161 protein-coding genes and 1 pseudogene (1 of these 162 running past the window's edge) are annotated in these 187,878 nt (G+C 58.3%); 97 read left to right on the top strand and 65 right to left on the bottom strand.

The window, feature by feature from the left end; genetic code table 11:
- Positions 1-74: 74 nt before the first annotated feature.
- The 9 genes from GBC55_RS02900 to GBC55_RS02860 form a co-directional block, all read right to left on the bottom strand.
- Positions 75-716 (bottom strand): ABC-type transport auxiliary lipoprotein family protein, encoded by a 642-nt coding sequence (locus GBC55_RS02900; protein WP_162437570.1) that lies wholly within the window; start codon positions 714-716, stop codon positions 75-77.
- Positions 713-1,651 carry an MlaD family protein gene (locus tag GBC55_RS02895; protein WP_162437571.1) on the bottom strand — a complete coding sequence of 313 codons (939 nt, stop codon included), beginning with the start codon at positions 1,649-1,651 and terminating at the stop codon, positions 713-715. The genes GBC55_RS02900 and GBC55_RS02895 overlap by 4 nt, the downstream gene beginning before the upstream one ends.
- A gap of 1 nt (position 1,652) precedes the next feature.
- Entirely contained in the window at positions 1,653-2,456 is an 804-nt protein-coding gene (locus GBC55_RS02890; protein ID WP_162437572.1) for an ABC transporter ATP-binding protein, read from the bottom strand.
- Positions 2,453-3,601 carry an ABC transporter permease gene (locus tag GBC55_RS02885; RefSeq protein WP_162437573.1) on the bottom strand — a complete coding sequence of 383 codons (1,149 nt, stop codon included), beginning with the start codon at positions 3,599-3,601 and terminating at the stop codon, positions 2,453-2,455. Before GBC55_RS02885 ends, GBC55_RS02890 begins: the two co-directional genes overlap by 4 nt.
- Before the next feature lie 54 nt (positions 3,602-3,655).
- On the bottom strand, positions 3,656-4,684 hold the full coding sequence (locus GBC55_RS02880; protein ID WP_162437574.1) for a DUF5924 family protein: 1,029 nt from the start codon (positions 4,682-4,684) through the stop codon (positions 3,656-3,658).
- A 217-nt stretch (positions 4,685-4,901) separates the two neighbouring features.
- The gene (locus GBC55_RS02875; protein WP_162437575.1) at positions 4,902-6,290 is read right to left on the bottom strand and encodes an insulinase family protein; all 1,389 of its coding nucleotides are present in this window, start codon (positions 6,288-6,290) and stop codon (positions 4,902-4,904) included.
- Between the two features lie 193 nt (positions 6,291-6,483).
- Positions 6,484-8,142: a Na/Pi cotransporter family protein gene (locus GBC55_RS02870; protein ID WP_162437576.1), complete on the bottom strand. Its 1,659-nt coding sequence runs from the start codon at positions 8,140-8,142 to the stop codon at positions 6,484-6,486.
- A gap of 251 nt (positions 8,143-8,393) precedes the next feature.
- The gene (locus GBC55_RS02865) at positions 8,394-9,161 is read right to left on the bottom strand and encodes a TerC family protein (protein WP_162437577.1); all 768 of its coding nucleotides are present in this window, start codon (positions 9,159-9,161) and stop codon (positions 8,394-8,396) included.
- Between the two features lie 85 nt (positions 9,162-9,246).
- On the bottom strand, positions 9,247-10,554 hold the full coding sequence (locus GBC55_RS02860; protein ID WP_162437578.1) for a CitMHS family transporter: 1,308 nt from the start codon (positions 10,552-10,554) through the stop codon (positions 9,247-9,249).
- A 405-nt stretch (positions 10,555-10,959) separates the two neighbouring features.
- On the opposite strand from GBC55_RS02860, the gene GBC55_RS02855 reads away from it, so the two are divergent.
- The gene (locus GBC55_RS02855) at positions 10,960-11,361 is read left to right on the top strand and encodes a GFA family protein (protein WP_162437579.1); all 402 of its coding nucleotides are present in this window, start codon (positions 10,960-10,962) and stop codon (positions 11,359-11,361) included.
- On the opposite strand, the gene GBC55_RS02850 is transcribed toward GBC55_RS02855, so the two are convergent.
- Positions 11,362-11,688 carry a DOPA 4,5-dioxygenase family protein gene (locus tag GBC55_RS02850; protein ID WP_162437580.1) on the bottom strand — a complete coding sequence of 109 codons (327 nt, stop codon included), beginning with the start codon at positions 11,686-11,688 and terminating at the stop codon, positions 11,362-11,364. It abuts the gene before it with no gap.
- Between the two features lie 84 nt (positions 11,689-11,772).
- Between GBC55_RS02850 and GBC55_RS02845 the strand changes: the two genes are divergently transcribed.
- On the top strand, positions 11,773-12,438 hold the full coding sequence (locus GBC55_RS02845) for an NAD(P)H-binding protein (protein WP_162437581.1): 666 nt from the start codon (positions 11,773-11,775) through the stop codon (positions 12,436-12,438).
- Positions 12,439-12,442: 4 nt separating this feature from the next.
- Here the strand turns inward: GBC55_RS02845 and GBC55_RS02840 are convergent, their stop codons facing one another.
- Positions 12,443-13,393: a LysR family transcriptional regulator gene (locus tag GBC55_RS02840; protein ID WP_162437582.1), complete on the bottom strand. Its 951-nt coding sequence runs from the start codon at positions 13,391-13,393 to the stop codon at positions 12,443-12,445.
- 114 nt (positions 13,394-13,507) lie between these two features.
- Here GBC55_RS02840 and betC point away from each other — a divergent pair, with 114 nt between their 5' ends.
- The 3 genes from betC (at position 13,508) to GBC55_RS02825 (ending at position 17,676) form a co-directional block, all read left to right on the top strand.
- A complete protein-coding gene (betC, locus tag GBC55_RS02835) occupies positions 13,508-15,022 on the top strand; it encodes a choline-sulfatase (RefSeq protein ID WP_162437583.1) in 1,515 nt (504 codons plus the stop codon).
- 16 nt (positions 15,023-15,038) lie between these two features.
- Positions 15,039-15,959, top strand: a complete 921-nt coding sequence (gene choX / locus GBC55_RS02830) for a choline ABC transporter substrate-binding protein (RefSeq protein WP_162437584.1) — start codon at positions 15,039-15,041, stop codon at positions 15,957-15,959.
- Between the two features lie 148 nt (positions 15,960-16,107).
- Complete coding sequence (locus GBC55_RS02825) at positions 16,108-17,676, top strand: SulP family inorganic anion transporter (protein WP_162437585.1); 1,569 nt, start codon at positions 16,108-16,110, stop codon at positions 17,674-17,676.
- A 105-nt stretch (positions 17,677-17,781) separates the two neighbouring features.
- Here GBC55_RS02825 and aroE read toward each other — a convergent pair whose 3' ends face one another.
- A complete protein-coding gene (gene aroE, locus GBC55_RS02820) occupies positions 17,782-18,603 on the bottom strand; it encodes a shikimate dehydrogenase (RefSeq protein WP_162437586.1) in 822 nt (273 codons plus the stop codon).
- A gap of 13 nt (positions 18,604-18,616) precedes the next feature.
- Positions 18,617-19,531: an oxygen-dependent coproporphyrinogen oxidase gene (gene hemF, locus GBC55_RS02815; RefSeq protein WP_162437587.1), complete on the bottom strand. Its 915-nt coding sequence runs from the start codon at positions 19,529-19,531 to the stop codon at positions 18,617-18,619.
- A gap of 172 nt (positions 19,532-19,703) precedes the next feature.
- On the opposite strand from hemF, the gene GBC55_RS02810 reads away from it, so the two are divergent.
- The gene (locus tag GBC55_RS02810; protein WP_162437588.1) at positions 19,704-20,681 is read left to right on the top strand and encodes an NADPH:quinone reductase; all 978 of its coding nucleotides are present in this window, start codon (positions 19,704-19,706) and stop codon (positions 20,679-20,681) included.
- 112 nt (positions 20,682-20,793) lie between these two features.
- On the opposite strand, the gene GBC55_RS02805 is transcribed toward GBC55_RS02810, so the two are convergent.
- From GBC55_RS02805 to GBC55_RS02795, 3 genes are all read right to left on the bottom strand, one after another.
- Positions 20,794-21,351 carry an L-threonylcarbamoyladenylate synthase gene (locus tag GBC55_RS02805; protein ID WP_162437589.1) on the bottom strand — a complete coding sequence of 186 codons (558 nt, stop codon included), beginning with the start codon at positions 21,349-21,351 and terminating at the stop codon, positions 20,794-20,796.
- 54 nt (positions 21,352-21,405) lie between these two features.
- Positions 21,406-22,506: a DNA-processing protein DprA gene (gene dprA / locus GBC55_RS02800; protein ID WP_162437590.1), complete on the bottom strand. Its 1,101-nt coding sequence runs from the start codon at positions 22,504-22,506 to the stop codon at positions 21,406-21,408.
- Between the two features lie 79 nt (positions 22,507-22,585).
- A complete protein-coding gene (locus GBC55_RS02795) occupies positions 22,586-23,611 on the bottom strand; it encodes a LysM domain-containing protein (RefSeq protein WP_162437591.1) in 1,026 nt (341 codons plus the stop codon).
- Positions 23,612-23,778: 167 nt separating this feature from the next.
- Between GBC55_RS02795 and def the strand changes: the two genes are divergently transcribed.
- From def to GBC55_RS02770, 5 genes are read left to right on the top strand one after another with little or no spacing between them, the layout of a single operon-like run.
- A complete protein-coding gene (def, locus tag GBC55_RS02790) occupies positions 23,779-24,285 on the top strand; it encodes a peptide deformylase (RefSeq protein WP_162437592.1) in 507 nt (168 codons plus the stop codon).
- Positions 24,286-24,342: 57 nt separating this feature from the next.
- Entirely contained in the window at positions 24,343-25,302 is a 960-nt protein-coding gene (gene fmt, locus GBC55_RS02785; RefSeq protein ID WP_162437593.1) for a methionyl-tRNA formyltransferase, read from the top strand.
- Positions 25,299-26,609 (top strand): 16S rRNA (cytosine(967)-C(5))-methyltransferase RsmB, encoded by a 1,311-nt coding sequence (rsmB, locus tag GBC55_RS02780; RefSeq protein ID WP_162437594.1) that lies wholly within the window; start codon positions 25,299-25,301, stop codon positions 26,607-26,609. Before fmt ends, rsmB begins: the two co-directional genes overlap by 4 nt.
- A 20-nt stretch (positions 26,610-26,629) precedes the next feature.
- Positions 26,630-28,003 (top strand): Trk system potassium transporter TrkA, encoded by a 1,374-nt coding sequence (gene trkA, locus GBC55_RS02775; RefSeq protein ID WP_162437595.1) that lies wholly within the window; start codon positions 26,630-26,632, stop codon positions 28,001-28,003.
- 53 nt (positions 28,004-28,056) lie between these two features.
- Positions 28,057-28,371 (top strand): hypothetical protein, encoded by a 315-nt coding sequence (locus tag GBC55_RS02770; RefSeq protein ID WP_162437596.1) that lies wholly within the window; start codon positions 28,057-28,059, stop codon positions 28,369-28,371.
- On the opposite strand, the gene GBC55_RS02765 is transcribed toward GBC55_RS02770, so the two are convergent.
- From GBC55_RS02765 to tag, 3 genes are all read right to left on the bottom strand, one after another.
- Positions 28,372-28,611, bottom strand: a complete 240-nt coding sequence (locus GBC55_RS02765; protein WP_162437597.1) for a PilZ domain-containing protein — start codon at positions 28,609-28,611, stop codon at positions 28,372-28,374.
- 160 nt (positions 28,612-28,771) lie between these two features.
- Complete coding sequence (locus tag GBC55_RS02760; RefSeq protein ID WP_162437598.1) at positions 28,772-29,659, bottom strand: lysophospholipid acyltransferase; 888 nt, start codon at positions 29,657-29,659, stop codon at positions 28,772-28,774.
- A 40-nt stretch (positions 29,660-29,699) separates the two neighbouring features.
- Entirely contained in the window at positions 29,700-30,257 is a 558-nt protein-coding gene (tag, locus tag GBC55_RS02755) for a DNA-3-methyladenine glycosylase I (RefSeq protein ID WP_162437599.1), read from the bottom strand.
- A gap of 81 nt (positions 30,258-30,338) precedes the next feature.
- Here tag and glyQ point away from each other — a divergent pair, with 81 nt between their 5' ends.
- The 4 genes from glyQ (at position 30,339) to GBC55_RS02735 (ending at position 34,748) form a co-directional block, all read left to right on the top strand.
- Entirely contained in the window at positions 30,339-31,292 is a 954-nt protein-coding gene (gene glyQ / locus GBC55_RS02750) for a glycine--tRNA ligase subunit alpha (protein WP_008155694.1), read from the top strand.
- The gene (glyS, locus tag GBC55_RS02745) at positions 31,289-33,343 is read left to right on the top strand and encodes a glycine--tRNA ligase subunit beta (protein WP_162437600.1); all 2,055 of its coding nucleotides are present in this window, start codon (positions 31,289-31,291) and stop codon (positions 33,341-33,343) included. The genes glyQ and glyS overlap by 4 nt, the downstream gene beginning before the upstream one ends.
- A gap of 4 nt (positions 33,344-33,347) precedes the next feature.
- The gene (gene gmhB, locus GBC55_RS02740) at positions 33,348-33,887 is read left to right on the top strand and encodes a D-glycero-beta-D-manno-heptose 1,7-bisphosphate 7-phosphatase (protein ID WP_178114297.1); all 540 of its coding nucleotides are present in this window, start codon (positions 33,348-33,350) and stop codon (positions 33,885-33,887) included.
- Positions 33,888-33,968: 81 nt separating this feature from the next.
- A complete protein-coding gene (locus GBC55_RS02735; RefSeq protein ID WP_162437602.1) occupies positions 33,969-34,748 on the top strand; it encodes a lysophospholipid acyltransferase family protein in 780 nt (259 codons plus the stop codon).
- A 236-nt stretch (positions 34,749-34,984) separates the two neighbouring features.
- On the opposite strand, the gene gyrB is transcribed toward GBC55_RS02735, so the two are convergent.
- From gyrB to dnaA, 4 genes are read right to left on the bottom strand one after another with little or no spacing between them, the layout of a single operon-like run.
- Entirely contained in the window at positions 34,985-37,402 is a 2,418-nt protein-coding gene (gene gyrB, locus GBC55_RS02730; RefSeq protein WP_162437603.1) for a DNA topoisomerase (ATP-hydrolyzing) subunit B, read from the bottom strand.
- 5 nt (positions 37,403-37,407) lie between these two features.
- Positions 37,408-38,511 (bottom strand): DNA replication/repair protein RecF, encoded by a 1,104-nt coding sequence (recF, locus tag GBC55_RS02725; protein WP_162437604.1) that lies wholly within the window; start codon positions 38,509-38,511, stop codon positions 37,408-37,410.
- Between the two features lie 20 nt (positions 38,512-38,531).
- Positions 38,532-39,635, bottom strand: a complete 1,104-nt coding sequence (dnaN, locus tag GBC55_RS02720) for a DNA polymerase III subunit beta (protein ID WP_017341709.1) — start codon at positions 39,633-39,635, stop codon at positions 38,532-38,534.
- A gap of 39 nt (positions 39,636-39,674) precedes the next feature.
- Positions 39,675-41,195, bottom strand: coding sequence for a chromosomal replication initiator protein DnaA (dnaA, locus tag GBC55_RS02715; protein ID WP_162437605.1), 1,521 nt, complete (start codon positions 41,193-41,195; stop codon positions 39,675-39,677).
- Between the two features lie 566 nt (positions 41,196-41,761).
- On the opposite strand from dnaA, the gene rpmH reads away from it, so the two are divergent.
- From rpmH to mnmE, 5 genes are all read left to right on the top strand, one after another.
- Positions 41,762-41,896 (top strand): 50S ribosomal protein L34, encoded by a 135-nt coding sequence (rpmH, locus tag GBC55_RS02710; protein WP_003213577.1) that lies wholly within the window; start codon positions 41,762-41,764, stop codon positions 41,894-41,896.
- A gap of 16 nt (positions 41,897-41,912) precedes the next feature.
- Positions 41,913-42,314, top strand: a complete 402-nt coding sequence (rnpA, locus tag GBC55_RS02705) for a ribonuclease P protein component (RefSeq protein WP_202027651.1) — start codon at positions 41,913-41,915, stop codon at positions 42,312-42,314.
- Positions 42,307-42,552, top strand: a complete 246-nt coding sequence (yidD, locus tag GBC55_RS02700) for a membrane protein insertion efficiency factor YidD (RefSeq protein WP_052966011.1) — start codon at positions 42,307-42,309, stop codon at positions 42,550-42,552. The genes rnpA and yidD overlap by 8 nt, the downstream gene beginning before the upstream one ends.
- A 2-nt stretch (positions 42,553-42,554) precedes the next feature.
- The gene (gene yidC, locus GBC55_RS02695) at positions 42,555-44,240 is read left to right on the top strand and encodes a membrane protein insertase YidC (protein ID WP_162437607.1); all 1,686 of its coding nucleotides are present in this window, start codon (positions 42,555-42,557) and stop codon (positions 44,238-44,240) included.
- Positions 44,241-44,319: 79 nt separating this feature from the next.
- Positions 44,320-45,690 (top strand): tRNA uridine-5-carboxymethylaminomethyl(34) synthesis GTPase MnmE, encoded by a 1,371-nt coding sequence (gene mnmE / locus GBC55_RS02690; protein WP_162437608.1) that lies wholly within the window; start codon positions 44,320-44,322, stop codon positions 45,688-45,690.
- A 101-nt stretch (positions 45,691-45,791) separates the two neighbouring features.
- Here the strand turns inward: mnmE and GBC55_RS02685 are convergent, their stop codons facing one another.
- From GBC55_RS02685 to GBC55_RS02675, 3 genes are all read right to left on the bottom strand, one after another.
- Entirely contained in the window at positions 45,792-48,227 is a 2,436-nt protein-coding gene (locus tag GBC55_RS02685) for a TonB-dependent siderophore receptor (RefSeq protein WP_162437609.1), read from the bottom strand.
- A gap of 119 nt (positions 48,228-48,346) precedes the next feature.
- Positions 48,347-49,294 (bottom strand): FecR domain-containing protein, encoded by a 948-nt coding sequence (locus GBC55_RS02680; protein WP_162437652.1) that lies wholly within the window; start codon positions 49,292-49,294, stop codon positions 48,347-48,349.
- Positions 49,294-49,800 (bottom strand): sigma-70 family RNA polymerase sigma factor, encoded by a 507-nt coding sequence (locus GBC55_RS02675; RefSeq protein WP_162437610.1) that lies wholly within the window; start codon positions 49,798-49,800, stop codon positions 49,294-49,296. The genes GBC55_RS02680 and GBC55_RS02675 overlap by 1 nt, the downstream gene beginning before the upstream one ends.
- 591 nt (positions 49,801-50,391) lie before the next feature.
- Between GBC55_RS02675 and mnmG the strand changes: the two genes are divergently transcribed.
- The 19 genes from mnmG to GBC55_RS02580 all read left to right on the top strand — a co-directional run bounded on the left by mnmG (position 50,392) and on the right by GBC55_RS02580 (position 70,021).
- Complete coding sequence (gene mnmG / locus GBC55_RS02670) at positions 50,392-52,290, top strand: tRNA uridine-5-carboxymethylaminomethyl(34) synthesis enzyme MnmG (protein ID WP_162437611.1); 1,899 nt, start codon at positions 50,392-50,394, stop codon at positions 52,288-52,290.
- A complete protein-coding gene (gene rsmG, locus GBC55_RS02665) occupies positions 52,287-52,931 on the top strand; it encodes a 16S rRNA (guanine(527)-N(7))-methyltransferase RsmG (RefSeq protein ID WP_162437612.1) in 645 nt (214 codons plus the stop codon). The genes mnmG and rsmG overlap by 4 nt, the downstream gene beginning before the upstream one ends.
- 18 nt (positions 52,932-52,949) lie before the next feature.
- Positions 52,950-53,747: a ParA family protein gene (locus GBC55_RS02660; protein ID WP_007934331.1), complete on the top strand. Its 798-nt coding sequence runs from the start codon at positions 52,950-52,952 to the stop codon at positions 53,745-53,747.
- A gap of 9 nt (positions 53,748-53,756) precedes the next feature.
- Positions 53,757-54,629: a ParB/RepB/Spo0J family partition protein gene (locus tag GBC55_RS02655; protein ID WP_007948093.1), complete on the top strand. Its 873-nt coding sequence runs from the start codon at positions 53,757-53,759 to the stop codon at positions 54,627-54,629.
- 148 nt (positions 54,630-54,777) lie between these two features.
- Positions 54,778-55,185, top strand: a complete 408-nt coding sequence (locus tag GBC55_RS02650; RefSeq protein ID WP_162437613.1) for a F0F1 ATP synthase subunit I — start codon at positions 54,778-54,780, stop codon at positions 55,183-55,185.
- Positions 55,186-55,201: 16 nt separating this feature from the next.
- Positions 55,202-56,071 carry a F0F1 ATP synthase subunit A gene (gene atpB, locus GBC55_RS02645; protein ID WP_162437614.1) on the top strand — a complete coding sequence of 290 codons (870 nt, stop codon included), beginning with the start codon at positions 55,202-55,204 and terminating at the stop codon, positions 56,069-56,071.
- 133 nt (positions 56,072-56,204) lie between these two features.
- Entirely contained in the window at positions 56,205-56,462 is a 258-nt protein-coding gene (gene atpE / locus GBC55_RS02640) for a F0F1 ATP synthase subunit C (protein WP_002555987.1), read from the top strand.
- Between the two features lie 56 nt (positions 56,463-56,518).
- Entirely contained in the window at positions 56,519-56,989 is a 471-nt protein-coding gene (locus GBC55_RS02635; RefSeq protein WP_008027535.1) for a F0F1 ATP synthase subunit B, read from the top strand.
- 12 nt (positions 56,990-57,001) lie between these two features.
- Positions 57,002-57,538 (top strand): F0F1 ATP synthase subunit delta, encoded by a 537-nt coding sequence (locus GBC55_RS02630; protein WP_059403768.1) that lies wholly within the window; start codon positions 57,002-57,004, stop codon positions 57,536-57,538.
- A gap of 21 nt (positions 57,539-57,559) precedes the next feature.
- On the top strand, positions 57,560-59,104 hold the full coding sequence (gene atpA, locus GBC55_RS02625) for a F0F1 ATP synthase subunit alpha (protein ID WP_008155713.1): 1,545 nt from the start codon (positions 57,560-57,562) through the stop codon (positions 59,102-59,104).
- A 50-nt stretch (positions 59,105-59,154) separates the two neighbouring features.
- Positions 59,155-60,015 carry a F0F1 ATP synthase subunit gamma gene (atpG, locus tag GBC55_RS02620; RefSeq protein WP_150582364.1) on the top strand — a complete coding sequence of 287 codons (861 nt, stop codon included), beginning with the start codon at positions 59,155-59,157 and terminating at the stop codon, positions 60,013-60,015.
- A gap of 27 nt (positions 60,016-60,042) precedes the next feature.
- Positions 60,043-61,422 carry a F0F1 ATP synthase subunit beta gene (gene atpD / locus GBC55_RS02615; RefSeq protein ID WP_150630634.1) on the top strand — a complete coding sequence of 460 codons (1,380 nt, stop codon included), beginning with the start codon at positions 60,043-60,045 and terminating at the stop codon, positions 61,420-61,422.
- 45 nt (positions 61,423-61,467) lie between these two features.
- Complete coding sequence (locus GBC55_RS02610) at positions 61,468-61,893, top strand: F0F1 ATP synthase subunit epsilon (protein WP_007969909.1); 426 nt, start codon at positions 61,468-61,470, stop codon at positions 61,891-61,893.
- 117 nt (positions 61,894-62,010) lie between these two features.
- Positions 62,011-63,378 carry a bifunctional UDP-N-acetylglucosamine diphosphorylase/glucosamine-1-phosphate N-acetyltransferase GlmU gene (gene glmU / locus GBC55_RS02605; protein WP_162437615.1) on the top strand — a complete coding sequence of 456 codons (1,368 nt, stop codon included), beginning with the start codon at positions 62,011-62,013 and terminating at the stop codon, positions 63,376-63,378.
- 224 nt (positions 63,379-63,602) lie between these two features.
- Complete coding sequence (locus tag GBC55_RS02600) at positions 63,603-64,379, top strand: DeoR family transcriptional regulator (RefSeq protein ID WP_162437616.1); 777 nt, start codon at positions 63,603-63,605, stop codon at positions 64,377-64,379.
- A 1-nt stretch (position 64,380) separates the two neighbouring features.
- The gene (gene glmS / locus GBC55_RS02595) at positions 64,381-66,213 is read left to right on the top strand and encodes a glutamine--fructose-6-phosphate transaminase (isomerizing) (RefSeq protein ID WP_162437617.1); all 1,833 of its coding nucleotides are present in this window, start codon (positions 64,381-64,383) and stop codon (positions 66,211-66,213) included.
- A 103-nt stretch (positions 66,214-66,316) separates the two neighbouring features.
- On the top strand, positions 66,317-67,219 hold the full coding sequence (locus GBC55_RS02590) for a LysR family transcriptional regulator (RefSeq protein WP_162437618.1): 903 nt from the start codon (positions 66,317-66,319) through the stop codon (positions 67,217-67,219).
- Between the two features lie 126 nt (positions 67,220-67,345).
- On the top strand, positions 67,346-67,972 hold the full coding sequence (locus tag GBC55_RS02585) for a glutathione S-transferase (protein WP_162437619.1): 627 nt from the start codon (positions 67,346-67,348) through the stop codon (positions 67,970-67,972).
- A gap of 18 nt (positions 67,973-67,990) precedes the next feature.
- Entirely contained in the window at positions 67,991-70,021 is a 2,031-nt protein-coding gene (locus GBC55_RS02580; RefSeq protein WP_162437620.1) for a pyridoxamine 5'-phosphate oxidase family protein, read from the top strand.
- 24 nt (positions 70,022-70,045) lie between these two features.
- On the opposite strand, the gene GBC55_RS02575 is transcribed toward GBC55_RS02580, so the two are convergent.
- The 8 genes from GBC55_RS02575 to GBC55_RS02540 are packed head-to-tail and all read right to left on the bottom strand — an operon-like array spanning position 70,046 to position 79,053.
- On the bottom strand, positions 70,046-71,176 hold the full coding sequence (locus GBC55_RS02575; RefSeq protein WP_162437621.1) for a glycosyltransferase family 4 protein: 1,131 nt from the start codon (positions 71,174-71,176) through the stop codon (positions 70,046-70,048).
- A 1-nt stretch (position 71,177) separates the two neighbouring features.
- Positions 71,178-72,308, bottom strand: coding sequence for a glycosyltransferase family 1 protein (locus tag GBC55_RS02570; RefSeq protein WP_162437622.1), 1,131 nt, complete (start codon positions 72,306-72,308; stop codon positions 71,178-71,180).
- Positions 72,292-73,668, bottom strand: a complete 1,377-nt coding sequence (locus GBC55_RS02565; RefSeq protein WP_162437623.1) for a glycosyltransferase family 1 protein — start codon at positions 73,666-73,668, stop codon at positions 72,292-72,294. Before GBC55_RS02565 ends, GBC55_RS02570 begins: the two co-directional genes overlap by 17 nt.
- Complete coding sequence (locus tag GBC55_RS02560) at positions 73,665-74,927, bottom strand: ABC transporter ATP-binding protein (RefSeq protein WP_162437624.1); 1,263 nt, start codon at positions 74,925-74,927, stop codon at positions 73,665-73,667. Before GBC55_RS02560 ends, GBC55_RS02565 begins: the two co-directional genes overlap by 4 nt.
- Positions 74,927-75,724 carry an ABC transporter permease gene (locus GBC55_RS02555; protein WP_162437625.1) on the bottom strand — a complete coding sequence of 266 codons (798 nt, stop codon included), beginning with the start codon at positions 75,722-75,724 and terminating at the stop codon, positions 74,927-74,929. The genes GBC55_RS02560 and GBC55_RS02555 overlap by 1 nt, the downstream gene beginning before the upstream one ends.
- On the bottom strand, positions 75,725-77,167 hold the full coding sequence (locus tag GBC55_RS02550) for a mannose-1-phosphate guanylyltransferase/mannose-6-phosphate isomerase (RefSeq protein ID WP_162437626.1): 1,443 nt from the start codon (positions 77,165-77,167) through the stop codon (positions 75,725-75,727). It abuts the gene before it with no gap.
- A 3-nt stretch (positions 77,168-77,170) separates the two neighbouring features.
- Positions 77,171-78,142 (bottom strand): GDP-mannose 4,6-dehydratase, encoded by a 972-nt coding sequence (gmd, locus tag GBC55_RS02545; RefSeq protein WP_162437627.1) that lies wholly within the window; start codon positions 78,140-78,142, stop codon positions 77,171-77,173.
- The gene (locus GBC55_RS02540; RefSeq protein ID WP_162437628.1) at positions 78,139-79,053 is read right to left on the bottom strand and encodes a GDP-mannose 4,6-dehydratase; all 915 of its coding nucleotides are present in this window, start codon (positions 79,051-79,053) and stop codon (positions 78,139-78,141) included. The genes gmd and GBC55_RS02540 overlap by 4 nt, the downstream gene beginning before the upstream one ends.
- Before the next feature lie 427 nt (positions 79,054-79,480).
- Here GBC55_RS02540 and GBC55_RS02535 point away from each other — a divergent pair, with 427 nt between their 5' ends.
- The 7 genes from GBC55_RS02535 to GBC55_RS02505 all read left to right on the top strand — a co-directional run bounded on the left by GBC55_RS02535 (position 79,481) and on the right by GBC55_RS02505 (position 88,726).
- Positions 79,481-81,106 (top strand): glycosyltransferase, encoded by a 1,626-nt coding sequence (locus GBC55_RS02535; RefSeq protein WP_162437653.1) that lies wholly within the window; start codon positions 79,481-79,483, stop codon positions 81,104-81,106.
- A complete protein-coding gene (locus GBC55_RS02530) occupies positions 81,100-82,404 on the top strand; it encodes a glycosyltransferase (protein ID WP_162437629.1) in 1,305 nt (434 codons plus the stop codon). Before GBC55_RS02535 ends, GBC55_RS02530 begins: the two co-directional genes overlap by 7 nt.
- On the top strand, positions 82,401-83,291 hold the full coding sequence (locus GBC55_RS02525) for a class I SAM-dependent methyltransferase (RefSeq protein WP_162437630.1): 891 nt from the start codon (positions 82,401-82,403) through the stop codon (positions 83,289-83,291). The genes GBC55_RS02530 and GBC55_RS02525 overlap by 4 nt, the downstream gene beginning before the upstream one ends.
- A complete protein-coding gene (locus GBC55_RS02520; RefSeq protein ID WP_162437631.1) occupies positions 83,288-84,445 on the top strand; it encodes an acyltransferase in 1,158 nt (385 codons plus the stop codon). Before GBC55_RS02525 ends, GBC55_RS02520 begins: the two co-directional genes overlap by 4 nt.
- Positions 84,439-85,287: a class I SAM-dependent methyltransferase gene (locus tag GBC55_RS02515; protein WP_162437632.1), complete on the top strand. Its 849-nt coding sequence runs from the start codon at positions 84,439-84,441 to the stop codon at positions 85,285-85,287. Before GBC55_RS02520 ends, GBC55_RS02515 begins: the two co-directional genes overlap by 7 nt.
- 84 nt (positions 85,288-85,371) lie before the next feature.
- Positions 85,372-86,568, top strand: coding sequence for a DUF3142 domain-containing protein (locus GBC55_RS02510; RefSeq protein ID WP_162437633.1), 1,197 nt, complete (start codon positions 85,372-85,374; stop codon positions 86,566-86,568).
- Entirely contained in the window at positions 86,555-88,726 is a 2,172-nt protein-coding gene (locus GBC55_RS02505) for a hypothetical protein (protein WP_162437634.1), read from the top strand. Before GBC55_RS02510 ends, GBC55_RS02505 begins: the two co-directional genes overlap by 14 nt.
- Here the strand turns inward: GBC55_RS02505 and GBC55_RS02500 are convergent, their stop codons facing one another.
- The gene (locus GBC55_RS02500) at positions 88,727-89,356 is read right to left on the bottom strand and encodes a LysE family translocator (RefSeq protein ID WP_162437635.1); all 630 of its coding nucleotides are present in this window, start codon (positions 89,354-89,356) and stop codon (positions 88,727-88,729) included.
- A gap of 143 nt (positions 89,357-89,499) precedes the next feature.
- Between GBC55_RS02500 and GBC55_RS02495 the strand changes: the two genes are divergently transcribed.
- Positions 89,500-89,973: an Lrp/AsnC family transcriptional regulator gene (locus GBC55_RS02495; RefSeq protein ID WP_162437636.1), complete on the top strand. Its 474-nt coding sequence runs from the start codon at positions 89,500-89,502 to the stop codon at positions 89,971-89,973.
- A 114-nt stretch (positions 89,974-90,087) separates the two neighbouring features.
- Here GBC55_RS02495 and lpdA read toward each other — a convergent pair whose 3' ends face one another.
- Positions 90,088-91,488 carry a dihydrolipoyl dehydrogenase gene (gene lpdA / locus GBC55_RS02490; RefSeq protein WP_162437637.1) on the bottom strand — a complete coding sequence of 467 codons (1,401 nt, stop codon included), beginning with the start codon at positions 91,486-91,488 and terminating at the stop codon, positions 90,088-90,090.
- Positions 91,489-91,701: 213 nt separating this feature from the next.
- Here lpdA and GBC55_RS02485 point away from each other — a divergent pair, with 213 nt between their 5' ends.
- The 5 genes from GBC55_RS02485 to cfaB all read left to right on the top strand — a co-directional run bounded on the left by GBC55_RS02485 (position 91,702) and on the right by cfaB (position 99,043).
- Positions 91,702-93,666, top strand: a complete 1,965-nt coding sequence (locus tag GBC55_RS02485; RefSeq protein ID WP_162437638.1) for a protease modulator HflK — start codon at positions 91,702-91,704, stop codon at positions 93,664-93,666.
- The gene (locus GBC55_RS02480; protein ID WP_162437639.1) at positions 93,663-94,700 is read left to right on the top strand and encodes a protease modulator HflC; all 1,038 of its coding nucleotides are present in this window, start codon (positions 93,663-93,665) and stop codon (positions 94,698-94,700) included. Before GBC55_RS02485 ends, GBC55_RS02480 begins: the two co-directional genes overlap by 4 nt.
- Complete coding sequence (locus GBC55_RS02475; RefSeq protein ID WP_162437640.1) at positions 94,697-95,755, top strand: protease modulator HflK; 1,059 nt, start codon at positions 94,697-94,699, stop codon at positions 95,753-95,755. Before GBC55_RS02480 ends, GBC55_RS02475 begins: the two co-directional genes overlap by 4 nt.
- Positions 95,752-97,671 carry a cation-translocating P-type ATPase gene (locus tag GBC55_RS02470; RefSeq protein ID WP_162437641.1) on the top strand — a complete coding sequence of 640 codons (1,920 nt, stop codon included), beginning with the start codon at positions 95,752-95,754 and terminating at the stop codon, positions 97,669-97,671. Before GBC55_RS02475 ends, GBC55_RS02470 begins: the two co-directional genes overlap by 4 nt.
- A gap of 184 nt (positions 97,672-97,855) precedes the next feature.
- The gene (cfaB, locus tag GBC55_RS02465; protein WP_162437642.1) at positions 97,856-99,043 is read left to right on the top strand and encodes a C17 cyclopropane fatty acid synthase CfaB; all 1,188 of its coding nucleotides are present in this window, start codon (positions 97,856-97,858) and stop codon (positions 99,041-99,043) included.
- Here the strand turns inward: cfaB and cls are convergent.
- Positions 99,040-100,479 carry a cardiolipin synthase gene (cls, locus tag GBC55_RS02460; RefSeq protein WP_162437643.1) on the bottom strand — a complete coding sequence of 480 codons (1,440 nt, stop codon included), beginning with the start codon at positions 100,477-100,479 and terminating at the stop codon, positions 99,040-99,042. The genes cfaB and cls overlap by 4 nt on opposite strands.
- A gap of 131 nt (positions 100,480-100,610) precedes the next feature.
- Between cls and GBC55_RS02455 the strand changes: the two genes are divergently transcribed.
- On the top strand, positions 100,611-101,132 hold the full coding sequence (locus GBC55_RS02455; RefSeq protein WP_162437644.1) for a DUF3617 domain-containing protein: 522 nt from the start codon (positions 100,611-100,613) through the stop codon (positions 101,130-101,132).
- Between the two features lie 44 nt (positions 101,133-101,176).
- On the opposite strand, the gene folE2 is transcribed toward GBC55_RS02455, so the two are convergent.
- Positions 101,177-102,073, bottom strand: coding sequence for a GTP cyclohydrolase FolE2 (gene folE2 / locus GBC55_RS02450; RefSeq protein WP_162437645.1), 897 nt, complete (start codon positions 102,071-102,073; stop codon positions 101,177-101,179).
- Between the two features lie 115 nt (positions 102,074-102,188).
- On the opposite strand from folE2, the gene zigA reads away from it, so the two are divergent.
- Complete coding sequence (zigA, locus tag GBC55_RS02445) at positions 102,189-103,394, top strand: zinc metallochaperone GTPase ZigA (protein ID WP_162437646.1); 1,206 nt, start codon at positions 102,189-102,191, stop codon at positions 103,392-103,394.
- A 4-nt stretch (positions 103,395-103,398) separates the two neighbouring features.
- Here the strand turns inward: zigA and GBC55_RS02440 are convergent, their stop codons facing one another.
- Positions 103,399-103,755 (bottom strand): NADH:ubiquinone oxidoreductase, encoded by a 357-nt coding sequence (locus GBC55_RS02440; protein ID WP_162437647.1) that lies wholly within the window; start codon positions 103,753-103,755, stop codon positions 103,399-103,401.
- Between the two features lie 27 nt (positions 103,756-103,782).
- Between GBC55_RS02440 and GBC55_RS02435 the strand changes: the two genes are divergently transcribed.
- Positions 103,783-104,748 (top strand): CobW-like GTP-binding protein, encoded by a 966-nt coding sequence (locus GBC55_RS02435; RefSeq protein WP_162437648.1) that lies wholly within the window; start codon positions 103,783-103,785, stop codon positions 104,746-104,748.
- A 55-nt stretch (positions 104,749-104,803) separates the two neighbouring features.
- Here GBC55_RS02435 and GBC55_RS02430 read toward each other — a convergent pair whose 3' ends face one another.
- A complete protein-coding gene (locus GBC55_RS02430; protein ID WP_162437654.1) occupies positions 104,804-105,217 on the bottom strand; it encodes a DUF3301 domain-containing protein in 414 nt (137 codons plus the stop codon).
- Between the two features lie 120 nt (positions 105,218-105,337).
- On the opposite strand from GBC55_RS02430, the gene pdxY reads away from it, so the two are divergent.
- Positions 105,338-106,210 carry a pyridoxal kinase PdxY gene (gene pdxY, locus GBC55_RS02425; RefSeq protein WP_162437649.1) on the top strand — a complete coding sequence of 291 codons (873 nt, stop codon included), beginning with the start codon at positions 105,338-105,340 and terminating at the stop codon, positions 106,208-106,210.
- 46 nt (positions 106,211-106,256) lie between these two features.
- On the opposite strand, the gene GBC55_RS02420 is transcribed toward pdxY, so the two are convergent.
- The gene (locus GBC55_RS02420; RefSeq protein WP_016772447.1) at positions 106,257-106,739 is read right to left on the bottom strand and encodes an acyl-CoA thioesterase; all 483 of its coding nucleotides are present in this window, start codon (positions 106,737-106,739) and stop codon (positions 106,257-106,259) included.
- A gap of 200 nt (positions 106,740-106,939) precedes the next feature.
- Here GBC55_RS02420 and GBC55_RS02415 point away from each other — a divergent pair, with 200 nt between their 5' ends.
- Positions 106,940-108,703 carry a cation:proton antiporter gene (locus GBC55_RS02415; RefSeq protein WP_162437650.1) on the top strand — a complete coding sequence of 588 codons (1,764 nt, stop codon included), beginning with the start codon at positions 106,940-106,942 and terminating at the stop codon, positions 108,701-108,703.
- 57 nt (positions 108,704-108,760) lie between these two features.
- On the opposite strand, the gene GBC55_RS02410 is transcribed toward GBC55_RS02415, so the two are convergent.
- The 3 genes from GBC55_RS02410 to uvrD form a co-directional block, all read right to left on the bottom strand.
- Positions 108,761-109,168 (bottom strand): SMI1/KNR4 family protein, encoded by a 408-nt coding sequence (locus GBC55_RS02410; RefSeq protein ID WP_110657681.1) that lies wholly within the window; start codon positions 109,166-109,168, stop codon positions 108,761-108,763.
- A 136-nt stretch (positions 109,169-109,304) separates the two neighbouring features.
- Complete coding sequence (locus tag GBC55_RS02405; protein ID WP_247266850.1) at positions 109,305-110,177, bottom strand: Tim44 domain-containing protein; 873 nt, start codon at positions 110,175-110,177, stop codon at positions 109,305-109,307.
- Between the two features lie 286 nt (positions 110,178-110,463).
- Positions 110,464-112,647, bottom strand: coding sequence for a DNA helicase II (gene uvrD, locus GBC55_RS02400; RefSeq protein WP_162436587.1), 2,184 nt, complete (start codon positions 112,645-112,647; stop codon positions 110,464-110,466).
- A 257-nt stretch (positions 112,648-112,904) separates the two neighbouring features.
- Here uvrD and GBC55_RS02395 point away from each other — a divergent pair, with 257 nt between their 5' ends.
- The gene (locus GBC55_RS02395; protein WP_162436588.1) at positions 112,905-115,781 is read left to right on the top strand and encodes an EAL domain-containing protein; all 2,877 of its coding nucleotides are present in this window, start codon (positions 112,905-112,907) and stop codon (positions 115,779-115,781) included.
- A gap of 55 nt (positions 115,782-115,836) precedes the next feature.
- On the opposite strand, the gene GBC55_RS02390 is transcribed toward GBC55_RS02395, so the two are convergent.
- Positions 115,837-116,151, bottom strand: coding sequence for a hypothetical protein (locus tag GBC55_RS02390; RefSeq protein ID WP_162436589.1), 315 nt, complete (start codon positions 116,149-116,151; stop codon positions 115,837-115,839).
- A 362-nt stretch (positions 116,152-116,513) separates the two neighbouring features.
- Here GBC55_RS02390 and hexR point away from each other — a divergent pair, with 362 nt between their 5' ends.
- Both hexR and GBC55_RS02380 read left to right on the top strand, forming a co-directional pair.
- Positions 116,514-117,380, top strand: a complete 867-nt coding sequence (gene hexR / locus GBC55_RS02385) for a transcriptional regulator HexR (protein ID WP_028620399.1) — start codon at positions 116,514-116,516, stop codon at positions 117,378-117,380.
- Positions 117,381-117,633: 253 nt separating this feature from the next.
- Positions 117,634-117,846 (top strand): hypothetical protein, encoded by a 213-nt coding sequence (locus GBC55_RS02380; protein ID WP_162436590.1) that lies wholly within the window; start codon positions 117,634-117,636, stop codon positions 117,844-117,846.
- Here the strand turns inward: GBC55_RS02380 and GBC55_RS02375 are convergent.
- Positions 117,788-118,735 (bottom strand): LysR family transcriptional regulator, encoded by a 948-nt coding sequence (locus GBC55_RS02375; RefSeq protein ID WP_178114279.1) that lies wholly within the window; start codon positions 118,733-118,735, stop codon positions 117,788-117,790. The two genes, GBC55_RS02380 and GBC55_RS02375, sit on opposite strands and share 59 nt — an antisense overlap.
- Before the next feature lie 205 nt (positions 118,736-118,940).
- On the opposite strand from GBC55_RS02375, the gene GBC55_RS02370 reads away from it, so the two are divergent.
- Positions 118,941-120,356, top strand: a complete 1,416-nt coding sequence (locus GBC55_RS02370; protein ID WP_008156643.1) for an acetyl-CoA carboxylase biotin carboxylase subunit — start codon at positions 118,941-118,943, stop codon at positions 120,354-120,356.
- Between the two features lie 11 nt (positions 120,357-120,367).
- The gene (gene oadA, locus GBC55_RS02365) at positions 120,368-122,176 is read left to right on the top strand and encodes a sodium-extruding oxaloacetate decarboxylase subunit alpha (protein WP_162436592.1); all 1,809 of its coding nucleotides are present in this window, start codon (positions 120,368-120,370) and stop codon (positions 122,174-122,176) included.
- 73 nt (positions 122,177-122,249) lie between these two features.
- On the opposite strand, the gene GBC55_RS02360 is transcribed toward oadA, so the two are convergent.
- The 4 genes from GBC55_RS02360 to GBC55_RS02345 form a co-directional block, all read right to left on the bottom strand.
- On the bottom strand, positions 122,250-125,207 hold the full coding sequence (locus tag GBC55_RS02360) for an autotransporter outer membrane beta-barrel domain-containing protein (protein WP_162436593.1): 2,958 nt from the start codon (positions 125,205-125,207) through the stop codon (positions 122,250-122,252).
- Positions 125,208-125,429: 222 nt separating this feature from the next.
- On the bottom strand, positions 125,430-126,101 hold the full coding sequence (locus tag GBC55_RS02355; protein ID WP_162436594.1) for a GNAT family protein: 672 nt from the start codon (positions 126,099-126,101) through the stop codon (positions 125,430-125,432).
- A gap of 17 nt (positions 126,102-126,118) precedes the next feature.
- The gene (locus GBC55_RS02350) at positions 126,119-126,565 is read right to left on the bottom strand and encodes a GNAT family N-acetyltransferase (protein ID WP_162436595.1); all 447 of its coding nucleotides are present in this window, start codon (positions 126,563-126,565) and stop codon (positions 126,119-126,121) included.
- Between the two features lie 9 nt (positions 126,566-126,574).
- Positions 126,575-127,198, bottom strand: coding sequence for an FMN-binding negative transcriptional regulator (locus GBC55_RS02345; RefSeq protein ID WP_162436596.1), 624 nt, complete (start codon positions 127,196-127,198; stop codon positions 126,575-126,577).
- 90 nt (positions 127,199-127,288) lie between these two features.
- On the opposite strand from GBC55_RS02345, the gene GBC55_RS02340 reads away from it, so the two are divergent.
- Positions 127,289-128,839, top strand: a complete 1,551-nt coding sequence (locus tag GBC55_RS02340; RefSeq protein ID WP_162436597.1) for a PLP-dependent aminotransferase family protein — start codon at positions 127,289-127,291, stop codon at positions 128,837-128,839.
- Positions 128,840-128,959: 120 nt separating this feature from the next.
- Here the strand turns inward: GBC55_RS02340 and GBC55_RS02335 are convergent, their stop codons facing one another.
- From GBC55_RS02335 to GBC55_RS02320, 4 genes are all read right to left on the bottom strand, one after another.
- Positions 128,960-133,501, bottom strand: coding sequence for a DUF6543 domain-containing protein (locus tag GBC55_RS02335; RefSeq protein ID WP_162436598.1), 4,542 nt, complete (start codon positions 133,499-133,501; stop codon positions 128,960-128,962).
- Positions 133,502-133,683: 182 nt separating this feature from the next.
- Positions 133,684-134,784: a polyamine ABC transporter substrate-binding protein gene (locus GBC55_RS02330; RefSeq protein ID WP_162436599.1), complete on the bottom strand. Its 1,101-nt coding sequence runs from the start codon at positions 134,782-134,784 to the stop codon at positions 133,684-133,686.
- A gap of 12 nt (positions 134,785-134,796) precedes the next feature.
- On the bottom strand, positions 134,797-135,828 hold the full coding sequence (locus tag GBC55_RS02325; protein WP_162436600.1) for a histone deacetylase family protein: 1,032 nt from the start codon (positions 135,826-135,828) through the stop codon (positions 134,797-134,799).
- Between the two features lie 224 nt (positions 135,829-136,052).
- The gene (locus GBC55_RS02320; protein ID WP_162436601.1) at positions 136,053-137,045 is read right to left on the bottom strand and encodes an AraC family transcriptional regulator; all 993 of its coding nucleotides are present in this window, start codon (positions 137,043-137,045) and stop codon (positions 136,053-136,055) included.
- Positions 137,046-137,384: 339 nt separating this feature from the next.
- Here GBC55_RS02320 and GBC55_RS02315 point away from each other — a divergent pair, with 339 nt between their 5' ends.
- Positions 137,385-137,783, top strand: coding sequence for a hypothetical protein (locus tag GBC55_RS02315; RefSeq protein WP_162436602.1), 399 nt, complete (start codon positions 137,385-137,387; stop codon positions 137,781-137,783).
- A gap of 90 nt (positions 137,784-137,873) precedes the next feature.
- On the opposite strand, the gene GBC55_RS02310 is transcribed toward GBC55_RS02315, so the two are convergent.
- The 3 genes from GBC55_RS02310 to aspA all read right to left on the bottom strand — a co-directional run bounded on the left by GBC55_RS02310 (position 137,874) and on the right by aspA (position 142,193).
- Complete coding sequence (locus GBC55_RS02310; RefSeq protein ID WP_162436603.1) at positions 137,874-138,863, bottom strand: asparaginase; 990 nt, start codon at positions 138,861-138,863, stop codon at positions 137,874-137,876.
- 83 nt (positions 138,864-138,946) lie between these two features.
- A complete protein-coding gene (locus tag GBC55_RS02305) occupies positions 138,947-140,398 on the bottom strand; it encodes an alanine/glycine:cation symporter family protein (RefSeq protein WP_162436604.1) in 1,452 nt (483 codons plus the stop codon).
- A gap of 370 nt (positions 140,399-140,768) precedes the next feature.
- Complete coding sequence (gene aspA / locus GBC55_RS02300) at positions 140,769-142,193, bottom strand: aspartate ammonia-lyase (protein WP_162436605.1); 1,425 nt, start codon at positions 142,191-142,193, stop codon at positions 140,769-140,771.
- Positions 142,194-142,373: 180 nt separating this feature from the next.
- On the opposite strand from aspA, the gene GBC55_RS02295 reads away from it, so the two are divergent.
- The 5 genes from GBC55_RS02295 (at position 142,374) to GBC55_RS02275 (ending at position 146,145) form a co-directional block, all read left to right on the top strand.
- A complete protein-coding gene (locus GBC55_RS02295; protein WP_162436606.1) occupies positions 142,374-143,282 on the top strand; it encodes a LysR substrate-binding domain-containing protein in 909 nt (302 codons plus the stop codon).
- A gap of 304 nt (positions 143,283-143,586) precedes the next feature.
- Complete coding sequence (purE, locus tag GBC55_RS02290; protein WP_017341565.1) at positions 143,587-144,078, top strand: 5-(carboxyamino)imidazole ribonucleotide mutase; 492 nt, start codon at positions 143,587-143,589, stop codon at positions 144,076-144,078.
- 11 nt (positions 144,079-144,089) lie between these two features.
- Positions 144,090-145,172, top strand: a complete 1,083-nt coding sequence (locus GBC55_RS02285; RefSeq protein ID WP_162436607.1) for a 5-(carboxyamino)imidazole ribonucleotide synthase — start codon at positions 144,090-144,092, stop codon at positions 145,170-145,172.
- Positions 145,173-145,273: 101 nt separating this feature from the next.
- Entirely contained in the window at positions 145,274-145,519 is a 246-nt protein-coding gene (locus tag GBC55_RS02280) for a GlsB/YeaQ/YmgE family stress response membrane protein (protein WP_027926291.1), read from the top strand.
- Between the two features lie 89 nt (positions 145,520-145,608).
- On the top strand, positions 145,609-146,145 hold the full coding sequence (locus GBC55_RS02275; protein ID WP_162436608.1) for a DUF3299 domain-containing protein: 537 nt from the start codon (positions 145,609-145,611) through the stop codon (positions 146,143-146,145).
- 101 nt (positions 146,146-146,246) lie between these two features.
- Here the strand turns inward: GBC55_RS02275 and GBC55_RS02270 are convergent, their stop codons facing one another.
- On the bottom strand, positions 146,247-147,146 hold the full coding sequence (locus tag GBC55_RS02270; RefSeq protein WP_162436609.1) for a D-hexose-6-phosphate mutarotase: 900 nt from the start codon (positions 147,144-147,146) through the stop codon (positions 146,247-146,249).
- 73 nt (positions 147,147-147,219) lie between these two features.
- On the bottom strand, positions 147,220-147,624 hold the full coding sequence (locus GBC55_RS02265) for an acyl-CoA thioesterase (RefSeq protein WP_007896491.1): 405 nt from the start codon (positions 147,622-147,624) through the stop codon (positions 147,220-147,222).
- A 364-nt stretch (positions 147,625-147,988) separates the two neighbouring features.
- Between GBC55_RS02265 and GBC55_RS02260 the strand changes: the two genes are divergently transcribed.
- The 8 genes from GBC55_RS02260 to GBC55_RS02225 all read left to right on the top strand — a co-directional run bounded on the left by GBC55_RS02260 (position 147,989) and on the right by GBC55_RS02225 (position 158,713).
- Positions 147,989-149,287: an MFS transporter gene (locus tag GBC55_RS02260; RefSeq protein WP_162436610.1), complete on the top strand. Its 1,299-nt coding sequence runs from the start codon at positions 147,989-147,991 to the stop codon at positions 149,285-149,287.
- A gap of 231 nt (positions 149,288-149,518) precedes the next feature.
- The gene (locus GBC55_RS02255; RefSeq protein WP_162436611.1) at positions 149,519-150,520 is read left to right on the top strand and encodes a phosphate ABC transporter substrate-binding protein PstS; all 1,002 of its coding nucleotides are present in this window, start codon (positions 149,519-149,521) and stop codon (positions 150,518-150,520) included.
- Positions 150,521-150,770: 250 nt separating this feature from the next.
- Positions 150,771-153,053, top strand: a complete 2,283-nt coding sequence (locus tag GBC55_RS02250) for an ABC transporter permease subunit (RefSeq protein ID WP_162436612.1) — start codon at positions 150,771-150,773, stop codon at positions 153,051-153,053.
- 15 nt (positions 153,054-153,068) lie between these two features.
- Positions 153,069-154,739 (top strand): phosphate ABC transporter permease PstA, encoded by a 1,671-nt coding sequence (pstA, locus tag GBC55_RS02245; RefSeq protein WP_162436613.1) that lies wholly within the window; start codon positions 153,069-153,071, stop codon positions 154,737-154,739.
- Positions 154,740-154,922: 183 nt separating this feature from the next.
- The gene (gene pstB / locus GBC55_RS02240; RefSeq protein WP_060540210.1) at positions 154,923-155,756 is read left to right on the top strand and encodes a phosphate ABC transporter ATP-binding protein PstB; all 834 of its coding nucleotides are present in this window, start codon (positions 154,923-154,925) and stop codon (positions 155,754-155,756) included.
- Positions 155,757-155,828: 72 nt separating this feature from the next.
- Positions 155,829-156,590 (top strand): phosphate signaling complex protein PhoU, encoded by a 762-nt coding sequence (gene phoU, locus GBC55_RS02235; RefSeq protein ID WP_162436614.1) that lies wholly within the window; start codon positions 155,829-155,831, stop codon positions 156,588-156,590.
- A gap of 164 nt (positions 156,591-156,754) precedes the next feature.
- On the top strand, positions 156,755-157,654 hold the full coding sequence (locus GBC55_RS02230) for a response regulator (protein WP_162436615.1): 900 nt from the start codon (positions 156,755-156,757) through the stop codon (positions 157,652-157,654).
- Between the two features lie 162 nt (positions 157,655-157,816).
- The gene (locus GBC55_RS02225; protein ID WP_162436616.1) at positions 157,817-158,713 is read left to right on the top strand and encodes a peptidoglycan DD-metalloendopeptidase family protein; all 897 of its coding nucleotides are present in this window, start codon (positions 157,817-157,819) and stop codon (positions 158,711-158,713) included.
- Positions 158,714-158,946: 233 nt separating this feature from the next.
- Here the strand turns inward: GBC55_RS02225 and GBC55_RS02220 are convergent, their stop codons facing one another.
- The 3 genes from GBC55_RS02220 to phoB all read right to left on the bottom strand — a co-directional run bounded on the left by GBC55_RS02220 (position 158,947) and on the right by phoB (position 162,467).
- Complete coding sequence (locus tag GBC55_RS02220) at positions 158,947-160,287, bottom strand: hemolysin family protein (protein ID WP_162436617.1); 1,341 nt, start codon at positions 160,285-160,287, stop codon at positions 158,947-158,949.
- Positions 160,288-160,410: 123 nt separating this feature from the next.
- The gene (gene phoR / locus GBC55_RS02215; protein ID WP_208525637.1) at positions 160,411-161,697 is read right to left on the bottom strand and encodes a phosphate regulon sensor histidine kinase PhoR; all 1,287 of its coding nucleotides are present in this window, start codon (positions 161,695-161,697) and stop codon (positions 160,411-160,413) included.
- 80 nt (positions 161,698-161,777) lie between these two features.
- Positions 161,778-162,467 (bottom strand): phosphate regulon transcriptional regulator PhoB, encoded by a 690-nt coding sequence (gene phoB / locus GBC55_RS02210; protein ID WP_008007735.1) that lies wholly within the window; start codon positions 162,465-162,467, stop codon positions 161,778-161,780.
- Between the two features lie 152 nt (positions 162,468-162,619).
- On the opposite strand from phoB, the gene GBC55_RS02205 reads away from it, so the two are divergent.
- Positions 162,620-163,012 (top strand): hypothetical protein, encoded by a 393-nt coding sequence (locus GBC55_RS02205; RefSeq protein WP_162436619.1) that lies wholly within the window; start codon positions 162,620-162,622, stop codon positions 163,010-163,012.
- A gap of 187 nt (positions 163,013-163,199) precedes the next feature.
- Here GBC55_RS02205 and ubiA read toward each other — a convergent pair whose 3' ends face one another.
- Both ubiA and GBC55_RS02195 read right to left on the bottom strand, forming a co-directional pair.
- Positions 163,200-164,090: a 4-hydroxybenzoate octaprenyltransferase gene (gene ubiA / locus GBC55_RS02200; RefSeq protein WP_162436620.1), complete on the bottom strand. Its 891-nt coding sequence runs from the start codon at positions 164,088-164,090 to the stop codon at positions 163,200-163,202.
- Positions 164,090-164,653: a chorismate lyase gene (locus GBC55_RS02195; RefSeq protein ID WP_162436621.1), complete on the bottom strand. Its 564-nt coding sequence runs from the start codon at positions 164,651-164,653 to the stop codon at positions 164,090-164,092. The genes ubiA and GBC55_RS02195 overlap by 1 nt, the downstream gene beginning before the upstream one ends.
- 200 nt (positions 164,654-164,853) lie before the next feature.
- Here GBC55_RS02195 and GBC55_RS02190 point away from each other — a divergent pair, with 200 nt between their 5' ends.
- The 19 genes and pseudogenes from GBC55_RS02190 to GBC55_RS02100 form a co-directional block, all read left to right on the top strand.
- Entirely contained in the window at positions 164,854-165,021 is a 168-nt protein-coding gene (locus GBC55_RS02190; RefSeq protein WP_007954349.1) for a rubredoxin, read from the top strand.
- A 19-nt stretch (positions 165,022-165,040) separates the two neighbouring features.
- Entirely contained in the window at positions 165,041-166,189 is a 1,149-nt protein-coding gene (locus GBC55_RS02185) for an FAD-dependent oxidoreductase (RefSeq protein WP_162436622.1), read from the top strand.
- A gap of 192 nt (positions 166,190-166,381) precedes the next feature.
- On the top strand, positions 166,382-166,657 hold the full coding sequence (locus GBC55_RS02180; protein WP_003213368.1) for an HU family DNA-binding protein: 276 nt from the start codon (positions 166,382-166,384) through the stop codon (positions 166,655-166,657).
- 440 nt (positions 166,658-167,097) lie between these two features.
- Positions 167,098-168,654 (top strand): type VI secretion system protein TssA, encoded by a 1,557-nt coding sequence (gene tssA / locus GBC55_RS02175; protein ID WP_162436623.1) that lies wholly within the window; start codon positions 167,098-167,100, stop codon positions 168,652-168,654.
- 32 nt (positions 168,655-168,686) lie between these two features.
- Positions 168,687-169,190, top strand: coding sequence for a type VI secretion system contractile sheath small subunit (tssB, locus tag GBC55_RS02170; RefSeq protein WP_162436624.1), 504 nt, complete (start codon positions 168,687-168,689; stop codon positions 169,188-169,190).
- Between the two features lie 28 nt (positions 169,191-169,218).
- Positions 169,219-170,694, top strand: a complete 1,476-nt coding sequence (gene tssC, locus GBC55_RS02165) for a type VI secretion system contractile sheath large subunit (RefSeq protein ID WP_162436625.1) — start codon at positions 169,219-169,221, stop codon at positions 170,692-170,694.
- A 13-nt stretch (positions 170,695-170,707) separates the two neighbouring features.
- Complete coding sequence (tssE, locus tag GBC55_RS02160) at positions 170,708-171,115, top strand: type VI secretion system baseplate subunit TssE (protein ID WP_162436626.1); 408 nt, start codon at positions 170,708-170,710, stop codon at positions 171,113-171,115.
- Between the two features lie 19 nt (positions 171,116-171,134).
- The gene (tssF, locus tag GBC55_RS02155; protein ID WP_162436627.1) at positions 171,135-172,922 is read left to right on the top strand and encodes a type VI secretion system baseplate subunit TssF; all 1,788 of its coding nucleotides are present in this window, start codon (positions 171,135-171,137) and stop codon (positions 172,920-172,922) included.
- Positions 172,886-173,893: a type VI secretion system baseplate subunit TssG gene (gene tssG, locus GBC55_RS02150; protein ID WP_162436628.1), complete on the top strand. Its 1,008-nt coding sequence runs from the start codon at positions 172,886-172,888 to the stop codon at positions 173,891-173,893. Before tssF ends, tssG begins: the two co-directional genes overlap by 37 nt.
- A 13-nt stretch (positions 173,894-173,906) precedes the next feature.
- On the top strand, positions 173,907-176,504 hold the full coding sequence (gene tssH / locus GBC55_RS02145) for a type VI secretion system ATPase TssH (RefSeq protein ID WP_162436629.1): 2,598 nt from the start codon (positions 173,907-173,909) through the stop codon (positions 176,502-176,504).
- An 8-nt stretch (positions 176,505-176,512) separates the two neighbouring features.
- Positions 176,513-178,030, top strand: coding sequence for a sigma 54-interacting transcriptional regulator (locus tag GBC55_RS02140; protein ID WP_162436705.1), 1,518 nt, complete (start codon positions 176,513-176,515; stop codon positions 178,028-178,030).
- Between the two features lie 73 nt (positions 178,031-178,103).
- Complete coding sequence (locus tag GBC55_RS02135; protein WP_162436630.1) at positions 178,104-178,244, top strand: type VI secretion protein; 141 nt, start codon at positions 178,104-178,106, stop codon at positions 178,242-178,244.
- A 17-nt stretch (positions 178,245-178,261) separates the two neighbouring features.
- On the top strand, positions 178,262-179,452 hold the full coding sequence (gene tagH, locus GBC55_RS02130) for a type VI secretion system-associated FHA domain protein TagH (RefSeq protein WP_162436631.1): 1,191 nt from the start codon (positions 178,262-178,264) through the stop codon (positions 179,450-179,452).
- Between the two features lie 5 nt (positions 179,453-179,457).
- Positions 179,458-179,958: a type VI secretion system lipoprotein TssJ gene (gene tssJ / locus GBC55_RS02125; RefSeq protein WP_162436632.1), complete on the top strand. Its 501-nt coding sequence runs from the start codon at positions 179,458-179,460 to the stop codon at positions 179,956-179,958.
- 2 nt (positions 179,959-179,960) lie between these two features.
- The gene (gene tssK / locus GBC55_RS02120) at positions 179,961-181,292 is read left to right on the top strand and encodes a type VI secretion system baseplate subunit TssK (RefSeq protein WP_162436633.1); all 1,332 of its coding nucleotides are present in this window, start codon (positions 179,961-179,963) and stop codon (positions 181,290-181,292) included.
- Positions 181,293-181,297: 5 nt separating this feature from the next.
- Positions 181,298-182,188, top strand: coding sequence for a type IVB secretion system protein IcmH/DotU (gene icmH / locus GBC55_RS02115; protein ID WP_162436634.1), 891 nt, complete (start codon positions 181,298-181,300; stop codon positions 182,186-182,188).
- Positions 182,188-185,691 (top strand): type VI secretion system membrane subunit TssM, encoded by a 3,504-nt coding sequence (gene tssM, locus GBC55_RS02110; RefSeq protein WP_162436635.1) that lies wholly within the window; start codon positions 182,188-182,190, stop codon positions 185,689-185,691. The genes icmH and tssM overlap by 1 nt, the downstream gene beginning before the upstream one ends.
- Complete coding sequence (locus GBC55_RS02105) at positions 185,691-186,419, top strand: PP2C family serine/threonine-protein phosphatase (protein ID WP_162436636.1); 729 nt, start codon at positions 185,691-185,693, stop codon at positions 186,417-186,419. Before tssM ends, GBC55_RS02105 begins: the two co-directional genes overlap by 1 nt.
- A 26-nt stretch (positions 186,420-186,445) precedes the next feature.
- Positions 186,446-187,342: pseudogene (locus GBC55_RS02100) on the top strand (serine/threonine-protein kinase); the annotation flags it as partial.
- Here GBC55_RS02100 and GBC55_RS02095 read toward each other — a convergent pair.
- Positions 187,339-187,878 carry the 3' portion of a GAD-like domain-containing protein gene (locus GBC55_RS02095; RefSeq protein ID WP_162436638.1) on the bottom strand. 78 nt of this gene lie beyond the right edge of the window, so the window shows 540 of its 618 coding nt (coding positions 79-618); its start codon lies off the right edge, out of view; the stop codon is at positions 187,339-187,341. The pseudogene GBC55_RS02100 and the gene GBC55_RS02095 overlap by 4 nt on opposite strands.

Below are 187,878 nucleotides of genomic sequence, written 5' to 3'. Positions count from 1 at the left end.
CTGCGTCGGGCTGCGCAGCGGCTCCCGAGGGCGGTCCTGCGGACACGCAACGCAGCCTCGTGCCTCGGCAGCGGCTACAAAGGACTTGCGACGTTTCGAGCAGGCGGCGCAACTTTCTGCCCTTGCTCCACCGCCCAACTCACCACCTGTGTCGTCAACTGGTCACTGGCCTGGCCAAAACCGGCAACAACCGACGGCACCTGCACATCACTCAACGGCTGGCGCACTTCGAAGCGTCGGCTGGCGAGAATCCGCTGGTCATAGCCCCGCACCAGCAACGCATCCAGCCGAACGACCACGCTCGCGACCGTGCCTTGATATTCGGTCTGGAACGCCTGCAAGTTGCCGCCCAGCTCCAGGTCCGCCTGGAAATTGCTGTCGTCGGTGCTCAACAACTGAATTCGACCGTCTCGCTGAAAACCGTCCAGCAGACGATTGCGCAGCAGCACCGGCGCCGGATCGGCCCAGCGTGAACCTTTGTAGCTGCTGAGCAGATCACCCTGGGGGATCACCGCGATGTTCGGGCTGTTCAACGCCTGGCTCGCCTGCGGTTTGGCCAGGCGCAGCGACCAGCGTTGCGGCGTAACGTCGCTGGCCGAGGCGCCGCTCTGGGCCGACGGCAATCGATAGACATCGAACGGTTCGGGCTTGGGCAGGATCGAACAGGCATTGAGCAGCACGAAGCTGGCGAGGAGGGCGACGTGGCTCAGCTTCATGGCGTGAACTCCTTGTTCTTGTCGTTGCCCAGCAGATAACCGCTGGGGTTGGCCTCAAGGCGCTGGGAAATCGCGCGCAACGACGTCAGCGTGTCACGCAGTTCACGCACAGCCGGCGCCAGCCCGTTGAGGCCTTGCATGCCGTTGTTCAGGGAATCCTGATTGCTGGAGATCAGCTTGTTGATGGTCGCGCTGCTCTGTTCCAGCGACTTCATTGCCTGCTCGGCACTGCCGAACATCTGCTTGCCCTGATCATTGAGCAGACCATTGGCGTTACGCATCAGCGCCGAGGTCTGTTCCAGCATGGCACCCGCTTGCTTACCAACCGATGCCAGTTGCTGCATGGCCTGACGGATATCGCCACGTTGATCGGCAATGGTGCCGGTGGTTTGCTCCAGATGCTCCAGGGTCTTGCTGATGCGTTCAACGTTCTCCGTGGAGAACATCAGATTGGCGTTATGCATCAGCGTATTCACACCGGCCATCAGGTCGTTGCTGTCGTTGAGCAGGCGGGCGATGGGTGAGGGCGATGCCACAATCGTCGGCAGGTCACCGCCTTTGCCCTTGAGCGCCGGGCTCTGCGGCGTGCCACCGCTGAGCTGGATGATCGAGGTGCCCGTGATACCGGTCAGCGCCAGTATGGCCCGGGTGTCTTCCTTGATCGGCGTTTCGCCACCCAAGCGGATGCGCGCCAGCACCCGACGCGGGTCTTTCGGGTCCAGGCGCAACGTCACGACATCGCCGACCTTGATCCCGCTGTACTGCACGGCGCTGCCTTTGGACAGGCCGCTGACCGCCTCGTTGAAGACGATTTCGTAATCCTTGAACTCCGTGTCGACACTGGACTTGGCCAGCCACAGGCCGAATAGCAGGGCGCCTGCCACCACAATTACCGTGAACAGGCCGATCAACACATGATGGGCTCGGGTTTCCATGTCAGACCTCGTTGAGCTGTTGAGCGGCAGTCAGCGCCGCGCGGCCACGAGGGCCATGGAAGTATTCGTGAATCCACGCGTCGTCGGTTTCCGAAACCTTGTCGATGGCATCGGCCACCAGTACCTTTTTCTGCGCCAGCACCGCCACACGGTCAGTGATGGTGTAGAGCGTGTCCAGGTCGTGGGTGACCAGAAATACGCTCAGGCCCAACGCGTCGCGCAGGGTCAGGATCAATTGATCGAAGGCCGCAGCGCCAATCGGGTCGAGGCCGGCCGTAGGTTCGTCGAGAAACAGAATGTCCGGGTCCAGCGCCAGCGCCCGGGCCAGCGCAGCGCGCTTGATCATGCCGCCGGAGAGCGAGGCGGGGTACTTGTCCGCCGCAGACAATGGCAAGCCCGCCAATGCCAGTTTCACTGCAGCCAGGTGCTCGGCATCTTCGCGACTCAAGCCAGCGTGTTCGATGAGGGGCAGGGCGACGTTTTCGGTCACGGTCAGCGAAGAAAACAGGGCACCTTTCTGAAACAGCACACCGAAACGCCGCTCGACCATCGAGCGCTCTTGCTCAGATAACGTCGGGAGGTTTTTACCAAACACCTTGACTACGCCCTCAGTGGGCTGGCGCAGGCCGACAATACTGCGCAGCAGCACCGATTTGCCGCTCCCGGAACCGCCCACCACGGCGAGGATTTCACCCTTGTACAAGTCCAGGTCCAGATGTTCGTGCACGCTCTGATTGCCAAAGCGATTGCACAGGTCACGGACTTCGATCACGGCCTCGGAGGGCGCTCGGGGTAGACGACTCACCAGCCCATCTCCATGAAAAACAGCGCGGCGACTGCGTCGAGAACGATCACCACAAAAATCGACTGGACCACGCTGGACGTGGTGTGCGCGCCAACAGACTCAGCGCTGCCACTGACCTTGAAGCCCTCAAGGCAGCCAATGGCCGCAATCAGGAAGGCGAAGATAGGCGCTTTGACCATCCCCACCAGAAAGTGCTGAACACCGATGTCCGATTGCAGCAGCGACAGGAACATCGCAGGCGAGATATCCAGCGACAAGGCACACACCACGCCGCCGCCGATAATCCCCGAAAGCATCGCCAGAAAGGTCAGCATCGGCAGCGCGACCAGCAGGGCGAGGACACGTGGCACTACCAGCAACTCCATCGGGTCCAGGCCCAACGTGCGGATGGCGTCGATTTCTTCGTTGGCCTTCATCGAACCGATCTGAGCGGTGAACGCACTGGCGGTGCGGCCGGCCATCAGGATCGCGGTCAGCAGGACGCCAAACTCGCGCAGGAAAGAAAACGCCACCAGGTCCACGGTGAAGACCGTCGCGCCAAAGCTCGCCAGCACCGTTGCCCCGAGAAACGCCACAACGGCGCCCACCAGAAAGGTCAGCAGGGCAACGATGGGGGCAGCGTCGAGGCCGGTCTGTTCGATGTGCGCAATCATTGGCGTGATGCGCCAGCGTTTGGGCCGAAACAGGCTGCGGGCGACGGTTTCGAGGATCAGGCCGACAAAACCCAACAGCTGCAAGGTGTCCTGCCAGACCGTGTCGACTGCGCGACCAATGCGGGTCAGCAATTGAATGCCGACGCTGATTTCCGGTTCCTTGATCGGTACGCAGAAGTCCGTCATCGAGCAGTACACGGTTTGCAGCAACGCGCGATCGGCGCCGGACAATGTGCAATCCGGATGTTCGGCGGAGCGGCCGAGACGCTCGGACCCCAGCAACTCCACCAGCAGCGAAGCGCCAGCGGTATCGAGCGCGCCAAGACCATTAAGGTCGATGTGGGCGCTATCGTCGTATTGGCCGCGAATCTTTTCGCTCAGGTCCTTGAGGTCGGCGTAATGGGCAAGCGTCCAGTCACCCGTAACCCGCAACTGTGCAGGAGAGTGAAAGGTGTCCAGTTGGGCATTGCCGGCCGTTGTGCTGCTGGTCATAAGCTCCATGCTTGTTCGACTGAGAGGCTGGGCTATGTAATATCACGAAGCGTATTACTTTTCTTTGATCGGTGTGCTGTCCGTGATCTTGAAACGCAACACGCCGATGACCTGGCCGTCTTCGGTCAGAACACGCACTTGCCAGTTACCCGCCGGGTTGCCGGGGAAGTTCTGTTTGTGGGTCCAGGCCCGATAGCCTTCCTTGCGTCCACCGTGGATATCCAGCGGGATGCGGTCAACTTCTTTGCCGTTGAACTGCCACACGTGATAAATCCGCTCGTCCAGGCCACGCGGCGCATTGATCGCGGTGTAGGCGTATAGCCCGCCACCACGTATCTGCTCTGCGCTGACCTCATCAAGACTGTCGCCGGGGGTGCGGTCCTGCAGTTGCGTGCTGATGGCGACATCGGTCATCCAAAGCGTTGCCGGCGGCACCCACGAGCGCAGTACCCAGCCCACGCCACCAATGCCCACGGTGATACACAGAATCGCCAGTGCATTGCGCACCGTACGGATCGGAAAGATCGACGCCAGGCTCGGGAAAGACAGCACGACCGCGATACCCAGTGCCAGTTTGAAGCTCTGGGCGGTGGTCAGGTGCAGGATGACGGGGAGGGCGGTGAGCAGTGCCGCGAACAACGTCAGCGTATGCAGCGCCAGAAACGCCCAGCGACGGGGTGCCAGCCATTTGTAGTAGAGCGGGTCGATAATGGAAATCAGTGCCGCAATGCACAGCAACCCGGTGAAGAAAAACTGTCCACTGTTCCAGGTGGTGGTGATGAAGAAAAACGGCAAGACGAAGAACAGGCTTTCCTGGTGAATCATCTGCGTGGCGTAACGCAGCAAAGGCTGGGGAATTTCGCGCTTGAACAGTTTCGCGAACAGCTTGGTGAGGCTGTTTTCCAGCATCAACCAGATCCAGCTGAGCACCATGATGATGGTGATCCAGGTGGCCAGGCCTTGCTGGCGATCAACCAGGATGAAACTGCCGACCCCGGAGATAAACCCACCGAGCGCAATGACCCCAGGGTAGCGCTTCATCAATTCCAGGATGCGCTGGACGTACAGGTTCAGGGTAGGCATTCGGCGGTTCGCACTAGTCGTAGGAAAAATCCTCGACAGGTTACCGCCCGGAGGGGCGGTGTGGCGAGGGGCTGCATTTCACACAAATCCCCTGTAGCAGCTGCCGAAGGCTGCGTTCGGCTGCGCAGCAGTCGTCAACCAGTCACCTCGGTACTCCAGATGAATGACCGACGGGATTTGCGACTGCTATGCAGCCGAACGCAGCCTTCGGCAGCTGCTACAGGGTCCGTCGTGCCTTTCGGTGTAAACGCCACGCCACTAATACGAGCACGATCAACCCCAACAACCCGGCAATCGCCCATACCAGCTCATCATCACTCATCAACGGCGTTTCAATCCGTAGATACCCCGGCTGCAGCATAAGTTCACGCATGGCCTTGTTCGCCTCTTCCAGCGTCACGCCTTGCAGCTCCTTGGCCGGGTTGGCGAAACGACCGTCTTGAAAGTCGCCCAATGCGCTCCAGTAGTAATCCGCCAACGCGCTATTGCCTTGTACCGCCCAGGTCTGTCGCGCGATGGCGGCTTGTTTGAGGCGATTGAAGGTCTCGGCATTGAGCCCGTCCTTGAGCAACCCGGCCTTCAATTCCTCGAGTACCTGCTTGGCTTGCGACAGGTCATCTCGCTCAAGATCGGCGTTCAAGCTCATGAAGCCAACCCCGCCAAACACCTCGCGCTCGGCAGAGGGCCCGTAAGACAAACTGTGAGCCAGACGCATCTGACGATAGAGCGCCCAGTCCAGATAGTCCTTGAGCAAGTCGAAGGTCTCATCGTGCTGATCCTCCAGCACAGGCTCCGGTACCAGCCAGTGAAGTTTTGCGCCATTGCCAACCAGGCCGTTGCTCAACGTACGCTCGTGCGCTGCCGTCGCCTTGATTTCCGGCAGAGGTGGATGATCGGTCGGATCAACCGCTTCCAGTTCGCCGTATGAGCGTTCCAGATACGCCGGCAACAACCGGTCAAGGTCACCAACGACGATCAACGTCATGTTGTTGGGCGCGTACCAGGCTTTGCGCACCTGCTCGAGCTGCTCGCGGGTCAGGTGATCGACTTCCGCACGCTCGGGGCATTTGAGGCCCAGTTCCACGGCGAGCTGATTACTCGCCGTGTGCCCCAGGTCCTGCCGGTCCAGCCAGCGTTGCAGGTGCGAATAATGTCCGCCGTCTTCACGCTCGACCACTTGCTTGGCGGCATTGACGGCGTTGTCGTCGAAATGGGTCTGGGTCAGCAGCGCCAGCAGCAGGTCGAGTACCTTGCGCTGGTTTTTCGCCGGGGCTTCGATCACGAACGTGGTATCGGCATTGCTGGTGTAAGCGTTCCACTCACCGCCCAGGGCCTGCATGCGTTCTTCGAGACCGCCTTCGCCGGTGGCGTCGATGCCGCTGAACAGCAAATGCTCAAGCAAATGCGGCAGCTCCTTGTCGGCGCAATCGAAGTCATCCAGACCGACGCCAACAACCAGCCGGATTGCCACATGCCCACGGTCAATGCCGGGTTTGAGCAGCAATTGCAGACCATTGGGCAGCGTATAGCCCTCAACCTGGAAGCGGTCCAGGGCAAATGAAGGGAATGATCCAAGCAATAGGCAGACGAATAACAGGCAACGCATAACGAGCTTCCATACGGCTGATTGGAGATCCGTGTCGTCCTTCAGACCACAATCGCGGGCAAGCCCGCGCCCACAGGTACCGGGTCGACCAAAGATGTAGGGGCAGCCCCCAATACCTTGTGGGAGTGGGCTTGCCCGCGATGGCAGTCTTGAAGTTGAACCAATGTTACTGACTAGCCACTCTGCCAGACGTTCAAGGCGAATGCGTGATGTCAGCCAAATCGTCCACCACCAACGCGCCCGTGTCGGACGTTTCCAATACAGCGTAGGCACTGCTGCAGAACAATGAGTTCAAGCGTTTCATGTCGGCAATCAATTCCAGATGCAGTGAACTGGTCTCGATACTCTGCACGATCTTACGTTGCAACCGGCTGACATGGGCGTGGGCCAAACGCCGTTCCTGTGCGCGAAAACGACGTTTCTCACGCAGTAACTGACGGGCGCTTTCCTTGTCGGAACTGAGGAACACGGACAGCCCCAGGCGCAAGTTGGCAATCAACTGGCTGTGCAATCCCGCCAACTCTTCCAGGCCGACCTCGGAAAACGACCGACGCTGCGAGGTTTTCTGCTGCTGAACCTTGCGCAACATGCGTTCGATCAAGTCGCTGGCGAGTTTGAGGTTGATTGCCAGCTCAATGATTTCTGCCCAGCGCCGACTATCCTGATCGCTCAAATCTTCCCGGGGCATTTGCGCCAGATACAGTTTTATGGCGCTATAGAGCGCTTCGACATCGTCCGTCAGACGGCGCATTTCCTGGGTCACGGCGGTCTGTTTGCCGTGCAGGACGTCGAGCATGGCTTCGAGCATGTTGTCGATCAAATCGCCAATGCGCAGGGTTTCACGCGCGGCATTGGCCAGCGCCAGGCCGGGCGTGACCAGCGCCGTCGGGTCAAGGTGCCGCGGCTTGGCCATCCCGTTTATTTCCGGCCGCTCTGGCAACAACCAGGCACACAGCCTGGCCATGGGTCCAACGCTGGGCAGCAGGATCAGGCAACGCGCGGTGTTGTAGAGCAGGTGGAAGCCAATGACCATTTCCTGTGGGCTGTAATCGAGGCTGTCGATCCAGTGCACCAGCGGGTCCAGCACTGGAATGATCAGCAACAGCCCGATCAGTTTGTACAACAGACTGCCCAGCGCGACCTGGCGACCCGCGGCGTTTTGCATGCTGGTGCTGAGAAAGGCCAGCACCCCACTGCCGATGTTGGCGCCAATCACCAAGCCGATGGCCACCGGCAAACTGATCACGCCAGCCCCGGCGAGGGTGGCGGTGAGCAGGACCGCGGCGAGGCTGGAGTAGGACACCATCGCGAACAGCGCCCCGACCAGAGCATCCAGCAGGATGTCGCCGGTCAGGGACGCGAAAATCACCTTCACGCCCTGGGCCTGCGTGATGGGCGCGGCGGACTCGACGATCAGTTGCAGCGCCAGAATGATCAGCCCCAACCCGATGCTGACGCGGCCCATCTGTCCAAGCCGTGTTTGCTTGCGCGACAGAAAGAAGATGACCCCGAGGAAAATCAGCAGCGGCGACAGCCAGGACAGATCAAGCGTCAACACCCGCGCCATCAACGCGGTACCGACGTCGGCCCCAAGCATGGTGGCCAGAGCCGGAGTCAGCGCCATCAGGCCTTGCCCGACAAACGAGGTGACCAGCATTGCCGTTGCGTTGCTGCTCTGAACCATGGCGGTCACGACGATCCCTGCAATGAACGCCAGCCATCGCTTGGACATGTTCTGGCCAATGACGTGGCGCAGGTTGGAACCGTAGACCCGCAAAATGCCGGTTCGGACGATGTGCGTGCCCCAGATCAACAAGGCCACGGCAGATAACAAATTGAGCAGGGTGAGCATAAGGGGCCCCCTGTGGTGGTAGCGCCCCAAAGGGGCAAGTTGACGGTGCCGCGCGACTTTCTACGTTCTGTACTTAAGCTGTAGTTGGCTAACGGTCTGTGCGCCAGCATCGCATAGCTAAAGAGGTGTTTGAAACAAAACTGTCATAAAAACAGCTTGATGCAGAAACGAAAAAGGAGCCCGAAGGCCCCTCTTATCATCACCTGTAGCAGCTGCCGGACGCAGGCTTCGCCAGCTGCTACACCTGCGGGTTACTGGCCAGGAATGTCCTTGCGCAGTTTCACCGGGTCTTGCTGCTTCTTCTTTTTCGCAATCGCGGTGCGCATCTTGATGTTGATCGCTTCCACGGCCAGCGAGAACGCCATGGCGAAGTAGACGTAGCCTTTTGGCACATGTACGTCGAACGATTCAGCGATCAGCACGGTACCGACGATCAGCAGGAACGACAGCGCCAGCATCTTGAGCGACGGGTGCTTGTCGATGAACGAGCTGATGGTGCCGGCAGCCAGCATCATCACCAGTACGGCGACGACGATTGCCGCAACCATGACCGGCACATGGGAAACCATGCCGACCGCAGTAATCACCGAGTCCAGAGAGAACACGATGTCGATGATCGCGATCTGGATGATCGTATACAGGAAGTTGCCGCCTTTGCCTGTTGGCTCTTCGTTGGTTTCGTCTTCACCTTCCAGCGCGTGGTACATCTCTTGCGAGCTCTTCCACAGCAGGAACAGACCACCGAAGAACAGAATCAGGTCGCGTCCGGAAATACCCTGGCCGAGGACCTCGAACAGATCGGCGGTAAGTTGCATGACCCAGGTGATCGACAGCAGCAACGCGATTCGCGTGACCATCGCCAGCGCCAGACCGAAGATCCGGGTGCGCTGCTGCATGTGCTTGGGCATGCGGCTGACCAGGATCGAGATCATGATGATGTTATCGATACCCAGGACAATTTCCAGGGCGGTCAGGGTAAAGAAGGCAACCCAGATTTCAGGGTTGGTCAGCCATTCCATGTGTATTCCTTTGAGCGAGTGTTAAACCACGAAGGGCCCCGGCTTCAACAAACAAAGCCTGGACCCGTCTTGGTGAATCTTGAGCTTATAGAGTGCTGAACAGCGGAAAAATCCCCATCAGCACTGCTGCAACCAGTATGCACATGCACACCAGCACTGCCCACTTCAGGGTAAAGCGCTGATGGTCACCGAAGTCGATCCCGGCCAGAGCCACCAACAAGTACGTCGATGGTACCAACGGGCTCAGCAAGTGGACGGGCTGACCGACGATCGAGGCACGTGCCATTTCGACTGCGGTTATACCGTAATGACTCGCGGCTTCCGCAAGTACTGGTAACACGCCGTAATAAAAAGCATCGTTCGACATGAAAAACGTGAACGGCATGCTCACCAGCGCGGTAATCACAGCCAGGTACGGGCCGAGGAAATCCGGGATGACCGCCAACAGGCTTTTCGACATCGCATCGACCATGCCGGTGCCCGTCAGGATACCGGTGAAAATACCAGCGGCGAAGATTAAACCGACCACTGCCAACACGCTACCGGCATGAGCGGCGACGCGGTCTTTCTGCATTTGCAGGCACGGGTAGTTGACGATCATCGCGATACTGAACGCCACCATGAACAGCACCGGCAGCGGCAACAGACCGGCGATCAGGGTGCACATCAAGGCCAGCGTCAAAGCGCCGTTGAACCAGATCAGTTTCGGACGACGGGCATCCGGGAACTGCGAAACGCTGATCTCGCTGTGGTCGATTTCATCGCCAGCCAGGTGCAATTCACCCAGACGAGCGCGTTCGCGTTTACCGTAGAAGTAGGCAATCGCCAGGATTGCCACGACGCCCGCCAGCATCGCCGGAATCATCGGTACGAAAATATCGGACGGGTCGACATGCAGCGCACTGGCTGCACGCGCGGTCGGACCGCCCCAAGGCGTCATGTTCATCACGCCACCGGCGAGGATGATCAGGCCGGCCATGATTCGCGGGCTCATGCCGATGCGGCTGTAGAGCGGCAGCATGGCGGCGACGCAGATCATGTAAGTGGTCGCGCCGTCACCATCGAGGGAAACGACGAGCGCCAGTACGGCGGTGCCGACCGAAACTTTCAGCGGGTCGCCCTTGACCAGTTTGAGGATCTTGCGCACGGCCGGATCGAACAGGCCGGAGTCGATCATCAGGGCGAAGTACAGAATGGCGAACATCAGCATCACGCCGGTCGGCGCAAGCTTGGTGATGCCTTCGAGCATCATCGGACCGATCTTCGGTGCAAAACCACCGAACAGGGCAAAAACAATCGGGATGATGATCAATGCGATCAGCGCGGACAGGCGCTTGGTCATGATCAGGAACATGAACGTGATGACCATGGCAAAGCCAAGGAAAGTCAGCATGGGAATACTCCAGGCGTAGCGCGGCTAAGGGAAATGGGCGAACCGCAAGGGCTCAGCGCAGAACGGGAAGCAGGAGGCGTACGGGCGGAGTGACAGCGAAGCGGCGGGAAGTAGAGGACATCAGAATCACCATTGTTGTTGTTAAATGGACCGTGCGAGCGATAAAACGCTGGCAGTGGCCAACCGGTCTGTTGCCGGGAGTAGGGCGATCCTAATCGTGAAAGCTTTCACCCAGCTTTCGCTGGTAAACGCATTGACCGGATGTGCAACCGGTCGTCGGGCAGAGGAATGTAGTCGGATCGCGTCGCGACCATCGAGAGCGCACAGATTTATGGTCGCTGGAGATCCCTGTAGGAGTGAGCCTGCTCGCGATGGCGTCGCCAACTACTCAGAGGAAGGAATGTCATGAACGAAATTTACACCGGCGGTTGCTACTGCGGCCAATTGCGCTATCAGTTCAGCGGGCCGTTGCACGACATCGCCCACTGCCACTGTTCAATCTGTCGAAAGGTCAGCGGCGGCATCGTCACCACCTGGATCACGACGCCCGCATCAGCCTTCGAATGGCTGAAAGGGACGCCCGCGCAGTACGAATCATCATCCAGCTGTGTGCGATATTTCTGCCGCAACTGCGGGGCGCAACTGGCATTGGTGACACGCCTGAGCCCCGAGAGCATTGACGTTACGATCGCCACGCTCGATCACCCGGACCAGGCGCCGGCAGAGCGGCACATCTGGACCGACAGCCGTTTGCCGTGGCTGCACCTGGACGAACACCTGCCCTCTGAGCCCGAAGAAACGCTCTGATCAGAACACCGACAGGTTCAGCGGCCGGACCTCGCCCATCCAGATCGCGTGCTCCGTGTGATCCAGCAGATCGTCACCGGAGTCCGGGTGCAGGAACACCACCAACCCTTTGCGATTAAGCGCCAGCCACGGCAACACATCGCCGATGTAGTGCGGTTCGAACGCCAATTGGCAGCTCCAGTCAGGGTGCGGCCCGACCGGACGCTCGTGCACGCGCCCCATCTTCACCGGAAACAACTGCGCTGCCTGCTCACACAAGGCCCGCGCCTGATCGATGCTGTTGGCGTCGAAATACACATGGGCGTGATAACCCTTGATCCCTTGCATCTGAATACCTCTAAAACCCAGTCGAACCCTCACCGATCCCCACAGGTCACACGCCATATACGTAGGAATCAAGGAAGCTCAGCCATGAAAAATGCCGAAACCCCCGTTGTGAAAGTGGTGCTCTATGGTGCCATGAGTAGCCTGGGCAGTGCGCTGATGGCTGAAATGCTGCGGCGCCAGCACGAAGTGATCGCCATACTCGACGACCTGACGGCGCTCGCGCCACGACCAGGCTTGCGCACCAAGAGCGGTGACTTGTTTGATGCCGAACGGGTCAAGCAGAGCGTTGCAGGCAGCTCGGCGGTGGTCTGTCTTTTAGACGCACCAGGGCTGCCGTTCAACAGTGAGCACGTGGAAAAAACCATCGTACCGGGACCGGTCGAGCAAGTGCTGGCGGTCGATGCGTTGATCGAGGGCATGCAGGCATCAAACATTCCCCGGCTGTTCCTGGTGGGCGATTTCGAATTGCTGGACGATCCGGAAATAGAAGATCGCCTGCAACGCCACGCTGCTGAAGAAATTCGCGAAGCCCTGCAAAGCAGCTCATTGCAATGGACGATGGTCAACGCGCCTCGCGGCGTGCATGGGTTGACCATTGAACATTTCACCCAGGTCAGCAGCAGTCTGGAGCCCGGTTTGGCCGAGCCACTGGAACGGTTGAACAGGGTCGCGGTGGGGATTGCCGATGAGCTGCATCTGAACCTGCACGTGGGTGAGCATGTGAATTTCGTTGCGGCTTCGACACATTAGAGGATCACACCGCAATCGAAGGCAGCGGTAACCCATTCAGCGACTGCGCGCTATTTGCCTGCTCTGCCATCAACCAATCCACGAACTGACGAATCAACACCCCACGCCGCTTGCGCTGGGGCAGGACAACGTAATAGCCCAGCCGCGAAATAACCGTTTCGGCGATGGGTCGGCACAACAACCCCTGGGCGAGCAAGTTATCCACAAGGTGGCGCCAGCCAATGGCGACGCCCTGACCGCCGATCGCCGCTTGAATGAGCAAGGTGTAGTTGTCGAAACGCAGCTGCCCGGGCGCGGGTGCCGAGCTGATCCCCAGCTCGCGAAAGACGCCGCTCCAGTCAAACCAGTTGCTGCCGTTTTCACCCCGCAAGTGCAGTAACGGAAATTCAAGCAATGAGGGGACGGGCAAGGGCAGAGGTCGGTCCTTCAATAAGAGTGGGCTACACACCGGGAACACTTCTTCGCTGAACAGCCAATGACTCTCACCCTGCTTGAACCGACCTTCCCCGAACAATACGGCGACATCGATATCCGTACGCAGCATGTTCTGACTGCGCTCACTGGTGACGAGACTGACGTCGACGCTGGGATGCGCAGCGTGGAAGCGGTGCAGTCGCGGCATCAACCAATAGGCGGCGAAAGCAAAGTCCGTGGCGACCTGCAGTACCTCGTGTTGATTCTGTGTGCTGATCGCACTCAATCCTGCATCGATATTCTGCAAACCGAGCTGAACTTGCTCAAACAGAATAGCGCCAGCCTCGGTCAATTCGATGCCGCGATAGATACGATCAAACAAGCGAATGGCGAGTTGATCCTCCAGTCGTTTGATCTGCTGGCTAATGGCCGGCTGCGTAGTGCCAATCTCCGCCGCGGCAGCCGTGAAGCTGCGCTGACGCGCGGCGGCTTCAAATGCACGCAACAGGTCGAGGGACAAATCACCAAGGGCGTCATACATAAGCTGGGCTTATCCTAGTCATTGCTTGGCATGGGCTTTACCTCACACTCTATGGATCCCATGCTCGGTCGCAGCACTCTCGCATAAATATTCACTATGGAATGCCGCGATCACATGAAGCGCAAGAATATTCTTTTCATCATGGCCGATCAGATGGCCGCGCCAATGTTGCCGTTCTACGGTCCTTCGCCAATCAAATTACCCAATCTCAGTCGCCTCGCCGCCGAAGGCGTGGTGTTCGACGCCGCCTATTGCAATAGCCCATTGTGCGCGCCGTCGCGCTTTACCCTGGTCAGCGGCCAGTTACCAAGCAAGATCGGCGCCTACGATAACGCGGCAGACTTCCCCGCCGATGTGCCCACTTATGCTCACTATTTGCGTCGCCTCGGTTACCGCACGGCACTGTCAGGAAAAATGCACTTCTGCGGTCCCGACCAACTGCATGGCTACGAAGAGCGACTGACGAGCGACATTTACCCCGCGGATTATGGCTGGTCGGTCAACTGGGACGAGCCGGACGTTCGACCTACCTGGTTTCACAACATGGCATCGGTGCTCCAGGCCGGGCCGTGCGTGCGTACCAATCAGCTGGATTTCGATGAAGAGGTGGTGTTCAAGGCCCAGCAATATCTGTTTGACCACATCCGTGAGGATGGCGATCAGCCTTTCTGCCTGACCGTTTCCATGACGCATCCACACGATCCGTACACCATTCCAAAAGCCTTTTGGGACCTGTACGACGACGCCGACATCCCGCTTCCTGAAACGCCGCCTCAGTCCGACCTGGACCCACACTCACAGCGACTGCTCAAGGTTTACGACCTGTGGGACAAGCCGCTGCCTGTGGATAAGATTCGTGACGCACGTCGCGCTTATTTCGGAGCTTGCAGCTATATCGACAGCAATGTCGGCAAACTCCTGCAAACCCTCGAAGATACGGGCTTGATTGACGACACCATCATTGTGTTTTCCGGCGACCATGGCGACATGCTCGGTGAGCGTGGGCTCTGGTACAAAATGCATTGGTTCGAAATGGCGGCCCGTGTGCCGCTGCTGATCAGTTCGCCTGGGCAGTTCGGTGCGGGCAGGATCAGCGCAGCCGTTTCCACTGCCGATTTGTTGCCAACCTTTGTCGAATTGGCTGGCGGTTCGCTGGAGCCTGGATTGCCGCTGGATGGCCGCTCGCTGGTTTCGCACTTGAAGGGGCAGGGTGGTCATGACGAAGTGTTCGGCGAGTACATGGCCGAGGGCACCATCAGCCCGTTGATGATGATTCGCCGGGGAGCTTACAAATTCATCTACAGCGAAGACGACCCTTGCCTACTCTTCGATGTACACAACGACCCACGAGAACAGGAAGAGCTCAGTCAGTCGCCGCAGCATCAGCCACTGTTCGCCGAATTTCTCGCCGAGGCACGCGCCAAATGGAATATCCCGGCGATTCACCAACAGGTGCTCGCGAGTCAGCGGCGTCGGCGGTTTGTTGCCGATGCGCTGACTATCGGCAAGCTGAAGAGCTGGGATCACCAGCCGCTGGTGGACGCCAGTCAGCAGTACATGCGCAACCACATCGACCTCGATGATCTGGAGCGCAAAGCACGTTATCCACAACCCTGCCAAAACCAATAATGTTAAGGGGAAGTCCATGCAAAGGTTATCCACAGTACTGACGGTCGGGCTATTGGCGCTGGGCAGCGCTTCGGCTTTTGCCGAGCAAAGCTGCGATACGGTGAAAATGGCCGATCCTGGCTGGAGCGACATCGCCGCGACTAACGCCATTACCGGATTTTTGCTGGACGGCATGGGCTACAAGGCCAAAGTCGACACGCTTGCGGTGCCAATCACGTTTGGGGGACTCAAGGACGGCCAGGTCGATGTATTTTTGGGCAACTGGATGCCCGCGCAGCAGGGGTTTTACGACAAGTTCGTCGCCACTGGCGATGTCACTCAATTAGCGAAGAACCTGGACGGAACCGAGTTCACGCTCGCGGTACCGGATTACGTCTGGGATGCGGGTGTGCATAATTTCGCCGACCTGAACAAATTTGCCGACAAGTTCGAGAAAAAAATCTACGGCATCGGCTCTGGCGCGCCGGCCAACATCTCCTTGCAAGACATCATCAAGAAAAACGATTTCGACCTGGGCCAATGGAAACTGGTTGAGTCCAGCGAACAGGCGATGCTGGCGGAAGTGTCGCGTGCCGTGAAGAAACAGAAGTTCGTGACCTTCCTCGGCTGGACCCCGCACCCTATGAACGTGCAGCTGAAGATGCATTACCTCAAGGGTGGCGAGAAATACTTTGGCGATACCGGCGCGGTTTATACATTGACCCGAAAAGGTTATGCACAGGCCTGCCCGAATGTTGGCAAGTTGCTCACCAACCTGAGCTTCACCCAGGAAATGGAGAACAGCATCATGGCTGAGGTGGTGAACAAGAAAGTCAGCAACGCGGACGCCGCTAAAGCCTGGATCAAGGCTAATCCTGCAGTGCTGGATAAATGGCTTGATGGCGTGAAGACGGTCGATGGTAAAGACGCGTTGCCGGCAGTGAAAGCCAAACTCTGAACCGCCGCCGATCGTTGATCGTTCCCACGCTCCGTGTGGGAACGATCAGCGAACCCAGCGGGACGGTGCGACGATTCGACGAGCGCCCTCGCCACAATGATTGCGTTGAGCCTGCTACCCTTGCGCAAAACCTTGACCGAGAGGACCCATGGCCTTCCCCAGTCGCCATTCGCTCTTCCCCTTCTTAAGCTGGTTGCCCAGACAAACCCGCGCCAGCGTCGGGCGCGACCTTGTCGTCGGCCTGAGCGGTGCGATTCTCGCGTTGCCGCAGTCCATTGCCTACGCCCTGATCGCCGGTCTGCCACCGGAGTATGGCTTGTACGCGGCGATCATCCCGGTCCTGATCGCCTGTCTCTGGGGTTCGTCGTGGCATTTGATCTGCGGTCCCACCGCAGCGATTTCCATTGTTCTGTACGCGAGTGTCAGCCCTCTGGCCGTTCCTGCTTCACAGGACTACATCACCCTTATCCTGCTGCTTACGCTGTTGGCCGGCATTTTTCAGTGGCTGCTGGGCTTGCTGCGTTTCGGCGCCCTGGTGAATTTTGTCTCCCACTCCGTGGTACTGGGCTTCACGCTCGGGGCAGCGGTGGTGATTGCGATCGGTCAGTTGCCGAATTTACTGGGGCTGGACCTGCCCAGTCAGGCCACGGCGCTGGACAGTTTCATGACGCTGCTCCAGCACCTCGGCCAATTTGACAGGGCCTCACTGATCCTGGGCCTGGCGACCGTTGTCGTGGGCGTCTTCTTGAAATGGCTGCTGCCACGCTGGCCGACGCTGCTGATCACGCTGGTACTGGCCGGGCTGCTGGTGTGGCTTTGGCCGTCGATGTTCGGTCATGTGAAATTGGTCAGTGCCTTTGTCGGACGGCTGCCTCCGTTCAGTCCGGTGCCACTGGATCTGGACCTGATCCTGCGCTTGCTGCCCAGCGCAGTGGCGGTTGGAATGCTTGGGCTGGTGACGAGTTTGTCGATCGCACGCTCCCTGTCGGCGCGATCGCAGCAACTGCTTGATGCCAATCAAGAGGTCCGCGCCCAGGGTTTATCAAACATCGTCGGCGCTTTTTTTTCCGGATCACTGTCAGCCGGCTCGTTTACTCGCTCGGGCCTGAGCTACGAAGCCGGCGCCTGCTCGCCATTGGCTGGCGTGTTTTCAGCGTTGTGGGTGGCGTTGTTCGCGATTTTCGGTGCGGCGCTGATCGCGCACATTCCCATTCCAGCGATGGCCGGCAGCATTTTGTTGATCGCCTGGGGGCTGGTGGACCATCGCGGCATTCGCGCGCTATTGCGGGTCAGTCGCGCCGAATTTGTCGTGATGGCGCTGACCTGTGTCGCCACGCTGCTGCTGGAATTGCAGACGGCGATCTACGCCGGGGTGCTGGCTTCGCTGTTTTTCTACCTCAAGCGCACCTCACAACCGCGGGTGCAGCATTGGCGTGAGGGCGACGAAGATATTTTGCGCGTGGGCGGTTCGATCTTCTTTGGCGCCAGCCATTACCTGCAGGTGCGCTTGCAACGCATGCACGGTGAGCGCGTGGTGATCGAGGCGCAGCAGATCAATTTCATCGACTACTCAGGCGTCGAAATGCTCCACCAGGAAGCGCGACGCCTGTTGAAACAGAATCGCAGCCTGACCCTGCGGCGGGCTCGGCCTCAGGTGGTGGAAGAATTGAGAAAGCTCGAGGGCGCGGAGAAATGCCCGATCCGGTTTGAAGATTGAAACAACGTTTCTGTAGTCGCAAGGCTTGCCCGCGATGAACGTTAAGGTGGGGTACCAGGTACACCCCGGCGCCTGAATCGCGGGTAAGCCTTGCTCCTACAGGAATTACGCGGCCAATTGCCGGCGCAGTTCAGCCAGCACCGGCGCCGTGTCCGGGCGCACGCCGCGCCACAGGTAGAACGCTTCCGCCGCCTGTTCTGCCAGCATCCCCAACCCGTCCATTGCCACGGCCGCGCCATGCGCCTGGGCCCAGCGACAGAACGAAGTCGGTTCCTTGCCGTACATCATGTCGTAGCACACCGTTTTGCCCGGCGCGATCAAGCTGCTGGCAATCGGTGGGACATCGCCTGACAGGCTCGCGGAGGTCGCGTTGATGATGAGGTCTACCGATTCCTTCAACCAATCAAAACCACTGGCCGACACCGGTCCGAGATCGTCAAACAGCTCCGCTAGCAACTCGGCTTTTTCCACCGTGCGGTTGGCGATGATCACAGAGGCAGGCTGTTCAGCGAGCAACGGCTCCAGCGCGCCACGCACCGCGCCACCGGCGCCCAGCAACAGAATGCGCTTGCCCTTGAGGCTGAACCCGGCATTCACCGTCAGGTCCCGCACCAGCCCGGCGCCGTCGGTGTTGTCACCCAGCAACGTGCCATCGGCCAGTTTGCTCAGGGTGTTCACCGCACCGGCCCGTTGTGCCCGCTCGGTCAGGCTGTCAGCAAGGCGATACGCCTCTTCCTTGAAGGGCACCGTGACATTTGCACCCCGACCTTCACGGAAAAACGCCCGGGCAAAGTCGGAAAAATCGTCGAGCGGCGCCAGCGAGGTGCTGTAGTCCAATTGCTGCGCGGTTTGTTCAGCGAACAGACGATGGATCAATGGCGACTTGCTGTGGCCAATCGGGTTGCCGAATACGACGTAACGGTCCATCGGTAGTGCTCCTTCAGGCCTTGGCCAACCAATCGCGGTCTTGCAGGAAGTACTCGGTCAGGCGTGCTTCTTCGCTACCCGGTTCGGCCTTCCAGTCATAGCTCCAGCGCACTTGCGGAGGCAGGGACATGAGGATCGATTCGGTACGCCCCCCAGATTGCAGGCCAAACAACGTGCCGCGGTCGTAGACCAGGTTGAACTCGACATAACGGCCACGACGGAATTCCTGGAACTCGCGCTGCCTGGCAGTAAATGCATCGTTCTTGCGGCGCTGAACGATCGGCAGGTACGCGTCGATGAACGCGTCACCGATAGCGCGCATGAAGGCGAAGCTGGTGTCGAAATCCCATTCGTTCAAATCATCGAAAAACAGGCCGCCGATACCGCGCGGTTCATGGCGATGCTTGATGTGGAAGTAGCTGTCGCACCACGCCTTGTAGCGCGAATAAACATCCGGGCCGAACGGCGCACACGCCTGCTCGGCAACGCGGTGCCAGTGCACGCAGTCTTCTTCATTGCCGTAGTAAGGAGTCAGGTCGAAGCCACCACCAAACCACCAGACCGGCTCCTCTCCTTCTTTTTCAGCAATGAAAAAGCGCACGTTGGCGTGGGAAGTCGGTACATGCGGGTTGTGCGGGTGGATCACCAGGGACACGCCGAGCGCTTCGAAGCCACGACCGGCCAGTTCTGGTCGATGAGCGCTGGCAGACGGTGGGAGACCGCTACCAAACACGTGGGAAAAGTTAACGCCGCCTTTTTCGATGACCGTCCCGTTTTCAATCACTCGGGTACGGCCGCCACCGCCGGCCGTCCGGGTCCAGGCGTCTTCGACGAAGTGCGTACCGCCGTCTTCGGCTTCCAAAGCAGCGCAAATGCGGTCTTGCAGGTCGAGCAGATAGGCTTTTACGGCCTCGGTGCGGGTCGTCATGTCATCACCTTGAATCGGGCAAAGCTACGCGGCGCACTAATGGCCGGCGGCAAATTGCTGCGTAGGATAACACCGCACCCTGTTCAACCGCAGTTGACGAAGATCAAGGTTGGGAGTTCGATAGGCTGCTTTGCGCTACAACACTCGTAGCCAAGACCTGAGGAGAGTTCTGATGGCAAAACGTATCCAGTTCCGCGCCCACGGCGGACCAGAAGTGCTCGAGTACGTCGACTACCAACCCGCCGAACCCGGCCCGCAGCAAGTGCGCGTGGCCAACAAGGCCATCGGCTTGAACTTCATTGACACCTATTTCCGCAGCGGGCTGTATGCACCGCCGGCCCTGCCATCGGGCCTGGGCGCAGAAGGCGCGGGGGTGGTCGAGGCAGTCGGCAGTGAAGTCACCCGTTTCAAGGTCGGTGATCGAGTGGCCTACGGCAGCGGCCCATTGGGCGCTTACAGCGATCTGCACGTACTGCCGGAAGCCAATCTGGTGCACCTGCCTGATGCGATCAGTTTCGAACAGGCAGCCGGAGTGATGCTTAAAGGACTGACCGTCCAGTACCTGCTGCGCCAAACCTATGACCTCAAGAGTGGCGAGACCATTCTTTTCCACGCTGCCGCGGGTGGTGTGGGTTCATTGGCCTGCCAGTGGGCCAAAGCCTTGGGAGTGAAGTTGATCGGCACCGTCAGCTCCCCGGAAAAAGCCGCCTTGGCGAAGGCGAATGGCGCTTGGGCGACCATTGATTACAGCCACGAAAACGTAGCGCAGCGCGTGCTGGAATTGACCGACGGCAAAAAAGTCCCGGTGGTGTATGACGGTGTTGGCAAGGACACCTGGCTGACATCGCTCGACAGCGCTGCGCCTCGCGGCCTGGTGGTGAGTTTCGGCAATGCGTCGGGCGCGGTAGACGGCGTGAATCTGGGGATTTTGTCGGCGAAGGGTTCGCTGTACGTGACCCGTCCCACGCTCGCCACTTATGCCAACAACGCCGAAAACCTGCAGCGCATGGCGGACGAGCTGTTCGAGATGATCATCAGCGGGAAGTTGAAAGTGGATATCAGCCAGAAATATTCCTTGGCCGATGCGGCGAAGGCGCAGACGGAGTTGTCAGCGCGGCGTACCACGGGTTCGACTGTTCTGTTGCCTTGAAGACGCCATCGCTGGCAAGCCAGCTCCCACGGATTCAGTGTCGTAAACATGCTATGTGGACGACCAAAATCCTGTGGGAGCTGGCTTGCCAGCGATGAACGATGACTCGGTCTCAATCCGGGCGCACAACATGCCCGGTGGCCAGGTCCCGAATGACGCTCGGGTTCTTGCGCCCGCCGAGGTTTCCGCCCAGGACCAGATCAACCTGCCCACGGAAATACTGCTCGACGCGAATCCGCGTACGCGCCGCCGGCCTGCCTTGCGGGTTTGCCGAGGTCGACACCAACGGCCCGACCAGCGAACACAAATCCCTGACCTGCGGGTGATCACTGACGCGCAGCGCCACGGTTTCATGCACGCCGGTAATCCACTGGGGCAACAGGTTCTGATGCGGCACCAGCCAGGTATTAGGGCCCGGCCAAGTGCTGGCCATGCGGTCCATCCACAGCTCTGGGAAGTCTTCGAAAAGAAAGTCGAACTGCCGAATGTTGTCGGCCACCAGAATCAGTCCCTTTTCCATGGACCGGCCCTTGATCATCAGGAGCCGCTGTACCGCTTGTTGGTCCCACGGATCGCATCCCAGACCCCACACCGCTTCGGTTGGATAGGCAATGACCGCTCCTGCGCGAACGGCTTGCGCGGCTTGTTGCACACGCCAACTGTTGACCATGAAAAACTCTCCGGAATAAGGCTCTGCGCAGTTTACCGTTCTTCCCTGTAAAACCTAGCTCACCCGCGCAAACCAGCGCCCGCTTTCACAAACGGCCCTGCCATCCATTTCCAGCTCCGTCAAAGCAGCCAGCACTTTCGGCAAAGCCCAGCCGCTGCTGATGGATAGCGCCTCACTGGTGTGCGGCGCCGCATGGAGCAGGATAAGCAATGGATGACTCACGGGCGGTGTCTCTGAAGATAACGGCAATTGTTGCCAGCCGCGTAACGCTTCAAGAATGTGCTCAATGGTTTCAACCAGCACCGCACCGTCGCGGATCAGTTGGTGACATCCCTTGGCACCGGGATGATGAATCGATCCTGGAATCGCATACACCTCGCGACCTTGCTCCGCCGCCAGTCTCGCGGTGATCAACGAACCGCTGGCAACACTCGCCTCGACCACCAGCACGCCGAGGGATAAACCGCTGATGATTCGGTTGCGCCGGGGGAAGTTGCTGGCGGTGGGTCCGGCGTCCAGCGGGAACTCCGAAACGACCGCGCTGCCCGACGCAATCATGGCATCCGCCAGGCGTTGATTGCGCTGTGGATAAAACTTTTCAAGACCCGTGCCAAGTACCCCGACCGTTCGACCACCGACATCGACCGCCGCTTGGTGCGCCGCGGCATCAATCCCCAACGCCAGGCCACTGGTAATCACAAAACCGGCCCCGGCCAGGCTTCGAGAAAACGCTGCGGCCGTGTCCATCCCCGGACGTGATGCACGACGGCTGCCCACCATCGCCAACTGAGGCTTTTCCAGAATGCCCGGATCACCTGCCACGAACAGCAGAGGAGGCGCATCGCTGATTTCGGCCAGCAACGCCGGGTAGTCAGGCTGGTCCCACATCAGTAAATGCTGGCCCGGACGCTCTAACCAGGCCAATGCATGACTGGCGCCGTCACGAACTTCAACGGCTCGACGAGCCTCTGCACAAGCAAAAGGCAAACCCAGGGACTTCCAGGCACTCGCCGGCGCGCCAAGCGCTTTGGACGCCGAACCGAAGGCTTCGAGCAGTTTCTTGAATCGCACAGGACCGAGTTCAGGCAAACGGTGCAGGCGTAAACGGGCTTCCAGTTCCGCCGGGGATACTGGTGTCACGGCTGGCAGTTTCATGGATCATCCTTGATCGTTATGAGCCCCGTTAAAACGGGAATAAGCTGTGGATAACTCTGTTGGTAACTTGTGGAGCAGGCTAAGGATTTCGCACCTTGTCCATCACCGCCAAAGAGCGCGATGCATTCAGGACCAATCCATAGCTAAGCTTGTCGTAGGTGCGAAATACCATAAGCAAACCGGCACGCTCATCAGGGATTTTCAAGGGTTGTCCCGTGATCCGGTCCCGTACGGTTTCACCGGTTTTCATCACCACCAGGACGTTGCCTTCCGCCAGACCATCGCGCTGACCCTTGTTGAGCGTGACCACATCCATCGCGCCAATCTGCGTGACGCCGCGTGGCACATCGATGATCAAGCCGTTGATTTCACTTTTTGGCGAGCTGGGCATGAACGTCGAGTTGATCGATCGTTCTTCGCCGCTGAACAATCGATCACCGAGGCGTATTTCCTGCGTGGTGCGTTGCACGGCGAGGGTAGCGACATCGCCCTCGGTGGCCACAATCTCGCCGCCGCCGATGTCGTCCGCGTTAATGCCCAGAAATTCCTTGCTGTCCGGATCGGTGTAGACCTTGCCCTGACGGAAGATGCCGTACACCGGCTGGTTCGGATCGAAATGGCCGCGAGCGAAAATCCGGTCGCCGTTGCCACTGAGCACGCGCTCCGCATCGCCAGCGACGATGTAGGGCGCCTTGTCGAAGTCTTCAGCCTTGTCGACGATGCGATTGCTGAGCAGGAAGCTGTTGATCGACTGCAGTGGAATGCTCGGAATGGCCTCCGCCACCGGCGAACTGCGGATGCGCGGCGACAACTTGATGGTGCCCCTGGAGGCCCCGCGATTGAGGGTCAGGCGCGGCTGGCCGTTGACGTAGACCAGCGAAAGCGAATCGCCGGGATAAATAAGATTGGGGTTTTCGATCTGGGGATTGGCCTGCCACAGCTCTGGCCATTTCCACGGTTCACGGAGGAATTTTCCCGATATGTCCCAGAGTGTGTCTCCAGCCACCACTGTGTATTGCTGTGGAAAACCTTCCCTGAGTTGCACTTGCCCATGTGCCAAACCGGCCGAGGCCAGAAGGAGCAGGGCGAGTAGTGATTTCCTCATGCGGTGAATCCCTTTATTATGTGCGTTCGCGTGAAACGCCAGAGCCCTCGTGGCTCGCTCCCGACTCTTGAGAGAAAAGGGAGCTACGCTTCACAACGGTAGCCTGCATCTTCGGACCCGCCAGGCCATCGACCCGACTTTACCTCACACGTGCAGCAAATAAGCTTATGGCCATTTTAGACATCCTCGAATTTCCCGACTCGCGCCTGCGCACTATCGCCAAACCTGTGGCCGTAGTGGACGACGAAGTGCGTCAGTTGGTCGACGACATGTTTGAAACAATGTATGAAGCGCCAGGCATCGGCCTCGCCGCGACCCAGGTCAACGTGCACAAACGTATCGTCGTGATGGACCTCTCCGAAGACCGCACGGAACCCCGGGTGTTCATCAACCCCGAGTTCGAATCCCTGACCGACGAGATGGAGCAGTATCAGGAGGGTTGCCTCTCGGTACCAGGCTTCTACGAAAACGTCGATCGCCCACAGAAGGTCAAGGTCAAGGCCCTGGATCGCGACGGCCAGCCATACGAACTGATTGCCGAAGGCCTGCTCGCCGTGTGCATCCAGCACGAATGCGACCACCTCAATGGCAAATTGTTCGTTGATTACCTGTCCAACCTCAAACGCGACCGAATCAAGAAGAAACTGGAAAAGCTCCATCGCCAGAACGCTTGATGCCCTCCTTTCAAAGGCTTGCTGCGGCAAGCCTTTTTCTTTTCAGAGATTGCTCCCATGACTGAGCCACTGCGCATCGTCTTTGCCGGCACCCCGGAATTCGCCGCCGAACACCTCAAGGCCCTGCTCGACAGCCCCTACGAGATCGTTGCGGTCTACACCCAGCCGGATCGTCCGGCGGGCCGTGGGCAAAAACTGATGCCAAGCCCGGTCAAGCAGCTCGCGCTGGAAAACCAGATTCCGGTGTTGCAGCCACCGACCCTGCGCAACGAAGACGCTCAGGCAGAACTGGCCGCGCTCAAGCCGGATTTGCTGGTGGTGGTGGCCTACGGTTTGATCCTGCCGCAAGTGGTGCTGGATATTCCGCGTCTGGGTTGTATCAACAGTCACGCGTCCTTGCTGCCGCGCTGGCGCGGAGCGGCACCGATCCAGCGTGCCGTTGAAGCCGGCGACAGCGAAAGTGGCGTGACCGTGATGCGCATGGAACTGGGCCTCGATACCGGGCCAATGCTGCTCAAAGCCATTACACCGATCACGGCGCAGGACACGGGCGGCAGTCTCCACGACCGTCTGGCTGAACTTGGCCCACCGGCAGTCCTGCAGGCGATTGCCGGTCTCGCTGCCGGTACGCTGGTCGGCGAAGTGCAGGACGACAGCCTCGCCACCTACGCGCACAAACTGAACAAGGACGAAGCACGCATCGATTGGAGCCGCCCAGCCGTTGAGCTGGAGCGCCTGGTTCGCGCCTTCAATCCGTGGCCGATTACCCACAGCACGCTCAATGGCGAAGCACTGAAAGTGCTGGCCGCAAGCCTCGTCGAAGGGAAGGGCGCACCCGGAGAAATTCTCGGTGCCAGCAAAGATGGCTTGATCGTCGCGTGCGGTGAACAGGCGCTGTGCCTGACCCGTCTGCAATTGCCCGGCGGCAAGGCGCTGAACTTCAGCGACTTCTTCAACAGCCGTCGTGAGAAATTCGCCGTCGGCACGGTGCTTGGTCAAGTGGCGGACGCTCAATGAACCCGCGTCTGGCCGCCGCCAAGGCACTGGCTGCTGTTCTGAACGGAAAAGCCTCGCTCAACAGTTCGCTGCCGACGCAGATGGACAAGGTTGAAGACCGCGACCGTGGTTTCACCCAGGACCTGGCGTTCGGAACCGCTCGCTGGCAGCCGCGTTTGTCCGCACTGGCAGCCAAGCTATTGCAGAAACCCTTCAAGGCAGCAGACGCCGATGTCGAAGCGCTGTTGTTGGTCGGTCTCTACCAACTGCTTTACACCCGCGTCCCGGCCCACGCGGCCATCGGCGAAACTGTCGGTTGCGCCGACAAATTGAAAAAGCCGTGGGCGAAGGCTTTGCTCAACGCCGTTCTGCGCCGCGCCCAACGCGAAAGTGAAGCGTTGCTAGCTGAACTGGAACACGACCCGGTAGTGCGAACCGCCCATCCGCGCTGGCTGCAAAAATCCCTCAAGGCGTTCTGGCCTGAACAATGGGAAGCGATTTGTGCCGCGAACAACGCTCATCCACCGATGATTCTGCGGGTCAACCGCCGCCACCACTCCCGTGACGCGTATCTCGGTTTGCTGAGTGACGCCGGCATTGCTGCCAGCGCGTGCGTATACAGCCAGGACGGCATCATCCTCGACGCAGCGGCCGACGTGCGCAGTCTTCCGGGTTTCGCCGAAGGCTGGATCAGCGTGCAGGACGAAGCGGCACAGCTGGCTGCCGATCTGCTGGATCTGGCCCCGGGCCAACGAGTACTCGACGCCTGCTGCGCACCGGGGGGCAAGACCTGCCACATTCTTGAAGCCGAGCCTGCACTTGCAGGAGTTGTGGCGGTAGACCTGGAAGCCAAGCGCCTGGTGCGCGTGCGGGAAAACCTTGCACGCCTGGGACTGAGCGCGGAACTGATCGCTGCCGACGGCCGTGACACGGCTACCTGGTGGGACGGCAAGCCGTTCCAGCGCATCCTGCTCGACGCACCGTGCTCGGCGACTGGCGTAATCCGTCGCCACCCGGACATCAAGCTGACTCGCCAACCCGACGACATCGCAGCATTGGCGGTCCTTCAGGGCGAGTTGCTGGACGCCATGTGGATCACCCTGGAAGTGGGCGGAATTCTTCTGTACGCCACCTGCTCCACGCTACCCACTGAGAACACCGAAGTGATCGAGGCTTTCCTGGCTCGCACACCAGGTGCCCGCGAGCTGGATCTCGCCACAGCGGCCGGCATCAAGCAGCCCCATGGTCGCCAATTGCTGGCGCAGCAAGGTGGGCACGACGGTTTCTACTACGCCAAGCTGATCAAGATCGCCGCCGCGCGCGGTTAACCGGTTTAAGGAGTGACTGGATGAAAATCATCATCCTCGGCGCAGGGCAGGTCGGCGGTTCGCTGGCGGAACACTTGGCCAGCGAAGCCAACGACATCACCGTGGTCGATACCGATAGCGAACGCCTGCGTGACCTCGGTGACCGGCTGGACATTCGAACCGTGCAAGGCCGCGGCTCGCTGCCAACGGTGCTGCGTCAGGCCGGCGCGGACGACGCCGACATGCTGGTGGCCGTGACCAACAGCGACGAAACCAACATGGTGGCCTGCCAGGTTGCCCACACCCTGTTCCATACGCCGACCAAGATTGCCCGTGTCCGTGAAGCCGCGTACCTCACACGCGCCGAACTGTTCGACAACGAAGCGATTCCGGTGGACGTGCTGATCAGCCCGGAACAAGTGGTCACCAATTACATCAAGCGTCTGATCCAGCATCCGGGCGCGTTGCAGGTAATCGACTTCGCTGAAGGCAAGGCGCAGTTGGTGGCCGTGAAGGCTTACTACGGCGGACCTTTGGTGGGTCAACAACTGCGGCAACTGCGTGAGCACATGCCGAATGTGGAAACCCGCGTCGCTGCGATTTTCCGTCGTGACCGACCGATTTTGCCCCAAGGCGACACCGTGATCGAAGCGGATGACGAAGTTTTTTTCATTGCCGCCAAAGCGAACATTCGCGCGGTGATGAGCGAAATGCGCCGCCTTGATGAAACCTACAAGCGCATCGTTATCGCCGGTGGCGGGCAAATCGGTGAGCGTCTGGCCGAGGCCATCGAGAGCCGCTATCAGGTCAAGATCATCGAGATGAACCCGACCCGCTGCCGCCATCTGTCCGACACCCTGGACAGCACGGTCGTGTTGCAGGGCAGCGCCTCGGACCGCGATTTGCTGCTCGAAGAAAATATTGCAGACGCAGATCTCTTCCTGGCCCTGACCAACGACGACGAAGCCAACATCATGTCTTCGCTACTGGCTAAACGTCTGGGTGCGAAGAAGGTGATGACCATCATCAACAACCCGGCCTACGTGGATCTGATCCAGGGCGGCGATATCGACATCGCCATCAGCCCGCAGCTGGCCACCATCGGCACCTTGCTCGCCCACGTGCGTCGCGGCGATATCGTCAGCGTGCATTCATTGCGTCGGGGGGCGGCGGAAGCCATCGAGGCGATTGCCCATGGCGATGCAAAGTCGAGCAAAGTGATTGGCAAGGCCATCGAGAACATCGGCCTGCCACCGGGCACGACTATCGGGGCAATCATTCGTGATGAAGAAGTGATCATTGCCCATGACGACACGGTGATCGAAACGGGCGACCATGTGATTCTGTTCCTTGTGGATAAAAAGCATATTCGCGACGTGGAGAAGCTGTTTCACGTGGGGCTGAGCTTTTTCTAACAGATCATTCCCACGCTCTGCGTGGGAACGATCTGCATAAAGAGGTGCTAACCATGATCGAATCCCTGGAAAAGATGCTCGCCAAGGGTGTGGATAACGCTTTGCTGCGCTTCGGCCTGGGCAAGGGTTATCTGGATCTGGGCGAAAACGCCAAGGCGGCCGAGCATTTCCAGCGTTGTGTGGAATTCGACTCAAAGTATTCGGCGGCATGGAAGCTGTTGGGCAAAGCCTGGCTGGCGTTGGCGGACTTTCCGGCTGCGCGTCAGGCATGGGAACAGGGCATCGAAGCCGCCCGCGCCCATGGCGACAAGCAGGCGGAAAAGGAGATGACGGTGTTTCTGAAGAAGCTTGAGCGTCAGGCTCAGTAATCAGAGATAGCGCAGGCCAATGCCATCGGCATCTACCAGCACCACTTCCATGCGCACTCGCGGCGCACCTGTGGGTAAACCCTGCACCTGGCCATAAACCACCGCGCCTTTGGGCAACGACGACAGGCGCGGATGCTTGACGTAGACACCCGTGGTCGACAGATTGCGGGTCTGGCCGAGGCATTCGCCGAAGCTGTCGTGAATGATCTTGATGCGAAACGATTTGCGGTGTTCGGACATCTTCTGCGCCCTTATTAACCGGGTTGTGGATAACTGAGTTTTTTTGTAGGAGCAGCTTGCCCGCGAGGCGATATGCCATCCAACACCCGTGTTGAATTTAATGAAGTCTTCGCGTGCAAGCATTGCTGCTACAGGTTATCCACAGAGCGTGCCAATTATGTCAGTACCACCGTTCTTCACCTGGCGGCCGCTTCTTGAAGCGTTTCATGCTCCACATGTATTGGCTTGGATAAGCCGCTACATAGCGCTCGACCACTTTGCTCATGGCGGCACAAGACGTTTCGGTGTCTGTGCTGTACATGGCCTCCGGCGCGGCTTCGAGAATCACTTTATAGCCTGAGCCGTCCGGCAGCCGCAGGGCATGCAGAAACACGCCGACCGCTTTGCCCCCGGCCAACATGTTGGGCACGAATTTGCTGGTCAGGGCCTTGGTGGCGAAGAAGGGCACGAAGATTCCGGCAGATTCGGACGGTTCCGGGTCAGCCGGAATACCCACTGCACCACCTTTGCGCACTTCCTTGATGACACTGAGAATGCCTTCCTTGGTGGAGGCCGCTACGCGGTTACCCAGTTGCACCCGCTGCTTGCGCAGCAAATCATCCACCGCCTTCAATTTTGGCGGGCGATAAAAAATAATCGGCTTGCACTGGCTGCAATAGAAGTGATTCAGCACTTCCCAGTTGCCCAGATGACTGGTGATGCCGACCACGCCTTTACCCGACGCCAGGGCGTCCTTCAAAACATCGAGACCTTCGACTTCACGCACCAGATCGATGGAGCGCTGAGCCGGCCAGATCCAAGCGCAGGCGCTTTCCGTCAGGGACTTACCAATGTCTTTCAGGCTCTGGCCAACCAGGCGCTCGCGTTCGGCCGGGTCCATGTCCGGAAAACACTTGGCCAGGTTGATCCGCACCACGTCACGGGAACGATTAGGGGTTTTCCACATCATCCAGCCAATCGCCGAACCCACTGCCTGCACTGCCCGCCATGGAAGCAGGGCAAACAACCGCAGAGCGCCTACCAGCAAGGCGCCTTTAAACTTATCCACAGGTCACTCCTGATCTTGTGCTGTGCGCGAGGCGGTCATTCTAACCGCCGTTCGCCAACGTCGCGTAGCGATCGCAATCCTGGGTATGGTCCATGACCATGCCCGAGGCCTGCATCAGCGCATAACAAATGGTCGGTCCGACGAACGTGAATCCGGCCTTTTTCAAGCCTTTGCTCATTTCCACGGCGACCGGGGTCACCGCTGGCACTTCGCTGCGATCCTTAAAATGATTGATCACTGGCGTACCGCCAACGAAAGACCAGAGAAACACCACCGGGTCCTCCAACGCCAGCCAGGCTTGGGCATTGCGCCGGGCAGCATTGAGTTTGAGACGATTGCGAATGATCCCCGGATCGAGCATCAGCTCATCGATTTCCGCATCGCTCATTTGCGCCACGCGCTGGACGTCGAAGCCGAACAGCACCTCGCGATAACGCTCGCGTTTGCGCAGCACGGTGATCCATGAGAGGCCGGCCTGGAACCCTTCGAGCAAAAGCAACTCGAACAATCCCTGCGCATCGCGAAGCGGCGCGCCCCACTCCTGATCGTGATAAGCCATGTACAGCGGATCTTCGGAACACCAAAAGCAGCGTGGCATAAGGCTCCAGGGGGCGTGCGCAGGACCGAATCGGGTATACTCCCGCTCTTTAAATCGCAGCCCAAGAAACAGGTGAATTTCGTGAGCCAGCCTACGCCAGCCGTGCGTACCTTCCAAGACTTGATCCTCGCCCTCCAGCAATACTGGGCCGAGCAAGGTTGCGTGGTACTTCAGCCCTACGATATGGAAGTAGGCGCCGGCACTTTCCACACAGCCACGTTTCTGCGTGCCATCGGCCCGGAAACCTGGAACGCCGCTTATGTGCAGCCCAGTCGTCGCCCGACTGACGGCCGCTACGGCGAAAACCCGAACCGCCTGCAGCACTACTACCAGTTCCAGGTAGTCCTGAAGCCGAACCCGGACAACTTCCAGGAACTCTACCTGGGCTCCCTCAAGCACGTCGGTCTGGACCCGCTGGTCCACGACATTCGTTTCGTCGAAGACAACTGGGAATCGCCGACTCTCGGAGCCTGGGGTCTGGGCTGGGAAGTGTGGCTCAACGGCATGGAAGTGACGCAGTTCACCTACTTCCAGCAAGCGGGCGGCATCGAGTGCTACCCGGTGACCGGCGAGATCACCTACGGTCTCGAGCGTCTGGCCATGTACCTGCAAGGCGTGGACTCGGTCTACGACCTGGTCTGGGCTGACGGCCCGATGGGCAAAGTGACCTACGGCGACGTGTTCCACCAGAACGAAGTCGAGCAGTCGACCTACAACTTCGAACACGCCAACGTCGAGAAGCTGTTCGAGTTGTTCGACTTCTACGAGAGCGAAGCCAAGCGCCTGATCGAACTCGACCAGCCGTTGCCGTTGCCGAGCTACGAAATGGTGTTGAAGGCCTCCCATACCTTCAACCTGCTGGATGCGCGCCGGGCAATCTCGGTGACCGCGCGTCAGCAATACATTCTGCGCGTGCGCACCCTGGCGCGTTCCGTTGCGCAAGCCTACCTGCTGGCTCGCGCCAAGCTGGGCTTCCCGATGGCGACCCCGGATCTGCGTGATGAAGTGTTGGCTAAGCTGGAGGCTGCACAATGAGTGCTCTGGATTTTCTGGTTGAACTGGGCACTGAAGAACTGCCACCCAAAGCCCTGAACACGCTGGCTGATGCGTTCCTGGCCGGTATCGACAAGGGCCTGCAAGCGGCTGGCCTGAACTACGAGACCAAAACCGTCTACGCCGCACCGCGCCGACTGGCTGTGCTGATCACCTCGCTGGCCACCCAGCAGCCGGATCGCAGCATCAACCTCGACGGTCCGCCACGTCAGGCGGCCTTCGATGCCGAAGGCAACCCGACTCAAGCAGCCTTGGGCTTCGCCAAGAAGTGCGGCGTCGATCTGAGCGAAATCGATCAGAGCGGCCCGAAACTGCGTTACAGCCAAAGCATCGCCGGCAAACCGACCGCAAGCTTGCTGGCAACCATCGTTGAAGATTCGCTGAACGACCTGCCGATTCCAAAGCGCATGCGCTGGGGCGCTCGCAAGGAAGAATTCGTACGTCCGACCCAGTGGCTGGTGATGCTGCTCGGTGACCAGGTTATCGATTGCACGATCCTCGCCCAGAAGTCTGGCCGCGATTCTCGCGGTCACCGTTTCCATCACCCGGAAAACGTGCGCATCACTTCGCCGGCCAATTACCTGAACGATCTGCGTGCTGCTTACGTGCTGGCCGATGCCAATGAGCGTCGCGCGCTGATCAGCAAACGTACCGAAGAACTGGCTACGCTGCAGGAAGGTACGGCGATCGTTCCACCTGCGCTGCTCGACGAAGTCACCGCGCTGGTTGAATGGCCTGTGCCGCTGGTGTGCTCGTTCGAAGAGCGCTTCCTCGACGTGCCGCAAGAAGCGCTGATCACGACCATGCAGGACAACCAGAAGTACTTCTGCCTGCTGGACGCCGACGGCAAGTTGCTGCCGCGTTTCATTACCGTGGCCAACATCGAAAGCAAAGACCCGCAGCAGATCATCGCCGGTAACGAGAAAGTGGTTCGTCCACGTCTGACCGACGCCGAGTTCTTCTTCAAGCAAGACAAGAAGCAGAAACTCGAAGACTTCAACCTGCGCCTGCAAAACGTGGTGTTCCAGGAAAAACTGGGCAGTGTCTACGAGAAGGCCGAGCGCGTTTCCAAACTCGCCGCCTTCATCGCTCAGCGCATCGGCGGCAACGCTGCATGGGCTTCCCGTGCTGGCCTGCTGTCCAAGTGCGACCTGGCGACCGAGATGGTCGGTGAGTTCCCGGAGATGCAAGGCGTCGCCGGTTACTACTACGCCCTCAACGATGGCGAGCCGGAAGAAGTCGCTCTGGCACTGAACGAGCAGTACATGCCACGCGGTGCTGGCGCCGAGTTGCCAACCACCCTGACCGGTGCGGCCGTGGCCATCGCTGACAAGCTCGACACCCTGGTCGGCATCTTCGGCATCGGCATGCTGCCTACCGGTAGCAAAGACCCGTACGCCCTGCGCCGTGCTGCCCTTGGCGTGTTGCGCATCCTGATCGACAAAAAGCTCGACCTCGACCTGAACGACGCGGTGGCATTCGCTGTGAATGCCTTCGGCACCAAGGTCAAGGTTGCCGGCTTGAACGACTCGGTACTGGAGTTCATCTTCGACCGTCTGCGTGCCCGTTACGAAGACGAAGGTGTCGATGTGGCGACGTACCTGTCGGTGCGTGCTTTGAAGCCGGGTTCTGCGCTGGACTTCGATCAGCGTGTTCAAGCCGTACAAGCCTTCCGTCAATTGCCGGAAGCGGCTGCTCTGGCAGCGGTGAACAAGCGCGTGTCGAACTTGTTGAGCAAGGTCGAAGGCTCGGTGCCGACGGTTGTTGAAGCCAAATATTTCGACAACGCCAACGAGTTCTCCCTGTACTCGGCGATTCAACAGGCTGACCAGGCTGTCCAGCCGATGGCTGCTGCGCGTCAGTACAGCGAATCCCTGGCGCGCCTGGCTGCCTTGCGCGAGCCGGTGGACGCGTTCTTCGAAGCCGTGATGGTCAACGCGGAAGACGCCAACGTGCGCGCCAACCGTTATGCGTTGCTGGCGCGTCTGCGTGGTCTGTTCCTCGGCGTCGCCGACATTTCGCTGCTGGGCTGAGGGGCTGCTGTTGAAACTGCTGATTCTCGATCGGGACGGGGTGATCAATTACGACTCCGACGCTTACATCAAGTCGGTGGAGGAGTGGATTCCACTGCCCGGCTCAATCGAAGCCATTGCGCAGTTGAGCAAGGCCGGCTGGACGGTAGCGGTTGCTACCAACCAGTCGGGCATCGCTCGCGGTTACTACGACATCGCCACCCTGGACGCCATGCATGAGCGCCTGCGCTCGCTCGTGGCGGAGCAGGGTGGGGAAGTCGGGCTGATTGTCTATTGCCCGCATGGGCCGGACGATGGCTGCGATTGCCGTAAGCCAAAACCCGGGATGTTGAAAAACATCGCCACTCATTACAACGTATCGCTGACCAATCTGTGGTTCGTCGGCGATAGTCTTGGTGACCTGGAAGCCGCCAAAGCCGTCGATTCTCAGCCTGTGTTGGTTAAGACCGGGAAGGGCGAAAAAACGCTGGGCAAGACCTTGCCGGTGGGCACCTTGATTTTTGACGATCTGGCGGCGATTGCCGCAGAACTTATCCACAATTAGAGCGTTTTCGATATTCTGACCAAGGATTGATCGGGAGTGCGCTTTATAAAGACGGGCAAAGCCCGCACGGTAAATGTCGCCATGTCGATACTGCAGGCCATCAGAACTTTCCTCTTTTACCTGTTGCTGGGCACCAGCTCTCTGCTTTGGTGCAGCCTGAGCTTTTTTATCGCTCCTTTCCTGCCGTTCAAGGCGCGCTATCGCTTCATCAATGTCTACTGGTGCCGCTGCGCCTTATGGCTGAGCAAGGTTTTCCTGGGGATCAGTTATGAAGTGAAGGGCGCAGAAAATGTGCCTGACCAACCCTGCGTCATTCAGTCGAATCACCAGAGCACCTGGGAGACGTTTTTTCTCTCGGCCTATTTCCAGCCATTAAGTCAGGTCCTCAAGCGCTCGTTGCTGTTTGTGCCGTTTTTCGGCTGGGCCATGGCCATGTTGCGTCCGATCGCGATTGATCGCGACAACCCGAAAGCAGCGCTCAAGCACGTAGCCAAGAAGGGCGACGAGTTGCTCAAGGATGGTGTTTGGGTACTGATCTTCCCGGAAGGAACGCGGGTACCTTACGGCACCGTTGGCAAATTCTCCCGCGGGGGCACCGCGCTAGCTGTTAATGCTGCGCTTCCAGTGCTGCCGATTGCACACAATGCCGGCAAGTTCTGGCCAAAAACCGGTTGGGCCAAGAAGCAGGGCGTGATTACCGTAATCATCGGTGAACCGATGTATGCCGAAGGCAGCGGACCGCGAGCCATCGCCGCACTGAACGATCGGGTTCAAGCCTGGAACGAGCAAATGCAGCGCGAGATGGGCTCGATTCCACCTGCGCCGCAGGCACCGGTCGAGAGCGATCAAATGGCTGTCTGAGATTCTGTGGATAACCTGTGTACCGTTTGATTGAAAATCGACGTAATTCGTTTGTAGGTTAATGATTTATATACATATTTCTTAAACTCATAAAATTACCAAAATGGTGCATAAGTTTTTTTAGGACGTAAAAAAACCGGCTGATATAGCCGGTTTTTTTATAGGTAAAAATCAAGCCGCAAACAAAAAGGCCAACGCTTGTGCGTTGGCCTTTTTATTTAGCGGGGGAAGCTGAATCAGAAATCCAGGTTCGAAACCGCCAAGGCGTTGCTTTCGATGAAGTCACGACGAGGCTCGACCGCATCACCCATCAGGGTGTTGAAGATCTGGTCCGCGCCAATGGCGTCTTCGATGGTCACTTTGAGCATCCGGCGCTGCGCTGGGTCCATGGTGGTTTCCCACAGCTGATCCGGGTTCATCTCACCCAGACCTTTATAGCGCTGGATGGTGTGACGCTTGGTGCTTTCAGCCATCAGCCATTCAAGAGCTTCCTTGAACTCGGTGACGGGCTTCTTGCGTTCGCCACGCTGGATATACGCGCCTTCGTCCAGCAAGGTGCTCAATTGAGCGCCCAGGGAAACAACGGTCTTGTAATCGTTGCTGCCGAAGAAGTCACGGTTGAAAGTGACGTAGTTCGACAAGCCGTGGGAGATCAGTTCGACCTCTGGCAGCCAGACGTTACGTTCACGATCTTCACGCAGGCTGGCTTTGTAAACCAGGCCGGATTTCTCGACAGTGCGCAGACGAACTTCGTACTTGGTCAGCCAGTCTTGCATCGCTGCGTGATCGGACAGCTGCTCCATGCTCACCGCAGGCAGGTAGATGAAGTGCTCGGTCAGCTCCTGCGGGTACAGGCGCGACAAACGCTTGAGGGTCTTCATCACCAGACGGAAGTCATTCACCAAGCGCTCCAGCGCTGGTCCGGAGATACCCGGGGCTTCTTCGTTCAGGTGCAGACTCGCGTCTTCCAGGGCCGACTGCGTCATGTACTCTTCCATGGCGTCGTCGTCTTTGATGTATTGCTCTTGCTTGCCTTTCTTGACCTTGTACAGCGGTGGCTGAGCGATGTAGATATAGCCGCGCTCAATCAGCTCCGGCAACTGACGGAAGAAGAAAGTCAGGAGCAGGGTACGGATGTGCGAACCGTCGACGTCAGCATCGGTCATGATGATGATGTTGTGATAACGCAGCTTCGCAATGTTGTATTCGTCGCGGCCGATCCCGCAGCCCAGAGCGGTGATCAAGGTGCCCACTTCTTGCGAAGAGATCATCTTGTCAAAGCGCGCCTTCTCGACGTTCAGGATCTTGCCCTTCAACGGCAGGATGGCCTGGGTCCTACGGTTACGTCCCTGCTTGGCGGAGCCGCCAGCAGAGTCACCTTCCACGAGGTACAGTTCGGAGAGGGCAGGGTCTTTTTCCTGGCAGTCAGCCAGTTTGCCCGGCAGGCCGGCGATGTCCAGCGCACCTTTACGACGGGTCATCTCACGGGCTTTACGCGCTGCCTCACGAGCCCGTGCCGCATCGATCATCTTGCCGACGACCAGTTTGGCTTCGTTCGGGTTTTCCAGCAGGAAGTCGGAGAAGTATTTGCCCATTTCCTGTTCGACTGCGGTCTTCACTTCGGAAGAAACCAGCTTGTCTTTGGTCTGGGAGCTGAACTTCGGATCCGGAACCTTTACCGAAATGATCGCAGTCAGGCCTTCACGAGCGTCGTCACCGGTGGTGGCAACCTTGTGCTTCTTCGCCAGGCCTTCCGCTTCGATGTAAGTGTTCAGGTTACGCGTCAGTGCGGAACGGAAACCCACCAGGTGAGTACCGCCATCGCGCTGTGGAATGTTGTTGGTGAAGCACAACAGGTTCTCGTTGAAGCTGTCGTTCCACTGCAGGGCGATTTCTACGCCGATGCCGTCTTCACGCTGGATGTTGAAGTGAAACACCTGGTTGACCGGAGTCTTGTTGGTGTTCAGGTATTCAACGAATGCACGCAGGCCACCTTCATACTTGAACAGCTCTTCCTTCCCGCTGCGTTCGTCTTTGAGGACGATGCCGACACCGGAGTTGAGGAAGGACAGTTCACGAATCCGCTTGGCCAGGATGTCCCAGCTGAAGTGGATGTTTTTGAACGTCTGGTCCGACGGTTTGAAGTGGATCTGTGTACCGGTTGTTTCGCTCTCGCCAACGATTCTCATCGGCTCTTGAGGAACACCGTGGACATACGTCTGTTCCCAGATCTTGCCGCTGCGTCGCACCGTGAGAATAAGCTCTTCGGACAGGGCGTTAACCACCGACACACCTACACCGTGAAGACCACCGGATACTTTGTAGGAGTTGTCGTCAAACTTACCGCCAGCGTGCAGCACGGTCATGATGACCTCGGCTGCAGAAACGCCTTCTTCTTTGTGCACGTCTACCGGGATGCCACGGCCGTTGTCGCGAACGGTGATGGACTCATCCGGGTGGATGATGATGCTGATGTCGTCGCAGTGGCCGGCGAGAGCTTCGTCGATCGAGTTGTCGACCACCTCGAACACCATGTGGTGCAGGCCGCTACCGTCGTCGGTGTCACCAATGTACATACCGGGACGTTTGCGTACGGCATCCAGGCCTTTCAGCACTTTAATGCTCGTTGAGTCGTACGTATTTTCTTCGCTCAATGCCTTCACTCCCGATGGTCGTGGGTCTGGGTGATACGGCCCTGTTCCACGTGGAACAAAGCGACTGGCGTTTCCGTCTGCCAGCCTTCCCTCAATAATTCGTGATCTACACAGGTGATAAATACCTGGCAGCGTAAGTCTTCCAGCAAGCGGCAAAGCGCGCGGCGATGTTGCTCGTCCAGTTCGGACGGCAAGTCATCCACCAGATAAATACACTGGCCGCGTCGGGCTTGGCTGACCAGATGCCCTTGAGCGATCCGCAAAGCACAAACCACCAGCTTCTGCTGACCCCGGGACAAGATATCCGTGGCGTTATGCGCACCTAATCTAAGACGCAAATCAGCACGTTGTGGTCCAGCCTGGGTGTGACCCATCTGCTGATCCCGCTGAAGGGAGCCGGCGAGCACTGCACTCAACTCGCGATCTTTATCCCAACCGCGGTAATAGCTGAGCGTTAATCCCTCAAGCTCTACCAATTCGCTCAAGGTCTTCTCAAAGACTGGTTTCAAGGCTTTGATATAGGCGCGGCGGTATTCATCAATTTCAGCGCTGGCTTGACACAGTTCCCTGTCCCAAACCGCTTGTGAAACGGCGTCAAGTGTACCATGCCGCAGCCAAGAGTTTCTCTGGCGCAGGGCCTTCTGCAACCGTTGCCAGGTCGACATGAAGCGGGGTTCCACGTGGAACACTCCCCAGTCGAGAAACTGTCGGCGAATCTTCGGTGCGCCTTCAAGCAGACGGAAGCTGTCGGGGTTAATCAACTGAAGTGGCAGGATCTCCGCCAACTGCGCCGCACTGCGGGCATTCTGTCCGTCGATGCGAATCTGAAACTCGCCGGAGCGGTCCCGAGATATCCCCAGGGCACTGTTGCCGCCCTCGGCCAGCTCAACTTGGCCAAACACCGTACAGGCGAGCTGTTCATACTGAATGACGGGTAAAAGCCGGCTGCTGCGAAACGACCGGGCGAGCCCCAGCAGATGAATGGCTTCCAGAACACTGGTTTTGCCGCTGCCGTTAGCGCCGTAAAGAATGTTGATTCGGGGGGAGGGGGAGAAGGTCACCGGGTGCAGATTGCGCACCGCGGTGACCGAGACGCGACTTAGAGACATCTAGCTTATGCTGAGCATGATTACAGACGCATCGGCATGACAACGTAAGCCGAATCGTCGTTGTCGGACTCTTGCACCAGTGCACTGCTGTTAGAGTCGGACAGAATCAAACGAACTTGCTCGGTCGTCATTACGCCCAGCACGTCCAGCAAGTAACTAACGTTGAAGCCGATTTCCAGATTTCCGCCGTTGTATTCAACGCCGACTTCTTCTTCCGCCTCTTCCTGTTCCGGGTTGTTCGCCTGGATTTTCAGCTGACCATTGGCCAGTTGCAGACGGATACCACGGTACTTCTCGTTGGACAGAATCGCGGTACGGCTGAAAGCTTCGCGCAGCGCCTGACGATCGCCTAGTACCAGCTTGTCGCCGCCTTTAGGCAGCACGCGCTCGTAGTCAGGGAACTTGCCATCGACCAGCTTCGAGGTGAAGGTGAATTCACCCGTGGTAGCACGGATGTGGTGTTGACCCAGGACGATACTGACAATGCCGTCCGGCTCGGTCAGCAAACGCGCCAACTCAAGGATACCCTTGCGTGGCACGATGACCTGGTGGCGATCCGGCTGACCGATATCGGCCTGCATCGAGCACATCGCCAGGCGGTGACCGTCCGTAGCGACAGCGCGGATGATACCGGCCGAGACTTCCAGCAGCATGCCGTTCAAGTAGTAACGTACGTCTTGCTGGGCCATGGCAAAACTGGTGCGCTCGATCAGACGACGCAGTTTGCTTTGCTCGAGGCTGCAGGTCAGCGAGCCAGGACCTTCTTCCACCGTCGGGAAGTCATTGGCCGGCAACGTCGACAGCGTGAATCGGCTACGTCCGGCTTTGACCACAAGCTTCTGCTCGTCGACCTTGATGTCGATCAGCGCGTCGTTGGGCAGGCTCTTGCAGATGTCCATGAGCTTGCGTGCCGGCACAGTGATGGAACCCGGGTCAGCAGGCTCCTCGAGTTGTACACGACCGACCAGCTCGACTTCCAGGTCGGTACCGGTCAGCGACAGTTGCTGGCCTTCGACAACCAGCAGCACGTTGGAGAGCACCGGCAAGGTCTGTCGACGTTCGACGACGCCTGCGACCAGTTGCAGGGGTTTCAACAGGGCTTCGCGTTGAATGGTGAAATGCATGGTCTAGTCCCTTGCCTTAATAAGCTGCGCTGGTGTTCATCAAGTGGTCAGTGTACGCAGCAGGTTCTTGTAGTCCTCGCGGATGTCCGCGTCGGATTCCTTAAGTTCGTTGATCTTGCGGCAAGCGTGCAAAACAGTCGTGTGGTCGCGGCCTCCAAACACGTCACCGATTTCCGGCAGACTGTGGTTGGTCAGTTCCTTGGACAATGCCATGGCAACCTGACGCGGACGGGCAACCGAACGTGAACGACGTTTGGACAGCAAGTCGGAGATCTTGATCTTGTAGTACTCGGCGACAGTGCGCTGAATGTTATCCACAGAGACCAATTTATCCTGGAGAGCCAAGAGGTCCTTCAGGGATTCGCGAATCAGCTCAATGGTGATATCGCGGCCCATAAAGTGCGAGTGGGCAATCACGCGCTTGAGCGCGCCTTCCAGTTCGCGGACGTTGGAACGAATGCGTTGGGCGATGAAGAACGCCGCATCGTGTGGCAGATCGACTTTGGCCTGGTCGGCCTTTTTCATCAGGATCGCGACACGGGTTTCCAGCTCCGGCGGCTCGACGGCAACCGTCAGGCCCCAGCCGAAGCGGGATTTCAGGCGCTCTTCGAGGCCTTCGATTTCTTTCGGATAGCGGTCACTGGTGAGAATGACCTGCTGACCACCTTCAAGCAACGCGTTAAAGGTGTGAAAAAACTCTTCCTGTGAGCGTTCCTTGCGGGCGAAGAACTGAATGTCATCGATCAGCAACGCATCTACCGAACGGTAAAAGCGCTTGAACTCGTTGATCGCGTTCAGCTGCAAGGCCTTGACCATGTCCGCTACAAAACGCTCGGAATGCAGGTAAACGACCTTCGCATTCGGATTCTTCTTTAATAGGTGGTTACCCACAGCGTGCATCAAGTGGGTTTTACCCAAGCCGACGCCGCCATAAAGAAAGAGCGGGTTGTATCCGTGCTTTGGGTTATCAGCCACTTGCCAGGCCGCAGCCCGGGCCAGTTGGTTGGACTTGCCTTCGACGAAGTTTTCGAACGTGAACGTACGGTTCAGGTAACTGGTGTGCTTGAGCGCACCTTCGACTTGCACGGTGCGCTGCTCGGCGCGAACCGGTGCCTGTTGCGAGCTCGCACCCGCCATCGGGTCAAAGCTGTCACGAGACGGCTCTTCACTGACATCAGCCATTCTTTGAGTCGAACGCTTGGTCGGCAAGGGGGCAGGAGCCTGCGTTGGTGCACTGACAGGCGCTTGCGTGGCCTGGGCCTGAGAGGCCGCTGCGGCGAGCGGAGCATTTGGCGCTGCACGAGGTGCCGAACTGCGTTTGCTGCCTATTAATAAGGACAGCGCCGGCGCCATGCCATTGCCATGCTCATCAAGCAGCTCAAGGACGCGGCTCAAATACTTTTCGTTGACCCAGTCGAGAACAAAACGATTCGGTGCGTACACGCGCAACTCGTCGCCTTCGGCTTCGACCTGTAGTGGACGGATCCAAGTGTTGAATTGTTGGGCAGGCAGCTCATCGCGCAAAAGCTCCACGCACTGCTGCCAAAGTTCCACTGACACGGATATCCCCTAAGTTGAAAGCCGGTGAGGCAAAAACAAGCGGCCATTGTAGCGGCCAGACGCTGACTTATCCACACGTAGGTTGCTCAGCTTCCAAGGGGAATCAACGCTTTATGCGGAAAAAAGGCGACCAACGGTCTGTGCATAAGCTCTGTGGATAACCGACCCTAAGGTCTTTGTACAAGTAGGGGGGAAACTCGGTGGATAACCTGCCTGTGGATAACACCGCCTTTCACACACAGCTTATCCGACAGTGCAGCACAGGGTTACCACCGTTTACCACGGTAGTTGTCATTCTCTGTACATCAGGAGTTTAAAGGGCTGGTGGCAGTTATCCACAGCGAACAGCTCCCCTAGCTTTTATAAGCTTTACAAAAAAGCTTTAAATACTTTCCTTCTTTATTTCTATATCTACCGAGGCCTGGTGATCAGCAAAACGCCCAGAGATCTATTTATAAGGAAACGCTGGTTGGAAATTGACCTAGAGGCTTGCTTTCTCTAGAATCCCCGGTCTCTTAAAACGGGGGCCATTCCGGCCCGTTGTGGACGAACCAGGTAACACGACAATGAAACGTACTTTCCAACCAAGCACTATCAAACGCGCTCGTACCCACGGTTTCCGTGCTCGTATGGCTACCAAAAACGGTCGCGCCGTTCTGTCGCGTCGTCGCGCCAAAGGTCGTGCGCGTCTGGCAGTTTGATAAGCCGGCACTGGAGGTGAGTCAGGACTTCAGTCGGGAAAAGCGTCTGCTTACCCCCCGGCATTTCAAGGCAGTCTTTGACTCCCCTACCGGCAAGGTTCCGGGGAAAAATCTCCTGCTCCTTGCGCGCAACAACGATCTTGATCACCCCCGTCTCGGGCTGGTTATCGGGAAAAAGAGCGTAAAGCTCTCCGTCGAGCGCAATCGCCTCAAACGTCTGATGCGCGAATCGTTCCGTCTGCACCAGGATTCTCTGGTCGGCTGGGACATAGTTATCGTCGCGCGCAAAGGTTTGGGTGACGTAGAAAACCCCGAATTGATTCAGCATTTCGGCAAACTCTGGAAGCGTCTGGCACGCAGCACGCCGGTACCAGCGGTCAAAACCGAAACTGTAGGGGTAGACAGTACCGATGCGTAAACTGGCACTCGTTCCGATCCAGTTTTATCGCTATGCCATTAGTCCTCTGATGGCCAGTCACTGTCGTTTCTACCCCAGTTGTTCCTGCTACGCGTATGAAGCCATAGAAAATCATGGCCTTCTGCGCGGTGGCTGGCTGACCTTTCGTCGTTTAGGTCGCTGTCATCCGTGGAATCCCGGTGGTTATGACCCGGTTCCATCTATCCCTACCTCCCGTTCTTCTTCGATGGCCGAGTAATCATGGATATCAAACGCACGATCCTGATCGTCGCCCTGGCAATCGTGGCCTACGTTATGGTCCTTAAATGGAACCAGGACTACGGTCAAACTGCCCTGCCGACTCAGAATGTTGCTTCCAGTACTACCGCACCGGGCCTACCGGATACGGCGACTGGCAATAATGCTTCTGTCAGTGACGACATTCCACGCGCCACAAGCGATGCCAGTGCAACGGCACCTGCTGAAACGCCAGTAGCTGTTAGCAAAGATCTCATCCGTATCAAAACGGACGTACTTGATCTGGCAATCGATCCACAAGGTGGTGATGTTGCCCAGCTGACTCTGCCGCTGTATCCACGTCGCCAGGATCATCCGGAAATTCCGTTCCAGTTGTTCGATAACGGCAACGAACGTACTTATCTGGCTCAAAGCGGTTTGATCGGCACCAACGGCCCGGACGCAAGTCCTGCCGGTCGTCCGGTTTACTCCTCGGAGAAGAAGGTTTACCAACTGGCTGACGGACAGGACCAATTGGTCGTGGACCTGAAGTTCAGCAAGGACGGCGTCAACTACATCAAGCGTTTCACTGTGAAACGTGGCCTGTACGACGTAACCGTTTCCTACCTGATCGATAACGAAAGCGCTCAGCCTTGGTCTGGCGCGATGTTCGCTCAGCTGAAACGTGACGCGAGCGCGGATCCGTCTTCCACAACGGCCACCGGTACTGCGACTTACCTGGGGGCAGCCCTGTGGACAAGTAACGAGCCGTACAAGAAAGTGTCCATGAAGGACATGGACAAGGCTCAGCTGAAAGAAACCGTCAGCGGTGGTTGGGTTGCCTGGTTGCAGCACTACTTCGTGACTGCATGGATTCCGGCGAAGGGCGAAAACAATATCGTCCAGACCCGTAAAGACAGCAAAGGCAACTACATCATTGGCTATACCGGTCCGTCGATTACCGTCGCGCCAGGTGCCAAGGCTGAAACCAGTGCCGTTCTGTATGCCGGCCCGAAAAGCCAGGCTGTGCTGAAAGAGTTGTCCCCAGGTCTGGAACTGACTGTCGACTACGGCATCCTGTGGTTCATTGCCCAACCTATTTTCTGGTTGCTGCAACACATCCACGCGCTGGTAGGCAACTGGGGCTGGTCGATCATTTTCCTGACCATGCTGATCAAAGGGATTTTCTTCCCGTTGTCGGCTGCCAGCTACAAATCCATGGCCCGTATGCGCGCAGTGGCACCTAAACTGGCCGCGCTGAAAGAGCAACATGGCGACGACCGGCAGAAAATGTCGCAAGCCATGATGGAGCTGTACAAGAAAGAGAAGATCAATCCGCTGGGTGGTTGCTTGCCAATCCTCGTGCAGATGCCGGTTTTCCTCTCGCTGTACTGGGTTCTGCTGGAAAGCGTTGAAATGCGCCAAGCGCCGTTCATGCTGTGGATTACTGACCTGTCGATCAAGGATCCGTTCTTCATTCTGCCGATCATCATGGGCGCAACCATGTTCATCCAGCAGCAGTTGAACCCGACACCTCCGGATCCGATGCAGGCCAAGGTGATGAAGCTGATGCCAATCATCTTCACCTTCTTCTTCCTGTGGTTCCCGGCTGGTCTGGTGCTGTACTGGGTAGTGAACAACTGCCTGTCCATCGCCCAACAGTGGTACATCACGCGTAAAGTCGAAGCGGCTACTAAAGCAGCTGCCTGATTTACACTGTGGATAACCACTCAGAACGCCCCCTAGTGGGGCGTTTTGCTATCTGTCACTTTTGTCTGGATATCGGTTTATGAGCGTTCCTCGTGAAACCATCGCTGCTGTCGCCACTGCACAAGGTCGCGGTGGTGTGGGCATCGTCCGAATTTCGGGACCGCTGGCCAGTGTCGCGGCCAAAGCTTTCAGCGGCCGTGAACTTAAACCTCGATTCGCCCATTACGGTGCCTTTCTGGGTAATGACGAAGAAGTACTGGACCAAGGGATTGCGCTGTATTTCCCGGGTCCAAACTCATTTACCGGTGAAGATGTGCTTGAGCTTCAGGGACACGGCGGTCCCGTAGTTCTGGACATGCTGCTCAAGCGTTGCCTGGAACTGGGCTGCCGTTTGGCTCGACCGGGTGAATTCAGCGAACGTGCATTTCTGAACGACAAGCTCGACCTGGCACAAGCCGAAGCGATCGCCGACTTGATCGAAGCCAGTTCTGCACAGGCTGCCCGGAATGCACTGCGTTCCTTGCAAGGCGCATTTTCAGAACGTGTGCATCACTTGACCGAGCAATTGATCGGCTTGAGGATCTACGTGGAGGCGGCAATCGACTTTCCAGAAGAGGAAATCGATTTCCTGGCCGATGGTCATGTCCTCAGCATGCTCGATAAAGTAAGGGAAGAGTTATCCACAGTGCTGCGTGAAGCCGGCCAAGGCGCGTTGCTTCGGGACGGGATGACGGTTGTGATTGCCGGCCGACCGAACGCAGGGAAATCCAGCCTCCTTAACGCCCTGGCCGGTCGCGAAGCTGCCATCGTCACAGAGATTGCCGGGACCACCCGGGATATCCTTCGTGAACATATCCACATCGATGGCATGCCCCTGCATGTGGTGGATACTGCAGGTTTGCGCGACACCGACGATCATGTGGAAAAAATCGGTGTGGAACGGGCATTGAAAGCCATTGGTGAAGCAGATCGAGTGTTGCTGGTCGTAGATGCCACCGCACCGGAAGCGCTCGATCCTTTCGCGCTATGGCCGGAATTTCTGGAAGTTCGCCCGGATCCCGCCAAGGTCACCTTGATTCGCAACAAGGCGGACCTTACCGGTGAGCCTATTGCCCTGGAAGTTAGCGAAGATGGCCACGTCACCATTAGCTTGAGTGCCAAGTCCGCAGGTGCGGGACTGGAACTGCTGCGTGATCATCTCAAGGCTTGCATGGGCTATGAGCAGACCTCGGAAAGCAGCTTCAGCGCTCGCCGGCGTCACCTCGAGGCGTTGCGCCATGCGAGTGCATCGCTTGAGCACGGTCGCGCACAGTTGACGCTGGCGGGGGCGGGTGAGCTGTTGGCGGAAGATCTGCGCCAGGCGCAACATTCCCTGGGAGAAATCACCGGTGCGTTCAGCTCCGATGATTTGCTGGGCCGGATTTTTTCCAGCTTCTGTATCGGCAAGTAACCAATACGGGAACCGGCCCTGCCAGCGAAGGCGAATTCAAATGCGCTTCGCTGGCAGATCCCGGAGGTACTGTTGGTAACTTATCCACAGCCCTCGGTTCGTTACCAGTTATAGGACACTGAGCCCAATAGCGTCCGGCTTTCACCCCAGTAGCAACGGCCTGCATCGTTACAGCCGGAAACGTACTCTTTGTCGAACAGGTTTTTCGCATTCACGTCGACCGTCCAGTTGCGATCGATCTGATAGCCGATCGCAGCATCCACCAACGTCACGTCACCCGCATCAAGCTTTCCGTAGAGTGAGGGCGAGGTGTACGCGAACGCACTGTCGAAATACCGCACACCCCCTCCGACGTAGAGCCCTTTGAGGCGGCTTTCGAGGAAGCGGTACTTCGCCCAGACAGAAGCCTGGTTACGCGGTACACCCGTCATCTGATGATCTTTGACCAATGAAGTGGCCGCGTCTTTGGTGATCCGCGCATCGGTATAGGTGTAAGCCGCCGTCACGTTGAGGTTAGGCGTCAAATTGCTGTTGAGCTCCAGTTCCACACCTTTGGAACGGCTTTCGCCCACCTGGCGATAAGTCGAGGTAGTGGCATCGAAGTAGGTGTCGTCCTTTTTACGCAGGTCATACACCGAAGCAGTGATGGCGGTGTCCCAACCGATAGGTTCGTACTTCAGGCCTACTTCATATTGGCTGCTGGTGATCGGGTCAAGCGGCGCTCCCGAGTTGGAAATTTGCTGCACCGGTACGAACGCCGTTGAATAGCTCACATAGGGCGTCATGCCATTGTCGAACTGGTACATCACACCGCCCTGATAGGTGAACTTCTTGTCTTCAGAGCTGATGTTGCTGGCCGAGGCGACTTTGTCGCGAAAATCACTGTCGACCCAATCCTGGCGACCGCCCAGGAGGAACAGCCAATGGTCGTACTTACTCTGGATCTGTGCGTAAACCCCTTTCATCTGCTGTTCCAGCAACGTGTTTTGCACCGCGATCGGCGTCAGCGGGTCGCGCAGGTAAACGGGATTGTAGATATCAACAGGACCCACGAAACCGGCGTTCCAGTCCTGATTGAAGGAGGTACGATCAAAGCTGCCTCCGAACAACACCGTATTTTCCATCTCACCCACCTGGAATTTCCCTTCCAGCTGGTTATCCAGCGAGTACACCATCGACTTGTTGAAACGGTCATAGGCCGTCACGTTCAGTCGCGTGCCAAATCCTGCGTTGTTCAGGTTACCCGGCCAGGTTTCGTGGCGGGTGATTCGCGACTGCATATAGCGCGAGTTCTGCCGGAACTGCCAATCGTCGTTGAAGCTGTGGGTAAATTCATATCCAGTGCTCCAGGTTTCCCGCTCGAACGTGTTCCAGTCCGGGTCACCGAGCATGGTGTCCTTGGATAACCTGCCGTTCGGGTTGGTAAGCAACGTCCCGGCCGCTGGCAGGCCAAGCTCCATATTAGTGTGATCCTTCTGGTAATTGGCCAGCAGGGTCAGCGTATTGAAGTCGCTGAAGTTGAGTGTCAGCGAAGGAGCGATATACATCCGATCATCCGGTACATGATCGGTTTGCGTATCGGCGTTGCGTCCCAGCATCACGACTCGCCCGAGGATGTTTCCACTGTCGTTCAATGGTCCGGAGACATCGACGCCTAATTGACGGCGATTATTCGAGCCGTAACTGAGCTGCACTTCGCCCTGAGGCGTCGCAGTCGGGCGTTTGCTCACGAGATTGACCAGTCCGCCAGGCGCGTTTTCGCCATACAGCAAAGAGGAGGGGCCGCGAAATATCTCGACCCGTTCCAGTCCATAAGGCTCTGTACTGGTGTCATACCGATTGCCCTGCACCCGCAAACCATCGCGCAACAGGCCATAGCCATAGTCGGTCGCATTAAAGCCGCGGATGAAGAATAGGTCTCCGGCAAGGCTATCGCCAGCAGCAAACGGTGGCGCAAAAATCCCCGGTACGTAACCGAGTACATCCGTGAGTGTCTGGGATTTTTGATCCTTGATGCGTTGGCTTGTTACGACCGAGACAGAACGCGGAGTTTCAGACAAAGGGGTGCTGGTTTTGGTGCCAACTCGGCTGTTCTTCGCGTTGTAACCAACATCCGCCGCGTAATCCAGGTTCATCTCATTTGGTTGCGTGGCATTGATGTTTGTGGCGCCGAGTACCAGCGAATCAGCGTCGGGAACCGGCTGCAAAATGTAACTGCCCACAGCTTGGGGATCTGCCTGTAACCCGGAGCCCTGCAGCAGAATCGAGAAACCCTGTTCAATGGAATAGCTTCCCGCCAGCCCTTGCGTACGCAATTGAGCTGTTTGTTGCGGCGAGAACGACAGGATCACATTGGCTGCCGAGGCAAACTGGCTCAATGCGTTGTCCAGTGGACCGGAGGCGATCGCGTAGCGCTGAGTGGCACTGGCTGCAACTGCACTGGTGGTATTCAGCACGCAACTCGCCGCGCTGGTCATCAACAAGCTGTAGGCAATGCAGTGGTAGGAAAAGCGCTTTCGAAAGGTAGGAAGTCGCATGGGAAATCAAGCCCTGAAGGTGGCAAAGAGCCGCGTTGATCGCGATTACCTGTAGGGCCGTGTCAGGTTAAAAAAAGATAACCCCGGCATGCATTTATTTTCTTGAGGCTTCAAGCACATCAAACGGCATGGCTGATCGAGACCCAATAGCGAGTGAAATAACGCACGCTGATAGGGAGTGAGGCCTGTAGGTTCGCCAACACTGCGTCCGTGGAATCCAGTCGAAAAGTACCGGAGACACGTAACCTCGAGGAGCGCTGATCACATTGCAGGATCCCGGGGCGATAGCGTCCCAACTCTCGAATGACGTCGCCCAAAAAAGCATCCAGGACAATCAGTTGACCATTGATCCAGGCCGCTTCCGATAAGCGATAAGGGCGAGTCACGCCGATACTGGCGCTGTCGAAATCGACCCCTTCACCAGCTCGCAGGATGCGTGGACTCGCGATTTGATCGCCTGGTTGAATGCTGACGCGGTCCTCCATTACACCGACACGTGTCGACCCCGACAATTGATGAACCGAAAACTGCGTTCCCAGTGCCTGTATGCGGCCGTTCTGGGTTTCGACGAAAAACGGGCGAGCATCTCCGTATTTTCCCGTGCGTACGAGAATCTCTCCCGCGCGCAATCGGATCAGTCGTTGCTGGTCATCGAACAGGACATCCACTGCCGTATGGGTGTTGAGGTACAGACTGGTCCCGTCGGCGAGCTCTATCTTTTTTCGTTGACCGACTTTAGTGGCGTAGTCGGCCCATACATTTCCCAGCGAGGTGTATTGCTGGACGTTCCAGCCAACGTATCCGGTACCGGCGAGTAGAAGTAACAGCTTGAGCACCTGGCGGCGATGATGGGTAGAGGAAAGCGCGCGCCGGGTAAGGTCTTTAGGCAAGGCGCCCAGATGTCGTTGCATTTGCTCCATCTGGTTCCAGGCCGCCAAGTGCGCCGGATTGCTCTCGACCCAATGCTGCCAAGCCTGCTGTTGGGCCTGCGAAGGCGGTTCTATTTGAAACTGCACGTACCAACTGGCCGCGGCTTCAAAGATTTTTCGATCGGGGACGACTGGCATCATGCGCTCGCCAAAATCAGAGAACATTCCGTGAGTGCGCGAATCATGTGTTTCTTTACCGTCGTCAGCGACACCTGCAACTCCAGAGCGATCTGTTGATAAGTCAGGCCATCGATCTGTGAAAGCATGAAGATACGTTTCGCTCTTGCACCTAAGCCTGTCAGGGCTTTATCCACAGCTATCAGGGTTTCGATGATAAGGACTTTATCCTCTTCACTGATCGCGGTGGCATCGGGGCGGGAAGCCACTGACTCCAGATACGCCACTTCGATGGCTCGCCGGCGGTAACGGTCGATCACAAGCCCACGCGCCACTGTCGCCAAATAGTCTCTCGGCTCGCGAATCTGTGCGGCATTTCTGGCTCCCAGGATGCGCACGAAGGTGTCGTGAGCAACATCTGCAGCATCGCAAGCGTCGTGCAACTTTCCCTTGAGCCAACCGTACAACCAGGAATGGTGCTGCTCGTAGATCTGCTGAACTGCCGCCGTATCTGAGGGTAAGGGCATAGTGGAATAGGTGAGTTAATGATAATGGCTATTATTAGCTTTTGTTTCGCCTTCTCACAATAGCGTTCCGCTACCAGGCATCGACTGCTCGGCGGCTACTTTTTCCCCTCTTATGCACTGCCATGACACCGTCGGGCGAATTTTTCGTGCCCGAGGTTCGGCCAAATGGACGATTTCTGTGGATTAAGCCCTGTGAATAACCATCACTAAGGGCAGTTGATAACAGGGCCTGAAAACTGGATATAACCGCCCCTGTGGATAACCACCTCTTTAATCCACAGGATTAAACCGGTTATCCAACGCGCTCATTGGCACATGAACACAGGGTTTTGAATCTCTGTACACATTGATAATAAAGGCCTGTAGAGATCTATCCACAGAAACTAGCCTCAGTAGAAATAAACATAAAAATAAAGATTTAATAAATTTCTCTCTTTTTAATTTCTATTATCCCGACTTCTCCACAGCTGGTTAAATTTTGTGCAAAGGGTTCTTTAGGAAGGGCGAAGTCCCTATACTTGTCGACCAGGTCCAAAAACCTGAGCTCAAACTATTCCTGATTACCTAACTGAAGCAGGCACGAGGTGCGTGGTGGATTTCCCTTCCCGTTTTGAAGTGATCGTCATCGGCGGCGGTCATGCCGGTACCGAGGCAGCACTGGCCTCAGCACGTATGGGGGCAAAAACCCTGTTGCTGACGCATAACGTGGAAACCCTCGGCGCCATGAGTTGCAACCCCGCTATCGGTGGGATTGGCAAAAGCCATCTGGTCAAGGAAATCGATGCCCTGGGCGGCGCGATGGCCATGGCTACCGATAAAGGCGGCATCCAGTTTCGCGTTTTGAACAGCCGTAAAGGCCCAGCCGTACGAGCCACTCGCGCTCAGGCAGATCGGGTTCTCTACAAGGCAGCAGTCCGCGAAGCACTGGAAAACCAGCCCAACCTGTGGATATTTCAGCAAGCTGCCGACGACCTGATCGTTGAGCAGGAACAAGTGCGCGGCGTAGTGACCCAAATGGGTCTTCGTTTCTTCGCCGATTCAGTGGTATTGACCACCGGCACGTTCCTCGGTGGACTTATCCACATAGGGATGCAGAATTTTTCCGGCGGCCGTGCCGGTGATCCGCCCTCAATCGCTCTGGCGCACCGTTTGCGTGAATTGCCGTTGCGCGTCGGTCGTTTGAAAACCGGCACACCACCGCGTATCGACGGTCGTTCCGTGAATTTCTCGGTGATGACCGAGCAAGCGGGCGATACGCCAATCCCGGTGATGTCGTTCATGGGCTCCAAAGAGCAACACCCCAAACAGGTGAGCTGCTGGATTACCCACACCAACGCCCGTACACACGAGATCATCGCCGCCAACCTCGACCGTTCGCCGATGTATTCCGATGCAGGGCTGATCGAAGGCATTGGCCCTCGGTACTGCCCGTCGATCGAAGACAAGATTCATCGCTTTGCCGACAAGGAAAGCCACCAGGTCTTCATCGAGCCGGAAGGACTTACCACCAACGAGCTGTACCCGAACGGGATCTCCACCTCCTTGCCGTTCGACGTGCAATTGCAGATCGTGCAGTCGATCCGCGGTATGGAAAACGCGCACATCGTGCGGCCGGGCTATGCCATCGAATACGACTATTTCGATCCGCGTGACCTGAAATACAGCCTGGAAACCAAGGTGATTGGCGGTTTGTTCTTCGCTGGCCAAATCAACGGGACGACCGGTTACGAAGAAGCCGGTGCCCAGGGATTACTGGCCGGGGCTAATGCCGCGCTGCGTGCGCAGGGCAAAGACGCCTGGTGTCCGCGTCGCGACGAGGCGTACATCGGCGTGTTGGTTGACGACCTGATTACCCTCGGCACTCAAGAGCCGTACCGGATGTTCACTTCCCGTGCCGAGTACCGCCTGATCCTGCGTGAAGACAATGCGGACCTGCGGTTGACCGAAAAAGGTCGCGAGCTGGGTCTGGTCGATGACGCGCGTTGGGCTGCTTTCTGCACCAAACGTGAAAGCATCACGCTGGAAGAACAGCGTCTGAAAAGTACCTGGGTTCGTCCAGGCACCGAGCAGGGCGATGCGATTTCCGAGAAGTTCGGAACGCCGCTGACCCACGAATACAATCTGCTCAATCTGCTGAGTCGTCCGGAAATTGACTACGCTGGTCTGATCGCAGTGACAGGTGGCGGTGCGGAAGATCCACAAGTCGCAGAACAGGTCGAAATCAAGACCAAGTACGCCGGCTACATCGATCGTCAACAGGATGAAATCGCTCGCCTGCGTGCCAGTGAAGACACGAAATTGCCTGTGGATATCGATTACACGAACATTTCCGGCCTCTCGAAAGAGATCCAGAGCAAGCTCGGCGCTACGCGTCCGGAGACTCTCGGCCAGGCTTCGCGTATTCCGGGTGTTACTCCAGCAGCCATTTCGCTGTTGATGATTCATTTGAAAAAACGCGGCGCGGGCCGTCAGTTGGAGCAAAGCGCTTGAGTTCGTTGGTCACCTCGCAACACGCCGAAGAGTTATCCACAGGTGCTCGCCAGCTCGGTGTCACCCTGACAGAGGCCCAGCACGCCCAGTTGTTGGGCTATCTGGCCCTGTTGATTAAATGGAACAAGGCATACAACCTGACCGCAGTCCGGGATCCGGACGAAATGGTTTCCCGTCACTTGCTCGATAGTCTCAGCGTGATGTCGTTTGTCGAAAACGGTCGATGGCTGGACGTGGGTAGCGGCGGCGGCATGCCGGGTATTCCGTTGGCCATCCTGTTTCCGGAGTCGCAGGTGACCTGTCTGGACAGCAATGGCAAGAAAACCCGGTTCCTCACCCAGGTAAAACTCGAACTCAAACTGGATAATTTGCAAGTTATCCACAGTCGCGTGGAAGCTTTCCAGCCTGCACAGCCCTTCAACGGGATCATCTCCCGGGCATTCAGCAGCATGGAGAATTTCACCAACTGGACTCGCCACCTCGGCGATACCGATACGCGTTGGCTGGCAATGAAGGGCGTTCATCCAGCCGATGAGCTGGTAGCATTGCCGGCAGACTTCCACCTCGATAGCGAACACGCCCTGGCCGTACCTGGTTGCCAAGGCCAACGTCATCTGCTGATACTGCGCCGCACGGCATGATTGGGAACAAAAGCAAGAATGGCTAAGGTATTCGCGATTGCGAACCAAAAGGGTGGTGTGGGTAAAACCACCACCTGCATCAACCTCGCAGCATCCCTGGTTGCAACCAAGCGCCGGGTGCTGTTGATCGATCTCGATCCACAGGGCAACGCCACCATGGGTAGCGGTGTGGATAAACACGGCCTGGAAAACTCGGTCTACGACCTGTTGATCGGTGAATGCGATCTGGCTCAGGCCATGCATTACTCCGAGCACGGTGGTTACCAACTGTTGCCGGCCAACCGCGACCTGACCGCGGCAGAAGTGGTTCTGCTGGAAATGCAGATGAAGGAAAGCCGTCTGCGTAGTGCGCTGGCGCCGATCCGTGAAAACTACGATTACATTCTGATCGATTGCCCACCGTCGCTTTCGATGCTGACACTCAACGCTCTTGTGGCTGCTGACGGGGTAATTATCCCCATGCAGTGCGAGTACTTTGCACTCGAAGGCTTGAGCGACCTTGTGGATAACATCAAGCGTATTGCTGAGCTGCTGAACCCGAATTTGAAAGTCGAAGGCCTCTTGCGGACGATGTACGATCCGCGACTGAGCCTGATGAACGATGTTTCTGCGCAGCTCAAGGAACACTTCGGCGATCAGCTTTACGACACCGTGATTCCGCGCAACATCCGCCTGGCCGAAGCGCCAAGCTACGGCATGCCTGCGCTGGCTTACGACAAGTCTTCGCGAGGCGCCATTGCCTATCTTGCATTGGCGGGCGAGATGGTTCGCCGCCAACGCAAAAACTCACGCACCGCCGCCGCTCAGGCAACTTAAGGAATCCCCATGGCCGTCAAGAAACGAGGTCTCGGACGTGGACTGGATGCACTGCTGAGTGGTCCTACTGTCAGTTCGCTGGAAGAGCAGGCGGTGCAAGCAGACCAACGTGAGCTGCAGCACCTGCCGCTGGACCTGATCCAGCGCGGGAAGTACCAGCCGCGTCGAGACATGGATCCTCAAGCGCTGGAAGAACTGGCGCAGTCGATCAAGGCCCAAGGCGTCATGCAGCCGATCGTGGTTCGCCCCATCGGCAGTGGCCGCTTCGAAATTATTGCCGGTGAACGCCGTTGGCGCGCAAGCCAGCAGGCTGGCCAGGAAACCATTCCGGCCATGGTCCGCGATGTACCGGATGAAACCGCGATCGCGATGGCGCTGATCGAGAACATCCAGCGTGAGGACCTCAATCCGATCGAGGAGGCGGTCGCGCTGCAGCGATTGCAGCACGAATTCCAGCTGACACAGCAACAGGTCGCGGAAGCGGTAGGCAAGTCCCGCGTAACCGTGGCCAACCTGCTACGCTTGATCGCGTTGCCAGAAGTTATAAAAACCATGCTGTCGCACGGTGACCTGGAAATGGGTCACGCACGTGCTTTGCTCGGTTTGCCTGAAAATCAACAGGTTGAAGGGGCGCGACATGTTGTCGCACGGGGGCTGACTGTGCGCCAGACTGAGGCACTGGTTCGCCAGTGGTTGAGTGGCAAACAAGAGCCTGCCGAACCGGTTAAACCGGACCCGGATATCGCCCGACTCGAGCAGCGCCTGGCCGAGCGCCTAGGCTCTGCGGTGCAGATTCGACACGGAAAGAAGGGGAAGGGGCAGTTGGTGATTGGTTACAACTCCCTCGATGAGCTTCAGGGTGTGCTCGCACACATTCGCTGAAACATTTCCTCATGTAGCGTGCAGTCGGAAATCACTACCTGACAGTTGAATAGGGGCAGAACCGCCCCTATACTCTGCGCGCATTTTGTCGGCACAAATTATGCCAAGTTATTGAATTCTGGCAGCCGACCATTGGAGAGCAATAGTGATGGAAAGACGCACGCCAAACCGCTTGCCGTTCCATCGCCTGGCAGTTTTTCCGGTCTTACTGGCTCAATTTGTCGTTTTGGTACTGGCCGCTTTGGCGCTTTGGTACTGGCATGGAGTCGTAGCCGGGTACTCGGGACTTTGCGGAGGCCTGATAGCCTTGCTGCCCAATGTTTATTTCGCTCACAGGGCATTTCGGTTTTCCGGCGCCCGAGCAGCCCAAGCCATCGTCCGGTCTTTTTATGCCGGTGAGGCGGGCAAACTGATTTTGACGGCAGTGCTCTTTGCATTGACGTTCGCAGGTGTGAAGCCATTGGCGCCGCTAGCTGTATTCGGCGTCTTCGTGTTGACCCAACTGGTCAGCTGGTTCGCGCCCCTGCTGATGAGAACAAGACTTTCGAGACCTTAGGGCGTTTGAGGCAACCATGGCAGAGACAACCGCTTCGGGCTATATCCAGCACCACTTGCAGAACCTGACCTTCGGTCAGCACCCAACAGGCGGGTGGGGTTTTGCCCACACCGCAGCAGAAGCCAAAGAAATGGGCTTCTGGGCTTTCCACGTCGATACACTCGGCTGGTCGGTCGCGTTGGGTCTGATTTTCGTTCTTCTTTTCCGCATGGCGGCAAAGAAAGCGACATCGGGTCAGCCTGGTGCTTTGCAAAACTTCGTTGAAGTATTGGTCGAATTCGTCGATGGCAGCGTGAAAGACAGCTTCCATGGCCGTAGCCCGGTGATTGCACCGCTGGCACTGACCATCTTCGTCTGGGTCTTCCTGATGAACGCCGTCGACCTGATCCCGGTTGACTGGATTCCTCAGCTGGCCATCCTCATCACTGGTGATGCGCACATTCCGTTCCGTGCCGTATCGACCACTGACCCGAACGCTACCCTGGGCATGGCCCTGTCGGTGTTCGCGTTGATCATTTTCTACAGCATCAAGGTCAAGGGCATCGGCGGCTTCATCGGCGAACTGACCCTGCACCCGTTCGGCAGCAAGAATATTTTCCTTCAAGCCCTGCTGATCCCGGTGAACTTCCTGCTGGAGTTCGTGACGCTGATCGCCAAGCCTATCTCCCTGGCACTGCGTCTGTTCGGCAACATGTACGCCGGCGAGCTGGTCTTCATTCTGATTGCTGTGATGTTCGGCAGCGGTCTGCTCTGGCTTAGCGGCCTGGGCGTAGTACTGCAGTGGGCGTGGGCTGTGTTCCACATCCTGATCATCACCCTGCAGGCGTTTATCTTCATGATGTTGACCATCGTCTACCTGTCGATGGCGCACGAAGAGAACCATTAAGACCAGTCTCGACTAGTCTGATGTCCCACCCGGTCAAACGGGTGGGTGCCCGAACAGGGCTATGAAACGATTTGTTTTACCGCTTTAAAATCTAAAAAACCTAAACCATACGACGTAAAAGTCGGGAGGAAAGATGGAAACTGTAGTTGGTCTAACCGCTATCGCTGTTGCACTGTTGATCGGCCTGGGCGCACTGGGTACCGCAATTGGTTTCGGCCTGTTGGGCGGCAAGTTCCTGGAAGGCGCAGCGCGTCAACCAGAAATGGTTCCAATGCTGCAAGTTAAAATGTTCATCGTCGCCGGTCTGCTCGACGCCGTGACCATGATCGGTGTTGGTATCGCTCTGTTCTTCACTTTCGCGAACCCATTCGTTGGTCAACTCGCTGGCTAATTACTCGAACCTTCGAGTAATTGGTGTGATGTGCAACGAACGAGCGAGGTGTTGGCGTGAACATTAATGCAACCCTGATTGGCCAGTCCGTTGCGTTCTTCATTTTTGTACTGTTTTGCATGAAGTTCGTGTGGCCTCCGGTCATCGCGGCTTTGCACGAACGTCAGAAGAAGATCGCGGATGGACTGGACGCTGCCGCCCGAGCAGCTCGCGACCTGGAGCTGGCCCAAGATAAAGCGGGTCAGCAACTGCGCGAAGCAAAAGCTCAGGCAGCCGAAATCATTGAGCAAGCCAAGAAACGCGGTAACCAGATTGTTGAAGAGGCTGTTGAAAAAGCCCGTATCGACGCTGACCGTGTGAAGGTTCAGGCTCAGGCCGAGATCGAGCAGGAACTGAACAGTGTCAAAGACGCGCTGCGTGCCCAATTGGGTGCACTGGCCGTTGGCGGCGCCGAGAAGATCCTGGGTGCCACAATCGATCAAAACGCGCACGCGGAGCTGGTAAACAAACTGGCTGCTGAAATTTAAGCGAGGGCGATCATGGCAGAATTGACCACGTTGGCCCGACCTTACGCTAAGGCAGCCTTCGAGCACGCCCAGGCCCACCAGCAACTGGCCTCTTGGTCAGCCATGCTCGGCCTGGCTGCAGCAGTGTCGCAAGACGACACCATGCAGCGCGTGCTCAAGGCCCCGCGACTGACGAGCGCAGACAAGGCCGCCACGTTTATTGACGTGTGCGGCGACAAGTTTGATGCCAAGGCACAGAACTTCATTCACGTCGTTGCCGAAAACGACCGTCTCCCGCTTTTGCCGGAGATATCCGCTCTGTTCGACCTGTACAAGGCCGAACAAGAGAAATCGGTAGACGTTGAAGTGACCAGTGCTTTTGCATTGAACCAAGAACAGCAAGACAAACTCGCCAAGGTTCTCAGTGCACGACTCAACCGGGAAGTGCGCCTGCAAGTCGAGGAAGACAAATCCCTTATTGGGGGCATTGTCATCCGCGCCGGCGACCTGGTTATCGATGGCTCGGTTCGCGGCAAACTCGCGAGCCTTGCCGAAGCATTGAAATCTTGAGTTTGAAGGGGCAGCAGAGCAATGCAGCAACTCAATCCTTCCGAAATAAGTGAAATTATCAAGGGCCGCATCGACAAGCTCGATGTGACCTCCCAAGCCCGTAACGAAGGCACTGTCGTCAGCGTATCTGACGGTATCGTGCGGATTCACGGTCTGGCCGACGTTATGTACGGCGAGATGATCGAGTTTCCGGGCGGCGTCTTCGGTATGGCTCTCAACCTGGAGCAAGACTCCGTAGGTGCCGTAGTTTTGGGCTCCTACCAGTCTCTGGCTGAAGGCATGAGCGCCAAGTGCACCGGCCGCATCCTCGAAGTTCCGGTTGGTAAGGAACTGCTGGGTCGCGTAGTCGACGCACTGGGTAACCCAGTTGACGGCAAAGGTCCGCTGAACAACACCGAGACCGACGCGGTCGAGAAAGTTGCTCCAGGCGTGATCTGGCGTAAGTCGGTAGACCAGCCTGTACAGACTGGCTACAAGGCTGTCGATGCCATGATTCCTGTCGGCCGTGGCCAGCGTGAGCTGATCATCGGTGACCGTCAGATCGGTAAAACCGCTCTGGCGATCGACGCGATCATCAACCAGAAAAACAGCGGTATTTTCTGCGTCTACGTAGCCATCGGTCAGAAACAATCGACCATCGCTAACGTGGTTCGCAAGCTGGAAGAAAACGGCGCACTGGCTAACACCATCGTCGTTGCCGCGAGCGCTTCGGAATCTGCAGCACTGCAATTCCTGGCTCCGTACTCCGGTTGCACCATGGGTGAATTCTTCCGCGACCGCGGTGAAGACGCGCTGATCGTTTATGACGATCTGTCCAAGCAAGCAGTGGCTTATCGCCAGATTTCCCTGCTGCTGCGCCGTCCACCAGGCCGTGAAGCTTACCCAGGCGACGTGTTCTATCTCCACTCGCGTCTGCTGGAGCGCGCATCCCGCGTTTCGGAAGAGTACGTAGAGAAGTTCACCAACGGCGCAGTGACCGGCAAAACCGGTTCCCTGACCGCACTGCCGATCATTGAAACCCAGGCTGGCGACGTTTCCGCGTTCGTTCCGACCAACGTGATTTCCATCACCGACGGTCAGATCTTCCTGGAATCGGCCATGTTCAACTCCGGGATCCGTCCTGCAGTGAACGCCGGTGTTTCGGTATCCCGTGTGGGTGGTGCCGCTCAGACCAAGATCATCAAGAAGCTCTCCGGTGGTATCCGTACCGCTCTGGCTCAGTACCGTGAACTGGCGGCATTCGCCCAGTTCGCTTCTGACCTGGACGAAGCGACCCGTAAGCAACTTGAGCATGGTCAGCGCGTTACCGAGCTGATGAAGCAGAAGCAATACGCACCAATGTCGATCGCTGACATGGCGCTGTCGCTGTATGCCGCTGAGCGTGGGTTCCTGACTGACGTTGAAATCGCCAAGATCGGCAGCTTCGAACAAGCGCTGATTGCTTTCTTCAACCGCGATCACGCCGATTTGATGGCGAAGATCAACGTGAAGGGTGACTTCAATGACGAAATCGACGCTGGCATGAAAGCCGGTATCGAGAAGTTCAAGGCCACCCAAACCTGGTAAGCCGCAGCGGGAGCCGCGAGGCTCCCGCTTGCTAACCTGATAGGTGTTACATGGCAGGCGCAAAAGAGATTCGCAGTAAGATTGCGAGCATCAAAAGCACGCAAAAGATTACCAGCGCCATGGAAAAAGTGGCGGTCAGTAAAATGCGCAAGGCACAAATGCGCATGGCTGCTAGCCGTCCTTACGCGGAGCGCATCCGCCAGGTTATTGGCCATCTGGCCAACGCCAACCCGGAATATCGCCACCCGTTCATGCTCGACCGTGAAGTAAAGCGCGTCGGTTATGTTGTGGTGAGCAGTGACCGTGGTCTGTGTGGTGGCTTGAACACCAACCTGTTCAAGGCTCTGGTCAAGGACATGGCGGTAAACCGCGAAAACGGCGTCGAGATCGATCTGTGTGTTGTTGGTAGCAAGGGTGCGGCTTTCTTCCGCAACTTCGGCGGTAACGTCGTAGCAGCTATCAGCCACCTGGGTGAAGAGCCGTCGATCAATGACCTGATCGGCAGCGTCAAGGTGATGCTGGATGCCTACCTGGACGGCCGTATTGACCGCCTGTCCGTGGTGTCCAACAAGTTCATCAACACCATGACGCAACAGCCTACCGTGGAGCAGTTGATTCCATTGGTGGCAACCCCGGAACAGGAACTCAAGCACCACTGGGATTATCTGTACGAACCGGACGCCAAAGAGCTGCTTGACGGCTTGATGGTCCGTTACGTGGAGTCGCAGGTCTACCAGGCGGTGGTCGAGAACAACGCGGCTGAACAAGCTGCGCGGATGATCGCGATGAAGAACGCTACCGACAACGCCGGTGATTTGATCAGCGATTTGCAGCTGGTCTACAACAAGGCGCGTCAGGCTGCGATCACCCAAGAGATCTCGGAAATCGTCGGCGGCGCTGCCGCGGTTTAACGGTTCAAATATTCAGAGGATCCAGCTATGAGTAGCGGACGTATCGTTCAAATCATCGGCGCCGTTATCGACGTGGAATTTCCACGCGACAGCGTACCGAGCATCTACAACGCTTTGAGTGTAAAAAGCGATGCAGGCACCACCCTGGAAGTTCAGCAGCAGCTGGGCGACGGCGTGGTACGTACCATTGCGATGGGTTCCACCGAGGGCTTGAAGCGCGGTCTGGAAGTCACCGACTCCGGCGCAGCCATCTCCGTACCAGTCGGTAAAGCGACCCTGGGCCGGATCATGGACGTTCTGGGCAACCCGATCGACGAAGCTGGCCCGATCGACACCGAAGAGCGCTGGGGCATTCACCGTCCTGCGCCAACCTTCGCTGAACAAGCGGGCGGCAACGACCTGCTGGAAACCGGCATCAAGGTTATCGACCTGGTATGCCCGTTCGCCAAGGGCGGTAAAGTAGGTCTGTTCGGTGGTGCCGGTGTAGGCAAAACCGTAAACATGATGGAACTGATCCGTAACATCGCCATCGAGCACAGCGGTTATTCCGTGTTCGCCGGTGTGGGTGAGCGTACTCGTGAGGGTAACGACTTCTACCACGAGATGAAGGATTCCAACGTTCTGGACAAAGTGGCACTGGTTTACGGTCAGATGAACGAGCCGCCGGGTAACCGTCTGCGCGTAGCACTGACCGGCCTGACCATGGCCGAGAAGTTCCGTGACGAAGGTAACGACGTCCTGCTGTTCGTCGACAACATCTATCGTTACACCCTGGCCGGTACTGAAGTATCCGCACTGCTGGGCCGTATGCCTTCCGCAGTAGGTTACCAGCCGACCCTGGCCGAAGAGATGGGTACTCTGCAAGAGCGTATCACTTCGACCAAAAACGGTTCGATCACCTCGATCCAAGCGGTATACGTACCTGCGGATGACTTGACTGACCCGTCGCCAGCGACCACTTTCGCCCACTTGGACGCCACCGTCGTTCTGTCCCGTGACATCGCTTCCCTGGGTATCTACCCAGCGGTCGATCCACTCGACTCGACTTCGCGCCAGCTGGATCCGAACGTAATCGGCCAGGACCACTACGACACCGCTCGCGGCGTACAGTATGTTCTGCAGCGTTACAAAGAACTGAAGGACATCATTGCGATCCTGGGTATGGACGAGCTGTCGGAAACCGACAAGCAGTTGGTAAACCGTGCTCGTAAGATCCAGCGTTTCTTGTCGCAGCCGTTCTTCGTGGCTGAAGTCTTCACCGGTGCTTCGGGTAAATACGTTTCCCTGAAAGACACCATTGCTGGCTTCAAAGGCATCCTCAACGGTGACTACGACCACCTGCCAGAACAAGCGTTCTACATGGTCGGCGGCATCGAAGAAGCGATCGAGAAAGCCAAGAAACTGTAATCCCGGCGCCCGGCAACGGGCGCTAATTTAGGTTGAGGCAATCAGATGGCTATGACAGTCCATTGCGATATCGTCAGCGCGGAAGGGGAAATCTTTTCCGGCCTGGTCGAGATGGTGATTGCGCACGGTGCACTGGGTGATCTTGGTATCGCCCTGGGTCACGCGCCGCTGATCACTAATCTCAAGCCGGGCCCGATCCGCCTGGTCAAGCAGGGCGGGGAAGAGGAGGTGTATTACATCTCCGGTGGTTTCCTCGAGGTTCAGCCGAACATGGTCAAGGTACTTGCCGATACTGTGCAACGTGCTGCCGACCTGGACGAAGCCTCCGCTCAGGAAGCCGTTAAGGCTGCCGAGAAGGCCTTGCATGAGCGGGGCGCGGAGTTCGATTACGGTTCCGCCGCCGCACGTCTGGCCGAGGCCGCAGCTCAGCTGCGCACCGTTCAGCAAATCCGCAAGAAGTTCGGCCACTAACAGGTCGATACTTTGTTGTGCGATTGATTAAAAAGGGTAGCCTCGGCTACCCTTTTTTCTTTTCCGATATTCATCACCTGGTCGCAGCCGCTGACCACCCAGGATTGGTAGCCAGTCATGTCTCTAGAAATCGTTATCCTCGCCGCAGGCCAAGGCACTCGCATGCGTTCGGCACTGCCGAAAGTACTGCACCCGATTGCCGGCAACTCCATGCTTGGCCATGTTATCCACACTGCACGGCAGCTGGACCCACAACGCATTCACGTAGTGATCGGTCATGGTGCCGACGCGGTACGTGAGCGTCTGGCGGCGGATGACCTGAATTTTGTCCTGCAGGACAAGCAACTGGGGACCGGTCACGCCGTTGCTCAAGCGGTGCCCTTCATCGAATCCGATACCGTGCTGATTCTGTACGGCGATGTTCCGTTGATCGAAGTTGAAACCCTGCAGCGTCTGCTGAAGAAAGTCGCGGCCAAACAGCTTGGCTTGCTCACTGTGGAACTGGACGACCCGACCGGATATGGCCGTATCGTTCGCGATGCCCAAGGTCAGGTGACAGCCATCGTTGAGCAAAAGGACGCCAACGAAACCCAGCGTGCAATCACTGAAGGCAACACCGGCATCCTGGCAATGCCTTTTGCGCAACTGAGTGGCTGGATGAGCCGGCTCTCCAATAACAACGCCCAAGGTGAGTATTACCTCACCGACGTGATTGCCATGGCAGTCAGCGATGGTTTGGTGGTGGCCACCGAACAAGCTCATGACGCCATGGAAGTGCAGGGCGCCAATGATCGCAAACAGCTGTCCGAGCTCGAGCGCCACTATCAACTTCGCGCCGGCCTTCGTTTGATGGCTCAGGGCGTAACGCTGCGCGACCCGGCGCGTTTTGATGTCCGCGGTGAAGTCACCGTCGGCCGCGACGTGCTGATCGACATCAACGTGATCCTCGAAGGCAACGTGGTCATTGAGGACGATGTGGTGATCGGCCCGAACTGCGTCATCAAGGACAGCACCTTGCGCAAAGGCGTAGTGATCAAGGCGAACAGCCACATCGATGGCGCGATCATGGGTGAAGGCAGCGATGCCGGCCCATTCGCTCGTTTGCGTCCGGGTAGCGTGCTCGAAGCTCGCGCGCATGTGGGTAACTTCGTTGAGCTCAAGAATGCTCATTTGGGCGAAGGCGCTAAAGCCGGTCACCTGTCCTATCTCGGTGATGCCGAGGTCGGTGCTCGAACCAACATCGGCGCCGGCACCATCACCTGCAACTACGATGGTGTGAATAAGTGGAAAACCGTATTGGGTGAAGACGTGTTCATTGGCTCCAACAATTCGCTGGTGGCGCCTGTGGATATCTCCAACGGTGCAACCACTGCGGCAGGTTCAACCATCACGCAGAATGTGGATAACGCACAATTGGCTGTGGGCAGAGCGCGCCAGAAAAATATCGACGGTTGGAAGCGTCCGGTAAAAATTCAGAAGAGCTGAGTTATCCACAGATCAGTTGGCGTCTGTAGATATCTATCGCGGGTAAGCCCTTGGTCCTACAAACAGAAGTCGTTCATTAAAGTTATGAACAACCTGTTTCTGTAGGAGCAAGGCTTACCCGCGATGCTTTTATCCACAGATTTTTTATCGCTCCCCGCTTGACGAAGTTTCGCCGATAGGTTTTGATTGCTTCCGTTATCTTTCGAATCGAAACTTACCAGCTCATGTCGAAGCGCAATACACCACAACGCCGCCACAACATCCTCGCCTTGCTCAATGAGCAGGGCGAAGTCAGTGTGGATGAGTTGGCCAAGCGCTTCGAAACTTCGGAAGTTACGATCCGCAAGGACCTGGCAGCACTTGAAAGCAATGGTCTGCTGCTTCGCCGATACGGTGGTGCGATTACCATGCCTCAAGAACTGGTCGCCGACATCGGCCAACCGATCTCGAAATACAAACAGGCCATCGCCCGCGCTGCAGTCACGCGAATCCGCGAACATGCGCGGATCATCATCGATAGCGGCAGCACGACCGCAGCGATGATTCCAGAACTCGGGCAACAGCCCGGTCTAGTCGTGATGACCAACTCCCTGCATGTCGCCACCGCATTGAGCGAACTGGAACATGAACCGGTGCTATTGATGACCGGTGGCACCTGGGACCCGCATTCCGAGTCCTTTCAAGGGCAGGTTGCCGAGCAGGTACTACGCTCTTACGACTTCGACCAGTTGTTCATCGGTGCCGATGGCATCGACCTGGTACGCGGTACAACCACCTTCAACGAATTGCTGGGACTCAGTCGAGTCATGGCTGATGTTGCTCGCGAAGTCGTGGTGATGGTTGAGGCCGACAAGATCGGCCGCAAGATTCCAAACCTGGAACTGCCATGGGGCAGTGTCCATACCCTTATTACCGATGATCGCTTGCCGCTAGAAGCACGCGATCAGATTCAGGCGCGCGGAATCACTTTGATCTGCGCTGCTGTCAGTCAGGAGAAATAGCATGTGTGGAATTGTCGGCGCAGTCGCAGAACGTAACATCACCGCCATCTTGCTCGAAGGCCTGAAACGCCTCGAGTACCGTGGTTATGACAGCGCCGGTGTAGCGGTCTACACCAATGACGAAAAGCTCGAGCGTATGCGTCGTCCGGGCAAAGTCAGCGAGCTGGAACTGGCCTTGGAAGAAGAGCCTCTGGTCGGTCGTCTCGGCATTGCCCACACCCGTTGGGCCACTCACGGCGCTCCATGCGAACGCAATGCTCACCCGCATTTCTCTGGCGATCTGGCGGTGGTGCATAACGGCATCATTGAAAACCACGAAGCGCTGCGTGCACAACTCAAAGCGCTGGGCTACGTGTTCACGTCGGACACTGACACTGAAGTCATCGCGCACCTGCTGAACCACAAACTCAAAGACCTGCCTGACCTGACCGTTGCGCTGAAAGCCACTGTCAAAGAACTGCACGGCGCTTATGGCCTGGCCGTAATCAGCGCGAAGCAGCCGGACCGTCTGGTCGCCGCCCGCAGTGGTAGCCCATTGGTCATTGGTTTGGGCATGGGCGAGAACTTCCTCGCCTCCGACCAATTGGCCCTGCGTCAGGTCACCGACCGCTTCATGTACCTGGAAGAAGGCGATATCGCCGACATTCGCCGCGATAGCGTGCAGATCTGGGATGTAAACGGTCAGGTTGTCGAGCGTGAAAGCGTCCAGTACCGCGACGGCGCCGAAGCCGCTGACAAAGGCGAATTCCGCCACTTCATGCTCAAGGAAATCCACGAGCAACCGGCTGTGGTGCAACGTACTCTTGAAGGTCGCCTAAGCCCGAACGGTGTGCTGGTACAGGCATTCGGTCCACAGGCTGCCGAGCTGTTCGCCAAAGTTCGCAACGTGCAAATCGTCGCCTGTGGCACCAGTTACCACGCCGGCATGGTTGCCCGTTACTGGCTGGAAGAGCTGGCCGGTATCCCGTGCCAGGTCGAAGTCGCCAGCGAATTCCGCTACCGCAAAGTGGTTGTGCAGCCGGACACCCTGTTCGTGACCATCTCCCAGTCCGGCGAAACCGCCGACACACTGGCAGCCCTGCGCAACGCCAAAGAACTGGGCTTCCTCGCCAGTCTGGCCATCTGCAACGTCGGCATCAGCTCGCTGGTGCGCGAGTCCGACCTGACCCTGTTGACCCAGGCCGGTCGCGAAATCGGCGTGGCCTCGACCAAAGCCTTTACCACCCAATTGGTCGGCCTGTTGTTGCTGACCCTGTCCTTGGGCCAGGTTCGCGGTACGTTGGGCGCAGGCGTCGAAGCCACCTTGGTCGAAGAGCTCCGTCGTCTGCCAACTCGCCTGGGTGAAGCCCTGGCCATGGACAGCACCGTGGAGAAAATCGCCGAATTGTTCGCCGAGAAGAACCACACACTGTTCCTGGGTCGTGGCGCGCAATTCCCGGTAGCAATGGAAGGGGCTCTCAAGCTCAAGGAAATTTCCTACATCCACGCAGAGGCCTACCCGGCCGGTGAGTTGAAACACGGCCCGTTAGCGCTTGTGGATAACGACATGCCAGTGGTGACCGTTGCACCGAACAACGAGCTGCTGGAAAAACTGAAGTCCAACCTTCAGGAAGTCCGCGCCCGTGGCGGCGAGCTGATCGTCTTCGCAGACGAGAAGGCCGGCATGACCAACGGAGAAGGCACCCACGTTGTGCACATGCCGCACATCCACGACATCCTGTCGCCAATCCTCTACACCATCCCTTTGCAGTTGCTGTCGTACTACGTCGCCGTGCTGAAAGGCACTGACGTTGACCAGCCACGCAACTTGGCGAAGTCGGTGACTGTGGAATAAGTTATCCACAATCTGGTTAACGCGCTGAAGATCGCATCCATCGGGCTCTTGTAGGAGTTGCCGAAGGCTGCGATCTTTTGCGTTTGAATCAGAGCAAACCTTCATGGACCGCTTTCAGGAAATGCAGGTCTTCGCCGCCGTCGCCCAAGCGCAAGGCTTCTCGGCAGCAGCGCGGCATTTGGGCATGTCTGCAGCCAGTGTGACTCGCGCGGTCGCCGCACTGGAAAAACGCATCGGTACTCAGTTGCTGACACGCACTACCCGCAGTGTTCACCTCAGCGAAGCGGGCCAGCGTTACCTGGAAGATTGTCGGAGAATTCTCACCGAAGTGCAGGAAGCCGAAGATTCGGCAGCAGGCAGTCATGCCCAACCCCGTGGGCAATTGACGGTTACAGCCCCCGTGCTGTTCGGCGACCTGTTCGTCACGCCGATCATGGTGGCGTACCTGAACCGGTTTCCAGAGGTCAGCGTTAATGCCCTGCTGGTTGATCGAATCGTCAGCATGGTCGAAGAGGGTGTTGATGTCGCGGTGCGCATTGGTGAGCTGGCCGACAGTAACCAGCATGCAATCCGAGTGGGAGAAGTTCGCCGGGTGATTTGCGCCTCACCGGCATTCCTCGAAGCTAACGGCCGTCCACTGCATCCGCAGGATCTTGCCCGGCTACCGGTGATAGCGACATCTGCAACGGGTCAGCAGCGACAGTGGCCCTTCCTCGATGGGGGCAATTCGCTCAGCGTTCGGCTGGAACCGCGGTTGATCGTCACGGCCAATCAGGCAGCAATCAGTGCAGCCTGTCTGGGGTTGGGGCTTACCCGGGTGTTGTCCTATCAGGTGGCAAGCCAGGTGGCGGCTGGTGAACTGGAAGTTGTCCTCGCCCAGTACGAGCTACCGCCATTGCCCATCCATGTGGTCTATCAGGGCGGACGTAAGGCGCCGGCGCGAATTCGCAGTTTCGTCGATTTTGCCGTGAATGAACTGCGCGACCATCCAGCCTTGCAGGACTAAATCATTATTTCACTGGCTGAAATAATGGTTTGCATTGGGTGGTTATTCTGTTGTTTTGGTGACTGAAGGAAGATGGCTGCCATCGGCGCTGAACTATCTACTGGCGCCTCTCCCTCGGAGACGACCATGCAACCGATCAAGCTCTATAACTTCCCACGTTCCGGCCATGCTCATCGTGCCGAATTGATGCTGTCCTTGCTACAGCTGCCCACCGAACTGATCTTCGTTGATCTGGCCAAGGGCGAGCACAAGCAGCCGGGATACCTCGCTCTCAACCCCTTCGGGCAAGTGCCAGTAATGGATGATCAGGGCGTGGTCCTGGCTGATTCCAACGCGATACTGGTGTATCTGGCGACGAAATACGGGGACGGTCGTTGGTTGCCAACCGATCCTGTAAAGGCAGCGAAGGTTCAGCGCTGGCTCTCGGTCGCCGCTGGGCAAATTGCTTTTGGTCCCGCCCGGGCTCGATTGATCACGGTGTTCGGTGCGCCATACAACGCGGAAGAAGCCATCACTCGCGCTCACGACCTGCTCAAGGTTATGGATCACGAACTGGCCGATACGCCCTGGCTTGCCGGGAGCGAACCTACAATCGCCGACGTCGCTGCCTACAGCTACATTGCCCATGCGCCTGAAGGCAATGTGTCCCTCGATGATTACGCCAACGTCCGCGCCTGGCTGGCCCGAGTCGAAGCCTTGCCCGGTTTTGTCGCTATGCCGCGCACCATCGCCGGTTTGCAAACCACTGCCTGATGCAGGGGAGAAGCCCATATGGACCGTTCACCCTGGCACGCTGGCGAAAGACAGTTGCAGGCTCACGTCGGTGTCGCCGAGCGCATGGAGGCGTTCGGGCGTAAGGTCATTCGTCGTGAGATGCCGGACCAGCACCGCATGTTCTATCAGCAACTGCCGTTCATGCTGTACGGCGCAGTCGATGCGCAAGGAAACCCTTGGGCCAGCATCCTTGAAGGGCCACCAGGTTTCGCGCGTTCACCTGCGCCAGGCACGTTGCATTTCGATAGCGTTCCGGTTCTCGATGACCCCGCGCAGTTAAAGCCTGGCGCCGCAATCGGCCTGCTGGGCATTGAACTGCACACCCGACGCCGTAACCGCATTAACGGGCGTATCGATGCCATGACGGGCGACGGCTTCGATGTCGCGGTCGACCAATCTTTCGGCAATTGCCCGCAGTACATCCAACTGCGGCAGTTTCGATCGGTGCCGATGGCGGACCCGGCGACGCTCACCGTTGAACATTTGAACGGTCTGGATGAAGCGGCAATGGCAATGATCGCCAACGCCGACACCTTCTTCGTTGCCAGTTACGTCGACGTCGATGGGGAGCGCTCGGTGGATGTTTCCCACCGCGGTGGCCAGGCTGGTTTCGTACAGGTACAGGGCAATCTTCTGACGATTCCGGATTTCGCCGGCAATCTGCACTTCAATACCCTGGGCAACCTGCTCCTCAATCCACGAGCCGGTTTGCTGTTCATCGACTTCAATTCGGGAGATCTGCTGCACCTCAGCGGTCGTACCGAAATCATTCTGGAAGGCCCGCAGGTCGAGGCGTTTCAAGGGGCTGAACGCCTGTGGACATTCGAGGTTGAGCGCGTTGTGCGCAGGCCCGCGGCGCTGGCTTTGCGCTGGCGTTTTGACGGTGTTTCACCCAACAGTTTGATGACCGGCACTTGGGAACAGGCTGCCGCAAGGCTGCAAGCCCAGGCGCTGGGCGATCGTTGGCGGCCAATGCGGGTGGTAAGGATCGAAGCGCAAAGCCACAACATCCGTTCGATCTATCTGGAACCCGCCGATGGTGCCGGGTTACCGGTGTTTCAGGCGGGGCAGCATTTGCCGTTGCGGTTCAATATCGACGGAGAAGTGCACATCCGCACCTACAGTCTTTCGAGCGCGCCGTCAGATGATTTCTTCCGCATCAGTGTGAAACGCGAAGGGCGGGTGTCCTCGCACCTGCATGAACAAGTGAACGTTGGCGATCTGTTGGAGGCTCGCACACCGCAGGGGCATTTCACGGTGGCGCCTCATGAACGTCGACCGCTGGTGCTATTGGCGGCCGGGGTAGGCATAACGCCGTTGCTGTCGATGTTGCGTGAGGTGGTCTATCAAGGCCTACGCACACGGCACATTCGGCCTACGTGGTTGTTCCAGAGTTCACGCACCTTGGCCGACCTGCCTTTTCGTGCCGAGCTGGATCAGCTGCTGGAAGGCGCCGGCGATGCAGTACGGGTACTGCGGGTGCTCAGCCAACCCGAGGCGGACGTGAAAGAGGGCGAAGATTTTGACCTGACGGGACGAATCGACACCGGCTTGATCAAAACCCTTCTCGAAGTGGAAGACTACGATCAGCTGGATTTTGTCCTCTGCGGTCCGGGCAGTTTTACCCAAGGTTTGTACGACAGCCTGCGCGATATGGACATTCGCGATGCCAGGATTCATGCCGAAACCTTCGGGCCCTCCACCTTGCGCCGTCAGCCCGACCCCGACGCATTGGTCATCGAGCAACCGCCGGCCGCGATCACTTCAGTTCCGGTGGTCTTCGAGCGCTCAGCCAAGGAAGCCCGCTGGCATCCTGACGGTGGCAGCCTGCTGGAGTTGGCGGAAAGTCGCGGGTTGCGCCCGGAATTCAGTTGCCGCGGTGGCTCATGCGGGACCTGCAAGACGCGGTTGATCAGCGGTCAGGTCAATTATCCACAGGTGCCTGCGGAGCTTCCGGATGACGGCGATGTGCTGATTTGTTGCGCCGTTCCTGCGCAAGGTTCGCAACCCTTGGTGCTCGACCTGTAACTCAATCAACGCAAATCTTCAAAATCAGGCATAGGCCATCGACTTCTCAGCCAACAACTCCTCATACAACGCCGCCCATTTACGGCCCATTTCGTCGGCCGTAAATAACTGCCGATAGCGGGCTTGCGCCTTCACGCCCATTTGCGCAGCCAGCGTCGGGTTTTCCCACAGCGTACGCATCGCTTCTCTAAAAGCTTGTGGATTACTGGGCGGCACCACGATCCCGGTTTCGTTGTTGATGTTGATGTAACTGGTGCCGGTGCCGATTTCACTGGAGATCATCGGCTTGCCAAACATCGCGCCTTCGAGCAGCGAGATACCAAAGGCTTCGGACCGCAGGTGCGACGGGAACACCACCGCGTAACTCAACTCCAGCAACGCCACTTTGTCTTCATCACCCAGGAACCCGAGGAAATGCAGATTCTTCAAACCGAGCGCTTTGGCCTGGGCGTGGAGTTCTTTTTCCAGAGGGCCTGCGCCCACGATCACCACGGGATAATTCAGCCCCTGCATGGCGTCGAGCAGGATGTGCAGCCCTTTGTAGTAGCGCATCACGCCCACAAAGAGAAAGAACTTGTCACCCAATTGTTTGCGCCAGCGTTCGGTGCGCGCGGTATCGGGCTGTGGATAACCTGCCTTGTTCAGGCCGTAGGTGATGACCCGGGTCTTTTCGCGGTAGTCCTTGAGTACATCACTGGTGTGAAAGTAGTTGGGGGAGGCCGCGACAATTCGATCAGCGCTGTCCAGGAATCGACGCATCAACGGACGATAAAGCGTGAGCAGATGGCGTTGGCGAATGATGTCGGAGTGATAACTCACCACGCAGGGCTTTTTGGTGGCGCTTACAAAATGCACCAGGTCCATAAAGGGCCAAGGGAAGTGATAGTTGATTACGTCGGCTTCTGCCGCCAACTCGCGGAACTGCTTGAACACGCTGTAGGAGAAACCGGTGGAGGCCAGTTGAAAATCCATCTTCGCCTGGTGAACCTGGTGCTCGCGTATCTGTATAACGCCCGGCGCCGGGTTGTTGCTCAACGTCAGTACCGTGCTCTCCACACCGTGGCGAGCGCCACTTTCGCTCATCTGGAAGATGACTTGTTCGATGCCGCCCATGGAGTCGGGCAAGTAGGTTTTGTAAAAGTGCAGAACACGCATATCAGTCTCCCATAGCCTGGCGGTAAGCGCGGGCCGTGACCTTCGCGCAACGCTCCCAGGAAAAAAGCTTGGCTCTTTGCAAACCCGCCTCGCGACAGGCTTGCCAATGCGCCGGGTCATCGATTAACAGGGTCATGGCATCGCGCAAGGTGTCCGGGTCGTCCGGTTCTATGTAATTGCCGGCGTCTGCGGCGACTTCCGGCATCGCCGAATGGCGAGTCAGAATCACCGGCGTGCCGCTGGCCATGGCTTCCAGCACCGGCAGGCCGAACCCTTCGTACAGGGAAGGGAAGACCAGTGCCCGGGCGCCGGCCAACAGCTGCGCCAGATCCTCATCGGGCAAGTAGCCGAGCAAGCACACCTGGCCAGCGGCGAGGGATGCACGCAGCTCGTCATTGAATTGATCGCGCTGCCAGCCGGCCATTCCAGCGATCAGCAACGGGAAACGCTGGCGCACGGTTTCCGGAAGTCGGGCGTGGGCGCGCAGGGCCAGTGTCAGGTTCTTACGGGGCTCCAGCGTGCCGACGCACAGAAAGTATTCCCGCGCCTCGACGCCATGGGCCTTGAGTACTTGATTGATGGCTTCGGGCGCTCTTGGCCGAAACCGTGCCGCCACGCCCAGCGGTGCGACCACAAAGCGTTCTGCCGGCAGTCCGAAACAGGCTTGCGCCTCGTCGGCGACGTACTGCGAGTCCGTCAGAATCAGCCTGGCCCGCTGTACGCCATCGGTCAGCCGTCGTTCGATTTCTCGAAGACGTGCCGGTGGCTGGGTGTCGGGATAATGCAGGTGCGTCAGGTCATGCAGCGTGATGACCGTCGGACCATTGAACGCCAGCGGCCACAGGCTCGGCTCGTGATAAAGGTCGATGCCCTGCGTTTGATTTTGGTCGAAACGCCTCTGTTCCAGCCACCGTCGCGCCTGGTATGCCCCAGGAATTTGTCGCAGCAGCGGCGTCAGGCGCGAGTAACCCGGCATCGCCGCTTCGGGCAACACTGAACTCCAGCCCCAGCCATGAAACAGCGCCAGTTCGACATCCGGCTCATGGGCGAGGGCGCTCACCAGCTCGGCGACGTAATGGCCGATGCCGGTGCGCGGGGCCTGCAGGATGCGGGCGTTAAGGGCAATTCGCATGCTGGCTCTCAAGCACTTTCGCTTCGGTGTGCAGGTTACGTTCGATGCGCTCGACCAGTTGTGCACTCGCTTCACGCCAGCTCAGCCACCGCCAGTTTTCAAGGCTGAGGGCCGCAGGAAACTCGCCGCTGCGCTCCATGCCGGTCACCAGGTCCGCGAGGCTTTGCGGGTCGGCGAGATTGAAGTACGCCATGTAGTCGCCGCCGATCTCGCGAAACACCGGAATGTCGCTGGCCATGGCTGGCAGACCTCGTTGCATGGCCTCCACCAGCGGCAACCCGAAGCCTTCGACGTAGGACGGGAACACCAGCGACGTCGCGTGGGAATAGGCGTGCTCCAGGCTCTTGTCCGACAGCCCGTTGAACATGAACAAGCGGCGGTTCAATTCGGGATGCTGGCGAATGCGATCGACCAGGGCCTCGCACTTCCAGCCAATCTTCCCGACGATGCATAACCGTGCCTTGGACCCTGCGGCCCAGGCACGCTCGAACGCGTCCAGCAGGTAGGCATGATTTTTACGCGGCTCGATGGTGCTGACCATCAGGAACACCGGCTCGCGTGTCTTGAACATGTTCAGCAAGCCTTGATCGACGGCCGAGTGGGCGTCGCTCAGGTCGAGTTCGGAGCCGAGGTGGAAGTAATCAAACCAGCGTTGCTCGACCTGCGCCGCGCCGATCCGGCGGACCATTTCCTGGCGCACCTGATCGCGGATCGTGGTTGAGATCGCCACATAGCCATCGGCGGTGCGGGCGATCCAGTCGAACCATTCATTGAACACCTTCACCAGCCCGGCATCGCAGAACTGCGGATGGGTCAGGGGAATCAGGTCGTAAATCACCGAAACGATGCCGACCCCGTCGCGCTTGAGCTGCTCGGCCAAGGGAAAGAAATTGGCGTGCCAGGACGAATCCAGCAGCACCAGCTGATCACCGGCACGGTGCTGCAACGGCACGCAGCGCTCAGGGATTTTTTGGCCTCTGAGCGCCCGGTTGAGAAGACGTATCGGCAGGCTCAAGCACGCAAATGCGGCGAGGCGGCAACCCACATAAAGCACCCGACGGGCAAGACGCGATTCACTGAAGGGGCGACGTCTTTCGAGGGTGCGGTGGCGCAGCCAGAACAGATTGGCCATCTGCTCGAGCTTCACCCGCAGCGCCATCAAGTCCATCTTCGGCGACTTCAACGGCGCCAGGCTTTTTACCTCGAACAGCGAGCCATTGATCATCACGACCGGGATGCACTCGCGCCGGGCGTCTGCCGCTGGCAATTGCTGAATCACATTGCGCACGACCCGCTGAATGCCCGAGTTGGCATCAGGGTGTTCAAAGACGTAGGTGCACTCCACCAACAGTCGGGTCATTGCAGCACCTCTGAATCACTTTCGATGACCTTGTCGCTGGAGCGGGTGACGCTGGTCTGCGCTTCCAGCCACGAGCAGCCGACGAAGTCTTCCTGGCGATTGTTGATCACGTGGAACACCAGCCCGTAGTCGCGCCATTCAAAATTGCGGTCCAGGTGCGAGTCCAGTCGCGACAGGCTCAAGGCCACCGAGTAATTACCCTTGCCCAGGCGCATGTCGAAGGCAAAACGGTAGGTCACACGCTCGCCCGCTTTCAGGTCGGTGAGCGCCTTGTCCACACGATGGGTATTGATGCCGTACATGGGTTGGCCGAGGCGGTCCTTGATCATGAAGCCGAGGATCAGCCGCTCGATGTCCTGGCGGACTTCGACCTGCACCTCCAGCACCATCGCGTGTCCGACTTCCGCCACTTCCACCGAGCGGCCCTGCGGGTCGAGCAGGCGCACGCTGAGGATGCCGGCTTCACCCGTGCCTGAAATGGTTTGCACCTGCCCGTTGGCGAGCATCTCCTGACGCACCGTCTGACCCTCGCGCTGGGCCAGCATGGCGTTGTAATAGTCCATCACTTCTTCGGGCTTGCCGCGCATGGCCATGCGGCCGTTTTCCAGGAGGATGGCGGTGTCGCAGATCGACTGGATCGCCGAGCGGTCGTGGGACACGATCAGCAACGTGGTGCCGGCCTTGCGGAAGTTGCGGATGCGATCGAAGCTTTTGTGCTGGAAGTAGGCGTCGCCCACGGACAGCGCCTCGTCGACGATCAGGATGTCCGGGCGCCGTGCCGTGGCCACGCTAAAGGCGAGGCGCATCTGCATGCCGCTGGAGTAGGTGCGAACCTGATGGTCCATGGCTTCGCCGATCTCAGCAAAGCTTTCGATTTCCGGCATCAGCGCTTCGATTTCTTCCACCTGCATGCCGAGCAACTGGCCGGCCATGAAGGTGTTCTGGCGTCCGGTGAAATCGGGGTGAAACCCCATGCCCAGCTCCAGCAGCGCTGCGACTCGACCCTTCAACTGGATCTCCCCGCAGGTCGGCTGGGTGGTGCCGGTAATCATCTTCAGCAAGGTACTTTTGCCCGCGCCGTTAACGCCAACGATGCCCACCGCCTCGCCGGGCTGGATCTCGAAATCGACGCCCTGCAGAACCCAGTGCAAGTGATGGCGGGTGCGGGAAAACGGCACCATCCATTCGAACAACCGGCTCCAGCGATTCGGGTATTGCTTGTAGGCCTTGCCCAGGCCACTGACGCGTATATGTCCCATCAGAGCTCATCCACCATTTCACCAACACGCTGGCGGAAAAGCCGCAGCCCCATCACACAGAACAACAGCCCGATGACCAGCAGCGGGATCAGCGAGTTCCAGTTTGGCCATTGGTTGTAGAGGAACAGGTTCTGATAGCTGTTCATCAGGGCCGTCATCGGGTTCAACCCGATCAAGCGCTGGATGCCCGGTGGCAGGATCGACAATGGATAAACGATCGGTGTCAGCCAGAACCAGAACTGCAGGCAGATGCCGAAGAACTGCCCGACATCGCGGAAGAACACGTTGAGCACACCCAGAATCATCCCCAGTCCCGCCGCGAACATCACCTGCAGAATCAGCAGTGGCACCAGCGCCAGCAACGCCATGCCGGGCAGTCGTCCGCTGATCAGCAGAAAGCCGAGAAACAGACCCAGGATGATCGCGAAATTGATCCCGGCATTCATCAACACGATCACCGGCAGGCAGATGCGCGGGAAGCTGATTTTCTTCAGCAGGTTGGCGTTTTCCAGAAACATGCTCTGGCTGCGCGTGGTGATCTCGGCGAACAGGCCCCAGGTCAGCAAGCCGGCGCACAGGTAGACGCTGTAGGCCAACCCGTCATCCACACCTGGCAACCGGGCGCGCATGATGGTGGAAAAGATCACCGTGTAGACCACGATCATCGACAGCGGGTTGAGCACGGTCCACAAGGCACCGAACAGGGAGTTGCGATACCGCGCCTGAAACTCTCTTTTGACGCTGCCGAGGATAAATCCCCGGTAACTCCACAACGATTGGTAAAGATTACGCAGCATTCATACCGTCCGGCCGTATTGATCTTCGAAGCGGACGATGTCGTCCTCTCCCAGGTATTCGCCGCTTTGCACTTCGATGATCACCAGGTCGATCACGCCAGGGTTTTCCAGGCGATGCTTGTGACCCGCGGCAATAAACGTCGATTCGTTCTTGGCCACCAGATGGGTGCCGGTGCCGTTGTTGGTGACCTTGGCCATGCCTTCGACCACCACCCAGTGTTCATTGCGGTGATGGTGCATTTGCAATGACAGCTTGGCGCCAGGCTTGACCACGATCCGCTTGATCTTGAAGCGCGGGCCTTCCTCGAGCACGGTGTAAGTGCCCCATGGCCGGCTGACCGTACGGTGCAGCCGATAGGCTTCGTGCTTTTTATCCTTGAGCTGCTTGGCCACCCGGCGCACATCCTGGGCACGGTCGGCGTGGGCGACCAGAACCGCGTCGGCGGTGTCGATGATGATCAGGTTTTCCACACCCACCGCCGCCACCAACCGGTCTTCGCTCTGGACGAAATTGTTGTGGCTGTCGATGAAAATGGCTTCGCCGGCGGCGCGGTTATTTTGCGCATCAGCCGGTACCAGCGCGGCGACGGCGCCCCAGGAGCCAATGTCGCTCCAGTCGAAACGGGCGGGCACCACGACCACTTTCTCGGAGCGCTCCATCAACGCGTAGTCGATGGAAATATCCATGATTTCGGCGAACAGCGTGGGCGACAGTTCCTGTTGCAGGCTTGAGCTGGTTTCCACCGGCACGCTGGCGGCCATGCAGGTTTTTGTCTGTTCCAGCAGCGCGGGGGCGTGGATCTCGAGTTCAGCAAGCAGGGTGGCGACCGAGAAGCAGAACATCCCGGAGTTCCACAGGAAGTTGCCGCTTTCAAGATAATGCGTTGCGGTTTGCAGGTCCGGTTTCTCGACGAAGCGCTGCACGGTGGCCGCGCCTTTTTCGTCCAGCCTCGTGCCGGTCTCGATGTAGCCAAAACCGGTTTCCGGAGCGGTCGGCACCACGCCAAACGTCACCAGATGTCCGGAGCTGGCCAGCGCCACGGCATGTTCGACGGCAAGCTTGAAGGCTTCCTCATCGACGATCAGGTGGTCGGCGGGCATGACCAGCATGATCGCTTCGTCACCGTGCAGCGCCTGCAGGGAGAGGGCGGCCGCGGCGATGGCCGGGGCAGTGTTGCGGCCTGTGGGTTCGAGCAGAAAGTGCCCGCGATGCCGGCCGAGTTGGGCATCCTGATAGTGATCCTTGGTCTGGAAGTAATAGTCGCGGTTGGTCACCGTGACGATATCGCCCCAGCCGTCGAGCAGGCTGGCTGCGCGCCGATAGGTCTTGCCCAGCAAGGATTGGCCGTCGGGCAGTGTCATGAAGGGCTTGGGATGGCCCTCACGAGAGACTGGCCACAGCCGGGTACCTGCACCGCCGGAAAGAATCACGGGTATCAGCATGGCCTACTCCTTGGCGACGCGTTTCATGTCCGCATCCATCATCATGCGGATCAAGGTATCCAGGTCGGTTTTTGGTTTCCAGCCCAGCACACGCTGCGCTTTGGCTGGATTACCAAGCAGTACTTCGACTTCGGCCGGGCGGAAGAACGCCGGGTCGATTTTCACGAAGTCACGGTAGTTCAAGTCGACGTGTTCGAAAGCGATCCGACACATTTCACGCACGGTCGTGGTCACGCCGGTGGCGACCACGAAGTCATCGGGCTTGTCCTGCTGCAGCATCAGCCACATGGCTTCGACGTAATCGCCGGCAAAACCCCAGTCGCGCTTGGCGTCGATGTTGCCCAGGCTCAGTTCGTGCTGCTTGCCCTGCTTGATGCGGGCGGCGGCGTCGGTGACCTTGCGGGTGACGAACTCGATGCCGCGCAGTGGCGACTCGTGGTTGAACAGGATGCCGCTGCTGGCGTGCAGGTTGAAGCTCTCGCGGTAGTTCACCGTGATCCAGTGGCCGTACAGCTTGGCAACGCCGTAAGGACTGCGAGGGTAGAACGGTGTGTTTTCGTCCTGCCGTTCTGCCTGGATCAGGCCGAACATTTCGCTGGTGGAGGCTTGATAGAAACGTGTGTGCGGGCTGAACTGGCGGATCGCTTCAAGCAGATGGGTGACACCCAAACCATCGACGATGCCGGTGGTGACGGGTTGATCCCAGGAGGCGGCGACAAAGCTCTGCGCTGCCAGGTTGTACACCTCGTCCGGGGCCGACTTGATAACCGCGCGCTGCACCGAACAGGCATCGGCCATGTCACCGTCCAGGTAAACGATATCGGCCTCGACCCCCATCTCACGCAAACGCCAGCGCGAATCGCTGCTGCGACGCGCTACCAGGCCATGGACTTTATATCCTTTGTCCAGCAGCAGTTTGGCCAGATAAGCGCCATCCTGGCCGGTGATCCCTGTGATCAGTGCACTTTTTGTCATTCTTGTCTTACCCGTTTCTCCCAGTCGGACAGGATCGCCCGCAGGGTTTGTTGTGTTGTGATTTCAGGTGTCCAGCCTGTGGTCTGGACGAGCCTGGCAGGGCTGCCGCACACCCGACGCTGATCCGCGCGGCGTAGTCGTGCAGGGTCTTGAATCAGTTGAATGTCGACCTGGGCAAGGTCGCCCAATTGTTCGATCAAGCTGCGGATGCTTTGCTCACGGCCCGAGCAAATGTTGTAGACCTGCCCCGGAGTGCCTTTTTCCAGCAGCGCCAGGTAGGCCGACACCACATCGCTCACGTCGAGAAAATCGCGGGTGACGTCGATGTCGCCGACTTCCAGTTGCGGGGCTTGCAGGCCTTGCTTGATCCGGCTGATCTGGCGCGCGGCGCTGGCAATGACGAAGCTGTCTTTCTGGCCTGTCCCGATGTGGTTGAACGGGCGGGCGACCAGTACCGGCCAGCCTTCACTCAAGCCCCATTGCAGGCTCAGGAATTCCGCCGACAGTTTGCTCACGGCATAAGGGTTGCGCGGGCAGGGCGGTTGCAGTTCGGTGATGGGCAGTTGGTTTTCGCTGACCTGGCCGTACACGTCACCGGAGCTGACGTACAGAAACGTGCCGGTGAAGCCTCGGGCCTTGAGGCCTTGGAGCAGGTTGAGCGTGCCCAGCAGGTTGATGTTCAGCGTGCGTGCAGGATCACGAAACGCTTCGGGAACGAAGGTCTGTCCGGCGAGGTGAATGACCGCATCGGGCATTTGCGGCCACAAGCCTTCGAGGCTTGTCGGCTCGCTGAGATCGTATCGGCAAGGGACGGACAGAAGCTCCCAATCCGAGGTATTCGCCAGCAGACGCGATTGGATGTGTTGTCCTACGAATCCAGTCAGACCCGTAACGAACAGACGCTTTTTCAAACAGCAGCCCCTTGGTCATACATTTCGGCCATTCCCCATTGGCTATGCGGAGATGTCTGAAGGATCGTGTGGCTTCCTTGGTCCAAAGACAGGCGAAATGATTTGTTGTAGTTGTTTGGTAGCCAATCTGTGCCAATTGCGCGGCAATTTCAACAAGTCCATCCGTGACCGGTCAGTTCTCGTTAGCGTAGCCCTATTTATTCTCGCCGGGCGGTTCACGAATCCTCAACGGATGTGTTTAGAATGCCCCTCGCCATGATTATCCAGAGCTCGGTAACGCCACTCTGAAACGGCGAGAAACTGACCACTAAAACAAGAACGAAGGCGGGCATGAAGACGATGGACGAGGACAGCAACGCTGTCCCGATCCGTGGCTTCACCGTCATAGCGTGAGGTTGCCGGGATGGCGATTTCACCGTGGGATGCCATGAATTTCATTCTTTACTCCGACGTCAACGATAGCTCCATCAGCCAGAGTCTCGGCCGGCCGGAATACAGTTACTACTTTGTGCTCAAGGCCTATCGACCGCTGTTCGAAAGCCTGGGGCAGGTTCATGTCGTCTCGTCGCCCGCGGACGTCGATCCGCTGTTCCGGCAGCTGCAACAGGCCGGTCAGGACAGCCTGTTCATTTCGTTCTCTCCCCCGCACAAGACCCCCACCAATCTGCAATGCCCGATGGTGTGCGTGGTCGCCTGGGAGTTCGACAGCATACCCGCCGAGTACTGGGACAACGATCCACGCCACGACTGGAGCCAGACGTTGGCGCGGCTGGGCCGGGTAATCACCTTGTCCACCCACACCGCCGAAGCCATCCGCCGAACATTGGGTGAAGACTTTCCGGTGCTGGTCTTGCCCACGCCGTTGTGGGAACGCTTTGCCGATATCCGTCAGCAGTATCCGGGTACGCCGATCAATCCTGGCACCACGTTGCAAATCAAGGGCTGTATCCTCGATAGCCATTCAATGGGCTTGTCCGCCGATGGCCTGATTGCACCGGTTGTCGACGTGCCGCTACCGGAAATCGTAGAACCAGAACCAGAAGTTGAGCCTCCGGCACCGCCCCCACTCACCGTTCGGCGCCGTCTGTTCATCACTCGGCACTACATGCGTGAAGCCTACCGGGCGCTGTCGGCCGAGAGTGAGCACTCGGTGCCGTACCTGCTCAAACATAACCTGCTGATGTGGTACCGCGAAGCTGTGCGTGATCTGGTCCCGGACGCTGTGCGTCCATTGCTGGCCAGGCTCCGGAGGTCGCCACCACCGCAGGCACTTGATCCGGAACCGGTGGAAGCACCGATCATTGAGGAGGTGCTCGAAACGCCGGAACAGACGTTGCCCCCTGCCAGTGAAACGGTCGAGATCGAAGTCAGTGGCGTCGTCTATGTCAGCGTGTTCAACCCGGATGATGGCCGCAAGAACTGGCACCACCTGATCACTGCATTTTGCTGGGCGTTGCGTGATGCGCAAGACGCCACGCTTGTGTTGAAGATGACCCACAACGATCTGTCGACCTATTACGTCGAACTCATGACTTTGCTTTCGCGGCTGTCCCCGTTTGCCTGTCGTGTGGTGGTCATGCACGGGTATCTGCAGGACGAGGAATTTGCCCGGCTCTATGGCGCGGCGAGTTTCTACGTCAACGCTTCACGCTGCGAAGGCCTGTGCCTGCCATTGATGGAATTCATGTCCTGCGCCCGACCAGTAATCGCGCCAGACCACACGGCAATGCGCGATTACATCGACGACCGCGTGGCCTTCGTCGTCAAGTCCAGCCAGGAGCCCACGATCTGGCCGGAAGATGCACGCATCCTCTATCGCACCTTGCGCCATCGCCCGGACTGGGGCTCATTGAAAGCCGCTTACGAGGACAGCTACGCCATGGCCAAACATCGGCCAGAGGCTTGGCACGCCATGGCTGAAGCCGCCAATGAGCGCATGCGCGACTACTGCAGCTTTGCACCGGTGCAGCAGCGTCTGGCGCAGTTTTTCGGCAAGCCGCCTGTCAGCGAAATCACCCCAGCGGTTGTCGAAGCGGGGACTGCATCATGCTGATCATCATTCATTCGGAAACCAACAAGAGCAATATCCAGCAGAACCTGGGACGGCCCGAGTACAGCTATTACTTCGTCCTCAAGGAGTTTCGGCCGGTGCTGGAGCGACTGGGGCAAGTGATCGAAGTCAGCGACCCGGACGAGCTGGTTGACCGGTTGTATTTCGATTGCCAGAGCAGGGGCGAGGACTGCGTGTTCTTGTCTTTCTCACCGCCGCACCTCACGCCGACTCACTACGCGTGCCCGACGATTCCCGTGTTCGCCTGGGAGTTCAGCACCATTCCCACCGAGAGCTGGCAAGGAGAACCCCGGCATGACTGGCGAGTGGTGTTGGCGTCCAGCGGCACGGCCATCACCCATTCAAGTTACACCGTGAACGCTGTCCGGAATGCGATGGGATCTGACTACCCGATCAGCGCCATTCCGGCGCCAGTCTGGGATCGCTTCGCTGCGCTGGGCGAGCAACTGGAAAAGCGCCCGGTCGCGCAGGACATCCGTCTTAATCTGCGAGGGTTGCTGATCGACAGCCGCACCGCAGACGTTCGGCCTTACGGGCCTGAACGCTTGCGTGAGGGCACCCCCATCGTTTTTGACGGACCGCCGCTTGATCATGAGCTGCTGCTTGAGGGAGTGATCTACACCTCGGTGTTCAATCCGTATGACGGGCGCAAGAATTGGAAGGACATGATCAGCGCGTTCTGCACCACGTTCCGCGACGTGCCGGATGCAACCCTGGTTCTCAAGCTCACTCATCATGACATCGCCGACGCGCTGAACGACATGCTGCACCACGTTTATAAAAATCAGTCCTATCAGTGCCGCATCGTGCTGATCCATGGCTATCTGGCGGATGTCGATTACGAACGCCTGGTCGAGGCCACCAGCTATGTCGTCAATTGTTCCTACGGTGAAGGGCAATGTTTGCCGCTGATGGAATTCATGTCCTGCGGCAAACCGGCAATCGCCCCTCTGAACACGGCCATGGCCGACTATGTCGACAGCGAGAATGCGTTCATTGTCGACTCCACCGACGAGCTGACCGCCTGGCCCCACGATCCCCGAGTGGCTTATCGCACCCTGCGGTACGTCACTGACTGGGACTCGCTGTGCTCGGCCTATCGCGCCAGCTACGACGTCGCCAAACACGACGTCGAACGCTATGAAAGGATGTCGGCCCATGCGGTCCACAGGCTGAAGGGTTTTTGCAGTCAGGCCAGCGCCGAACTGCGTCTGAAGGTGTTTCTTGAACAGTTGCTGGAGCATCGCAAATCGCCTACCTCGCACGTGTCCGGCGCATGATTCGGCGTCTGCTGGCAAAGTGGCGACCCGCGCCGCCGGCGCCGTTGCCCGTGGCAATTCCCGACAGTCCTGTGTCGCCTCGTGACGTCGGTTTGTACGATGCGATGCTCGATGGCTGGTTTCTCGGTGACAACGGCGAACTGCTCAAGGGCTTTGCCATTACCGCTGATGACACCTTGCTCGATGTTGGTTGCGGCGAAGGCGTGGCGACGTTGTTTGCAGTGCGCCAGGGCGCGTCGGTGATTTTCACCGACAGTGAACACGACAAGGTTCGTGACCTCGCCCGGCAAGTGGAAGCGCAATCGGACAAACCGAATCTGGGCCTCGTCAGTAACAGTTTGCCGTTGCCGCTGGCCGACGGTTGCGCGAGCAAAGTGGTGTGCATGGAAGTGCTTGAGCACATCGATCAGCCAGAACCTTTCATGGCGGAACTGGTGCGGATGGGCCGGCCCGGTGCGCTTTACTTGCTGAGCGTTCCGGCGCCGGTGGGTGAGCATCTGCAAAAGGGCATCGCTCCGGCCAGCTACTATAAGTCCCCCAACCATGTGCAGATTTTTACCCCCGAGCGGTTCGCTGCTCTGGTCGAAGAGGCCGGCCTGGTGATCGAGCATCGTCAGGCCACCGGTTTTTTCTGGGTCATGGGCATGATCTTTTTCTGGGCCAGTGAACGGGCCGCCGGACGTGATGTGGGTGGTGCCGTGCGTGACCGGATTCAGGCGCCGTATCCACCGTTGATGGAGAGCTGGGCGAAGACCTGGCAAGACCTCTTGGTTCAACCCAACGGGCTGGCCATCAAGCAGATGCTCGACGAGTTCATGCCCAAGAGTCAGGTGATCATCGCTCGCAAGCCACTGGCAACCGAGACTGCGTCCAGGAGGACGTCATGAGCAACGAAAAACGCATCATGGACATTGAGCTGCTGCGCGGTATTGCGGTGCTGGGCGTGTTGTTTCATCACTTGCAGGACAGTCTGTTTGCCGCCAGCGTACCGTTGCTGCAAGCCATCACCCTGTACGCCCAGCCTTGGTGGGGCGTCGATTTGTTTTTCGCTATTTCGGGCTTCGTCATCGCGCGCAGTCTGATACCGGCATTACAAGGTTGCAGCACCCGTCAGGAGTACTGGCAGCAGACGCGTAATTTCTGGTTGCGACGGGCGTTTCGCTTGTTGCCGTCGGCGTGGCTGTGGCTGGCGCTGATGTTGCTGGCGTGTATTTTTCTCAACCGCTCCGGTGCGTTCGGCACGCTGCACGCGAATCTGCAGGCGACGTTGGCGGGTGTTGCGCAATACGCCAATTTCCGTTTCGCCGACAGCTTCTACCACTACGAGTACGGCACCAGTTTTGTGTACTGGAGCCTGTCCCTGGAAGAGCAGTTCTACTTGCTGTTCCCGTTGCTGATTCTGGTATGTCGCAAGCATCTGGTCTGGGCGTTGCTCGCCTTGGTCGCCGTGCAGTTGTTCACCTTGCGCACGCCGATATTGATGGTGGTCCGAACCGACGCTTTAGCCCTCGGCGTGCTGTTGGCGATGTGGAGTTCGCAGCCGTCATACCTGCGCTGGGAACCGGCATTTCTGCGTCGTCCGTGGGCCGGGTTATCGACGTTGATAGGGGTGTCGTTGGCGCTCAGTTTCATGGCCACCGACCGTTTCACTTTCACCAGTTACCGCATCGGTGTGATTGCGCTGTTGTGTGCGCTGCTGGTGTGGATTGCTTCCTACAATCGCGATTACCTGATGCCTCGCGGGCTGTTCAAGAACCTGATGACGTGGGTCGGTAGCCGCTCTTACGGGATCTACCTGATCCACATTCCGGCTTACCTGCTGGTACGTGAAGTGATTTTCCGTTTGCAGGCCGCGAACCTGCCGAGCCCGGCGGGCCATCCTGTTTTGACATTGCTGATTGCGTTCGGCCTGATCGCGCTGTTGAGCGAACTCAACTATCGCTTCGTCGAAATGCCCATGCGTAACAGAGGCGCCTCGCTGGTGCAGCGCTTGAGCCTGTCCCGAACCGCCGTCCCTTCCTCTGGAGCTACCTCATGCTGAGCCTTTTGAAGAAACTCACGGCGGGTACGCCCGCTCCCGTGCCACCCGTTGTGGCACCCGTCGTGCCCGCACCGGAGAAGGTTGATCCATACATGCTCGGCTTGCATGACGCGATGCTCAGTGGCTGGTTCAATCAGGAAACCGGCGAACTGTTCACCGGTTTTCCGGTGACGCCCGAGGACACTTTGCTGGACGTTGGCTGCGGTGACGGCGGCAACGTGCACTTCTGCGCAATGCGCGGGGCGAAGATCATCATCGCCGACATCGACGCGTCCAAGGTCGAAGCAACGCGTCAGCGACTGAGTGATACACCGGCTCGGGGTGTTGAGTGCCATGTCACCGACTGCAACCCGCTGCCTATCGCCGACGAGACCGCCACGCGCGTCGTGTCGACTGAGGTCATCGAGCACGTTGACGACCCAGCGCAGTTTCTCGCTGAACTGGTGCGTGTTGGCAAACCCGGTGCGCTGTACCTGCTCAGCTGTCCGCACCCGAGTTCCGAAGACCTGCAGAAAGACATTGCGGCTCCTGAGTATTTCCAGAAGCCCAACCACATTCGCATCATCAGCGAAGAGCAGTTCAAAGCCATGGTGAGCGACGCTGGACTGGAGGTGATCAGCCACAGCCAATACGGGTTTTACTGGTCGATGTGGATGCTGTTGTTCTGGGAAGCCAAGGTTGATTTCAGCAACGCTGACCATCCGTTGCTCAATCACTGGGCCGATACCTGGCAGGCCATTCTTGCTTCGCCAAGGGGCGCGCAGATCAAACAGGCACTGGATGCCGTGGTCGCGAAAAGCCAGGTGATCATTGCGCGCAAGCCCTTGGGAGAAAACCTGTAGCCGCCTGCTCGTTTCAATGCGCGATGAATAACTTGTAGCAGCCTTCGGCAGCTGCTACAGAATCACTTTTGCTCAAGGTGTTTTATGTTTTCCCGCGTGCGCCCATGGGCAATTTTCTTTTCGGTGCTGTTGCTCAATGGCTGTGAACAACCCGACGCACCGCCGCTCGATCAGCAACTCTATGTCTGGCAGCGCCAATGGACACCGGCGCACGAAATCGCGTTGCGCGACAGCCGCGCGGAATTTTCCACCCTACGCGTATTGGCATTGCAGGCATTCCCTCAAGCAGGCTGGAGCAGGGCGCGTATCGATCCTGGTTTGCTCAAGCGGGACGCGCGACCGCTGATTGCGGTTATTCGCCTCGATGGTCAACTCAAGTCCCTCGAACCGACCGAAATCACCGCGCAGATTCTGCAGTTGCTCAACGATTGGCAAGGGCAGGGGTTGACTGTCACTGGCGTGGAAATCGACCACGACGCAGGGAATGCTCGTCTGCCGGATTATCAGAAATTTCTCAGTGATTTGCGCAGTGCCTTGCCTCCCTCCTTGCCGCTTAGCATTACCGCGCTGCCAGCCTGGCTCGACAGCCCTGAGTTGCCGGCGCTCTTGGCGACCGTCGACAGCAGCGTGTTGCAAGTGCATGCGGTAAGTGATCCAAGACGTGGATTGTTCCACGTGGAACAGACCAAAAAATGGGTCGAGAAATGGAACCGTGTGACGTCGAAGCCGTTTTATCTTGCGCTTCCCGCCTATGGTGTTGCCTTGCTACCACAGACCATGGGCGCACCTGTTGTGGAAAGTGAAGTGACCCTCGAGCAGGTCGGGGAGCGCCGAGAGTTGATGGCTGACCCTCGACAGCTCAGCGAGCTCGCTCGTGATCTTCGTGACGATCCGCCGGCGCATCTGGCGGGCCTGATCTGGTTCCGATTGCCGCTGGCAAACGACCGCCGTGCCTGGAGCCTGACGACCTTGGGCGCTGTGGCTCGGGGTGAGGCGTTGGAGCATCGGCTGACGATCGATCTCTCAGCGCAAGAAGGTCTCAATGACATCAGCGTGATCAACCAGGGCAATCTCGACGGAGCCTGGCCCTCGCGTGTAACGCTTGCCGTGAAAAACTGTGAAGGTGCCGATGCGCTGGCAGGTTATGCGTTGCAACAGACTCCGGATGTGCTGACCTTCACGCGCCTGAGCGAGGGTCGCATACTCGCCGGCGAACAACGCGCCATCGGTTGGGCTCGTTGCGCACGAATCGATCAAGGAGCTTCAAATGTTCACCCGTAACTGGCCCCGTCATCTCCTGTGCTTGAGCCTTGGCTTACCGCTGGGTTCAGCACTGGCCTGCGGGCCGGACTTTCCGATGCGCCTGCTCGACAATCGTGCCCAGACCTTGGCGGAGCTGCCGGAAGGTAATTTCCGCCTCGAGATCAGCCGCCTCGGGCATGCCATTGCCGGGCTCAAGAATGTCACCGCTGCCACCCGCACACCTGATGTCGGCTACGGCGATGGGGCGGACTATGTGGAGCAACGGAGCCAAGCCGAGCTGGCGGGTTTGACCGAAGACCAGCAGGCAATAGTGAAACAGCTTCGCGGGCTGACGGATGCACATCAGGTCGAAATGCAGGGTGCGAACTTACCGGCGGAACTCAGGTTGTATCTGGCAGGCGCTGCAGCGTTCAACGCCGGGAATTTCCCGCTCGCGACCGAATATTTCCATAAAGTGCTGGCGCTTCCAGCGGATCAGCGAGCATTGCGAAGCACATGGGCCGCGTACTCCCTGGGCCGCGCGCTGTTCGCGATGGGCGCCGATACGGACGCGGCCTCAGAGCTTCTGTCTCAGGCTCGTGAGGCGTTTCAGCAAACCCGACAGTTAAGCATCGACGGCTTCAGTGATCCTCTGGAACTGGGTGTCGCCAGTCTCGGCGAAGAAGCTCGTGTGGCGCGAACGGCGGGCGACTGGAACAGCGCCATCGAGCTCTATGCCACACAGAATCTCCATGGATCGCCGGTGGGCTACAGCTCATTGAAACAGCTGACCGCCGAACTGGCCGCGATGTCTGAAGAACCGTTAGCGCAGTTGCTCACGGGGAGACCGGTGCAGCAACTGGTGACTGCGTCCTTGATCAGCCGTCTGGGTTGGTCATTTGGTGATCAGCCACCCAATGAACTGAAACTGATCAAACTGCTGCAAAACAGCACGCGAGGTAGCCTCGAGAACGCTGATCGGCTGGCGGCGGTCAATTATCAGCAAGGTGATTACGCCAGCGCCAAAGCGTTCCTCGAGCACGCAGGGGACGGAGGATTAGCATGGTGGCTACGGGCGAAACTGGCGCTGCGCGATGGGGATAAAGTCGCTGCCGCCGCAGCGTATGCAAAGGCGGCTCAGGCATTCCCGCAAACCGAATCCTGGGGGGATCGACGCACGCCGGAATTCGACTATGAAACATTGCAGCCGAAATGTCGGGTCGAGGGTGAAAGCGCGATTCTGGCATTGCAGCGCGGTGATTACCTGCAGGCGTTCGATCAGCTCTATCACAGCGGGGATATTTACTGGCTCGATGCAGCCACCGTGGCTGAACGCGTGTTGACCGTCGATGAACTCAAGCAGTACGTGGATACGAAAGTCCCGGTACCGAAAGCCTTCAGTCAGCAGGATCTTATTGACTATGCAATGACCGCTTCCGGTCAGGAGGACAGCGATGTCGCGCCTCTGTCGGTTTCTGCAAAGTTGCGTAACCTGCTGGGGCGCCGCTTGTTGCGGGAAGGGCGCTATGACGAAGCGCCCGTGTATTTTGACAGTATCGGGTTGTACGCCACGGCCAAGTGGTATGCAGAGGTGCGCAACGACGCCGAATCGAAGTGGTGGCCAACCAAGCGGGCCTTTGCTTATTTTCATGCCGCCCAACTCGCTCGTTACAACGGCATGGAGTTATTGGGCTACGAAATGTCCCCGGATTACGCGACCTTCGGCGGCAATTACAGCCTTGAAAATAGCGAGCTGAACGTTGGCCCTCTGGTGGCTCAAGAGGAAGTGAACCGTCAGCATGCCAGCGTCGCACAACCTGATAAGCGCTATCACTACCGCTACGTGGCCAATGCGCTGGCCAGTCGCGCCGCCGACAATCTGCCTCATACCAGCCAAGCCTTCGCAGCGGTACTGTGTGCGGCAACAGGATGGAATTCCGATCCGCAAGAAAAAACAGCCTTCTATCAACGTTACGTTAAAGAAGGACCCTATGTGCAATGGGCGGTGTTCTTCGGTGAAAGTTGCCCTTATCCAGATTTCGAGAAGGCCGACAGACGTTACGTGACTCAGGCGATAGACCCGATCCGCGCCACGCTTCGGCCTTATAAGAAGTGGCTGGAGATGGGTGGGGTCGTGGCGTTTACCGCGCTGGCCCTGGTGCTGATCAATCGCCGCAAACGCAAGGCGCGAGCTTGATCACGCTTGCTGAACAAAGGTGAGTCGCACCGCGAAGCCGATCAGCAAACTGCCGAACACCCATTGCTGCAAGCGTTGAGCCGAAGGACTGCGTTGCAACCATCGGCCCATCGCAGCGCCGACCAGCGCGTATGCGCTGTCGAACAACAAGCCGACACTGACCAGCATCACGCCGAGTACCGCGAACTGCGCAAGCACCGACCCGGCGTGAGGGTCGATGAATTGCGGCAACAGTACCGAGCAAAACAACAGTGCCTTGGGGTTCAGCAGGTTAGTGAGCAACCCTCGCTGAATCGCCTCACGCCACCGCGTCTTTGCGGGTGCCGTAACGCTGCTGTCGAGGTTTGGCAGCAGGGTGGTTCGCAAGCATTGGATCCCCATCCATAAGAGATATGCAGCGCCCGCCAGCCGCACCACATCAAACGTCCAGGGCGCTGTTTTGAACAGCACCGCCAGCCCCAACGCCGCCAGCGCCACATGGCAACCTCGGGCGATGCCCAAGCCTATAGCGGTCGCCAGTGCAGCAGATTTGCCCTGTCGCGCACCGGTTTGCAAAAGCAGAATCATGTCCGGTCCCGGTAGCAAAAACACAACCGCCAACGCCATGAAAAACAGCCAGAGTCCATCCATGTCGCACCCGTTCGTCGTCGATTTGGTAGTGACAGTCTAGGATGCAAGGGTGGGGCAGGTGGTTGCGATGTTTGCTTCTAATGAAGTCTGTATTGGCATAATCTGCCACGTATTTCCGCTCAAGCCATCGGGATCTGCCAAATATGAAACTGGATGCCTACGACCGTAAGATTCTCGCAGCGCTGCAACGAGACGGCCGACTGAGCAACGTGCAACTGGCTGACGAAATCGGGTTGTCCGCATCGCCGTGTTTACGGCGCGTGCGGATGCTTGAAGAGGCGGGGGTGATTCGCGGTTACCAGGCCAATCTGGACCGTGACGAAGTCGGACTGGGCTTGACGGTGTTCGTCGGAGTCAAGGTTGAACGCCACAATGATGAACAGGCCGAAGCGTTTCGAGTGGCTGTAACGGCACTGCCCGAGGTGATCTCGGCGTTTCTTGTGTCGGGGGAATCGGATTTTCTGCTGCAAGTCGTGGTGCCGGATCTGCGCGGTTATGACCGGTTCCTGACGGGGAGCTTGTTGAAATTGCCCGGCGTGAGTGACATTCGCAGCAACTTTGCGATTCACACCGTCAAGGCACCGGGCGGGTTGCCATTGGAGCATCTGCCGCTGTAGACCGAGTTGCTGCCATCGCGAGCAAGCAACTCTCAAATTGTCACAGCTCCATTGTAGGAGTGAGCCTGCTCGCGATGGCGACCGAACAGGCAAAACACATCTTTCGGTATACCATCACATCTGCGTCGCCATCCCCTCCACATTCATCGCCGCCTGCCGCAACGCCTCAGAGCGCGTTGGGTGTGGATGACAGGTCAGGGCGATGTCCTCCGCCGACGCGCTGAACTCCATTGCCACGCAGTACTCGCCAATCATTTCACTGACACTCGGGCCGACCAGGTGCACGCCGAGAATTTCGTCGGTTCGCTCGTCAGCCAAGACTTTGGCAAAGCCTTCGGTTTCATGGTTGATCTTCGCCCGGCTGTTGGCGGTGAAGGGGAATTTGCCGACCTTGTAAGCACGGCCTTCAGCCTTCAATTGCTCTTCGGTTTTACCGACGCTCGCCAGCTCAGGCCGGGTGTAGATCACGTTAGGAATCAGGTTGTAATTGACTTCGCCAGCCTTGCCGACGATTTGCTCGACGCAGGCCATGGCTTCGTCTTCAGCCTTGTGCGCAAGCATCGGCCCGGAGGTCACGTCACCGATCACCCAAACCCCAGCGGCTTCCGTGCGGTGGCCCTTGTTCTCGAGCATGCCGCGTTTATCGGTGGCCAGGCCGACATTCTCCAGACCCAGGCCTTCAGTGAAGGGTCTGCGCCCAATGGACACCAACACATAGTCGGCTTCCAGCAACTCGGCAGTGCCACCCGCCGAGGGTTCAACGCTGAGTTGCACGCCGTTCGCCGAGGTGGTCGCGCTGACGACTTTCGAACTCAACTTGAAGTTGATGCCTTGTTTGCTCAACGAGCGTTGCAGTGTCTTTCCTGCCTCGGTATCCACACCGGGACAGATGCGGTCGAGGAATTCGATGACCGTCACCTGCGCACCCAGGCGACGCCAGACCGAACCCAGCTCAAGGCCAATCACGCCGGCGCCGATCACCACCAGGTGTTTCGGCACTTCGGCCAGTGACAGCGCACCTGTGGAATCAAGGATGCGTTGGTTGTCGATGGTGACGCCCGGCAGGGGAGTGGGCTCGGACCCGGTGGCAATGATGATGTCCTTGGCACTCAGTTCGGTTTTACCGCCGGCGCTGTCTGTCACCGTGACCTTGCCCGGTCCGTCGATATGCCCCCAGCCTTTGATCCAGTCGACTTTGTTCTTGCGAAAGAGAAACTCGATGCCCTTGGTCAGGCCGGTCACGCTTTCATCCTTCTGCTTCATCATCTGGGCAAGGTTGAGGACGGGTTTGACCTCGATACCCAGGTTGGCGAATTCCGATCCTATGGCCGCTTCGTAGAGTTCAGAGGCATGCAGTAGCGCCTTGGAGGGCATGCAGCCGACATTCAGGCAGGTACCGCCGAGTGTGGCGCGACCTTCAACACAGGCGGCTTTCAGGCCCAACTGGCCGGCGCGGATTGCTGCGTTATAGCCACCGGGGCCACCGCCGAGAATCACGACGTCATAAGTGCTCATGTTGTACTCCTGGCTAGAAAGGGATCGGGAAGGGTTAAAAGTAGTTGGTCGATAAAATTACGAACGTAATATGTGCGATGCCGCACGTTTCGGTCAAGGCTTCAGCCAAGCGACAGCTTGCGCCGCTTTTGATAGAGCAATTAAGTACAAATATTTCACTACTTTCGTTATATCGTAACGAATTGAGCAGCGTGCGAAACAATCTGAGGTGGTATGCAAGTCGATCTCGATTCAGAAGAGGTGGTAGTCGCGGGACTGCCGCGCTTTCAACAGGCAGTCTTCCAGGGGCGACGATTGCGTCAGCTGCTGATCGGTTTGGGCGCTATCGTGGCTGGCGGGTTGCTACTGGCCTTCTTCGTCAGGCTGTTTTCAGCGCAATCACCTTGGCCTGCCTTGCTGGTCAATCAGAGTGCCGGGTTGCTGGTGCTGATTGCCGGCCTGCAATCGGCCCGGTTCGTGACGCAATGGCGCGCGAGGGCGTTGAACCCGCCAGCAGGGGGGCCCGCCATCGTTACGGATGACGAGCCTGTGCCGTTGGGCTGGTATGAGCGCTTGTTGGACCGCATCAATGAACGATGGCTGCGCACACTGGTGCTGATCGGCCCACCGACACTGTGGCTCGGTGGGTGGGCTCTTCTGGTGCTGTTCAGCGTAAGCCAGGTCTGGAACCTGGCATTGCCGCCCATCGCCTTAGGCTTGGCGGCCCATGTTGGCTCGGCGCTGTCGTTGTTGCTGGCATTCGGGTTGTTGGTGTTCGAACGCCAACTCGTCCAGGAAAACACCGCACAGTGGCCTGAAGCCGGGGCGCTGGCGCAACTGACACGCGTCTCCATCATCTGTCTGGTGTTAAGCGCTCTGTGCCTGTTGTTTGCGGGTGAAACAGCAGTGTGGCCCGTGCGACTGGCGGTGTTGATCGGTTTGCTGCCAGGACTTGTTGCTATCGAGTTGCTGCTACGCGCGGTGCTCTCGCTGTTCAGTCCCCGCCGCGAGCAACTAGAACCAACGCTGCTGGCGCGAAGCTTTGTCGCCGAAATGCTGCGCTGGCCACCGCAACCGTTGCTGGCGCTGCAGCATGAATTGCATAACCGTTTTGGTATCGACTTGCGGCAAATCTGGGCCTTCACGTTCATGCGCCGGGCGTTTGTGCCGGTGGTGGTTTTCGTGTCGATTGTTGGCTGGGCACTGACGGGCATCCATGAAATACCACTGCAAGGGCGCGGTATCTACGAACGTTTCGGCAAGCCGGTGGAGGTCTTTGGCCCTGGTTTACATGCCGGATTACCGTGGCCGTTGGGCCGGGTATTGGGCGTTGAAAATGGCGTGGTTCACGAGTTGGCCACCAGTGTCGGCGAGAACCCGTTACCGGTTCTGGCCGACCCTGCGGAAGGCCCGGCCCCAACGACTGCCAATCGCTTGTGGGATGCCAGTCATGTGAACGATAAATCCCAAGTTATCGCCAGTAGCCGCGCGGACAAACAAAGCTTCCAGATCGTTAACATGGACGTGCGCTTTGTCTATCGCATCGGCCTGACTGATCAGGCGGCGCTGGCGGCGACTTATAACAGCGCTGACATACCCACATTGATTCGCAGCACGGCCAGCCGGATTCTGGTTCACGATTTTGCGTCGCGCACCCTGGATGGGTTACTCGGTGATGACAGGGTAGGGCTGGGCGAAGAGATCGGTCGGTCCGTGCAGGCAGACCTGAAGAAACTGGACAGTGGCGTCGAAATTCTCGCGACCGTGGTCGAGGCGATTCACCCGCCGGCGGGTGCAGCCAATGCTTATCACGGCGTGCAAGCTGCGCAGATCGGCGCGCAAGCATTGATTTCCCGAGAGCGCGGTGCGGCGGCGCAGGCTACCAATGAAGCGCAGTTACAGGCCAGCATGGCGCGCGATCAGGCAACCGCCAGCGCCCGGGAAATCAACGCGACTGCTCAGGCTGCCGATCTGAAATTTTCCGCAGAACAAAAAGCCTTCGCCAGTGCCGGTCAGGCCTTCGTGCTGGAGCAGTATTTAAGTCAGCTCTCACAAGGTCTCGCCAACGCCAGATTGTTGATCCTCGATCATCGTCTGGGCGGCACTGGTAACGCACCCACCATCGACCTCCGTACCTTCACCTTGCCAGCTGACCCTGTGCCAGCACGCTCTACCGCTCAGCCAGGAGTTGCCCATTGAGCCAGTCGCATACTCACGATCACGATGACCACAGCGGCCATGAACACGGTCATGGCGGGCATCACCATGGACATCACCATCACCACGGTGCTCCCGAGGAAGCGGGTCCTTTCCCGTGGCGACGCATGGGCTGGGCGGCATTGCTGGTAGCGTTTGCCATCGCAGCGGCAAGTCTGGTGCAAGTGCGTTCCGGGGAAGCCACGGTGATCACGCGCTTCGGCAACCCGTCGCGAGTGCTCCTTGAACCGGGTCTTGGCTGGCGGTGGCCGGCACCGTTCGAAGCGGCGATTCCTGTCGATCTTCGACTGCGCACTACGTCGAGCGGGTTGCAGGATGTCGGCACCCGGGACGGTCTGCGGATCATCGTCCAGGCCTATGTCGCGTGGCAGGTGCAAGGTGATCCGGACAACGTCCAGCGCTTCATGCGCGCGGTGCAAAACCAGCCGGATGAAGCGGCCCGGCAGATTCGTACGTTTGTCGGCTCGGCGCTGGAAACCACAGCCAGCAGTTTCGACCTGGCTAATCTGGTGAACACCGACGCCAATCAGGTCCGTATCGCTGACTTCGAAACGCAACTGCGCAAACAAATTGATCAGCAGTTGCTGGCGACCTACGGGGTGCGTGTGCTGCAGGTGGGGATTGAACGCCTGACATTGCCCTCGGTGACGTTGACCGCGACGGTCGATCGAATGCGCGCCGAGCGAGAAACCATCGCCACCGAACGTACCGCGATCGGCAAGCGCGAAGCCGCACAAATACGCTCAGCCGCAGAACGTGATGCACGCATCGTCCAAGCGGATGCGACGGTTAAAGCCGCTGACATCGAAGCCCAGTCCCGGGTTGAAGCCGCGCAGATTTATGGTCGCGCTTACGCGGGTTCGCCGCAGCTCTACAATTTGCTCCGCTCTCTGGACACCTTGGGCACGATCGTCACGCCAGGAACCAAGCTGATTTTGCGAACGGATGCAGCGCCATTTCGCGTGTTGGTGGACGGTCCGCCGACGCTCGAAAACAAGACTGGGTTGCAGCCATGAACAGGGTTCCACGTGGAACAAATGAATTGAGCAGCCCCTGGATTCAAGCGGGGCGATTGGCATTTCTGGGGTTGTACGCGGTGACGGTGTTAGCCGCGCTGGCGTGGGCATTCTCCAATGTGCGGCAGATCGATCCGCAGAACCGCGCGGTGGTTCTGCACTTTGGTGCGCTGGATCGAATTCAAAATGCGGGGTTGTTGCTCGCGTGGCCGCGACCGTTTGAACAAGTGATCCTGCTGCCAGCGGCGGACCGTGTTATCGAGCGTCGTGTAGAAAATCTCTTGCGCAGCGATGTCGCCCTGCAGGCTGATCGAGTGGCAAGTTTTGCGACGCCGATCAGCGATGCGCTAGCGGGCTCCGGTTACCTGCTGACCGGGGATGCGGGAGTGGTGCAACTGGATGTCCGGGTGTTCTACAAAGTCACCGACCCGTATGCCTTCGTCCTGCAAGGCGATCATGTACTGCCGGCACTCGATCGGTTGGTGACACGCAGCGCCGTCGCCCTCACGGCAGCTCGCGATCTGGACACCATTCTGGTCGCCCGTCCCGAATTGATCGGCGCCGACAATCAGGCGGCCGAACGCCGCGAACGGTTGCGGGGTGATCTGGTGCAAGGCATTAATCAGCGCTTGGCCGAACTGACAGCGACGGGGCAGGGCGTGGGTATTGAGGTGGCGCGCGTCGACGTTCAATCGAGCCTGCCGGGGCCAGCGGTCAACGCGTTCAACGCCGTTTTGACCGCGAGTCAGCAAGCCGACAAAGCGGTCGCCAACGCGCGCACCGAGGCCGAGAAACTCACCCAGACTGCCAATCAGCGAGCCGACCGTTCGCTGCAAGTGGCTCATGCCCAAGCGAGCGAACGATTGGCCAAAGCCTCGGCAGACACGGCAACCGTGCTGAGCCTGGCGAAGGCGCAACAGGAAGGAACCGACCCGCAAATGCTGCTGCGCATTTACCGTGAACGAATGCCAACAATTCTCGGCCAGGCTGGATCTGTTACCACGGTCAACCCGAAAGACGATTCACGATTGATCATTCAGGGAGCAGCACAATGACTGCGCACACCGCCGCGGCACCGAGCATGTTGTCCTCGGCTGAACAACGCAGTGCCGCACGCCAACTGACCCTGGCGATGCTCGCTCTGGGTCTGCTGACGCTCGGCCTGGTCTGGCGCTGGTTGTCGCCCGAGCAGACAGGCGTCAGTCAGTTACTGCTGGGATTTGCTTCCGTGCTGGTGGCCATCCCGGTGATGCGTTCGGCCTGGTACAGCCTGCGATATCCCAGCTTGCACGGCATCACCGATCAACTGATTGCATTGGCGATGCTGGGCGCCTGGGCCACTGGCGATCTCCTGACCGCCGCCTTGCTGCCGATCATCATGATCTTCGGTCACGTACTGGAAGAGCGCAGTGTCATCGGTTCGCAGGAAGCCATTCATGCGCTGGGCCAACTGACGCGTAGCCATGCGCGCAAGGTCCAGGCGGATGGCAGCATCGTCGAAGTCGATAACGGCACGCTCAAAGCTGGCGACATTGTGGAGGTGCGAGCCGGTGATCGAGTGCCGGCCGATGGTCGTGTGCTGTCCGGTCAGGCGAGCCTCGACACGGCGTCAATTACAGGTGAGTCGGTACCGATGGAGGCCGGTGTCGGCATGCCGGTCTTTGGCGGCGCGATCAACCTCGATGGTCTGTTGCGCATCGAAGTGACCCGCACCGGCAATGAATCGACGTTGGGTAAAGTCATCGCGCTGATGCAAAGCGCCGAGCGTTCCAAGCCGCCGATTACCCGTTTGCTGGAACGCTACGCGGGCAGCTACATGGTGCTGGTGTTGTTACTGGCTGCCGTCACCTGGTTCATCACCAATGACGCGCAAGCGATGCTCGCGGTATTGGTGGCGGCTTGTCCTTGCGCGCTGGTGCTGTCAGCGCCGGCTACGGCAATCGCAGGCGTGGCGGTTGCGGCTCGACACGGCATCCTGATTCGCAGCTCTGCGTTTCTGGAAGAGCTGGCTGATCTGACATCGCTGGTGGTCGACAAGACCGGGACGCTGACCTTCGGCACCTTGCGCCTGCAATCCATCGACAGCCCGCTGGCGGATCGTAGCCAGGTGCTGAATCTGGCTGCCAGCCTTGGGGCCGCCAGCAGTCATCCGGTCAGCCGTGCGCTCGCTGGCCTGGTCGACCAGGAGCATTTCCTGCTGCTCTCGGACATTCGTGAACGGCAGGGGCTTGGAGTGGTGGCAATGACCGAGGCGGGGGAAGCCGCGCTGGGTCGGCCAGAGTTGTTCGCTCAACTGGGTATTACCACCAGTGCCGTTCCTGAACACGACGGACCGATTGCCGGCCTGGCGCTCGATGGCGAATTCCTCGCGTGGTTGTTGCTGGCGGATACCGTCAAACCCGAGGCGCGTTTTGCCTTGAGCGAGTTGCGGGAATTGGGTTTGGGTCGCCAGCTACTGCTGACGGGTGATCGCCAGAGTGTCGCGCACACCCTGGCTGAAGAGGTGGGCATCAAAGATGTCGAAGCGCAGGCGCTGCCTGAGGACAAGCTGAATCGTGTGCTGCAGGAAATCGGCAGCGGCTTCCGGCCGATGGTGGTCGGTGACGGGATCAACGATTCACTGGCGCTGAAGGCTGGCGTAGTCGGCGTGGCCATGGGCGCGGGTGGCGCTGACATTGCACTGGCATCAGCCGATATCGTGCTGATCGGCAGTGACCTGCGCAGGCTCGGAACCTGTGTGCGATTAAGCCGCCAATGTCGCCACACATTGCAGGTCAACGTGATCATTGGCCTGGGCTGGACCCTCGCGATTGTTGCCTTCGCGGCGTTTGGCTGGCTCGGCGCCGCAGGGGCGATGATTGCCGCTTTGCTGCATAACTTCAGTACGTTGCTGGTGCTGGGGAATGCCGGGCGTTTGTTGCGCTTCCAGGAGCCTCTGCTGAAAATGAAAGAGGACATGAGTGCTCAGTGAACATTTTCAGAACTGCACGCCAACTTTGAAGTCATCTGCGTGAGGGCGAAGGACTTTGTGGGTTCGCAGCGGTGGTTTTATTGCCGCAGTGAATCATAGAAAACGGCTATTAATTCGATAGCCAGCTATTTTTCAAGGATGGTCTACCCTCTCAATCAGACGTCTGAAACAAGGGGGATTCTCCATGCTCGCGCACATTCCACCGGCCTTACAGAATCTGCAGTTACCGATACGCCTGCGACTCTGGGACGGCCATGAATACAATCTGGGGCCGACGCCGAGCGTCACCATTGTGGTCAAGGACCCACAAATGGTTACCCAGCTCACCCATCCCACCCTTGACGCGCTAGGAGCGGCGTTTGTCGAAGGGAAGCTCGAACTGGAAGGGTCCATCAGCGATGTGATTCGCATCGTCGACGAGTGGAGTCAGGCGTTGGTGGGTGAGGACGACGACAATCAGCCTGTTCGCACGGTTCACGACAAGGAAACCGATGCCAAGGCAATCTCCTACCACTACGACCTTTCCAACGCGTTCTATCAGCTTTGGCTCGACAGCGACATGGCGTATTCCTGTGCGTATTTCGAGACCGGTAGCGAATCCCTCGAGCAAGCCCAGCAAGCAAAATTCCGCCATCTGTGCCGTAAGTTGCGCCTGCAACCCGGCGACTATCTGCTGGACGTTGGCTGTGGTTGGGGTGGCCTGGCGCGTTATGCCGCGCGGGAGTTTGGCGCCAGGGTGTTCGGCATCACACTGAGCAAAGAGCAACTGGCCCTCGCCCGGGAGCGTGTGACTGCCGAAGGGCTGGATGACCTGGTGGAACTGCAACTTCTCGACTATCGCGACCTGCCTCAGGACGGTCGGTTCGACAAGGTGGTCAGTGTTGGCATGTTCGAACACGTCGGTCACGCCAACCTTGCCGAGTACTGCAGAACTCTGTTCGGCGCGGTGAAAGAGGGCGGTCTGGTGATGAACCACGGCATCACCGCCAAGCACACCGATGGCCGTCCGGTGGGACGTGGCGCCGGTGAATTCATCGAGAAGTATGTGTTCCCTAACGGCGAGCTTCCGCACCTGTCGATGATTTCTGCCGAGATCAGTGAAGCGGGTCTGGAAATTGTCGACGTCGAAAGTTTGCGCCTGCATTACGCACGAACGCTCGATCATTGGAGCGAGCGCCTGGAGGACAATCTGGAAGCGGCTGCCAAGCAGGTGCCGGAGCAGGCGTTGCGGATCTGGCGGTTATACCTGGCTGGCTGCGCTTACGCGTTCGCCAGGGGCTGGATCAATCTCCACCAGATCCTGGCCGTCAAAGCTCACCCCGATGGCAGCCATGAATTGCCATGGACCCGCGACGACATCTACACGCCTTAAAGGATCGGTGAAATGAGCCGGGCGACCCGCATGCCGACCTGTTGCAGGCGGCGGGTCTCCCGGCTTTCTTCTTTGGCGATCTCGTGAGCCTGCGCGAAGTCGTCGGTGAGCATCTGTTCCACTTCGCCGGCGAACACACTGTCGACGGTTAGCAGCATCACTTCGAAGTTAAGCCGGAACGAACGGTTGTCCATGTTGGCGCTGCCGATAGCGCTGATTTCACTGTCGATCAGCACCACCTTCTGATGCAGGAAACCTGGTTGGTAGCGGAACACTCTCACGCCGGCCCGTACCGCTTCGAAGGCGTAAAGGCTGGAGGCGGCATAGACGATACGGTGATCGGGCCGCGAAGGCAGCAGCAAGCGCACGTCCACCCCACGTAACACCGCCAATCGCAGTGCAGCAAATACGGCTTCGTCAGGAATGAAATACGGACTGGTAATCCACACTCGTTCCGTCGCCGCGTGAATAGCCTCCACGAAGAACAACGAACAGGTCTCGTAGGAGTCTGCCGGGCCGCTGGCGAGCAATTGGCAGAGTACGCCGTCATCCGGATAGACATCCGGCAAAATCAGGGGTGGTAGCGAGCGGGCGGCCCAGAACCAGTCCTCCGCGAAGGATTCCTGCATACAGGCCACCACGGGGCCGCGCACTTGGACGTGAGTGTCACGCCACGGGGCGAGCGGGGGTTTTTCACCCATGTACTCATCGCCGACGTTGTGCCCGCCGACGAAGCCAAGCACGCCGTCCACCACGACGATCTTGCGGTGGTTACGAAAGTTGACCTGGAAGCGATTGAGCCAGCCGCTTCGGGTGGCGAAGGCTTTGACTTCGACACCTGCATCTCGCAACGATTGCGCATAGCTGTGAGGCAGCGAGTGGCTGCCGATTCGGTCGTACAACAAATAAATCGCCACCCCTTCAGCGGCTTTCTTCAGCAGAAGGTTTTGCAGGCGCTGGCCGAGACGGTCGTCGTGGATGATGAAGAACTGGATCAGAACAGCTTCTTTGGCGTGGCTGATAGCGTCGAAGATTGCTTCGAACGTAGCCTGACCGTTGATCAGCAAGCTGACTTCATTGTTGGCCAGGCACGGCATGCGTCCCAGCTTGGGCATTGCTCGTAACGACGCATAGGCGTTCGAGGCGCGTGCGGTGAGCGCTTCTTCTACCCAAGGGCGCCAGTTCAGCTCGGAGATCGCTTTGCGCATCTCTTCGTTGGCTTGGCGACGCGCCTTGATGTAGCCGTCGAAGGTGCTGCGACCAAAAACCAGGTAGGGAATTAGCGTCAAGTAGGGAATGAACACCAGCGAGAGGGCCCAGGCGATGGATCCCTGTGCGGTGCGTACGGTCAGCACGGCGTGGACGGCGGCGATCGAGCCAAGCGTGTGAAGCAGTGCAATCATGTAGCCGAAAATGTGTGGTCCAAAATAATCCATGGGGCAGCCTTGCTCCTGAAGATTCAGTGCTTAACAGACCATGTTCCGTGCAGAATGTCGCTAATTAAATGGCCCATGAACCGATGCCTGTGGCTGACGTCTAACGGCCACTACTGATCAGGAGTTACTCGATGAACGTTCGTCTTCTGGGTTTGGCCATGGCGTTGGGTTTGGCACTTCCTGTGGCCGCTCAGGCACAGATGCTTCAGCCAGGTTTGTGGGAATTGACCACCAGCAACATGAAGGTCGATGACCAGAACCTGCCGGATCTGCAGTTGATCCTTGGTCAGTTGCAAGGTCAGATGACCCCTGAACAGCGCGCCCAGCTGGAAAAGCAGGGGATCACCATGGGTGGCAAAGGTATACGCGCGTGCCTCACACCGGAGCAGGTGAAGACGGACAATATTCCGCTCACCGATCCGCAATCGGGCTGCAAACAGGAAATCACTGATCGCAGTGGCAATCAGTGGAAATTCCGTTTCAGCTGTCCGAAAGCCCAAGGCGCCGGCGTTGCCACGTTCCTCAGTGATCGTGAGTTCACCACCAAGGTGAACGGTACGTTCAACGCCACGGGTATCCAGCAGAAGGGCAGTCTGGAAAGCCGTGCCGTGTGGCTAGGTCAGGATTGCGGAACGGTGAAACCGCGAGCCTGATCACTGGTTATGTGAACGGGGGATGGCTGCACTCCAGAATCGGATCATGTGGCCTCCCAATTCCAACAGCTTTCTGCAACGGCATCGTGGGCGTGCAGGCTTTCTGCGTGAATGACTCGCAGGTGGAAAGCATTGATAGTTGGAAGGCCTTTAAGAGCGGTGTGCAGGCGTCGAGCCGCGTCTTCGCAGAACATCAGGTTCTGGCCGTTGGCCAAGGCGAAGGCTTGCTCGTCGGCGCGTTTAACCGCGGTTTGAACCGCAGTGCCGAGCGCCATTTCTGCGTCATTGATGATCGCGATCAGCGGAAGCGCATTGCAGTCATCGTTCAAACGCAACCGCAAATGTGCGGTGCTGCGTTGGCTGTGAGGCGTCGCAACGATGCCGTTTGTAGAGCCAAGCCAATTCAATACTTCATCGAGATTGAGTGACTTCTCCCCGAAGTCATTGGCAAATTGTTGCTGGATTAATTGCCGTGCCAGCGCTGCCGAGCAGGGGCATGTTGAGGAGTAAGACACATCTATTGATAGTTCCACGTGGAACAATCCATTTTTCAGACTTGCCCGAACGCTGACCGGATAGGCTTTCCATCCGCTCAGTGGGCTGATCAGTGCCGGTCTTTTTAGCAGCAAGTCCGTGTGAATATTGAGATAGGCGTTGTTGGAAAGCTCCTCATGCGTGTCGATGAAACGCTCTAATATTCTGTGCAATAACGCAGGTGTCAGCTGATCGTTCTCAAGCATTTCCAGCGCCAGATACAACCGTGACATGTGGATGCCGCGTGCCTCTTCATTGTCGAGACTCACGCCTGCGTCAACTTTTGCAGCGAGTTGCTGCCCGTTTATCAAGACTGGAAGTGCAATGCCGCACATGCCGACCCAATCGAGTGGCAGAGATTGGCGAGAGGGCTGGATGGCGATATCCGGCAAAGTCAGCGCATTCATAAGCAGGTCCATCGTGGAAGCGAGTTTGACATGTTATGTTATTACATTAAACTCGCCTACGCCTTTTTCCTGAACTGGCTCCACTGACCCGCGTACCCCTTATGAGGAATGCCTGATGCCCCATCGTCTCCCCGTCACCGTCTTGTCGGGTTTTCTCGGCGCCGGTAAAAGCACGCTCCTCAACTACGTATTGCGTAACCGCGAGAACCTGCGCGTCGCCGTGATCGTGAACGACATGAGCGAGATCAATATTGATGGCAGCGAAGTACAGCGTGACGTCAGCCTCAATCGCGCCGAAGAAAAACTCGTGGAAATGAGCAACGGCTGCATCTGCTGCACCCTTCGCGAAGACTTGCTGGAGGAGGTAAGCAAACTCGCCAAGGAGGGTCGGTTTGATTACCTGTTGATTGAATCCACGGGGATCTCAGAGCCCTTGCCGGTGGCAGAAACCTTCACCTTTCGCGGCGAAGACGGGCAGAGCCTGGCTGACATTGCGCGGCTCGATACCATGGTCACCGTCGTTGACGGCGTGAACTTCCTGATCGACTACCAGGCCGCTGAAAGCCTTGCGTCCCGTGGTGAAACCCTGGGCGAGGCAGACGAGCGATCCATCACGGATCTGTTGATCGAACAGATCGAGTTCGCCGACGTCATTCTCATCAGCAAGATCGACCTTATCAGCAGCAGCGCGCGCGAGGAGTTGATCGCGATTCTTGAACGGCTTAATGCACAGGCACAGATCATCCCGATGGTAATGGGTGAAATCCCTCTGAAAAGGATCCTCAATACGGGGTGCTTCGATTTCGAGAAGGCCTCCCAGGCACCCGGCTGGTTGCAGGAGCTGCGGGGCGCGCACGTGCCGGAAACGCTGGAGTACGGCATTGCTTCCACTGCTTATCGGGCTAGAAAGCCCTTTCATCCGCAACGGTTTTTCGACTTCATCAACGGATCGTGGGAGAACGGCAAGCTGCTGCGCTCCAAAGGGTTCTTCTGGCTGGCGAGCAAGCACATGGACGCCGGTAGCTGGTCTCAAGCGGGTGGTTTGATGCGCTATGGTTACGCCGGGCGCTGGTGGCGTTTTGTACCGAAAAACCAGTGGCCACAGGACGCAGAAACTACTGCCGATATTATGAAGAACTGGACGGCCGCCACAGGTGATTGCCGTCAGGAACTGGTGTTCATTGGCCAGAACATCGACTTCGATCAACTGAACGAACAACTCGACCAGTGCCTGCTGACTGACGACGAAATGAAACTGGGCGAAGAGGGATGGCGACTGATCACGGACCCGTTTGGCCCGTGGTACGAGGAGGTCGCCTGAGGGGTCATGGCTTGAGCCAGTTTCCCTGGCTTTGGGCTTCGCAAAACGGCTTCAAATAGGCCGAATCGGTGGCTATACCGTAATAGTGAATATCCTGCCGGTAAGGCATATTGGCGACTTGGGCATTGCTGCAGACGCCAAACGCCCCGGTGGGACATTCATCCACGTACTGCACGTCGACTGTTTGCCCTGGTAGATTCGGCTGGCAGAACCCGTTGGCGAAGAGCTTCTCCGGGATGTTGCGGTTCTGCTGACAAACTTTTACGTCGAGTCGTACACCTGTGCTATGTACCACACATGCCTGGGCCAGCGCCTCGCCTGAAGTAAGCGCTAGCAGTAACGACCATCCCATCAACCGCATTTTCTACCTCCTCAGAACCCTTCAACCATGCTGCAGAACATTCCTACCCATGTCATTGCTGGCCCATTGGGCGCCGGCAAGACCAGCGCCATCAGGCACCTGCTGACTCAACGGCCTGCCGGTGAGCGCTGGGCGGTGCTGATCAACGAGTTCGGCCAGATCGGCCTCGACGCTGCGTTGTTGACCCAGGACGCCGATGGTATCGCACTGGGTGAAGTGGCCGGGGGGTGTTTGTGTTGCGTAAACGGTGCGCCTTTTCAGGTCGGGCTGGGACGTTTGTTACGCAAGGCGCGGCCTGATCGGCTGTTCATCGAGCCGTCGGGGTTGGGGCATCCGGCACAACTACTCCGGCAGTTGAATGAGGCGCCGTGGCTGGGAGTGTTGGCGGTTCAGCCGTGTTTGCTGGTACTGGATGCTCAGGCACTCGCCGCCGGTAAATCGCTCCCTCAATCGCAACATGAGGCCCTGAGCAGCGCTGGTCTGTTGTTGCTGAACAAGTCTGAGGCGCTGGGTGAGGATGATCGCGCGCGCATCATCGAGCGGCTGCCAGCCATGCCGCTGTACTGGACGCAGCAAGGTGTACTGCCCTTGAATGCTTTACCGGGTCTTGATGCGAAGGCTGAAGCAGGTGTGGATTACTTGATTGCACCCAAAGGATTGGCGCAGATGCCGGCGATCTGGACTGATCCTGCGATACCGATCTGTTTGAGTCAGCAACAGGCGGGCGGCTGGAGCATCGGCTGGCGTTGGCATCCAGGTCAGATATTTGATGCCGCGCGAGTTGATCGATGGCTTGAAAGCCTCGACTGGCAGCGGGCCAAGATGGTGATCCACAGTGTTGAGGGATGGGTATCGTGCAACGCGCTGGATAACTCAATGCTGGACTGGCAACCCAGCGAATGGCGACAGGATTCGCGGATAGAGCTGATTTTCAGTGAGGCGCAGGACCTGGATTCGTTGCAGAAAGGTATGGCTGGGTGTCGAGTGATTTAAAGATCAAAAGATCGTCCGAACGCGGCCCGGGCCTGTGTTCGGACGATCTTTTTACTTAAGGACGCCACTTGGTGTGCTCTTGCCGCCACTGGCTTAGCTCGATCACCTCGGCCCGTGGTTTCACCACATCGACCACCGCCGCGGTATCGTCGAAGGGCATCGGGTAGGGCGCCAGCTCTATTTGCGCGCTGTGGGCGCCGAACTGGGTAATGGTGCCGTTGTGGCGGGCTTCACCCGTCACGGTGAACTCGAAGTTATAGACCCTGGCCAAACGCCGTTTGCCGTTTGCGTCTTTGATAAATCCGATTTTTTTCAATGCGACGTTACCGTCCAGCAGCTCGATGCCAAGCTTGCCGCAATGCTGCTTGACCCGCTCCAGCGCGCGCTCGCGCAGGCCATGGTTGTGCCAAAGCCACGCGCCAGCAGTGGCCAGCAGCATCAACACTAAGATATTTCCGAGGGTCAGCATCAACAGGGTGCTCCAACAAGATAGTGCCAGCTTAACTGCGTCGCCGGTCTGTCGTACAGGCTGCGTTTAGTCGCATACTGCGCGGCTCTAATTTCAATCGTTGTACGGAAGACTCACCGCATGAAACGTACGCCCCATCTACTTGCCATCCAGTCCCACGTGGTGTTCGGCCACGCCGGTAACAGCGCCGCGGTATTCCCGATGCAGCGGATCGGGGTGAATGTATGGCCGCTCAATACCGTGCAGTTCTCCAACCACACCCAATACGGCCAGTGGGCCGGTGAGGTGTTGGCGCCGCACCAGATTCCCGAGCTGGTCGAAGGGATCGCGGCAATCGGTGAGCTGGGTAACTGCGATGCTGTGCTCTCCGGCTACCTTGGCAGTGCGGCTCAGGGGCGCGCGATCCTGACCGGTGTGGCGCGAATCAAGTCGATGAATCCCAAGGCGTTGTATTTATGCGACCCGGTAATGGGGCACCCGGAGAAGGGGTGCAGCGTGCCGGCGGAGGTCAGCGATTTCCTGCTGCAAGAGGCGGCGGCCGTCGCGGACTTCATGTGTCCAAACCAGCTTGAGCTGGACAGCTTCTCGGGGCGCAAGCCGCAGTCGCTGTTCGACTGCCTCGCCATGGCGCGAACGCTATTGGCGCGTGGTCCGAAAGCGGTGTTGGTCAAGCATCTGGACTACCCTGGAAAACCGGCAGATGTCTTCGAAATGTTGCTGGTAACGGCGGAGAACAGCTGGCATTTGCGTCGACCATTGTTGGCGTTCCCGCGTCAGCCGGTGGGCGTTGGTGACCTGACTTCAGGGTTGTTCCTGGCGCGCGTGCTGTTGGGCGACAGCCTGGTGGCTGCATTTGAATTCACTGCGTCGGCGGTGCATGAAGTGTTGCTGGAGACCCAGGCGTGCGCAAGCTACGAGCTGGAACTGGTGCGGGCCCAGGACCGGATCGCTCATCCGCGGGTGCGGTTCGAGGCGACGGCGATAAGTCTGTAATGACTAAAATCGTCCGAACGCGGCCCGCGTTCGGACGATCTTTACTTCAAGCGTCGCCTTTTATTTCCTGATAACGCTTTTCCAGTTCCTGACGGATCTGCCGTCGCTGCTGTGCCTGCATAAAACGACGCTTGTCCTCACTGTTCTGCGGTTGCAGTGGCGGGACGGCGGCCGGTTTGCGCTGGTCATCCACGGCGACCATGGTGAAAAAACAGCTGTTGGTGTGACGTACCGATCGCTCACGAATGTTCTCGGTCACGACCTTGATACCCACCTCCATCGAGGTGTTGCCGGTGTAGTTGACCGACGCCAGGAAGGTCACCAGTTCGCCGACATGGATCGGCTCGCGAAAAATAACCTGATCCACCGAGAGCGTCACCACGTAGCGACCGGCATAACGGCTGGCGCAGGCGTAGGCGACTTCGTCCAGGTATTTGAGCAGTGTGCCGCCGTGAACATTGCCAGAGAAGTTGGCCATGTCGGGGGTCATCAATACCGTCATCGACAGTTGGGCGTTTCCGGGTTCCATAGCGTTCTCACGGTTCAAGGCAGTGATGAAGGAGTGCACCTCTACGGGTGCCTGGTCAGCTTTTTCAAACCGACTGTTATCGGGACGCCGGGCGCATGGCTGCCGTCACGCGCGATCTATCTGTTTCCATATATTGCACCGCCTTTCTGGCGGAAGTCGCGGTGTTAACCTCCGAAAGTCTGTCTCAAGGAGCCCACGCCATGCATGCGATCAGTTTTATTCAGGATCTGGCAGTCATCATGCTGGTCGCCGGAGTGGTCACCGTGTTGTTTCATCGGCTTAAACAGCCGGTAGTCCTGGGGTATATCGTCGCCGGTTTCATCATCGGACCGCATACACCGCCGTTCGGCCTCATCCACGATGAGGAAACCATCAAGACACTCGCTGAACTCGGGGTGATATTCCTGATGTTTTGCCTGGGCCTGGAATTCAGCCTGCGCAAGCTGTTCAAGGTCGGCGCCACCGCGTTTATCGCCGCATTCCTGGAAATCGTGCTGATGATCTGGATCGGCTACGAAATCGGCCGATGGTTCGACTGGAACACCATGGATTCCCTGTTCCTCGGCGCGATCCTGGCCATTTCCTCGACCACGATCATCGTCAAGGCGCTCAACGATCTGAAGATGAAGAATGAGCGCTTTGCGCAACTGATCTTCGGTGTACTGATCGTGGAGGACATCCTTGGTATTGGCATTATCGCTTTGCTGTCGAGTATCGCAGTCAGCGGTACGGTGAGTTCCGGCGAAGTCTTTTCCACGGTCGGCAAACTGTCGCTGTTCATGATTGTCGCGCTGGTGATCGGTATTCTGCTGATCCCGCGTCTGTTGGCTTATGTGGCCAAATTCGAAAGCAACGAGATGCTGCTGATCACCGTGTTGGGGCTGTGTTTCGGCTTCTGTCTGTTAGTGGTCAAGCTCGAATACAGCATGGTGCTCGGCGCGTTCCTGATCGGCGCGATCATGGCTGAATCCCGGCAATTGCTGAAGATCGAGCGCTTGATCGAACCGGTGCGCGATTTATTCAGTGCCATCTTCTTTGTGGCCATCGGGCTGATGCTCGATCCGCTGATCCTGCTGCAATACGCCTGGCCAATCGCGGTGATCACCGTGGCCGTGGTGTTGGGAAAAATGCTCTCTTGTGGTCTCGGCGCGTTTATCGCCGGCAATGACGGGCGCACGTCACTGCGCGTCGGGATGGGGCTTTCACAGATTGGGGAGTTCTCTTTCATCATCGCGGCACTGGGCATGACGCTGCAGGTCACCAGTAACTTCCTGTATCCCGTGGCCGTTGCAGTCTCGGTGATCACCACCTTGCTGACGCCCTATTTGATCCGCGCGGCCGATCCACTTTCGATCAAGCTGGCCGCTGTAATGCCGCACCGACTCGGCCGGGTGCTGGGGATGTACGGTGAATGGCTGCGCAGCATCCAGCCCCAGGGCGAGGGTGCGCTGCTGGCGTCGATGATTAGGCGGATTTTGCTGCAGGTGGGGGTCAATCTGGCGCTGGTGATCGCGATTTTCTTCTCGGGCGCTTTTTTTGCCGAGCGAATGTCTGCGTATCTACAGGACTGGATCAGTGATCCGAGCTGGCAGAAAGCACTGATCTGGGGCGGGGCGTTGATACTGTCGCTGCCGTTCCTGATCGCGGCCTATCGCAAGCTCAAGGCGCTATCGATGCTGTTGGCAGAGATGGGCGTGAAGCCGGAGATGGCGGGTCGTCATACACAGCGAGTGCGTCGGGTGATCTCCGAAGTGATACCGATCCTTTCGCTGTTGGTGATTTTCCTGCTGTTGGCAGCCTTGTCGGCCAGTATTCTGCCGACCAACAAGTTGCTGATGCTGGTTGCGGTGGTGGCGGCGGCCGTAGCGGCGCTGCTTTGGCGCTGGTTCATCCGCGTACACACGCGGATGCAGGTGGCCTTGCTGGAAACCCTGGACAACCACAAGGATGCGTCCGGCCACTGATTTTGCAGCAGCTGGCGCAGCCTGCGTCCGGCTGCTACAAAAATCACTTGGGGTGTTTCAGCTTTCCAGCCAGACGTCCCGCGCCCAGTGCCAGACCGATTCCCAGGTTTCTTCGGCAATCAGCTCTTCTTCAGCCTGCCACAGCACCACGGTGCCATCCTCTTCAACGAGGTAGTAGTCGTCACCGTCCTGACAGATCGGGATCATGCTGCGATCGACACCGGCATCCCAGGCATTAGCGGCAACGTCTGGCAAGTAGGTGTGGGATTGCGGATCGGTGACCGTCACGGGTTCCAGGCTGCCGTAGACCACGTCACTGACGGTCAGCAAAAATTCTCTGAAGACAAATGGAATGTCGATGAACAGTTGTTCTTCGATTTCCACCAACTGGTCTTCGTCAGGCAGCTCCAAGGGGACCGGTACCGGTTCGTTGGCTTCACGCAGTTGTTCGATGATTTCTTCCACGTCCGGGATCCTCTTGCTTGATGGCGCGGTTTAGTTGGGGCGGTTTATACAGTAGCTTGGTATAGATGCAACCGCGAAATAGAAAACCCCGGACGAGTCCGGGGTTTTCATTACAACATGCTTAACGCAGAAGGGATCAGCCGTTCTGGCGGATACCGGCCACCAGCCAAGGCTGGTTTTCGCCCTGCGGACGTTCCATGTTCCAGCTCTCGCTGAACACTTCACCCTGGTCAAAGCGCGAAGTTTTCGACACGCCGCTGAAGGTCAGGGTCGCGATGGTCTTGTCCGCACGATCATCCACGCCGTCCAGTTGCACATTGAGGTTGTCAATGTAGGTGGACTGGAAAGCGTCGCCCAGATCGGCACGTTCGCGCTTCAGGAACTCCAGCAATTGCGGGGTCACGAACTCGGCAATCTTGTCCATTTCGTTCGCGTCCCAGTGCTGCTGCAAGGACTGGAAGTGGTTGCGGGCCGCTTCGATGAAGCTCTGTTCATTGAACCAGGCTGGTGCATTGATCACCGGACGAGTGGCTACAGGAGCTGCCGAACCGCCAAAGATCGAACCGCCAGCAGGCTTTTGTTCGAACACTTCACGCTGCATCGGTGCGTGACCAGCCGGAGCCATGTGCTCTTGCTGCTTGCGACGACGAGCGGCAATGAAGCGGAAGATCAGGAACGCAATGACAGCCATGATCAGGATGTCGAAGATCTGCATGCCCTGGAAGCCACCGCCCATGAACATGGAAGCCAGCAGGCCACCGGCAGCGATACCGGCCAGAGGGCCGAGCCAGCGCGAAGCGCCACCGGCTTTTGCAGCAGCGCCAGCGGCACCGGCTGCGCCTGCAGTGGCCGCAGCGCCGCCTGCAGCAGAAGAAGGAGCCATTTGGCTGGTCTGGTGAGTCGGCGCAGCGCCGGAGCTCTTGCCGCCACCAAAGCGCTTGGCGTTGGCGTCCAGGCTCATCGTCAGGCCGATGCACAACGCCATGGCGATGCTAAGAAAACGTTTCATAAAGGGAATTCCCATTTGTGGAAGGCACGCGCGCCATGTTGCACAGCTGAAGTGTTACTGGCTAGCGGCAGAGTGTTTCGGGCTTTTGCCTGACAGGTTGGGTTCAGCTTCAGTCAGCGCAATAAGGCCTGTTAACTTTGGTCTGTAGGAGGAGTGGATAAGTTCGGTAGGAATTGGCCTTTGTAGGAGCAAAGCTTGCTCGCGATGGCAACAGCACGGTCTATCAAGAGACCGCGTTATCGTTCTTCGCGAGCAAGCATTGCTCCCATATGGAATCACGTTCGGGTTAGATCGCTTCCAGCTTCGCATAACCCAGCATCAGCCATTTACTGCCTTCGCTGAAATTCACCTGGACGCGAGCCTGAGCGCCGGCACCTTCGAAGTTCAGGATCACACCCTCCCCAAATACCGAATGCCGCACTGCCTGGCCAAGACTGAATCCGGTATCCGGAATCTCGCTACCGCCAAACAGGCTGCTGGAGCTCTGCTGCTGGCCTCCACCGAAAGGACGGCTGACGCTATTGGACAACCGCACTTCCTGAATCAGGCCTTTGGGCACTTCGCGCACGAAACGCGACACCTTGTTGTAGGTCTCGCTGCCATACAGGCGCCGCGTTTCGGCATAGGTCATCACCAGATTCTGCATCGCCCGGGTAATACCGACATAGGCCAGACGACGCTCCTCCTCAAGACGACCGGGTTCTTCCAGGCTCATCTTATGCGGGAACAGACCCTCCTCCATGCCCACCAGGAACACATAAGGAAACTCCAGCCCTTTGGCGCTGTGCAGCGTCATCAACTGAATGCTGTCTTCATGCTCGTCGGCCTGAGTATCACCTGCCTCCAGCGATGCGTGGCCGAGGAACGCCGCCAGTGGCGACAGGTCCTCGTCTTCTTCAGCGTTCTCGAAGTTGCGAGCCGCGCTGACCAGTTCCTCAAGGTTTTCTACCCGGGCCTGGCCTTTCTCACCTTTTTCGGCTTCGTGATAAGCGATCAGCCCGGATTGCTCGATGACGGTCTGAGTCATCAAGTGCAGAGGCATTTCCATGCACTTGGCGGCGAGATTCTCGATCAGTTCGATAAACGCCCCCAAGGCACCCGCAGCCCGACCGGTCAGGCCTTTGTTGGCCACCAGCAGACGCATGGCTTCCCACATCGACACATCGCTGTGGCGCGCATGGTCACGAATCGCTTCGACGGTTTTTTCGCCGATGCCACGGGCCGGAACGTTGATCACCCGCTCCAGGGCAGCATCGTTGCCCCGACCTTCCAGCAAACGCAGGTAAGCCATGGCGTTTTTGATTTCTGCCCGCTCGAAGAAGCGCTGCCCGCCGTAAATCCGATAGGGAATGCGCTCGCGGAGCAAGGCTTCTTCCAAAACGCGCGACTGGGCGTTGGAGCGGTACAGAATCGCGATATCACTGCGAGCCAAGCCCGTTTTCAGCGCGCTTTCGATAGTTTCGACAACGTAGCGAGCTTCATCGTGTTCGTTGAACGCGGCGTAAAGGTTGATCGCTTCGCCTTCGCCGCCATCGGTCCACAATTCTTTGCCCATGCGCCCGGTGTTGTTGGCAATCAGGGCATTGGCTGCCTTGAGGATGCCGGCGGTGGAGCGGTAGTTCTGCTCCAGACGAATGGTTTGCGCATCCGGGAAATCATCGGAGTATTGATAGATATTTTCGATTTTCGCCCCGCGCCAGCCATAGATCGACTGATCGTCGTCACCAACCACCATCAGGCTGTCGCCGCCTTTGGCCAGTAGGCGCAACCAGGCGTATTGCACGGCGTTGGTGTCCTGGAATTCGTCCACCAGAATGTGCCGGAAGCGCTTCTGATAATGCGCGAGCAGCCCTGGGTGATCGCGCCACAGGTCGAGGGCGCGCAACAGCAATTCGGAGAAGTCGATGACGCCTGCGCGCAAGCACGCGGCCTCATAGGCTTCATAAATGCTGCGCATGGTCGCCAGGAACAGATCGCCGCTGGCTTGGATATGTTGTGGACGCAGCCCTTCGTCTTTCTGGCCGTTGATGAACCACTGGGCCTGGCGAGCGGGCCAGCGTTGTTCATCCAGGCCGAGCTCGCGGATCACCCGCTTGACCAGCCGTTGCTGGTCGTCGCTGTCGAGAATCTGGAAGGTCTGGCTCAGGCCGGCTTCCTGCCAGTGCGCCCGCAGCAAGCGGTGCGCCAGCCCGTGGAAAGTGCCCACCCACATGCCGGCCGGGTTGAGCCCCATCAGTTGCTCGATGCGATGGCGCATCTCGGCAGCGGCCTTGTTGGTGAAGGTCACCGACAGGATCGAGTGAGGCGAGGCGTTTTCGACCTGGATCAACCAGGCGATACGGTGCACCAGCACTCGGGTTTTACCGGAACCAGCACCGGCCAGGACCAACTGACGACCCACGGAGGCAGCTACGGCCTGGCGTTGGGCATCGTTGAGGGAGTTCAGCAGAAGGGAGAGATCATCGCGCATCGGGGCATTCTAGGGTGCGCCGTCACACCGGGCAAACCGAGCTTTGCATTTACCGATGAAAGAGGCACGAATGACGACCGGTCGGTCACTGGCTGCAAGCGCTGGCGGGGCTCGCTCGGGGACTTTCCAGAGACGAATCGGGGGATGGATTTCGGATTCTTCATGATCCGAAGCAGTTTGGTCCGGGCACTCGCTTGTGTATGCTCCCTCGACGTTTCGGGCCCATGCTCATCATTATAAGAACAAGAACATTGCCTATGACCCTCAGCTCCGACCTGTCGGGCCCCACCGTGGAGCCCCGGGTTATCCGTAAACAGTACGCTATGGAAATGGCGGTGGAGCGCACGCGCCTGCTTTATCAGGGGTCCCTGCTGCCCACGCTGTTCATGCTGATCAATGGCCTGGTCTGTGCCGGCCTGCTCTGGAGTCCTCAACGATATTTTCTGGTCAGTGTCTGGCTTGTCTGGTTGCTGTCGCTGGTGGCGTTGCGGGTGATTCAGGTCGCGGCCTTCGATTCGGCGATTCCCAATCGTCAGGCTCATCCCGTCTGGCGGCGCATGTTTCTCCTTGGCTCGAGCCTCACCGGTCTCACCCTGGCGGGCGCCGGCATTGCCCTCGTACCGGCGGACAACTTCATACAGCAGGCCTGGGTATTCGGCCTGATCGGCGCTGCCGCGTTGTCCGCCAGCGTGGCTTATGCGGTGAGCCTGCCGGCGTTTCTCTCCTTTACCTTGCCCTGTCTGTTGCCGGCCATCGCCTATCTGTTCTGGGGGGGCGACGAGCAAGAGCAGGGTTGGGGCTGGTTCGGGCTGATTTTACTTGGCGCCCTGAGCGTGGTCGCCTGGCAGGTCAACCGGCTGATCGATCGCGGCTTGTTGCGACGTTTCCAGAACCAGGCACTGATCGAACATCTGCAGCAGGCGCAAAGCATTGGCGATCGGCTGAATCAAACGCTGGCCAAGGAGATTGAGCAAAGGCGCCGTGCAGAAGATGAGCTGCGGGAAATCCAGATCGAACTGGAAAGCCGCGTAGCGCAACGCAGCCTTGAACTGGACGCCGCCAATCAGGCCCTCAGCAAAAGCGAAGCGCGTCTTGCGTTGGCCCTGAAGGCCAGTGAGCTGGGGTTGTGGGACTGGAACCTGCAAACCGATGAGGTCCATCACACCCAACTCGAGGAGCTGTTCGGGATTGCTCCGGAGTATGTGACGGCATTGCTCAGTCACCTGAACCCGCGCTTGCACCCCGAAGACTTGCCATCGTTGAAACGAGCGCTGGTGGAGCATTTGAAGGGCCGTAGCGAGGATTATCAGATCGAGTATCGCGTGCGTCACGGCGATGGGCATTGGGTCTGGATCGAGGATCGCGGGCGAGCCGTTGAACGCAGCGAAAGTGGCCGGGTGTTGCGCATGGTCGGCACGCGCCGCGACATCAGTGTCAGCAAAGGTCAGGAAGCACAGCGACAATTGGCGGCGACGGTGTTTGAAGCGGCCAGTGAAGGTATCGTGATTTTCGACCCTGATTACACCCTGATCGCGATCAATCAGGCGTTCAGCCGTGTCACCGGCTATGACATCAACGACATGCTTGGACGCAATGTCGTCGAGTTGCCGTGCAGTCGGGATGCCCGTCGTCATTACGCGGCCATTCGTCAGGGACTTGAGCAGCATGGCAGTTGGCAGGGTGAGCTGGTTGAAACCCGCAAGAACGGCGAGCTGTATCCGCAATGGCTGCAATTGAATGCGGTGCGCGATGATCGGGGACATGTCAGCCATATCGTCGGCTTCTTCGCTGATCTCTCGGCGCGTCGAGAATCCGAAGAACGTATGCGTTACCTGACCCATTACGATGAGCTCACAGGGCTGGCCAACCGGTCGCTGTTCCGCGAACGTCTGCGTGAGGCTCATCAGCGCGTGCGTCAGGGCGGGCGCAGTCTGGCGTTGCTGCACATCAATCTGGACCGCTTCAAGTTGCTCAACGACAGCCTTGGCCATGAAGTGGCCGATCAGTTGCTGCAGAAAATGGCCCGCCGGCTGATCAATGCGTTACCCGAGGCGGACACCATCGCGCGCTTGTCGGGCGACGAGTTTGCCGTGCTATTCGACGCTTATGGCAATTTGTCGAGCCTGGCACGTGTGGCGACGCGGTTGTCGACCAAGTTGAGATTGCCGATAACAGTTGAGGGTCATGAACTGGTGGTCAGCGCGTCCATGGGCATCAGCATGTTTCCGGACAATGCCCGGGAAATTTCTGCGCTTGTGAGTCAGTCAAACATTGCCATGCAGCACGCAAAACATTTGGGCGGGAACAATTTCCAGTTCTACACCGAAAGTCTCCAGGCCAGCACACTGGAGCGTTTGCAGCTCGAAAACCAACTGCGCAAAGCGGTTGAAGAAAAGCAGCTCAAAGTGTTTTACCAACCCAAACTTTGCCTGGCTTCCGGTCGACTGAATGCCGCCGAAGCCTTGGTGCGCTGGGATCACCCGAGCATGGGGCGCGTGCCACCTGCAGAGTTCATCGGGCTTGCCGAAGAAACCGGATTGATTGGCGCGATCGGTGAGTTCGTGTTGCGTCAGGCATGTTGGCAAGCTTGTGAGTGGCAACGTCAGGGGCTTGAACCGATTCGGGTGTCGGTCAACCTTTCGGTGCATCAACTGCGCCAAGGAAAGCTCGTCAGTCTTGTTCGCCAGGTGCTGGAAGAAACAGGCCTGGAACCGCATTGCCTGGAACTGGAGCTGACGGAAAGCCAATTGCTCGACAGCGTCGAGCACATCATTTCTACCTTTCAGCAGCTGCGCGACCTCGGGGTAAAACTGGCTATCGATGATTTCGGTACGGGGTATTCATCCCTGAGCTACCTGAAACGCATTCCTGTCGATTACGTAAAAATCGATCAGGCGTTTATCCGCGGCCTGAGTGAGGGTAGTGCGGATGCAGAAATCACCCGAGCGATCATTGCCATGGCCCATGGTTTGTCGTTGAAGGTAGTGGCGGAGGGCGTCGAGCGGCAGGAGCAGCTGGATTTTCTCAAGGTGCAGCGTTGCGATGAGGTGCAGGGGTATCTGATCAGCAAACCGATAGAGGCAGAAGGGTTGGCGGTGTTGTTGCGCAATCAGGATCTGGCAATGCTGAAATAACTTCCCGTCAGAGGCGTTAGCCCTCTGACAGGAAGCGTTGATGCATGAAAACGTATTAAGGGTTTATCAATTCGATATTGACATGCTGCAGTAGTTTGCCTTCAAAGAAAATGCTCACGCCGGTGACATTGGAGTTGCCGAGCGTTTTATATTCAACATACTTGTCGGTTAATGCTTGTAGCGACATGCCATCAGCTTTTTCCAATACCAGTTCGAGGCGCAGATTAAAGGATTTGTCTTGCAGTGGCATGAACACCAGTTTCGGCGTAATGCCGCTGTTGGCAACGGTTACAGTGCCAAAGGTGCGAAAAGACTGAGTGCCTGGCCTGCGGTCAATTTGTGCGGTCCAGCCGGTTGTTTTAATGGTCATGTTATATAACTCCTGTCATTTAGTTAATGTGCGTCCTGCCAGATAAATATATCGACTTAAACACAGTAGTTACAGTGGTCAGTTGACTTCATTTGTAAGTTTGTAAAATTAATAAGCCCGTGATTGGGTGATTTAATTAAAAAGACTAGAGGCCCGCAGAACGTAACTGAGTTGCTGACGTAATTCTTTCAATCGACATTCCGTTGAGGCGACCGGCCGCCGGAATGAGCGCTACATGGAGCGAGCTCGCCTGAAATCGAGGGATCAGGTTACGCATTGGGCAGGCAAAAAGCCGATTCATGTAGTATAACTACAAGCGCGCTACATCCCCGGCCCCTGCCAATAACAAAGAGTCCAGCCCTTTGAATCTGCTGCAACACATCGCCCAGTCTCGCCACCTCTTACGCAAGTCGGAGCTCAAGGTCGCCGACCACGTGCTGCTTGACCCTGCGGCAGTGATGCACAGTTCCATGGCCGACCTGGCCCACAGCGTGGGTATCAGTGAGCCGACCATCGTGCGGTTCTGCCGCGCCATCGGTTGCTCCGGATTTCAGGATTTGAAGCTCAAGCTTGCGCAAAGCCTCGCGGCTGGCGCGAGTTTTGGCCAGTTCGCGATTCATGAAGATGATTCAGTCGCCGACTACAGCCTGAAAATTTTCGACACCACCCTGCATACGCTGATGGAAGTTCGCGAGCGCCTGGACCCGGTGGAGTTGCAGCGCGCCGTGACGCTCATGTCCCAGGCGCAGCGCGTCGAGTTCTACGGGTTTGGTGCTTCCGGCGCGGTGGCGGCGGATGCCCAGCATAAGTTCTTCCGCTTGCTGCTGACGGCCGCGGCCTATTCCGACCCACATATGCAGGCGATGTCGGCGGTGACGTTGAAGCCGACGGACGTGGCGATTTGCATATCCCAGTCCGGCCGCTCGAAAGACCTGTTGATCACCGCGAACCTGGTGCGCGAAAGCGGTGCCTCGTTGATCACCTTGTGTCCGAGCCAGACACCGTTGGCTGAATTGTCGACCGTTAATCTGGCGATCGATGTGCATGAAGACACCGAGATTTATACACCGCTGACGTCGCGCATCGCCCACCTTGTGGTGATCGACGTGTTGGCGATGGGCGTGGCAATGGCTAGAGGGCCTAGCCTGGTGAACCACCTCAAGAGCGTCAAACGCAGCCTGCGCAGCTTGCGGTTGTCGCCCAAGTCGGTCAAAGCCCTGGACGATTGATTCCCAGCCGACACGGCCCCTGTGGCGAGGGAGTTTACTCCCGCTGGGCTGCGAAGCGGCCCAAAGAAACATTCTCCGCGGTATGTCGGTTGGATCGCGTTTAAGGTTCGGCGACTGCTGCGCAGCCGAGCGGGAGCAAGCTCCCTCGCCACGGGAGCGACGACAATTTCATCTCCCTGTAACCCTCCCGCCGCCAAACCGTCATCCCCCGCGCCTATCTTGAAGCTCCCGTAATCGCCTTGGGAGACTCGAAATGGCCCAGCCCTACGAAGAACGCAACAGCGCCGTCAAAACCCGCCGTCAGCAAGAAGATCAGCGCCGCATGGTGTTCCGCCGCGCTATCGAAGATCGCTGCGAACGTCGCCAGCTTCTGGCTGAGATCGGTGATATTCCTGACGATCTGGAACTCAACTACTGGCAGGCATCACCGGCAGCTTCGCGGCGAAACGCTCAACCAGCGCGCTAATCTGCACTCGCTCGCTGCGAACAAACGCAAGGAACGCGTGCGCCACCGGTGACAGCCTTTTCGCCTTGGCTTGCACCAGGCACCAGCTGCGGTACAGCGGCAGCTCCTCGACGGGCAGCTCGATCAATCCACCCGTCGCCAACTCAAGGTTCAGGGCGTGGCGCGTCAACAACGCCACGCCCAGACCCGCCAGCACACATTCGCGCTGAGCTTCGGCTGACGAGACTTCCTGCGTCTGGTTGAAGTGCACGCGTTTCTCTTTGAAATATTCTTCACACGCCATCCGCGTACCTGAGCCGGGTTCGCGCAGCAGGAGGGTGTATGGCTCCAGATCTTGCAAGCGCAGCGGGCCCATGTGACACAGCGGGTGATCCGGCGGCGCCACGGCCACGATCGGGTTGTTCAGAAACGGCAGGAATTCCAGGCCCATGTCCTGCGGCACCATCGACATGATCACCAGATCGTCACGGTTGTCGGAGAGGCGCCGGATGACTTGCCCGCGATTGACCACCGTCAGTTGCAGGTTCACTTCCGGGTGCTGACGCTTGAACGCGGCAAACAGGTGCGGCACGAAATACTTGGCGCTGGATTCAACGGCCAGCTTCAGCTGACCTTGCAGCGATCCCTGCATGTCCGAGAGCTGCATGTCGAGGTTTTCCAGTCGCCCAAAAATGTCCCGACTGGCACGCTGGAGTGCTTCTGCGGCCTCCGTCATGTAGAGTTTTTTGCCGACATAATCGAATAAGGGCTGCCCGATCAGCTCTTCAAGCTGCCGGATCTGTAGGCTGACGGCCGGTTGTGTGAGAGACATTTCCTCCGCCGCGCGGCTGTAGGACCTCAAATCACAGACCTCGTTGAAGATCTGCAATTGACGCAATGTCATACGCATCAATGACTTACGCATTATCTGAACGCTCCCGCCGCAGGCTGATGCTACGACTATAAGTCTTTACTTATGGCTAACCCAATTATTATTCATTTTTGTTAATCCCTTGTGAGCGCTAGTGTGGGGTCGCGACCAAATTGAAACATTTGGTCACGCGTCGACCTGGTCTAGCAGGTCGTGGGTACCACCGGCTCAAGGGAACCTCCAAGTGATAAAAAAGATCCTGATCGCCAACCGTGGTGAGATTGCCGTACGAATCGTGCGTGCCTGCGCCGAAATGGGCATTCGCTCGGTTGCGATCTATTCCGACGCCGACCGCCATGCGTTGCATGTTAAGCGTGCGGATGAGGCCCACAGCATTGGTGCCGAGCCACTGGCCGGTTACTTGAATGCGCGCAAGCTGGTGAATCTGGCCGTGGAAACCGGCTGCGATGCACTGCATCCCGGCTATGGCTTCCTCTCGGAAAACGCCGAGCTGGCCGATATCTGCGCAGAGCGCGGCATCAAGTTCATCGGTCCTTCGGCTGAAGTGATTCGCCGCATGGGCGACAAGACTGAAGCCCGTCGCAGCATGATCAAGGCAGGCGTGCCCGTCACCCCGGGTACCGAAGGCAACGTTGCCGACATTGCCGAAGCCTTGATCGAAGGTGACCGTATCGGTTATCCGGTGATGCTTAAGGCGACGTCCGGTGGTGGTGGTCGTGGTATTCGTCGCTGCGACAGCCGTGAAGAACTCGAACAGGCTTTCCCGCGCGTGATTTCCGAAGCGACCAAGGCGTTCGGTTCGGCGGAAGTGTTCCTGGAAAAATGCATCGTCAATCCAAAGCACATCGAAGCGCAGATCCTTGGCGACAGCTTTGGCAACGTGGTTCACCTGTTCGAGCGTGACTGCTCGATCCAGCGCCGTAACCAGAAGCTGATCGAAATCGCCCCAAGCCCGCAACTGACCCCGGAACAACGCGCCTACATTGGCGACCTGTCGGTGCGTGCGGCCAAGGCCGTGGGTTACGAGAACGCCGGCACCGTGGAGTTCCTGCTCGCCGAGGGCGAGGTCTACTTCATGGAGATGAACACCCGGGTGCAGGTGGAACACACCATCACCGAGGAAATCACCGGCATCGACATCGTGCGTGAGCAGATCCGCATCGCGTCCGGCCTGCCGCTTTCGGTGAAACAGGAAGACATCCAGCACCGCGGTTTCGCGCTGCAATTCCGGATCAACGCCGAAGACCCGAAGAACAATTTCTTGCCGAGCTTCGGCAAGATCACCCGCTACTACGCCCCCGGCGGTCCGGGCGTGCGCACCGATACGGCGATCTACACCGGCTACACCATTCCGCCGTTCTATGACTCCATGTGCCTGAAACTGGTGGTCTGGGCGCTGACCTGGGAAGAAGCGATGGACCGTGGCTTGCGCGCCCTCGACGACATGCGTCTGCAAGGGGTCAAGACCACCGCCGCGTACTACCAGGAAATCCTGCGTAACCCGGAATTCCGTAGCGGCCAGTTCAATACCAGCTTCGTTGAAAGCCACCCTGAACTGACCAACTACTCGATCAAGCGCAAACCCGAAGAGCTGGCCCTGGCCATCGCTGCTGCCATCGCCGCCCACGCAGGCCTGTGAGGAATAAAACAATGTCCAAGAAGATTCATGTAACCGACACCATCCTGCGCGACGCCCACCAATCGCTGCTCGCCACCCGCATGCGCACCGAAGACATGCTGCCGATCTGCGACAAGCTCGACAAAGTCGGCTACTGGTCGCTGGAATGCTGGGGCGGCGCAACGTTCGACGCCTGCGTGCGCTTCCTTAAAGAAGACCCGTGGGAGCGCCTGCGCCAACTGCGCGCGGCACTGCCTAACACTCGCCTGCAAATGCTGCTGCGTGGCCAGAACCTGCTGGGCTACCGTCACTACAGCGACGATGTGGTCAAAGCCTTCGTTGCCAAGGCCGCGGTCAATGGCATCGACGTGTTCCGCATCTTCGACGCCATGAACGACGTGCGTAACCTGCGCACGGCCATCGAGGCCGTGAAAGCCGCCGGCAAACACGCCCAGGGCACCATCGCTTACACCACCAGCCCGGTGCACACCATCGATGCTTTCGTGGCGCAAGCCAAGCAGATGGAAGCCATGGGCTGCGACTCGGTGGCGATCAAGGACATGGCCGGTCTGCTGACTCCGTACGCTACGGGCGAACTGGTCCGGGCGTTGAAATCCGAGCAGTCGCTGCCAGTCTTCATCCACTCGCACGATACCGCTGGCCTGGCCACCATGTGCCAACTCAAGGCTATCGAAAACGGCGCCGATCACATCGACACCGCGATCTCCAGCTTCGCATCCGGCACCAGCCACCCAGGCACCGAATCAATGGTCGCGGCCCTTAAAGGCACCGAATTCGATACCGGCCTGAACCTGGAGCTGCTGCAAGAGATCGGTCTGTACTTCTACGCGGTGCGCAAGAAGTACCACCAGTTCGAAAGCGAGTTCACCGCAGTCGACACCCGCGTTCAAGTCAACCAGGTACCGGGCGGGATGATTTCCAACCTGGCCAACCAGTTGAAAGAGCAGGGCGCTCTGAACCGCATGAGCGAAGTGCTGGCCGAAATCCCGCGAGTTCGTGAAGACCTCGGCTTCCCGCCGCTGGTGACCCCGACCTCGCAGATCGTCGGTACCCAGGCGTTCTTCAACGTGTTGGCCGGTGAGCGCTACAAGACCATCACCAACGAAGTGAAGCTCTACCTGCAAGGCGGCTACGGCAAAGCGCCGGGCACCGTGAACGAGAAACTGCGTCGCCAGGCCATCGGCAGCGAAGAAGTGATCGACGTTCGTCCTGCGGATTTGCTGAAGCCGGAAATGACCAAGCTGCGTGCCGAAATCGGCGCCGTGGCCAAGTCTGAAGAAGACGTGCTGACCTACGCCATGTTCCCGGACATCGGTCGCAAGTTCCTCGAAGAACGCGCTGCCGGCACCCTGACGCCAGAAGTGCTGCTGCCGATTCCCGAAGCGGGCGGCGTGACCTCGGCCGGTGGTGAAGGTGTACCGACCGAGTTCGTCATCGACGTTCACGGTGAAACCTACCGCGTCGACATCACCGGTGTCGGCGTCAAGGCTGAAGGCAAGCGTCACTTCTACCTGTCCATCGACGGCATGCCGGAAGAAGTGGTGTTCGAGCCGCTCAACGAGTTCGTCAGCGGCGGCAGCAGCAAGCGCAAGCAAGCCACTGCACCGGGCCACGTCAGCACCACCATGCCGGGCAACATTGTCGACGTGCTGGTCAAGGAAGGCGACACCGTGAAAGCCGGCCAGGCTGTGCTGATCACCGAAGCGATGAAGATGGAGACCGAAGTTCAGGCCGCCATCGCCGGCAAAGTCACCGCCATCCACGTGGCCAAGGGCGACCGGGTGAATCCGGGTGAAATACTGATCGAGATCGAAGGCTGATTTAACAGCCTCGACCTAACGCTTTAAACCTCGGGGGGGCATGTGCTCCCCTTTTTTTTGCCTGTGATGTCGGTCAGAACGCCATCTGCCACTGTCCGATCAACCCATGATTCCTGCTGTTGCTGCCAATCTCCCCGCTGTAACCAACCCCTACAGAATGACGCGCTGAAATGCCCAGATCCAGACCGGCCTCCAGCACCAGACTGTCACGATCCAGCGAACTGCCGTCGACGCTGAAGCCTGTACCGCCGACCACAAATGCCTGTCGGGTCGAGTTGCTGACATCACCATAGGTGTGCTTCCAGCCAGCGGTCATGCGCGGCGTGAGGCTCATGCCGTTTTCCAGGGTATTGAGGTGGGCCAGGCGCACACCGAAGGTGCTGCTGAAATTGTCTTGGGTTTGTTGATCGACTTGAAGCGCCGCCGAGCCACCTTTTTCGGTGTAGCTGTCGCGGTGATAACGCTGATACCCCAGGCTGGCGAACGGCTCTGCACTGAGGCGGCCGCTGCCCATCGCGTAACCCAGCTCGGCAAAGGCTTGCTGGCTGTCGGCGTCGTAATCGCCTTTTGGCCGGTCGCTGAAGCCGCTGAAAGCGACAGTGCGTTTGCTTTCACCCTGATGGCCGCTGTACGCCGCGCCAAGTCGCAAGGAGAGCGGGCCGTTCTGATGCAAGGCGTACACCCCGGCGTGCCAGCTTTCGACGTTGCCATCGAAACCCGTGGCATCCAGCTCTGTCTTCGAGTAGCCACCCAGTACACCAAGCCGCCATTGCGGAGTGAGTGCCCAGTCGGCGCCCAGCACGCTGCCTTTGGTGCGTTGTTCCAGGCCGCTGCTGCCGTGTTCGCCATCGAGCTTGCCGTAGCCACCGATGGCCTGCAGCCAGAGACGGCCGCGAGCGTTCGGATCATTGAGGTTACGGGCTTCGGCAGGAACGCCCGTGGCCGCGAGCACTGGTGCGTTGCGTTGTTCCAGACCCGCCATCAAAGCCGAGCCGCCGCCCATTTGTTGCATCGCACTGAGCATGCTGGCGCTGATCTGGCTGCTGGCACCCAGCGTCGCGCTGGTCAGGTCGGCGTTGCTGGTGCCCGCCAATTGTTCGATCGCGTTGCCGGCCGTGGTGCTGGTGGTGTTAAGCAAGGCGTTGTAGAGCGTGTTGTTTTTTCCGATCGAAGCCAGGCTGTTGGCCGCGCGGTTGCCGTTGGCAGTGACGGCGAATTCGTTGAAGGCCACATCGTTGCGCGTGTAAGTCAGATCGACCTGGGTCGGAGTGTAGGCAAGCGTCGGCGTCAGGAACGCGTAGTCACTGGTGACCTTGGCGAAGGTGCCGTTGATGTTGGAGGCCTGCACCACCGTGTAATGGCTTTGCCACGGGTAGGTGCCGCTGCTCGGATTAATCGCCAGGGTTGCGCCATTCAAGTTTGCGGTGCCGCCGACCTGCACCGGTGCGCTGCTGCCATCGGCATTCACGCCATAGGCCAGGGTAGCGCCGCTGCTCATCGTCAGGTCATGGGTGATGGTCGCGGTGCCGAGCTGGGTGTTGGTCAGCAGGGTTCCGTCGACCCGCAAACTGCCCACCGACCCACCGCCGGCATATACGCCGTCCGAGTCCACGGACAGGTTGCCGGCGATGCCACCCTGATTGATCAAGGTGGCACCGCTACGGACCGCGCCGCCGTCGCTGAAATCGCCGTTGCCGGTCAGGGTCCAGGCACCTTGCTTGACCTCCAGCCACTCAAAGTGGCGACTGTCGCCGAAGCTTCCACCCGCCACGTCGTCCATCACCACACGGTCGTAACCGGTACCGCCATCCACGACGCCAATGAAGCGACTGCCGTTGTGCAACGTCAGGCTGTCGTTGCCGCCGCCCAGGTCCAGCGCCAGGCCGTTGCTGGCGCTGATCGTGCCGCCGTTGATCACGTTGTCATCGAATTCGCCGACGAACTTCACACCAAATCCATCGAGACCCTGGATCGTGCCGAAGTTTTCCAGCGTCGTCGCTGCCTGACCCGAACCGCCGCTGCCGTCGTCCACCAATATCGCACTGTTGGCGCCGCTGATCAGAGCACCTTTGGCGTTCAATACATAGCCACCGCCTAAGGCAATGCCCTCGCTGCCATTGGCGAAACCCCCTTTGTCCACACCCCCTGCGCCGACGCCCTGAATGGTGCCGTAGTTCTCGATGTGGGCGATGTTGTCGATGTCCACGCCGTCACCGTCACCGTTGGGTTGCAGGCCCGAGTAAGCGCCGGTGATCGTGCCGTGGTTGATCACCGTGCCGTCGCCGTCAGAACCGAAACCCGAACCGTTGCGGCCAGTGATATCCCCATAGTTGACCAGCGTCGCGCCAAGGTCAGTCGTGATGCCGTGACGGCCACCTGAAAGGCTGCCGTAGTTGGTCACGCTCACACCGGTGGCCGTGTCGATGTCAATGCCGTCGAATTTCTCGTCGGCATTGTGCGAATCGCCGGTGGAAATCTCGCCGTAGTTAGTGATCGTCGCATTGGTACCGGTCTTCATGCCGTCGCTGGCATCGCCACGAATCAGCCCGCCTGCGCGGTTGATGATGGTTGTCTGGACACCCGCACTGCGCAAGGCATCGAGGTCCAGACCCTGGCCGGTCTTGGAGCGAATGGTGCCGCTGTTGTCGATCAGCACAGTGCCGCTGGCGAAGTTGCTGTCGATGCGCAATGCGTCATTGAAACCGAGCATTTGCCCGCCGCTGCGGTTGTAGATGCTGTAGTTGCGCGCCTTGGTCAGATCGCCGCTGCTGTCGATCGCCCGTCCACCGGTGGAAATGATCTGCCCCGAGTTGTCGATCACCACACCGACGCCATTGGTACTGTCCTTCAGGCTCACCGTCTTGCCGCTGTTGGTGATGCTGCCGGGGGCCGAAAGGGTCAGGGTATCGCTGCCACCCAGGGTTTGAGCGGTGGTGGTCGCGGTGTCGATCTGCACGTTCTTGGCGTGTACGGCGCTGGTGCTGATCAACACAGCGATCATCAGGGCCAGGCGCTGGGGCGAGGAGGGCATGCTGGACGGCCTTTTGTTATAAGCGAGGCGGTCGTTTATAGCGGGGAGTTTTTACAGAATGATGTCTGTAGAAATGCACGACGCTGCATTTTGAATGCATTCATAAAGCGGGCGGATTAGACGTGACTTCAGTTGAGGTCGAAGATCAAGAGATCGCAGCCTTCGGCAGCTCCTACATTGGGATGATGTATCGCGGGCTGCGATCTTCAGATTTTTAAGGCATTAGCCCCGGCACTCGGCCAGCGTTTTCAATTGCCCCGAAGCCGTCTGGTTTTCATCCGAAAGCCAGCGCTCGAACCCTGCCCCGATTGCCGGCCATTCCGAATCCAGAATCGAGTACCAGGCCGTGTCCCGGTTCTGCCCTTTGACCACCATGTGCTGACGGAACACGCCTTCAAAGCTGAACCCCAGACGTTCGGCGGCGTATTTGGAGCGAGCGTTGCCGTTGTTGCACTTCCACTCCAGGCGCCGATAACCCAGGGCAAAGGACTCTTTCGCCAGCAGGTAAACGGCCTCGGTACTTTTCGGTGAACGCTGCATCGGCGCACCGAAAGTCACGTGGCCGATCTCGATGCGGCCCTGTGCGGGAACGATCGACATCAGGCTCAGAATGCCCTGCACCTCACCGCTTGCACGGTCGATCACACAGAAAAAATACGGGTCGCTATTGGCTGCGTGATTGTTCAACCAATCGTTGAACACGTTGCGCTCCGGGAAAGGGCCATAGGGCAGATAATCCCAGAGCTTGGGATCGGCGCCAGGGCCTTGCAAGGCGTTGAACAAATCGTCGCCATGTCGCGCTGGGTCGAGTTTTTCCAGGCGGATAAAACGCCCTTCGATCAGTGTGGTGGTGGGGGCTGGAGCGCCTTTCCAGTCTGCGAGTGAAGTCGACATGCTGTTCTCCTTGAACCTTAGATTGCTTTGCGAAACTGGATGAAACCAGGGCGTTCGGCGATGCGCTCGTAGAGCTGGATCGCGGTGGCGTTGGTCTCGTGGGTCAGCCAATGGACTTTGCAGCAGCCGTCCTGTTTGGCAGTGGCGTAGACGAATTCAATCAGTTGCCGACCAACGCCGGTGCCGCGGGTTTCGGGCACTACCAGCAGGTCCTGCAAGTAACAGGAGTTTTCGATGCTCCAGTTAGAGCGATGGTAGATGAAGTTCACCATGCCGATGGCCTTGCCATCGGCCCACGCCAGCGCCGAGTGGGTCGGCTCGCTTGGGTCGAGCATGCGTTGCCAGGTGCTCTGTGTAACCGCTTCCGGCAGCTCGGTGTTGTAAAAGCGCAGGTAGGCTTGCCACAACGGCAGCCAGGCGGCGTGATCGTCGGCGGTGACCTGGCGGATGTCGATCTGACTCATGGGGTTTCCTTAACGCATTAATTGAGCGAGGGTCTGGTCATTGACGTCAGGGCTGGCGGCCAGGCCTTCGCGCACGCCCGCGATATCGGCGGGGCTGCGGTTCTGGCTGAGTTTGCGTTTGCCTTCGAGACGGTCGATGGGAATGGCGAAACCGACGATGGCCTTGAGCATGCCGTCGATGTAATCGGCGGGGGCATCGGCGACTGACCACGGCTTGGAGCGGCCAGCTTCATGACGGTCGGTGAGGGTACTGACGATGTCTAGCAGCCGCCCGCCATCGCTGAAGGTCTCGGCTCGCCCGTAGGCGTGAACCGCAACGTAGTTCCAGGTTGGTACAACTTTGCCGTGTTCGGCCTTGCTCGGGTAGAAGCCAGGGCTGACGTAGGCGTCGGGGCCGGAAAAAATCAGCAGGGCTTCGGCGCCGTCGCGCAGGTCTTTCCACTGTGGATTGGCTTTGGCCAAATGTCCGTACAACGTGCCATTCGAGCCTTGATCGCAATGCAGCAGAACCGGTACATGACTGGCTTGCAGGCCACTTTCACTGTGGGTCACCAAAATGGCGAGACGGCTGGCGAGCATCAGTTCATGCAGTTGGGACAACTCGTCGATGGTAAAAGCGCGTGGCGTATACATGGAAATTTCCCTTGGCGAATGCCTGCATCCTAGGCAGGCTATTGGTCTGTTGTAAGAGCCATTACCGACCAATTTCATAGGTCCATTGCCATGACAGACGTGCCGCTTTCCCTGTCCTTCAATCCTGCGGGTATCGAACTCGATCGCCGACAAGGGTTAAGCCGTCAGCTCTATCAAGCCTTGCGAGCTCGGGTGCTGGATGGCCGGTTGGCCAGCGGTACGCGTTTACCGGCTAGCCGTGACCTGGCTGCGGCACTCTCGATATCGCGCAACAGCGTGGTGCGGGCTTACGATCAGCTGTATGCCGAGGGCTTTATCGAAGGACGTGTGGGTGACGGGACTTATGTCGCTCAGCTACCCCAATCGAGCCTCCCGGCAAAAAAACTATCCACAAAACTATCCACAGGGTTTTCAACAGGGTTACCCACAGCCTTATCCACAAATTGGCTGGATTTACCTGTGATTTCATCCAGTAAAGTTATCCACAGAGGGGCTTTGGAACGGGTTGAAAAGAACCATTTAGCCAAGCCTCCCAGTGGTCCACCGAGGGCTTTCAGGGTCGGTGTTCCGGCGTTCGATCTGTTTCCCTTCGAGGTCTGGGCCAAGCTCAACGCGGCTTTCTGGCGAAAACCGGATTTTCAGCAGTTGTGTTATGGCGATCCAGCTGGCGACCAACGATTACGCGGATTGATCGCCGCGTATTTGCGCAGCTCGCGGGGCATGCAGTGCTCAGCTGAGCAAATAGTGATCACCAGTGGCGCACAGCAGGCGATTAGCCTTTGTGCACAGCTGCTGGTGGAGCCGGGCGACGGGGTGGCGATCGAGAATCCGGGCTATCGCGCTGCGGGTCATGCGTTCGCGGTGGCCGGGGCGAAGCTGCACGGGGTGTCCGTGGATAACGAGGGTATTGATTGCGCAGAGTTGAACGGTTTGAGTGATTGCCGATTGGCGTATGTCACCCCGTCTCATCAGTATCCGACCGGTGTGATCATGAGCCTTGCTCGGCGCCTGGAGTTACTGGCGTGGGCGGAGCGTACGGACGGCTGGATCATCGAGGATGACTATGACGGCGAGTACCGCTACAGCGGCGCACCGCTAGCGCCGTTGGCGGCGCTCGATCGTCAGGCGCGGGTGCTGTATGTCGGGACCTTTGGCAAAGTGGCGTTTCCGGCGCTGAGGCTGGGTTACCTGGTGTTGCCGATCGGGTTGGTAGAAGCGTTCTCCCAGCGTCGAGCTGTGGATGTGCGTCATTCCGAAGTCAGCACTCAAGCGGTGATGGCCGAGTTCATGGCTGCGGGACATTTCCAGCGGCACATCCGCCGTATGCGCCGTGCCGCATTGAGCCGGCGCAACACATTGCTGACGGGCTGGCCAACGGGCATTGCAGGTGTGGGCAGCCTCCCGAGCGTAGCCGCAGGACTGCATTTGACGGTGGTGGTCGAAACTCTGGCCCGTGAACAGGAGCTGATCGACAAAGCCGCCAGCGTCGACATCGAGATCAATGCCCTTAGCAGTTACTGGTTGCCTGATTCGAAAAAACCTTTGGACCAGCGTGCCGGGCTGGTCCTGGGTTTTGCCGCAGTGTGTGAAAGCGACATCATCGAAGCGCTTGGACGTCTGGAAAAGCGCTGGCGACAATGAGCCGCTGAATTGGCGGCATCCTTATTAGCTTTCCAGCGCTATCGAAAGCGTCTCTTTGTGCGTGTCGACAGTGCTCAGTTGCTGTTTCAGCGCGGCTTCGAGTCGTATGTGTGGCCCGCTTCAGACTTCGACCTTGGGCTCCAGGTCAAAAAACAGTTTGCGCAGATCTGGCTCATCGATCTTGCGAAATACCCCATCAATGGGCTCGACAGTGATCAGTATTTTTCTTTGCTCTTCGGTCAGCGTTTTCAAGTAGGTTTCCGAGATTTTCAGGTGGGCGGTGGTTGGAGCGTCCACAGGGCTTTCCAGGGATGGGTAGTGGAAGTGCGCCAGCCACAGTTCCCGATCATTATTTTTGCTGTCGAGAATGCGGTACTCCTGAAAGTAGTCACCCAGTTGCTTCGTTTGGGTTCGGCCTTTGTCCCGCTGTAATTTGACCATTGCGTTCTCATGCATCCATCTGAATATGCTCTGGGTAGGCTTACGCAACTTGTAGAGGTTGGCGCGGACGCTTTTGCCGGACTCGCGCATGTTTATCGCTGCCGCACGTAATTGTGGCGACAGACTGGACACCGGAAACTCCTTCGTACGGGCCAGAACCTGGTCAACGCTGTTTGCGCCTTGTTCAAGTTTGTTGGCTTGTTGATCGAAGATGTCCTGCATGTCCGCAGGGACTCGCGCAGGTCGACTGGCATCTTTTGTCATGCGTACGATGAAGGAAGGTGCGTCGTCAGACAGGGTGAGTGCCTCGGAAACAATTTCCCTATCGCTCTGTACGGTGGTCTGCCGAGAATGGGGATCCAGTGTAATGGAGCCAATAGGCGCGTCCTCAGTCGTTGGGGTTTCAGTGCTGGTCTGTTGGCGCGGTCGGGTCTTTTTGACCTTAGCCTTCGGGTGAGGCGCTCTCGAAGGTCCGGCAGACGATTTCGGTATGGAGGGTTGTATTTTTGCCAGCAGGGACGAGCGTAGTTCCTGCGCATTTTTGGCGAAGTCGTCGATGAGAACGAGCAAATGATCGATCCTGACTTGGTTGAAATGGCCTGGATAGGTGTCGGGTAGTTCCCGAAAGCGTTGATCGACATCGGCAAAGGTTTCGATCAGCTGACTCAGTTCTTCAATCTGTTTTTGTGGAGTGATGTCGTCAGGTGTTTTCTTCAGAAACTTTGCGATCCGGTGAGCGGCTTTTGCGCTCCTTACAATCAGATTGCCAACGTCATCACGCGCTTGCGTCATCGTCGCGCTGGCCTGCTCTTCAAGGCACAATTCCTGAGAGATGCCGATCTCGTTAGCCCTGATCTCCCATTCGGTGAAAGAAGGCGCCAGTTTGTTCAGTTGAGTAGCACGTTCAATGCCGGGCATTCCAAGCGCCTCCAAGGTGCCGCGCTCCTCGCGTGATAGCACCAGCTTTTCGGCCATTGCCTGGCTCAAGTCTGTCACTTGCTGCACCTGGTCAAGATGGATGTTGCGTGTCGGTACTTCTATCACCGCGTCAGATCGCCAATCACGGGTGAGCCGGGCATATTCATTTTTTTTCATCAGGAACCAGAACGACAGGTACTTCTCCAGCTCAGTGTGCATACGCAATGATTCCGAAACGTAGCTCGGACCGCCACCCAGCGCATGCCATTCCCTCGACTGCTCCAGGGCCCGTTGATACGCACTGATCATGGCTTCAAGTTTTTCCACGTAAACCGCTTCCAGCCGGCCACGATCCGCGACAGTGGCTGCGATAAATGCTTCCTGAGCTTTGGCAACGTCGTTTTGTTTCTGTTCTTCGCTGCCTTCTACGTCCGGATCCTCCGGCTTGGCCTTCTTGCGCTGAAACCGCGCTCTTTCTTCTTTCAGTTCGATTCTGCGACGGGCATTCGCCTCCTTCAGCGTTCTAAGTGCATTCTTCGGTCCGCCACCTTTCAATCGCAACCGCAGGTCAATAACCCACCGACCCTCAGGGTCGCTGACCAACAACGGACCATGTTTCGTCGGTGTTTCGGGATCGACAATCTGTACCTGGTCATCCTCGCTGACGCTGACGTTGAACCAGCGTTTGCCGACTTTTGCGTAGTTTTTACCCTCTAGCTCATGCACATAACTGGGCTTGTCGGTGTCCTCACTTGCCACTTCGGTATTCAGGTCTGGTTCCTTGACTTCGAGGGCGTCCAGATAGGTGACAAGTTCCGATGGGGAAAGGCGGGGGACTGATCCTGCAGCATCCACCAACGCCACATGTGCCTTGGGGATCTCGCCTGAGAGCGAAACCGGGTCCAACGTGATGGCGGTGGTCTCAGGAGCAGGCAACACGCTCAGTTCAAGCGGCTTGTGGGCATTGGCGGGCTTGCTGGAAAGCGCTTTGCGTCGCATCACGGCGTGATGGGCAAGAAGAATACCCAGGGATAGCAGGATGTCTGCCTCGGACTTCCATTCGTTAAAGTTGTCGCCTTTTTCATGGGCATCCAAGGCCTGCTGAATTTGCTCGATAACCTGCCAGGCCCACACAGCAGTGCCGAGGGCGCCACAAAGAAAGTTGCTCGCAACGCCGAACAGGGCCCAACTGCTGTCTTTCAACAGGGTCCAGCGACGCTCGGCATTCGATTGCGACTGACGATCTGCCAGAGTGATTAGTGCCTGCGCATTGTTTCTGAACAGTGCGGTGTGGATGTCCCCGGTCATTGCTTGAGTGTCCAGGACGACCCGCCCGAACTGGTCGGCCCTCATGAGTGGATTGACCAGCTGTTCAGCCACCAGCCATGGAGACGGCAGTCCAACCGGAAAAACGTACTGGGAATATTCGAAGCTCAGCGTCTTGTTCGCCAGCCACGCCAGTATCGAGTCGCGTAGCTCACCAGGTTGGTGCAGGGCATAAATTAAATTCTGCCGCGAAGGAAACTGCATCAACGGCACATCCTGCAGGGGGCGGTAGAGCAGGCAGGGACCGTTGGCAGCGTTTCGAGGGTTGATAATGTACATGTTGGTCACGGTGTCGCTGGCGCTGATCAAACGGTGTTTCGGCATCAGGGTAAGGGGGGAGACTGCGATGGGGTTGGCATTGCCAGGGGCAGACTCCATCCATGTGCAGATGGTTTTATAGCCTTGCTCGTCGATTCCGCCTGTTTGTTGGATTTTTTCTTCCAGCGCCTTGAGCGGCAACAACCAGCGTAATTGATCGCGATAAAAATTCGCCTGGCGTTGGGAGGTGGTGGCGTCGTCGATCAGCACTTTCTTGAGGTAGGAGGGGTAGGCACTGCCGACGTCAATGTTGGCCGCCACCTGGGTCAGAAATGCCGGTGTGAGCCAATCCGGAACTTGCACACCGTTTTTGAATGAAAGGGTCGCCATGTAGGGCGCTTCGTTTTCAAGCGCGAACTCGGCCAGTGTTTCAGTGTGTTGATCGTGCGGATTGGGCAGCGTGAAATTATCAACGGTAAAGCTGTTGACGTAGTGGATGCGTAAATCATCCCATGGCAACGACGCGGCACCCGCTGCATCTTCATCGGCAATGATCGCGTCGCACATCGCTTTATGAGCGTATTGGTTGATGGGCGGTATTTCGGTTCTGGCGGTCTTGTACTTGGGTTTTCGATACAGTTTTCCCAAGGCGGTGACATACCGCCGGTAATCGTCGATGTCGTTGGCCGGGGCATCGCGCAGCCAGTCCGGTATTGCGGCATCGAGTTGTTGGTATCGAGATTTTTCACGGGCATCCAGTCCTTTTTCGGGACCGGGCACTTCTGCGTAGGCCTCGGCATTTTTCAGTGCGTCAATGCTGTCTATCTGCGAAGACACAAGGGCCCAGGCCATATGGTCGAGTACGTTGCCGTCGGGCTCGAACAATCGCCATTCCAGAGAGCTTCCTTTCGGTACCGGATCGAGCCGCTCAGGAAGAGAGCTTCCGAGTGCGTCCATAGAACTGAAGGATTCATAGCCACGGTCGATCGTGTACAGGGTGATGAGCTGGCGTTTGAGGTACGTTGCCTTGATCACAAGTGCGCCGCCGACCAGGAGGTGCCTGGATGTGCCATTTTCGACGATGTCGATATCGATCAGGCAGGCCTGAATAGTCGAAAAGCCGGCCTTTACGTTTTTGCGCGTGACTCTGTCCGGGTCGACAAAAATCTCCCGTGCCATGGCGCATTCGTCTGCATCCCAGCCCTTCGCCTGGTTCACATCCAGTACTTTTCGCAGAGATTCGGAAAGCTTCTGCCAGCGTGGCATTTCGTGCACTTTCTCATTCCAGAAGTCCAGCTGACGCTCCTGGAACTCGATGAACAACAGGGCGACTGCCTCGTTGAGTATCTGGGCGATTTCCTCGATGTCTACCGAGAGTTGGACCGGGTTATCAACCTGCGGCTCGACGGTTAGAAAGTGCTCTCCTTCGAGGTAGTCGGCGGTTGTTCCACCGAGCGCGTGCCGAACAAGCGCGAGGTTCAGCGTTTCGTAAGTGATCGGCCCGCGTTCTATTTCATCGTTGATCACTTGCCACTGTGGGCTGCCGACTTGCGCTGTGTTGGGGTCTATATCCAGGTCGGAGTATTTTTCTTTGAGCATTTGACGCAGCAAGGTCGAAGCGACTTCATGGAGCGTGGGGCCATGGCTGATCTGGTTGATCAGATTGCTTTTTTCCACCAGGGGGTCGGCGCTGCGGCTATCGATGGTTTTGTTCGTCATTGTTGTTTCCTTCGGTGCTGGTATCAGGAAGAACGTGTCAATCCTGGCGAGGGCATCGAAGGTAAGAGGGTGTGAATCCGGGAGGTGGTAAGTAATTATCGCCCTCGAAAAAAACCCGCGGATACGCGCGGGTTTTCAGGCGGCAGCGGCAATGGCTGCCTCGGTGATGTTTCTCGCGGTTGTCAGGTCCCGGATTTGATCTTTGTCCAGGCACGAGTCCGCGCACGTTCTGCATCGCGCGGTAACGGTTGAAGGGTGTAAAGCGTTTCCATGGCGGCGTCGGTCGGGTACAGGTTCGGGTTGTTTCGAATAGCCGGGTCGACCAGTTGCGTAGCGTCCTTGTTAGGGTTCGGGTAGCCAACGAAGTCGCTGACCGGCGCGATCACTTGCGGTTGCAGCAAGTAGTTGATGAAGGTGTAGGCATCCTCAGTGTTCTTCGCGCCTTTGGGAATGGCGAGCATGTCGAACCAGATCGGCGCGCCTTCTTTTGGCAGGCGCATGTCGACGGTCACACCGTTTTTGGCTTCCTTGGCGCGGTTGGCGGCCTGGGAGAAGCTGCCGGAGTAACCGACAGCGACGCAGATGTCTCCATTAGCGATGTCGGCCATGTACTTGGAGGAGTGGAAGTAAGTGATGTACGGACGGATTTTCATCAGCAACGCTTCAGCCTTGGCGTAATCCGCCGGCTTCTTGCTGTTGGGGTCCAGACCGAGATGCTGCAGGGCCAGCGGCAGGATCTCCGACGGCGAATCGAGCAGGGCGACGCCGCACTGCTTGAGCTTGCTGATGTTTTCTTCCTTGAAGATCAGGTCCCAGCTGTCGACCGGTGCGTTATCACCCAGCGCGGCTTTGATCTTGTCCGGGTTGAAGCCGATCAGGATAGTGCCGTACATGTACGGCACGGCGAACTTGTTGCCCGGGTCGTTGGCTTCGATCAGCTTCATCAGCTTGGGATCGAGGTGATTCCAGTTCGGCAGTTTGCTTCGGTCCAGCGGCTGGAACACCCCCGCTTCAATCTGCTTGGCCAGGAACACGTTGGAAGGCACCACGACGTCATAGCCGGAGTTGCCCGTCAGCAACTTGGCTTCCAGGGCTTCGTTGGTATCGAAGATGTCGTAGACCAGCTTGGTTTGCGTGTTCTGGGCCTTGAAGTCTTCCAGTGCCTTGGGGGTGATGTAGTCGAACCAGTTGTAGACGCGCAACGTTCGCTCTTCAGCGTGAACGGCACCGCTGAGCACCGAGGCGCACAGCATCGGGGCCATAAGGCGCTTGAGTCTGTTCATTGTTTTTATTCCTTATTGAGCGCTTTCAAAACCTTCGAGTACGTTCACGGCATTGATGCCGATTTCTTCGACGGCGTAACCACCTTCCATCACGAACAGTGTCGGCTTGCCCAGTTTGGCGATGCGCTCGCCCATGGCCAGATAGTCCGGGCTGTCGAGTTTGAACTGCGAAATGGGATCGTCCTTGAACGTGTCGACGCCCAGGGACACGACGACGATGTCCGCACCGTAGGTTTCGATCTCTTTGCACGCCTGCTCAAGCGCGGCACTCCAGCTGTCCCAACCACTGCCCGCCGGCAAAGGGTAATTGAAGTTGAAGCCTTCACCCGCGCCTTCGCCGAGTTCGTCCTCATAGCCGAGGAAGAACGGAAATTCGGCTTCCGGATGGCCGTGGATCGAGGTGAACAGCACGTCGCTGCGCTCGTAGAAAATCGATTGTGTGCCGTTGCCGTGGTGGTAGTCGACGTCGAGGATCGCGACTTTTTTGTGGCCCTGATCGAGAAACGCCTGGGCGGCGATGGCGGCGTTATTGAGGTAGCAATAACCGCCCATCAAGTCGCTGGCAGCATGGTGTCCCGGCGGGCGGCACAGGGCGAATGCACTGCGGGCGCCGCGCTGGATTTCTGCCTGTGCGGTCAATGCAACCTGGGCCGCGCTGTACGCTGCTTGCCAGGTGCCGGCGGTAATGGGGGCACCGCCGTCGAAGCTGTAATAACCCAGTTGGCCGTGCAGGCTGGTGGGTTTGATCGCACGCAAGGTCCGCGCTGGCCAGGTGTAGGGCAGCAGGTCGCCGTCGGTGTTGAATTCAGTCCAGCGTGCCCACGCGCCTTTGAAGAAGTCGAGGTAGTCGCGGCTGTGGATGCGCGCGATGGGGTCGAGGCCGAAATCTTTCGGCGCTTCTATGGGACCCAGTTGCTGGTGTTGCACCCGTTGCAAGACATGGTCGGCACGGGAGGGCATCTCGAAGCAGGGTTTGAGCTGCCCGTCGATCAGTTCACAACGGCCGTGGTGCAGATGGTGGTCATCCGAGTAGATCGTCAGCATTTCTTGTTCTCCGCAGGCTGATTCGGTTGAACACAGTTTTGCGGCGCAAGGCGTTTCGGAGAACGGCAGGAAAGGCCAAAAGGGGATTTATGTGGCCAAAATAGTTGACCGAAATTCGCCCCTATTTGAAGTAGCACCGCTTCAATCCAGAGCGCTCTGTCGCAGGTGAATTCGCCGCGATAACGTCACACAAAAGCTTTGCTCCTACAGGTTTTATGGCGTTTTCAAGGTCGGAACTGACTGGGCGCCACGCCGCTCCAGCGCACAAACGCATGGCGAAAGCTCGCGGTCTCGCTGAATCCAAGCGCTTCGGCGATCCGGTAGATCGGCAGCTGATCTTCACAGAGCATCAACTTGGCCTGCTCAAAGCGTAATTCATCGAGCAATTCCTGATAGCTGCACCCCAGATCCTTCAGATGCCGGCGCAAGGTGCGAGCTGAACAATTCATCTGTTGCGCCAGACCTTCAAGCCCCGGCGCCGCATTCAACTGCGCGCGCAGTAACTGCCGAATACGACCCAGCCATGCCTGGCGCCCGGTGAACTCGGTGTTTTGTTTGCGGCAGCGTTCGGCCATGGCCTGGTGAGTAATAACGTCTGCGAGCGGTAACGGTTCATCGAGCCAGCGCTTGTCGAACGCGAAGGCGTTGTCCCGGGCCTCGAAGTGCAGCGGGCAGTTGAAGTGCTCGGCGTAGGTCGCTTGATAGTCCGGTGCGGCGTGCTCGAAGCGAGTTGCCAGCAGAGGCAGCGAATGCCCGAGCAGGTCGTCGCAGATGACTTTCAGCGACACCAGGCAAAACTCGGCGTTGAACACGGCCAGCGCCGGATTCTCTCGGTAATCGGCGGCCACGAACCAGATACGCTCGCCGTCTTCTTCCAGGCTCAGTTCGAAAAGTGTTCCCAACAGCGCCGGATAACGCATGGCCAGACGTAACGCGTCACCGAAGGTGGCACTGGTGAGCAGTGCATAACCGAGCATGCCGTAGGAAGAAACGTGCATCCGACGTCCCAGTTCCAGGCCGATATCGCGCTTGAGCGCCACAGCGTTGGCGCACACTTGCATCTCTTGGTTGGTGGTGATGCGCGTGTCTGCCCGGTTCAGGTCCGCTGCACTGATACCGCTGCCCGCGAGCAGCGCTTCGCTGGACAGGCCTTGGCCCTTGAAGGCGTTGAGCACCAGAGAAACAGCATTGAGGGTGGTGAGGTGGGAGTGGAGCATTCGGTCGTCCGGCGTTGGTCAGGCTTGAAACTATGCAACATTTGCGCCCGTTTTATTGATCTCTAATAAGAGCACCCAATAAGGAGAAGTTTTTAATTATATAAATGCGCCTGTTGGTAGGATGTGGCTCCACGCCTATTTATTTTGAAGTATTTAAATTAATGAATCTACTGTCATAAGTGTCAGTTGTTCGTGTGATTGGTTGCCGTTGGTCAGATCTCACTTGTGGCTTATTAGAGTGTTGGTTTTTATGCGTATTTTATTTGACCCAATGAGAGACGAGAGCTAGCGTGAACTTGCAACGCACATTTATTCTTACTTTCAGTGGGATGATGAAAAATGGATTCGCAAAAAATTGTAAAAAAAGCAGGGCTTTTTGCAGGACAACTTAAAGTCACGATGGACAATCAGGAGTTTGTTTACTCGGCGTACGATATAAGTGGTAGCGGTACTATGATGGAGGCAGTCTTTAATAGAGTAGGGGAGCTTCCTTCTAAAAACGGTGTCCGGATTAGAACGTCAACGGAAAATTATGGGAAGGAAGTTATCATACCCAACGGATCGACATGGCTGATATTATTTGTCGAGGGCGTACCCTATACGTCGGCGACTGGGAGATTAACGTTTAATTATGACGAGGAGCGCTATTCGGCGCATGGTAGCTTTAACATTCAGATGCCAAGTGAAAGTCCGTACGTCAACCTGACGGATGGACTTTTCAGTATTGATCCGTTCTAGCGCTGACAATGTAACCCTCTTTTAAAGAGAGTTACATTGTCAGCGCTAGCCCACTAAAATTAGTACGATTCAGACTCTATACAGATCACCTCACAGATCCAGTTCAATCAATTGCCGCACTTCAGCGGTTTCGAGCCCCGCCCCCATCAGTGCATGCATCTTGCCGAACGCCGCTTCGCGGGTCATGCCGCCACCTGACAACACGCCGACACCACGCAACCGGCTGCCAGCCTCGTAGAGATCCAGCTCAACGCCGCCTTCATGGCACTGCGTTACCGCGACAACCACCACACCGTTGTCTCGCGCTCGCGAAAGCGCGGCGAGAAATGCCGGATTGTCGCTTGGCCCGGTACCGCTGCCATAGCACTCCAGCACCAGGCCCTGGATACCGCTGTTCAGCAAGCCATCCAGCTGCTCGGCGCCAATCCCGGGAAATAACGGCAGCACGGCAACGTTGGCCAGTTGTTTAGGCTGGTTGTAGTTGAGCTGCGGCGGCAGGGTGGTCGCTTTCGTTCCGCCACCCTGACGCGCCAGCAACTTGAACGGATGGCGCCCAAAACTGCGTACTTTCGCGCAACGGGTCGGGTCCAGCAGTTCGCCGTGGAAGTACAGGTGTACGCCCGGTGCCAAACCTTTCCCAAGGGCCACCAGCGCGCCGCTGAGGTTTTCCCAGGCATCGCTGTCCGTCACGCCAGCGGGCAGCATGGAACCAGTGAAAACGACGCGAGCGTGTAGGCCGAGCAATTGAAAACTCATGGCCGCGGCGCTGTAGGCGAGGGTGTCCGTGCCGTGAAGGATCAGCACGCTGTCGCAGCCTTGCACGTCAACAGCGTCGACGACCGCTTCGCGCAATTGCTGCCAGTAAGCCGGTGACATGTTCGCGCTGTCGATCAGCGGTGACATCTCGCGAAAGCGCCACTGCGGCACCACTAATTCAGGCTGGCTGTGCAGGTACTCGCGCATCCGCGCGTCGAAACCGGACGCCGGTGCCAGACCGTGTGCACTTGCTTGCATGCCGATGGTGCCACCGGTGTAGAGCACCATGACGTGCTGGGCGGCGGGGTAGGTCGAGGAATTCATGGGGACTCTCCGAGAACGATGACTTCCCTGTAGAAGTGAGCCACACAACCTCACTCCCACACGGTTTTGAGAACTTTAACCGATCAGCGTTGCGCTGCGGGTACGCCTTGCGGCTCAGCTTCTGCCTTCACAGCGGCTGCTGGCGGATTCGCTGGCCAGGCTTTCAGGTCCAGGTCCAGGTCCGGGAACTTGCTCGAATCAAATACCGGCGTCTTGATGCCGGCAGCACGCTGGTCATCGTAATCACGCAGGATGCGCATACCGACCTTGAACAGCAGGAACAGCGCGATCAGGTTGACGAAGGCGAGCATGGTCATGGTGATGTCGGCGAACGCGAACACGGTGCCGAGGTTCTCGATAGCGCCCCAGAAAATCAGCACCAGTACCAATGCGCGGTAGCCGATCAGCGCCTTGCGGTTTTCGCCGATCAAAAAGCGCAGGTTGCTCTCGCCCAGGTAGTAGTTGTAGAGGATCGAGGTGAACACGAACAACGCCAAGGCGACCGAGATGAACATGCGGCCCCAGTCACCGACCACGGCGGCCAGGGAGTTCTGGGTCAGGGCAATGCCGTCGCCTTCGAAGCCAGGGGTATAGAAGCCCGAGAGCAGGATCAGCAACGCGGTGCAGGTGCAGATCACGAAGGTATCGAGGAACACGCTGAACGCCTGAACCACGCCTTGCGCCACCGGGTGCTCGACGGACGCCACGGCAGCCACGTTAGGCGCACTGCCCAGACCGGCCTCGTTGGCGAACACGCCGCGCTTCACGCCCATCACAATCGCGCTGCCGATCAGGCCGCCGAAGGCTTGATCGAGACCGAAAGCGCTTTTGACGATGGTCATCAACATGCCTGGCACCTGATCGAATTGCAGCACGATCACGTAAATGGTCACGCCGATGTACACCAGGGTTTTCACCGGTACCAACAGGTCCGCGACCTTGGCGATGCGCTTGATGCCGCCGATGAACACCAGGCCCAACAGCACGGCCAGACCGATGCCGGTGTAAGTGGTGTCGAGGCCGAAGGCGTTGTTCAGCGAGTGAGTGACGGCGTGGGATTGCAGGCCGTTGAACGCGAAGCCGAAGGTGATCAGCAGCAGGAACGCCATGATCATGCCCAGCCAGCGTTTTTGCAGGCCGTGCTGGATGTAGTAAGACGGGCCGCCACGGTAGGTGCCGTCGGCGTCGCAGCGCTTGTAGAGCTGGCCGAGGGAGCATTCGAAGAAGCTGCTGGACATGCCGACCAGCGCGGTCACCCACATCCAGAACACCGCGCCCGGGCCGCCCAGGGTAACGGCGATGCCGACACCGGCGATGTTGCCTGCACCGACGCGACCCGCCAGGCTGAGCATCAGGGCCTGAAAGGAGCTGAGTTGGCCGGCGCTGCTTTTGAGGCTGTCGCGGAACACCGCGAACATGTGGAAAAAGTGACGCAATTGTACGAAACGCGAGCGGATCGTGAAGTAGCTACCGAGCCCGACAATGAGCACGATCAGTACTTTCCCTGAGAGGAAGTCGTTAATGACTTCGAGCATGGAGTATTCCTCGCTGTTTTTTATGTGGAGCAACATGCTGGGCGGAGCGGAAACATCGCGTTACACCGGATTGCGCGCGGCAAAACAGGCGAGGCGAAGGTTTCGTCCCGGTTCCAAATTGCGGGTTTGTTATTAGTTCGGGGTTCGCATGGGTGATGGCCTCGTTACCGACGACCGCTCACGCGAAGAGGGGCGGCACTATACCGATGAGTGCGGCGCCCGTCTGCACGGTTGTGGTGCAAGCGATAAAACGGGGTATTGCTTCTACAGAATTCGATAAAAAAAAGGGCCTGGGGAATAAATCCCCAAGCCCTCAAAAGGTGAGAGGTGTCTAGTCCCTCGACCTGGTGAGCAGTAACTAAAGCGTTGGTCAGGCCTTCAAAGGCACCAGACGCGGAGCAATCATGTTTTCCGGACGCAGGATGTCGGCGAGCATTTCGTCGTCGAGCAAGCCTTCTTCGCGCACCAGTTCCAGCACGCCGCGGCCGCTTTCGAGAGCGATGCGCGCGATACGGGTGGCGTTTTCATAGCCGATGTACGGGTTCAGCGCCGTCACCAGGCCGATCGAGTGCTCGACCAGTTCGCGGCAGCGCGCTTCGTTGGCGGTGATGCCGACGATGCAGTGCTCGCGCAGCATGTCCATGGCGCGTTGCAGCAGGCGGATCGAGTCGAAGATCTTGAACGCGATCAGCGGCTCCATCACGTTCAGTTGCAACTGGCCGCCTTCGGCTGCGATGGTCAGCGCCAAATCGTTACCGATGATCTGGAACGCTACCTGGTTCACGGCTTCCGGAATAACCGGGTTGACCTTGCCTGGCATGATCGAGCTGCCTGGCTGACGCGCTGGCAGGTTGATTTCGTTGATGCCGGTGCGTGGACCGCTGGACAGCAGGCGCAGGTCATTGCAGATCTTCGACAGTTTGACCGCAGTACGCTTGAGCATGCCGGAGAACAGTACGAAGGCGCCCATGTCCGACGTGGCTTCGATCAGGTCGGCCGCTGGAACCAGCGGTTGACCGCTGATCAGTGCCAGGCGCTGAACGGCCAGGTGCTGGTAACGCGGGTCGGCGTTGATGCCCGTACCGATGGCAGTGCCGCCCAGGTTCACTTCGGTCAGAAGCTCTGGTGCCAGTGTTTTCAGACGTGCGAGGTCTTCACCCAGGGTGGTGGCGAACGCGCGGAATTCCTGGCCCAGGGTCATCGGCACAGCGTCTTGCAGTTGGGTACGGCCCATCTTCAATACGTGGCTGAATTCTTCACCTTTGGCAGCGAACGCCTGGATCAGGCTGTCGAGGCTGGCGAGCAGGGCGTCGTGACCCAACAGCAGACCCAGACGGATCGCGGTCGGATAGGCGTCGTTGGTCGACTGCGCCATGTTCACGTCGTTATTCGGGTGCAGGTACTGGTATTCGCCCTTCTGGTGACCCATGGCCTCCAGCGCGATGTTGGCGATGACTTCGTTGGCATTCATGTTGGTCGAAGTGCCAGCGCCGCCTTGAATCATGTCCACCACGAACTCTTCGTGGAAATCGCCGCGGATCAGTCGTGCACAGGCTTCGCTGATGGCTGCGTGCTTGGCGTCGCTCAGGTGACCCAGCTCACGGTTGGCGTCAGCGGCGGCCTGTTTGACCATTGCCAGACCGACAACCAGTTTCGGGTAGTGCGAAATCGGAACGCCGGAGAGACGGAAGTTGTTCACCGCTCGCAGGGTCTGGATGCCGTAATACGCTTGAGCCGGTACTTCGAGTACGCCAAGCAGGTCTTTTTCTGTGCGGAAAGATGCAGCGGAGGACATGATAGAAATCATCTCGATATGGACCCGGTCTGTGCCGGAACACCGCAAATGCTAGGCTTGTAGAGAATTTTCGGCCAATGCCTTTAAACACTGCCCTATGCAAATTCGGCATAATGCCCGTGTGACGCCGTGATTGCGGCGAGCGTGTGACCTAATTTGGTGCGTGTCCGGGAGGGCGTGATGAATCTGGAAAGTAAATGGCTTGAGGACTTCAGCGCCCTGGCCGCGACGCGCAGCTTCTCCCAGGCTGCGGAGCGACGCTTTGTGACGCAGCCGGCGTTCAGTCGCCGCATTCGCAGCCTCGAGACGGCGCTCGGTCTGCAACTGGTCAACCGTTCGCGCACCCCTATCGAACTGACCGCGGCGGGGCAGCTGTTTCTGGTGACGGCGCGGACCGTGGTCGAACAACTCGGTGAAGTGTTGCGTCACCTGCATCATCTGGAGGGTGGGCAGGGCGAAGTGATGCAAGTGGCAGCTGCTCACTCGCTGGCGCTGGGCTTCTTTCCGCGCTGGATTGCTCAGTTGCGAAACGAAGGCCTGAACATCGCCACACGGCTGGTAGCAACCAACGTTGGCGACGCGGTGCACGCGCTGCGCGAAGGCGGCTGCGACTTGATGTTGGCGTTTTACGATCCGGATGCAGCGCTGCAAATGGATCCTGAGATTTTCCCGTCGCTGCACCTTGGGCATACCGAAATGCTGCCGGTATGCGCGGCGGATGCCGACGGTAAGCCGCTGTTCGATCTCGAAGGCGAGGCGAGTGTGCCGTTGCTGGCTTACAGCGCCGGTGCATTTTTGGGTCGTTCGGTGAACATGCTGCTGCGCCAGCGCGCGCTGCGTTTCACCACCATTTATGAAACGGCCATGGCGGACAGTCTGAAAAGCATGGCGCTGGAAGGCTTGGGCATTGCATGGGTTCCGCAACTCAGCGTGCGCGCCGAACTGGCGCGCGGTGAGCTGGTGGTCTGCGGCGGTGCGCAATGGCATGTGCCGCTGGAAATTCGTTTGTACCGCTGTGCACTGGTGCGCAAGGCGAATGTGCGGTTGCTGTGGCGCAAGCTTGAAGGGGGCGCGGCGCAAGGCACATAGCTGCGTTGTGTTCACCGGGCGCCAGGATCGCAGCCTTCGGCAGCTCCTGCGCCCATCTCTGCAGGAGCTGCCGAAGGCTGCGATCTTTTGATCTTTTTGGCTGACCTTAAAGTCAGTAAAACTGGCACTTTGCGCCGTATGACAGATGGTCGTAACAGGGGCTGTTTATCTGCTCCATTGAGGTATACTGCGCGGCCTTCGGCCGGCTTGACTGGCCATTTTTCGTACAATTGAGCCACGCATATTATGCGTGGCTCGTTGTTTTTGACGCGCCTGCGGGCGCCCAGAGAGAAGAGGCACGACGATGAGTGCACTGGTTGGCGTGATCATGGGCTCCAAGTCCGATTGGTCCACCCTTAGCCACACCGCCGATATGCTGGAAAAGCTCGGCATTCCTTACGAGGTGAAAGTGGTCTCTGCCCACCGCACCCCGGATCTGCTGTTCCAGTATGCCGAAGAGGCCGAGGCGCGTGGCATCGAGGTGATTATCGCCGGTGCCGGCGGCGCGGCCCACTTGCCGGGCATGTGTGCGGCCAAAACCCACCTGCCGGTGCTCGGCGTGCCGGTGCAGTCGTCGATGCTGTCGGGCGTCGATTCCCTGCTCTCTATTGTGCAGATGCCCGCGGGCATTCCGGTTGCCACCCTGGCCATCGGCAAGGCTGGCGCGATCAACGCCGCATTGCTGTCGGCGAGTATCCTGGGCGCCAAGCATCCGCAATTCCATGCGGTGTTGAAAACATTCCGTGCTGAGCAGACAGACAGCGTCCTGGAAAATCCAGACCCACGCATCGCCTGAGGTTGTTGACGATGAAAATCGGTGTAATCGGTGGCGGCCAGTTGGGTCGCATGTTGGCGCTGGCGGGCACTCCGCTGGGCATGAACTTCGCTTTCCTTGATCCGGCGCCGGATGCTTGTGCCGCCGCGTTGGGCGAACACCTGCGGGCCGATTACGGCGATCAGGACCACCTGCGTCAGCTGGCCGATGAAGTCGATTTGGTGACTTTCGAGTTCGAAAGTGTGCCGGCCGAAACCGTGGCATTCCTGTCGCAATTCGTTCCGGTTTACCCGAGCGCCGAAGCCCTGCGCATTGCCCGCGATCGCTGGTTCGAGAAGAGCATGTTCAAGGACCTGGGGATACCGACCCCGGCGTTCGCTGACATTCAGTCGCAAGCCGATCTGGACGCCGCCGTGGCTTCGATCGGTCTGCCGGCCGTGTTGAAAACCCGCACCTTGGGTTACGACGGCAAGGGTCAGAAAGTCCTGCGCACACCTGAAGATGTGGTCGGTACGTTTGCCGAGCTGGGCAGCGTTGCCTGTCTGCTGGAAGGATTTGTACCGTTCACTGGTGAAGTCTCTCTGATCGCCGTGCGTGCTCGCGATGGTGAAACGAAGTTCTATCCACTGGTTCACAACACCCACGACAGCGGCATCCTGAAGCTGTCCGTGGCCAGCACCGACCACCCGTTGCAAGCCTTGGCTGAAGACTACTCCAGCCGCGTGCTCAAGCAGCTGGACTACGTTGGCGTGATGGCATTCGAATTCTTTGAAGTCGACGGTGGCCTCAAGGCCAACGAAATCGCCCCGCGGGTCCACAACTCCGGACACTGGACCACCGAAGGCGCCGAGTGCAGCCAGTTTGAAAACCACTTGCGGGCCGTTGCCGGTCTGCCGCTGGGTTCGACGGCCAAGGTCGGCGAGAGCGCAATGCTCAACTTCATCGGCGTCGTTCCACCGGTAGAGAAAGTGATCGCGATTGCCGATTGCCATCTGCACCACTATGGCAAGGCGTTCAAGCTGGGTCGCAAGGTCGGTCACGCCAACCTGCGCTGCGCCGACAAAGCCACGCTGGAGCAGCAGATCATCAAGGTCCAGGCGCTCATTGCTGAATAGTTTCATCTGACGGCGGCGGAACCATTCAAGGACCGCCGTTCTCTCATGGCAGTATGCAAAAGTCTGACTAGGCTTTAGTCACTTACTCAGAGGGAAATGTCATGGGAATTATTGGAACCATCTTTATCGGCTTGATCGTCGGCCTGCTGGCCCGGTTTCTGAAACCAGGTGACGACAGCATGGGCTGGATTATGACCATCCTGCTCGGTATTGGCGGTTCGTTGGCGGCCACTTATGGCGGCCAGGCTTTGGGTATCTACCACGCTGGCGAAGGCGCAGGCTTCATTGGTGCGCTCGTGGGCGCCGTGGTGTTGCTGGTGATCTACGGCCTGATCAAAAAGAACTGATCCAGGCGACAAAGCCCTCTCGGCTGCGCAAGCCGGGAGGGCTAGAATGCTCGGCGATTCATTTATCCCCTCCTTTACCGAGCACGTTCATGCGCCGTCTTCTGTTGACCTTTCTTTTGCTGGGCACGGGCCTTGCCCACGGCAGCGAACTGCCGGAAACCGACTGGCTCGAACTGATGCCCAAGTCAGACCAGAAAGCCCTCGAGTCCATGCCCGATATCGATCACAACTCCCCCGAAGGCGATGGCACCTTTACTCAAAAGGGTGGCATGAAGCAGAGCAAAGGGTTGCCGGCGGTGATGTATTCCACCAAAACCGTGCCGTCGATGAACGACAAGAACATCCGTATTGGCGGTTACCCGGTACCTTTGGAAAGCGACGCGAAGGGGCGCAGCACGCTGTTCTTCCTCGTGCCATACCCTGGCGCCTGCATTCACGTGCCGCCGCCACCGCCTAATCAGTTGGTGCTGGTGAGGTATCCGAAGGGCTTGAAGCTGGACGATATCTACACGCCGCTGTGGGTGACCGGAACATTGAAGGTGGAGAAGGTCAACAACGACCTGGCCGACGCGGCGTATGCGCTGGATGCGGCGAAGGTGCGGGTGGTGCAGGAATCGGATTTGTAATTCAGGTTTGCTTAAAAGATCGCAGCCTCGTTTCACTCGACAGCTCCTACGCCGATATCAGTAGGAGCTGTCGAGTGAAACGAGGCTGCGATCTTTTGATCTTAAAGCGGCTTGCTGCCGATGCTCACACCAAGTGTATGACTGGCCCCTGGCGCCAAAGCCACCACATCACCCATCACATTCGCCGTTTCAATGCACAGCATGCGCTGCCAGCCATCGTCAGCCATGTCGCTGAACGCCGCAGCGCGCTCGATCCAAGGATTCCAGATCACGGCAGTGCGTGAGCCGACGCTGGTCAATTCAATGCGCCGTTCCCAAGCCGGGTCGACGATGCTCAGCTGCGCCGGGGTGTCGAGGTAGATACGATCGGTCTCGCCGCTGAAGCGCAGGTCACCGGATTGGGTCACGGTTTTCCAGTCGTCCAGGGTCTCGATATAGCTCAACCCATCCAACCCTTCGACGTGCACATTGCGTACGTCGCTCACCGCGAAATAGCTATGCAGCGCCTGGCTGATGGTGACCGTTTCGGTTCCCTGGTTCTGGCTGGTCAGGTTGATGTACAGCTGATCATCCAGACGAATGCTCAGTTTCAGATCCACTTGATGCGGCCAGCCTGGCAATCCGCCTTCGGGGTAGGGCAGGAGGAATTCGACCTTCAGGCTTTCGCCCTCGGTTTCGATGCCGGCCAACTCCCAGTCCATTGCCCGCACCAGCCCATGAGCCGTGGGTTCTTCGTTGCTGACGCGCATCGCCTGAACGCTCTGAGGATTGCGCGCAAAATTGCCAAACCACGGCCAGCACACGGGAACACCGGCGCGGATGCTCTTGCCGGTCTTGAACACCGCCTCGTCGTTGAGCCAGATCACCGGCGGTTGGCCGGCCACCTGATAACTGAGGATGTGCGCACCTTGCTGGGCGACCAGCAATTCCGCCTGACCGTGGCGGATGCGCCAGCAGTTCAGTTCATCCAGTTTCATGGCTTCTACGTTGGGCGTGCTCATGGGGCAACTCTCGATCAGGAACAATGACTGCAATGGACCGCGAAACAGCCGCCGGGTTTAACGGGGCTATTGGTCAGCGGGCTCTTGGCGGAACCGAACGCGTGCGTCCGCTGCCATCGATCGCGACAAACACAAACACCGCTTCGGTCACTTTACGCCACTCGCTGGACAGCGGGTCGTCGCTCCAGACTTCGACCATCATCTGAATCGAGCTGCGGCCAATTTCCAGGGCCTGGGTATAGAAGGAGAGCTGAGCGCCCACGGCCACCGGCACCAGAAACGCCATGCGGTCGATTGCAACAGTCGCCACGCGGCCACCGGCAACCTTGCTGGCCATTGCGGTGCCAGCCAAATCCATCTGCGCCACCAGCCAGCCGCCGAAAATATCGCCAAAGCCGTTGGTTTCGCGTGGGAGTGCGGTGATTTGCAAGGCCAGGTCGCCTTGCGGGATTGGATCTTCTTGTTCGAGCTCTATCATGCCGGGGGTGCCTCTGACCCGTGACTCTTCATTGGTACTTCAGGTGAATAGCCGTCTCAGAAAAAACGATTCAGCCCCGAACATACTACGTTCGTCACGTTTTTCGTAAGGCGCCTAAAGGGAAACTCTGCGAAATCGCCTATGAACCCCGGCAGGCGTTTTCGCACAGCAACCCTTTCCAGCCATTGCAAGATTGCGAGTATATCGGTCGGTAGACTCCGAGACGACCGTCCGGTTCTCATTTTGACCGTCAAATATGCACATCTATGTGCTTTTTCGAACAATTTGTTATCGTGCCGAACCTGCCCAAGCCCTCGCCAGCGTTGTTGGGGTTGCAGATCCGACTATAAGAGAAGCCCTTGCCATGACCACAGCGCCTTCGAATATCGCGCAGCCCACACAATCCGCACGTCCGCTGACCCGCAACGACTACAAGACGTTATCGCTGTCCGCTCTGGGCGGTGCGCTGGAGTTCTACGACTTCATCATTTTCGTGTTCTTCGCCACGGTGGTGGGCAAGCTGTTTTTCCCCCCGGACATGCCCGAGTGGCTGCGTCTGATGCAAACCTTCGGCATCTTTGCTGCAGGCTACCTGGCGCGTCCGTTGGGCGGCATTGTGATGGCGCACTTCGGCGACCTGCTGGGTCGCAAGAAGATGTTCACCCTCAGTATCTTCATGATGGCCGTACCGACCCTGATCATGGGCTTGTTGCCGACTTACGCACAGATCGGCATGTGGGCGCCGATCCTGTTGTTGCTGATGCGGGTTATTCAAGGCGCTGCGATTGGCGGTGAAGTGCCGGGCGCATGGGTCTTCGTTTCCGAACACGTACCGCAACGACATATCGGCTATGCCTGCGGCACGCTGACCAGTGGGCTGACGGCGGGTATCCTGCTGGGCTCGTTGGTCGCCACGGCCATCAACAGCATCTATACCCCGGTGGAAGTCGCCGACTACGCCTGGCGGATCCCGTTCCTGCTGGGCGGTGTGTTCGGCCTTTTCTCGGTTTACCTGCGCCGTTGGTTGCACGAGACCCCGGTGTTCGCCGAGCTTCAATTGCGCAAAGCCCTGGCCGAAGAAGTGCCACTCAAGGCTGTATTGCGTGACCATCGCGGGGCGATCCTGATCTCCATGCTGCTGACCTGGTTGCTGTCTGCCGGCATCATCGTGGTCATCCTGATGACCCCTACAGTGCTGCAGACCGTCTACCACTTCGCGCCAACGACCGCGTTGCAGGCCAACAGTCTGGCCATTGTGTTCCTGAGCCTGGGTTGTGTCGCTTCAGGTGCGCTGGCTGACCGCTTTGGCGCGGGACGGGTGTTTGTGTTTGGCAGCGCTGCGCTACTGATCAGCTCGTGGACCTTCTATCACAGCCTGTTCAATCACCCTGACTGGCTGTTCCCGATGTATGCCTTGACCGGTCTGCTGGTGGGCACCATCGGCGCAGTGCCTTACGTGATGGTCAAAGCCTTTCCGGCGGTGGTGCGCTTCAGCGGACTGTCGTTCTCCTACAACCTGGCCTACGCCATTTTCGGTGGTTTGACGCCGATGGTGGTGACGTTGCTGCTCAAGGAAAGCCCGATGGGGCCCGCCTATTACGTCGCGATTATTTGTGGCGTCGGGATTTTGGTCGGTGGGTATCTTTGGAAGAAGGGGCGCTGAGCCCCGAAACTGTCTGTAGCTGTACCGGCCCTATCGCCAGCAGGCTGGCTCCCACATTGAAACGTATTCCAATGCGGGAGCCTGCCTGCTGGCGATCAAGGCGCATGAATTCCGATAAAACCATCGAATGATGGCCTTTCATCCAATTGTCATATTTCAGCCATAGAGTGTTCATACGACCTGCCGATACTTGGCCCCGACTTAACACACCCTATCTGCTAGGAGTAAGGCATGAAACTGAAGCGTTTGATGGCGGCAATGACTTTTGTCGCTGCTGGCGTTGCGACTGCCAACGCGGTTGCCGCTGTTGACCCTGCTATCCCGAGCTACACCAAGACCACTGGTGTGTCGGGCAACCTGTCCAGCGTCGGCTCCGATACCCTGGCCAACCTCATGACCCTCTGGGCTGAGAACTACAAAAAAGAATACCCGAACGTAAACATCCAGATTCAGGCCGCTGGCTCGTCTACCGCGCCACCTGCGCTGACCGAAGGCACCGCTAACCTGGGCCCGATGAGCCGCAAGATGAAGGACAACGAGCTGCAGGCCTTCGAAACCAAATACGGCTACAAGCCAACTGCCATTCCAGTTGCTGTGGACGCCTTGGCGGTGTTCGTGCACAAGGACAACCCGATCCAGCACATGACCATGGAGCAGGTCGACGCGATTTTCTCCTCGACTCGTCTGTGCGGCGCCAAAGCCGACGTGAAAACCTGGGGCGATCTGGGTGTGACGGGCGACCTGGCCAACAAGCCGGTTCAACTGTTCGGTCGTAACTCGGTATCGGGCACGTACGGCTACTTCAAGGAAGAAGCCTTGTGCAAAGGCGACTTCAAGCCAAACGTCAACGAACAGCCTGGCTCGGCTTCGGTCGTGCAGTCGATCAGCTCCTCGCTGAACGGCATCGGTTACTCGGGCATCGGCTACAAAACCGCTAGCGTGAAGACTGTTGCACTGGCCAAGAAAGGCAGCACTGACTTCATCGAAGACACCGAAGAAAACGCCCTGAACGGCAAGTACCCGCTGTCCCGCTTCCTCTACGTTTACGTCAACAAAGCCCCGAACAAGCCTCTGGCTCCGCTGGAAGCCGAGTTCGTGAAGCTGGTTCTGTCGAAACAGGGCCAGGAAGTGGTAGTGAAAGACGGTTACATCCCACTGCCAGCCAAAGTAGCTGCTAAAGCTCTGGCTGACCTGGGTCTGCAAGAAGGCGGCGCTGAAGTCGCAAAAAAGTAAAACCCTAGGCCCGGGGTACGCCCCGGACCTGTGTAGGAGCTGACGAGGGAACCGAGGCTGCGATCTTTTGATCTGGCTTTCAACTGCAAGATCAAAAGATCGCAGCCTCGGTTCCCTCGACAGCTCCTACAAATGCCGGCCGACGCCGGCCCCCAATTTTCCGATCCTCTACCAGCTCCCTGCTGGTGGCGGATTTGTCGCGTCACTGCACTGTCATCTTTCTGTCATACAGGATCGCTAGGGTGTGCGAATGAATGATCTGGCCAATTCCACAATGACTACAAATCCCCCCAAGCGAATTGATTTCAATACGCCTGAGCTGCAGCGCAAGCGCCGTATTCGCGCGCTTAAAGACCGTCTGACGCGTTGGTACGTCCTCGTTGGCGGCCTCGCCGTTCTCGGCGCGATCACGCTGATTTTCTTCTTTCTCGCCTACGTTGTTGCCCCGCTGTTCCAGGGAGCCGACCTGGACGTCAAGGACTCGATCACGCCCGCCTGGATGCAAGATGCCGGCAAGCCGTTGATGATCTCCCTGGAAGAACAGAATCAGGTCGCCATGCGGGTTTCCGACAAGGGGCAGGCGCTGTTCTTTGATATCGACAGTGGCGCAGAGCTCAAGCGCGTCGATTTGCCGGTTCCAGCGGGCAGCCAGGTCACCTCCATTGGCGAAGATCAGCCGGGTTCCCCCCTGGTCGCGGTAGGCTTTTCCAATGGCCAGGCCCTGGTATTCCGCCACACGTATAAAGTGTCGTACCCGGACGGCAAGAAGACTATCTCGCCAGCCATCGAATACCCGTATGGCGAAACGCCGATCGCACTCAACGAAGCGGGCGGGGCGCTGGAGCACGTCAGCCTCAACGCTACGGACTCGACCCTGATGCTGGTCGGTTCCACCGGTTCTCAGCTCAACGTTCTGTCGCTGACCAGCGAAGAAAACATGATGACCGGCGAAGTCACCAACGAGCAGAAGCGTATCGACCTGCCGCAGATGACCGAGACGGTAAAAAACATCTTCGTCGACCCGCGCCAACAGTGGCTGTACGTGATCAACGGTCGCGCTCAGGCCGACGTGTTCAGCCTGCGCGACAAGAGCCTCAATGGTCGCTACAAACTGCTTGAAGATGGTGAAGCGCAAATCACTGCCAGTACGCAACTGGTTGGCGGTATCTCGCTGATCCTCGGCGACTCCAAGGGTGGTCTGGCCCAGTGGTTCATGGCCCGTGATCCGGATGGCGAGCAGCGTCTGAAGCAGATTCGCACCTTCCAGATGGGCACCACGCCAATTGTTGAAATCACTGCCGAAGAGCGTCGCAAAGGGTTTATTGCACTCGATGCTTCCGGCAAGCTTGGCGTCTTCCACAGCACCGCCCACCGCACCTTGCTGGTGGATCAGGTGGTCGAAGGCCAAGGCATTTTCGGTCTGTCACCACGGGCCAACCGCGTGATCGTGGAAGCCGGCGGCAAGCTGCAACCGCTGTTGCTCGACAACCCGCACCCGGAAGTGTCGTGGAGCGCGTTGTGGAGCAAAGTCTGGTACGAGAACTACGACGAGGCTAAATACGTCTGGCAATCGACCGCAGCCAACACCGATTTCGAACCCAAACTGAGCCTCGCGCCACTGACGTTCGGCACCTTGAAAGCCGCGTTCTACGCCATGCTGCTGGCTGCGCCACTGGCCGTTGCGGCGGCCATCTACACTGCCTACTTCATGGCCCCGAGCCTGCGCCGCAAGGTCAAGCCGGTGATCGAGCTGATGGAAGCGATGCCGACGGTGATCCTCGGTTTCTTCGCCGGCCTATTCCTCGCGCCGTATGTGGAAGGGCATTTGCCGGGCATCTTCAGCCTGCTGATGCTGTTGCCGATCGGCATTCTGGTCGCCGGTTTCACCTTCAGCCGCCTACCTGAATCGATCCGCCTGAAAGTGCCGGATGGCTGGGAAAGCGCGATCCTGATCCCGGTGATCCTGTTTCTGGGCTGGTTGTCGTTGTACATGAGCCCGTACATGGAAAACTGGTTCTTCGGCGGCGACATGCGCATGTGGATCTCCCACGACCTGGGCATCACCTACGACCAGCGCAACGCACTGGTAGTAGGCCTGGCGATGGGCTTTGCGGTGATCCCGAACATCTACTCCATTGCCGAAGACGCCGTGTTCAGCGTGCCACGCGGCTTGACCCTGGGCTCCCTGGCCCTCGGCGCCACGCCTTGGCAGACCATGACTCGCGTGGTGATCCTCACCGCCAGCCCGGGTATTTTCTCGGCGCTGATGATCGGCATGGGTCGTGCGGTCGGTGAAACGATGATCGTGCTGATGGCCACCGGTAACACCCCGGTCATGGAAATGAACCTGTTCGAAGGTCTGCGCACCCTGGCTGCCAACGTCGCGGTGGAAATGCCCGAATCGGAAGTCGGCGGCAGCCACTACCGCGTGCTGTTCCTCTCGGCATTGGTGCTGCTGCTGTTCACCTTCGTCATGAACACCCTCGCGGAACTGATTCGTCAGCGTCTGCGCAAGAAATACTCGTCGCTTTAAGAAAGGTAGAAGTCTGTGAAACAGAACTCCCTGAACGGATGGTTCAAGAGCGGCGCCCCAGGCGTCTGGATCAGCGGTGGCGCGGTGTCCATCGCCGTCATCATGACCATTGGCTTGCTGGCAGTGATTGCCGTGCGTGGTCTGGGCCATTTCTGGCCGGCGGACCTGATCCACGCCAGCTACGACGTGCCGGGCCAGGCTAATCACCTGGTCATTGGCGAAGTGGTGCAGAAAGAAGAAGTCCCTCGCGAGCGCCTCAAAAGCGCTGGCCTGCCGGTGCCCGATCAGGGCCCGGAGTTCATGACCCGTGAGCTGATCAAGGTCGGCAACCGTGACCTGAACGGCAGCGACTTCACCTGGATTGTGGGTGAGTGGCTGACCAACCAGAAGACCCCACCGGAGTTGATGGCGATCGAGCGTCGCGAGTGGGGCAACTTCTACGGCTATCTGGTCAACGTTAAACAGGATGGCAAGGTCATCGCCGAAGGCGAAGCGGCGTGGCCGGAATTGCAGGCGCGTGTGGAGCGCGTCAACAAGCTGGCTGCCGAGCTCAAGACCCTGGAAAAATCCGACATTGGCGCCATCAACGCCGGGTTGGAACGCATCCGTCTGCATGGTCGCAAACTCGAGCTGGCGGGCACCCTTGATGCCACAGCGCAAGCTGATATGGATGGCGAGCGCGCAGAACTGAACGCCCGTTATCAGGACATTGAAGCGCGTCTGGCCGATCTGCATGCCCAATTCAATCGCGACAGCCTGACGGCCCGCGACGCCAACGGTAAAGAGATCGAAATAGGCATTGGCAAAGTGGTGCATGCCTACCAGCCGAACGCCATGGGGACCTTCACCAAGATTGGTTTCTACTTCAGCAAGGTCTGGGAGTTCCTGAGCGACGACCCGCGTGAGGCGAACACCGAAGGCGGGATCTTCCCGGCCATTTTCGGCACCGTGATGATGACCCTGATCATGGCGATGATCGTGACGCCATTCGGTGTGCTGGCGGCGGTTTACCTGCGTGAGTATGCAAAACAGAACGCCTTGACCCGGATTATCCGCATCGCGGTGAACAACCTGGCCGGTGTGCCTGCAATTGTTTACGGCGTGTTCGGTCTGGGTTTCTTCGTCTACGTACTGGGCGGTTCGGTTGACCGGTTGTTCTTCCCCGAAGCGTTGCCTGCGCCGACCTTTGGTACGCCGGGCCTGTTGTGGGCTTCCCTGACCCTGGCGCTGCTCGCGGTGCCGGTGGTGATCGTGGCCACGGAAGAAGGTCTGGCGCGGATCCCGCGGACCGTGCGCGAGGGCTCGCTGGCTCTCGGCGCGACCAAGGCCGAAACCTTGTGGAAGATCGTGCTGCCGATGGCCAGCCCGGCGATGATGACCGGCATGATCCTGGCCGTAGCTCGCGCCGCCGGTGAAGTGGCGCCGCTGATGCTGGTCGGTGTGGTGAAACTGGCACCGTCGCTGCCACTGGACGGCAACTACCCATACCTTCACCTTGACCAGAAGATCATGCACCTGGGCTTCCATATTTATGACGTCGGCTTCCAGAGCCCGAACGTTGAAGCGGCGCGACCGCTGGTGTACGCCACGGCGCTGCTGTTGGTGCTGGTGATCGCCACATTGAACCTGTCGGCCGTTTACATCCGTAACCACCTGCGCGAGAAGTACAAAGCGCTCGACAGCTAATACAAGTCCTGTGGGAGCGGGCTTGCCAGCGATGGCATCACCGCGGTGTTGATGGCGTACCGAGTCGCCTGCATCGCTGGCAAGCCAGCTCCCACAGTGACCGCGACAGGCAAAGAATTTGAGTAACCCGCTGGCTCCGTCGGCGGATCAACGAACCGAATTTGTTAGCACAGGGAGCCTCCCATGCAGCACGAAACACATACCCACGGCATCAACATGTCTGCCCTGGGCCGCGACAAGCAGAGCCTCAGCCTCGAGCAGGAAACTGTGGCCATCGAAGTCCCGGGCCTGAGCCTTTTTTACGGCGACAAACAAGCGCTGTTCGACGTCAGCATGAACATTCCGAAGCAGCGCGTGACCGCGTTCATCGGCCCGTCCGGCTGCGGCAAGTCCACGCTGCTGCGCACGTTCAACCGCATGAACGACCTGGTCGATGGCTGCCGAGTGGAAGGCGCGATCAACCTCTATGGCAACAACATCTACCGCAAGGGCGAAGACGTGGCCGAGCTGCGTCGTCGTGTCGGGATGGTGTTCCAGAAGCCTAACCCTTTCCCGAAAACCATCTACGAAAACGTGGTTTACGGCCTGCGCATCCAGGGCATCAACAAAAAACGTGTACTCGACGAAGCCGTTGAGTGGGCCTTGAAAGGCGCGGCGCTGTGGGACGAGGTCAAAGACCGCCTGCACGAGTCGGCACTCGGCCTGTCTGGTGGCCAGCAGCAACGTCTGGTGATCGCCCGTACCATCGCCGTAGAGCCGGAAGTGTTGCTGCTCGATGAGCCGTGCTCGGCACTCGACCCGATCTCCACACTGAAAGTTGAAGAGCTCATCTACGAACTGAAATCGAAATTCACCATCGTCATCGTGACCCACAACATGCAGCAAGCCGCGCGGGTTTCCGATTACACGGCGTTCATGTACATGGGCAAACTGGTGGAATTCGGCGACACCGATACGTTGTTCACCAATCCGGCGAAGAAGCAGACCGAAGATTACATCACCGGTCGTTACGGCTAGCAGATGGTGGTTTGCTCACTTAACTGACGCTGCGGTCCACCGCACCTTACCGGACGCTCCAAGGACGCCAACATGATTAGTAAAGAAGGCCTTACCCATCACATTTCCGCCCAGTTCAACGCCGAACTCGAGGAAGTGCGCAGCCACCTTCTGGCCATGGGCGGCCTGGTGGAAAAGCAGGTCAACGACGCGGTCACCGCGCTGATCGAGGCCGACTCCGGCCTGGCCCAGCAGGTTCGCGAGATCGACGACCAGATCAACCAGATGGAACGCAATATCGACGAAGAATGCCTGCGCATTCTGGCCCGTCGTCAGCCGGCGGCCTCCGACTTGCGGTTGATCATCAGCATCTCCAAATCGGTGATCGACCTGGAGCGCATCGGCGACGAGGCGACCAAAATCGCCCGTCGGGCGATTCAGCTGTGCGAAGAAGGCGAAGCGCCACGCGGATACGTCGAAGTGCGTCATATCGGCGACCAGGTGCGCAACATGGTTCGCGATGCCCTGGACGCTTTTGCCCGTTTCGACGCCGATCTGGCGTTGTCGGTGGCCCAGTACGACAAGATCATCGACCGCGAATACAAGACCGCGCTGCGTGAACTGGCGACCTACATGATGGAAGACCCGCGCTCTATCTCGCGCGTCTTGAGCATTATCTGGGTACTGCGTTCGCTGGAGCGGATTGGCGATCACGCGCGCAACATTTCCGAGCTGGTGATTTACCTGGTTCGCGGGACCGACGTGCGGCACCTGGGCCTGAAGCGCATGAAGGAAGAAGTTGAAGGCACAAGTGCTGAAACCGCTAATGTTCCGGGCAAAGTTGACGATAAGTAAGTTTGCCCAAGAGAAACGCCCGGCCTTTTGGTCGGGCGTTTTTGTTTGTGGCCCATGCATTCGACAACAGCACCCGTGAACGAAAAGTCCCGGCGTGACTGAGGGTTTTGGCAATATGCCATCAGCAATGCGCTACGCTTGCCGGGGTTTTGAAGGGGTGATGGATGAGTAAGGTCAGTGTGTTGGTCGTGGACGATGCGTCATTCATTCGTGACCTGGTGAGAAAGTGCCTGCGTAACTATTTTCCGGGCATTCGGATCGAAGATGCGATCAACGGCAAGAAAGCGCAGACCTTGCTGACAAAAGAAGTGTTTGACCTGGTGCTGTGCGACTGGGAAATGCCGGAAATGTCAGGTCTGGAGCTGCTGACCTGGTGCCGCGAGCAGGACAATCTCAAGACCATGCCTTTTGTGATGGTGACCAGTCGCGGCGACAAAGAGAACGTCATCCAGGCGATCCAGGCCGGTGTTTCCGGCTACGTCAGCAAGCCTTTCAACAACGAGCAGTTGCTCACCAAGGTCAAGCAGGCGTTGAACAAGGTCGGCAAGCTCGACGCTTTGATGAACAGCGCCCCGGTGAAAGTGAACTCGGCCTTCGGTAACGACTCCCTGAACGCCTTGACCGGCGGCCAGGCCACCGTGGTCACTACCTCGCCCGCGCCGGCACCGTCACGTGGTCTGCTGAACACTCCGCCAGTCAAGGTCAGCGCCGGGGCAGCCATCACGTCCGGTCGAGGCCAAGGCCAGTTGCGTCTGTCGAGTGGTACTCAGCAATGCGTGATCAAGGCCTTGAGCCTCAAGGAAGCGCTACTGGTAGTGAAGCGTACCGATGCGTTGCCGCAAGTGCTCGACAGCGCCGTGCTCGACCTGGAGCAGGGTGACAATGCCGAAGTCGCCCGCCTGAACGGCTACCTGCATGCCATCGTCGCCTACGAGCCCAAGCCTGACAGCGAATGGTTGCAGCTGACCTTCCGTTTTGTGGATCAGGACGCGCAGAAGCTTGACTACATTTCCCGATTGATTGCTCGGGGTACGGTGCAGAAGCATTTCATTCCGGGTGCATAGGTATCTCGTTGCCTGATAGACCTCTTCGCGAACAGGTCGCGAAGAGGTCTCATATTCACCACCTATCCCCTGAACGGCCGAACTTGAAACATCTGCCACCTCCACGGGTCCATTGCAGCTGCTAGGCTCCTCCCCAGGCCTTCCTCGATAGAACCCTTGCCTATGCTCGCGCGCCTGATTTTTCTCTGTGGTCTTTTCATGGCCTCTACCTCGGCTGTGGCCATGACGATCTACAAATCCAAAGACGCGAACGGCGTGGTCTCCTACAGCGACCGCCCCACGAAGGGCTCACAAGTCTTCGTTTTCCGCGATCGCATGGTCGAGAACCTTGGGGGACAGGTGTACCTGGACATCAAGAAACAGAAGGGCGCCGACAGCGTCTTCGTGCGCAATGACCTCTATGCCCCGGTGGAGATCGAGCTGAGTTTCGCTGGCCTGAAAAACGTCAGCGGCGCGCCAAGCCGACCGATTCGCCGGGTGATGCCGGCACGCAGCAACATTCGCCTGGCGCTGCTGACGGCCACTCGGGCAGGAAGGCCGCTGGCGTATACCCCGAAATTCGAATACTCCCTGGGCGATCCCTCAGGCGCTGCCATGGCCTACCGATACCCGTTGCCGTGGCGTGGTGGCCCGTTTCGCCTGAGTCAGGGTGCCAATGGCCAATACAGCCATTTCGGCCCGAAGAACCGCTACGCCATCGACATCGCCATGCCTGAGGGCACGCCGATCATTGCGGCCAGGGGCGGAGTGGTGGTGAAAACCGAGAATAGGCAGACCGGCCGTGGCACCGATCCTTCCGGCAATTTTGTGCGCGTGCTGCACGATGACGGGACGATGGGCGTGTACTTGCACCTTATGCAGGGCTCGGTGAGCGTTCGGGAGGGCCAGCGTGTGGCGGTTGGCAGCGCGCTGGCGCTGTCAGGCAATACCGGCAACAGCAGCGGGCCGCACCTGCATTTCGTGGTGCAGCGCAATACCGGACTGGGGCTGGTGTCGATTCCGTACCAGTTCAGTCAGCCGGTAGGAGCGTTGCCCAACTTTGCGTTGGGCAAACAATGAAAGTGGCAGAAGTCTATTGCGGTAAGGGGATTCATCTGTGATGAGATGATTCCTCTGTGGCGAGGGGATTTATCTGTGGCGAGGGGATTTATCCCCGTTGGACGGCGCAGCCGTCCCAATGCTTCTAAATACGAAGGGGCCGCTTCGCGACCCAACGGGGATAAATCCCCTCACCACAAAAGCCCAGCAGGCCCAGCAGGCCCAGCAGGACTAGCAGGCCCAGCAAGCCCGCATCAATCCAGCATCAACACCTTGGCCAGAACAATCTTCGGCCCTTTCATCTTCTTGATGATGATCCGCAGTCCTTCGACTTCCAGCACTTCTTCCTCTTCCGGCACCCGCTTCAGGCTGTCGTAGACCAGCCCGGCGAGGGTCTCGGCCTCAACGTGGTCCAGATCGATACCCAGCAGCCGTTCGACCTTGAACAGAGGCGTGTCACCACGCACCAGCAGCTTGCCCGGTTGATACGCGAGAATCCCGCGCTCAGCCTTGCGGTGTTCGTCCTGGATATCACCGACCAGCACTTCCAGCACGTCTTCCATGGTCAGGTAACCGATGATATTGCCGTCGGCTTCTTCAACCAGTGCAAAGTGCGAACCGCCTTTGCGGAACTGCTCCAACAGTTGCGAGAGCGGCATATGACGGGAAACGCGCTCCAGCGGACGGGTCAGTTCGGCCAGGTTGAACGACTCGGGAATATGGTCCAGCGCCGCGAGTTCCAGCAGCAGGTCCTTGATGTGCAGCAGGCCGACAAACTCCTGGCGATCGCTGTCGTACACCGGATAACGGCTGAACTTGTGACGACGGAACATCGCCAGGATTTCCTTCAGTGGCGCGTTGAACTCCAGCGTCACCAAGTCTTCCCGGGAGTTGGCCCAATCGACCACTTCCAGCTCGCCCATTTCCACTGCCGAGGCCAATACACGCATGCCTTGGTCACTAGGGTCCTGACCACGGCTTGAGTGCAGGATCAACTTCAGTTCTTCACGGCTGTAATGGTGCTCGTGATGCGGGCCGGGTTCACCCTGGCCAGCGATCCGCAGGATCGTATTGGCACTGGCGTTGAGCAGGTAGATGGCCGGATACATGGCCCAGTAGAACAGGTACAGCGGCACGGCGGTCCACAGCGACAGCAGCTCGGGCTTGCGGATGGCCCAGGATTTCGGAGCCAGTTCGCCAACCACGATGTGCAGGTACGAAATGACGAAGAAGGCAGCGAAGAACGACACGCCCTTGATCACTTCGGCCGACTGCACGCCGACGGCTTCCAGCAGCGGTTCGAGGATGTGTGCAAACGCCGGTTCACCGACCCAGCCGAGGCCGAGGGAGGCGAGGGTGATACCCAGCTGGCACGCCGAAAGGTACGCATCGAGCTGACTGTGAACGGTGCGCAGGATGTGCCCGCGCCAGCCGTTCTTCTCGGCGATGGCTTCAACCCGGGTCGAGCGCAATTTGACCATGGCGAATTCCGCCGCAACGAAAAAGCCGTTGAGCAAAACCAGGATCAGAGCAAAAAGAATCATGCCGAAATCGGCGAAGAGTGTCGCGAGGGTCAAGCCAGGGGATGGGTCCATGATGGAGTTTTGCGGGTTCCGTGTATTCGAAAGAAAGGAAAAATGTGTACCTGAAGCGCAGGCACAAGTCAGCCAATGTAGCGGCTGACTGGTTAATTGCATAGTGGCGCGTGCTGGCCGGTATCAGTCAGTGGTGCTGATGGCCAGGTTTTTGGTGACTTGGGCGGGCGCAAAATGGCAGGTGAACGTGCTGCCGTGGCCCGGTACGCTGCTGATTTCCATCCGTGCGCGGTGGCGCAATAGCACGTGTTTGACGATGGCCAGCCCGAGGCCGGTGCCGCCGGTGTTGGAGTTGCGGCTGGAGTCGACCCGGTAGAAGCGTTCGGTCAGGCGCGGCAGGTGCTTGCTGTCGATGCCCATGCCGGAGTCCTGCACGCTCAGGTGCGCACCTTGTTCATCACCCCACCAGCGGATGCGGATTTTGCCCTCGGCCGGGGTGTATTTCACCGCGTTGAACACCAGGTTGGAAAATGCACTGCGCAATTCGGCTTCGCTGCCCTTGAGCTGGATCGTCGGATCGGCTTCGAGGGTGATGTGATGATTTTTCTGATCGGACAGTTGCTGCGCGTCGCTCTTGATCGACTGCAGCAAGCCATCGATGGCCACGGGCTGGTTGTCCGAGGGGTAATCGGTGGCCTCCAGTTTGGCCAGCAGCAGCAAGTCATTGAGCAACGTCTGCATGCGTCCGCCTTGTTGCTGCATCTGCTGCAAGGCGCGGGTCCAGCGCGGGTTCACTTCCTCGACGTTATCGAGCAGGGTTTCCAGGTAGCCGCAAATCACCGTCAGCGGTGTGCGCAACTCGTGGGAAACGTTGGCGATAAAGTCTTTGCGCATCTGTTCCAGCTGATGGATGCGCGTCACGTCGCGTACCAGCATCAAATGCTCGTTGTTGCCGTAGCGAGTGATGTACAGCTGAATGCGCAGGCGGTCATTGATCGGCGAAGGGATCTCCAGCGGCTCGGCGTAGCTGTCCTGCTCGAAGTATTCCTTGAAGCGTGGATGGCGCACCAGGTTGGTCACGGGCTGACCGCTGTCCTGGGGTGTCTTGAGACCTAGCAGGGTTTCCGCCGCGCGGTTCCACCATTCGAGGTTGCCGTCGGTGTCGAGCATGATCACGGCATCTTTAAGGGCGGCGGTAGACTCCTGAACCCGGTCGATTACTGCCTGCAGACGTCCACGAACACGTTGGTCGCGGCGTTGCAGGTGGTAGATGCTGTCGAAGACTTCACCCCACAAACCATAGCCGTCCGGCGGTGCCTCATCGGGTTTGTGCAGGCGCAACCACTCGTGCAGACGCAGCAATTGCTTGAGCGTCCAGGCCAGGTAAAGGCCCAGGCCTGCGGCGAGACTCCAGCCGTAATAGCCGGTAATCAGGCCAATCACCAGGCAGGCGGTGACCAGTAGCAGCATGTGGCGAATCAGGGTGCCATGCCAGTTTTGGTTCACTTGAAGCGCGTCCTTGTCAGCTTGTCGGGCGGGAAAAGTCCGGGTCAGGCCTTGGTAGAGAACCGGTAGCCGGTGCCGCGCACGGTTTGTACCAGATTTTCGTAAGCATCACCCAAGGCTTTGCGCAGACGACGGATGTGCACATCGACCGTGCGCTCTTCGACATACACATTGCCACCCCACACCTGATCCAGTAGTTGGCCACGGGTGTAGGCGCGCTCCTGGTGGGTCATGAAAAATTGCAGCAAGCGGTATTCGGTCGGGCCCATTTCGGCAGGTTTGCCGTCAATGGTGACACGGTGGCTGATCGGGTCCAGCAGCAGTCCGCCGACTTCGATCGGCGATTCGCCGTCCGTCGGCCCTGCACGCCGCAGCACGGCCTTGAGGCGCGCCACCAGCTCGCGGGGAGAAAAGGGTTTGGTGATGTAGTCATCGGCGCCGACTTCAAGACCCTGGATCTTGTTGTCTTCCTCGCCCTTGGCCGTGAGCATGATGATCGGGATGTCCCCGGTCAGCTCATCGCGCTTGAGGCGGCGGGCCAGTTCGATGCCGGACGTACCGGGCAACATCCAGTCGAGCAGGATCAGGTCCGGTTTGCGGTCGACGATAATGGCATGGGCCTGCTGGGAGTTCTCAGCCTCCAGGCAGTCATAGCCGGCCATTTCCAACGCAACGGCGATCATTTCGCGAATGGGCGCTTCGTCGTCGACGATCAGAATGCTCCTGCCAACCATGCCTTTAATCCTCTTGTCATTTAACTGTCTTGCGCCGCATTAGATAACGGAATTATTGCAGTCGTGTGACAGTATTTTAGTCGCCCTGCGATTGTCATGAACCTGAACTAAGCTCTAAGTCCGAACCCTGACAACCACAAAAGAAGGTTTCCATGACTCAGTACACGCTATCCCTTAAAGCCCTGATGCTGGCAGCCGCCCTGGTTTTGCCATCGATGGCCTTCGCGGCTGAGCCTGCGATGATGAAAGGCGACACGATGGTCGACCATAAAGGTATGACCTTGTACACCTTCGACAAGGACACGGGCGGCAAGTCTGTGTGCACCGGTCAGTGCGCGGAGAACTGGCCACCGTTGAAGGCGCAAGCGGATGCCAAGGCTGAAGGTGACTGGACCATCGTCAAGCGTGACGACGGCACGATGCAGTGGGCCTACAAGGGCAAACCGCTGTACTACTTCATGAAGGACAAGGCGCCGGGTGACAAGACGGGCGACAAAATGAAGGACGTCTGGCACGTCATCACCAACAGCGGACCGAAAATGTAATCCAGCAACACGGTAATCCTGTAGCAGTTGGCGAAGCCTGCGTTCGGCTGCTCTGTGGCGAGGGGATTCATCCCCGTTCGGCTGCGCAGCAGTCGTAAAGATGGGGCCGCTGCGCGACCCAACGGGGATGAATCCCCTCGCCACAATGGAGCCAACGCAGGCTGCGCCAGCTGCTACATGAAGCGAATCAACGCAACGCGTAATCCAGCACGATCCCCACGAAAATTGCCAACCCTGCCCAGTGGTTGTGCAAAAACGCCTTGAAGCAACGTATCCGGTCCTTGCCACGGGTGTACCAGAACTCCCACGCAAAACAACCCGCCGCCGCCAGCAACCCGAGGTGAAACCAGCCTCCGAGTTCGAATGTCGACCCGGCCAGCAACAGGCAACCCAGCGCCAGACCCTGCAGCGTCAGAATGATCACCCGATCCGCTTCACCAAACAGAATCGCTGTCGATTTCACGCCGATTTTCAGGTCGTCATCCCGATCAGTCATTGCGTAATAGGTGTCGTAACCCACGGTCCACAGCAGGTTGGCGATCCACAGCAACCACGCTGCCGCCGGCAGCTCCCCGGTTTCGGCGGTGAACGCCATAGGCATTCCCCAGGAAAACGCCGCACCCAGCACCACTTGCGGGTAATAGGTGTAGCGCTTCATGAACGGATAACTGAGGGCCAGCGCCAGGCCACCGAACGACAGCCAGACCGTCGTTGCGTTGGTGCACAACACCAGCAGGAAGCTCACGCCCATCAGCAACGCAAAAAACACCAAGGCTTCTTTCGAGCTGATCTTGCCGCTGACCAAGGGCCGCTGTTCCGTGCGTTTCACATGACCGTCGACCTTGCGATCTGCCCAGTCATTGATCACGCACCCACCGGCACGAGTCAGCACGACGCCAAGAACAAAGATCACAATGTTGGCAAGCGAAGGCGAACCCTTGCCAGCGATCCACAGCGCCCACAGCGTCGGCCAGAGCAGCAGATAAATGCCGATCGGTTTGTCCATGCGGGTCAGCTGAATGAAATCCCACGCCCGCGGGTTTACGCGATTCAGGGACTTGAGCAGGCTCTGATACATCAGCAATTCTCCGGATGGGCGCGGGCGGCCGTCCATAAAGTCGGCAGGAAAATCTCGGCCACCAGCACGCTCAGGGCGCCACGGTCGAAGCGCGAGCGACGGCCCCACAGCTCCGGCGCCCGACACGCCGCCGGCAACCAATGCTCTGGATAGTGACAAACCTCAATGGCGCGGCGCTGGAAGGCGTGATCGCAAAACAGCAACTCCCCCAAAGAGCGGCTGCCCAGTTCGTCCATGTGCAACCCGTCGCCCTGCAACGCACTGCGCGCCGCAACGCTACGGGCAAATACCCAGGCCTCGCCGTGCCCGCGCAAGTACACCTCGCGCACCCAGCCTTCGCTGCCTTCAGCGAGGTCCAGTGCGACACATTCGTCGTCACGCAGCGGTTGCCAGCCTTCGAACAAAGGCGAGACGCTGAACCGGTCATTCGACAGACGGATCAACCGTCGGGTCAGCGAACCTTCATCGAACAACCAGTCGAGGGTAGACGTGTCGGGGAGGGGCGTCAGTTGGCTTTGAGAGCGCCAGGACGGGGCCGGGCAGGGGGATTTTGAGTGCGGCACAGTGAGTCATTATTGGCAGCAAATGAGGCGGCGAGCTTACCATGTCAGTCGGCGATTTTGATTGATCCGGCATGGCGTTGCGTCGAACAGGCTTGCATCTGCCGGGCTCGATCAGTACAAAACGCCCTGAGCCGGACGGCAGCGCTTCAACCATTGACCGTTCGCGCCGGTAAAAGCCTGAATCCTGAGGAAGTATCTGAATGAAAAAGTGGCAATGTGTGGTCTGCGGCCTGATTTATAACGAAGCCGACGGCTGGCCGGACGACGGCATTGCGCCGGGCACCCTGTGGCAGGACGTGCCGGAAGACTGGCTGTGCCCGGACTGCGGCGTCGGCAAGATGGATTTCGAAATGATTGAAATCAACTAAGCAAACAGAGGAGTAAGGAATGAACGCACCTGTCGTGATCGTTGGCACTGGCCTGGCTGGTTACAACCTGGCTCGAGAGTTTCGCAAACTCGATGGCGAAACCCCGCTGCTGCTGATTACCGCAGATGATGGTCGCTCCTACTCCAAACCGATGCTGTCCACCGGCTTCGGCAAGAATAAAGACGCTGACGGCCTGAGCATGGCCGAGCCCGGTGCCATGGCCGAGCAACTGAAGGCCGAAGTGCGCACCCACACGCGGATCAGCGGCATCGATCCAGGCCACAAGGGTTTGTGGATCGGCGAAGAGTCGGTGATCTACCGTGATCTGGTCCTGGCGTGGGGGGCTGAAACCGTGCGCGTGCCCATCGAAGGCGATGCGGCTGACAGCGTGTTTCCGATCAACGATCTGGAAGACTACGCGCGCTTTCGCGCAGCAGCGGCCGGCAAACGCCGCGTGTTGTTGCTCGGCGCCGGGCTGATCGGCTGCGAATTTGCCAACGACCTGATGCTCGGCGGCTACGAGGTGCAACTGGTTGCACCTTGCGAACAAGTCATGCCAACCCTGTTGCACCCGGCAGCCGCCGCAGCGGTTCAGGCCGGGCTGGAAAGCCTCGGTGCACGCTTCCACCTCGGCCCGGTGCTCAATCGCCTGCAACGGGTAGCTGACGGGCTGGAAGCGCATCTGTCCGACGGTCAGGTCATCGCGTGTGACGTCGTGGTATCGGCCATCGGCTTGCGCCCGCGCATCGATCTGGCCGCCGCTGCCGGTGTGCAGGTCAACCGTGGCGTCGTGGTCGACCGTCACCTGAAAACCTCCCACGCCAACATCTACGCGTTGGGTGATTGTGCCGAGGTCGACGGATTGAATCTGCTGTACGTCATGCCGCTCATGAGTTGCGCCAGAGCACTGGCCCAAACCCTCGCCGGCAACCCTACCGTGGTGAACTACGGCGCGATGCCGATTACCGTTAAAACGCCGGTCTGCCCCTTGGTCGTTTCCCCTCCACCACGCGGTCAGGAAGGCGTCTGGACCGTGGAAGGGCAGGGCGCGGACATCAAGGCATTGTGCCGCGATGCCGACGGCAAACTGCTCGGTTACGCCCTGACCGGTGCAGCGGTGATGGACAAACTGGCACTGAACAAAGAGCTTCCTGCGCTGCTGGCGTAAATACTGGTCGTTCTGTCGGAATCACCCCGCTTTTGCCCCCACAAACGTCGCGCCGACACTGGCGCGGCTCCCCGCTGCGTGCCATTCTCACTCCCGTCTGCCGCAGAGTAGAGCACCTGCGGCGCTTTGGGCGCTGTTCCAACGAGAACAGCACGGACATAACAACAAAAAACCGTCAAAGGGGCTTCACTAATGCGTAAACCAGAACTCGCCGCTGCAATCGCTGAAAAAGCAGATCTCACCAAAGAGCAGGCCAACCGCGTCCTCAACGCCGTTCTCGAAGAAATCACCGGCGCTCTGCACCGCAAGGACAGCGTCACGCTGGTGGGCTTCGGTACCTTCCTGCAACGCCACCGCGGTGCCCGCACTGGCAAAAACCCGCAAACCGGTGAGCCCGTCAAAATCAAGGCCAGCAACACGGTTGCGTTCAAGCCAGGCAAATCGTTGAAAGACAGCGTTAATCCGTAACACCGACCGACGTCCTGCGTAGCGCGGGAGCGGGATAAAAAATGGGTACGCCAATTGAAATTGGGTACCCATTTTTTTTGCACGTTACATTTGGTTTTATACGTGGCCTAGTTCGATGATAAGAATTGTGATGTAAAAATTTTAAGTGGCGAAATTGTAGGTCGATGTGCAAAAAGTTGCTCGGTTCAATAGGTTTGATCGTTTTTATGCAAGTAGCCAAGTGCCAATAAATACGGGTCCTGCAGATTTATGTTGAATGTAAATCGACAGAAAGCGACTCTTCCTACATACAAATCAAATCATCGTAGAGTAAGTTTCGCCACCTGAACGGGGGCTGACTTAGTTACGGTGGTGTAAATGTTAAATAAGAATGAAGATCCAGATCGGACTAATTCAGATATAACCCCGACGACATTTTTTTCTGCCGGGCGTAAGTACTCGTGACTTACTCCAGCAAGCTATCGGCCTATTATCTTGAACTAGCCAAAACCCCGGTTATCGATGGGCATTTTGCTGGCGAGGACGTTCGTTTTTCGAATGAATATGAGGCGTTGGAAAGTGAGCTGGGCAAAGCCCAATCCATGCACGAAAGCGGTCAGATCGACTGGCTGAAAATCCGCGAAAACAGCGAAAGCCTGCTGCGTACCCAGTCCAAGGACTTGCGGGTCGGTGCCTGGCTGACGTGGGCGCTGTATCAGCGCGAGTCGTACCAAGGTTTGCTGGCCGGGCTTGGTTTGCTCCACCACCTGTGCGAACACCACTGGCCAGACATTTACCCGGGCAAGGCTCGCACCCGTTCCGCTGCCATCAGCTGGTTGATACCCCGTCTCGACCAAGTGTTGAACGAACACATTCCGCTCAAAGAGCAACTTCCACTGTTCCGCCGACTGGTCGAGCATTTGGAAGGTCTCGATACGGCGTGCACCCAGCATTTGGGGAATGAAGCCCCCTTGCTCCTGCCAATCGCCCGACGTTTGAAAAATCTGGTGCAGCGCGCTGCGGACAATCAACCGGAGCCCGGTGTCATCGGTACCGCGGTAGCCCAGGTCAAACAAGTCGCGGCGCAGTTGCTTGTCACCAGCGAGCCCATCGACAACGAAAAAGACGCTCAAAAGGCGCTGCGTGCCCAGCAGGAAAATGCCCGTCCGTTATGCGCCTGGTGGCTCAAGCAAAAGGCCACGGATCTGCGGGCCTTGCGACTCAATCGCATGTTGCTGTGGTTGTCCGTCGACGCGTTGCCGGATCGCAATGGTGAGCAAATCACTGCGCTTCGCGGGCTCCCGGCAGATCGACTCAAAACTTATCAGGAGCGTTACGATCAGGCGCGGTATGCCGATCTTCTGGTGGACCTCGAGGCCAGCCTGTCAAAGGCGCCGTTCTGGTTCGACGGTCACCGAATGGCCTGGGAATGTTTGCAGGGTCTGAACGCCGAGTCGGCGATGCGCGAGGTGGAGATTCAGTTTGCGCAATTGATCGAGCGCCTGCCTGGACTGATCGAATTGCGCTTCCAGGATGGCGCACCGTTTGCCGATCCCTCCACTCGCGAGTGGATTGCCAGCCATGTCATGCCGCATCTGCAACCCGCCAGTGCTCCACTCCCCATCGAGTCTACTGAAGACCTGCCTGCGTGGGAGTCGGCCCTCGAAGAAGCGCTGCCGATCTTGCGAAAGGATGGACTCAAGGCCGCCGTGCAAAAACTCAAGCAGGGGCTTCAAAGCGCTCAGGGCGGTCGCTCGCGGTTTTTCTGGCAGTTAACGCTCGCCCGGCTCTGCGTCTCGGCCAAGAAATACGAACTGGCCAAGACCCAACTCGAAACGCTCGACCAGACATTGCAGGACTCGGGCATCGGTGGCTGGGAGCCCGATCTCGTCCTGGAAGTGCTGCATTTGCTGCGTAGCTGCTGCGAGTCGTTGCCGCAGAACCATGAGGTGCGTGAACGCAAGGAAGAGATTTATCGCAGGTTGTGCCACCTCGACCTTGAAGTGGTACTCGATTAGGCCCTTGGGCCAACACCATAAGGAAAATAGCCATGGCCAAAGAAGGCTCTGTCGCCCCTAAAGAACGCATCAACGTCACCTTCAAACCTGCCATAGGCGGCGCTCAGGAAGAGATTGAACTGCCGCTGAAATTGCTGGTGATCGGCGACTACACCCATCGCAAGGATGAACGCAAAGTCGAAGATCGCAAGCCTATCAGCATCGACAGGACGACGTTCGACGAAGTGTTGGCCAAGCAGGAGCTACAGCTGACGTTGGGCGTTCCGAATCGCCTGCAGGATGAAAATGCCACCGAAGAGCTGGCAGTGAAGATTCACGTCAAATCCATGAAGGACTTCAATCCGGCCAGCCTTGTCGAGCAAGTGCCAGAGCTGAAAAAACTGATGGAGCTGCGCAATGCGCTGGTCGCCCTGAAAGGTCCGCTGGGTAATGCGCCAGCCTTTCGCAAAGCCATCGAAGACGTGCTGGCCGATGACGAATCCAGAAGCCGGGTATTGGGTGAATTAGGCCTCAACACCCACGTCTCGAACGCCTGAGTCTCCATCAGCCAAGGAAGCCAACACTATGAGCACGAGTGCAACGCAGCAGAACATCAACGAGAGCAGCGAATACAGCATTCTCGATAGCATCATTGCCCAGACCCGGCTGACGCCGGACGACGACGCGTACAACATCGCCAAACGTGGTGTATCGGCATTCATTGAAGAGTTGCTCAAGCCGCAAAACAACGGCGAGCCAGTGAAGAAAGCCATGGTCGACCGCATGATCGCCGAGATCGATGCCAAGCTCAGTCTTCAAATGGATGAAATCCTGCATCACTCGGGTTTCCAGTCCATGGAGTCGTCGTGGCGGGGTCTTAAGTTGTTGGTTGATCGCACCAACTTCCGCGAAAACATCAAGATTGAAATGCTCAACGTCTCGAAAGAAGACTTGCTGGACGATTTTGAAGACTCGCCAGAAGTGATGCAGGCTGGCCTGTACAAGCACATCTATACGGCCGAGTACGGTCAATTTGGCGGAAACCCGGTGGGCGCAATCATCGCCAACTACTTCATGTCCCCAAGCTCGCCCGACGTGAAGCTTATGCAGTACGTGTCCAGCGTTGCCTGCATGTCACATGCTCCGTTTATTGCCGCTGCCGGCCCGAATTTCTTCGGTCTGGAAAGCTTCACCGGCCTGCCGGACATGAAGGACCTGAAGGATCACTTCGACGGTCCGCAATTCGCTAAATGGCAGAGCTTTCGTCAATCAGAAGATGCCCGCTACGTCGCCCTGACCGTGCCGCGCTTTCTGCTGCGCAGCCCGTATGACCCGGAAGAAAATCCGATCAAGTCGTTCGTATACAAAGAAACAGTCGCCAACAATCACGAGCACTACCTGTGGGGCAACACCGCATACGCATTTGGCACCCGGCTGACCGACAGCTTCGCCAGATTTCGTTGGTGCCCGAACATCATCGGTCCGCAGAGTGGCGGTGCGGTAGAAGACCTGCCGTTACATCACTTCGAAAGCATGGGTGAAATCGAAACCAAGATTCCGACCGAGGTTCTGGTGTCCGACCGTCGCGAATACGAGTTGGCGGACGAAGGCTTCATCTCCCTGACGATGCGCAAAGGCAGCGACAACGCTGCATTCTTCTCTGCCAATTCGGTACAAAAACCGAAGCTGTTTGGCATCAGTGCCGAGGGCCGGACGGCGGAGCTGAACTACAAGCTCGGTACGCAACTGCCGTACATGATGATCGTCAACCGACTGGCTCACTACCTGAAAGTGCTGCAGCGCGAACAACTCGGTTCCTGGAAAGAACGTACCGACCTCGAGCTGGAACTCAACAAGTGGATTCGCCAGTACGTGGCCGACCAGGAAAATCCCAGCGCTGAAGTGCGTGGGCGTCGACCACTGCGCGCGGCCCAGGTCCTCGTCAGTGATGTCGAGGGCGAGCCGGGCTGGTATCGCGTCAGCCTGAATGTGCGTCCGCACTTCAAGTACATGGGGGCTGATTTCACCCTTTCGCTGGTTGGCAAGCTGGATAAAGGTTGAGCGAAAAGCACCCATGACCGGATATGGCAGCCTGTTCGAACGCCTGAACGGCGACGCGCAAAAACGTGTCGGCTTACGCCACGAGAGGTGCGTCGTGGCGTCGGTGGCTGCTCATCTGGCCAAGATGCTCAGCACCCGATTGGGCAGTGTGCAGACACTGTCCGATTACGGTTTGCCTGATTTAAATGACATGCGCTTGAGCCTGCACGACTCCCTGAGTCAGGCGCGACGGGCCATCGAACATTTCATCGAAGCCTATGAACCGCGTCTGCGCGATGTTCGTGTGATCTCTCTGCCACGTGATGACGATCAGCTGCGACTGACGTTCCGTATCGAAGCCCTGCTGGAAGTCGAAGGTTTGAAGCAGCAGGTCGCTTTCGCCGCGAAGCTCGATGGTAGCGGTCAGGTCAAGGTCAGCTAACGACTCACAGGTATCCATCATGTCCTTTAACCACTACTACCAAAGTGAGCTCACTGCACTTCGCCAGTCAGGGCGTCGATTCGCTGAGCGTAGTCCTGCACTGGCGCCGTTTTTGGGGCAGGCCGGACGAGATCCGGATGTGGAGCGTCTGCTCGAAGGATTTGCATTTCTGACCGGTCGCCTGAGGCAGAAACTCGATGACGAATTGCCGGAGCTCAGCCATTCATTGATGCACCTGCTGTGGCCCAACTATATGCGTCCACTGCCCGCGTTCAGCATGTTGCAATTCGACCCGTTGCAACGCTCTGGACCCGCCGTCATGGTCGAGCGCGACACGCCGGTGGAGAGCGTGCCTGTTGACGATGTGATTTGTCACTTCCGCACCTGCTATCCCACTGAGGTGCTGCCACTGGAGCTGGTGGCGCTGAACTACTCGGTCAAGGGGGGCGGCGCGCTGCTGAGCTTGCGGTTGGAGATGAGCGCTGAGGGGCACCTTGGCGAGTTGGACCTGAGTCGACTGCGTCTGCATTTCGCCGGTGAGCGCTACATTACCCAGCTGCTTTACCTTGGCGTATTGCGCAATCTTCAAGGTATCGAGCTGATCCCCCTGGATGGCGCAGGTATGCAAGTCCATGGTGACGGCGACACACCCTTGGCGTTCACGATCCCGGGCGACCGTGTGCAACCGGTGGGTTTTGCTGAAGAGGAAGCGCTGATTCCGTATCCGCTGAATACCTTTCGCGGCTATCGCTACCTCCAAGAATACTTCGCCTTTCAGGATAAATTCCTGTTCGTTGACGTCAATGGTCTCGATCTCCTGAATACCTTGCCTGAGGACGTGCTCAAGCGGATGCGCGGCCTTGAATTGCGTTTCGACATTCGCAAAAGTGGTATCCAGCGACTGCGCCCGACGCTGGAGAATGTGAAGCTCTACTGCACGCCGATCGTCAACCTGTTCAATCACGATGCACTGCCCATTCGCCTCGATGGCAAACAGGATGAATACCTGTTGCTGCCGGCCGAATACGGCCAGGAAAACTGCGGTGTGTTCTCGGTGGAAACCGTGAAGGGCTGGAAGGCGGGGAATGCTGGATTTCAAGACTATGTCCCCTTCGAGTCTTTCGAGCACGACTCAAGTTTCGATGTGCCCACTAGCCGTCCGTACTACAGCGTTCGCCAACGATCATCCTCGCTGCATGATGGGCTCGACACCCATCTCAGTTTTGGCATACGCCACACAGACGCGACCGAAACCCTGTCGATCGAGCTGGTATGCACCAACCAGAATCTACCGCGCAAGCTCAAGCTTGGTGACATCTGCAAGCATGGTGTGAAGACGCCGGAGTTCCTGAGCTTCCGCAATATCACGTCGGCCACGTCGAGTTTCGCTCCACCGTTGAACAGTGACTTCCTCTGGAAACTGGTCAGCAACATGTCGCTCAACTACCTCTCGCTGGCTGACGTCAATGCGCTGAAGGTGATTCTCGAAACCTACGACTTGCCGCGTCATTACGATCAGCAGGCGGAGAAAGTCAGCAAACGATTGTTGGGTGGACTCAAGTCGATCAGGCACGAACACGTCGATCGATTGCACCGGGGGTTACCGATTCGTGGGTTGCGCACCGAGCTGACCATCGACCCGCAAGGGTACATCGGCGAGGGCGACCTGTTCGTTTTCGGGTCTGTGCTCAACGAGTTCTTCGCGCTTTACGCCAGTCTTAATTCGTACCACGAACTGCGGGTACTCAGCACACAAGGAGACGTGTACCAATGGACACCCCGCATGGGTCTGCAGCCCCTGCTTTGAGCGGGCTGACCCAGGTAATACGTGAGTATTCGCTGTTTCAGGCCGTGCTACTGGTGGTTGACCGGCTGCGCGATGCACACCCGCATTTAAACGAAGATGATCTGTATGACCAGCTGGAATTTCAGGCTAATCCCGGCTTCGGATTTCCAGGCAGCGACGTTGATCGTGTGGAGTTTTTTGAAGAACACGGACTGCTGCGTGCGCGTCTGCGTTTCAATCTTGTCAGCCTGGTCGGATCGGGTTCACCACTGCCGGCGTTCTACGGGGAGCAGGCGTTAGGTGATAGCGAAGAAGGGAATACCACCCGCGACTTTCTCGACCTGTTCCATCATCGCCTGCAACGGTTGATGCTGCCGATCTGGCGCAAGTACCGCTACTGCGCACGCTTTCAGAGCGGCGCTCTCGACCCTTTTTCCGCGCAGTTGTTTGCGCTGATCGGGCTCGGTAGTGAAGAGCTGCGCCGGGCTCGGGAACTGAACTGGAAGCGCCTGTTGCCGTACCTCGGGCTGCTCAGCTTGCGAGCGCATTCGGCGGCTTTGATCGAGGCGGTGCTGCGTTACTACTTCAAGCATGCCGAGTTGAACCTCGAGCAGTGCATTGAGCGTCGCGTCGAGATCCTCGGCGAACAGCGCAATTGTCTGGGTTGCAGTAACAGCGTGCTCGGAGAAGACCTGGTGCTGGGCGAGCATGTCCGCGATCGCAGCGGCAAATTTCGTATTCACGTTCGCGAGCTCGATTGGCAGCGCTTTCACGAGTTCCTGCCGATCGGTGTTGGCTACCAGCCGCTCTGCGCGCTGGTGCGTTTCACCCTGCGCGACCCCCTCGATTACGACATTCGCCTGGTCCTGTGCCAGGACGAAATCCGCGAGCTGCGCATCGGTGAACCGAACGTCTGCCGTCTGGGTTGGACCAGTTGGCTGGGCCGCGAAAAGGCGGACGGCGTGGTGACGCTGGACAGCAAAATTCATTAAGGATGTGAGACACATGATCAATGTAGACCTGCAACGCCTGATTCAGGCACTGGACGCCGAAACGCGTCGCGACCTGGAAAGCGCTGCCGAACGATGTGTCGCCCGTGGTGGCAGCAAAATACTCGTCGAAGACCTGCTGCTTGGCTTGCTGGAACGCCCAAAAGGCCTGCTGGTGAGGGCGCTGCGCGATGCCGACATCGATGCCGGGGAAATGAGTAGCGCGCTGCAATCACGCGTTGAGCACAACGCTTCACGCAACCCGGTGTTCGCCCCGGAACTGGTGCAATGGCTGCAGGACGCCTTGCTGGTTGCCAACCTTGAACTGGGTCAAAGCCAGGTCGACCAAGGTGCTTTGATTCTCGCGCTGCTGCGCAACCCGATGCGTTATGCCGGTAGCCGCTATCAGGCGCTATTGACCCGGCTGAACATCGAACGGCTGAAAGCATTCATCCTGTCTTGCACAGAGCAGGTCCCCGGAAAACCCGCGGTATCGGGTGAGTCTCTGCTTCAGCGATTCACCCACAACCTGACCCAACAGGCTCGCGACGGCCTGATCGACCCGGTGTTGTGTCGCGATGGCGAGATCCGTCAGATGGTCGACATCCTGGCTCGTCGCCGTAAAAACAACCCGATCGTGGTGGGTGAGGCCGGTGTCGGTAAAACGGCCATTGTCGAAGGGCTGGCTTCGCGCATCGCGGCGGGTGAAGTGCCGCACGTCCTCAAAGATGTCGAGCTCTTGTCTCTGGACATGGGCCTTTTGCAGGCGGGTGCCAGCGTCAAAGGCGAATTCGAACGCCGCCTCAAAGGGGTGATCGATGAGGTCAAGGCTTCACCGAAACCTATAATTCTGTTCATTGATGAAGCCCATACCCTGATCGGCGCGGGCGGTAATGCCGGCGGCTCTGATGCAGCCAACCTGCTCAAGCCGGCCCTGGCGCGCGGCGAGTTGCGCACCATCGCCGCCACGACTTGGGTGGAGTACAAGAAGTACTTCGAAAAAGACCCGGCGCTCGCTCGACGTTTCCAAGCGGTTCAACTGCATGAACCGACCGTCAGCGACGCAGTGACGATTCTGCGTGGGCTGGCTCCACTCTACGAAGAAAGTCACGGCATCTACCTTCGCGATGACGCGGTCGTGGCCGCCGCGCAGTTGTCCGCCCGCTACCTCACGGGTCGTCAGCTACCGGACAAGGCCGTCGATGTTCTGGACACCGCCTGCGCCCGTGTGCGCATCAGCCTTGCGGCTGCTCCGTCTTGCCTTGAGCGTCTGCGTGGCGAGCTGGCCGAAGGTCGTTGCCAGCGCCTGGCCCTGCGGCGCGATGCCGACGCAGGATTGCCGATCGACCACCCGGCGCTGGCCGCACTGGAGAGTCGTTTAGCCGTCGTTCAAAGCGACGTCATGCATATCGAGGCCCTTTGGATTGAGCAGAAAGAGCAGGCGGAACGTCTGCTGGAACTGCGTCAACAACTTGCTAAAGCGCGGCAAAGCTCCCTCGAAGAGTTAACCCTGGAGCAGGCTCAATGTGTCGAAGGACTGGAAGCCGAGCTGCACGAAACTTACTGTGCCCTGACCGCTGCGCAAGTCGACGAGCGTCTGGTGAGTTTTGAAGTGTGCCCACGCCTGGTGGCCGAAGTGATCAGCGCCTGGACCGGCGTCCCGCTGGCGCAACTGGCCCGTGAGCACAACGCCAGGGTCGCCAGTTTCGCCACCGACCTGGGCACTCGTATCCGTGGTCAGGAACAAGCGGTTCATGCGCTGGATCGCTCGATGCGCGCGGCGGCTGCGGGCCTCAACAATCCCGACGCGCCAGTGGGTGTGTTCCTGCTGGTCGGCCCTAGCGGTGTCGGCAAAACCGAAACCGCACTGGCACTCGCTGACTTGCTGTACGGCGGTGATCGATTCGTCACGACGATCAACATGTCCGAGTTCCAGGAAAAACATACTGTTTCGCGCCTCATCGGTGCACCGCCGGGCTACGTCGGTTACGGGGAAGGCGGCATGCTCACCGAAGCCGTACGCCAGAAGCCGTATTCGGTACTGCTGCTCGACGAAGTCGAAAAAGCCGACCCGGATGTACTGAACCTGTTCTACCAAATCTTCGACAAAGGTGTGGCTAACGATGGGGAAGGGCGCGAGATCAATTTTCGCAATACCTTGATCTTGATGACGTCGAACCTTGGCAGTGAACGCATCAGCGAGCTCTGCAAAAACGGTGCGCGGCCCACTGCACAACTGCTCGAAGAAACCATTCGGCCAGTCCTCGGCAAACACTTTAAACCGGCGTTGTTGGCGCGTATGCGCGTGGTGCCTTACTACCCGGTTGCCGGCCCGGTCCTGCGTGAGCTGATTGAAATCAAGCTGGGTCGATTGGGCGAACGACTGAGCAGTCGTCAACTGGAATTCACGTACTCGTGCAGTCTTGTCGATCACCTGGCCGAACGCTGCCTGCAAAGCGATAGCGGCGCCCGTCTGATCGACCACTTGCTGGAACTGCACGTACTGCCGCTGGTGGCTGATCGCTTGCTTGCAGCAATGGCGGTCGGAGACAGTCTCAGCCGTGTTCACGCAACGCTCGACGACACCTCCTCCGTTACCTGCGAGTTCGTCTGATGAGCGTCATGTTCACGCAATTGCCACAGCCCCTGGCGTATGCCGAGGCTTTGTTGGCCCAGTTCTCCAGCCTCTCCCGGTCGGCAGACAGCGCCGCGCTGCCAGGTGACCTCGTGCGCGGGTTAGGCACCCTTACCGGTTGCGAACTGGCGCAGTTGTACCTGCTGGATACATCCAGTACCTGCCTTGGATTGGCGACTGAGTGCCTGAACGGCATTCTGCACCCCAGAGAAGTGACAAGCCTGTCGACCGATTACAGCGCTGAGCCATTGCTGCAATTCGCCCTGGATCAGAATCGCGTGGTCTGCCTCACCGAGTTGAGTGGCACCTTACACAAAAGCGAATTCCTGCCGCCGCAGAGCGTGCCTTGGCAGACGTTGCTGTGCGTGCCTTTGGTCAATCAGCAACAGAGCGTCGAAGGCTTGCTGGTGTGTGCCAGTACCCGACACGTCGAGCTGCAAGGCTTCGCCGAGTCACTGGCCCAGCTGGGTTCGTTCGCGCTCGGTCAACTGCACCTGCTCCAACGTTTGCGAGGGCCTGCGGTTGAGGCAACACCCATGTCGATCAGCATGCCGAGCGCCAGGGATTTCGGATTGATCGGTAGAAGCACGACCATGCGTCAGACGTGTTCGCTGATCAGTAAAGTCTTGCACAGCCCGTACACCGTGCTGTTGCGCGGGGAGACGGGCACCGGCAAGGAAGTGATAGCCCGGGCCATTCACGATGGCGGAGCGCGGCGTGCGAAGTCTTTCATCGTGCAGAACTGTGCAGCGTTTCCCGAAAGTCTTTTGGAAAGTGAGCTGTTCGGCTATCGCAAAGGTGCGTTCACGGGCGCTGACCGCGATCGTCCCGGGCTATTCGATGCGGCGAATGGTGGAACCTTGTTGCTGGACGAAATTGGCGACATGCCGTTGTCCCTGCAAGCCAAGTTGTTACGCGTACTTCAGGAGGGTGAAATTCGCCCGCTGGGTTGCAACGATACCCACAAGGTCGATGTGCGCATCATTGCCGCGACTCACCGCGACCTGGCGGTCTTGGTCCGCGAAGGAAAATTTCGTGAGGACTTGTACTACCGCCTCGCGCAATTCCCGATCGAATTGCCGGCCCTCCGATACCGCGCTGGCGACGTCCCGGAACTGGCTCGGCACTTTGCCGCAAAGGCCTGTGCGTTCCTGCAACGCGATAGCCTGCGCTGGTCAGAGGCGGCACTGTCTCACCTGTCAGGGTATGCCTTTCCGGGCAACGTTCGCGAACTCAAAAGCCTGGTTGAGCGGGCGGTTCTGCTCTGTGAGGGCGGTGAGTTGCTACCTGAACATTTCTCCCTGCGTACGGATGTCATTGCGCATGCCGGCAGTGCTCACCTGCGTGAACGAATGGCGCAAGTCGAACGCAACCTGCTGGTCGAGTGCCTGCGCAGGAACGCCGGTAACCAGACCGCTTCTGCCCGAGAGCTCGGACTGCCACGCCGCACGCTGTTGTACCGACTTGATCGACTGAACATCAGCGCGAGCGACGTCAATGGATGAGGCCGTTTTTCGCCGTTCATGGAGGCATGCCCTTCGCCTCGAATCCACTTTCACCCCCCTTGGAGCTCCTCTGATGCCTGTCCGTCACCGGCATGCTGTTCTGCTGACCCTCGTTGTTCTGTGTGGCCTCGGCGGCTGTAGCGGCAATTACAAATTCAACGATGACACCTATCGCCCTCTGGGTGATCCGCAGGCAGTCAATCGCGGCAAGTGATCACAAGGAGCAAGACGATGGAACTGGTTCTCGAAATCCAGAACGCCAAGGAATTCGTGCCCACGGAGCTTTGGCACAAGACCTTCAAGCAGGCGGGTGGCACGATCGGGCGAGCGGAGAACTGCGACTGGGTTCTTCCGGATCGCAAGCGCCACCTGTCCAAAAGCCATGCGCTGGTGACCTGCCACGACGGTGCGTTTTTTATCACCGACACCAGCCGCAATGGCATCCGGACGATTGAAAACGGTACGAACCTGCCTAAAGGCGAAGCGGTGCGGATTGAACACGACAGCGTCTACTTTCTGGGCAGTTACGAAATTCAAGCGCGACTGGCCGGTGTGTCCACGACCTATGGCGTCGCCAGTCAGGCTGTCGCGGACAGCGTGATTCCGGACGATGCTTTTCTTGAGCTGGATCCTTTGAAGGCTTTTGATCAGCAAGCGCTCGCTTACACCGACATCGATGAACTGATCACGCCGCGCATGCCGATTGGGGATGTCCACCCACGCGCCGACTACGCCCGTATCGACATGGAAAACCTGCAGGTGCCGCAGTTGGTAGAGGCACCGCCGGAACCGTTGCCAGCTCCGGCGCAGAGCGCTGTTGATCGCCAAAGCCAGGACTTCTGGAAGCGCTTCGGTACCGCTTTGGGCATAGACCTGAAGGATCTGGACCACGCTGAGCGCGAAAACCTGGCACTGGACGCTGCTCGTTTGCTCAATCAAAGCGTCGATGGCTTGCAGCAAAGCTTGCGCACCCACAGCGAATTGAAAAATGAGCTGCGCCTGGCCCAAACCACCGTTCAGGGCATCTACAACAATCCGCTGAAACTCAGCGTCGATGCCGGGGAAGCACTGGGCATTCTGTTGCGGACCAACAAGCCTGGCCAGTACCCGGCCGAACAGGTTCTCTCCCGGGCATTTCGTGATTTGCAGACGCATCAGGTGGCGCTGTTGGCCGCCAGTCGTGCTGCGATTCGAGGGGCGCTCGATCACTTCTCGCCCTCGCAACTGACCCTGCGGTTTGAGCGCGACCAACAGCCACTGTTCACCACTGCGGGCAGCCGCTGGAAGGCTTATGGCCGTTATCACCAGGCCCTGCGTCAGGACGATGAGTGGAGCGAGCGGTTGCTCGCTCGTGACTTTGCTCAAGCCTACGAAGAACAGGTTCGGCTGATCTCGACTCTTCACGTAGACCAACGGGGATGACGCCCATGCCTCGCGGCTCTTTCGTTTACTTCAAGACACTGGCGGCGCTGGTGGTTTTGATCCTGCTGTCGGGTTGTACGTCATTGTCGCCGTACTCTCGCCTGACCAAGCTCGACCTGAAACTCACCGCCAACGATCAACTGAACCCGGATCTCAATGGCCGTCCGTCACCGATCGTCATTCGATTGTTCGAGCTCAAACATCCCGTGGCTTTCGAGAACGCCGATTTCTTCAGTCTGTACGAGCGCAGCAAAGAAATCCTGGCCCCTGATCTGGTGGTCATTGAGGAGCTTGAATTGCGACCGGGGGAACGCATCGAACTCAAGCTCGCGCTGCAAGCCGATAGCCGCTACGTCGCTGTACTCGCGGCCTACCGTGATCTGGCGCAAACCCAATGGCGATACACCGTGCCAATCACCCCAATGAGCCTCACCGTGACTGATTTGATCCTAGATCAAACCGGTATTCGCAACACTCTAGAAACGCTCGTCAGGACGGATGACTGATCATGAATTCGCATAAAGTCATTTGGCAGGAAGGCATGCTGCTGCGCCCACAACACTTCCAGCACAGCGACCGCTACTACGATCACCAGATGAAAACCCGTACCCAGTTACTGGGTGGTTATACCTGGGGTTTCCTGACCCTGGACATCGATGCCCAGTTCCTCAAAATGGGCAAGCTGGTGATCAGCCATGCCAGCGGAGTTTTGCCCGACGGCAGTCTGTTCGAGTTGGGCAGCACGTCGGAGCCGTTGGCACTCGTCCTGCCTCCCAATACCGCAAACACGCCGGCTTACCTGGCGCTGGCACTCGTCACCGGCAATCACATCGAGGCTCGTCGACCCGAGCAATCGGACGTCCTGGCGCGCTACACCGTGTATGACGCAGCAGTGGCAGACTCCAATGCCGGCGAGGGTTCCTCCAGCCAGGTCAGCTGTGCACGCCCGGACTTTCGACTGTTGCTCGGCGATCAGCAGAGCGATCAGGCGTACGTGAAGCTGAAAGTTTGCGAAGTGCTCGACACCACGCCCGACGGCATTATCAGCCTCGATCCGGACTTCGCTCCCACCTTCATTCAGGCGCATTCCTCCAGTTATCTGCTGTCGTGCCTCAAAGAAGTGATCAGCATGCTCGGTCACCGGGGCGACGCCCTGGCAGAGCGGATCCGCTCGAATGGCAAGGTCGCGGGCGCGGAAGTTGGCGACTTCATGATGCTGCAACTGATCAACCGCACCGAGCTCCTGCTGCGTCACTACCTCGGTCTGGAACAGGTTCACCCCGAGGCCTTGTATCGAGCGCTGCTGATGTTGCTCGGTGATCTGGCGGCGTTTTCAAGCGATAGCAAACGTCCACGTCTGGACAGCCGTTATCAGCACAGCGATCAAGGCGCGAGTTTTCGAAAATTGATGGAAGAGATTCGTCAGGTGTTGTCGATGGTGCTCGAACAACATGCGATCGAACTGGAGCTGCAAGCGCGGCAGTACGGCATCATCGTTTCGCCTTTAAACGACCACACACTGCTGGGCTCTGCGTCGTTTGTACTGGCCGCCAGTGCTCACTGCGACCCGGAGGAATTGCGCCACCGTTTGCCGGCTCACCTCAAGGTCGGTCCGGTAGAAAGCATTCGCCAACTGGTCAACCTGCACTTGCCAGGTATCAAGGTCAGGCCGCTGCCGGTAGCCCCTCGGCAAATCGCCTTTCATGCCAGCAAAACCTATTTCATTCTTGATTTCAGTGCCGAAGACCAGGCGCAACTCGAGCGCTCTGGCGGCTTCGCGTTCCATGTGTCGGGAGAATTTGCCGAGCTCGAATTGAAATTCTGGGCCATCAGGAACTGACCGACATGAGTAAGGATACGGAACTCCACCACGACGATAGAACCGTCCTGGTGGACCACGACGGGCGCCACCCAGCGTCGAGCCCGCTGACGAATTCGACTACGCCTCCACGCATCGAACAGCTGCAGGATCGGATGATTTATGCGGCTGCCAAACGCCCGGTTGAAACGTACAACATCGGCTTCAACTCGCTTGTGACAGCGGCGTCCCGACTGCTGTCGCAAGTGGCCCGGCTGAAAAGCGGTGAGGTCTGCGAAGATTTGCAAAGCCTTGGCGTGCGCCTGTGTGATGAGCTGGATAGCTTCGTCAAAGTAGCGCTGCACGACGGTATCGAGAATGGCCAGGTTTCCTCTGCCCGTTATGTGCTGTGCACCGTGATTGACGAAGCCGTGGTGACGACGCCTTGGGGCAAGGAAAGCCAGTGGTCGCAAACGAGCCTGCTGAGCCGCTTTCACAAAGAAACGTCGGGCGGTGAAAAGTTCTTCCTGCTGCTTGAGCGGCTGTCGAAAGACCCGGCCAAGAACCTGCCGATGCTCGAGTTGATGTACCTGTGTCTGTCTCTCGGATTCGAGGGTAAATACCGGGTTCAGCCCCGTGGAACCCTGGAACTTCAGCAGGTCAGCGACGCGCTTTACCGGCAGATTAGACATCTGCGCGGTGATGTTTCGCTCCAGTTATCCCCGAAATGGGAAGGCCTCAAGGAAGAGCGCCGCAGCCTGGTGCGCATCGTTCCCTGGTGGTGGGTGGCGCTGTTTACGACGGTGTGTCTGGTCGTGATGTATTCAAGCTTCGACCGGGTGCTGGGTGAGCAACGAGACAGCGTTTTGCAACCTTTTCTGCCGCTTGATCCAGCACCGGTTTCGCCGTTGGCGCAGCGGTCAAACAGGGACGCGTGATGAAAAAACTTTTCAAAAAAACTGGTGTGTTTTTGCTTCAGACCTGGGTCTGGAGCTTGCTGCTGGTCCTCTCGATAGCACTGTTGGTGTGGGGCTTGGGCCCGTTGCTGGCAGTGGATGACTATAAATTCTGGGAAAGTGCCACATCACGGCTGCTGACAATCAGTGTACTGAGCCTGCTCTGGGGACTGGGCATGGTGTACGTCAACTGGCGAGTAGGCATACGCAAGAAAACCATTGAAGACAGTGAAGATGGCTGGAGACGCAAAGGCCAGGAAAAGCAAAGCCACACCGAGCGAAAAGAACTGAGGCGACGTTTCAAAGCCGCTTTAGCAACCTTGAAGACTTCAAGCCTCTATCGGGGGCGCAGCGAGCGCTGGCGCGACGATCTGCCCTGGTACGTTTTGCTTGGCCCGCAGAGCAGCGGCAAGACCAGCCTGCTGGTGTCCTCAGGACTCGAATTTCCGATCAACACGCTTGACCGCAAATCCACCCAGGAGGTGCTGCGCACGGAACACTGTGACTGGTATTTCGCCGAGCACGGCGTCCTGATCGACACGGCCGGACGCTACCTGAGTCAGCAGGATGGTATGGCTGGCGACACCTGGAAAACGCTGCTCGACCTGCTGCGTCAGCGGCGTCGCAACCATCCGCTCAATGGCGTGCTGGTGACCTTGCCAGTACCGCTGCTGCTCGGCGCGGACCGGGGCATGCTGGAAGGCGTGGCTGATCAGGTGCGTGCCCGCTTGCAGGAAATTCAGCAGCGGCTGCACGTCAATGTGCCGGTCTACCTGGTGATCACCAAGGCGGATGAACTGCCGGGGTTCGACGAATTCTTCGATCAACTGACCCTTGAAGACAGTGATCAGGTGCTGGGCGCGACGCTGGGTAAAGACCTGCGCGACACGGACGCGAGCAGGGTGCGCAGCGAATTCGAAACGCTGCTGCGTCGCCTGAACAGTCAGGTGATCCTGCGCATGCATCAGGAGCGTGACGCTCTGCATCGCGGCCGCATTCTCGACTTTCCGCACCAACTGGGGCTGATCGGCGATGGCCTGTGCCTGTTCGTTGAAAAGGCGTTCACCGGTAATCGCTATCAACGTGTGAGCCAGCTGCGAGGCTTCTACCTGACCAGCGCGCCTCACCTGAGCAACACGCTCCGGGATATGAGCAAGGTGGCCTCGCAAAACCGTCGCATCATTGGCGCACGTTTTATTCACCAGATGATCAGCCGTGTGATTTTCCCCGAGGCTGATCTTGCCGGTCTGGACGCGCGCGAGCGCAGACGCATTCATTGGGGCCAGCGGGCTTTGTACCTCGGTGCACTGACTGCATTGGGCGTGTTCGGCCTGTTGTGGGCAGCCAGTTACTCGGCTAACCACGAGCGTTTGGAACAGCTGCGTTCACTCGCACAGACCTGGACGCAGCAGCGATCTGAAGTCACTGCAGGTGCTGATTCGATGGCGGCACTCAAGCGACTCGACACGGCTTATGCGGCCACTCGAGTCTTCCCTGAAAGAGAGGGTGTCTCGTACCACGAGCGTGCAGGTCTGTATCAGGGTGCCGAAGTCAGCCCGACCATTGTGGCGGCCTACGAGCGTGAGCTTCAAACGCACTTGCTGCCAAGCATAGCGACCCTGCTGGAGGGCCAGATCCGCGTCAACATGAAGGATCGCGAACGTTTGCTTAACAGCCTGCGTGCGTACCTGATGCTGAGCATGGAAGATCGTCGAGAGGCCGAGTGGCTAAAGGATTGGGTGGCTGCTGACTGGTCCCAGCGTTACTCCGGCAACACCGTGGCGCAGAACGCTCTGGCCGACCACTTTGAGCGGTTGTTGAAAAAACCGTTTGCTTACCCGCTTAACGATCAACTGGTAGCGCAAGCACGTCAGGTACTGCGCAGCGAATCCCTGGCCAACGTTGTTTACCGCACGCTCCGCGAGCAGGCCCGCCATCTGCCGGACTATCGTTTCAGTCAACATTTGGGACCGCAGGGCGCGTTGTTTGTCGGTACCGATTACGTGATTCCGGGGTTTTATACAAAGAAGGCATACCAGCAATATTTTTCGGTTCAGGGCGCGACGCTAGTCACTGACATCCTGCGTGACAACTGGGTGCTGGGAGAGGGCGCAGGCATCAGCGGCATGGATTTGCGTCGCCTCATGGTCGAGCTGGAGCAGCTGTATTTTCGCGACTACACCCATCTATGGGGCGAAGCGCTCGGGAAGGTTGCGTTACAACCCATCACTCACGCCGGCGACGGCGCCGAACAATTGGCCGGCTTGACCTCGGCCAGTTCTCCCTTGCTGCAACTGCTGGTGGAAGTGCGTGAGAACACTCGCTTTGCGGTCATCCCGGAGATCCTCGATGGCGCGGCAGATGCCGCTGCCGAGCTGGCTGAGAAGGGCGGAAAATTGGGCAAGCTTGCCACGGCAGTGGCGGGCAAGGCCTCCAGCGTGGCGGGGAGTGTGGATAAGAATCTGCCAGACACCGCCCGGCAATCCCTGCAACGTCGCTTCGAACCATTGCACCGTCTGCTGGATGAAAACGACGGTCCGACCGCAGATTTGACTCCCGTGCTGCAGGCGGTCAATGACGTTCAACAGCAACTGTCCAGCCTGGCCCGCTCCAGCACCCCGGATCACGCAGCGTTTGTCATGGCAAAGACGCGCATGGGCGGTCAGCGTGATGCCTTGAGCCACTTGCGCACGACAGCGGGCCGCTTGCCGCGCCCGATCAGCGCGTGGTTCAACGTGCTGGCCGAAGACAGTTGGCAGCTTGTGCTCAACGATGCGTATCAGTACCTGAACCAGCGATATCAGGGCGAGCTGTACAGCTTCTACGGCAAAGGAATCAACAAGCGTTATCCGTTCAGCGCCCACAGCACCAGTGACGTTGCACTCAACGACTTCCGTGAGTTCTTCATGGCACAGGGGGTTGTCGATCGTTTTTTTGAAAGCTACATGAGGCCTTTCGTCAGCGGTGGTCCAGGCAACTATCGCCTGCGTAGTATTGACGGGCGCAGCCTGCCGATGTCCAGGGTCTACCTCGACCAGATGGCTACCGCTCACGTGATCCGCCAGAGCTTTTTCGCCGAGCATCCGAGCGAGCCTAAAGTGCGGTTCAGGCTGGAGCCATACACCCTGGACCCGTCCGTCAGCCGTTCCGAATTCAAGTTCGGCAACGAGACCATGGAGTACCGTCACGGTCCTATCACGCCAGCCTCCTTCACCTGGCCGACCGATGCCGAGGGTGGGCGCACCAGCCTCGTCCTAGACAAAATGGTCGGTCGACCGATCGGTATCGAAAAAAACACCGGCCCGTGGTCGCTGTTTCGTTTGTTCGATCTGATGCAGACCGAGTACCTCGACGGTCGTGACGTGATGGTGCTGAAAGCGGACCTGGGCGGTCTTCGCACCAACTACCTCCTGATGAGCCAGCGCATGCCGAACCCGTTCGACATGGGCGTTTTGCGAACCTTCCGCCTGCCGGTGCAGCTCTGATGCAGAGGGTCAGTCCGTGGCGCAGCGCAGCGCGCACCGATAAAGGAAAGATCCGCAGGCGCAACGAAGATGCATTCCTTGACTGCCCACAACAAGGGCTATGGGTGGTCGCGGACGGCATGGGCGGTCATCAGGGAGGCGATATTGCCAGTCAGTTGATCGTCGCCAGCCTGGCGGAATTACCGGCTCAGGTAGGCTTCGATGATCGGGTTAATGGCGTACGTACTTGCCTGCACTGGCTCAATCGACGATTGGGTCAGGAGTTGACCCTCACCGCCGGGTGCCGCGACAGCGTCATGGGTAGCACGGTCGTGGCGCTGTTGATCAAAGGTAATCGCGCCGCCTGTCTCTGGGCGGGCGACAGCCGCTGCTACTTGTGGAGGGGGCAGCGGTTGTTCCAGCTGACCACGGACCATTCACTGCAACAGCAATTGATCGATGAGCAGCGCATGAGCGTCGAACAGGCCAGGGCGCAACCCGGTGCTCATGCACTGACCCGCGCCATCGGTGCGAGCGAACACCTGACCTTGGCCATGCTCGAATTCGAGGTCTATTCGGGCGATGCGTTTTTGTTATGCAGCGATGGTCTTTATCAGGAGGTGAGCGCTGATGGCTTGGGCAGTGCCCTGAGCCATGTCTCGCCACAGGGCGCGCTGCAGCAGCTGTTCAACGCTGCGCTGGACAGTCCGGCTCGGGACAATCTGACAGCCGTAGTGATTCGACAATGAGTGCGTTTTCACCAGCGTCCACATCTACTCAAGCCGGCATGGGTGAGTTGCCCGAAATCCTGGCTGGTCGCTACCGCATCGAGCGGTTGCTCGGCGCCGGCGGCATGGGTGCGGTCTACCGGGCACGGGATCTGCTGCGAGAGCAGTTCGACGATCCCGACCCGTGCATCGCGGTGAAAGTGCTCAGCGAAGTCTTGTGCGAATCGCCCGACGCCAGCAGCTTGCTCTATAGCGAATTCGCCCTGACCCGGCGACTGCGCCACGACAACGTCGTGCGTTTGCACACCTTTGAAGTGGACACGGACTGCCAGAGGGCCTTCATCACCATGGAGCTCATGCGTGGGCCGACGTTGGACAAACTGCTCTGCGAGCGACCGTTGGGACTACCGTGGAGCGAAGTGCACGAAATCGCGCTGCCACTCCTCGACGCGCTGGCATACGCCCATTCCCGTGGTGTGCTGCACGGCGATTTGAAACCGAGCAACGTGATGCTCAGCGATGACGGCGTGCGCTTGTTCGATTTTGGCTTGGGGCAAGCCGAGAAAGGCGTGCTGCCGGGCCTGCCGCACCTGAGCCGCAACCGCTTCAACGCCTGGACGCCAGCCTATGCTGCACCGGAACTGTTGGAGGGTGAGCCGATGACCTTCAGCGCTGATGTTTTTGCGGTGGCGTGCGTGATTTATGAATTGGCGGGGGGGAGACATCCATTTCGGCGTTTACCGTCGGATGAGGTTTGCGAAGAGCGACCGCTGGTGAAATTGAGAGCGCCCAAGAATCTGCCCAAGCGTTGCTGGCCGGTGTTGCGTAGGGCGCTGGCGTTTGAAGTGTCGCAGCGGACTGTCACGGTGGCTGAGTTGCGTGAGGTGTTGGGTGGCCGTTCGTTTTTTGAGTTGCGGCATTGGTTCAGGGCACACCGGCGTTAAAGGTCTGAAAAACTGTAGGGTTGAAGCTCGGTGATTTGCGACAGAATTGTCAGGTGTTCTACGGCTTTTACTTTTTCCAGATGATCGAGGGTATCCGGGCCGCCGAGCATGAACGCTGGAACAAAACCGTACATCTCGTCGTGGCGCAGGGTGCCGAGCTTTTTCTTCGCTGGCTTGAACAGGTCGCCGTAGTTGTTTGTATCTACGTCCCGTGACAACAGAAAATTTCGTAGTCCCTTATCCATTTGCTCACCAGTAAAGATTGAGGTGTGCGTCGTATAGCGGGAAAGGATGCTAGTGAGTTTGAGAGATGCCCCCGTTTTCTCACCCCAAAGGTACAAATCACCGAAAGCGCTACGAGCAATTAAGTGATAGTTGTCAAAGTCTGCAAATTTTGTCCCTTCGAGCCAGGATGCTACAACTCCTTCATAATCTTGCGGATTAACCATCCAGAAAATCCCCTCGCCGTAACCGCACCAACCATGTTCGGTCCAGTATTCCAGCAATAGATTGGGAAGCTTGCCTCTGTAGCGTTC

Origin of the sequence: Pseudomonas sp. TNT3, assembly GCF_010095445.2 — a bacterium.
Classification (GTDB): Bacteria; Pseudomonadota; Gammaproteobacteria; order Pseudomonadales; family Pseudomonadaceae; genus Aquipseudomonas.
The sequence above is the reverse complement of the archived record's forward strand: the minus strand, read 5'-3'. Positions and strand labels throughout refer to the sequence as shown.

What these genes read in the sequence shown, in the direction of transcription:
- GBC55_RS02470 (WP_162437641.1), top strand. Translation starts at nt 95,752, where the DNA reads ATGACTGCGCACACCGCCGCGGCACCGAGCATGTTGTCCTCGGCTGAA.
- oadA (WP_162436592.1), top strand. Translation starts at nt 120,368, where the DNA reads ATGTCCAAGAAGATTCATGTAACCGACACCATCCTGCGCGACGCCCAC.
- GBC55_RS02500 (WP_162437635.1), bottom strand. Translation starts at nt 89,356, where the DNA reads ATGGATGGACTCTGGCTGTTTTTCATGGCGTTGGCGGTTGTGTTTTTG.
- GBC55_RS02430 (WP_162437654.1), bottom strand. Translation starts at nt 105,217, where the DNA reads ATGCTGACCCTCGGAAATATCTTAGTGTTGATGCTGCTGGCCACTGCT.
- GBC55_RS02280 (WP_027926291.1), top strand. Translation starts at nt 145,274, where the DNA reads ATGGGAATTATTGGAACCATCTTTATCGGCTTGATCGTCGGCCTGCTG.
- GBC55_RS02555 (WP_162437625.1), bottom strand. Translation starts at nt 75,724, where the DNA reads ATGCTGCGTAATCTTTACCAATCGTTGTGGAGTTACCGGGGATTTATC.
- GBC55_RS02855 (WP_162437579.1), top strand. Translation starts at nt 10,960, where the DNA reads ATGAACGAAATTTACACCGGCGGTTGCTACTGCGGCCAATTGCGCTAT.
- GBC55_RS02250 (WP_162436612.1), top strand. Translation starts at nt 150,771, where the DNA reads ATGAATGATCTGGCCAATTCCACAATGACTACAAATCCCCCCAAGCGA.
- GBC55_RS02405 (WP_247266850.1), bottom strand. Translation starts at nt 110,177, where the DNA reads ATGAAACGTTTTCTTAGCATCGCCATGGCGTTGTGCATCGGCCTGACG.
- aroE (WP_162437586.1), bottom strand. Translation starts at nt 18,603, where the DNA reads ATGGACCGTTACGTCGTATTCGGCAACCCGATTGGCCACAGCAAGTCG.
- GBC55_RS02655 (WP_007948093.1), top strand. Translation starts at nt 53,757, where the DNA reads ATGGCCGTCAAGAAACGAGGTCTCGGACGTGGACTGGATGCACTGCTG.
- atpG (WP_150582364.1), top strand. Translation starts at nt 59,155, where the DNA reads ATGGCAGGCGCAAAAGAGATTCGCAGTAAGATTGCGAGCATCAAAAGC.
- phoB (WP_008007735.1), bottom strand. Translation starts at nt 162,467, where the DNA reads ATGGTTGGCAGGAGCATTCTGATCGTCGACGACGAAGCGCCCATTCGC.
- atpA (WP_008155713.1), top strand. Translation starts at nt 57,560, where the DNA reads ATGCAGCAACTCAATCCTTCCGAAATAAGTGAAATTATCAAGGGCCGC.
- GBC55_RS02840 (WP_162437582.1), bottom strand. Translation starts at nt 13,393, where the DNA reads ATGTATGACGCCCTTGGTGATTTGTCCCTCGACCTGTTGCGTGCATTT.
- GBC55_RS02525 (WP_162437630.1), top strand. Translation starts at nt 82,401, where the DNA reads ATGATTCGGCGTCTGCTGGCAAAGTGGCGACCCGCGCCGCCGGCGCCG.
- yidD (WP_052966011.1), top strand. Translation starts at nt 42,307, where the DNA reads ATGCGTAAACTGGCACTCGTTCCGATCCAGTTTTATCGCTATGCCATT.
- tssK (WP_162436633.1), top strand. Translation starts at nt 179,961, where the DNA reads ATGAATTCGCATAAAGTCATTTGGCAGGAAGGCATGCTGCTGCGCCCA.
- tssH (WP_162436629.1), top strand. Translation starts at nt 173,907, where the DNA reads ATGATCAATGTAGACCTGCAACGCCTGATTCAGGCACTGGACGCCGAA.
- tssB (WP_162436624.1), top strand. Translation starts at nt 168,687, where the DNA reads ATGGCCAAAGAAGGCTCTGTCGCCCCTAAAGAACGCATCAACGTCACC.
- GBC55_RS02225 (WP_162436616.1), top strand. Translation starts at nt 157,817, where the DNA reads ATGCTCGCGCGCCTGATTTTTCTCTGTGGTCTTTTCATGGCCTCTACC.
- cls (WP_162437643.1), bottom strand. Translation starts at nt 100,479, where the DNA reads ATGGATTATTTTGGACCACACATTTTCGGCTACATGATTGCACTGCTT.
- aspA (WP_162436605.1), bottom strand. Translation starts at nt 142,193, where the DNA reads ATGTCCTCCGCTGCATCTTTCCGCACAGAAAAAGACCTGCTTGGCGTA.
- uvrD (WP_162436587.1), bottom strand. Translation starts at nt 112,647, where the DNA reads ATGCGCGATGATCTCTCCCTTCTGCTGAACTCCCTCAACGATGCCCAA.
- GBC55_RS02380 (WP_162436590.1), top strand. Translation starts at nt 117,634, where the DNA reads ATGGCCCAGCCCTACGAAGAACGCAACAGCGCCGTCAAAACCCGCCGT.
- GBC55_RS02180 (WP_003213368.1), top strand. Translation starts at nt 166,382, where the DNA reads ATGCGTAAACCAGAACTCGCCGCTGCAATCGCTGAAAAAGCAGATCTC.
- GBC55_RS02335 (WP_162436598.1), bottom strand. Translation starts at nt 133,501, where the DNA reads ATGACGAACAAAACCATCGATAGCCGCAGCGCCGACCCCCTGGTGGAA.
- rsmB (WP_162437594.1), top strand. Translation starts at nt 25,299, where the DNA reads ATGAACCCGCGTCTGGCCGCCGCCAAGGCACTGGCTGCTGTTCTGAAC.
- GBC55_RS02275 (WP_162436608.1), top strand. Translation starts at nt 145,609, where the DNA reads ATGCGCCGTCTTCTGTTGACCTTTCTTTTGCTGGGCACGGGCCTTGCC.
- fmt (WP_162437593.1), top strand. Translation starts at nt 24,343, where the DNA reads ATGACTGAGCCACTGCGCATCGTCTTTGCCGGCACCCCGGAATTCGCC.
- choX (WP_162437584.1), top strand. Translation starts at nt 15,039, where the DNA reads ATGCAAAGGTTATCCACAGTACTGACGGTCGGGCTATTGGCGCTGGGC.
- GBC55_RS02315 (WP_162436602.1), top strand. Translation starts at nt 137,385, where the DNA reads ATGGATTCGCAAAAAATTGTAAAAAAAGCAGGGCTTTTTGCAGGACAA.
- tssE (WP_162436626.1), top strand. Translation starts at nt 170,708, where the DNA reads ATGACCGGATATGGCAGCCTGTTCGAACGCCTGAACGGCGACGCGCAA.
- dnaN (WP_017341709.1), bottom strand. Translation starts at nt 39,635, where the DNA reads ATGCATTTCACCATTCAACGCGAAGCCCTGTTGAAACCCCTGCAACTG.
- mnmE (WP_162437608.1), top strand. Translation starts at nt 44,320, where the DNA reads ATGAGCGTTCCTCGTGAAACCATCGCTGCTGTCGCCACTGCACAAGGT.
- GBC55_RS02895 (WP_162437571.1), bottom strand. Translation starts at nt 1,651, where the DNA reads ATGGAAACCCGAGCCCATCATGTGTTGATCGGCCTGTTCACGGTAATT.
- GBC55_RS02340 (WP_162436597.1), top strand. Translation starts at nt 127,289, where the DNA reads ATGACAGACGTGCCGCTTTCCCTGTCCTTCAATCCTGCGGGTATCGAA.
- lpdA (WP_162437637.1), bottom strand. Translation starts at nt 91,488, where the DNA reads ATGAGCACTTATGACGTCGTGATTCTCGGCGGTGGCCCCGGTGGCTAT.
- GBC55_RS02685 (WP_162437609.1), bottom strand. Translation starts at nt 48,227, where the DNA reads ATGCGACTTCCTACCTTTCGAAAGCGCTTTTCCTACCACTGCATTGCC.
- pstB (WP_060540210.1), top strand. Translation starts at nt 154,923, where the DNA reads ATGCAGCACGAAACACATACCCACGGCATCAACATGTCTGCCCTGGGC.
- GBC55_RS02870 (WP_162437576.1), bottom strand. Translation starts at nt 8,142, where the DNA reads ATGCTCACCCTGCTCAATTTGTTATCTGCCGTGGCCTTGTTGATCTGG.
- GBC55_RS02505 (WP_162437634.1), top strand. Translation starts at nt 86,555, where the DNA reads ATGTTCACCCGTAACTGGCCCCGTCATCTCCTGTGCTTGAGCCTTGGC.
- GBC55_RS02455 (WP_162437644.1), top strand. Translation starts at nt 100,611, where the DNA reads ATGAACGTTCGTCTTCTGGGTTTGGCCATGGCGTTGGGTTTGGCACTT.
- GBC55_RS02390 (WP_162436589.1), bottom strand. Translation starts at nt 116,151, where the DNA reads ATGACCATTAAAACAACCGGCTGGACCGCACAAATTGACCGCAGGCCA.
- glyS (WP_162437600.1), top strand. Translation starts at nt 31,289, where the DNA reads ATGAGTGCTCTGGATTTTCTGGTTGAACTGGGCACTGAAGAACTGCCA.
- GBC55_RS02255 (WP_162436611.1), top strand. Translation starts at nt 149,519, where the DNA reads ATGAAACTGAAGCGTTTGATGGCGGCAATGACTTTTGTCGCTGCTGGC.
- GBC55_RS02415 (WP_162437650.1), top strand. Translation starts at nt 106,940, where the DNA reads ATGCATGCGATCAGTTTTATTCAGGATCTGGCAGTCATCATGCTGGTC.
- GBC55_RS02440 (WP_162437647.1), bottom strand. Translation starts at nt 103,755, where the DNA reads ATGCGGTTGATGGGATGGTCGTTACTGCTAGCGCTTACTTCAGGCGAG.
- GBC55_RS02610 (WP_007969909.1), top strand. Translation starts at nt 61,468, where the DNA reads ATGGCTATGACAGTCCATTGCGATATCGTCAGCGCGGAAGGGGAAATC.
- GBC55_RS02310 (WP_162436603.1), bottom strand. Translation starts at nt 138,863, where the DNA reads ATGAATTCCTCGACCTACCCCGCCGCCCAGCACGTCATGGTGCTCTAC.
- GBC55_RS02565 (WP_162437623.1), bottom strand. Translation starts at nt 73,668, where the DNA reads ATGACCCGACTGTTGGTGGAGTGCACCTACGTCTTTGAACACCCTGAT.
- GBC55_RS02285 (WP_162436607.1), top strand. Translation starts at nt 144,090, where the DNA reads ATGAAAATCGGTGTAATCGGTGGCGGCCAGTTGGGTCGCATGTTGGCG.
- phoU (WP_162436614.1), top strand. Translation starts at nt 155,829, where the DNA reads ATGATTAGTAAAGAAGGCCTTACCCATCACATTTCCGCCCAGTTCAAC.
- GBC55_RS02185 (WP_162436622.1), top strand. Translation starts at nt 165,041, where the DNA reads ATGAACGCACCTGTCGTGATCGTTGGCACTGGCCTGGCTGGTTACAAC.
- tssF (WP_162436627.1), top strand. Translation starts at nt 171,135, where the DNA reads ATGTCCTTTAACCACTACTACCAAAGTGAGCTCACTGCACTTCGCCAG.
- phoR (WP_208525637.1), bottom strand. Translation starts at nt 161,697, where the DNA reads ATGCTGCTACTGGTCACCGCCTGCCTGGTGATTGGCCTGATTACCGGC.
- GBC55_RS02345 (WP_162436596.1), bottom strand. Translation starts at nt 127,198, where the DNA reads ATGTATACGCCACGCGCTTTTACCATCGACGAGTTGTCCCAACTGCAT.
- betC (WP_162437583.1), top strand. Translation starts at nt 13,508, where the DNA reads ATGAAGCGCAAGAATATTCTTTTCATCATGGCCGATCAGATGGCCGCG.
- cfaB (WP_162437642.1), top strand. Translation starts at nt 97,856, where the DNA reads ATGCTCGCGCACATTCCACCGGCCTTACAGAATCTGCAGTTACCGATA.
- GBC55_RS02900 (WP_162437570.1), bottom strand. Translation starts at nt 716, where the DNA reads ATGAAGCTGAGCCACGTCGCCCTCCTCGCCAGCTTCGTGCTGCTCAAT.
- GBC55_RS02420 (WP_016772447.1), bottom strand. Translation starts at nt 106,739, where the DNA reads ATGGAACCCGGAAACGCCCAACTGTCGATGACGGTATTGATGACCCCC.
- tssC (WP_162436625.1), top strand. Translation starts at nt 169,219, where the DNA reads ATGAGCACGAGTGCAACGCAGCAGAACATCAACGAGAGCAGCGAATAC.
- atpD (WP_150630634.1), top strand. Translation starts at nt 60,043, where the DNA reads ATGAGTAGCGGACGTATCGTTCAAATCATCGGCGCCGTTATCGACGTG.
- GBC55_RS02795 (WP_162437591.1), bottom strand. Translation starts at nt 23,611, where the DNA reads ATGAGGAAATCACTACTCGCCCTGCTCCTTCTGGCCTCGGCCGGTTTG.
- GBC55_RS02520 (WP_162437631.1), top strand. Translation starts at nt 83,288, where the DNA reads ATGAGCAACGAAAAACGCATCATGGACATTGAGCTGCTGCGCGGTATT.
- tag (WP_162437599.1), bottom strand. Translation starts at nt 30,257, where the DNA reads ATGCCACGCTGCTTTTGGTGTTCCGAAGATCCGCTGTACATGGCTTAT.
- icmH (WP_162436634.1), top strand. Translation starts at nt 181,298, where the DNA reads ATGAGTAAGGATACGGAACTCCACCACGACGATAGAACCGTCCTGGTG.
- GBC55_RS02325 (WP_162436600.1), bottom strand. Translation starts at nt 135,828, where the DNA reads ATGCTGACGATCTACTCGGATGACCACCATCTGCACCACGGCCGTTGT.
- GBC55_RS02850 (WP_162437580.1), bottom strand. Translation starts at nt 11,688, where the DNA reads ATGCAAGGGATCAAGGGTTATCACGCCCATGTGTATTTCGACGCCAAC.
- GBC55_RS02860 (WP_162437578.1), bottom strand. Translation starts at nt 10,554, where the DNA reads ATGCTGACTTTCCTTGGCTTTGCCATGGTCATCACGTTCATGTTCCTG.
- GBC55_RS02580 (WP_162437620.1), top strand. Translation starts at nt 67,991, where the DNA reads ATGGACCGTTCACCCTGGCACGCTGGCGAAAGACAGTTGCAGGCTCAC.
- GBC55_RS02360 (WP_162436593.1), bottom strand. Translation starts at nt 125,207, where the DNA reads ATGCCCTCCTCGCCCCAGCGCCTGGCCCTGATGATCGCTGTGTTGATC.
- GBC55_RS02535 (WP_162437653.1), top strand. Translation starts at nt 79,481, where the DNA reads ATGAATTTCATTCTTTACTCCGACGTCAACGATAGCTCCATCAGCCAG.
- zigA (WP_162437646.1), top strand. Translation starts at nt 102,189, where the DNA reads ATGCCCCATCGTCTCCCCGTCACCGTCTTGTCGGGTTTTCTCGGCGCC.
- GBC55_RS02590 (WP_162437618.1), top strand. Translation starts at nt 66,317, where the DNA reads ATGGACCGCTTTCAGGAAATGCAGGTCTTCGCCGCCGTCGCCCAAGCG.
- atpE (WP_002555987.1), top strand. Translation starts at nt 56,205, where the DNA reads ATGGAAACTGTAGTTGGTCTAACCGCTATCGCTGTTGCACTGTTGATC.
- GBC55_RS02485 (WP_162437638.1), top strand. Translation starts at nt 91,702, where the DNA reads ATGCAAGTCGATCTCGATTCAGAAGAGGTGGTAGTCGCGGGACTGCCG.
- GBC55_RS02140 (WP_162436705.1), top strand. Translation starts at nt 176,513, where the DNA reads ATGTTCACGCAATTGCCACAGCCCCTGGCGTATGCCGAGGCTTTGTTG.
- GBC55_RS02550 (WP_162437626.1), bottom strand. Translation starts at nt 77,167, where the DNA reads ATGCTGATACCCGTGATTCTTTCCGGCGGTGCAGGTACCCGGCTGTGG.
- tagH (WP_162436631.1), top strand. Translation starts at nt 178,262, where the DNA reads ATGGAACTGGTTCTCGAAATCCAGAACGCCAAGGAATTCGTGCCCACG.
- folE2 (WP_162437645.1), bottom strand. Translation starts at nt 102,073, where the DNA reads ATGAATGCGCTGACTTTGCCGGATATCGCCATCCAGCCCTCTCGCCAA.
- GBC55_RS02570 (WP_162437622.1), bottom strand. Translation starts at nt 72,308, where the DNA reads ATGCGAATTGCCCTTAACGCCCGCATCCTGCAGGCCCCGCGCACCGGC.
- GBC55_RS02375 (WP_178114279.1), bottom strand. Translation starts at nt 118,735, where the DNA reads ATGCGTATGACATTGCGTCAATTGCAGATCTTCAACGAGGTCTGTGAT.
- GBC55_RS02305 (WP_162436604.1), bottom strand. Translation starts at nt 140,398, where the DNA reads ATGCTCGAAGTCATTAACGACTTCCTCTCAGGGAAAGTACTGATCGTG.
- GBC55_RS02880 (WP_162437574.1), bottom strand. Translation starts at nt 4,684, where the DNA reads ATGCCTACCCTGAACCTGTACGTCCAGCGCATCCTGGAATTGATGAAG.
- GBC55_RS02845 (WP_162437581.1), top strand. Translation starts at nt 11,773, where the DNA reads ATGAAAAATGCCGAAACCCCCGTTGTGAAAGTGGTGCTCTATGGTGCC.
- pdxY (WP_162437649.1), top strand. Translation starts at nt 105,338, where the DNA reads ATGAAACGTACGCCCCATCTACTTGCCATCCAGTCCCACGTGGTGTTC.
- glmU (WP_162437615.1), top strand. Translation starts at nt 62,011, where the DNA reads ATGTCTCTAGAAATCGTTATCCTCGCCGCAGGCCAAGGCACTCGCATG.
- GBC55_RS02825 (WP_162437585.1), top strand. Translation starts at nt 16,108, where the DNA reads ATGGCCTTCCCCAGTCGCCATTCGCTCTTCCCCTTCTTAAGCTGGTTG.
- trkA (WP_162437595.1), top strand. Translation starts at nt 26,630, where the DNA reads ATGAAAATCATCATCCTCGGCGCAGGGCAGGTCGGCGGTTCGCTGGCG.
- purE (WP_017341565.1), top strand. Translation starts at nt 143,587, where the DNA reads ATGAGTGCACTGGTTGGCGTGATCATGGGCTCCAAGTCCGATTGGTCC.
- GBC55_RS02350 (WP_162436595.1), bottom strand. Translation starts at nt 126,565, where the DNA reads ATGAGTCAGATCGACATCCGCCAGGTCACCGCCGACGATCACGCCGCC.
- GBC55_RS02810 (WP_162437588.1), top strand. Translation starts at nt 19,704, where the DNA reads ATGGCAAAACGTATCCAGTTCCGCGCCCACGGCGGACCAGAAGTGCTC.
- rpmH (WP_003213577.1), top strand. Translation starts at nt 41,762, where the DNA reads ATGAAACGTACTTTCCAACCAAGCACTATCAAACGCGCTCGTACCCAC.
- GBC55_RS02885 (WP_162437573.1), bottom strand. Translation starts at nt 3,601, where the DNA reads ATGACCAGCAGCACAACGGCCGGCAATGCCCAACTGGACACCTTTCAC.
- GBC55_RS02475 (WP_162437640.1), top strand. Translation starts at nt 94,697, where the DNA reads ATGAACAGGGTTCCACGTGGAACAAATGAATTGAGCAGCCCCTGGATT.
- GBC55_RS02435 (WP_162437648.1), top strand. Translation starts at nt 103,783, where the DNA reads ATGCTGCAGAACATTCCTACCCATGTCATTGCTGGCCCATTGGGCGCC.
- GBC55_RS02530 (WP_162437629.1), top strand. Translation starts at nt 81,100, where the DNA reads ATGCTGATCATCATTCATTCGGAAACCAACAAGAGCAATATCCAGCAG.
- GBC55_RS02260 (WP_162436610.1), top strand. Translation starts at nt 147,989, where the DNA reads ATGACCACAGCGCCTTCGAATATCGCGCAGCCCACACAATCCGCACGT.
- ubiA (WP_162436620.1), bottom strand. Translation starts at nt 164,090, where the DNA reads ATGTATCAGAGCCTGCTCAAGTCCCTGAATCGCGTAAACCCGCGGGCG.
- GBC55_RS02330 (WP_162436599.1), bottom strand. Translation starts at nt 134,784, where the DNA reads ATGAACAGACTCAAGCGCCTTATGGCCCCGATGCTGTGCGCCTCGGTG.
- GBC55_RS02510 (WP_162437633.1), top strand. Translation starts at nt 85,372, where the DNA reads ATGTTTTCCCGCGTGCGCCCATGGGCAATTTTCTTTTCGGTGCTGTTG.
- GBC55_RS02320 (WP_162436601.1), bottom strand. Translation starts at nt 137,045, where the DNA reads ATGCTCCACTCCCACCTCACCACCCTCAATGCTGTTTCTCTGGTGCTC.
- GBC55_RS02650 (WP_162437613.1), top strand. Translation starts at nt 54,778, where the DNA reads ATGGAAAGACGCACGCCAAACCGCTTGCCGTTCCATCGCCTGGCAGTT.
- GBC55_RS02220 (WP_162436617.1), bottom strand. Translation starts at nt 160,287, where the DNA reads ATGGACCCATCCCCTGGCTTGACCCTCGCGACACTCTTCGCCGATTTC.
- GBC55_RS02805 (WP_162437589.1), bottom strand. Translation starts at nt 21,351, where the DNA reads ATGGTCAACAGTTGGCGTGTGCAACAAGCCGCGCAAGCCGTTCGCGCA.
- GBC55_RS02295 (WP_162436606.1), top strand. Translation starts at nt 142,374, where the DNA reads ATGAATCTGGAAAGTAAATGGCTTGAGGACTTCAGCGCCCTGGCCGCG.
- tssG (WP_162436628.1), top strand. Translation starts at nt 172,886, where the DNA reads ATGGACACCCCGCATGGGTCTGCAGCCCCTGCTTTGAGCGGGCTGACC.
- GBC55_RS02585 (WP_162437619.1), top strand. Translation starts at nt 67,346, where the DNA reads ATGCAACCGATCAAGCTCTATAACTTCCCACGTTCCGGCCATGCTCAT.
- atpB (WP_162437614.1), top strand. Translation starts at nt 55,202, where the DNA reads ATGGCAGAGACAACCGCTTCGGGCTATATCCAGCACCACTTGCAGAAC.
- GBC55_RS02575 (WP_162437621.1), bottom strand. Translation starts at nt 71,176, where the DNA reads ATGCGTGTTCTGCACTTTTACAAAACCTACTTGCCCGACTCCATGGGC.
- GBC55_RS02230 (WP_162436615.1), top strand. Translation starts at nt 156,755, where the DNA reads ATGAGTAAGGTCAGTGTGTTGGTCGTGGACGATGCGTCATTCATTCGT.
- tssM (WP_162436635.1), top strand. Translation starts at nt 182,188, where the DNA reads ATGAAAAAACTTTTCAAAAAAACTGGTGTGTTTTTGCTTCAGACCTGG.
- yidC (WP_162437607.1), top strand. Translation starts at nt 42,555, where the DNA reads ATGGATATCAAACGCACGATCCTGATCGTCGCCCTGGCAATCGTGGCC.
- def (WP_162437592.1), top strand. Translation starts at nt 23,779, where the DNA reads ATGGCCATTTTAGACATCCTCGAATTTCCCGACTCGCGCCTGCGCACT.
- GBC55_RS02865 (WP_162437577.1), bottom strand. Translation starts at nt 9,161, where the DNA reads ATGGAATGGCTGACCAACCCTGAAATCTGGGTTGCCTTCTTTACCCTG.
- GBC55_RS02560 (WP_162437624.1), bottom strand. Translation starts at nt 74,927, where the DNA reads ATGGGACATATACGCGTCAGTGGCCTGGGCAAGGCCTACAAGCAATAC.
- GBC55_RS02495 (WP_162437636.1), top strand. Translation starts at nt 89,500, where the DNA reads ATGAAACTGGATGCCTACGACCGTAAGATTCTCGCAGCGCTGCAACGA.
- GBC55_RS02105 (WP_162436636.1), top strand. Translation starts at nt 185,691, where the DNA reads ATGCAGAGGGTCAGTCCGTGGCGCAGCGCAGCGCGCACCGATAAAGGA.
- gmd (WP_162437627.1), bottom strand. Translation starts at nt 78,142, where the DNA reads ATGACAAAAAGTGCACTGATCACAGGGATCACCGGCCAGGATGGCGCT.
- GBC55_RS02355 (WP_162436594.1), bottom strand. Translation starts at nt 126,101, where the DNA reads ATGTCGACTTCACTCGCAGACTGGAAAGGCGCTCCAGCCCCCACCACC.
- GBC55_RS02875 (WP_162437575.1), bottom strand. Translation starts at nt 6,290, where the DNA reads ATGCGTTGCCTGTTATTCGTCTGCCTATTGCTTGGATCATTCCCTTCA.
- recF (WP_162437604.1), bottom strand. Translation starts at nt 38,511, where the DNA reads ATGTCTCTAAGTCGCGTCTCGGTCACCGCGGTGCGCAATCTGCACCCG.
- GBC55_RS02660 (WP_007934331.1), top strand. Translation starts at nt 52,950, where the DNA reads ATGGCTAAGGTATTCGCGATTGCGAACCAAAAGGGTGGTGTGGGTAAA.
- GBC55_RS02190 (WP_007954349.1), top strand. Translation starts at nt 164,854, where the DNA reads ATGAAAAAGTGGCAATGTGTGGTCTGCGGCCTGATTTATAACGAAGCC.
- GBC55_RS02205 (WP_162436619.1), top strand. Translation starts at nt 162,620, where the DNA reads ATGACTCAGTACACGCTATCCCTTAAAGCCCTGATGCTGGCAGCCGCC.
- glmS (WP_162437617.1), top strand. Translation starts at nt 64,381, where the DNA reads ATGTGTGGAATTGTCGGCGCAGTCGCAGAACGTAACATCACCGCCATC.
- GBC55_RS02680 (WP_162437652.1), bottom strand. Translation starts at nt 49,294, where the DNA reads ATGCCAGTCGTCCCCGATCGAAAAATCTTTGAAGCCGCGGCCAGTTGG.
- GBC55_RS02675 (WP_162437610.1), bottom strand. Translation starts at nt 49,800, where the DNA reads ATGCCCTTACCCTCAGATACGGCGGCAGTTCAGCAGATCTACGAGCAG.
- GBC55_RS02515 (WP_162437632.1), top strand. Translation starts at nt 84,439, where the DNA reads ATGCTGAGCCTTTTGAAGAAACTCACGGCGGGTACGCCCGCTCCCGTG.
- GBC55_RS02135 (WP_162436630.1), top strand. Translation starts at nt 178,104, where the DNA reads ATGCCTGTCCGTCACCGGCATGCTGTTCTGCTGACCCTCGTTGTTCTG.
- GBC55_RS02630 (WP_059403768.1), top strand. Translation starts at nt 57,002, where the DNA reads ATGGCAGAATTGACCACGTTGGCCCGACCTTACGCTAAGGCAGCCTTC.
- GBC55_RS02265 (WP_007896491.1), bottom strand. Translation starts at nt 147,624, where the DNA reads ATGATAGAGCTCGAACAAGAAGATCCAATCCCGCAAGGCGACCTGGCC.
- GBC55_RS02735 (WP_162437602.1), top strand. Translation starts at nt 33,969, where the DNA reads ATGTCGATACTGCAGGCCATCAGAACTTTCCTCTTTTACCTGTTGCTG.
- GBC55_RS02395 (WP_162436588.1), top strand. Translation starts at nt 112,905, where the DNA reads ATGACCCTCAGCTCCGACCTGTCGGGCCCCACCGTGGAGCCCCGGGTT.
- tssJ (WP_162436632.1), top strand. Translation starts at nt 179,458, where the DNA reads ATGCCTCGCGGCTCTTTCGTTTACTTCAAGACACTGGCGGCGCTGGTG.
- GBC55_RS02770 (WP_162437596.1), top strand. Translation starts at nt 28,057, where the DNA reads ATGATCGAATCCCTGGAAAAGATGCTCGCCAAGGGTGTGGATAACGCT.
- dprA (WP_162437590.1), bottom strand. Translation starts at nt 22,506, where the DNA reads ATGAAACTGCCAGCCGTGACACCAGTATCCCCGGCGGAACTGGAAGCC.
- hemF (WP_162437587.1), bottom strand. Translation starts at nt 19,531, where the DNA reads ATGACGACCCGCACCGAGGCCGTAAAAGCCTATCTGCTCGACCTGCAA.
- GBC55_RS02765 (WP_162437597.1), bottom strand. Translation starts at nt 28,611, where the DNA reads ATGTCCGAACACCGCAAATCGTTTCGCATCAAGATCATTCACGACAGC.
- GBC55_RS02600 (WP_162437616.1), top strand. Translation starts at nt 63,603, where the DNA reads ATGTCGAAGCGCAATACACCACAACGCCGCCACAACATCCTCGCCTTG.
- GBC55_RS02270 (WP_162436609.1), bottom strand. Translation starts at nt 147,146, where the DNA reads ATGAGCACGCCCAACGTAGAAGCCATGAAACTGGATGAACTGAACTGC.